Origin of the sequence: Neoroseomonas eburnea (assembly GCF_018129005.1) — a bacterium.
GTDB classification, from domain to species: Bacteria; Pseudomonadota; Alphaproteobacteria; order Acetobacterales; family Acetobacteraceae; genus Neoroseomonas; species Neoroseomonas eburnea.
This window is the reverse complement of the sequence record NZ_JAAEDL010000010.1, coordinates 1-171,006: the sequence shown is the minus strand read 5'-3', so window position 1 is coordinate 171,006 and position 171,006 is coordinate 1. Positions and strand designations below refer to the sequence as shown.

Below are 171,006 nucleotides of genomic sequence, written 5' to 3'. Positions count from 1 at the left end.
GATTGCCGCGCCGGCGCGGGGAAGTACGCTGCGGCCACGACGCCCGGAAGGAAATCCGGCCTTCGAGCGTGGCGCTTCCTTGGTTGCCGCGAAATACCTGCTCTGCCCGACACCAGGTGATGGTTTCCAAAGGCCCTTCGGCCTTTGGTGGGGTGGCCCGGAGGGGCAACGCCCCCTCAACATCGACCTTCCGGCATCTGCGCGGCCCATCGACCGCTCCGGTCCTCACCGTCCGGCATCGCTGCCTGGACCATCCCGAGGAACCGCGCCGCCAACACCGACATCGGCCGCCCCGCCGGCGCCAGCACCTGCACCGGGAAGTCGATCGCCGGCCTCACAGCGACCGTGACCACGCGCCCTTCGTATCGCCCGGCCGTGACCGCATCGACGATGGCGAAGCCCAGGCCTTCGGCGACCATCTCGCACGCCGCCGCGGCGCTCTGCGTCTCCGCCACCGACACCGTCGCGACGCCGTGCCGCTCGAACATCTCGTCCACCAGGTCGCGCAGCCGGTACTGACGGCCCAGCGAGACCTGCGGTTCGCCTTCCAGCTCCCGCAGCTCCACCACGCGGCGGCGGGCCAGGCGATGGCGGAGCGGCAGCACCAGCACGCCGGGCAGTGGAATCGGGGGGGCGCCGGCCATCGCGCCGCCGGCCGAGACAGGGTTGGCGAAGCCGAGATCCACCTGCCCCGACTGCACCAGCTCATGCACCTCGAGCGAGCTCGCCACCGTCATCGCCACGCGCAGTCCCTGCGCTTCCCGCGCGAAGCGGGCCAGCAGGCGCGGCACGAAGGAAATGCCGAGCGAGGGCATGGCCGCCACGCGCAGCTCGCCCAGCCCGGCGCCGCGCATGTTGCTGGCCAGCCGGTCCACCTGCCGCGCGGCTGCGAAGAAGCGGGTGACCTCCTGCTCGAAGCGCCGGGCCTCATGGGTCGGGACCAGCCGGCGGCGCCGGCGGTCGAACAGGCCGAGGCCGGTCTCCTCCTCCAGCGCGCGCAGCAGCTTGGTCACGGCGGGCTGCGTCAGGAACAGGGATTCGGCGGCGCGGCTCACCGAGCCGAGCTGCATGACGGCGATGAAGGCCTGGAGCTGGTGGTAGCGGCGAGGGGTCACAGTGCGGCAACCCAGAGGAATGAAACTGGGACTATTATGAATTTGTGTCAGTTCAGGCGCCAGGGCCAAGTTCCCCGTCATGGTGCTTTCCGCGCAAGAACCCTCGCCGGCCCCGGGCCGGCACGATGCCATCGTCATCGGCGGCGGGCTGGTGGGCGCGGCCATCGCCTGCGGCCTTGCCGAACAGGGCCTCGATACGCTGCTGCTCGACGAAGGCGATGTCGCGCATCGCGCCAGCCGCGGCAATTTCGGGCTGGTCTGGGTGCAGTCCAAGGGGCTCGGCGCGCCACACTACCAGCGCTGGTCGCGGCAATCGGCGGCAGCCTGGCCGGCGCTCGCCGCCGCGCTCGCGGCGCGCACCGGGCTCGACACCGCGCTGGAACAGCCGGGCGGACTGCATATCTGCCTCTCGGAGGAGGAGTTCTCCGTCCGCGCGGCGCGGATGGAACGCATGCGCGCGGAGGCCGGCAATTTCGGCTTCGAATACCGCATGCTCACCCGCGCAGAGGTGGCGGAGCGGCTGCCAGGGATCGGCCCCGCCGTGGTGGGAGCGAGTTGGACGCCCTATGACGGCCATGCCGGCGCGCTGACGCTGCTGCGCGCGCTGCATGCCGCCTTCCGCGACCTCGGCGGGACCTATCGGCCGAATGCGGCGGTGGCCGGGCTCGATGCCGCGCCGCATGATTTCCGCGTCACCGCGGGCGGGGCGACGGTGCGGGCGCCACGCCTGGTGCTCGCCGCCGGGCTGGGCAATGCCGCGCTCGCCCCGATGGTCGGCCTCGCCGCGCCGCTGCGGCCGGAGCGTGGGCAGATCCTCGTCACCGAACGCGCGCAGCCCGTGCTGTCCATGCCCACCGTGAACGTGCGCCAGACCGCCGAGGGCTCCCTGCTGATCGGCGAAAGCAAGGAGGATGCGGGCTTCGACAGCACCACGCAGATCCCTTCGGTGATGAGCGACATGGCGAGGCGCGCGGTGCTGGCGATGCCCTGGATCGCGGAGCTGAACATCGTGCGCGCCTGGTCGGCGCTGCGCGTGATGTCGGTCGATGGGCTGCCGATCTACGACCAGTCCGAGCGCTTTCCCGGCGCCTTCACCGCCAATTGCCATTCCGGCGTCACGCTGGCTGCGGCGCATGCACGCATGCTCGCCCCGATGATCGCCGCCGGCGCCTTGGCGCCGGAGCTTCGTCCCTTCAGCGCGGAGAGGTTCGGTCATGTACGCACAGCGGCCTGAAGCGCGCCCCGCGACGGTGGAGGTGCTGGTGGACGGGCAGGTGGTGCGCGTGCCGGAAGGCGCATCGGCCGCCGCGGCGGTACTGCTGGCGGGCCTGCCGGCGTTGCGCAGCACGCCGGTCGGCGGAGCGCCGCGCCTGCCCTATTGCATGATGGGCGTGTGCTTCGACTGCCTGGCCGAGATCGACGGCGTGCCGAACCGCCAGGCCTGTATGGTGACGGTGGCGCCGGGCATGCGCATCGCGCCGCAGCGTGGCGCCCGCGTCGCGGGGCCGCGGGCATGAGCGGGCACGACCTCGCCATCGTCGGCGCCGGGCCGGCGGGCATCGCGGCGGCGCTGGAAGGCGCTGCGCTCGGCCTGTCGGTGCTGGTGCTGGACGAGCAGGACGCGCCGGGCGGCCAGGTCTTCCGCGCGGTGGAAAGGGCCGCAGGCGACCCCGCCCTGGCCGGCGACTATGCGACCGAGGGCATGGCGCTGGTGCGCGCCTTCCGCGCCGCACGCGGCGTGGAGTACCGGCCCGGCACCACGCTGTGGCACATCGATACGGACACGCTGCGCCTTTCCCTGCTGCGCGAGGGCAAGGCGGAGGAAGCCGGGGCGTCGCGCCTGCTGCTCGCCACCGGCGCGCAGGAACGGCCGGTGCCGATCCCGGGCTGGACCTTGCCCGGCGTGATGGGCGCCGGGGCTGCGCAGATCCTGCTGAAGACCGCGGGCGCGGTGCCCGCCGGGCCGGTGGTGATCGCGGGCCAGGGGCCGCTGTGCTGGCTGATCGCGGTGCAGATGCTGCGTGCCGGCGCCGGGCCGGTCACGCTGCTGGAAACGACGCGCGGCAGCGCCGCGACGGCGGCCTTGCAGGCGGGCGGCCTCTGGGCCGGACGCAGGCTTCTGCTGAAGGGCCTCGCCCTGGTGCGCGAGGCGCGGGCGCGCGGGCTGCGCGTCGTGCGCAAGGTGCGCGGCCTCCAGGCGCTCGGCGAAGGGCGCGTCGAGCATGTGCGCTGGGAGGGCAACACCATCCCCTGCGGCACGCTGCTGCTGCATGAGGGCGTGATCCCCTCCACCCACGTCACGCGCGCGCTCGGGCTGGAGCATCGCTGGGATGCGGCGCAGCTCTGCTGGCGGCCGACGTTGGATGGCTGGGGCGCGACCAGCCATGACGGCATCGCGGTCGCCGGCGACGGCGGCGGGATCGGCGGCTGGGAGGCCGCGGTGGCGACGGGCCGGCTGGCGGCGCTGGATGCGGCGTGCCGGCTCGGCCGGATCGATACGGCGGAACGCGACCGGCGCGCCGTGCCGCATCGCGCCGCGCTGCGCCGAGCATTGGCGCTGCGGCCCTTCCTCGACCGGCTCTATGCGCCGGCGCCGGAGGTGCTGGCGCCGGCCGACGACAGCACGCTGGTCTGCCGCTGCGAGGAGATCACCGCCGGCCAGGTGCGCGCGGCGGCGCGGCTCGGTGCGACCGGGCCGAACCAGGCCAAGGCCTATCTGCGCACGGGCATGGGACCGTGCCAGGGGCGCATGTGCGGCACCACCGTCGCGGCGCTGATCGCGGCGGAGCGCGGCATCACGGTCGAGCAGGCCGGCGTGCTGCGGCCGCGCGCGCCGTTCAAGCCGCTGACCGTAGGTGCGCTGGCGGGGCTGGCGAAGGACGATGCGGCATGAGCGATGTGCTGATCCTCGGCCGGGGCGAAGCGGCGCGCGAGGCGGCGCGGCACCTGCCGGATGCGCTGGTGCTGGAGGCGCCCGCCTGGCACGCAGAGCCGGGCCTGGTGTGGGTGGAGGATGCGGCCGGCGTGCGCGCGCTGCCCTTCGCTCGGCTGCTGGTGCTGGAGGATGCGCCGCTGCTGCTGGCCGCGCTCGGCTGTACCTTCGATGGCGGCGTGCCGGTGGTGGATGAGCGGGGCGAGACCAGCGTCACCGGGGTCTTCGCCGCCGGCGCCGTGCTCGGTGCGGCGGATGCCGTGGCGCAGGCGCGCAGTGCCGCGCTGGCGATGGCAGGACGTCCGATCGATGACACGGTGGTCGCCACGGCGCGGCCACTGCCGGCGGCGGAACGGGTCGATCCCGTGGAGATCGCCGGACTGCTGGAGGATGGGCGCGAGCCGGAGGCGCTGGCCCAGGCCGCGCTGCTCGGGCCGCTGCATTTCGCGCGGCCGGTGGGGTTGGCCGCCCTGGCCGCGCTGGCCTCGGAACGCCCGGCGTCACGGCCCGCGCAGACCGATGCGGGAGAGCCCGCATGAGCACGCCGGAGGTCCTCGTCATCGGCGGCGGTCTGCATGGGCTTTCGGCGGCGTTGCATCTCGCGCGGCGCGGCCGGTGCGTGCGGGTTCTGGAAGCGAAGCGTGTCGCCGCCCATGCCTCGGGCTATTCGGCGGGCGGCGTGCGGACGCTCGGGCGGCATCTCGCGGAAGTGCCGCTGGCGCTGGAGGCGTTGACGCTCTGGCACCGCATCACCGACCTGGTCGGCGAGGATTGCGGCTTCCGCGCCCCCGGCCAGGTGAAGGTGGCGGAGAACGCGGCGGAGCTCGCGCTGCTCGAAGCCCGCGCGGCGACGCTGCGCGCGCAGGGCTACGCGCACGAGGACGTCATCGGCGCTGACGAGGTGCGGCGCCTGCTGCCCGCCGTCGCGCCGCATGTCGTCGGCGGCATGGTGACGCGTCGGGACGGCTTCGCCGCGCCGCTGCGCACGACGCTCGCCTTCGCCCGCGCGGCACGCAGCGCCGGGGCGGAGATCGTCGAGGACGCGAAGGTCGTCGGCGTGGACTACCGCGACGGCCGATGGGCGCTGCGCACGGCCGATGGCGCGACGCATGCAGCACCGGTGCTGGTGAACGCCGCCGGCGCCTGGGGCGGGCGGATCGCGCGCACGGTCGGCGACGACATCCCTTTCGGCTTCAACGCCTTCATGATGATGCTGACCTCCCGCCTGCCGGCCTTCCTCGGGCCGGTGGTGGGGGCGGCGGGGCGGCCGCTCTCCTTCAAGCAGGCGGAGAGCGGGCAGGCGATGATCGGCGGCGGGCACAAGGGCGTCGGCAGCCTCGATACCGGCGCGGTGTCGCTGGACGTGCCGCGCCTGGCCTATTCCGCGCGCACCGCGATGGAACTGTTTCCGATCCTCGCCGGCGCGAAGATCGTCCATGCCTGGGCGGGCATCGAGGGCGTGACGCCGGACGAGATCCCGGTGATCGGGCGCAGCACGCGCGCCGCCGGCGTGGTGCACGCCTTCGGCTTCTGCGGTCATGGCTTCGCGCTGGCGCCGCTGATCGGCGGTATCGTCGCGGACCTGGTCATCCAGGGCGCGACCGCGCGGCCCATCGCGCCCTTCGCGCCCGACCGCTTCGGCGGCGCCCAACCCTTCCTCCCTGCCGGCGCGGCGCTGCCGCAGCCCGCGGGCTGACACCGATGACGAAGGACACCCCTGCCATGATCGCACGCCATCACCGCACGCCCATCATGCATCGCGTCGTCGAGCATGGCGGCCTGCTCTACCTCGGCGGCATGGTCGCCGAGGACAAGTCGCTGCCGATGAAGGGCCAGACGGCGCAGGCCCTGGCGCGCATCGGCGCGCTGCTCGCGCAGCACGGCAGTGACAAGTCCAAGGTGCTGTCGGCCACCATCTTCGTCATCGACCTCAAGCAGAAGGATGCGATGAACGAGGCGTGGACCGAGTTCTTCGGGCCCGAGGAACTGCCGACCCGCGCGACCGTCGGGGTGGCGGAACTCGGCCCCGGCACGCTGGTCGAGATCGTCGTCACGGCGGCGCGCTGACCATGTACAGGATCGGCTTCGACGTCGGCGGCACCTTCACCGACTTCACGGTGCATGACGCGCGGGACGGCAGCCTGCGCTACTTCAAGACGCCCTCCACGCCCTCGGATCCCTCCGAGGCGATCGAGACCGGCCTGCGCGCGCTGTTCGGCGAGTTCGGCATCGCGGCGCAGGAGGTCTCCTTCGTCGGTCACGGCACCACCGTCGCGACCAACATGGTGATCGAACGGCGCGGCGTGCGCACCGGCCTGATCACCACCAAGGGCTTCCGCGACGTGCTGGAGATCGGCCGGCAGACGCGGCCGAGCCTGTACGACTATTCCGTCGCCAATCCGCCGCTGCTGGTCCCCCGCGCGCTGCGCATCGAGGTGGCGGAACGCATCGACGCGGCCGGCGACGAGCTGCTGCCGCTGGACGAGGAGGCGGTCGCCGCCGCCGCGCGCCGGCTGGGCGAGGCGGGCGTGAAGGCCGTCGGCATCTGCTTCCTGCACGCCTATCTGCGCGATGCGCATGAACGGCGGGCGGCCGAGATCGTGCGCGGCATCCTGCCCGACGCCTATGTCTCCACCTCCTCCGAGGTGCTGCCGGAATTCCGCGAGTACGAGCGCTTCTCCACCACCGTCATCAACGCCTATGTCGGGCCGCGGATGGAGCGCTACCTGGAACGCTTCCTGGCGCGGCTGAACGAGATCGGCGCGACGGTGCCGCCCTACACCATCCATTCGAATGGCGGGCTGATGTCGGTCGAGACGGTGCGCGCCTTCCCGGTGCGCACCTGCCTCTCCGGCCCCGCGGCGGGCGTGGTGGGTGCGGCGGAAGTGGCGCGCGCGGCGGGCTTCCCGGATGTGGTGACCTACGATGTCGGCGGCACCAGCACCGATGTCTCGCTGATCGCCAATGGCCGCCCGGCCTTCGCCACCAGCCGACTGGTGGCTGACTACCCGGTGCGCACGCCGATGGTCGATGTGCATGTGATCGGCGCGGGCGGCGGTTCGATCGCCTGGATCGACGATGCCGGCGCGCTGAAGGTCGGCCCGCACAGCGCGGGCGCCGATCCGGGCCCGGTCGCCTATGGCCGCGGCGGCAAGGAACCGACGCTGACCGACGCCAACATCGTGCTGCACCGGCTCGATCCCGTCTCGCTGCTCGGCGGGCGGATGGAGGTGCAGGAAGCGGCCGCGCGCCAGGCGATCGAGGAGAAGATTGCCCGCCCGCTCGGCCTGACGGTGGAGCAGGCCGCGCTCGGCATCATCCGCATCGCCGTCGCCAACATGAGCCGGGCGATCCGCGCCGTCTCGACCGAGAAGGGGCATGACCTCGCGACTTTCGCGCTCTTCCCCTTCGGCGGCGCGGGGCCGCTGCATGCCTCCGCCGTCGCGCGGGAATGCGGCATCCGCCGCGTGCTGGTGCCGCAGGAACCGGGGACCATGTGCGCCCGCGGCATCCTGATGTCCGACATCAGCCTCGATTTCGTGCGCAGCGAGGTGGTGCAGGCGACCGACGGGTCCTGGCCCGGCATCATGGACCGCTTCGCCGGCATGGAAGCGCAGGGGCGCGACTGGCTCGACGCCAGCCAGGTGCCCAAGGAGCACCGCGCCTTCGCCCGCGTGATCGATGCCCGCTACAAGGGCCAGAACCACGAGGTGCAGGTCGCGCTGCCGGATGCCGGCGGCTTCACGCTGGACCAGTTCCGTGCGGCCTTCACCGTCGCGCACCGGCAGGAATACGGCTACGACGTGCCCGATCGCGTGATCGAGGTGGTGAACTGCCGTCTCAAGGCGATCGGCGCGGTCGAGCGCCCTGCCACCCCGCCGCGTGGCGCGGCTGCCGGAACGCCCGCGCCGCGCGCCACCCGCAGCGTGCATTTCGACGAGGGCTGGCGCGACACGCTGGTCTTCGACCGCGCCGCGCTGGGCGCCGGGCTGCGCATCCCGGGCCCTGCCATCATCGACGAAATGTCCTCCACCACCGTGGTCGAGCCCGGCCAGTCCGTCACCATGGATGCGGCGGGCAACCTGATCCTGGAGATCGCCGCATGAACGCCATGCCATCCCTCTCCGATCCGATCGCGATGGAGGTGTTCAGCAACCGGCTGCTCTCCATCACCGAGGACATGGGCAACACGCTCATCCGCTCCTCCTTCTCGACCAACATCAAGGAGCGGAAGGACTGCTCCGTCGGGCTGTTCGACGCGACGGGCCGGCTGGTCGCGCAGGCCTCCCACATCCCGCTGCATCTCGGCTCCCTGATGGGCTCGGTGAGGGCGGTGCTGGAGGCGTATCCGATCGAGCGCATGCGCGAAGGCGACGCCTTCGTCTGCAACGACCCCTTCCTTGCCGGTGGTACGCATACGCCGGACATCGCCGTGGTGACGCCGGTCTTCATCGAAGGCGAGCCGCGCTACATCGCCGCCAATGTCGGCCATCATTCGGATGTCGGCGGGCCGACGCCGGGCTCGATCTCCGGCGGCGCCACCACGATCTTCGCCGAGGGGCTGCGCATTCCGGTGACGCAGCTCGTCCGTGCCGGGGAACTCGACGAGGGCCTGCTGAACCTGATCGCGCAGAATTCGCGCGAACCGGAGGAGCGTGCGCTCGACCTCAAGGTGCAGATCGCCTCGAACGAGCGCGGCGCGCGGCTTGTGCAGGGCCTGGTGCAGCAGATGGGCCTGGCGGCGGTGATCGCCGCGACGGACGACCTGCTGGCCTATACCGCGCGTCGCCTGCGCAACCGCATCCGCGACATGGCCGATGGCAGCGCGCAGTTCACCGCTTGGCTGGACGATGACGGTGTCGGCGGCGACCCAGTGCCGATCACCGCGCGCGTGTCGGTGCGGGGCGAGACGCTGGTGATCGACTTCGCCGGCTCCGCCCCGCAGGCGCGCGGCGCGATGAACGTTGCCGAGAGCGCGCTGCGCGCGACGGTCTACTACGCGGTGAAGACGCTGCTCGACCCCGGCCTGCTGCCCAACCAGGGCATGGCGACCTGCATCGAGATCCGCGCGCCCGAAGGCAGCATCGTCAATCCGCGCTTCCCGGCGGCGACGGGTGCGCGTTCCATCACCTGCAACAAGATCGCCCGCGCCCTGTTCGGCGCCTTCGCGGAGCTGCTGCCGCCGGAGCGCGCCATGGCAGCGAGCCTCGACAGCGTGCCGGTCATCATCTTCTCCGGTGAGCGGCGGCTGCAGGACGGCACCTTCGTCTATCTCGAATCCATGGGCGGCGGCGTCGGCGCGCGGCACAACGCGGACGGGATGGATGGCGTGCATGTGCATGTCACCAACACCTCCAACCTGCCGGCCGAGGCGCTCGAGAACGAATACGCGCTGCTGGTCGACGAATACGCGCTGGTGGAAGGCTCCGGCGGCGCGGGGCGGCATCGCGGCGGCATGGGCATCGCGCGGCAGATCCGCGCGACGCGCGACGGCGTGATCTTCTCCGCCCGCTCGGATGGGCACCGCGCAGGCGCGCCAGGGCTGTTCGGCGGGCTGCCGGGCGGGACGGCGCGGCTGCTGCGCAACCCCGGCACGGATGCCGAGGAGGAACTCTCCTCCAAGGCCGCCAACCTGGTGCTGAAGGCGGGCGAGAGCGTGCGCCTGGAAACCCCGGGCGGCGGCGGCTTCGGCGAACCTACGGAACGCGACCCACGGGCGCTCGCCACCGACATCGCGGATGGCCGCTTCACCATGGAGGAGGCGCGGCGCGACTACGGCGCGGTGCTGGTCGCCCGTGCCATGGCCGAAGGCTGACCGATGCGGGGCAGAGCGGCCCATCAGAGGCCGCCGCCCGGGAGTGCCACGGAACAGGCTCTCGACGACATCATGCAAGGAGCACCGGGATGATTGCCCGACGACATCTTCTGGCCGCTACGGCAGCGACGCCGTTCGGTCTCGCACGCCCCACCCTTCTGCGCGCGGAGACCTTCCCCTCGCGCCCCATCCGCGTGGTGGTGCCCTTCTCGGCTGGCGGCGGCACCGATGTGCTCACGCGCATCCTGGCGCGCGGCATGACGGAAAAGCTCGGCCAGCAGGTGGTGGTGGAGAACCGCACCGGCGCCGGCGGCAATCTCGCCATGGAGAATGTCATCCGTTCCCCCGCCGACGGCTACAGCCTGATGATGGGGACGAACGGCGCCATCGCGGTGAACCGGCATCTCTACCGCAACATGGGCTTCGATCCGCTGACGGATTTCGCGCCCGTCAGCCTGGCCTTCCGCATCGAGCATCTGATGGCGGTCACCGCCGGCCTGCAGGCCCGGTCGGTCGCGGAGGTGGTGGCGCTCGCCAAGGCGGAACCCGGCGCGCTGACCTTCGGGTCGGGCGGTTCGGGCTCGATGATCCACCTGGCGGGCGAGCTCTTCCGCTACCGCACGGGCATCGACATCGTCCACGTGCCCTATCGCGGCGGCGGGCCGGCGATGAATGATCTGGTGGCGGGCAACATCTCGATGATGTTCGACAGCCTGCCCTCGGCGGAGCCGCATGTCCGCGGCGGGCGGGTGCGGGCGCTCGCGCTGTGCGGCCCGCAGCGCCATCCGCTGATGCCGGACCTGCCGACGATGCAGGAGGCCGGCGTGCCGGGCTACGCGGCGGCTTCGACCGGGGCGCTGTTCGCGCCGCGCGGCACGCCGCCCGAGATCGTCGCGCGCCTTGGCGCGGCGGTGCGCGAGCTGGTGGAGAACGCCGCCTTCCGCGAGCAGCTCGGCCGCTCGGGCGGTGATGCGGCCGCCTCCACGCCCGCCGAACTGGCGCAGATGATGGCGCAGGAAAGCGAGCAATGGGGCCAGGTGGTCAGGGCGGCGAACATCACCACCAACTGACGCGTGTCCCGAGGGGGCGCCGACCCCTCGGACTCCCCCGCCAGCGGGCTGCAGCCCCCTGCGCCGCGGATACCAAGTCACGGTTTCCAAAGGCCTTTCGGCCTTTGGCGGGGAGAGTTTGAGAGGGGCAGCGCCCCTCTCAAGGCCCCAATGGGAACCGCCGGGCGCCGCTCAGCGGTCACGACTCCGCCCTTGCACCGTGGCGGCCGATACGGCACCACCCTTGGCCCATGAACCGCAAGGCAATCGCCTGGGCCACCTTCGACTGGGCGAACAGCGCCTTTCCGACGGTCGTATCGACCTTCGTGATCGCGGCTTATTTCGCCCAGGGCATCGCACCCGACCCGGCCACCGGACAGGCCGAATGGGGGTGGATGCAGACCGTCGCGGCGGTCGCCATCGCCGTGCTGTCGCCGCTGCTCGGCGCCGTCGCGGATCGCGGCGGCCATCGCCGCGCCCTGCTCGCGGCCTGCACCCTCTGCACCGCGGTCTTCACCGGCCTGACATGGTACGCGGAACCTGACCCGTCCTGGACGCTCTGGGCGCTGGTCTGCGTCGGGCTTGCGACCGTCGCCTTCGAGCTCGGCACCGTGTTCTACAACGCGATGCTGCCGGAAGTGACGACACCCGAGCACATGGGGCGCCTTTCGGGCCTCGCCTGGGGTCTCGGCTATGCGGGCGGGCTCGCTTGCCTCGGCGTCGCGCTGGTGTTGCTCGTGCAGCCCAATCCGCCGCTCTTCGGGCTGGATCGCGAGGTTTCAGAGCATGTGCGCGCCACGGCGCTGCTGGTTGCCGCCTGGACGGTGGTCTTCGCCTGGCCGGTGCTGCTGGCGGTGCCGGACCCGCCCGGCGATCGCGTGCCGATGCGGCAAGCCGTCACCGCCTGTGTGGCGGAGACGCATTTCCTCCTGCGCGGCCTGCCGCGCCGGCCGGACATGCTCCGCTTCCTGATCGCGCGGCTGTTCTATACGGACGGGCTCAACACGCTGTTCGCCTTCGGCGCCATCTATGCCGCCGGCGTCCATGGCATGACCTTCGAGGAGATCCTGCTTTTCGGCATCGCGCTCAACGTGACGGCCGGCCTGGGGGCCGCCGGCTTCGGGCTGCTTGAAGACAGGCTCGGCTCCAAGCGGACGGTGATGGTCGCGCTGATGTCGATGATCGTGCTCGGCGCCGGGTTGCTCGCCACCGACAGCAAGGGGTGGTTCTGGGGCCTGGCCATGGCTCTCGGCATATTCATGGGGCCGGCCCAGGCGGCGTCCCGCACGCTGATGGCGCGGATGGCCCCGGAAGGGGAGATGACAGCCCATTTCGGCCTCTTCGCGCTGTCCGGCCGGATCACCGGCTTCCTCGGCCCGGCGGTGCTCGCGGGCGTGACGGCCGCGACCGGCAGCCAGCGGGCGGGGATGGCGACAGTGCTGATCTTTCTCGCGCTCGGCGCGGCAGTCCTGGCGACGGTCCGGCCGGTGCGGTGCTGACATTCCGAGAGGGGTGCCGCCCCTCTCGGACTCACCCCGCCAAAGGCCACAAGGCCTTTGGAAACCGATATTCGGGTAACCGTGGGTGCAGGGGAGCGTGTCTCCTGCCGGGGAAGCTTGAGCGGGCGGCGCCCCCTCAATCATCCCGGCGCGAAGCTGCCGCCATCGGTCGGCCGCAGGGCCTCGAACATCTCCGTCACCGTCGTGTAGTCACGGTACCCGCAGCGCGCGACCGGCTGTGCCGCGGCGGTGTCGAAGCGGCCGTCGCGAATGCAGGCGTCGTCGATATGCACGCCGACCACCTGGCCGATGATGATCCACCCCTCCAGCGCCCTGCCGTCCACGTCCTGGAACTGCAGCGACTGCACCACGCGGCATTCGAGCGCCGCGGGCGCGGCTGCGACGCGAGGCGCCTTGACGACGCGACCCGGCGCGGTCGCCAGTCCGGCGGCCTCGAACTCGCTCACCCCCGCCGCGAGCGCATCGGACGAGACGTTCATCGCCTCGAACAGCGGCCGCGTGCAGAGGTTGAACACGAATTCGCCGGTCGCGATGGCGTTGGCGGCGCTGTGCTTCATGCTCTCGCTGGTGAAGGCGAGCATGGGCGGGCGCGAATGCACCGCGTTGAAGAAGCTGTAGGGCGCGAGGTTCGGCCGCCCTTCCGCATCGAGCGTCGAGATCCAGCCGATCGGCCGCGGGGCGATGATCGCCTTGAACGGGTCGTGGGGCAGGCCGTGGCCGAGCCTGGGTTCGTAGAACATGGGTCGGTCGCGGGCCTCCTCGGTCCCTACGTGTTCCGGGCCGTCAGCGCCGCCGCGCCGCCGCCGCCCAGATCCGCGGCCCTGCCAGCGCCAGCGCCGCCAGCGCGAGGATCATCGCGCTGCCGGGCCGCGTGACAAAGGTGGTCCAGTCCCCCTGGCTGATGGTCAGCGCCTGGCGCAGCGCCTGTTCCGCCATCGGCCCCAGGATCATGCCGATCACCACGGGCGCCACCGGGAAGTCGAAGCGCCGCATGAACATCGCCACCACGCCGAGCGCGTAGAGGATCACCAGATCCATCACGCTGTTGGAGATGCCGTAGGTCCCGATGGTCGCGAAGACCAGGATGCCGCCATAGAGCTGCGGCACGGGAATCTTCAGGATGCGTACCCACAGCCCGACCAGCGGCAGGTTCAGCACCACCAGCATGACGTTGGCGATGAACAGGCTGGCGATCAGCGTCCACACCAGATCCGCCTGCTGCGTGAACAGCAGCGGCCCGGGATTGATGCCGTAGGACTGGAAGGCACTCAGCATGATCGCCGCCGTCGCGCTCGTCGGCAGCCCCAGCGTCAGCATCGGCACCAGGATGCCGGCGGCGGCGGCGTTGTTCGCGGCCTCCGGCCCGGCCACGCCCTCGATCGCGCCGGTCGTGCCGAATTCCTTCTGGTGCTCCGGCTTCGCGAGCTTCCGTTCGGCGTAGTAGCTCAGCATCGTCGGCATCTCGGTGCCGCCGGCCGGCAGCACGCCGAAGGGAAAGCCCAGGCCGGCGCCGCGGACCCACGGCCAGAAGGACCGCTTCCAGTCCTGCCTCGACAGCATCAGCCGGCCGACCGGCAGCACTTCGATCTTCCCCGCATGATGGTGCCAGGCCATGTGCAGCGCCTCGCCCACCGCGAAGAGCGCGACGGCCACCAGCACGACGTTCACGCCGTCCAGCAGCTCGGGCACGCCGAAGGTCAGGCGCGGCTGGCCGGTCTGCAGGTCGATGCCCACCAGCCCCAGCATCAGGCCGAAGAACAGCGACGTCATCCCCCGCAGCGCCGAGGAACCGAGCACCGCCGAGACGGTGACGAAGCACAGCACCATCAGGGAGAAATACTCGGCCGGCCCCAGCACCAGCGCCCATTCCACGATGACGGGCCCGAGGAAGGCTATGCCGAGCGTGCCCACCATGCCGGCGACGAAGGATCCGATCGCGGCCGTCGCCAGCGCCGGCCCGGCGCGCCCGTTGCGCGCCATCTTCGCGCCCTCGAGCGCGGTGATGATCGATCCGCTCTCGCCCGGCGTGTTGAGCAGGATGGATGTCGTCGAACCACCATACATCGCGCCGTAGAAGACGCCGCAGAACAGGATGAAGGCGCCGGTCGCGCTGACCTGGAAGGTGATGGGCAGCAGCAGCGCGATGGTCAGCGCCGGGCCGATGCCGGGCAGCACGCCGATCGCCGTGCCGAGGAAACAGCCCAGCAGGGCCCAGGCGAGATTCGCCAGGGAGAGGGCATTGCCGAAGCCGAGGGCGAGGCCTGAGAGCGAGTCCATCCAAACCTCTTTGTCGGAAGGAGAAGGTCGGGGGAGGATGAACCTCCCCCGAACCCCCTCCCTTCCTTGTCAGGGCGCTTCGCCTCCGGCGAAGCGCAAGGTTCCCAAAGAAGGAGGGGGGATTCGGGGGGAGTTCACTCCCCCCGACCTTGCCACCCTCACAGCACCGCCTCCCCGCGCAGCACCGGCACGCACCGCCCGCCGACCGTCGCGCGGATCCCGTCCGCGACCCGCCGCGCGGAGACCGCAAGCAGGCTGGGCCGCCCCATCTCCACCCCCTGCGTCACCTGCCAGCGCCCTTCCGGCGCACCGCCCAGCGAGAGCAGCAGCGCCGCGAGCGGGGACGCGGCGCTGCCCGTCGCCGGATCCTCCCAGGTGCCGGAGAGCGGCCCGAACATGCGCGCGCGCAGCGCCGTCCCCTCCCCGCGCGCGTAGAGGTAGAGCGCAAAGCGCCCGCCCATCTCCGGCCGCGCCGCCCGCGCGCGCTGGAAGGCGGCAAGGTCCGGCGCGGCGCGCGACAAGGCGTCCGGCGCGACCTCCGCGATCACGAAGGGATTGCCGACCGAGGCCGGCACCGGTGGATGCGACACCGTGAGGATGGCCTCCGGCGGCAGGCCGGCGCAGGCGGCGATGATCTCGACCGCCACCGGGGCGCCGAGCGAGAGCGGCTGCGGCGCCGCGACGTCGGCACCGACGACGCGCCCGGCCTGGTCGCGTTCCAGCACCACCTCCACCAGCCCGGCCGGTTCCTCGAAGCGCAGCGCGCGTGGCGATTCCTCCTCCTCCCGCCCCAGCACGAAGGCGGTGCCGACATTCGGATGCCCCGCGAAGGGCATCTCCGCGACGCGGTTGAAGATGCGCACCCGCGCCGTGTTGTGCGGGCTGGCCGGCGGCAGGACGAAGGTCGTCTCGCTCAGGTTGAACTCGGCGGCGAGGGCCTGCATCTCGGAATCCGTGAGCCCGCGCGCATCGGGGAAGACGGCGAGCTGGTTGCCGCCGAAGCGGTGTTCCGTGAACACGTCCACGGTCACGAAGCGGAAGGCACGCACTCAGCCGATCCTCGAACGGGCCGTGCCCGCGGTGGGCCCCGAAGCTGCCGCGTCGGCGACACGCCCCCGGCCTGCCACGGGGGTCGGCAAACCCCTGCGAAGCTCCATCACATCACCTCCTGTCCGAGCGCGCGCAGGATCGCCCCTTCCAGCACGCCGGCACCGATGTTCACGCCCAGCGCCTCGACGAACAGGAAGAACGCCCCGAGCGACACCGCCAGCGCGATCGCCGCGTCGCGCAGCGGCGTCCGGCTGCCGAAGGCGCGGGCCGTGCAGACGAACTGAACCGCCGCCGACAGCGAGAACCCCAGCGGCCCGATCAGCAGCAGGTTGAGCAGCAACCCGCCGCCAAGCCAACCGAGCGCGCGCGGATTCTTGGGCCCGGCCTCGGCAACTTCGGGAACATCCCGGCTCCAGCCGCCGCGCAGCGCGGCGACCACCAGCAGGGAGCCGAGTCCGATCAACCCCGCCGCCACGATATAGGGCACGACCTTCGGCCCGACCTGCGCGTAGATCGGGGAGGTCGGGATCACGCTCGCCGCCCACATCGCCACGCCGCCGAGCCCGAGAACGAACGCGCCGGCGGCGAGGTCGCCGGCGTCCGCGCCTCGGCGCGTCACGTCACCAGGCCGATGTCGCGCAGGACCGCCTCGGTCTCGCGCTGGTCGCGCGCGAGGAACTCCTCGAAGGGCTGGCCCGTCAGGAAGGCATCGTCCCAGCCGCGCGTGTTCAGCAGGTCCCGCCAGGCGGGCAGGGCGTGCAGCGCGGTGACGAAATCCGTCAGCGCCTGGCGCTGCGCCGCGCTGATGCCCGGCGCGCCGAACAAGCCGCGCCAGTTGCCGATGACGATGTCCATGCCGCTCTCCTTGAGCGTCGGCACGCCGTCCAGGCTGCGGGTATCGCCGGTGGTGGCGAGCGCGCGCATCCGCCCGGCCCGGATCTGCTCGGCGAATTCCGACACGCCGGAGATGCCCGCCTTCACCTGTGCGCCGAGGATCGCCGCCTGCGCCGGCCCGCCGCCGGCGAAGGCGACGTAGGACGCTTCGCGCGCCTGCCGCCCCAGCGCCTTGAGCATCAGCCCGAGCGTGATGTGGTCGATGCCGCCGGCGCTGCCGCCACCGACGGAGACCGCACCCGGGTTCGCCTTCAGCGCGTCGAGGAAGCCCTGCAGGTTCTGGAACTCCGAATTCGCCGGCACGACGATGACGCCGGCCTCCGTCGTCATGCGCGCGACGGGCGTCACGTCCTTGAGGCCGACGGGCGTGCGGTTGGTCAGCACCGCGCCGACCATGACGGCGCCGCCCACCATCAGCGCGTCGCCGCGGCCGCGGCGCTGCGCCACGAAGCGCGGCAGGCCGACGGTGCCGCCGGCGCCGCCGACATTTTCGAACTGGAAGCTGCCGACCAGGCCGGCCCCGCGGGCCACCTGCTCCATGGCACGGCCCAGCCCGTCCCAACCGCCGCCGGGGCCGGCGGGGATGAACACGTACATGCTGGCGAAGCGCTGCTGCGCGGCGGCGAGGCGGGGCGCGAGTCCAAGCGCGGCGCCAGCGGCAAGAAGGGTGCGTCGTTGGGTCATGGTTGGTGGTCCGGGCGTTGTCCTCGTGGCGGCGCGAAGGATGCGCCGCCCTCGCCACGGCCGCCAAGGGCAAAACCGCCGTGCTGCGCCACTTGCCCCGCGAAGCCGCGCCGCTGAGGATAGGGCCGATCCTCGAGGATGCGCCGCAATGGACGACAAGCAGGACAAGCAGCAGCTCGGGCGGCGCCTGCTGGTGCTTCGGCTGGCGGGGGCCGGAACCGCCTCGACGGCGCTCGCCGGCTGCGTGGTGGCTCCGCCGGCGCCGGTCTATGCGCCGGGGCCCGCCCGCACCGGCATCACCGATGCCGACCCGAATGACGGACCCGGCTACGGCCGCGGCGGCTACCGCACCGGCATCACCGACTCCGACCCCAGTGACGGGCCGGGCCAGGGTCGCGGCGGCTATCGTGGCAACCGCGTGCGCACCGGCATGACCGATGCCGACCCGAATGACGGGCCCGGCTATGGCCGGGGGGGATATCGCGGCAGCCGCGCGCGCACTGGCTACACCGATGCTGACCCGTCCGACGGGCCCGGCTATGGCCGCGGCGGCTCCCGACGGCAGGTGTCGGACAGCGACCCGTACGACGCGCCGGGCCGTGGCCGCGGATGGTGAAGCGCTTCGGCGACATTGTGCGCCGAAGCACTCAATCCTTCCTCCATCGAACTTGCGAAAACTGCCCACGCCGACCGATGATCCGGCAGGGAAGGAGTGCACGAGGCCATGACCGAGAAGAATGCTGCGAAGGCCGCGCCGGAGGCGGGGGCGCCCGGCACGACGGAGCATGGCGAGGGGCGCAGCCTTGGGCGGCGCATGCTGGTGCTGAAGCTCGCCGCGGCCGGCGGCGCGGTGGCGGCCGCCGCGGCCCCGGCGGCCCAGGCGGCCCAGGCGGCCCAGGCGATGGACCCGACACCGGTGCAGTACCGCACCGGCATCACCGATTCCGATCCGTCGGACGGTCCCGGCTACGGCCGCGGTGGCTATCGCCGCGGCACCGGCATCACCGATTCCGATCCATCGGACGGTCCCGGCTACGGCCGCGGTGGCTATCGCCGCGGCACCGGCATCACCGATTCCGATCCGTCCGATGGTCCCGGCTATGGCCGCGGCGGCTATCGCCCGCGGACGCAGGGTCGGCCCTATACCGGCATCAATGACGGCGACCCCAACGACCCGTCCGGCTACGGTACCGGCTGGCGTCAGCGCCAGCGCGGCGTGACCGACAACGACCCCAACGACGCCCCCGGCCGCGGCCGCGGCTGGCGCTGATACGCGGGGGCCGGCCGGCCACACCATGACCGAGGACCGCACCTCGCGGCGCGGACGCCTGTCGCGGCGGCTGCTGGTGCTCGGCGCGCCGGCGGCGGCGGCGGCGGCGATGCCGGTCGCCGTCACGGCGCAGCCCCGCACCGGCTATTCCGACAGTGACCCGCGCGATGCCGCGGGGCGTGGGCGGCCTTACACTGGTCAGTCGGACAGCGATCCGCGCGACGCCGCCGGACGGGGCAGGCCCCGTACCGGCTATTCCGACAGCGACCCTCGCGACGGCGCTGGACGCGGCCGACCCCGCACCGGCTACTCCGACAGCGATCCGCGCGATGCCGCCGGTCGCGGCAGGCCGCGCACCGGCTATTCTGACAGCGACCCGCGCGACGCCGCCGGACGCGGACGGCCCCGTACAGGCTTTTCGGACAGCGACCCGCGCGACGCGGCGGGCCGCGGAAGGATCAGATGACCACGACACTCGCCGAGGACTCCTGGGCCCTCGCCTTCGGTTCCCTCTCCCTCGAGGACGGCATCGCGCTGCGCGAAGGCACCGCCTGGCGGCTGTTTCCGGGCAACGATCCGGAACGCTACGCCGGACTGCTCTCGATCGCCGACCTCGACGCCTTCCTGCGCACCGACGCGGCGCGCACGCCGCGCGTGTCCATGGCCGACGGCGCGCGCAAGGGCAGCGCCGCGGTACCGCCGGACCAGTACCTGGAGGAAGGCTCCGACCGCGTCGATCTGCCGCGCCTGCTCGCCTGCCACGACGACGGGGCGAGCCTCGTCGTCTCGCAGTTCCACGAACTCCACCCGCCGCTCGCGCGTTTCTGCCGCGGCCTGGAGAAGGCCTTCCTGCACGGCGTGCAGGCGAACATCTACCTGACGCCGCCGGGCGCGCAGGGCTTCCGCGTGCACTTCGACACCCACGACGTGCTGGTGCTGCAGGTCTCCGGGCGCAAGGCCTGGCGGGTGTGGGATGCCATTCCCTACGCCGCGCCGACGCGCCACACGCCCTGGGCCAACGCCGTCGCGCCCGAAGGCGAGCCGCAGGAGTTGGTGATGTCCCCAGGCGACGCGCTCTACCTCCCGCGCGGCGTGCTGCACGAGGCGATGGTGCAGGAGGGCGAGGAGCCATCGCTGCACATCACCATCGGCCTGCTCGAACCCGGCCTGGGGGAGATGCTGCGCCACCTCCTTGCCGAGCTCGAGACCGAGGAACCCGCCCTCCGTGCGGCCATGCCCACCTGGCGGCTCGCCGAATCCGACGGCCTTGCCGAGGTCGATGCGCGCCTCCGCGCCGCCGTGGCGGCCTTGTCCCGGCCAGGCCTGGCGGATCGCCTCGCCCTGGCGGCACTGGACCGTGTGGCGCACGACCGGCTTTCCCTGCCGGGCCGTTCGTTGACCACGCGGCCGCCCGCGCCGACCGAACGGCTGCGCCTTTCGGAGTCGATGCACCACACCCTGGTCCCGCTGCCTGCGGGCGGCGCCGCGCTGCGGTGGTACGGCGGCGTGGAGACGCTGAGCGCGCAGGAACTCGGCTGGCTGCAGGCCCTGGAAGACGGCACGACAGCCGAGGCCCTGGGCGACGGGGCGCTGAAGTTCTGCCACCGGCTGGCACGGGCGGGGCTACTGGAACGGGCGTAGCAGGTGCGGGGGAGGAGAACCTCCCCCGATCCCCCTCCCTTCTCTGTCGCCTGGGAATTGACACCGAAGGGCGTTGCCCCGGCGGCGGCTTCGCGCCCTGGCGCCTGGGCGCCTATCCTCCTGCGGACCAGACCGGAGGAGACACGCATGGACAACGACCCACGCTGGCAGCCGAGCCTGCGCTACCCCGATCCCGCGATCGTCGCGCTCGATCCGTCGTTCCGGAAGTACCACCTGCCATTGTCCGCCGTGGAGCGCCTCCATCACGGCACGCGCTGGGGCGAGGGCCCGGTCTGGCTCGGCGATGCCCGCTGCCTGCTGTGGTCCGACATCCCCAACAACCGCGTGCTGAAATGGGATGAGGAAACCGGCGCCGTCGCCGCCTGGCGCAAGCCGTCGAACAACGCGAACGGCCACACGCGCGACCGCCAGGGGCGCATCATCGCCTGCGAACATCTCGGCCGCCGCGTGGTGCGCTTCGAGTATGACGGCGCCATCACCGTCATCGCCGACAGCTACGAAGGCCGGCGGCTGAACAGCCCTAACGACGTGGTGGTGAAGTCCGACGGCTCGATCTGGTTCACCGATCCGCCCTTCGGCATCCTCGGCTTCTACGAGGGCGAGAGGCACACGCCCGAGCTGCCGTCCACCAACGTCTATCGCGTGGACGGCGACAGCGGCGAGATCGCCTGCGTCGCCGACGACATCGACCATCCGAACGGCCTGGCCTTCAGCCCGGACGAGAGCATCCTCTACATCGTCGAGAGCCGCTCCGAACCGCGCAACATCCTCGCCTACGACGTGGACGGCGCGAAGCTGCGCAACCGCCGCACCTTCATCGCCTGCGCGCCCGGCGAGACGCCGGACGGCTTCCGCGTGGACCTCGACGGCAATCTCTGGTGCGGCTGGGGGATGATGCCGGGGCTGGACGGGGTGCGCGTGTTCAACGGCGCGGGCGCGCCGATCGGGCACATCCACCTGCCGGAGCGTTGCGCCAACCTCGCCTTCGGCGGGCGGCACCGCAACCGGCTGTTCATGGCAGCGGCACAGTCGCTGTTCAGCCTCTACGTCAATACGCAGGGGTGCTGAGGAAGGCCGGCGGGCTCTGCCCTCCGGACCTCCCGCCAAGGGCCGAAAGGCCTTGGGAAACCGCTACGTGAAGCGGGCAGGAACCTGGACAGCGAGCGACAGCAGGCGGAAGGAATGGCTCTTGCCATGGCCGTCGAGGTTCAGCGCGCCGTTCACGCCGCCTTCCAGCGCATCGTCCACGATGAAATTGAAGGCGTGGATCAGCGGCAGGTCGTAGCGCCTGCACCGCGTTGCGCCGCGATGGGCGAACAGCGCGAGCACGCGCGCCTCCGTCACCTGCTCGGCCAGCAGCGGGTACAGTGCGGGGTCGTACGGCATGAGCGAAAGGTTCACCCGGTTGCCCTTGTCCCCCGCGCGGCTGTGCGCGACGCGGTGCAGCGGCACCTCGACCATCGTATCGTTCAGTTCCACAGCCGTGCCTCCCGCACCGTCACGTCCGTCGGCACCATCTCCCGCGGCACGAGGAAGGACCGCGTCAGGATGCGCGGCGTGACCCGCCAGCGCGCGCCCGAGGTGCCCGCCGTGCCGCAGCAGAGCATCGCCAGCACTTCCCGCGCCGCCTGATCGGCGTCGTCGCGGGACGTCGCCTCCACCGCCAGGCGGATGCGGATGTCCGGCGGCTCCGGCCCGTCATAGGCACGCCACAGCGCGCCATCGTCGGAATCATGCACGGCGGACACGCCGATCAGGTCGGCCCGCGCGCGCCGCGCCAAGCCGCGCTGTCGCACGCGTTGCAGCAGGACATCCGCGGTGGCGCGGGCGCGGGCCAGGGCGTTCGGGCCGGCGACGGAGACCTCGCCCTCGCCGAGCCAGGATCCCTCGTAGCAGGCCGTCACCTTCAGCCGCTCCGGCCGGGCATGGCCCTTCACGCCGCGCAGCGCGACGCGGTCCTTGCCGGCCTGCTCCATCGTCACGCCGGAGACGTCCATCACCACGTCCGGCGTCAGATAGGCGGAAGGGTCGTGCAGCTCGTAGAGCAACTGCTCCTTCACGCTGCGCAGATCCACCAGGCCGCCGGTGTCCTCGGCCTTCGTCACCAGCAGCGATCCGTCGGAGCCGACCTCGGCGATCGGGAAGCCGATATTCGCCGGGTCGGGAATGTCCTTGTAGCCCGGGTCCCAGAACACGCCGCCGGTGAGCTGCGATCCGCATTCCAGCAGATGCCCGCAGGCGGCGCCGATCGCGAGGTTCCGCCAGTCATCCTCCGCCCAGCCGAAATGGTGCATCAGCGGCGCGACGGCGAGCGAGGGATCGGAGGTCCGCCCCGCCACCACCACCTGCGCCCCCTGCCCCAGCGCCTGCGCGAGCGGCGCCGCGCCGATGTAGGCATTGGCCGACACCAGCGTCCAGGCCGACATGTCGAGACCCGCATCCGCCTCGTGCACCGGCAGCGCATCGAGATCGACGCTGGCGGAAACATCATCGCCGGTGACCACGCCGATGCGCAGTTCCGGCAGGCCGAGCCGCCGCGCCAGCCGCGCGACGCAGCGCGCCGCCGCCATCGGATTGGCGGCGCCGAAATTGCCGAGGATCGGGATGCCGGCGCGCGCGCAATCCGCCAGGATCGGGTCGAGCAGCCGTTCGAGCATCGGCTCGTAGCCGGCATCGGGGTCGCGGCGCTTCTCGATCTGCGCCAATGCGATGGTCCGCTCCGCCAGGCATTCGAAGAACAGCGCGGCGGGCAGGCCGCGGCGCGCCAGCGTGCGCACCACCGGCGCCGCTGCATCCACCCGGTCCCCCGAGAAGCCGGAGGCATTGCCCACCAGGAACAGGTCGCTCATGCGCAGCATTCCTTCAGTGCCGCGGCGAGCAGCGGCAGGTCGTCATCATCGAGCGCGATCGGATTCACTGCCAGGACGCCGCGGCGGATCCGCGAGGCATCGACATGCACGGCCGGATCTCGCGCACGCAGAGCGGCTTCCGCGCGGACGGCGGCGGTACGGTCGGCGAATCGCAGCTCCAGCAGCGGCAGGCCGGGCTTGGCGCCGTCCGGCACCAGCACGGCGCCCGGCACGGCATCCCGCAGCGCCGCGAGCCGCGCCGTCCAGCGCGCGGTGAGCGCTGCGGGGTCCTCGGTGGCGAAGCGTTGCAGGGCGACGATCAGCCCGGCGATCTCCTCCTTGCCGGCCTTCGCCGCGCGGCCGATGCCGTGATGCGGCAGGAAGCGGAGTTGGTTCAGCGCGGCGAATTCTGCGGGCGCGACGAACTGGTCCTCAGGCAGGTCAAGGTCGAGCATCTGCGCCAGGGCGCTGCTCACCAGATCGCGCCGCCCTGCCAGGATACCCGAAGCCTGCGGCCCGCCGATCGCCTTGCCCCCGGAAAAGCACACCAGGTCCGCGCCATCCTCGATGAAGCGCCGCAGGTTCTCGGCCGGCGGCAACTGCGCGGCGGCATCGACCAGCACCGGCACGCCGCGCGCATGCGCGACGCGCACGATCTCCGGCAGCGGCGGTTCGGCATTCCCACCCGCCAGATGGTAGACGGCGGCGGTGCGCTCGGTGATCGCCTCGGCCACCTCGCCCGCGCTCGCGTCGCGCACGCCGGGACCGGACAGGCGGTCCGGGATGCCGACCTCCACGATACGCCCGCCGGCTGCGCGCAGCGCACGGTCGTACATGTTGCGCTGGCTGCGCAGGACGACGAACTCGTTCGGCAGGCCCGTGGCGTCTGGCAGCCGGTTCATCGCGGCCGGATCGAGCCGCGCCATGCAGGCCGCAGCCCCCAGCAGCAGCGCGGCCGCCGCGCCGCTGGTGACGATGCCCGCCTCGGCGCCCGTCTCGGCGGCAATGACGCGCGACGCCGCCGCCTGGAGGTGGTGCATCTCGACGCAGGCGCGCGAGGCCTCCGCCATGGCGGCGATCACCTCCGGCGCCATCATCCCGCCGGACAGCCGCGTGTTCGTGCCATAGGCGTTGATGATCCGCGGCACGCCGAGGCGCGCATAGAGACCGTCGGCGCTCATGCCGGGTGGAGCCTCTCGTTCCCTTCCTCGGGCGCGTCGTGCAAGCGCTTCAGGCGCAAGGCGCCCGTGCGGCGGCGGGCGCCGCATGCGCGCCGCCGCACGGTCTGCATGGGATGCAGGCTCAAGAGCAAGGGCGCCGCCTGCCCGGCCACTTCGGTCAAGGTCCAGATGCCATCCATGCCCGTGTCCTGCCGCCGTTCAGCGGGTCAGCGTGCGACGGATCGCATCCTGCCACAGAGCATAGCGTTCCGCCGCCTCGTCGCGACCCATGGAGGGCACGAAGCGGCGATCGAGCCGCCAATGCGTGGCTCCGGCCACGCCCGGCGGCGCGCAGAGCCCCGCCTGCAACCCGGCGAGCCAGGCAGCGCCGAGCGCCGTCGTCTCCGGCATCGTCGGCCGGTCCACCGGCGCGCCGAGCAGATCCGCCAGGAACTGCATGGTCCAGTCGGAAGCGACCATGCCGCCATCGACGCGCAGCACCGTCTCCGCCCCGGCCGGCCAGTCGTCGCGCATCGCCTCCAACAGGTCGCGCGTCTGGTAGGCGACGCTTTCCAGCGCGGCGCGGCAGAGCTCGGCCCGGCCGGCGCCACGCGTCAGCCCGAAGATCGCCCCGCGCGCCTCCGCATCCCAGTGCGGGGCGCCGAGGCCGGTGAAGGCCGGCACCATCACCACCCGTTGCGCCGGGTCCGCCTGCGCGGCAAGCGCACTCGCCTCCGGCGCCGTCCGGATGATGCCGAGGCCGTCGCGCAGCCACTGCACAGCCGCGCCGGCGACGAAGATCGCCCCCTCCAGCGCGAAGGTCCGCCTCCCGCCAAGCTGGTAGGCGATGGTGGTCAGCAGCCGGCTGCGCGATGTCACCGCCGTCTCCCCGGTGTTCAGCAGCGCGAAGCAACCGGTTCCGTAGGTCGATTTCACCATGCCCGGTTCGAAGCAGGCCTGGCCGATGGTCGCCGCCTGCTGGTCGCCGGCCATGCCGCGCACCGGCACCGGCGCGCCGAGCAGCCCGGGCTCGGTGGTGCCGAATTCCGCCGCGCAATCGCGAACCTCCGGCAGCACTGCAGGAGGAATGCCAAAGAGGCGGAGCAGATCGTCATCCCAGCAGCCGCGACGGATGTCGAACAGCATGGTGCGCGCCGCGTTGGTCGCATCCGTCGCGTGCACACGCCCGCCGGTCAGGCGCCAGAGCAGGAAGCAGTCCACCGTGCCGAAGGCGAGTTCGCCACGCTCGGCCGCGCCCCGCACGCCGGGCACCTCGTCGAGCAGCCAGGCCAGTTTGGTCGCCGAGAAATAGGGATCGGCCAGAAGGCCGGTCCGTTCCGTCAACAGTGCCTCGGCACCTTCCGCCCGCAGGCGCGCACAGGCCGCCGCGGTGCGCCGGTCCTGCCAGACGATCGCGCGGTGCAGGCAGCGGCCCGTCGCGCGGTCCCACAGCAATGTGGTCTCACGCTGGTTGGTGATGCCGATGCCGGCGACGCGCCGCGCCTCCCCGCCCGCGCGCTCCAGCGCGCCGCGCAGGGTCGCGAGAGCGCCACGCCAGAGATCCTCCGGCTCGTGCTCCACCCAACCGGGGGCCGGGAAGTGCTGCGGCAGTTCCTCCTGCACGCTCGCGCGCGGCGCCAAGGCGGTGTCGAAAGCGATCGTCCGGGTCGAGGTGGTGCCCTGGTCCAGTGCCAGCAGCAGGGGGTCGGTCATGCGGTGGCGTTCCTCTCCTCTCCGCAGGATAGTCGTGGCACGGAGGATCGGTCATGCCCATCACGCTCTACGACCTCAGCGGTGCCGACCCGGCGCGGCGCTTCAGTCCCTATTGCTGGCGGGCGCGCCTGGCGCTCGCCCACAAGGGGCTGGAGGTGGAGACAATCCCCTGGCGCTTTTCCGAGCGCGACACCATCGCCGCGCACGGCGCCGAGAAGGTGCCGGTCATCCTCGACGGCGGACGGAGCGTGCACGATTCCTGGCGCATCGCGGAGTATCTGGAGGACACCTACCCCGATCGCCCCTCCCTGTTCGGCGGGGAGGGTGGCCGGGCGCTGGCGCGCTTCCTCAACGGCTGGGCCGACGCGGCACTGGTCGGCGGCATGGCGCGACTCGTCGTCTCCGACATTCCGGCGCTGCTCGACCCCATCGACGCCGCCTACTTCATCGAAAGCCGGGAAGCGCGCTACGGCCGCAGCCTCGCCGAGGTGACAGCGGGGCGCGAATCGCAGGTCGCCGCCTTCCGGGAGACGCTGATCCCGTTGCGCCTTGCGCTGCGCCGCGCACCCTTCCTGCATGGCGACGCGCCCGGCTACGCGGACGCCATCGTGTTCGGACCCTTCCAGTGGGCGCGCTGCGTCAGCGCATTTCCGGTGCTGGAGCCCTCCGACCCCGTGCATGCCTGGCGGGAACGGATGCTCGATGCCTATGGCGGGGTTGCGCGCGCGGCACCGGCCTTCGGGTAGGTCGGGGGAGGGGAACCTCCCCCGATCCCCCTCCCTTCTTTGTCATTTGGGAACTTACTTCGGAGGTCAGTCTCCAAGTGCCCAGGAAGGTTGGGGGGTCCGGGGGGAAGTTCCCTTCCCCCCGGCCTTACTCCACCACCGCCACTTGCCGCGCATCCACGGCGAGCCACACCTTCCGCCCCACATCATGCGCCTCCAGCGGTGGCGCCGCGGCCCGAAGGCGCAGCGAGGTGCCCTCCGGCTGCACGACGTAGTCCCAGGCCTCGCCGAGATAGGTCCGCTCGACGATCGTCGCCTCCAGCACCAGGCCGTCGCCTGCGGGCCGCGCTTCGTGGATCGCCATCGCCTGCGGCCGCAGCGAGATCAGCAATGCACCGTCCGGCAGCCGGGCCTGCGCGGCGGGGCCAAGGCTCACGCCGTCGAGCAGCAGCGTGCCGGACGCCACCCGCGCCTCCAGAAGATTGGTGCGCCCGACGAAGCCGGCGACGAAGCGCGTGCGCGGCCGCGCGTAGAGCAGGTGCGGCGCGTCCACCTGCTCGATCCGCCCGGCATTCATCACCGCGATGCGGTCGGAGGTCGCCATCGCCTCGGCCTGGTCGTGGGTGACGTAGACGGTGGTGATGCGGAATTCGTCGTGCAGGCGTCGGATCTCGAAGCGCATCTCCTCCCGCAGATTCGCATCGAGGTTCGACAGCGGCTCGTCCAGAAGCAGCACGGAGGGCTTCACCACGATGGCGCGGGCCAGCGCCACCCGCTGCTGCTGCCCGCCGGAGAGCTCCGCCGGGTAGCGGTGGGCGAGCTTGTCGAGCTTCACCACCGCCAGCATCTCGGCGACGCGGTGCTTCACCTCCTCGCGCGGCAGCTTACGGAGTTGCAGGCCGAAGGCGACGTTCTCCTCCACCGTCATATTCGGCCAGATGGCATAGGACTGGAAGATCATCGACATGCCGCGGCGCTCCGGCGGCACGACGGCGCCGGGCGCGGACAGGACGGTGCCATCCACGGAGATGCTGCCGGCGGTCGGGTCGACGAAGCCGGCGATCATGCGCAGGGTTGTCGTCTTGCCGCAGCCGGAAGGGCCGAGGAGGGAGACGAATTCCCCTTCCCCCAGCGTCAGGTCGACCTTGTCCACCACGGCCAGCGGCCCGTAGGCCTTGGTCAAGCCGGAAAGCACCAGGCGCGGCACGCTATTCCCTCCGCAGCATGAAGTCGCGGCCCACCAGCTTCATGCCGATGCCGACGATGGCCATGGTGATGAGCAGCAGGATGCCGCCAAAGGCGGAAACCACCTCGAAATTGCCCTGCTCCGTCAGGTCGTAGAGCAGCACGGACATCGTCCGCGTCCGTGGCCCGACCAGGAAGATGGCGGCCGACAGTTCGCGCGAGGCGACGATGAACACGACCAGCCAGCCACCGAGCAGCGAGGTCTTGAGCAGCGGCGCCGTCACGCGGCGAATGGCGTGCAGCCGGCCTGAGCCGAGGATGCGCGCGGCTTCCTCCATCTCCGGGTGCACGGCACGGATCGCCGCCTGGGAATTGGCGTAGGCGATCGGCAGGAAGCGCGCCGCGAAGGCGAGGATGATGAGCAGCGCCGAACCGTACAGCGACAGCGGCGGCCCGGCATAGGCCGCGTAGAAGCCGATCGCCATGACGATCCCCGGGATCACGAAGGGCGCCATGGCGAGGAAGCCCAGCGCATCCGCGAGGCGCATCAACCGCCGGATCACGATGTAGGCGACCAGCAGCGCCAGCACCGCCGCGATCGTCGCGGACGCGGCGGAGAACCACACCGTGTTCCACGTCGCCTGCGGCGCCATGTCGTGCTCGAACAGGAGGAAGCGGTAGTTGCGCAGCGTCAGGTTGTCGAAGGAGAAGCCGCGCCCCCACGCCTTGGCGAAGGAGGCCTGCAGCAGCACCATCAGCGGCTTGACCACCGCCAGCATCGCCACCGCCAGGCACCAGCCGAACAGCACCCAGCGCCATGGCCCGAGCTTCACCTGCCGTCGCTCGCCGCCCTTGCCGGTCTGCGAGACGAAGCCCTTGCGCGACAGCAGCATCTTCTGCACCGCGATCAGGCCCACGGTGATGAGCAGCAGCGGGATGGCGTAGGCGGCCGCGACCTCGACGCGCACCGGATCCTCGAAGAACTGCCAGAGCTGCGTCGTCACCACGTTGATGCGCGCCGGGATGCCGATGATCGCCGGCGTGCCGAAGAGCGCGATCGTCTCGAGGAAGATCAGGATGAAGCTGCCGAGGATGGAAGGCCAGACCAGCGGCAGCGTCACCTTCCGCATGGTCGTCCAGGTGCCCCCGCCGAGGATGTTGGCGGCGTCCTCCATCTCGGAGGAGATCAGGTCCAGCGCCGACTTCACGAAGATGAAGACCAGCGGGAAGGAATGCAGCGCGATGACGAAGGCCATGCCGGTGAAGGTGTAGATGTTCACCAGCGGCGCCTCGGCCCCCGTGGCGGCCCGCCAGACCTGGTTGATCCAGCCGGAATTCGGCCCCGCCAGCAGGATCCAGCCGATGGCGCCGAGGTAGGGCGGCATGATGAAGGCCGCCAGCACCGTCGCCCAGGTGAAGCCCTTGCCTGGCATGTCGGTGCGGGAGACCGCCCAGGCCATCGGCACGGCGATCACCACCGAGATCGCGGCGGACAGCATCCCGAGCAGCAGGGAATTGCGCAGCGCGTCGAGGTAGCGCTGCCGCCCGTAGGCGGTCAGGTAGTTCTGGAAGGTGAACTCGCCCGTTTCCTGCATCTCGAAGGAGACGAGCAGCAGTTTGAGCAGAGGCGCCGCCACGAGAACGAGCAGCGCGGCGATCAGCGCGATCCACAGGAAGGCGACCGGCTCCAGCCTGCGGAGCCGGCCCGGGCGGGTGCCCGCCATCGAGGTCGCGCTCAAGGTCCGGCGCTCAGACCCCGAAGATCTCGCGCCACTGCTCCCGCACCTCGGGCACGCCGCGCTCCGCCGCCTCGAGGCTCGGAGCCAGCATCGTCACCTGATCGAGCGGGCGGGAGCCCTCGGGCGGCGGGACGTCGGGACGGATGCTCTCGTTGAACAGCAGGCGCACGGCGGCGGAGAGCGCCGGGCCGGTCTGGAATTCCTGGAACAGCTTCGCCGCGTTCGGGTGCGGCGCATTGGTCGGAATCGCCGAGGGCGACAAGGCCGCGATCACGCCCTCGGTCGGGTAGATCAGCCTCAGCGGATTGCCGCGCGACGCCGCGAACAGCGTCGAGGCGGACGGCACGGCGACGCCCACCGCACGTTCCCCGGCATTCATCATGGTGACCGGATCGATCGAGGACCGGCCGACCTGCGGCTTGTTGCGCTCGAAGCGGCGCAGATAGTCGGGGCCGAACATGGTCCGCATCTGCAGCGCCCACAGCCCGATCGCGCCGCTGAACCCGGGGTGCCCGACCGCCAGCCGGTCCTTCCACTTCGGGTCGAGGATGTCGGTCCAGGATTTCGGCGCCTCGGCCTCGCTGACCATGCGCGTGTTGTGCGCCATCAGGTAGATGCCGAGGAAGGTGGACTGGAAGTAGTTGTCCGGGTCCGGCGTGCGCAGGATCGGCAGCAGGCCGTCGGCGTTGACCGGACGGAACTGCACCAGGCGATTCTGCCGCTTGAGCTGCACGTAGTGCCCGCCATTGGTCGAGGAGAACACGTCGCACTGCCCGACCCCGGCGCGGAAATCCTGCGACAGGCGCTGGAACGCCACCTGGGAGGTGCTGCGCACCACGTTGCAGCGCACCCCGGGATAGCGTTCGTTGAAGGCGCGCCCGGCGGCCTCCGACGCATCGGCGCTGTACTGGCCGGTGTACCAGGTGATCTCGCCTTCCCGCTTGGCGGCCTCGTAGAGGGCGCGCTCCTGGTCGTGCATGGGAGCCTGTGCCCATGCCTTCGTGGCCGCCGCGGACCAGGCCGCGAGCGCAAGCATCTGTCGCCTGTCGATCAGGAACATCCGGCTTCCTCCCAACCCTGTGGCCGCCCGGCCGCCTTTGGCGGTCGCGGTGCACGGCTCCTTGCTTCTTGGACGGGACGAACGTTGCCACCGCACTCCGGGCCTGTAAACCATTGCGCACAAGCAGGGGAGGAAGCGATGCCGCTGATGGACAGGATCGGCGTGGATGTCGGCCGCAAGTTGCGGCTGGAGGACGCCGTCGAATGGGCCGCGCGGAACCAGGTCCGGCACATCGACATTCAGCTCGACACCGGTGCCAACGCGGTGACGACCTTCGACGATGCGCGCTGCCGCGACATCCGCCGGCGCGCCGAGGCCAACGGGGTCGCCATCGCGCTGCACACGCTCTCGGCCGTCAACGTGGCCGAGTACTCGCCCTTCCTGTCGGAGGCGGTCGACAGCTACCTCAAGGCCTATATTGAGGTCGCACCGAAACTGCACGCCGAATGGATCGTCGTCCATGCCGGCTACCACTTCACCGCCGACGTGCCGATGCGCATGGAAGCCGGTCGCGACCGGCTGCAGCGCATGGTGAAGCACGCGGAACAACACGGCGCGCTGCTGCTGCTCGAGAACCTGAACCGCGAGCCGGAGAATGCCGAGGTCCACTACCTCGCCCACACGGTCGAGGAGTGGCGCTACTACTACGAGGCGATCGACTCACCCGCCTTCGCGCTCTCCTTCACCGCCAACCACGCGCATCTGCTGCCGCCGGGGGTGCAGGGCTTCGTCGACGCCATGCCGCTTGGCCGCGTGAAGGAAGTGCGCCTCGCCGACTGCTGGCGCAACGGCTACGAGGAGCACCTTGTTCCCGGCAAGGGCGACTTCGACTTCGGCGCGATGTTCGCCCTGCTGGAAGGCAAGGGCTACCGCGGCGCCTACACCAATGCCTTCGGCACGCTGGAGGACATGCAGGCGGCGCGCGGATACCTCGTGGACAAGGCGCGTGCCGCCGGCGTGACGGTGGTCTGATACCGGCGGCACGAGTCTCTGACTCGTGCCGAGGTCGCGAATGCGGCCCGCCGGTGGTCCGTCGAAGCTAGGCAAACCGGAGGTTTTCGCCCGGCGCCTGAGGGCAGCAAGAGCCGCATGCCAGCGGCCGCTACACGCGGCCGCCGGTATGACGCGCTACGCCGGCCACACCCGTCGCGCCGCCGGCATCAGCCCTTGTGGACGCGCAGCGGCCCGAAGGACTGCGTCACCGGCATGACCTGCAGCGTGTTCACGTTGACGCGTCCGGGCCGCGTCGCGACCCAGTGCACCGCGTCCGCGATGTCCTCCGGCGTCAGCGCCTCGGCGCCCTCGTAGATGCCGGCCGCCTTGGCGTCGTCGCCCTTGAACCGGACGTTCGAGAACTCGGTGCCGCCGACCAGGCCCGGTTCGATGTCCGTCACACGCACCTTCGTGCCCCAGAGGTCGGCGCGCAGGTTCAGGCTGAACTGGCGCACGAAGGCCTTCGTCCCGCCATAGACGTTGCCGCCCGGATAAGGGAACTCCCCGGCGGTGGACCCGAGATTCACCACATGCCCGCGGTCGCGCGCGACCATGCCGGGCAGCACGGCGCGGGTGACGTACATCAGCCCCTTGATGTTGGTGTCGACCATCGCATCCCAGTCGTCGAGGTTCGCGGCCTGCGCACCTTCGAGCCCCAGGGCGAGGCCGGCATTGTTCACCAGCAGGTCCACCGCGGCGAACTCGGCCGGCAGGCCGGCGATCGCCTCCACCACCGCGCCGCGGTCGCGCACGTCGAGGGTCAGCGCGTGGCAGCGCGCGGCGCCAAGTTCCGCCTGTAGCGCCGCCAGGCGCTCCGCGCGCCGCCCGGCAGCGACGATGCGCGCCCCGTCGGCGGCGAAGCGGCGCGCGATGGCAAGGCCGAAGCCGGCGGTGGCGCCGGTGACGAGGACGATCTCTGGCTTCATGGCGTCTCGGTTCCTGAGGACGGCGGCAGGGTTATCCTCTGCACGCCATGCCGGGAAGCCCACGCCGGCGCAGCGTCTTGAGAGGGGCTCTGCCCCTCTCCAACTCACCCCGCCAAAGGCCGAAGGGCCTTTGGAAACCGTCACCTGGTTCCATGCGCCGCAGCCGGAATGCTGCCGAAAGCCGCGCCTGTGCACGCTGCGATGACCTGGAATGCCGGCGGTGCCCAGCGCCAAGAGAAGGTTTCCGAAGGCCCTTCGGCCTTTGGTGGGGTGGTCCGGAGGGGCAAGGCCCCTCCGGCCTTCACGGGCGACCTTTCCCCCTACGCGACAAAGCCCCCTCGACCGGGATCGTCAGAACCCCTCCAGCACCACCTTGCCGATCATCGTCCCGCTTTCGACCATCGCATGCGCCTCCCGCAGCCTTTCGGCCGTCATCGGCCCCAGATTGCGGGTCATGGTGTGGCGGATGCGGCCATGGTCGACCAGGTCGGCCACCGCGTTCAGCAGGTGATGCTGCTCGATCATGTCCGGCGTGCCGAACATCGGCCGGGTGAACATCAGCTCCCAGTGCAGGGAGACCGATTTCGGCATGAGTTGCCGCGCATCGATCGGCGCCTGGGATTCGATCAGCACGATGCTGCCCTGCGGCGCCACCGTGGCGACGATCTGCTCCCAGTTGCGCGCCGTCGTATTGGTCGAGAACACGTAGCGCGCCCGCACGCCGAGCGCCTTGAGCTGCGCCGCGATGTCCCCCTTGTGGTCCACCACGTGGTGCGCGCCGAGGTCGCGGCACCACTGCGCGGTCTCCGGCCGCGATGCCGTGGCCACGACGGTCAGCGCCGTGCGCTGCCGCGCGATCTGGGTGACCATCGAGCCGACGCCGCCGGCGCCGCCGATCACCAGCAGCGCATCCCCCGCGCCGCCGCCCTCATGGATGCCGAGCCGGTCGTGCAACCCTTCCCAAGCCGTGATGGAAGTCAGCGGCATGGCGGCCGCCTCGGCGAAGGACAGCGAGGCCGGCTTGCGGCCGACGATGCGCTCATCGACCAGTTGCAGTTCCGCATTGCTGCCGGGGCGGTTCACGACGCCGGCGTAGAAGACTTCGTCTCCCGCGCGGAACAGCGTGCAGCCCGGGCCCACCGCGCGCACCACGCCGGCGGCGTCGAAGCCCAGGATGCGCGGACCGTCCTTCGGTTCCTCGCTGCGGCGGCGCTTGGTGTCCACCGGGTTGACCGAGACGGCGCGCACCTCGACCAGCATGTCGTGGCCCTCCGGCACCGCCGGTGCCGGGATGTCGAGGTCGAGCAGCGCCTCCGGATGGTCAACCGGGTGGCACCTGGTGAAGCCGATGGCCTTCATGGAGTCCTCCGCATATTGCAGAGGATACTAGGTCGACTTCAGCCGATGCGCAGCAGGGCGGGTCCGTTGTCCCGCAGCCAGTCCTGCGCCGGCTCGCGGTTCGGCGTCAGGGCTTCCACATGCGCCCAGAAGCGCGCCGAGTGGTTGAGTTCGCGCAGGTGCGCGACCTCATGCGCCACCACGTAGTCGAGCACCCAGTCCGGCGCCATCACTAGCCGCCAGGAAAAGGCGAGCGTGCCGTCCGGCGCGCAGGACCCCCAGCGGCTGTTGGTGTCCTTCAGCCGGATGGCGCGCACCTTCACCCCGAGCGTCGCCGCATGCCCTTCCGCCAAGGTGCCGATCCGGCGCTTCGCCTCGGCGCGCAGGAAGTCCTTCACGCGGCGGGCGAGGAATTCCGGCGCACCGGAGACGACGATGATGGCGCCGTCGAGAAAGGCGCCGCCGCGCGCCGCGGGATCGTGGCGGATGACGTGCGGCCGGCCGCCGAGCGGCACCTCCACCCCCGGCGCGAAGGCCAGCGGCGGGGCCAGCGCGGCCAGGCGCTGCATCACCCAGGCGGCATGCGTCGTCAGCAGTGCCATGCCGGCGCGGCGGGCGGTGCGCATCGGCAGGGTGACCACGACCTCTCCGGCGCGCGCATCGATGCGCAGGCTGACGCGGCGCGCGCGCGCCGAGCGGCACCAGCGCACCGGGCACCCCACGGGCGCGCCGAGCACGCCGGGGCGTAACAGCACGGTTTCCGAATCGGACGACTGCATGCCGCCAGGATGGCGCATCGGCGATGCAAGGTTCAACCGCTTGACAGCGACGGGTGCCGCACAGCGAGTGTGACCCATGCACGACGCGCTCCGCATGCTGCCGCCGCTGTTCCTGCTCGGCACGCTGTGGGGCGTGACGCCGGTCTTCGTGAAGCACCTGGGTGGGCTCGGCTGGCCGCCGCTGATGATCGCGGTGTTCGGTGCAACGGGCAGTTCGGCGATCCTGCTTGGCCTGTGCCGGCTGCGCGGCATCGCTATCCCGGTGGATGCACGCCACCTGCGCTACTATGCCGTGTCGGGCCTCTTCGGCATGGCGCTGGCGAACCTGGTGGGCTTCACCAGCCTGCAGCACGTGCCGGCGGGCTTCTTCGCCATGCTGGTACCGCTCTCGCCGATGCTGACGGTGCTGGGTGCCGCACTGATCGGGGCCGAACGCGCGACGCCGCGGCGCGTGCTGGGCACCGTGCTCGGTCTCGCCGGCGTGCTGCTGGCCATGAGCCCCGGCGCGGCGCTGCCGGATCGTTCCGTGCTGTCCTGGGCAACGATCGCCGCGCTGACGCCGGTCTGCTACGCGGCGTCGAACCTGTTCGCGGCACGGCTCGCGCCACAGGGCACGCCGCCGCTGGCGCTGGCGACGGGCACGCTGGCGATCGGCGCGGTGCAGGTGGCGGTCTTCGCGATGCTGTTCGGGCAGTTCCGCCTGCCGCCCCTCGAAGGCGTGCCGGTGTCGGCCTTGCAGATCATCGTGATGGCGAGCGCCTTCCTGCTCTGGTTCCGCTCGATCGTCACCTATGGCGGCGTCGTCACCTCCCAGACCGGCTACATCATCACCCTGACGGGGATGGCCTGGGGATGGCTGCTGTTCGGGGAACGGCCGGGCCCGCTGACGGTCCCGGCCGCGATGCTGGTCTTCGCCGGGCTGGCGCTGGTGACGCTGCCCGGGCGAAGCGTCACCCGATCAGGTGCTTGAGCTCCGTCTCGACGAAGGCGAAGGCGGTGTCGCCGGCATTGACGACATTGTGTTCCACCCCCGCCGGACGGGAATAGGCGACGCCGGCCTTGAGGTCGTTCGTCGCCGTCTGTCCGCCGGGCAGTTCCAGCAGCATCTTCCCGTCGGAAACCGGCACGACGACATAGGCCATGCCATGCCGGTGCCAGCCGGTTTCGGAGCCCGGCGGGAAGTCCCAACGCGTCACGCGGACATTGGCGTCATCGACCTGCAGGGTGGCGATCGCCGGCGGGCGGCAGCGAAGGGGCTCGTTCATCACTCGGCCGCCTTCGCCGGCGCCAGGCCCGGCAGCGGAAGTGCACCGGCGGCACCCCAGGCGGCCCAGACCTTCTCGGCCTGCTCGGCCGACAGCGGCAGGTGCGGCGGGCGGATCACGCGCCAGCCGGCATCGCCGGTGCTGCGCGCGATGATCTCCCGCAGGCCCGGGATCAGCGGCACGGAGGTCGCCGCGCGGCGCGTCGCGGTCAGCGTCGCCTGCGCGGCATCCGCCTCCGGCCCGCTGCGCTTCGCATAGACGATGCCGCCCCAGTGGCTGTTGGCGTTCGACGCCGCGGTGATGCAGCCGGCGCCGCCCTCGGCGAGGATCTGCTGCAGGAATTCGTCGCTGCCCGAATAGACCTCGAACCCCTCCTTGGCGAATTCGCGCACCATCGCCTGCATGTTGGCGTAGTCGCCGGAGGAATCCTTCACGCCCTTGATCGTGCCCGGGAAGGCCTTGATCAGCCGCCCGATCAGGTCGAGCGAGAAGGGCACCGCCGATTGCTGCGGGAAGTGGTAGAGATAGATCTTCACCCCGCCGCCGACGCGGTTCACCACTTCGGAGAAGTAGGCGAACAGCCCATCATCGCTCGGCCCCTTGTAGTAGAAGGGCGGCAGCATCAGCACGCCGGGGCAGCCGGCATCGCGGGCGTGCTTCGTCAGTTCCACGGAATCCGTCAGGCTGGCGCAGCCCGTGCCGGGCATCATCCGCGCCGCCGGGATACCGCGCGTGATCAGCCCTTCCAGGATCTGCTTGCGCTCATGCAGGCCGAAGGAATTGGCCTCCCCGGTCGTGCCGAGCACGCCGAGCCCGTTGCAGCCATTCGCCAGCAGCCACTTCGCATGCGCCGCCATACGGTCGAGGTCCGGCGAGAGGTCGGGCCCCATCGCCGTCAGCACGGCGGCATTCACGCCGCCATAGATCGCGTTCTTCATCCGGGTCTCCTCCGGTCCTTCACAACTGGGGGCATCCGTGCCTTCGCCGGCCATTTGCCGGGCCAGGACACGACATGGTCTTCGAAATCGCCGGCCGCGCGTTCCGCCACCGTGCGGCCGCGGACCGAGACGCCCGCTTCATGCACCGTCTCGGCGCTGCCGGAAACCAGGGGATGCCACCAGGGCAGGTCCTTCCCCTCGGCCACCAGGCGATAGGCGCAGGTCGGCGGCAGCCAGTCGATCTTCGCGAGCCGCTTCGGCGTCAGCCGCACGCAATCCGGCACACGCTTCTTGCGGTTCGCATAATCCTTGCAACGACAGGTGTCGCCATCCAGCAGTCGGCAGGCGACATTGGTGTAGGCGATGCGATCGGTGTCCTCGTCGCGCAGCTTGTGCAGGCAGCAACGGCCGCAGCCGTCGCACAAGGACTCCCACTCGGCGCGGGTCATCTCGTCGAGGGTCTTTTCGCGCCAGAAGGGGGCTTTGGCTGTCACGCCGCAGTTTTACGCGGAAGGGCGGGGGAGGAGAACCTCCCCCGCACCCCCCTCCCTTCTTTGGAACCTTGTCATCGAGGGGGCCAGGCGGACGCCGGCATGGGCTGCATCGCCGCCACGTCGGGTTCGATGGCAGCGCCGAGGCCGACGGCGTCCACCACCGAGGCCAGGTCCAGCATGCCCTCGCGGATCGAAAGGCGCGGGCCGCGCGGCGTGTCGGCATAGAGGTCCGGATGCGCCTCCATGAAGCGGACTGCTTCCGCCTTGGGGCGGCCCGAAAAGCCGTCGACGAAATGATGGCCGTTGCGCTCGACATGCACGAGGCCCATCGCGCTCACCAGCGCCAGATCCTGCTGGACGCAGACACCGGCCAGCGTCGTCAGGTCCTCGGCACTCATGAAATAGCGCGGCTCCGGCTCCGCGGCGTTCCACGCCCGGCAGCGCGCCAGGTTGATCAGCGACCGCCACACCCCCTTGCACGCCTTCGACGAAATTCCCGTGTAGCCGAGCGCCTTCGCCTGCACGAAGGCATCGAGCGGCCCGTCGCTCTCGTCCACGATCACCGGGCGCTCGGCCGCCAGCGCGCCCATCGCGCCATCCAGCGCGCGCGCCCGCTTCACCGGCTGCTCGATGAAGGCGATCGAGGCATTCAGCCGCGCAAGCCTCGGTTCCGCCTGCATGGCACGCCACAGCGCGAGCACGCCCTCCGCATCCTCATACTGCTCATTGCCGTCGAGCGAGACATGATAGCCGTGCAGCCGGTCCAGCACCGAGGCGATGCGGCACAGGCGGTCCACATCCGCCGCGACATTCCCGCCGACCTTCAGCTTCCACCAGGTGTGGCGGTAGGTGGCGGCGACCTCCTCCACCGTCTCGGGCAGGCCGTCATCGACGCGTTCCGCCTGGTCCGTGGCGGTGATCGGGTCCACCAGCCCGACCGTATGCCGCGCATGCATCCGCCGCGACGGCGTCAGCGACGCCAGCATCGCGCCGAAGTCATGGCCCGCGAGGTCCGGCACCGCCGCATGCGCCGCCATGCCGCCGAGATTGGCGCGCATACCGGCGGCGAAGGACAGCCCCTTCGCCTTCAGCAGCGCATCCAGCATCGCCCGATCCAGCAGCGCACGGCCATAGGCGGCGACGAGCGGGTTCAGCCCCTCCGCCGCGCAGGCGGCGACATGGGAGGCATAGGCATCCGCGTAGTGCCCGAAGGCGGTGTTCACCCCCGCCGCGCGCGTCGCGTCGCAGGCGATCTCCAGCGCGCGGCGCAACTGGTCCTCGTTCTGCGCATCGGTCCAGCGCGGGTCCTTGTCGAACCACTTCGCGGCCAGCGTCTCCGCCGCCACGCCCCAGGCCTCGCTGCCGTCCTCCAGCGCGATGCGCGCGCGGATCACCGCCTGCCTCCCATGCGTCACCGTGATGACGCCGAAGCGGAAGGGCATGCGCAGCCGGAAGGGCCATTCGAAACGCTGCGTCTCCAGCAGGCGGAAGCGCGGGGCCGTCATGCCATCATCTCCTCTAGCCCGCGGAGGTAGCCGATGGCGCGCGCCGCGCTGGTCGGGCCGTCGGGGACGTAGTCGAACGGTTCCACCGCACAGAACCCGCCATAGCCGACGCGCCGCAGCGTCGAGAGCACCGGCCCGAAGCGGTCCTTGCCCTGGCCCGGCCCGCGCCGGTTGCGGTCGTTCAGGTGGACATGCGCGACATCGCCGGTGGGAATGAAGCGTTCCAGCAGCGCTGGCACTGCCTCGCTCTCCCCGTTCCCCGCCGAGCACACATCCAGCATCGTCCGCAGCGCCGGATTGCCGATGCGCCGCACGATCGCCGCCGCTTCGGCGACATTGGTGACCCAATTGGTCTGGCCGGGATCGAGCGGTTCCAGGCAGTAGGTGACGCCGTGCTGCGCCGCCCATTCGCCGGCGCGCGCCATCGCTTCCTCGGCGCGCGCCGCGTCGCCGTCCGTCTCGACGCGTCGCTGGCCGGGCGAGCCGTGCACCAGCAGCGCCCCGCCGAGATCCGCCGTCAGCGCCACCAGCCGTTCCATCACGTCCAGCGTGCGCGCCCGGATCGCGGGCTCCGCCGTGGTGATGGACAGCCCCGCGGGGGCCACCAGCAGCCAGTGCAAGGAGGTGATGGTGGTCCCGGCCTCCGCCGCCGCACGCCGCAGCTCCGCGCGGCGCGAGGCCGGCAGCAGATGCGGCGCCTCCGCATCCAGCGTGAAGGGCGCGACCTCCAGCCCGTCATAGCCGAGCCCCGCCGCCAGCGCGCATTGCGCGGGGAAATCGAGGTCGCGGACGACCTCGTTGCACAGGCTGATGCGCATCAGGCGATGTCCTCCAGATCGACGACGCGGCCTTCCCGCGCGGATCGCCGCGCGGCGTCAAGGACACGCGCGGGTGCGAGGGCACCGGCGCGCAGCCCGGCCTCCGGCTGCCGGCGTGTGGCGACGGCGTCGATGAAGGCGGCGAGTTCCGCGGCGACGACCTCGACCGGATCGGCGGCGGGAAGGCCGCGGTCCTCGCGCGGACCGTGCCGCGGCAGCCAGGCACCCTGCGCGGCAGGGGCATGCGCACCGCGGCGCAGGGCGAAGGTCTCGGCGGCGAAATCCACCTCGGCCAGGGCGTCGTGGCCGGCAACGACCACTTCCTTGCGCGTCTCCGCCCCCGGCACCACGGCGTCCGGCCAGCGTCCGGGCAGCACGCAGCCGGCCTCGATCAGCGCCGCGAGGCCGGAGGGGAACATCATCTGGATCACCGCCAGATCCTCTCGCCCACGCCCCAAAGGGTCCGCCAGCGTCGCGAAGACGCGCGCCGGCGCTTCCCCCGCGATCCAGGGCAGCAGGTCGGCGAAATGCACCGCATCGTTCAGCAGCGCGCCGGAATCTCCGCGCGCGCGCTTCAGGCCGGAGAACCGTGCGGCGAGGTAGTGCAGCCGTCCGAAGGCACCCTGCGCCACCATGCGCCTCAGTGCCATTCCCTTGGGATGGAACCGGAAATTGAGCCCGACCTGCGCGATGCGGCCCCGCTCCTCGGCCAGCGCGGCCAGGGCGGCGGCCTCTGCGGCCGTCTCGGTTGCCGGCTTCTCGAGGAACAGGTCGCGCCCCGCCCGCAGCACCGCGGTCGCGAGCGCCACATGCGTCGGAACCGGCGTCGCGACGATGGCCGCATCGCAGGCGGCGAGCCCGGACTCGAAGCTCTCTGCCACCGGCAGCCCCGTCGCCTCGGCCGCGCCGCGATCCGGGTCGAACACCGTCGCCGTGGCGCCCAGCCGCCGCAGCGCCGCCAGGTGCACGCGCCCGAAGGCGCCGCAGCCGAGCAGCAGCAGGCGGGGGGTCGCATCCTTCATGCGCCCGAGTGGGCGTGCTCGCGCCGCGCGCGTCAAGCGCTTGACGGCAACGCGCGGCCGACGTCGCATCGCGCGTGGACCCGCGACCGCTCACCGCCGACGACCTGCCGCGCGCCGCCGCGCTCTCCTGCCTCATCGGCTGGAACCAGCTGCCGCGCGACTGGGCGCTGTTCCTGCACGGCGGCGAAGGCCGCGCCGTGGATGACGGGCGGGAGGCGCTGGCCGCCACCGCCGCCTTTATCCGCTACGGGGCGGACCTCGCCTGGATCTCCATGGTGCTGGTGCGGCCGGACATGCGCCGGCGCGGCCTCGCCACCGCGCTGATGCGCTGGGCCGTCGAGACCCTGCACGGCACGCGCTGCGCCGCGCTGGACGCCACGCCGGCGGGGCGGGAGGTCTATCGCCGCCTCGGCTTCCGCGATCTCTGGGGCTTCGCGCGCTGGTCCTTGCCGGCGCCGCTGCCGGCGGGACCCGGCGCGCGTCCGCTCGCGGCCTCCGACTGGCCTGCCCTTCTCGCCATGGACGCTGCCGCCTTCGGCGCGCCACGCGAGGCCCTGCTGCGCGACTTCGCCGCCCGCCTGCCGCAGGCCGCCTTCGTCGCGGCGGATGGCGCGGGCTTCGTCCTCGCCCGCGACGGGGCGCACGGCCCGCAGATCGGGCCCGTGGTGGCGCCGGACGATGCCACCGCGCGCGCACTGATCGCCGCCGCGCGCGCCGCGCTGCCCGGGACGCCGGTGCTCGACCTCTGCGACGCCCGCCCCGGCCTCACCGCCTGGCTGACGGTGCATGGCGCGACGATGCAGCGGCCCTTCACGCGCATGGCGCTCGGCGCCGACACGCCTGGCGATGCCGCCCTGCTCGCCGCCGTGGCAGGGCCGGAATTCGGCTGAGGCGGCCGCCTCGCTTGACGCCGCCGGAAAGACCGAAGCACCATCCTCGGTAACCGTCGGGTTACCGCACCATGACGCCGCGACCAACGCGGCGCGGGAACGAGGAAAGGGTCGAAGACATGCTGCGCAGGCACCTGCTCGCCGCCACCGCCGCCGGGCTCGCCGCCCCTGCCACGCTGCGCGCGCAAGGGGCCTGGCGCCCCGAGCGTCCGGTGACGATCATCGTCCCCTGGGCCGCCGGCGGCTCGACCGACCAGATGGCGCGCATCGTCGCGACAGAATTGGAGGAGGCCTTCGGCCAGCGTTTCGTCGTGGTCAACCAGCCCGGCGCCTCGGGCTCGATCGGCACGCGCAACGCGATGCAGGCAGCCAAGGACGGCTACACCTGGACCGCAGGCGCCGCGGTGGATGTCGGCTGCTACAAGGTGCTCGGCCTGCTCGATACCATGCTGGCGGACTGGCACCTGTTCTTCACCGTCGCCAACGTCAACACGATTGCGGCCAACCCGGGCTCGGGCTACCGCGATTTCGGCCAGTTGCTGCAGGCGATGCAGACCCGCCGCGACATTGCGGTCGCCACGGCGGGCCAGTCCTCGGCCGGGCGCAACATGATGGAGGCGATCCGCGCCGCCTCGCCAAACGTGAACTACCGCAACGCGCCCTATGATGGCGGCAACCCCGCCGTGCTGGCCACCGTCGCCGGCGAGACGCCGGTCGTCGCGCAGCTCCTCGTCGAGATGGCGGAGATGATCCGCGGCCGCCGCCTGATCCCGCTCGCGGTGCAGGCGGACACGCCGATCACCCTGCAAGGGTTCGGGGAGATTCCCTCGATCAAGCGCTGGCTGCCGAACATCCCGACGCCGCTCAACTATTTCGGCATCTGGGCGCCGAAAGGCGTGCCGGATCCGGTCATCCAGGCCATGTCGCAGGTCTGGGAAACGCGGGTGAAGAACAGCCAACGCCTGAAGGACTACGCTGACAGCCGCGCCGCTGTCTTCGCGCCGCTGCACGGCCAGGCGGCGCACGACGCGGCCTGGGTGATGGTGCGCCAGACGGCCTGGCTCTACTTCGATGCCGGCGCCGGGCGCGTCTCGCCGGATACGCTCGGAATCCAGCGGCTTTGAGCTTCCGCGCCGACCGTGTCTTCGGTCTGGCCTGGGCGCTGCTCGGGGCCGCCATCGTCGTCGAATCCTGGCGGATGGACCGGCTCGAGCAGCAGCACATCAACCCCGTCACCGCGCCGGGGCTGGTGCCCGGGCTGCTTGGCGTGGTGCTTGTCGCCTTCGGTATCGTGCTGGCGGCACGGCGCGCTCCGCCGGTCGAGATGCCGGTCGAGCAGGACCTGCTCGGCCTCGACGAACCTCCGCCGGAGGCCCCGCACGGCGCGTCGGAACCCTGGCGCGTCGGGCTCGCGCTGCTGCTCTGCCTCGGCTTCGCAGGCGGGCTGGTCGGCAGCGGGCTGCCCTTCTGGGCGGCGGCCTTCGTCTTCCTCCTTCTCGCGATTGTGCTGTTCGAATGGCCGGAGCGGCGCGCAGCGGGCACGATCGCGCGTGGCGCCGCGCAGGCGGCACTGATCGCGGGCTGCGCCGCCGCCTTCATCACCCTGGTATTCCAGGAGGTGTTCCTGGTGCGGCTGCCCTGACGCGATGTTCGAAGGGCTCGAACTCCTGGGCGGATCGCTTGCCGGCTTCCTGCAGCCACGGCACCTGACCTACACTTTCGGCGCGACACTGCTCGGCATCCTGATCGGCTGCATGCCTGGGCTCTCGGCGACGCTCGCCATCTCGCTGCTGACCACGCTGACCATCAAGCTGCCGCCGAATGATGCGATCCTGATTCTGATCTGTGCCTATGTCGGCACCATCTACGGCGGCAGCCGCAGCGCCATCCTGCTGAACATCCCCGGAACCGCGGCGAACGCGGCCGCCTGCCTCGATGGCTATCAACTCGCACGGCAGGGCCAGGCGGGGCGGGCGATGGGCGTCGCCACCACCGGCTCCGTCGTCGGCAGCCTGTTCGGCATCGTCTGCCTCGCCATCCTGACACCAGCACTCGGCGAGATCGCGCTGACGTTCCAGTCCTACGAGTTCTTCTGGCTCTGCCTCTTCGGCGTCATGATGTCGGGCTCGATCACCGGCACCGACCCGCTGAAGGGCTGGATCATGGGGATCCTCGGCCTCTTCGTCTCCCAGATCGGGCAGGACGGCATCCACGCCCATGAGCGCTTCGCCTACGGCAATACGGACCTCGCCGGAGGCTTCTCGCTGATCCCGACGCTGGTCGGCGCCTTCGGCGCGGCCGAGGTGCTCACGGTGATGAGCGAGCGCTTCTCCCGCCCCAAGGTTCACACCGTCGACAGCATCCTGCCGCGCGCCTCCGACGTGGTGAAATACTGGCGGACCATCCTTCGGTCCGGCGTCATCGGCGTCTACATCGGCATCCTGCCGGGCGTCGGCGAGGACATGGCCGCCTGGTCCTCCTACGCTGCCGCCAAGCGAGCCTCCCGGGAGAAGGACAAGTTCGGCAAGGGCAGCGTCGAAGGCCTGATCGCCGCCGAGACGGGCGACAATGCCTCGATCCCGGGCGGCATCATCCCCGCCCTGGCTCTGGCCATCCCGGGATCCGCGCCCGCCGCGGTGCTGCTCGCCGCGATGATCATCCACGGCGTCCGGCCCGGGCCGATGCTGATGATCGAGAATCCGCAATTCGTCTACGACGTGGTGGCGATGAACGTCTATGCGACCGTCGCCATGCTGTTCTTCGGCCTGTTCCTGGTGCGGCCGCTGCTCAAGGTGCTGACCGTGCCGCGCACCATCATCATGCCGATCGTCTTCGTGCTTTGCACCGTCGGCTCCTTCGCCATCGCGCAGCGACTCTTCGATGTCTGGACCATGCTCGGCGTTGGTGTCGCGATCTTCTACCTCCGCCGCCACGGATACCACGCCGCACCCTTCGTGCTGGGCCTGGTGCTGGGCGACCTGATGGACAAGTCACTGCGGCGCGGCCTGGTGATCTCGGATGGCGACATCCTGCCCTTCTTCACGCGGCCGATCTGCGCGGTGCTGGCCGCGCTGACGCTCGTGGCGTTGCTGTGGTCGGTCCCTGCCGTGGCGGAGCGCATCCGCGGTCTGGTCCGACGCCGAACAGCCAATCCCTGACCCGGCACATGACTTGCTAGCCCCCGGTGCGAACACCGGGAGACTTCGCATGCTTCGCCGCCAGCTTCTGCTCTGCGCCGCCGCCCTGGGCATCGCGCCGCAAGCGCGCGCACAGGATGGCTGGCCCAGCCGGCCGGTCAGCCTCGTCGTGCCCTATGTGCCCGGCGGGCCGTCCGACCTGCTGGCGCGCACCCTGACGCAGCACTTGCAGGCCCGCCTGGGCCAGCCCTTCGTGGTGGAGAACCGCACCGGCGCGAACGGCGCCGTCGCCGCGCAGCATGTCGCCCGCCAGCCGGCCGACGGCCACACGCTCTTCGTCGCGGCGAGTGGCATCATGACCATCAACCCGCTGGTCATGCCGCGCATCGGCTACGACCCGACGCGGGACTTCACGCCGGTCACGCTCGCCATCAGCACCTCCAACCTGCTGGTGGTGAGCCCCTCCGTGCCGGCGACAAACCTGGCCGAGCTGCTGGCCTGGCTGCGCGCCAATCCTGACCGTGCCTCATATGGCAGTTCGGGTATCGGATCCTCCGAGCATCTCGGCATGGAGCTGTTCAAGCAGCGCACCGGCACGGACATGACGCATGTGCCCTACCCGGGCGGCGGCGCGGCGGTCACGGACCTCGTCTCCGGCACGCTGCAACTGGCGCTGCTGAACATGGCGACGGTGGTGCCGCAGGTGCAGGCGGGGCGGCTGCGCGCGATCGCCGTCTCCGGCCGTACACGCCATCCCCTGCTGCCGGAGGTGCCGACGGTGATCGAGGCAGGCGTGCCGGATTTCGTCTCGGGGTCCTGGCACAGCGTCGTCGCCCCGCGCGGCATGGCGCCCGGGCTGCTCACGCGCGTCCATGCCGAGGTGACCGCGGCGCTGCGCATGCCGGAGGTGGCGCAGCGCCTCGCCGCGACGGGGTTCTCGGTGGAGGCCAGCAGCCAGGCGGTGCTGGCCGAGACGATCGAGACGGAGACGACCCGCTGGCGCGACGTGGTGCGCCGCGCCGGCCTGGCGACCGGGTAGGGCAGACCCCCGATCAGCCGGGCGCGCCTGATCGGGCCGGAGCCTGACGCATCCCGATCCGTGCGAGCCGGTGCGCCGCGGCGGCGTTCACGGTGTTGTCCGGCATCTCGCCCCGCGCCAGGGCCGCGACCTGGCGCACCGTATCCATCGCCTGGTGCTCCATAGCTTCCGGCGTCATGCCCCCGACATGCGGGGCGGCGACCACGTCCCGCCGCCGCGCCAGGAAGGCCGAAGGCCGCTGGTCCGCCGCGCGGCCGACATCCATCGCGGCACCGGACAGGTGGCCGCTGTCCAGCGCGGCTTCCAGCGCGCGCTCATCGACCAACTCCCCGCGCGAGAGGTTGATGAAGCGCGCCCCGCGCTTCATGCGGGCGAAGGCCGCGGCATCGAACAGGTCCCGCGTCGACGCCTCCGAGATCGCCAGGCACACCACGAAGTCGGACTGCGCCAGCACCTCCTCCATCGGCGCCATGGCGATGCGCGGGTCCTCGGCCGCCGCGTGCGGGTCGGCCACCAGCACCCTCATCCCCAGGGCCAGCGCGACCTCCGCCAGCCGCCGCCCGATGCGCCCGTAGCCGACGATGCCGAGCGTCGCCGCGGAAAGCTGCAACCCCATGCGCCCGGCCGGTTCCTCGCCTCGCCGGTACGCCTGCACATGGCCGGAGACCCCACGCGCCAGATCCACCATGAAGCCGAGCGCCAGTTCCGTGACGGCATCGACGAAGCCCGGCGTCGCGCGGGTGACGAGCACGCCGGCGGCGCTCGCCGCCGCGACGTCGATGGTGCTGATGTCCACCGCGACGCGCAGGAAGGCGACGAGGTCCGGCGCGGCGGCGAAGGTTTCCGCCGTGCCGGGCGTGGCGCGGTCGGCGACGATGGCCTGGCAGCCCTGCGCCGCCTCGGCCAGCGCGGCGCCGGAGAGCACGGTGCCGCCCGGGTTGCGCACCACCTCCGCATGCTGCTGCAGGGCGGCGAGCGCCCGGGTGCCGTAGTAGCCCTCGAACATCTCCGGCGTATGCGTCAGGAACACGCGCAGCATGGTCGTCTCCTTCCCGTGCCCGGCGTCAGGGGCGGGTGGCGGGCGGGACGCCGTTCATCTGCCATTCCCGCACCGCCTCGATGGGCCAGAGCAGCATCAGCACGTTGAGCGCCAGGTTGTCGCGGATCATCCAGGCCGCCAGGCCTTCCATGGCGACCACGATGACGACCGAGGCCACCACCGGCAGCCGCGCCGCCAGGAAGAAGCCCGCCAGCATCGCGACCCCGTCGCCGAAGGAATTGACGATGCTGTCGCCGTAGTAGTCGAGCGAGGCCGTCACCTCGCGATACCGGTCGATGACGAGGGAGGTATTCTCCGCCACCTCCCACGCGCCTTCGACCAGCAGGGCGGCGACGGCGCGCCAGGCGACGCTCCAGCCCGGCCGCAGCCAGCGCAGCACCGCGTAGAAGACGAAGCCGTGCGCCAGGTGCGACAGCGTGTACCAGTCGGTCAGATGCTGGGAATTGCCCGAGGACCAGACATCGCCGTGCCACAGCTTCACATAGCCGCAGGCGCAGATCGGCAGCCGCCCGATGGCGAACTGGATCGCCGCGACCCCGGCAAGGATCCCCGCCATCGCCGCCCAGGGCAGCCAAGGCGCCCTCATGCCCGCCACCGCGCCAGCAGCATCACCGCTCCCCCGGCCAGCAACCCCCAGAAAGCACCGCCGATGCCGAGGAAGGCAACACCCGAAGCGGTCACCACGAAGCAGACCAGCGCCGCTTCCCGCCCGTCGGGCGCGTAGACCGCGCCGAGCATCGCGCCACCGAAGGGCCCGAGCAGCGCGAGCCCCGCCACCGCCTGGATCAGCACCGGCGGCGCCGCCGCGACGAAGACGGTGACGGCGCCAGCCAGCAACCCGAAGACGACATAGACCGCGCCGGCCACCACCGCCGCCACCCAGCGCCGCGCCGGGTCCGGCCCCGCGCCTTCCCCGGCGCAGAGCGCCGCGGTGATCGCGGCAAGGTTCACCGCATGCCCGCCGAGCGGCGCCCCCGCCACGCTGAACAGCCCGGTGGTGGCGAACAGCGGCCCCGCCTCCGGCCGGTAGCCATTGGCCGACAGCACCGCGAGCCCCGGGATGTTCTGCGAGGCCATGGTCACGATGAAGAGCGGCAGCGCGATGCCGGTCAGCGCGGTGACGGAGAAGCCCGGCACCACGATCTCCGGCTGCGGCAGCCAGCCAGTCGTGGGCAGCGGCGCGGAGGCGGCGATCACCGCGACCGCCACCACCACCGCTGCCGGCACTGCCAGCACCCGGTTGATCCGCGCCACCACCGCCCAGGTCACCACGATGGCGAGCCCCGCCACCGGCTGCTCCGCCACCGCGCGCACCGGCGCGAGGCAGAGGGTGAACAGGATGCCCGCCAGCATGGCATTGGCGAGCGGGGCCGGGATCGCGGCGACCGCCCGGCCGAGCGGCTTCCACAGCCCCGCCGCCGTCAGCAGGACGCCGCAGACCAGGAAGGCGCCGACCGCCTCGGCAAAGCCGCCGGGCGGCGCGGCGGTCGCCGCCAGCAGTGCGGCGCCGGGTGTGGACCACGCGACGCTGATGGGCTCACGCAGCCGCAGCGACAGCACGATGCCGCAGAGCCCCATGGCGATCGCCAGCGCCATCAGCCCCGAAGCCGCCTGGGACGGGCTCGCGCCCACCGCCTGCAACCCCTGCAACACCACGGCGAAGGAGGAGGCGAAGCCGACGAAGCCCGCCAGCAGCCCGGCCGAGACCGCGTGCATCAGCGCTTCGCCTTCGGCAGGCCGTCGAGCACGGCGGTCAGCTTCGCCACCGCTTCCGGCGTGAGGCTGCGGATGTCGCGCGCGAGGCGGTTGGCGAGGTCCGTCACCTCCGGCGCCAGACCGGAGGTGTCGAGCACGACGCGCGGATGTGATTGCCGCGCGAGGCGCGCGAGCTCCTCGGCATCATCCCAGATCAGGCCGAAGAACTCGTTCACCTGGTGGACGAGGCCGGCGGAAGGGCGGCCGCGCCGGCCGTGTTCCAGCGCGGAGAGATAGGCGGTGGATACCTGCAAGGCTGCGGCGAGCTCCTTCAAGGTCACGCCACGTTGGGCGCGCAGTTCGCGAAGACGGGCACCGAAGGGGGTCATGGCGCGGAAGGTCGGGGGGAGGGAACTCCCCCCGAACCCCCCCTCCTTCTTTGTGACCGAAGAAGGGAGGGGGTTTGGGGGAGGTTCCCCTCCCCCAACCTTGCTGCCGGCCTCACCGCTGCCGCCTCAACAGAAGATGCACCGCCCCGGTGTTCGCCCGGTGCGGATGCGCCGCCCCGAGCAGGATGCGCCGCAGATCCGGCGCATTCAGCCAATGCGGCAATTCCCGCCGCAGCACGCCGCCTTCGGCCGAGGACCCTCGCCCGGTGATCACGGCGACGCAGCGCAGCCCATCCGCATAGGCATCGGCCAGGAAGGCGTGGACGGCGGCGTGCGCCTCCTGCGCGCGGCGACCGTGCAGGTCGAGCGTGCGCTCCGGCTTGATGCGGCCGCGCCGCAGGTCGCGCCACCGGCGGTCGTCCAGCCCCGAGGGCGGCGCATTCACCGCGATGGCAGGCGGCGCCCAGACCGCGCGCGGCGGTGCGGCAGGCGGCACGACCGGCGCGGCGACGACCGGCACCGGCGTAGCGGCCGGCTCCGGTGGCAATTCACGCCCCGGCAGCGGCGCGATCTCGGCCGCATAGGCGCGCCACAGCGCGCGGTCGGCCTCCGACAGGCCGCGGAGGCGACGGCGGGACATGGTTCAGGAGGCCGGCAGCGCGGCCGGGTCGTCGTCGACCAGCACGATGTGCAGCCGCCGCGGCCCGTGCGCGCCGAGTTCGAGCGTCTGCTCGATATCCGCGCTGCGCGACGGGCCGGTCACCAGCATGACGTTGCGCGGCATGAAGCCGCCCGTGGTCGCGTCCTGCCGTTCGGCGCGCAGCAGGTCCCAGGCTTCCTCGTAGGCGCCGGCGATGCGGGAGGCGCGAAGCACGACGATCTCCGTCTCCGCCAGGATGTTCAGCGTGGTCGGCCGCGCGGGGTCGGAGGGCAGCATCAGCGTGCCGGTCTCGGCGATGGCGGCGTAGCCATGCTGGACGGAGACGAGGTCCGTCGCCTGCGCGCGCCGCGCCTCGAATTCCAGCATCGGCCGGTCGGACCAAGGCAGGGCGGCGAGGTCCGGATGCGGCGCCAGCACGAAGCGCGGCGCCAGGTTCTGCGCCGCCAGGTAGTCCGCCACCGCGCCGGGGACGTCCTTCGCTTCGGCCACCCGTGCGACGGAGCCGAATTCCTTCTCCACGTTGCGGACGAACAGCGCGACCTGCTCCGGCCGCGGCACGCGCGAGCGCGCCGGGATCAGGTGGCGCGGATGGGTGGCGAGCCGCCCGTCCAGCATGGCGCGCTGGTCGGCGGGCAGCGGGCCGCGCTTCAGGCCGCGACGGATGGCGGAGAGGATGGCGTCCTTGCTCATCGCCTCACCCTCCGCGCTGCATCTTGGCATAGCGCGCCATGAAGGTGCCGCCCGGTTCCGGCGCCGGCAGGTCGCGGCCCTTGGTCCAGCCGCCCGCCAGCGGCAGGGAACGGAACGCACCCTTGCCACGCGCCAGCAGCGACAGCGTGCCGATCGCCGCGCGCGTGGCCATGCGATACATCCCCGGCCGCTTCGCGAACCAGGCCCAGAGCCCGAGGCCGCGGCGCATCGCCGCCGGCGTCAGGTGCCGCTCGAACTCCCGCTCGCGCCAATGGCGCATCGTGTTCGGCAGCGGGATCTTCACCGGGCAGACGCTCTCGCACTTGCCGCAGAAGGTCGAGGCATTGGGCAGGTGCCCGGCCTTGTCGACGCCGATCAGGGACGGCGTCAACACGGCACCCATCGGCCCGGGATACACCCAGCCATAGGCATGCCCGCCGGTCACGCCATAGACCGGGCAATGGTTCATGCAGGCGGCGCAGCGGATGCAGCGCAGCATCTCCTGGAACTCGGACCCGATCATGTTCGACCGGCCGTTGTCGAGCAGGACGACGTGGTATTCCTCCGGCCCGTCGAGGTCGCCCGGCCGCCGCGCGCCGGTGCTGAAGGTCGTGTAGACGGAGAAATCCTGCCCCGTTGCCGACCGCGCCAGCAGCCGCAGCAGCGAGGTCGCATCCTCGAGAGTCGGCACCACCTTCTCGATCGACGCCAGCGCGATGTGCACGCGCGGCAGGGTCTGCGTCAGGTCGCCGTTGCCCTCGTTGGTGACGATCACCGAGGACCCGGTTTCCGCGATCAGGAAATTCGCGCCGGTGATGCCGACATCGGCAGCGAGGAAGCGGTCGCGCAGCCGCGTGCGCGCCTCGGTCAGGATGTCGCGCCGCTCGTTGAAGACGCGGTCCGCCGGCAGGTCGGTGTGCATGCGGCGGAAATCCGCCTCCCAATCCTCCCGGTTCAGGTGGAAGGCGGGGGCGATGATGTGGGAGGGATGCTCCTTGCGGAGCTGGATGATGTATTCGCCGAGGTCGGTCTCGACCGGGGTGATGCCGTGCTTCTCCAGGTGGTCGTTGACCCCGATCTCCTCGGAGATCATCGACTTGCCCTTGGTGACGGTGCGCGCCCCCGCCTTGCGGCAGATCTCCAGCACGGCGGCGCGCGCATCCTCCGCGGTCGAGCACCAGTGCACGGTGCCGCCGGCGCGCTCGACATTCGCGGCGAAGGTCTCGAGGTAGAAATCGAGATTCGCCAGGGTGTGGTTCTTGATGTCGCGGCCGATGTTCCGGAGCTGCTCGAATTCCGGCAGGCGGGCGACGGCCTCGGCACGGCGCTGCAGGAAGGCGCCCTTGGCCTTGCCGAGCGCCTTCTGCAGGCCGGCATCGGCGAGCGCACGCGCGACGTTCTGCTTGAAGGCGGGAGAGGTGATCTGGACCAAGGGGTGTTCCCTGCGGCGGCGACGGGTCGGCGATGGTAGCCCGAAGCGGGGGGAGGCCGCCATTGGACGGGTTTGCATGATGGCCGCGAAGCCCGGCCGGAGGGGCCTTGCCCCTCCGGGCCGCCCCACCAAAGGCCGAAGGGCCTTTGGAAACCATCACTTGGTGCCGGGCGCCGCAGGCATCTTTCATCACGGCACGGCGCGCCGTGCACCGGGGCGGGCTTCGCCGCTGCTCCCGACGGTGGCGCACCGTGCCAGGTGACGGTTCCCAAAGGCCTTTCGGCCTTTGGTGGGGAGGGTGCGGGAGGGGCAAGGCCCCTCCCGCGGTGCCCCCGGCTTTTCCTCCGCCGCTGCCCTGCTACCCTGCCGCCAACATCACGACCAAGGGAACGTCCATGCCCCCCAGCTTCACGCGCCGCGCGGCATTCGCCGCCGGTGCCGCGCTGCCTCTGGCCGCCACCCGGCCCTCCCGCGCGCAGGCGCCTGCGATCAAGCTCGGCGTGCTGTCGGACATGTCCGGCCCCTATTCCGACAATACCGGCCAGGGGTCCGTCGTCGCCGCCCGCATGGCGATCGAGGATTTCACCCGCACCCGCCCGGGCCTGCGCGTCGACCTGATCTCCGCCGACAACCAGAACCGCGCCGATGTCGGCATGTCCATCGCCCGGTCCTGGTATGACCGCGAAGGCGTGGACTGCATCCTCGACGTGCCACTCTCCGCCCTCGCCCTGGCGATGGGCGAGGTCGTGCGGGAGAAGAACAAGGTCGCGCTCTACACCGGACCCGCGGCCTCGGACCTGACGGGCCGCGCCTGCGGGCCGAACCACATCCACTGGACCTACGACACCTGGGCGCTGGCCCACGGCACCGGCACGGCGCTGGTGGCAGAGGGCGGCGACACCTGGTTCTTCCTGACCGCCGACTATGCCTTCGGCCATGCTCTGGAACGCGACACCGGCGGCTTCGTCACCGCCGCCGGCGGCCGCGTGCTCGGCCAGGCGCGGTATCCCTTCCCGGGGACCACCGACTTCTCCTCCTTCCTGCTCCAGGCGCAGGCGAGCCGGGCGAAGGTCCTCGGCCTCGCCAATGCGGGCTCCGACACCATCAACTGCATCAAGCAGGCTGCCGAATTCGGCCTGACGCGGCGCGGCATGCGGCTCGCGGGCCTGTTGCTGCAGATCCCGGACGTGCATGGCGTCGGCCTCCAGGCGGCGCAGGGCCTGGTGATGACGGACAGCTTCTACTGGGACCTCGATGACGGCACCCGCGCCTTCACCGAGCGCTTCCACCCGCAGAACCGCGGCATCCGCCCGACGCAGATCCACGCCGGCACCTATTCCGCCGTGCTGCACTACCTCAAGGCGGTGGAGAGCATGGGCGTCGCGGCCGCCAAGGCGGACGGCGCGGCGGTGGTGCGGCGGATGAAGGAGATGCCGACCGACGACCCGCTCTTCGGCCGCGGCGAGGTACGCGCGGACGGCCGCAAGATCCACGACATGCACCTGTTCCAGGTGAAGGCGCCGGACGAAAGCCGCGGCGCTTGGGACTACTACAGGAAGCTCCGGAGCATCCCTGCCGCCCAGGCCTTCCGCCCGATGTCCGAGGGCGGCTGCGCGATGGTCCGCACGTGAACCTCGCAAACCTGCCGGCGCGGGTTGCCGCCGCGCCGGGCCTCGCCCGCTGGGGCCGCCACCTGACGGCGGAGGTGCTGCTGGAAGCGGGCGATCGTCGCTGGATCCTCTCGATCCGCGACGGCGCCCTGCGTTCGGCCGAACCCGCCCCCGCGATCATGCCGCGCTACGACCTGGCGCTGCGCTTCGACGCCGAGGGCTTCGCGCGCTTCCTCGGCGCGAGCCCGCCGCCCGGCTGGCACGACCTGATGGCGCTGATGCGCCGGGGCGCGCTGCGCGTGGAGGGCGATATCCAGCCCTTCATGGCGCATCTCTTCTGGTTCAAGGGCGCCCTCGCCCTGCTGCGGGAGGACGCCGCGTGATCGAGCCCGTCATCGGCCGGTACATGCGGCTCGACCTCGAAGGCCGCCCGCACCGGGTCTATTTCGAGGAAGCGGGCCAGGGCGTCCCGCTGCTGCTGCTGCACACCGCAGGCGCCGATGGCCGACAGTGGCGCCACCTGATGAACGATGAGGCGGTCACCTCGCGCTTCCGCTGCATCGCATTCGACATGCCCTGGCACGGCAAGTCCTCCCCGCCCGAGGGCTGGCACGCCGACGAATACCGCCTGACCACCGCCGCCTATACCGGCATGGCACTGGCCGTTTCGCGCGCCCTCGGCCTCGACCGCCCGGTGGTGATGGGCTGCTCGATCGGCGGGCGCATCGTGCTCGACCTCGCCGCCGAACAGGCGGGCGCCATCCGTGCCGTGATCGGCCTGCAATCCTCGGCCTTCGTCGCGCCCTACTACGACACGGAATGGCTGCACCACCCGCACGCCCATGGCGGGGAGGTCTGCGCCGCCGTGGTTTCCGGACTCATCGCCCCCACCGCACCCGAGGGCGATCGGTGGGAGACCCTGTGGCACTACATGCAGGGCGGGCCGGGCGTGTTCCGCGGGGACCTGCACTTCTACAAGGGCGAGGGCGACCTGCGCCCGAAACTGGCCCGCATCGACACCGCCCGCTGCCCCGTCGCGCTGCTCACCGGCGAATACGACTATTCCTGCCGGCCGGAGGACACGCTCGCCACGGCCGCCGCCATCCCGGGGGCGGTGGCCGTGATCATGCCGGGCCTCGGCCATTTCCCCATGAGCGAGGACTACGCCGCCCTGCGCCCGCATCTGCTGCCGGTGCTCGAGCGTTTCGGTGCCCTGCCGTGACGGCGGCTGGGCAGTGCTGCCTCGGGACTTGCCCTGGGCCGCACGGGGAGCCAAAACGCCGCGGCCCCCTCTCGGGGCCCGATTCGCGCCCTTGCAAGGAGAAGCGCAGGTGATCACGCGTCGTTCCCTCTTCGTCGCCGGCGGCGGAGCCCTGTTGCTGTCGGCCTGCGAAACCCCCGTGACTCTCGATGGCCGCTTCCCGATCATGGACGTCCTGGGTACGCAGTCGGATACCTCCGATTTCCGGTCCGCACTGCGCCGGGCCGACCTTGAGAGCCTCCTGAACGGTCCCGGCCCGTACACCGTCTTCGCGCCGACCAACCTTGCCTGGGCCGCGACCTCCGAACAGTTCCGCAACGGCGGCGCAGCCAGCCTGCGCAACTTCATCGCCGGCGGCCGCCTCCGCCTGCCGGACATCCAGGCCCGCGGCAACCGCGTGCGCATGCTGAGCGGCATCGACGCCGTGCTGGTCGGCGGCACGGCAGCGGCGCCCCGCATCCAGGCGGCACGCGCGGGCGCGGCGCCGTCCGGGGCCTCGGCCAGCATCCTCCGGCCGAACCTGCTGTGCAGCAACGGCGTGGTCCACATCCTGGGCGGCGCGCTCATCCCGGCCTGACAGGGGCTGCTCAGGATAGGCGGATCGAGGGGGCTTTGCCCCCTCGAGCACCCCCAGCAGGGGACACGGTCCCCTGCACCCGCGTTGACTCGAGTGTCGGTTTCCAAAGGCCCTGTGGCCTTCGGCGGGGCAGGTTTGCGAGGGGCGGAGCCCCTCTTGTGCCAGCGGACGCCATTCGCGACCGCTGGCATCAACCCATCAGCCGGGAACGCCGCCCCGCTTCCAGGTCAGCACCAGCACGTCCCGGCAGGATGGCAGCGCCGGATCGGTTGGCGCGATCGGCGTGACGCCGTGCATCACCCGAGGGTCATCCACCAGCGCGGTGTCGAGCGGATCCTGCAGCACGAATTGCGCCAGGCGGTTGCCGGCATCGTCCTGGATCACCGTCTCCCCGCCCGTCAGGTTGGTGCGCGCGATCATGGCGATCAGCACGCAGTCCACCCCGTCATGGTGCACGCCTTCGGGCGTCGGGTAGCCCGGCGCGCCGGCGGCGGCCTCGATGCGGAACTGGTGCGCCTCGACGAACCAGGATTGCGGGCCGTGCAGCGTGTCGGCCATCGAACGGCCGAGGTCGAGCAGGGCGCGCAGCGGGGCCGAGGCGGCAACCTCGTCCTCCATCGCCGCGAACCAGCGGTCCACGCCGCCGTTCAGCGTGTTGTGCACCACCGCCTGGAAATGCGGCCGGTGCTCGCCCCGCACATGCCCCGGCACCCCCGGTTCGGCGCTGAAATTGGCGATGCGGCGGCGGCGGTAGCGCCCGCCATCTGCCATGAAGGCGTCGGTTTCCAGCCGGTTCCAGGAGGCGAAGAAGGGCGCGAGCAGCGCCGGTGCCCCGGCCTCGCCCATCAGCCCGATCATCGTCGCCCCCGGCACGCGGGCGAAGCCGCGCGCAGCGAGCTCGGCCAGCGGCCCTGCCGGTACGGTCATGATGCGCTCCCTTCACCGATCGGCGCGACGTCCTGCGTCATGCCGGCCAGCACTTCCGCAACGTGGCGTACTTTCACGTGGGATCCCTCCCGCTTCAGCCGCCCCGCCATGTTCAGCAGGCAGCCCAGGTCGCCGGCGAGCAGCGTGCCCGCCCCCGTCGCCTGCACGTCCCGGCACTTGTCGGTAACCATGCGCGTCGAGATGTCCGGGTACTTCACGCAGAAGGTGCCGCCGAAGCCGCAGCAGATCTCGGGATCCGCCATCTCGGTCAGGCTCAGCCCCTCGACGGTCGCGAGCAGCGCGCGCGGCTGCGACTTCACGCCCATCTCCCGCAAGCCCGAGCAGGAATCATGGTAGGTCACGCTGCCGTCGTAGCGCGCCGCCGCCCTGGTCGTCCCCATCACGTCGGAGAGGAACGACACCAGTTCATGCGTGCGCGCCGCCAGCGCCTCGGCCTTGGCGCGGTATTGCGGGTCGTCCTCGAACAGCGAGGGGTAGTGGTGCGCGATCATGCCGGCGCAGGAGCCGGAGGGCGCCACCACGTAGTCGAAGCCCTGGAAGGCATCGATCACGGCGCGCGCCAGGTCCCGCGCCGTGCTGCGGTCGCCGGCATTGTGGGCGGGCTGGCCGCAGCAGGTCTGCGTCGCCGGCACCTCCACCTCGCAGCCGGCCTGTTCGAGCAGGCGCAGCGCCGCGAAGCCGACGCTCGGCCTGTAGAGGTCGACGAGGCAGGTGACGAACAGCGCGACGCGCGGCTTGGCCTGGGACATGGAGAGAAGAATAGGCACCCCCCCGCCTGTCGGACAGTCCCTAGCCCCTGCGACGCGCGCCGCCCTGCTATTCGACGCGGATCCCGGCCTCCCGCACCACCCGGCCCCATTTCTCGCCTTCCGACCGGATGAAGGCCGCGAGTTGCTCTGGGGAGGAGGCAGCACCGTCCACGCCCGCCCGCTCCAGCCGCTGCGCCACCGGCGGGTGCGCGACCGCGTCCTGCACCGACTGGGACAGGCGCAGGACCACCGGCGCGGGAGTCCCGGCCGGCACCATGACGCAACCCCAGGATGTCGCCTCGGCCTGCGGATAGCCGGCCTCGGCGATCGAGGGCACGTCAGGGATCAGCGCGTGGCGCCGTGGGCCGGTCGCCGCCAGGGCGCGGATCTGGTTGGCGCGGATGTTCCCCGCCGCGCCGGCGATCTGCACCAGCATCATCTCGATATTGCCCGCGACCAGGTCGTTCATCGCCGCGCCCGAGCCGCGATAGGGCACGTGCACCATATCGATGCCGGCGGCGAGGCGGAACAGTTCCGCCGCCGTGTGCGTCGAGGCGCCGTGGCCCGAGGAGCCGAAGGAGTACTTGCCGGGATTGGCCTTCGCCAGCGCGACGAACTCGGCGAGCGTGCGCACCGGCAGCCCGTTGGTCACGACGATCGCCATGTCCGCCGTGTAGGCCATGGAGACGGGGGCGAGGTCGCGATCGGGATCGAAGGGCATCTGGCGATAGATGTGCCGGTTGGTGGAGAGCAGCCCGGTGACGCCCATCAGGATGGTGTGTCCGTCGGGCGGCGCCTTCGCCACGATGTCTCCGCCGATGTTGCCGCCCGAGCCGCCGCGGTTCTCCACCACCACGGGCTGGCCCAGGGTTTCGCCCATGCGGTCGGCGATGATGCGCGCGGCGACGTCGGTGCTGCCGCCGGCGACGAAGGGGACGATGAAGCGGATCGGCCGATTCGGTGCCCAGGCAGCCTGCGCATGGGCGCGGGCGAAGGGCGCGGCGAAGCCGGCCGCGAGCAGCGTGCGGCGATTCATGGAAATTCCTCCGGCGATACTTGCCGCGCAGAGTAAGAGCCGCGCGCTGCAGCGCAAGATGCCGATTCGCTGATAAAGGGGCAGTAAAGGGCCCGGCGCCCGTCAGTTCAGCCGCTGCCGCAATTCGACCGTCAGCGCGCGGATGCGATCCGCCGAGGCGCCCTCCGGCGCCAGAGCGAGGAAGCGCTCCAGGCAGGCCAGCGCGGCGCCGATCCGATCGAGCCGCTGGTTCATCAGCCCCGCCTCGCGCCACAGGGCCGCCGCGTCAGGCGCCAGGCGGAGCATGTCCTCGGTGCAGGCCAGCGCGCCCTGCAGGTCGCCCGCCTTCAGCCGCCGCAGCTTGATGTTGTTCTGCAGGCGCAGCAGGACCTCCCGCTTCGCCATCGGTCGCAGCAGGCCGGGGCGCAGCTCCGCCGCCGCCCCCTCCATCCGCTTGAGCAGGGCGCGCAGCGCCGGCGGGTCCAGCACCTCGCCACCGGCGAAGACGTCGAGCACGAGTTGCCCCCGCGGCCCTTCCAGCGCGAGCAGGAAATGCCCCGGGAAATCGACGCCATGCGCGCCCCAGCCCGCCGCTTCGGCCGCGTGCAGCCACAGGATGCCGAGCGCCACCGGCAGGCCGCGCGCCCGCTGCAGCACCCGGATCAGGTTCGCATTGGCGAGGTCGTCATAGGTCTCGGCATCGCCGGAGAGGCCGAAACGGCCATGCAGCACGGCGGCGAGCACCGCCCGCCGTGCCTCGAGGTCGCCGCCATCCGCGAGTGGGTCCGCCGCCGCGGCCTCGACCGCGGCGCGCGCGATCGCGGTCAGCGCCGCGGTGGCCTCCCGCCAGTCGGCCTCCGGCGCGTCCACCCGTGCGAACTGCAGCGCGATCGCGGCGAGATCGAGCTCGGCATCCGGCAACTGGCCCGCGGCATCGAGCGCGGCGCGGGCCTCGTCCTGGGGGGCACGGGACATCGGCGCAGTCTCGCGGGGGCCGCGCCGCGCATCAAGGCATCCGAATGACGTCTTTGTTTTTGCGAAAATTCCAGTTTTCGAGAAGTTGCCAAATCATTAATATCCTCCCTGCTGCGGGAGGCCGCGCGACGGGGTCGTGTGGCGAGCGCGGCGTCGCCCAAGGCCAGCGAGGAACCCATGCCGCCCATCCCCACCATCCGGCGCCGGGCCCTGCCCGCCGCGACTGCCTTGCTCGGTCTGCTGGTGCTGGCGGGTTGCGGCAGTGCCGCGTCCGACGCCACGGCACTCGGCGGCGAAGCACGGCCCGCGCCCTATCCGGGGCGGATCGGCATCGCCTCCGAGCCGCCTGGCGCCCGCTGCGTGCTGACCAACACGGCGGACGGCAGCCGGGTGGCGGAGATCACCACCCCGGCCCAGGTGCCGCTGGCGCGCGGCGCCGCCATCATCGACGCCCACTGTTCCGCACCCGGCCGGATGGAAGCCACCCTCGCCATCCGCCCGGTGCGCGACTTCGCGGCAGACATTCATCACCCGCAGCCGATCGGTACCGGCGTGGTGCAGAATGCCGTGGCCGTCCGCACCGGCTCGACCCGGCGATACAACGATGCGACCGTGTACCTTCCGCCGACGACTTTCGCCTCGGCCGAGGCGCGCGACGCCTGGTTCGCCGACCGCGCGGAGGCGATGCGCCGGGCCGCCGCGCCGGGGATCGCCCGCGCACAGCGCGCACCGAACGCCACCATCGACACGGCGGACGTGCTGGAGCGCTACCTGCAGGAAGACATCGCGCGCCTCGACCAGCAAAGGGCGGCGGCGACCATCGAGCGCCCTACGGCACCGCCGGCCCGGCGGCGCTGAAGGACCGTTTGGAAAGCCCGGCACCGGCCCGCACCCCCAGCCGGCGCCCGCGTCAGTATGCCGGATTGGGTGGCCGGGTGGAGGTGCGGGCCGGTGCCGGACCCGGAAACGCGCCGCGCGGCGCGTTTCCAAAGGGGCCTGAGCATTCCGGCCGGGCTCGGGCAGCAGCCCTCGCCGGACGCGCCCTCTTTTGGAGAGAGGTTTCGCCATATGCGCCAAAAAATGTGATTTCATGAAAACCCGAAGACAACTCTTGGGTGGTGGACGACTTTTTAATAAGACGATAGCAAATTATTAACATCTGACTTAAGGCTGAGGCCGGTCCGGCCTCCGCCGGATCCACCATCGAGAGGGACACGCCACCAGTGACTGCCATCTTTGCTTCCCGCCCCGCCGGCCTAGCCGTTCCCGGTCTCGCCGCACTGCTCGTCCTCGCGGGCTGCGGCACGTACCATGTGCGGGCCGACGGCGCGGCGCTGAACGGTGAGCAGGCCCCGCCCGCCTGGAACGGTGCCGTGACCGTCTCCTCCGACCCGGCCGGCGCTTCCTGCACGGTGACGCGGGCCGGCGCGCAGGTCGCGCAGATCACGGCGCCGGCGCAGGTGCGCCTCGAGCGCGGCAACTCGCCCGCCGAGGTGAGCTGCACCGCCCCGGGCCGCGTTGCCACCGCCGTGACCCTGCGTCCGCTGCGCGATTTCGGCGTGCAGCACCATCAGGCGACCGGCCCCATGGGCTCCCTGAATCACGCCGAGGACATCCGCACCGGCCGCGTCCGCCGCTTCTTCGATGTGACCGTCGCGCTGCCGCCGGCGAGCTTCGCCACCGCCGCCGAGCGCGATGCCTGGTTCGCCGCCCGCGCCGAGGCCATCCGCGCCGCCTGGACGGTGCAGATCGGCCGCGCCGAGCGGTCCCAGGACGCGATGATCGACAGCGCCGCGACGCTGCGCGGCTACATGAACGAGGACCTCGCGGCGCTCGAGCGCCAGAAGGCCGCCACCACCGTCGCCCGCGCCGCCCGCCGCCGCTGAGGCGAGGGTCGCGCCTGCGCCGCCCGCCGTCGGCCATGCTGCCGGCGGGCGGTTTGCGTTCCACCTCCGTCGGCCCGCGCCCGGCCCGGACTGGTTCGGGCACCGGCCCCCGCCGCCAGAACAGGCCCGATCGGGTGAGATCACCGGATCGGGTGAGGATGGTCGCGAGATCAAGAGACCAGAGTGGCTGCCGTGAGCCCGGGCGAACGGAAGCCGCTCCGGCAGCGCGCTCCACCGCTCGAACCTCCCGCTGTCGCGAATGGCGCCACCCGGCAGGGCTGGCCCACCGCAGCGGAACCCTGCTTCAGCGGAGCAGCAGCGGCAGCATGGCGTCGAGGCGCAGCAGGCCATCCGTCGTCGCCCGCAGCCGCCCGGCGGTCCATTCCAGGTAGCCTTCGTCGAGCAAGGCCGTGAGCATGGCGATGTCGATGGCCTGCTCGAAGGCCACGCCCGATCGCGCGGCCATGCGGTCCGGATCCACGCCTTCCGCCAGGCGCAGACCCATCAGCAGGGCCTCGCGCCCACGCGCTTCCGGGGCCAGGGCCTCTTCCTCCACCGCGGCGTGGCCATCGCGCTCGACGCGTTCGGCCCAGACCTCGGGGGCACGGTGGCGCCGGGTGGCCAGCATCTGCCCATCCAGCAGCAGACGCTGATGCGCGCCGGCGCCGATGCCGAGGTAGTCCCCATAGCGCCAATAGGCCAGGTTGTGCCGGCTCTCCGCCCCGGGCTTCGCGTAGTTGCTGACCTCATAGGCCGAGAGGCCGAAACGCGCCGCCTCCTCCGCCGTCGCCAGGTAGAGCCGGGCGGCGTCGTCACCTTCGGGCAGCGAGAAGTCGCCGCGGGCATGCAGCGTGGCGAATTGCGTCCCGGGCTCGATGGTGAGCTGGTAGAGTGACAGGTGGTCTGCCGCGAGCGCCAGGGCGCGCCGCAGCTCCGCCCGCCAGGACGCCTCCGCCTGGCCGGGGCGGGCATAGATCAGGTCGAAGGACAGGCGGGGAAAGATGCCGCGCGCCGCCTCCAGCGCCGCGATCGCCTGCGCCGTGTCGTGCCGGCGGCCGAGGAAGCGCAGCGCCTCCTCCTCGAGCGACTGCACGCCGAGGCTCGCGCGGTTCACCCCGGCATCGCGGAAGGCGCGCAGCCTGGCCACCTCCACGCTGGTCGGGTTGGCCTCGAGCGTCACTTCCATCTCCGGCAGCGGGTCGAACAGCGCGCGCGCATCCTCGATCAGCGCCGCGACCGTCTCCGGCGCCATGAGGGAAGGCGTACCGCCGCCGAAAAAGATGCTGGCGAGCGGGCGGCGGCCGACGCGCGCCGCCTCATGCGCCAGCTCCCGCCGCAGGGCGGCGCGGAAGCGTGTCTCGTCCACCCGGTCCCGCACATGCGAGTTGAAGTCGCAATACGGGCACTTGGCGGCGCAGAACGGCCAGTGGATGTAAAGGGCGAGGGGTTCGGTCACGGCAGGCATATGGCGCCGCCGCGCCGCCCTGTCGAAGGGGGTTCCATGCCGAGGGTGACTGCGCTGTACGCGGGGCTTCTGATCGCCCTGTTCCTGGGCCTGACGTTCCGCGTCTTCGCGGAACGCACGCGCTCGCGGGTGGTGCTCGGCACCGGCGGCGACCGGCGGCTGGAACGCGCGGTGCGGGTGCATGCGAACTTCGCGGAATACGTGCCGGTCTTCCTCGTCGCGCTGCTGGCGGCGGAACTCTGCGGCGCCGCGGCCTGGGCGCTGCACGCGGCCGGCCTCGCCATGCTGGCCGGGCGCGCCGCGCATGCCGCAGGGGTGTCGCGGGAGCCCGACATTCTGCCGTTGCGCGGGGGCGGAATGCTGCTGACGCTCGGCGCCCTGTTCGGGGCCGCGGGGCTCGCCCTCGGCGCCGGGCTGTCCCTGTGGTAGCGGCAGGGGCATGAGCGGATCTTCGGTCGAACGCGTCCGCGCCGCGCTGCTGGCGGCGGACCATCCGGACACCATCGAGGCCTTCCCCGAAGGCACGCGCAGCGCCGCGGACGCCGCCGCGGCGGTCGGCTGCGACGTGGCGCAGATCGCCAAGTCCATCGTCTTCCGCGCCGGGTCGCGGGCGGTGCTGGTCATCGCCTCCGGCGCCAACCGGGTGGACATGGCCAAGGTCGCGGCCGCGGTCGGCCAGCCGGTGAAGCGGGCGGACGGCACCTGGGTGCGCGACACCACAGGCTTCGCGATCGGCGGCGTCTCCCCGGTCGGGCACCTGGCGCCGCCGATCCTGCTGCTCGATGCCGACCTGATGGCGCTGGACCCGGTCTGGGCAGCGGCGGGTTCGCCCCGGCACGTCTTCCGCACCTCGCCGGCGGATCTTCTCCGCATCACCGGCGCCGCCGTGGCCGAGGTGAAGGAGGGGGCGTAGAACCGATCCCGATCAGTGGAATCGCCTGATCGGGCGAAGGTGCTCGCGAAAGCAGGATTCTGGCGTGGTTGCCGTGAACGGAGGCGAACGGAAATCGCTCTGGTGGCCCGGTTCCGAAGTCCTGCGGACATCGTTCTCAGGCCACCAGCCTTTGCTGTCAATGGCCAGCTTGTCCGCTTCGTGCGCCGGAGTTCCAGCGACCTTCGCGGGCAGGATGCAGCGCCCGTCGCCACCCTCTGGGCCGCGCCCTGCGGCGGCCGCATCGCCCAGGGCCGCGACATGGGGCGCCAGATAGGACCCGCCGTCGCGTCGCCGCCGCCTCCGCTGCCTTCGCGGCCACGGGACGGCGGCCGCGCTTCCGACCTCCCTGGGCTGACTGCCCGGGGTCAGCTTAGACTTGGCTCCCGCTTCGAGAGGAAAGCCGATGACCGTCACCGTCCAGCAGATGCTCGCCGCCGCCGAGGCCGTCGTGCCGCGGATCGCTCCCGACGAGGCGAAAGGCCTGATCGGTCGGCCCGACGTGGTCTTCCTCGACGTGCGGGAGCCGAACGAGGTCGCGGTCTCCGGCAAGGTGCCCGGCGCGCTGGCCATCCCGCGCGGCCTGGTGGAGTTCCGTGCCGACCCGGCCTCGGCGCTGCACGACGCGAATTTCGACCGGGCGAAGACGATCATCGCGTATTGTGCCTCGGGCGGGCGTTCGGCCCTGGTGCTCAAGACACTGCATGACATGGGCTACGAGAACGTCCGCAACCTTGGCGGGTTCAAGGGCTGGGTCGATGCGGGTGGCGAGGTCGAGAAGGCCTGATGCGGCAGCGACCGCGGCGCGCTCCGCCTTCCCCGTGCGGGCAAGGGCGCCGCGCCGGCTTGCGGCCCTGCTCATCCTGCCGCTGCTCGTGATCGGGTGCTGCGGCAGCCCAGGCGGCCCGGCCTGCCGGACGCTTCCTCGCGACGCCTACAACAACGTCAATGGCGGCGCTTGAGACGCCCACCGGGGCAAGGCAAATCGGGCGCCGGGGTGCAATCGGACATCGCGCCAGGACTCCGAAAGGACCGCCAGGACCGGCTGGGCGTTGCCGGGGCTGCGCAAGCCGCCGGGCCGCCGGGGGGGGCGTCAGCCCGCCGCGGCCCGGCGCCGCTCGCTCTCGGTCTTGAGCTGCCCGCAGGCAGCCAGGATGTCCCGCCCGCGCGGCCTCCGGATCGGGCTCGCGTAGCCGGCGTCGTTCACGATCGCCGCGAAGCGCTGGATCGCTTCGGAGGTCGAAGTCCTGTACGGGCTGCCCGGCCAGGGGTTGAACGGGATCAGGTTCACCTTGGCCGGGATGCCGCGGATCAGGCGGACCAGTTCGCGCGCCTCCGCCTCGCTGTCGTTCACCCCGCGCAGCATGACGTATTCGAAGGTGATGCGCCGGGCGTTGGAGGCGCCGGGGTAGCGCCGGCAGGCCGCGATCAGTTCCTCGATCGGGTATTTGCGGTTCAGCGGCACGATCTCGTCGCGCAGCTCGTTGGTGACGGCGTGGAGGGAGACGGCGAGCCCGACGCCGAGCTCCTCCCCGCAGCGGTCCATCATCGGCACGACGCCGGAGGTGGACAGCGTGATGCGGCGGCGCGACAGCCCGATGCCCTCATGGTCCATCACGATGCGCAGGGCCTTGGCGACGTTCTCGTAGTTGTAGAGCGGCTCGCCCATGCCCATGACGACGATGTTGGACAGGTGCCGCGCCGTGCCGTCCTTGGGCGAGGGCCATTCGCCGTAGGAATCCCGCGCTGCCATGAACTGGCCGACGATCTCGGCCGCGCCGAGGTTGCGCACCAGCTTCTGCGTGCCGGTATGGCAGAACTTGCAGGACAGGGTGCAGCCGACCTGCGTGCTGATGCAGACCGCGCCGCGATCCTCGTCCGCCGAGGGGATGTAGACCGTCTCCACCCGCTGGGCGTCGCGGAAGGCGAAGACCCATTTGCGCGTCGAATCGGCGCTGTCCTGCCGGGTCGCCACCTCCGGCCGGCCGACGACGAAGCGCTCGGCGAGCTTCTGCTGCATCGGCTTCGCGATGGTGGTCATCTTCGCGAAGTCGGTTTCGCCCTGGTGGTAGATCCAGTGCCAGAGCTGCTTGGCGCGGAACGGCTTCTCGCCGATCTCCGCCATCTCGGCGGCGAGTTCCTCGCGCGAAAGGCCGACCAGGTCGCGCCTCCCATCGGGCAGCATCGCCGGCGGCGGGGCGAAGATCGCCGCCTTGGCGAGGATCCGGTCCCGTTCCGCCGCGTTCAGCCCGTCGGTGGCGACGGTGGTGCTCATCGGCGTGAAGCCGGGCATTCCTGGCTGATGGCCTCATAGGCAGCAGTGAAGCCGGACAGGCTGAAGGTGTCGGTCGCCGTGCCGCGGCCGCCGGCGCGCGGCCCGCGGGCGACGGCGTTCGCGCCGCCGCGGAAGGCCGCCACCGCCGCGCGGCCATCGCGGGCGAAGGCCGAGTTGTTGCTGGTGTAGAAGGCGAGCTGCGTATTCCCCACCGTCACCGTCACCGTCGCATTGCGCGGATAGGCATAGCCCGCCGACAGCGCGACCTGGTCGCGGCTGGCGCTGCGGTGCGTCACCGTCAGGATCACGCCTTCCCGCGCCGGGTCGGAGCGCGAGGCACGGGTGAAGGCGTAGCAGACCTTCTGCCCGGACTCGGTGTGGACCGCGGCGGTCCAGTCATTGAAGTCCCCGAGCTTGCGAGGCCCCGGGGCCTGGGCGGCTCCACGCTGCTGCGCAAGCGCAGGCACGGCGACGAGGGCGGCAAGGGCGGTCAGTAGGAGGGCTGCGCGCATGGCATCCTATCTACGAAGCCCGGACCGCCGGAGCAACCGCGCCGCGCTGTCTGGCCCCGCGCCGCGTCCCGGCGTAACAGGCGCGCATGAGCGACGCCGCAGATGCCGCCCTCGCCGCCCAGTACGAGGCCTACCCCTACCCGCAGCGCGACCCGCGGGAGGAGGCGAAGCGACTCGTCATCGGCAGCCCCAGCCACCTGCGCGAGGTGGACCACTGGATTTTCGGCGCCCGCCGCCCGGCCTCGGAGCCGCTGCGCGCGCTGGTCGCCGGCGGCGGGTCGGGCGATGCGACGGTCATGCTCGCCCAGCAGATGGCTTGGGCGGGGCGGCCGGGCAGCGTCACCTGGCTCGACCGCTCGGCGGCCGCGAAGCGCGTCGCCTCGGCGCGCGTCGCCGCGCGCTCTCTCGAAAACGTGATATTTCAGGAAGGCTCGCTGCTCGACCTGCCGCAAAGCGGCCTTGGCCCTTTCGACTACATCGATTGCTGCGGCGTGTTGCACCACCTGCCGGACCCGCTGGCCGGTCTGCGGGCGCTGGTGTCGGTCCTCGCGCCCGGCGGCGGGCTCGGCCTCATGGTCTATGCCCCGCACGGGCGCACCGGGGTCTACATGGTGCAGGACGCGCTGCGCCTGCTCGCGCCGGCCGACCAGCCGCCGGCGCAGCGCGTCGACATCGCCAAGCGGTTCTGGCGGCAGATCCCCGAAACCGCCTGGCTGCGCCGCAACCCCTGGATCACCGACCACGTGAAGGGCGGCGATGCCGGCATCTACGACCTGCTGCTGAACCCGCGCGACGTCGCCTTCACCGTGCCGGCCCTCGCCGCGCTGGTGGACGCGGCAGGGCTCGAGATCCGCTGCCTGGTCGAACCCTTCCGCTACGACCCGGACAGCTTCCTCACCGACCCGCGGCTGCGCGAGCGCACGGCGGGCCTCGACCCCGTGCAGCGCGCCGCCCTGGCGGAGGCGGCGGCCGGCAACATGGGCATCCACATCGCCTACTGCGTCCGCAAGGGCGAGGCACCGCCGCCCGCGCCGTGGGACGATGCCTCCCGCGTGCCGGTGCTGCGCGAGCTGGAGGGGGCGAAGCTCGCCGCCTCCCTGCCGCCGGACGGCGTGCTGCGCGTCGCCGCCGACGGGCTGTCCGTGCCGGTGGCCCTGCCCCGCCTGGCAGGCGCGATCCTGGCCCGGGTCGACGGGAAGCGGAGCATCGGGGAAATCGGCGATGAGCTGGCGGCGAACGGGGTGTCGCGGGAAGCCTTCGCGCGGGACTTCGCCGCCGTGGCGCAGGCGATGGAGCGGGTGAACAGGCTGCTGGTGGCGGCGGCGTAGGGCGCAGTGGCGGCGCGGAGGACCCTGCCCTCCCCGAGTTCCTCCCGCCGAGGACGTAACATCAACGGTCGCCGTTCGCGACTGTTGGCTTTCCCCTCTCCGGCACCGCCTGCCCCACGCGCTCCCGCACCAGTTCCAGCGCTGCCGCGAACGCCGCCTCGGCATCGAGCGCGGTGGTGTCCAGCACCATCGCGTCCTCGGCCGGCTTCAGCGGCGCCACCGGCCGGTTGGCATCCTGGGCGTCACGGTCGCGGATCTCCGCCTCCACCTGCGCCGGATCGGCGGCGACGCCGCGGCCGCGCAGTTCCAGGAAGCGGCGGCGGGCGCGTTCCTCGACACTTGCGGTGACGAAGAGCTTCGCCTGCGCATGGGGGAAGACCACCGTGCCGATGTCCCGCCCGTCCAGCACCGCGCCGCGGCTTCGGCCGAAATCGCGCTGGAAGTCGAGCAGCGCGGCGCGCACGGCCGGGATGGCGGCGACGGCGCTCGCCGCCATGTCGGCCATCGGGCCGCGCAGGTCCGATCGTTCGAGGTCCGCCGCGGTCAGCGCGCGCGCCTCGGCCTCTGCCACGGTCGCGTCGCGCGGGTCCGCCCCGACATCGAGCACGCGCCGCCCCACGGCGCGATAGAGCAATCCCGTATCGAGGTAGGGCAGGCCGAGCGCCGCCGCGAGGCGCCGCGCCAGCGTGCCCTTGCCCGCCGCGGCCGGGCCATCGACGGCGATGACCGTGCCGTGCCGCGGCCGGAGGTCCGCCTCCTCCGGTGATCGCAGCGGGGCGGTCACGGCGCGCCGAGGACCTCCCCGTCCGCCAGGCCGTTCATCAGCGTGGCGAAACCGGGGAAGGAGGTGTCGATGAAGGCGGCATCGTCCACCGACACCGGCATCTCCGAGGCGAGGCCCATGACCAGGGCGCTCATGGCGATGCGGTGGTCCATGTGGGTCTCGACCGTGCCGCCGCCGGGGATGGCGCCGCCGGTGCCCTGCACGATCAGGTCGTCGCCCTCGATCGCGGCGTTGACGCCATTGGCGGCAAGAAGCGCGGCGGTGGCGGAAAGGCGGTCGCTCTCCTTCACCCGCAGCTCGGCGAGGCCCCGCATGCGCGTGACGCCCCGCGCGGCCGCGGCGGCGACGGCCAACACCGGGTATTCGTCGATCATCGACGGCGCACGGCCGGGCGGTACCTCGATGCCCTTCATCTCGGTGTATTCGGCGACGATGTCGCCGACGGGCTCGCCGCCGGCCACGCGCTCGTTCTCGATGCGCAGCGCCGCGCCCATCTCCCGCAGCGTGGTGATCAGGCCGGTGCGCAGCGGGTTCAGCCCGACATTCTCCACCACCACGCGCGAACCCGGGACCAGCAGGGCGGCGACGATCGGGAAGGCGGCGGAGGAAGGATCGCCCGGCACCAGCACGGGTGCGGCTACGAGCTCCGGCTGGCCTACCAGCCGCACCACGCGGCCTTCGGGCGTGTCCTCCACCCATACCGTCGCGCCGAAATGGCGCAGCATGTTCTCGGTGTGGTCGCGGGTCGGCTCCTTCTCCACCACCCGCGTCGTGCCGGGGGCGCAGAGGCCGGCGAGCAGGCAGGCGCTCTTCACCTGGGCCGAGGCGACCGGCAGCACGTAGTCGATCGGCAGCGGGTCCGTGGCGCCACGGACCGCAAGCGGCAGCCGTCCGCCCTCCCGCGTCCAGAACTGCGCACCGGACGCCGAAAGCGGGTCCGTCACCCGCTTCATCGGCCGGCGGCGGAGCGAGGCATCGCCCGTCATCACCGCGAAGATCGGATGGCCCGAGAGGAGGCCGAGCAGCAGCCGCGCCGCGGTGCCGGAATTGCCCATGTCAAGCACGTCCGCCGGCTCCACCAGGCCGCCGACCCCCCGGCCGGCGACGCGCCAGGCGCCGGGGCCAAGCTTCTCCACCTCCGCCCCCAGGGCGCGCATGGCGGCGGCGGTGCGGAGCACGTCCTCGCCCTCCAGAAGACCGGCGATCTCGGTGGTGCCGACCGCCACCGCGCCGAACATCAGCGCGCGGTGGCTGATCGACTTGTCGCCCGGCACGGCGAGCCGGCCGGAGAGCGGCCCGGCCGGGGCCTTGGCACGAAGGGGGCGGGGTGCGGGATGGGACATGGTGCGCGCGTTTGACATGGCCCGGCCGGGCGTGGCAATGCGCCGCACTCTTTTTCCCCGGCCCGCACGACGTCGCCACGTCAACCCCTCGTGCAGGCCGGATTCCAATGAGGTCCCGCCGGATGGCAAAGCCCGAACTCGGCCTGAAGCGCAGCTGCGTCGCCTGCGGCACGCGCTTCTACGACCTGGCCCGCACCCCCGCCGTCTGCCCGAAATGCGGCACGGAACAGCCAGCGGAGCAGCCGCGCCTGCGCCGCGCCACGGCCAGCCCGATCCCCGACGAGAAGCTGAAGAAGCGGGCCGCCACGCCGGAGGCGGAAGCCGAGGACATCGAGGTGGAGGACGTCGAGGGCGACGAAGCGATCGAGGACGCCGAGGAACTCGAGGACGACGCCGAGGACATCGCCGAGGACATCGAGGTCGAGGCCGACCGCGACGAGGAAACCTGACCGCCCGCCGCGGGGGAGCCCCCGTGGCGGTCCGGCCCTCATTCGCGCTGGTCGGTGACCACCAGCGGACAGGCGTGGCAGGCCGCCGCGCCGCGCTGCGCATGCCAGCGACAATCCCGGCGGATGCCGCAGCGCGGCAGGGGCGCGGCCGCTTCGGCGGCATCGATCCGGGCGAGCACCCGTTCGATGATGCCGCAGCCCGTGCCCGTCCATTGGGCGCAGCGCCCCTCCAGGCAGGTGCCGGAGAAGCGGAACCGGGTCTCGGGGGAAGCATCCTCCCGCCGCAACCGCGCGACGAAGGCTTCGTCCGCCCGCAGCGGCGTGGCCAGGTGGGCAACGCGCCCATCCGGCCCCACCACGCCGATCACCAGGGCGCCCGGCTCGGCCGGCGCGCTCGGGCAAAGCCGCGTCATCGCATCCCCGCGAAGCCGATGACCTCCTTCTCCACCTCCGCGAGGGCGTCCAGGGTTTCGAGGCGCTCGCGGATGATCAGCCCGATCCACTCCCGCGGGAAGCGGATGCCGTAGTTCCGGCCACTATCGCTGCGGTAGCGCGACAGCACGTCCAGCACCACGCGCTGGATGCCATCGCCGATGTCGCTGGCGACCTTGTCGTCGATGTCGAGATCCCCGAGGTCCACGACGAAGCGCCTCGGTTTGCCGCGCAATCCGGACATGGAGTTCCTCCCTGCCTTGTGTCGCACGCCCTGATAGGCCTGGCGCCGCAGGGCGCACGCGAAAGTAGCAGGGATTTTCCTTCCGCCTATACAACAATATCGCGAATCCACGCCCTCTGTTGACGCGGCCATGCCGACGCCATCTCCTCCACGCCCACCGAAACGAGTGGAGGACGATCACGCCATGACGAACCGCCGCAGCCTTCTCATGGGCGGTGCCGCCCTTGCCGCCGCCGCGGGTTTCCGTCGGCCGGCCCATGCCCAGGCCCCTTCCGGGCCATTCACCCTCCCGGCCCTTCCCTACGCGCCCGGCGCGAACGAGCGCGCCATCGACGCCATGACGATGGAGATCCATCACGGCCGCCACCACGCGGCCTATGTCGCCAACCTGAATGCCGCGGTGAGGGACCATTCCGCGCTGGCGCAGATGCAGCTCGACGACCTGCTGCAGCGCCTGTCCCAGGTGCCGGAGGCGGTGCGCACCGCCATCCGCAACAATGGCGGCGGCCATGCCAACCACTCCATGTTCTGGGAGATCATGGGCGGCGCGGGCGGCGAGCCGACCGGCGACCTCAAGGCCGCGATCGACCGCGACCTGGGCGGGATGGAGAAGTTCCGCACCGACTTCAACACCGCCGGCACGCGGGTCTTCGGCTCGGGCTGGGTGTTCGTGGCGGTGACGCCGGCGGGCGGGCTTTCCATCGTCAGCAAGCCCAACCAGGACACGCCGCTGATGGATGGCGGGCGGGTGCTGATGGGCAACGACGTGTGGGAACATGCCTACTACCTGCGCTACCAGAACCGCCGGGCGGACTACCTGACGGCGTGGTGGAACGTGCTGAACTGGGAAAAGATCCAGGCACGCTACGACGCGGCGCGGAACGGGACGCTGCGCATGTGATGAAGGCCGGGGGAGGGGAACCCCCGCCCCGGACCCCCTCCCTTTTTTGTCCTTTGGAGACTGACCTCGGGGGTCAGTTCCCAAAGAGCCAAAGAAGGTTGGGGGGTTCGGGGGGAAGTTCCCTTCCCCCCGACCTTGCCTCTCCGCCTTTCGAGCGCCATACCCCCCGGGTTTCCGTAAGCCTGGAGAGCGCCCGATGCGCGTGAAGGACGTGAAGAAGGTCGTGCTCGCCTATTCCGGCGGGCTCGACACCAGCGTGATTCTGAAGTGGCTGCAGACCACCTACCGATGCGAGGTGGTGACCTTCACCGCGGATCTCGGCCAGGGCGAGGAGCTTGGCCCGGCGCGCGACAAGGCGTTGCTGCTCGGCATCAAGCCCGAGAACATCTTCATGGACGACCTGCGCGAGGAATTCGTGCGCGACTTCGTCTTCCCGATGTTCCGCGCCAATGCGCTTTACGAAGGCATGTACCTCCTCGGCACCTCGATCGCGCGGCCCCTGATCGCCAAGCGGCAGATCGAGATCGCCGAGCAGATGGGCGCCGATGCGGTGGCCCATGGCGCGACCGGCAAGGGCAACGACCAGGTGCGTTTCGAGCTCAGCTACTACGCGCTGAAGCCCGACGTGAAGGTCATCGCCCCCTGGCGCGAATGGGACCTGACCAGCCGTACCCGGCTGATCCAGTTCGCCGAGGAACACCAGATCCCGATCGCCAAGGACAAGCGCGGCGAGGCGCCCTTCTCGGTCGACGCGAACCTCCTGCACAGCTCCTCCGAGGGCAAGATCCTCGAGGAACCGTGGGACGCGCCGGATGAGATGGTGTGGCAGCGCACCATCAGCCCCGAGGCCGCGCCGGACAAGCCGACCGAGATCACCATCGAGTTCGAGCGCGGCGACGCCGTCGGCATCAACGGCGAGCGGATGTCGCCGGCGACGCTGCTGACCAGGCTGAACGCGCTCGGCAAGGAGAACGGCATCGGCCGGCTCGACCTGGTCGAGAACCGCTTCGTCGGCATGAAGTCCCGCGGCTGCTACGAGACGCCGGGCGGCACGATCCTCTACGTCGCGCACCGGGCGATGGAGAGCATCACGCTCGACCGCGAGGCCTGCCACCTCAAGGACAGCCTGATGCCGCGCTACTCGGAGATCATCTACAACGGCTTCTGGTTCGCCCCGGAGCGCCGGATGCTGCAGGCGCTGATCGACGAGAGCCAGAAGAGCGTCACCGGCACGGTCCGGCTGAAGCTCTACAAGGGCAACACGATCGTGACGGGCCGGCAGTCGCCGAACAGCCTGTATTCGATGAAGCACGTCACCTTCGAGGAAGACCAGGGCGCCTACGACCAGTTCGACGCCCAGGGCTTCATCAAGCTGAACGCGCTGCGGCTGCGGCTCGGGGCGATGGCGGGGCGCAAGGGCGGCGAACTCTAGTGAAATGGATCGGGGGAGGGGAACCTCCCCCGAACCCCCTGCCTTCCCTTCCAGGGCGCTGCTCCCTCGGCGAAGCACAGGATTCCCCGAGAAGGGGGAGGATTGAGGGGGAGTTCAGTCCCCCCGGCCTTGCCGCTTGTTCCCGAACCCGGCCAACAGGCCCGAGGTTTCCGAGGCGGCGCGATCCGTCCTACCTTGCCGGACGAACACGATTTCGCCTTCGAGGAGACGTCATGCGCGGCCCAGCCCTCCACCTTTGTGCCGTCGCGGCCGTCGCGCTCGGCCTCCTGTCCGGCGTATCGCCTGCCGCAGCGCAGGGCGTCTGCCCGGGGCGCGTCTCCGCCAATGCCTTCGCGCCCATCCCACGCGACGCCGCCATCGCCGTGCCCAATCGCACGCAGACCGAGAGTGAGCGGCGCCTGCGCGGTGCCGTCCTCGCCGCGCTGGCCAACGTCAATCGCCGTGTGGCGGACAATGCTCCCTTCGTCCTTTCCTGGCGCGGCGGCATCTCCGTCGAGGGCGACAATTTCGGCGGCTTCGGCGACACGATGCAGGACCGCACCTTCCGCGAGAGCGACGATCTCTCCTGGACCTCGGATGTGCCGCGCATGGGCGGCCGCCGCATCCCGACGCTGCGCGTGAGCGGCGTAGTCGAACTGAGGGAACGCGCCTCGGGCCGCGTGGTATGGACGGCCGTGCTGTCATGCCAGCGCCACGGCACCGATGACGAAGCGCTGTTCAGCCACTTGGCGACCGCCGTCGCGCCCTTGATCGGCCAATCCGCGGCCGGCCGTCCCTTCTAGCGCGGTTCCCGCTCGCCTGCGCTCGTGGCAGCCTCTCTGGCCCTTTGTTGTCACGAGCATCTTCGCCCCGCCGGGTGATTCCGCCTGATCGGGATCTCCCCCCGTGTCCTGCCGCCGAAGTCCTGGCGACTTCGGCACCAGGACATTCGCCTACATCTTCAGTGGCCTGCCCGCCCGCTTCGTGCGCCGGAGATCCGGCGAACTTCGCCGACATGACACCGGGCCGGGCCGGGCCGCGCCAGGCGCCTGCCGATGCCGCCGGCGGCACCGCATGGTAAGTAGCGACGCATGGATCGTCGCAACCAAGCCGTGAGTGCCGCGGCGCGGATCGCATCCGCGGCGGCACTTCTCGTCATTCTGACCCTGGCCCCCTCGCCGCGGCCCGCTGCCCCGCAGACGCCGAGCCCCAGCGTGACGCTGCACGTCTTCTGGAGCCTCGGTTGCCCCCACTGCCATCGCGCCCTCGAATTCCTCACCCGGCTCACGGCGGAAGACGACGAGCTCCGCCTCCGCCTGCATGAAGTCGAGCGGGACGCGGAGGCGCGGCGGCGCTTCGCTGCCCTGATCGATCGCCACGGCCTGCCGCCTGCCGTGCCCACCATCCTGATCGGGCCGCGTGTGCTGACCGGCTTCCTGGAAGGCGCCTCGGAAGCCCAGATCCGCGCGGCGATCGCCGCCTGTCGGACCAACCCTTGCCCCGATCTCGTCGAAGGGCTCGACAGCTCGGACCTTGGCGGCGCGTCCGCGGCTGCCGCCGGCGGTGGAGCGCGGGATCCCGGCCCGGCGCAGCCACAGGCGCCGGATTTGCCCGAGATGCTGCGCGTGCCCCTGCTCGGCGATTTGCGCCTTGCGGATCTCTCACTCCCGGCCGTCACGGTGCTCCTGGCCGCGGCAGACGGCTTCAACCCGTGCGCCATGTGGGCGCTGGCCTTCCTGCTCGGCCTGCTGCTGCCGATGCGCGACCGCGGCCGGATCTGGCTGCTGGGCGGCGTCTTCCTGATCGTCTCCGGCCTTGTCTACTGGCTGCTCCTGGCGGCGTGGCTCAACCTGGTGCTGCTGATCGCGGGCCTTGCCTGGATCCGCGTGGCAGTCGCGCTCGCCGCCGCCGCCGCGGGCGTGCACCACCTGCGTGCCTTCGCCGCGGGGCCGCAAGCGAGTTGCCCGGTCACTCAGGCCGCGCCGCGCAGGCGCATGCTTGATTCACTGGCCGAGCAGGCGCGCGGAGCCCGGCTGTTGGCGGCGGCTGGCGGTGTCGCACTGCTCGCGGTGGCCGTGAACCTGGTGGAGATCCTCTGCTCGGCCGGGCTGCCGGCGGTCTATTCGGCACTGCTGGCCCAGGCGCCGATCCCACCGTGGCAGCACCAGCTCTACCTGCTTCTCTATATCGCGGTGTTCATGGCCGACGACGTCGCGCTGTTCGCCGGAGCGGTGGCGACGCTGCATCTCACCAGCGCCGACACGCGCTATGCCCATGCCACGCGGCTGGTGGGCGGCCTCGTGATGCTGGCCATTGCGGGCCTGCTGCTTTGGCGGCCCGATTGGCTCGGCATGAGCGGACCGTTCGGCTAGAGCGGATGCCGATCAGGCGGAATCACTTGATCGGGCGAAGATGCTTGCGAAAACAAGAGGCTTAAGTGCTTGCCGTGCGCCGAGACGAACGGCAACAGCTCCAGGCAATCGTTACGATATCGCGAATTGCTGAGGAAGACATGTCCAGTCCTCCGAAGCGCAACCGGCGCATGCCCTGGTATGTCGGCCTGGCACTGACGGTCATGGCAATGGCCTATGCCGATGGGCAGATCCTGTAGGGCGGCTGCGGTGCGCCGCCCGTCACACCTTTCATCGCACTCCTGGTGATCCCCGCCGTCCACCTGGGACCGACGTGCATGCACATGACCCTGACCAGCCAGGATGAGCCTCGCTGCATGTCGGGCAGCGCCGCGGTCCTCGCCTTTCGGGACAGGGGGGGCGGGCGACAAGTCGCGACAGGCCGACGACACCGCGCTGCGAACCCTCTGCCGCATTCGGAGATCCAACCGCACCGCTCCGCCGTGCCACCAGACCCGACGCGCCGGGACAGGCCACGGTTGTCAGCGCCAATTGCCCACTCCTATCGGGGTCATAGGATATATAGAGTAGACCTTATGTTCGGATTTTCTAATGTCATGCCCGGTCGAACCAAGGAGCTGACCCGCCATGACATCCGTCGCCGGCCTCCCCCGCCTGAACGAGCCCGCGCCCGCCTTCCAGGCGCGCACCACGCACGGGGACCGCAGCCTCGCCGACTACCGGGGCAAGTGGCTCGTTCTCTTCTCCCACCCGGCAGACTTCACCCCGGTCTGCACCACCGAGTTCATCGCCTTCGCCCGTGCCGCCGACCGCTTCGCGGCGGTGAATGCCGAGTTGCTCGGCCTGTCCATCGACAGCCTGTTCTCCCACCTCGCCTGGGTGCGCAACATCGAGGAAAAGTTCGGGGTCATCATCCCCTTCCCGATCATCGAGGACCTCAAGATGGAGGTCGCCGCCGCCTATGGCATGGTCCATCCCGGTGCGGCCGACACCCAGGCGGTGCGTGCCACCTTCCTGATCGACCCCAAGGGCGCGCTGCGCGCCATGGTCTACTATCCGATGAGCAACGGCCGCAGCATCGAGGAGATCCTGCGCCTGCTCGTCGCGCTGCAGACCTCGGACGAGCACGGCGTCGCCACGCCGGAAGGCTGGGCGCCGGGTGGGCGCGTCATCGTCCCGCCGCCGAAGACCGCCGCGGCGGCTGCCAGCCGGGCCGGCGAAGGCTACGAGACCACCGACTGGTACTTCTCCACCCGGGCGCTGTGACGGCACCCTCGCCGGCGGGCACCTCGCCCGCCGGCGGCACCGCAGGAACGAGGACACGCCATGTCTTCCACCCAGATCCCGAATGACGACCGGGCCCGCGTCGCCGCCGCGCTCTCGGGCGTGCTGGCCGACACCTTCCTGCTCTACGTGAAGGTGCATGGCTTCCACTGGAACGCGCGGGGCCCTCGCTTCCGCATGCTGCACCTGATGTTCGAGGACCAGTACAACGAGCTCTGGAGCGCGCTCGATCCGATCGCCGAGCGCATCCGCGCCCTTGGCCAGCCGGCGCCCGGCACGCTGCAGGCCTATGCGGCGCTCAGCAGCCTGCCCGAGACCGCAGGCATGCCGAGCGCAAGCGAGATGATCCAGGCGGCGCTGTCCGGCCACGAGCATGTGGCACGCCGCGCCGCCGAGGCCCTGCGCGTGGCCGAGGCAGCGCAGGACGTGGTGACGGCCGACGTGCTGACCGAGCGGATCGGCAGCCACGAGAAGACCGCCTGGATGCTCCGCGCCCTGCTCGAGGACGGCGAGGCGACGGCCTGACCCGCACGCTGCCGGACCTCCTCCCGGATGGTCCGGCGGGCGCGGCGCGCCGGAGCGGCGGCCGCGCGGCGTCAGCCCTCGGGGCGCAACAGATGCCCCTGCGCGGCGGCGCGCAGCGTGGCGCCGGCCACCACGGCCAGGATGGCGCTCGCAGCCACCAGCACGGCCCAGAGCAGCGGCGCCTGCCAGGCGACCGGGTGCGCCGCGGCGGCCTGCTGAAGCGCGATGGCGAAGGCCGCGCTCGGGAAGGTCCAGCCCCACCACGACATGGCGAAGGGCCCGGAGGCGAGATCCGGCAGCAGCGAGAGCAGCACGAGGGCGATGAACACCGCGAGGCCCAGGGCGATCAGCGGCGCCGTACCGAAACCATGCGTCAGCCCCGCGAGCGCCAGCGCGCCGACGGAGGGCGGCGCCAGCAGGATCGCCAGGGTCGGGCGCAGCCGCGCCGGCAGGGCGGGGCCGGTGATGAGCCGCCCCAGCAGCAGGGGCTGCAGCAGGACCCAGAGCAGCGCCCCGAGGCCGAACAACATCCAGGACAGGACATCGAAGCCGAGCTTCGCCCCGATCACCGGGGCCAGGATATTGCCCACCAGCGGGATGAGCAGCGGTGGCGTCAGGGACGCGGCCTCCCGCGGGGCGCGGATCAGGCCCCGCACCGTCCAGACCGCGATCGCGACATGTGCCCCGGCCGCCACCAGCCAGATCGCCGCCGCGGCATCCCGCGCATACGGCAGCAACCCGCCCGCGAGGATCATCAGGCCGATCGTCGCGGCGCCGGCGAAGGCCGAGCGGACCGGGTGGCGCAGGTCGCCGCCGATGGCCTCCGGATGGCGCAGCATGCGGAGCAGATGGAGGCCGACGATCAGTAGCCAGGCCAGCCCAGCCGCCAGCAGCAGCGCCTCGCCGACGACACCGGGCGCGCCGAGCACATGTGCGGCTTCACGCCAGGCGAGCCCAAGCCCGCCGATCCCCATGGGGGCGGCGAAGAGTGGCAGGGGCAGGTGCTGCAGGCCGTGCGACGCATGCGCGGCGACGGCACTGCCCGGCCGGGGAAGCCCGGTCGTGGTGGGGGGTTGGCTATTCATAACGTTTTCCTTATATATGGACGCACCGCGAACGCAAGCCGAAACATCAGACCAGACGATGAACCCTTTCCGACATTCCCCGTCCGATCGCCTGGGCCCGGCAGGCCGGGCCATGCCTCCGTCGGCGGCGGGTCGGTGACAGGAGCTTCCCCGATGCGCCCGCTTCTGCCCTTCCTCCTGCTCATGAGCCTGCCGGCGGCCGCGGAGACGCGGCTCACCGTGATGCCGCAGACCGTCGCCGACGAGCGCCCGGTCTTCGCGACCGTGGAATCCGTCCGCGAAGTCGAGGCCCGAGCACGCATCGCCGGCACGCTCGCCGCGCTGTCCGTGCGGGAGGGCGACAGCGTCGCCGCCGGCCAGGTCATCGCGAGGGTCGAGGACGCCAAGCATCCGCCGCAGCTTGCCGCGATCGATGCCCGCCTGGCCGCGCTGGCGGCGCAGCGACGCCAGGCCGCGCAGGAGCTGGAACGCACCCGCGCGCTGCGCGCCTCGGGCACCGCTACCCAGGCGCGGCTGGACGATGCGCAGACAGCGCTCGACGTGGTCGAGGGCCAGATCGCCGCCGCCCAGGCGGAACGCGCCGTCACCGCCCAGCAGCAGGAGGAGGGAGCCGTGCTCGCCCCGCAGGCCGGCAGGGTGCTGCGCGTGCGCGGCACGGCCGGCGCCGTGGTGATGCCCGGCGAGGCCATCGCCACCCTCGCGACCGACCGCTACGTGCTGCGCCTGCGCCTGCCCGAGCGCCACGCGCGCTTCCTGCGCGAGGGCGATCCCGTCACCCTCGGCGCGCGCGGCCTGTCGGGCGGCACACCGCTCGGCCGCGGGCGCGTCCGCCTCGTCTATCCGGAACTGCAGCAGGGCCAGGTGGTGGCCGATGCGGAGGTGGAGGGGCTCGGCGACTTCTTCGTGGGCGAGCGCGTGCGCGTGACCATCGCCGCCGACCTGCGGCAGGCGATCGTGATCCCGCACGCCTTCCTCATCGCCGGCGCCGGGGTGGACCTGGTGCGGCTCGAGTCCGGCGCGCTGGTGCCGGTGCAGCGCGGGCCGGTGCGCGGGGAAGAGGTCGAGATCCTCTCCGGCCTCGCCGCCGGCGACGTCCTGGTGCGGCCGTGAGCCTCGGCATCTCGGGCCAGCTCGCCCGCGTCTTCATCCGTTCCCCGCTGACGCCGCTGCTGCTGGTTGTCTCGGTGGCGGTCGGGCTGATCGCCCTTCTCGCTCTCCCGCGCGAGGAGGAGCCGCAGATCAGCGTACCGATGGTGGACATCTCCGTCCGCGCGGACGGGCTTTCCGCACCGGACGCGATGGAGCTGGTGACGCGTCCGCTGGAGGCCATCGTCACCGCCATCCCGGGCGTCGAGCATGTCTACAGCCAGACGCAGGACGACGCGGTGATGGTCACCGCCCGCTTCCTGGTCGGCACCGATGCGGACGACGCCATCCTGCGCGTGCACGAGAAGCTGCGCGCCAACTGGAACCGCATCCCGCTGGGCATCCCGGAGCCGCTGGTGGTCGGGCGCGGCATCAATGACGTGGCGGTGGCGGTGGTCACGCTGCGCCCGAACGACCCGGCCGACACGCGCTGGGATGACGCCGCCCTGCACGAGGTGGCGGACCGGCTGCTCTCGGAACTCGCCACCATCCCCGAGGTCGGGCTGACCTATCTGGTCGGCGGCCGACCGACCGAGTTGCGCATCGAACCCGACCCGGCGGCGCTGTCGCGCCACGGCATCACGCTGAACCAGCTCGTGGAGAAGCTGCAGGGGGCGAATGCCTCCTTCCAGGCCGGACAGCTTCGCACGCAGGGCCGCACGCTGGCCGTGCAGGCCGGCGAGACGCTGCGCGGCGTGCCCGATGCCGGGCTGCTGCTGCTCACCGCTTCCGACGGCAGGCCGGTCTATCTCGGCGACGTGGCGCGCATCACGGCGGCACCCGCGCCGGTGGAGGCGCGGCTTTGGCGCCTGACGCGGGGCGCGGACGGCGCCTGGGCGCGCGCGCCGGCCGTCTCGCTCGCCATCGCCAAGCGGCCGGGCGCCAATGCGGTCGTGGTGACGCGCGCGGTGCAGGCGCGGCTCGCCGCCCTGTCTGGCCGCATCATCCCTGCCGGCATCGCCGCCGACCTGACGCGCGACTACGGCGCCACGGCGCAGGAGAAGTCGGACGAGCTGCTGTTCCACCTCGGCCTCGCCACCCTGTCCATCGTCGCACTCGTCTGGCTGGTGATCGGCTGGCGGGCGGCGGCGGTGACCGCGGTGGTCATCCCGGTGACCATCCTGCTCACCCTCTTCGGCGCGCTGATGCTGGGCTACACGCTCAACCGCGTGTCGCTCTTCGCGCTGATCTTCTCGATCGGCATCCTGGTGGACGATGCCATCGTGGTGGTCGAGAACATCGACCGCCACTGGGCGATGCGGGACGGGCGGGACAGCGCGACGGCGGCGATCGAGGCGGTGGCCGAAGTCGGCAACCCGACCATCGTCGCCACGCTGACCGTGATCACCGCGCTGCTGCCGATGATGTTCGTCTCCGGCATGATGGGACCCTACATGGCGCCCATCCCGGCGGTGGCCTCGGCCGCCATGGTCTTCTCCTTCTTCGTCGCCATGGTGCTGACGCCGTGGCTGATGGTGAAGCTTGGCGCCTCCCGTGCCGCGCATGGGGAAGACCGGCTGGGCCGGATCTACCGCGCCGTAGCCGCGCGCGTGATCGAGCGCCGCGCCGCCGCCTGGCTGTTCCTCGGCGCGACCGGCCTCGCCACCGTGGCGTCCATGGCGCTGTTCTACACGCGTGACGTGACGGTGAAGCTGCTGCCCTTCGACAACAAGTCGGAGCTGGCGGTGATGCTCGACATGCCGGCGGGCAGCAGCCTGGAAGACACCGAGCGCGCGCTGCTCGCCGCCGCCGAGCTGCTGCGCGCGGTGCCGGAGGTGGAAGGCGTCACGCTCAATGCCGGCACCGCCGCGCCGTTCAACTTCAACGGCCTGGTGCGGCACAGCTTCGCGCGCCAGGCGCCGCGGCTGGGCGACCTCGACATCCAGCTCGCCGAGCGCGGCCACCGCGCGCGGGAGAGCCATGCCATCGCGCTCGAGGTGCGCGCCCGCCTCGCGGCGCTGCCGCTGCCCGAGGGCGCGCGGCTGCGGGTGGTGGAGGTGCCGCCGGGCCCACCCGTGCTCGCCACCCTGCTCGCCGAGATCTACGGTCCCGATGCCGAGAGCCGGCGCGCCGCCGCCACCGTGGTGCGCGACGCCTTCCGCCGCGTGGACTTCCTTGTGGACCACGACGACACCTTCCCCGATCCCGGCGCCCGGCTGCGTATCCGGCTGCTGCCCGATCAGCTCGAATTCCATGGCGTCGAGGAAGCCGCGGTGCACGACACCATCCGCGCCTTGCTCGGCGGCGTGCCGGTGGGATGGTCCCATCGCGGTGCGGGGCGCAACCCGCTCGCGCTGGTCATCCGGCTGCCGAAGGAACGGCTCGCCCTGTCGGAAGCGCTGCTGGTCACGCCGGTGCCTGGGCGCCGCGGGCCGGTGGAACTCGGCTCGCTCGTCGAGGTGGCGGAGGAGCCGGCCTTCCCTCTGATCTTCCGCCGCAACGGCCGCGCCGCGGAGATGGTGATGGCCGAGCTCGCCGGCGCCTACGAGGCACCGGTCTACGGCATGCTCGCGGTGGCCGGGGAGTTGCGCCGGACGCCCGGCGCACCTGAGGTCCGTCTCGCCGGACAGCCCGACGACCCTCCAGCGCCGGTGCTGCTGTGGGAAGGCGAATGGGAGGTCACGCGCATCACCTTCCGCGACATGGGGGCCGCCTTCGCGGTCGCGCTGCTCGGCATCTACGTGCTGGTGGTGGCGCAGTTCCGCAGCTTCCTGCTGCCGCTGGTGGTGCTGGTGCCGGTGCCGCTGGCGCTGCCCGGCGTGGTGCTGGGCCATGCGGTGACGGGCGCGGCCTTCACCGCGCCGTCGATGATCGGCTTCATCGCGCTCGCCGGCATCATCGTGCGCAATTCCATTCTGCTGGTGGATTTCATCCGCCACGCGCCGCGCGATGGCCGCAGCATGCGGGCCCTGGCGCTGGAAGCCGGTGCGGTGCGCTTCAAGCCGATCGCGCTGACCGCGGCGGCGGCGATGATCAGCGCCGGCTTCATCATGGCCGACCCGATCTTCCAGGGCCTGGCGGTGGCGCTGCTGTTCGGGCTGCTGTCCTCGACGCTGCTGACGGTGCTGGCCATCCCGGCGCTGTACCGGGTCCTGCGCGATCCCACCTGACCGGGCGAAGCCCGGCGGCGGGGCAATGTCCGCCCCACCGGGCATTGCCCGGGGCTCGGCGAGCGAGGGCGTTGCCCCCGCGCATCCTTATGCCAACGGCCGCGATTCGCGACCGCCGGTATCCGGCCGTTCCTGCCCTCGGACGCCGGGCGCAAACCTCCGGTTCGCCTGGCCTCGCCGGACTGCCGGCGGGCCGCGTTCCGGATTCCCGGTCACGTTGCAAGGCAAGGTGACCGGGTGCCCGTCGCGGCCTCGGCACGAGCCGGGAACGCGTGCCGCTGGCACTATGCCGGTGCCGGCCAGCGCTTCGGCTGGCACGGAGTGACAGTCCTGGTCTGGCGCGCAGCCGCCACACCAGCCCTGCGCGCGATACCGCTCTCCTTGCTGACGACGACGTCCTCGGCAAGGCTCCGCCGTATCAGTCCCCGGCCGGTACGCCCTTCGAGGTCGAGTACTCGAAATGCAGCGCCTCGCCCGGGAACACCCGGGGATGGATCGCATGCGCCGCCATCGCCGCCTCGCTGAACCCCTGCAGGATCAGCTTCAGCTTGCCCGGGTAGGAGGCGATGTCGCCGATGGCGAAGACGCCGTCCACATTGGTCGCACAGGTCGCCGGCTCCACCGTCACGTGGTGGCGGTCCAGCGCCAGCCCCCATGCCGCGATCGGCCCGAGTTCCATCGACAGCCCATAGAAGGGCAGCAGGTGGTCGGCCGGGATGTCCTTCTCCTCGCCCTTCAGCGTGGAGACGACGACGGCTTCGAGCTTGGAACCGTCCCCCTTCAACGCATGAAGCTGGAAAGGAATCGCCATCTCGATCTCCCCGCGGGCCGCGGCGGCGTCGAGCTGCGCGGCGGACTCCGGCGCGGCGCGGAATTTCGGCCGCCGGTGCACCACCGTGACCTTCGCCGCCACCTGCTTCAGGGAAAGCGCCCAGTCCACCGCCGAATCGCCGCCGCCCGCGATGACCACGCGCTTGCCGCGGAAATCCTCCCGTCGCGCCACCAGGTAGCGCACGGCGCCGGAGGCCTCGTACCCCGCGAGCCCCTCGATCGGCGGCCGGTTCGGCCCGAAGGCCCCGGCTCCGGCGGCGATGATCACCGCCTTGCACCGGATGGTGTCGCCGGCGGAGGTGTGGAGCTCGATGGTCGCGCCATCCCGCCCCAGGCGTTCCACGCGCCGGCCCAGCAGATAGATCGGCGTGAAGGGCGCCGCCTGGTGCTCGAGCTTGCCGATCAGCTCCGCGGCGCCGATCGCCGGATGCGCCGGGATGTCGTAGATCGGCTTTTCCGGATAGAGGGCGGTGCATTGCCCGCCCACCGCTTCCAGCGCGTCCACCACGACGCATTTCATGCGCAGCATGCCGCATTCGAAGACGGCGAAGAGGCCGACGGGCCCCGCACCGATGATCGCGACATCCGTTTCGATGACGGCCGCCATGGCCACTCCCCCGAATCCTGGCCCGCGTGATAGACGGGACGGCCCAAGGATCATAGCCGGGCGGCGCCCGGTGCGCCCCCCATGCCCCGGACACTGACGCTGGACCTGCCCGACCTCTCCGCCACCCATGCCCTTGCCGCGCGGCTCGCGGGGCTGCTGCGGGCGGGGGATGCGGTGCTGCTGGAAGGCCCGCTCGGCGCGGGCAAGAGCGAGCTGGCCCGCGCCGTGCTGCGTGCCGCCGCCGGGGATCCCGCGCTGGAGGTGCCGAGCCCGACCTTCACACTGGTGCAGTCCTACGACCTGCCGGCCGGCCCGGCGCATCATTTCGACCTCTATCGCCTGGACGGGCCGGAAGGCCTGGACGAACTCGGCTGGGAGGAAGCGCGGGAGGGTATCGTGCTGGTGGAATGGCCGGAACGGCTGGGCGAGGAACGTCCCGAAGGCGCCCTGACCGTCGCGCTGGAACCGATGGCCGACGATCATGCGCGCCGCGCCCACCTGTCCGGCTGGGATGCTCGGCTGGAGGCGCTGGCGGCATGAGGGACGCAGGCGACATCCTGCGCGACGCCGGTTTCGGTACGGCGCGAGTCGAGCCCTTGCCGGCCGATGCCTCCTTCCGCCGCTATGCGCGGCTGCATGGCGGACCGCGACCCGCCCTGCTGATGGATGCGCCGCCGCCCGAGGATGTGCGGCCCTTCCTCGCCATCGCGCGGCACATCGCCGGACTCGGACTCTCCGCCCCCGGGATCATCGCCGCCGATGAGGCGCGGGGCTTCCTCGTCATCGAGGATTTCGGCGAGGCCACCCATGCATCGCTGCTCGATGCCGGCGCCGACCCGCTGCCACTCTATCTCGAAGCGGCCGAGGCGATGGCCGCCCTGCACGCCGCCCCGCCGCCCGATGACCTGCCCGCCTGGGACGGCGCGGCGATGGCGCGCGCGACCGCGGCGACCTTCCTCGACTGGTGGTGGCCCGCGGCGATGGGCGCGCCCGCCGACGACGCCACGCGCGCGGAGCTCGACGCCGCGCTGTGCAGCATGCTCGCCCCCTTCGCCGAGGCCGGCTGCTTCGTCCATCGCGACTTCTTCCCCGCCAACCTGATGCGGTTGACGGAGCGCAGCGGCCCCCGCCGCACCGGGCTGCTCGATTTCCAGGACGCGGCGCGCGGCAGTCCGGCCTACGACCTGGTCTCCCTGGTCGAGGACGCCCGCCGCGACGTGGCGCCGGACATCCGCGCCGCCGCCATTGCGCGCTACCTCGACGCCCGCAGCGACCTGGACCGCGAGGCCTTCGCCGCCGCCATGGCCGCCTGCGCCGCGCAGCGCCACCTGCGCGTCGCAGCACTCTGGGTGCGGCTCGCGCGGCGCGACGGCAAGCCGCGCTACCTGGTCCATGGGCCGCGCTGCTGGCGGCTGCTGGACCAGGCGCTACTGCACCCCGCGACGCGCCCGCTGCGCGACTTCCTCGATGCGCGCGTGCCCGCCGCGCTGCGCCGCAACCCGATGCCCGTGACGGAGCCCGCATGATCACCCTCACCCATGCCATGGTGCTCGCCGCCGGCCTCGGCACGCGCATGCGGCCACTGACCGATGACCGGCCGAAACCCCTGCTGGAACTGGACGGGCGATCGCTGCTCGACCACGCGCTGGACCGCATCGCGGCCGCCGGCGTGACGCAGGCGGTGGTGAATGCGCATTGGCGCGGCGAGCAGATCGCCGAGGCCATGGCACGCCGCGAGCATCCGCGCATCACGCTGCAACGCGAGGACAAGCTGCTCGAAACCGGCGGGGGCGTGACGACGGCGCTGCCGATGCTCGGCGACGCGCCCTTCGCGGTGGTGAACGGCGACGCCTTCTGGCTCGACGGGCCGACGCCGGCGCTGTCGCGCCTCGCCGCGGCCTTCGACCCGCAGGAGATGGACGCGCTGCTGCTGATGGTGCGCACCACCCAGGTGGACGGCGTGGTCGGGCTGGGCGACTTCCTGATCGACCCGATCGGCCGCATGCGGCGGCCGAAGGAACGGGAGATCGCGCCGTATCTCTACGCGGGCGTGCAGATCCTCTCGCCCGCATTGTTCGAGGGCGCGCCGGACGGGGCCTTCAGCCTGAACCGGCTCTACGACCGCGCGATCGAGAACGGACGGCTGTTCGGCCTGGTGCATGACGGGGTGTGGTTCCACCTCTCGACACCGGAAGACCTGCACCACGCGGAGGAAACCCTGCGCGCGGGGCTGGTGCGGGCGCTGTTCTGATGGGGCGGAGGGCGTGCGAAGAGGGGCTTCGCCCCCCTCTGGACCTCCCCCCACCAGAGGCCGAAGGTCCTCTGGACAGCGTTGTTTCATCGGCGGATTGGCGGAGGGGCGGGGCGCACGCGCGGCGCTCCTCCGCCAATCCGCCGATCAGGTCGAGGTTTCCAAAGGCCCTTAGGCCTTTGGCGGGTGGGGTTCCGGGGAGGGCAGAGCCCTCCCCGCGCGACCGTCGCGCCCAATGAACCTCTTCGCCATCCCGCCTCACGCGCCGTTCCTCGACACCCTCGCCGCCGGCGTGCTGGCGCGCCTGCCGTCCGATGCGCCCGACGCCCTCGCCCGCGCCACCATCCTGCTGCCCACGCGCCGCGCCGCGCGCGGCCTGCGCGAAGCCTTCCTCCGCGCCGCCGGCGGCCGTGCCCTGCTGCTGCCGCGCATGCGCGCGCTGGCCGGCCTTTCCACCGAGGAAGCGGACGAACTGGCGCTGCCCGACCTGCTCGACCTGCCGCCCGCCGTCGCGCCACTGACGCGCCAGGCGGTGCTGGCGGAGATGGCCGGCCGCGTCCCGCGCCGCGCCGGCGGTCCCGCCACGCCGGAACAGGCCTGGCTCCTGGCCGGGGAGCTCGCGCGCCTGTTCGACGAGATCGCGCTCGAAGAACCCGACCTCGCCATGCTCGAGACCGCGCCGCCGGAGGAATTCGCCGCCGCCTGGCTCGCGCGGCTGGATGGGCTGGTGCCGGACCGCCACGCGCAGCACTGGCAGATCACCACCACCGTGCTGCGCGCCGTCGCCACCGACTGGAACACTTGGCTGAACGGCCGGGGCCTGCTCGACATCGGCGTGCGTCGCGTGAAGGCCCTGGCGGCCCAGGCCGCCGCGTGGCGCGCCGCGCCGCCGGAACACCCGACCATCACCGCCGGCATCGGCGCCGGCGGCACCATTCCTGCCGCGGCGGCGCTGCTGCGCGTGCTCGCCGCCGCGCCGCAGGGCGCCGTTGTGCTGCAAGGCCTGCCGGAACCCGTGGACGCGACGCTGTGGGAAGCGATCCGCAAGGCGCCGACGCATCCGCTGGCCGGCCAGGCGCGGCTGCTCGCGGCGCTGGCGGCGACACCCGCCGAGCTCCGCCCGTGGCACGAAGCGGCACCGGAGGGCGCCGTGCCCGACCGCGCCGTGCTGCTGGGCCGCGCCCTGCACCCGGCGGAGGGTCTCGACACCTGGACGCAGCGCGACCCGGCGCGCTGGTCCGCCGCGGCCGCCGGCATCACCCGCCTGGTTGCCGCCGACGCGCAGCAGGAAGCGGCCGCCATCGCGCTGCTGCTGCGCGGGGCGATCGAGACGCCCGGCCGCACTGCCGCCCTGGTTACGCCGGATCGCGACCTGGCGCGGCGCGTCTCCTCGGAACTCGCCCGCCATGGCATCACCGCCGATGATTCCGCCGGCGAACCCTTGGCCGAGACACCTGCCGCGACCTTCCTCCGCCTCATCGCGCGCATGGTCGCGGAAGGCTTCGCGCCGGTGCCGCTGCTTTCGGTGCTGAAGCACCCGCTCTGCGCCGGGGGGATGGATCGCGCGGAATGGCTGGCGGCGGCGCGCATGCTGGAACGGCGCGCGCTGCGCGGGCCGCGCCCGGCGCCGGGGCTGGCCGGGCTGCGCGCCACGGCCGTCGCGGCCTGGAAGGGCAGCATGCCGGCTCCGGTCGAAGCGCTGCTGACCGCGCTGGACGCCGCACTGGAAGGCTTCGCGACGCTGCCCGACAGCCCGGCGCGCCCCGCCGCCGATCTCCTGGCCGCGCATATGGCGGCGGCCGAGGCGCTCGCCGCCACGCCGGACCTGCCCGGCGGCCTGCGCCTCTATGCCGGCGAGGAAGGCGAACCCCTCGCCCGCCACCTGCACGATCTCTCCGAGGCGCTGCCGCACCTGCCGCCCCTTTCGCCCGCCGACTGGCCGGACCTGTTCGAGGCCGCGCTCGCCGGCCCCGTCGCGCCCTCCCTGCGCGCCGTGCGCGGGCGCGGCGACGCGGCGCATCCGCGTATCGCCGTGCTCGGCCTGCTGGAAGCGCGGCTGCAATCCTTCGACCGCGTGGTGCTCGGCGCGCTCGAGGAATCCGTCTGGCCGCAGGCGACCGAACCCGGCCCTTGGATGAGCCGCCCGATGCGCGCCCAGTTCGGCCTGCCGGAGCCGGAGGCGCGCATCGGCCGCGTGGCGGCGGATTTCCTCACCGCCGCGGCGGCGGCGCCGGAGGCGGTTCTCTCCACCGCCGCGCGGCGCGGCGGCTCGCCGACCGTGCCGGCGCGCTGGCTGACGCGGCTGGACACTTTCCTCGCCGGGCAGGACGGGCTGGCGCTCGCGCCCTCCCCGGCGGCGGGATGGGCGGCGGCGCTCGATGCGCCGGCCACCGTCACGCCCTGCCCGCGCCCCGCGCCCGCGCCGCCCGCCGTCGCGCGGCCGCGCCGCCTGACCGTTTCCGATGCCGGGCTGCTGATCGCCGATCCCTACGCCTTCTATGCGAAGCGCGTGCTGCGCCTCGCGCCGCTGGACGCGCTCGAGGAAGATGTCGGCGCCATCGAGTACGGCACCCTGGTGCACGACGCGATGGCGGGCTTCCTGCGCGCGCTCGGCACCGGCTGGCCCGGTGCGGAGGCCGCCGCGGAGCACTGGCGGCGCGCCAGCGAGACCGCGCTGGCCGCCCACGCGGATCGCCCGGGCATCCTCGCCTTTTGGACGCCGCGGCTGGCCAATATCGGCGCCTTCGCCATCGCCGAGGAGGAGGCGCTGCGCCGCGCCGGCGGCCTCGCCGCCTGTCTGGTGGAGACCAAGGGCACGGCGCTGCTCCGCCTGCCGGAAGGCGAGGTGGAGATCGAGGCGCGCGCCGACCGGCTCGACCACCTGACTGCCGGCGGCTGGCGCGTGGTGGACTACAAGACCGGCACCGTGCCGAAGCCGCGCGACCTTGCGGAAGGCAACGCGCCGCAACTGCCGATCGAGGCCTGGCTGCTGCAGCAGGGCGCCTTCCCCGGCAGCGAGGGCGGCACCGCGACGGAACTCGTCTACTGGCGCCTGACCGGCGGCGAAGTGCCGGGCGAGGTCAAGGCGATCGACGCCACCGCCGAGGACTACGCGGCGATCGCGCGCGAGAGGCTGGAGAACCTGGCGGCACGCTGGCTGCTCGGCGAGGCGCCCTTCGCGTCGCGGCCGCATCCCTCGCGCAGCGCGCCGGGGGGCGAGTACGACCATCTGGCGCGGATCGAGGAATGGTCGGCAGGAGTGGGCGAGGCATGACGGAAGACGTCCGGGGGAGGGGAACCTCCCCCGAGCCCCCTCCCTTCTCTGGAACTTGGGAACTGACTTCGGCTGTCGGTTCCCAAGTGACAAGAGAAGGAGGGGGTATGGGGGAGTTCACTCCCCCATGACTCAAACCCCTCGCCAGCGCGCGGAACACGCCCAATCCCGCGCCTCCGACCCCGCCGCCTCCGCCTGGGTCGAAGCCAGCGCCGGCTCCGGCAAGACCAAGCTGCTGACCGACCGCGTGCTGCGCCTGCTGCTCGCCGGCGTGGAGCCGGGGCGCATCCTCTGCCTCACCTTCACCAAGGCTGCGGCGGCGCAGATGGCGACGCGGCTGGCCAAGGCGCTCGGCGGCTGGGCCACGGATGAGGACGGCAAGCTTGCCGCCACCCTCGCCACGCTGACCGGTCGCGCGCCGGGCGAGGACGAATTGCGCGCCGCGCGCGCGCTTTTCGTGCGCGTGCTCGAACAGCCGGGCGGCATGCGCATCTCCACCATCCACGCCTTCGCGCAATCCCTGTTGCGCGCCTTCCCGCTGGAAGCCGGCCTCGCGCCGCAATTCGCCGTGGTGGAGGACCAGGAGGCACGCGCCATGCTGGCGCGGGAGCGCGAGGCGGTGCTCGCCGGCGCGCCGGACCGCGCGGCGCTGGCGCATCTCGCGCGGCTCGTGCCGCCGGACCGCTTCGCCGAGGTGCTCGGCACGCTGGCCCAGTCACGCGGCCGCCTGCTGAAGGCGGTGGATAGCCGGCAAGGGCTGGCGGGATTCGAGGCCGCGCTCGCCCACACGCTCGGCCTGCGCGTGGGCCAGGCGACGGAGGACGCCGTGCTGCGGGCCGCCTGCGCGCTGGAGGAAGCACCGCTCATCGCCGCCGCGCGCGCGCTCGGCCGCAGCGGCAACGAGAAGACCGACCAGCGCAACGCCGCCGCGATGATCGCCTGGCTGACGGCGGATCAGGACGCACGCATCGCCCGCTGGGACGAATGGCGGCGCATCTTCGTCACCGGCGACAACACCGTGCGCAAGACGCTGGTCACCGGGGACAAGCGCATCGCCGGCGACTACGCGACGATCCTCGCCGCGATGCAGGATGAAGGGGAACGCATCGTCGGCGTCGAGAACGCCCGCGCCGCCACCCGCGTGCTCGCCGCCACCATGGCGCTGCTCGCCATCGGCACGCCGGTGCTGAAGCGCTACGAGGCAGCGAAGAACCGCGCCGGCATGCTCGACTACGACGACCTGATCGCGGGCGCGCAGCGGCTGCTCGAGGACCCCGGCAGCGCCTGGGTGCTGTTCAAGCTCGATGGCGGCCTGGACCACGTGCTGCTGGACGAGGCGCAGGATTCCAACCCCGACCAATGGGGCATCGTGCGTGCCCTGACCGGCGAGTTCTTTGCCGGCGAGGGCGCGCGCGAGCAGGGCCGCACCATCTTCGCCGTCGGCGACGTCAAGCAGTCCATCTACGGCTTCCAGGGTGCCGACGCGGAAGGCTTCTCCCGCGAGCGCACGCATTACGGCGCCGTCGTGCCGCAGGCGGGGCTCGATTTCCGGCCGGTGCCGCTCGACGTCTCCTTCCGTTCCACCGCGCCGGTGCTGGCGCTGGTCGATGCGGTCTTCGCCGAGGGCGCGGCGCGGGAGGGTGTGGTCGAGCCCGGTGCGACGCTGCGCCACTACGCGGACCGCGCCGGCCAGGCCGGCAGCGTCGAGCTCTGGCCGCTGCTCCAGGTGGCCGAGGCCGAGGCCCCGCCCGCCTGGGCGCCGCCCGATGCGCCGGTCGACGGCGAGGGCGCGGCGCAGCGCCTCGCGACGCTGATCGCCGCGCGCATCCGCCACATGCTGGACCACGAGACGCTGCCCGCACGCGTCGAGAAGGGCCGTGAGGCCGAGCAGCCGAACGGCCGCCCGGTGCGGCCCGGCGACATCCTGGTGCTGGTGCGCACGCGTGCCCGCGGCGGCTTCGTCGCCTCGCTGGTGCGCGCGCTGAAGGACCTGCGCATCCCGGTCGGCGGCGTCGATCGCATGGTCCTGGCCGAACAGGTGGCGGTGCAGGACCTGCTCGCGCTCGCCGACGTGCTGCTGCTGCCCGACGATGACCTCTCCCTCGCCGCGCTGCTGAAATCTCCGCTGGTAGGGCTGTCGGAGGAGGAGCTCTACGACCTCGCCCAGCCGCGGACCGCATCGCTGTGGATGGCGCTGGCGGCGCATCGCGGGGCGGAATCGCGCCTCGGCCGCGTGGCCGGCTGGATCACCGCGCTGCTGGGGCGGGCCGACCTCGCAACGCCGCACGCGCTCTTCGCCGCGGTGCTGGGCGGGCCGGGGCCGCTCGACAGCCGCGCGGGGCGGGCGCGCATGCTGGCGCGGCTCGGCCCGGATGCGGCCGACCCGATGGACGAGTTCCTCGCCGCCGCGCTGGAACACGAACGCTCCCACCCGCCCTCGCTGCAGGGCTTCGTCCACCGCCTGCGCGGCGGCGGCGCGGAGGTGAAGCGCGAGGCGGAGGGCGCCGGCAACGCCGTGCGCATCATGACCGTGCACGGCGCCAAGGGGTTGCAGGCGCCGATCGTCATCCTGCCCGACACCACCGGCGCGCCGCCCGACCGCGCGACGCTGCGCTGGATCGAGGACGACCTGCCCGCCTGGGCGCCGAAGCAGGAAGGCTTCGCTGCCCCGGCCCTCGCCACCCGTCGCCAGCAGGACCGCGACAACGAGGCGAAGGAACAGCACCGCCTGCTCTACGTCGCCCTGACGCGCGCCGAGGACCGGCTGGTGGTCTGCGGCTGGCAGGGCAAGAAGGAGGTGCCGCCCGGCTGCTGGTACCGGCTGGTGGAGCAGGGCTTCGCCCGCCTGGACGGCGCCGCGGAGTCCCCCTTCGACGGCCCGCACGACCCCTTCCCGGCCGAGGCCACCATGCGCCGCCTCGACGGCGCACAGGCGGCGGCGCCGAAGGCCGAGGACCCGCCGCGTGCGCCGGCGGCTGCTGCGGCCCTGCCCGAATGGGCGCGCCGCCCGGCACCGCCCGAGGCACCGGAAGGGGCCGTCGCCCCCTCCGCCCTGCCCGGTGAGGAGGAGACCCCGGCCGCCCCGCCGCGCCCCTCCGACGATCCGCGCGGCCTGCGCTTCCGTCGCGGCCGGCTGGTGCATGCGCTGCTCCAGCACCTGCCCGACCATCCTCCGGGGCACCGTGACGACGTCGCGCGCCGCTTCCTCGCCCGTCCGGGCCATGGCCTGGACGCGGGGGAACAGGCGGCCGTGCTGGAGGAAGTGGCGGCGCTGCTGCGCGAGCCGCTGGTTGCCGCCGCGCTCGGACCCGGCAGCCTGGCCGAGGCGCCGCTCGCCGGGCGCGTCGGCGGGCGGCTGATCGCCGGTCAGGTGGACCGCCTGCTGGTCGAGCCCGACCGCGTGCTGGTGCTGGACTACAAGACCAACCGCCCGCCGCCGACGGACCTGGCCAAGGTGGCGCCGCTCTACCTGCGGCAGATGGCGGCCTATCGCGCCCTGCTGCGCGCCGCCTTCCCCGGCCGGCGGGTGGATTGCGCCCTCGTCTGGACCTATGGCGCGCGGGTCATGGCGCTGCCGGATGCGGTGCTCGACCCGCACGCGCCGCAGGCGTGAAGCGGGCCTGCGTCCTCGGCCTCTTGCGCCGGAGGGCGCAAGCCCCTCAATGAGAGCCAGGATGGAAGCCAGATCGGACCCTGCCGCGCGCCTGCTGCGCGCGACGCTCTTCGCCGCCCGCGCCCACGCCGGCCAGACCCGCAAGGGCGCCGCCGCCGAGCCCTACGTCAACCACGTCATCGAAGTCGCGGCCCTGCTCGCCGAGCACGGCGCGCCGGAGGATGCGGTGATCGCCGGGCTGCTGCACGACACCGTCGAGGATACCGAGGCGACCCATGCCGACCTGGTCGCGGCCTTCGGCGAGAGGATCGCCGACATCGTCGCCGAGGCCACCGACGACAAGTCCTTGCCCAAGGAGATGCGCAAGGCGCTGCAGATCTCCCACGCCCCGAAGACCTCCGACGCGGCGAAGCAGCTCAAGCTGGCGGACAAGATCGCCAATCTGCGCGCCATCGCGGACAGCCCGCCGGCCAATTGGAACCACGCGCGGCGGACCGAGTATGTCGGCTGGGCCGGACGCGTCGCGGCGGGCTGCAAGGGGGTGAACCCGGCGCTCGACACGCTGTTCGACGAGACCTACCGCGCCGCGCTCGCCCGGCTGGCGGAGGAGGCGCAGGGGTAGAGATGGGCGCCGCCCCACCTTTCGAGTGGAGCCCCGCCCCTAGAGCGGCTTCCGTTCGCCTTGGCTCACGGCAACCGCTCCAGCCTCTTGTTTTCGCGAGCATCTTTGCCTGATCAGGTGATTCCACCTGATCGGGATCTGCTCTAGCCTCACGCCGCCTGGCATCCCGTTGCGATTGCGAACCATCAGCCGCGGGAATCCAGCGGCCGAGAGGCCCTCGGCACCCGGAGCTGATCGAGGGTGCGGACAGATCCCGATCCGATGGACCGCCCGGACCGGGTGAAGGAGCTCGCAGGAGTGGCGCGCCGGAGCGGTTGCCGTAGGACCTGGCGGACAGAGGCGCGGGACGCCCCCCGGATCCGGCTTAACCCCGCGCCAAGGCCGGCCGCCGCACAATGCGGTGATGCGTCCCGACCTCGTCGCCACCGCTGCCGCGCTCGACCTCCTTCCGCGCGAATCGGTGCGCGGCAGCGTCATTGGCCTCGGTGGGCTCGCGGTCACGCTTGAGGGCTTCGGGCCGCTCGCGGCGATCGGCGACCGGGTACGGCTGGAACCCCCCGGCGGCCTGCCGGTGCTGGCGGAGATCGCCGCCTTCCGGGATGGCAGGGCGGAGGCGATCGCGCTCGGCCCGCTGACCGGCCTGTCCGCCGGCGCGCGCGCGGTGCTGGCGCCGCGGCCGGCGCTCGCCGTCTCCGACTCCTGGCTCGGCCGCGTGCTGGACCCGATGGGCCAGCCGATGGACGGCAGGCCGCCGCCCGCGCCCGGTGCACAACCGCGGCCGACCCACGCGCCGGCGCCGCCAGCCGGGCGCCGCGCGCGGCTCGGACCGCGCATGGCGCTCGGCGTGCGGGCGCTCGACCTCTTCGCCCCGGTGCGGCAGGGGCAGCGGCTGGGATTGTTCGCGGCCTCGGGCGTTGGGAAATCAACGCTGATGGCGATGCTGGCGGGCGGCGTCGCGGCGGATGTCATCGTCTTCGCGCTGGTCGGCGAGCGCGGCCGCGAGCTGCGCGAATTCATCGAGGACGACCTCGGCCCGGAACGCCTGGCGAAGTCCGTCGTCATCTGCGCCACCTCCGACACCGCCGCGCCGGTGCGGCGGGAAGCCGCCTACGCCGCCATGACCGTCGCCGAGCATTTCCGCGACCAGGGCCGCCAGGTGCTGCTGCTGATGGACAGCGTGACACGCTTCGCCCTCGCCCTGCGCGAGATCGGCCTGGCGGTGCGCGAACCTCCGGCCACGCGCGGCTATCCGCCCTCGGTCTTCACCGAGTTGCCGCGGCTGCTGGAACGCGCGGGCCCCGGGGAGGAAGGCTGCACGGGCGCCGTCACCGCGCTGTTCACCGTGCTGGTCGAAGGCGACGACCATGACGAGCCGGTGGCGGATGCGGTGCGCGGCATCCTCGACGGGCATGTCGTGCTGGACCGCCGCATCGCGGAAGGCGGCCGGTATCCGCCGGTCGACGTGCTGCGCTCGCTCTCCCGCACCGCGCCGGCGGTGCTCGACCCGCATGAGCGGCCGCTGGTGGCCGAGGCGCGGCGGCTGCTCTCGACCTATGGGGAGGTGAAGGATCTGGTGCGTCTCGGCGCCTATCGGCCGGGCAACGACCCGGAGGCCGACGCCGCGGTGCGCCTCGCCCCGGCGATCGAGCAGGTGCTGACGCAGCCGAAGGGGGAGACGAGCGACCCGGACCAGGCTTTCGCGGCCCTCGCGGCAGCCTTGTCCGATCCGGCATAGCCTTGGCGCCCCCGGTCGCGCCAGGATGCGCGGCATGAACGAGATGATCCTGCACTGCTTTCCGGAATCCGGCGGCTGCTACAAGGCGGCGCTGATGCTCGCGCTCACCGGCACGCCGTGGCGCGGCGTCTGGGTGGACTATTTCGCCACGGGGCAGACGCGCACGCCGGAATGGCGCGAAGGCGTCTCGGTGATGGGCGAGGTGCCGGTGCTCGAGGATGGCGGCCTCGTGCTCTCCCAATCCGGCGTCATCCTGCACCATCTGGCGGAACGCACCGGACAGTTCGCTCCCGCCGACCCGGCGGAAGGGCGAGAGATCCTGCGCTGGATCCTCTTCGACAACCACAAGTTCACCTCCTACCTCGCGACCTGGCGCTTCCTGCTCGGCTGGGCCAAGGATCCCGACCCGGCGGTGGTCGCCTTCTTCCGCGCGCGGGTGGAGGCGGCCTTCGCGGTCGCCGAGAAGCAGCTCGAACGCCATGCCTTCATCACCGGGACGCGGCCGACCATCGCGGACATCTCGATGAACGGCTACCTGCACTATCCGGAAGCGGAATGGCCGCTCGGGCTCGCGGCACGCTATCCGGCGGTGTCCGCCTGGATCGGGCGGATGCGCGCCCTGCCCGGCTGGCGCGCGCCCTACGAGCTGCTGCCCGGCCCGCGCACGCCGCCGCACGGCTGAACCCCGCGGAATTGCCCCCGGCCCCGCCGGGGGACTACACCCTTCCGCAAAGACATCGTGCGGAGAGAGACATGCCCGAGACCGCCATCATCAGTGAGGTCGCCCCGCGCGACGGCATCCAGTCCATCACCGGCGCCTTGGTGACGACCGAAGCGAAGATCGCGCTGATCCGGGCGTGCTACGATGCCGGGTTGCGGCGCATGGAGGTCGGTTCCTTCGTCTCCCCCAAGGCCATCCCGCAGATGGCGGGAACCGAGGCCGTGCTCGCTGCGTGCAAGCGGATGCCGGGCCTGGAATCCACCGTGCTGGTGCCGAACCGTCGCGGCTTCGACACGGCCATCGCGCATGGCGCCGACCGCCTCGGATTCTTCATGTCGGCGACGGCGGGCCACAACAGGGCGAACCTCAACCGCACGCGGGAGGAATCCTTCGCCGAGTTGGCCACGCTGGTGAAGGACACGCCGAAGGGGACGAAGATCCGCTTCAACCTGTCCTGCGTCTTCCATTGCCCCTTCGACGGCGTGGTGCCGGAAGCCGAGGCGCTGGAATGGGTGGAACGCATCGTCGCCCTGGACCCGGAGATGGAGATCGCGCTCGCCGACACCACCGGCAATGCGAGCCCCGACCAGGTCGGCCGTATCTTCCGCCACGCCATCGGCGCGTGGGGCGACCGCTTCGCCTTCCACGGCCATGACACCTACGGCATGGGCGTCGCCAACGTCGCAGCCGCCTGGGAAGCCGGCTGCCGGGTGTTCGATTCCGCCGCCGGCGGCATCGGCGGCTGCCCCTTCGCGCCGGGCGCGACGGGCAATGTGGCGACGGAGGACGTGGTGTGGATGTTCCGCCGCATGGGCGTGCAGACCGGTGTGGAGTGGAACAGGCTGCTGGTCGCCGCCGACATGGCTGCCGCCATCCCGGGCGCGGTGCCGGGCGGGCGGATGCGCGCGGTGCCGGCGGCACGACAGGCGGCGTGACCCCGCAGGTGCCCTTCCGCGGGCGATGCGGCAACCCAATCTGATGGTGAGCATGCGCATCGCGATCCCCCTGCTGTTGCTGTTCGCCGCCGGTTGCGCGGAGCCCATCCCCTCGCCGGCGGAGGCCCCGCCGCCAAGCGCGGATCAGGGCACCATGGTCACCGACTATGGCGGCGGTTCCACACCGGTCGCGCGCTACATCCGCCTGCCGGACGGGCGGGCCGTGCGCGTCGGCCCCGACGGAACCGCGACCGAACCGCCGGCCGCTGCGGCGCCGCCCGGGACGCCAGGCGCCACGGGCAAGCCCGCGCCGGGCGGTGATTCGGTCGCCGAGGATGCGCCGGCGGCGCCGCGCCGCGCCGGCCGGCCGATCGGCAGCGGCTCGGCCTTCGCGGTGACGACGAACGGCTTGGCCGTGACCAATGCCCATGTCGTGCAGGGCTGCAGCACGGTGGTGGATGAGCGCGGCCGCCGGGTCCGCGTGATCGCCGCCGATCGCCGGCGCGACCTGGCGCTGATCGACACCGGGCGGCGCTTCGAATCGGTGGTGCCGTTCCGCAGCCAGACCGCGGTGGATCTCGGCGAGACCGTCCTGGTCTTCGGTTTCCCCTATGGCCAGGCACTCGGGACGGGCATCAACGTGACCAACGGCATCGTGACCGGCCTGGTGGGGCCGGGGGGCGATGCCTCACGCTTCCAGATGAACGCCGCGGTGCAGCCGGGGAATTCCGGTGGGCCGGCGGTGGACGATGCCGGGATGCTGCTCGGCGTGGCGGTGGGGCGGCTGAACGACCTTGCCGTGCTGCGCGCCACCGGCAGCCTGCCGCAGGGCATCAACTTCGCCATCCGAGCCTCGGAGGTGGAGCGCTTCCTGGTCGAGCAGGGGGTGCAGCCCGAACGCAGCCGCACTGCCGGGGGCACCGGCGCACGGGCGGTTTCGGCGGCGGTGGCCCCGGCGGTCTTCCAGGTGCTCTGCCGCGGGTAGCCCCCGTCGCTGCGCGCGCCCGCGGGCTGCCGCAGCCTCTTCACGTTTCCGACGCTTTCCTCGGCGACATTCGGATCCTGGCGCGGACGAGGAGAGTCCCATGTCGACCGCTGATCTCGAGCGACGAATGACCGAACTGGACCGGCTGTTGAACGACCCGGAGGTGCGGATGGATGCCGACCGCGTCTGGACGCTGCTGGCGGAAATCAGCCGCGCCGCGCGGCCCCTGCCCGCGCGGACCTGACACTCGGCGCGCAACTCGGCTTCGAACGGCCTGACGGCCAATGGGTCCTGGTTGCCCATGCGCTGCATCGGCCGTGGGATGCCCGACGGGGTAAGCCCGAGAAGGGCGGCGCGCCATGCGTGCTGACTTCTGGCGCTGTTGATTGGAGACGGGCTGCGCCTCGGAGGTGCGAAGATTGGAGGGACGCTGCCTCTCCAAACCACCCCGCCCGGGGCCCGCGGGCCCCCGGACCACGGCGAACTGGCGCCCGGCACCCGAATTCACGATCCCGCGGCGCAGGATGCGCCTGAACCGTCCGGTCCCAAGCTTGTGGCGCGGCGCCGAGCCCGGTTTCCAAAGGCCACAGGGCCATTGGCGGGGAGAGGTCCGGAGAGGGGCAAAACCCCTTTCCGCTTCCGATCTTCGCGCTTATGGACCGGCGCACCTGCCGGACCAAGCCCCCGGGCCGCCTCAGACCGCGGCGTTGGCCTGCGCGACCGCGAGCGCCGTCACGTTCAGGATGCCGCGTGCGGTTACGCTCGGCACCAGCACGTGGATCGGCTTGTTCATGCCCAGCAGCAGCGGGCCGAGCTGCAACCCGTCTGTCGCCGCCTTGACCAGGTTGAAGGCGATGTTGGCCGCGTCGATCCCCGGCATGACCAGCAGGTTCGCCGCCCCGTCGAGCCTGCTGTCGGGCACCGCGCGGGCACGGATCGCCGGGATCAGCGCCGCGTCGGCGTGCATCTCGCCGTCCACCTCCAGCGAAGGGTCCTGCCGGCGGATCAGCGCCAGCGCCTGGCGCATGCGCCGCGCCGAAGGCGCGTGGGAGGCGCCGAAGGAGGAATGCGACAGCAGCGCCACCTTCGGCGTGATGCCGAAGGTGCGCACCTGCTCGGCGGCGAGCAGCGTCATCTCGGCGATCTGTTCCGCGGTGGGTTCCAGGCAGAGATGCGTGTCGACGACAAACAGGTGCTCGCCCGCACGCGTCACCAGGCCCGAGAGCGCATAGACCCGGCCGACATCCTCGCATTTGCCGATGATGTCGAGCACGTGCTTCCACTGCCCCATCCAGTCGCCGAGGCCGCCGCAGATGGCCGCATCGGCATGGCCGGCCTCCAGCAGCAGGGAGGCGGCAACGGCGGCGCGCGTCGCGACGCGCTTCGCCGCCGCGTCCGGCGGCGTGCCGCGGCGGCCGACCTTGAGGCGGTAGAGTTCGGTCAGCGGCCCGAACACCTCGGCATCGACGGTGGGATCGAGCACCTGCACGCTCTCGCCGAGATCCATGCGCAGGCCGAGCGCCCTGACCTTGGCCTCGATGACCGCGCGGCGGCCGACCAGGATCGGCTCGGCGATGGCTTCATCCACCACCGACTGCACGGCGCGCAGCGTGCGCTCGTCCTCGCCCTCGGCATAGGCGACCCGGCGCGGGCGCTTGCGCGCGGCCTCGAAGACCGGGCGCATCAGGTTGCCGGAGCGGAAGACGTTGCGCTCCAACTCCCGCCGATAGGCCTCGAAATCGGCGATCGGGCGCGTGGCGACGCCGGATTCCATCGCCGCCTTCGCCACCGCCGGAGCGATCTCCAGGATCAGGCGCGGGTCGAAGGGCTTCGGGATGATGTAGTCCGGGCCGAAGACGGGCGCCTGCCCGCCATAGGCGGCAGCGACGACCTCAGAGGCCTCGACGCGCGCGAGCGCGGCGATGGCGTCCGCCGTCGCGATCTTCATCTCCTCGTTGATCGTGGTCGCGCCGACGTCGAGCGCGCCACGGAAGATGAAGGGGAAGCAAAGAACGTTGTTGACCTGGTTCGGGTAATCGGTCCGCCCCGTCGCCACGATGGCGTCCGGCCGTGCGGCGCGGACGGCTTCCGGCAGGATCTCCGGCTCGGGGTTGGCCAGCGCCAGGACCAGCGGCTTCGGCGCCAAGTGCTTCAGCCATTCGGGCTTCAGCACGCGCGGCGCCGACAGGCCGAGGAAGACATCCGCCCCCGGCAGGGCGTCCTCCAGCGTGCGGGCTTCCGTCACCCGCGCCCATTTCGCCTTGTAGGGGTCGAGGTCGTTGCGACCGGCATGGACCACGCCGCCGATATCGCAGATCGTGACGTTCTCCCGCTTCAGCCCCATCGACACCAGCAGGTCGAGGCAGGCGAGCGCCGCCGCGCCGCCGCCGGTATTGACCAGCTTGACGTCCTCGATGCGCTTGCCCTGGACCAGCAGGCCGTTCCGGATCGCGGCGGCGACGATGATGGCGGTGCCGTGCTGGTCGTCGTGGAAGACCGGGATCTTCATCCGCTCGCGCAGGGTGCGCTCGATGACGAAGCACTCCGGGGCCTTGATGTCCTCGAGGTTGATGGCGCCGAAGGAAGGTTCCAGCGCCGCGACCACCTCGATGAACCTGGCGGGGTCGCGTTCCTCGACCTCGATATCGATCGAATCGATGCCGGCGAACTTCTTGAAGAGGACCGCCTTGCCTTCCATCACCGGCTTCGACGCCAGCGCGCCGATCGCGCCGAGGCCGAGCACCGCCGTGCCATTGGTGATGACGGCGACCATGTTGCCGCGGGTGGTGTAGTCGTAGGCGGCGACGGGGTCGGCCGCGATCGCCTCGCAGGCCGCGGCGACGCCGGGCGAATAGGCGAGCCCGAGGTCGCGCTGGGTCGCCATGCGCTTGGTCGGCTCGATCGCCAGCTTCCCGGGCCGCGGCAGCCGGTGGTAGTCGAGCGCGGCGCGGCGGAAATCCTCGTCCATCAGTTCACCTCCGGCACGCAGGGTAGATCGTTTGCCGCCGCCTTGGCAGGGGCCGGGGGCCCCGGGCCGCCAAACCCTCGCATTTTCGTGCGGCGCAGCGGATAGTTCGGGCGCGCACAGACGGGTGGCGCGGCGGCACCGGACGGGGACAGGCACCACGGGGCATGGAGGAACGGAAGCGCATCGCCGGCCTGGTACGGGACTGGATCGCCCGCGAAAGGCTGTCGCGCGAGGAATTCGCCCATCGTAGCCGTCTCGGCCGCTCGACGGTGGACAAGCTTCTGGTCGGGCTCTTTTCCGACCGCACCCTGGCGGTGGTCGAGGGCACCACGGGCCTCGCGCTGCGCGGGCCGGTCGCCGCCCCGGCCCTGCCCGAGATGGCGCCAGGCACGGTGCCCCCGCCGGCCGAGGACGGTGCCGCCCCCTCCATCGCCGTGCTGCCCTTCACCTTCATGGGCGATGCGTCGAGCCAGGACTGGCTGGCGGACGGCATCACCGAGGACATCACCACCGACCTCGCGCGGCTGCGCTGGCTGTTCGTCATCGCGCGCAATTCCACCTTCACCTTCAAGGGCCGCGCGGTGGACGTGCGAGAGGTCGCGCGCGACCTCGGCGTCCGCTACGTGCTGGAAGGCAGCGTGCGCGTCGCCGGCGGGCGCATCCGCGTCACCGGCCAGCTCGTCGATGCCGGCAGCGGGCGGCATATCTGGGCCGAACGCTACGACCGCGAGCTCTCCGACATCTTCACCGTGCAGGACGAGATCACGCGCAACGTCGTCGCCGCGATCGAACCGCATCTCTACGCCGAGGAAGGCTTCCGCGCCGCGGCGCGGCCGACCGCGAACCTCTCCGCCTGGGGTCTCGCGGTGCGGGCCATGGGGCTGATCAGCAAGGTCGGGCGGCGGCAGAACGAGGAGGCGCGGCGGCTGCTCGAACAGGCGATCGCTCTCGAACCCGGCTATGCGCGCGCGCATGCGCTGCTCGCCTGGGCGGCCTGGTGGGCGGCGCTGTGCTACTGGTGGCCGGACAATGCGGAGGGCTACCGCCTCGCGGCGCGCCAGGCGGCGGAGGCGGTGTCGCTCGATCCCACGGAACCCTGGGCACGCATGACGCACGGGATCTGCCTCTCCTCCGCGCGGCACCACGAGGCGGGGCTCGTCGAGCTGCGCGCGGCGCTGGACCTCAACCCCTGCTTCGCGCTGGGGCGCACGCTGCACGGCTGGGGCCTGCTGCGAGCAGGCCGGATGGAGGAAGCGATCGCCGAGACCGGCCTCGCGCTGCGCATGAGCCCGATGGACAGCTTCGCCGGCATCTACACGGCGGTCCACGGGCTCGCCCTGCTCGGCGCGCGGCGCTTCGAGGAGGCGCTGCCCCATCTGCGGGCGTCGGTTGCGGCCTTTGCGGAGTATCTCGGCCATTACAACACGCTGATCTCCTGCTGCGGCCATCTCGGGCGGATCGAGGAGGCGCAGGACTACATCGTGGCGCGCGACCGCATGGGGCCACCGATCCGGGTCGGTCTGCTGCGCAGGAACCTGGCGGGCTTCGCGCATGCGGAGGTGTTCGTCGAAGGGCTGGTGAAGGCCGGCGTGCCGGAATGAGGACAGGCCCGGCCGTGTGACGCCGGTCACCGCCGGGAAGGCTTCCGGAAAGCGCCGGAAAACTCCGGCGATGGCTCCGGAAAGATGCGTTCGCGAGTGTGGCGCCATCGCGAGGGCCGAGCCCTCCGCCACCGAGGAGCGTGATCGATGAGCAGTTTCCTGAGCCGTGCCGCCATCGCCGCCGCGCTGTTCGCCGCCACCCCGGCGGCGGCGCAGCAGGCGGCGGGCGGGCCCAATGCGCGCGGCGAGTATCTCTCCCGCATCATGGATTGCGGCGGCTGCCACACCGGCGGCGCGCTGACCGGCCAGCCCGACCCGCGGCTGAACCTCGCCGGTTCGCAGGTCGGCTTCGCCGTTCCCGGGCTCGGCGTCTTCTACCCGCCCAACCTGACGCCGGACCGCGAGACCGGCCTCGGCGGCTGGAGCGAGGCGGAGATCATCCGCGCCGTGCGCACCGGCGTGCGGCCGGATGGGCGGGTGCTGGCGCCGGTCATGCCCTGGCATTCCTACGCCGCGCTGAACGACGCCGACGCGCGGGCGCTGGCGCGCTACCTGCGCAGCCTGCCGCCTGTGCGCAACGAGACGCCCCGCATGATCGGCGCCGGCGAGACCCCGACCGCGCCGTACCTCACCGTCGTCGTCCCCGGGCGCTGACCGCGCCCCGTCCAAGGAGAAGCGCCATGACGCAGCATGCGAAATCGGGCCGGGCAAGCATCCGCAAGGGGTTCCTGCTGGCCGGCGCGGTGCTCGCCGCGGGGCTCGCCGCGAGCGTCGTCACCACGGCCTTGGGGCATACCGGGCATGGGCCGCGGCACCGCACATCGGCGCCGATGCGCGCGCCGAACCTGCCGCCCGAGCTCGCCGCGGTGCGCGACGCCCTGGCGAAGTACCAGGACCCGCGGGTGGCGATCCGCGACGGCTATCTCTCGACGCTGGGCTGCGTGGAGTACCCGGTCGGCGGCATGGGGGTGCATTTCATCAACCCCACGCTGATCGGCCCCACGCCGGACCCGATGCGGCCGCAGATCCTGGTCTACGAGCCGGGGCCACGCGGCAGCCTGCGCCTGGTCGCCGCCGAGTGGTTCATCCCGCTCGCGACCGGCGTCGCCGGGCGGCCGACACTCTTCGACCGCCCCTTCGACGGGCCGATGGAAGGGCACGAGCCGCTGATGCCGCGCGAACTGCACCACTACGACCTGCATGTCTGGCTATGGAAGGAGAACCCGGCCGGGCTGTTCAACGCCACCAACCCGGGCGTTGGCTGCGCAGGGCATCCCTACGCGCTGATGGAGCAGCCGACCGCCATCGTGACGCATGCGCATCCCGCACCGGCGACGCGCTGAACGAAGGAGACGGACCATGAAACTCCACTATTTCGACGGCTCCACCACCTGCCGTCCGATCGTGATGTTCGCGCATGAGGCGGGCATCCCGCTGGAGCTGGTGCCCGTGGACCTCTTCGCCGGCGAGCAGACGCAGCCCGCCTTCCTGGCGAAGAACCCCAACGGCAAGGTGCCGGTGCTGGAGGATGACGGATTCCTGCTGACGGAATCCTCGGCGATCCTGAAGTACCTGGCGGAGGTCTCGGGCTCCCCGGCCTATCCGGCCGATCCGCGCGGGCGGGCGCGGGTCAACGCGCAGATGGACTGGTTCAACACCGGCTTCTACCGGACCTTCGGCTACGGCATCGTCTACCCCGTCGTGATGCCGCACACGGCCCATGCGGGCCCGGGCGTGCAGGAGGCGGTGACGGGCGCGGCCCGGCACGAGGCGCAGTCGCTGCTGCGCATCCTCAACGACCACATGCTCTCCGACGGCGGGGCCTTCCTCGGCGGCGCGCAGCCGAACCTGGCGGATTTCCTCGGCGTGGCCTTCACCACCATCGGCGAGATGATCGGCGAGGATTTCTCCGCCCACCGCCGCGTGGTGCGCTGGATCGCGGCGATGAAGGCGCGGCCGTCCTGGGCGGCCGCGAACCGCGGCTTCGAGGCATGGCGTGACGCGACGCTCGCGCGGAGGGCCGCGTGATGGACGCGCCCGCCCCCGTGAGGGCCTTCCACCACGTCGCCTATCGCTGCAGCGATTCCGGCGCGACCCGGCGCTTCTACGAGGATTTCCTCGGCCTGCCCCTGGCCGAGGCCTTCGTCATCGAGCAGACCAAGACGGGGCGCTCGACCTCCGTGCTGCACAGCTTCTACCGGCTGGGCGACGGCAGCTTCCTGGCCTTCTTCGAGGTGCCGGACAGCCCCTTCCCCTTCAAGGCGCAGCACGATTTCGACCTGCATGTCGCGATGGAGGTGGCGCCCGAGGCGCTGGAACCGATGCTCGCCCGCGGGCGCGCGGCGGGGATCGAGACGCGCGGGCCGGCGGATCATGGCGCCATGCGCTCGATCTACTTCCGCGACCCCGACGGCTACGTGGTGGAACTGACGGCGAAGACCGCATCCCACGACGCGGCGATGGACCCGGCGCGCAACAAGGCGCGGGACAAGCTCGAGGCCTGGCAGCGGCGCAAGGCCACGGCCGCCTGAGCACCAAAGCCGGCCCCCCGCGGCGTGCGGCGCGGGGGCCGGGTCGAAGACCCGCACGGATCCCGAGGACGGACCCATGCTGACCATGAACGACAATCGCCCCGCGCCCACGCGGGAGGATCTCTTCGGCCCGCCACCGCGGTCGCGGCAGGAGGCGCTGCGGCAGTTGCTGCAATCCCTGCTAACGGAGGAGGAACTGCGCGCGCTGGAGCAGCGCATGCTCGCGGCGATCCCGCTGGCGCGGGCCCAGGCCATCCTGACCCTGATGCTGCCGGCGATGGGCGCGCCGGAACGTGCGGCGTTCGTGGCACAGGCCCGGGCGGTGGCGGAGGACGAGACGGTGGTGGCGGTGATCGAAGGCTCGGCCAAGACGAGCCTCGCCCCGGAGCAGTGGCACGACCTGCAGCGCAGGCTGGCACTGGCGGCGTGAGGCGCCTGCGAGGCTCCGCCTCGCGCTCCGCCGGGGGGCGCGGCGCCCCCCGGACCCCGCCATCTGCTGCCGGGATTGCCAATTCGGCACGACCACCAGCCGCCGCCAGCGCGCCAAGGCCGCGCGAACGCCAAGCCCGCGAATGCGGGCGCCGGCATCAGGTGCATCGGAAAATCTCGGCCCGAGGCCCTGCCTCGGGCCGGGAGCGCACGGCGCGACCGCGCCCGGACCAACCGCCCTCACCAACACGCCAGCGCACGGCGCGAAGCCAAGGGCCGCGGATGCGGCCCGCCCGGCGTCTGAGGGATCAGGAAACTGGTGCGGTCGAGAAGATTCGAACTTCCACGGGGTTGCCCCCACCAGCACCTCAAGCTGGCGCGTCTACCATTCCGCCACGACCGCAAATCCGGTAGAGGGCGCGGCGTATAACCCATGACCGCGTTCCCAGCAAACCCCCCCCTTGAATGGATCGTCGCCGAGGGCCGCACGCCCTACGCCGAGGCCCTCTCCGCCATGGAAGCGCGGGTCGCGGCCATCCGCGAAGGCCAGGCGGGCGAACGGATCTGGCTCGTCGAGCACGAGCCGACCTACACCGCCGGCACCTCGGCGAAGCCGGAGGATCTTCGGGACGCCCGATTCCCCATCTTTGCCGCCGGGCGCGGCGGGCAATGGACCTATCACGGCCCGGGGCAGCGGACGGCCTATGTCATGCTCGACCTGACGCGGCCACACGGAACGGTGCCGGCGCGAGACATCCGGGCCTATGTCCATGGGCTTGAGGAATGGCTGATCCGCGCGCTCGACCGGTTCAACGTCCGGGCCGAGCGGCGGGAGGGCCGGATCGGCCTATGGGTGGTGAACCGCGCGACCGGGGGCGAGGACAAGATCGCCGCCATCGGCGTGCGGGTGACGCGCTGGGTCGCCTGGCACGGCATCGCGCTGAACGTCGATCCGGACCTCGCGGATTTCGGCGGCATCGTGCCCTGCGGCATCGCGGAGCATGGCGTGACGAGCCTGCATGCGCTCGGCATCCCGGCCACGATGGAGGAAGCGGACGCCGCGCTGATGGCGGCCTGGCCGGAAGTCTTCGGATAGGGGGCGTCGTTGCGCGTCATGCCAGCGGCCGCATTTCGCGACCGCCGGCATGAGGCTTCTGGTGCCCTCAGGCGCCGGGCGCAAACCTCCGGTTTGCCTGGCTTCGCCGGACCACCGGCGGGCCGCATTCCGGCTCCCCGGTCACCTTGCAAGGCAAGGTGACCGGGTTCCCGTCGCGGCCTCGGCACGAGTCAAGAACTCGTGCCGCCGGTATCATACCGGCCAGCCTTTCGGCTCGCTCGGCACGAGCGCCTTGTTTCGCGCGCAGCCGCCACGCCAACCCTGCGCGCGATACCGCCGCGCCTCGCCGCCGACAGGTCGGCAGCAAGGTTCGGCGGCATCACTCCACCCGGGCGCCCGAATCGCGCGCCGCCTGCCCCCATGGGCCGGCATCGCGGCGAAGCTGCGCAGCGAAGGCCTCGGGCCCGAGCAGGGTCGGCTCGAGACCCATGACGCGCAGGCGCTCGCGTGCTTCGGGCGCGCCGATCGCGGCGAGGACGGCATCGGAGAAGCGGCGGATGATGGTGGGGTGGGTGCCCGAACGCATCACCAGGCCGTTGAAGCCGAGCAGTTCCAGCCCGCCGGGATAGCCTGCCTCGGCGAAGGTGGGAACGTCAGGCAGGGCCGGAATGCGCACCGGCCCGGTGACGGCGAGCGGCTTCAGCCGGCCGTCGCGGATCTGCGGGATGCTCACCGCTTCGTCGTTGATGGACAGGAAGGCGTGTCCGGCGATCACGTCCTGCACCGCGGGGGCGGAACCGCGGTAGGGGATGTGGGACATGCGAATATCGGCTGCCTTCTCCAGCATCGCGCCGAAGAGGTGCGAGGCGGAGCCGACCCCGAAGGAGGCGTAGGAGAGCTCGCCCGGCCGGCGGCGCGCTTCGGCGACGAGGTCGGCGACGCTCGCGATCGGTCGATCGGCCCGCACCGTCAGCACCAGGGCGGCGGTGCCGAACTGGACCACGGGGGCCATGTCGCGCAGCGTGTCATAACCCGGATTGGCGTGGATCACCGGGTTGATGAGGCTGGTCGAGGCGTTGATGTAGAGCACCGTGTAGCCGTCCGCCGGGGCCTGCAGCGCCGCCTGGGTGCCGATCATCCCCTGCGCGCCGGCGCGGTTCTCGACGATCATCGGCTGGGGCAGGTGGGCACGCAGTCGCTCGGCGAGCCAACGGCCGACGATGTCGGTCTGCCCGCCTGGCGGATAGGGCGCGATCAGCCGGATGGGGCGGGAGGGCCAGGCAGCCGGGTCCTCGGCCTGGGCCGTCGCGGCGCGCGGCAGCAGCCCGGCGGCGAGAAGTGCGATTGGCGCACGGATACGGGCGGTGCGGGCGTCGGTCATGGGGCCTCCCTGTCACGTCGCCCTTCATGCGGGGCGATGTCGGCAGCATGGCCGACGGCGCACGTGAAACGGAAGCGCGCAGAATCGCGCCCGCCCGGCCGGAGGCCGGGCGAACCGACAAGCAATACGAGCGGCACGAGTTCTTGACTCGTGCCGAGGCCGCGACGGGAACCCGGTCACCTTGCCTTGCAAGGTGACCGGGGAGCCGGAATGCGGCCCGCCGGTGGTCCGGCGAAGCCAGGCAAACCGGAGGTTTGCGCCCGGCGTCCGAGGGCATGAAAGGGCGGATACCCGCGGTCGCGGATAGCGGCCGCTGGTATAAGGTGGCGGGTGGGGGGGGGAGTTCCCTCCCCCCGCCCTTCAGCGCCCGCGGCGCAGGAACGCCGGCGCCGGCGTGCCGTCGCGGAAATCGGCTTCCCGCCAGGACCGGTCGCGCCGCGAGGCTTCGGCCGCCGGGGCAGCGGGGCGGCGGCGCGGGGCGTCACCGCCGCTGTTGCGCGGCGCTTCCGCGGCACGGCTGGCCTCGGCCGCCGGGCGCGCCGGCTTGGAGTGCCCTGCCGGGCGGTGCTGCGACTGCCGCTGCGGCTTGTGCGCGCCGCGCGGGGGCTGCGGCTGGCGCGGCGGACGCGGCGCCTCGCGCTGCGCGGCGGCTTCCTCCGGCGTCGCGCCGGGGCGCTGCTCGGAAGGGATCTGCATGCGGATCAGCTTCTCGATCGCGCGCAGCTTGTCGCGGTCCTCGTGGGAGCAGAGGGCGATCGCCTCGCCGGAGGCACCCGCGCGGGCCGTGCGGCCGATGCGGTGCACATAGGTCTCCGGCACTTCCGGCAGGTCGAACTGGATGACGTGCGTCACGCCGTCCACGTCGATGCCGCGGGCGGCGATGTCGGTCGCCACCAGCACCGGCGCGGAGCCGTCGCGGAAGGCGGCGAGCGCCCGTTCGCGCGCGTTCTGCGCCTTGTTGCCGTGGATGGCGTTGGCGGTGATGCCGTCCTGGTCGAGCTGCTTCACGATGCGGTCGGCGCCGTGCTTGGTGCGGCTGAACACCAGGGTGCGGCCGATGCCGTCGGTCTTCAGCAGCTCCGCCAGCACGCGGCGCTTGCCCGAGGCCGGCACGTGGACGACGCGCTGCGCCACCTTCTCGGCCGTGGTGGCCACGGGCGCGACGGCGACGCGGACCGGGTCCTTCAGCATCTCGGCGGCGAGCCTGTTGATCTCGGCCGGCATGGTGGCGCTGAAGAACAGCGTCTGGCGCTGCGCCGGGATCGACTTCAGCAGGCGGCGGATGGCCGGCAGGAAGCCCTTGTCGAGCATCTGGTCGGCCTCATCCAGCACCAGCGCACCGACATGGTCGAGGCGGCCGGCGCCCTGGTCGAGCAGGTCCTGCAGGCGGCCGGGCGTCGCCACCAGGATGTCGACGCCGCGGGCGAGCGCCGCGCGCTGCGGCCCGAAGCCGACGCCGCCGAAGACGACCGCGACGGACAGCCCGAGATGCCGGCCATAGGCCTTCACGCTGTCGGCGATCTGGGAGGCGAGCTCGCGCGTGGGCGAGAGCACCAGCACGCGGCAGCCGCCGCGCGGCGGACGGCCGGCGGCCTGCGCCAGGCGATGCAGGATCGGCAGGCCGAAGGCCGCCGTCTTGCCCGTGCCGGTCTGGGCGATGCCGAGCAGGTCGCGCCCTTCGAGCACGGAGGGAATGGCCTGCGCCTGGATGGGGGTGGGGGCGGAATAACCCTCCTCGGCGAGCGCCTGGAGGATGCGGGTGTCGAGGCCGAGGGCCTCGAAGGTATTGGTCAAGATAAGTCCTGTCACACGCGCACGACATGGCACGCCGCGCGCGTCGCTGCGGTGAGAAAGCCCCGCGGGATTGGGACCGTCCGTCTGGTGGCGCGCCGCTTCCCGGCCCGGGCCCGCACCGCGCTCCACACAAGGGCGAAGCGGCGGGGACCGATCACGCGGCCGGGTGGCGCGTGGCGCGCAGGATATCCGCGCGATGAAATGGCATATGAGCCTTCGCGGCTGCGAAGACAAGGGAAAAGCTCCGGGGCGAACTCACGCCCCGGGGAGCGAGGGCGTCATGGAACGCCGAGCAGGATCGACGGCGGCGGCGCGGTGTCGAAGACCACCTCCTTCACGCCGGCCACGCCCTCGGCGAGCACGCGGAGCGCCATCTTCGCCTCCTGCCCCGCGAGGAAGCCGTGGAAGGTCACCACCCCGTCCTTCACCGCGGGAAAGACGAAGCGCGTGCTGATCCAGGGCTCGGACCGCATGGCGGCGAGGATCTCCCGGCGGATGCGCGGGTCGGAGGCCTCCTCGGAAGCGCCGCTGCCGACCGGCGCCATGACCGCGCGCAGCAGGTCGGCACGGGAGACGACGCCGACCAGCCGGCCGTCCCGCAGCACCGGAACCCGGCGGATGCGCCTGGTTTCGAGGATATGCGCGACTTCCTCGACCGTCGCGTCCTCCTCCACCGTCACGAGCTCGGTGCTCATCACGTCGCGCACGCGGCGGCCATGGGCGCGGGCATAGGCGAGCGCCTGGTCGGCATTCGCCCCGAGCAGGGCCGCGAAGAAGGAGGCCGGCTTGTCCTCCTTCGCCGAAAGGCGGCGCATCAGGTCGCCATCCGTCACCACCCCCACCAGGCGGCCATCGGCCTCCTGCACCGGAAGGCCGGAGATGCCGCGGTCGGCCATGAGCGCCGCGACGGCATCGAGCGGCGTCTCGGGCGGCACGGTGACGGGATCGGTCGTCATGATGTCGCAGGCGCGCATCGAATCCTCCCAGAAAGATGGATGATTCGTAATCCAGCGCCCTGCCGCCGCCTTTGACCCGGATCAAGCTGCCCTCGGGGCCCTCACCCGATCTCGATCCGCGCCTCCCGCACGATGCGGCCCATCAGGGCGCGCTGATCCGCGACGTAGCGTGCGAAGGTGGCGGGATCGGTGCCGAGCGGCAGGGCGCCGAGGGCATCGAGGCGCTGGCGCACCCCGGCATCGGCCAGGGCATGCTTCGCTGCCTCATAGAGGCGCTGCTGCACCGGCGCGGGCGTGCCCGCCGGGGCATAGAGGCCGTTCCACTCGTTGAGCTCGAAGCCCTCGAAGCCCTGCTCGGCGATGGTCGGCACGTCCGGCAGGGGCGCGATGCGCTGCGCCGTGGAGACGCCGAGCGCGACCAGCCGCCCATCCCGCACGAGTTGCAGGGTGGAGGAGACGGTGCCGAACACGAAGGCGATGTTGCCGCCGAGCAGGTCCTGCAGCGCCGGCGTCCCGCCGCGATAGGGCACATGGGTGACATCGAGCCCCGCACGGTTCAGGAACAGCGCCGAGGCGAGATGCGCCGCCGTCGCATTGCCGGAGGAGCCATAGGACAGCTCGCGCTGCCGCGGCCGCGCCCAGGCGATGAAATCCTGCACGGTCTTGGCCGGCACCTTCTGCGGGTTCACCGCGAGGATCTGCGGCAGCACCACCACCTGGCTGATCGGCGCGAAGGCGGTGGCGTAGTCGAAGCCAAGGTTGCGGATCAGGTGCGGGTTCACCGTATGCGCCATGGCGTCGATCATGATCGTGTGGCCATCCGGCGCGCTGCGGGCGAGTTCCCCCGCGCCGATCGACCCGCCGGCGCCGCCCCGGTTCTCCACCACCACCGGCTGGCCCAGGAAGGCGCCCATCGGCACCGCGAGCAGGCGGGAGGTGGTGTCCACTCCGCCGCCCGGCGGGTAGGGCGCGATCAGGCGTATCGGGCGGCCGGGTGTCCAGGCGCCCCCCTGCGCGAGGGCGGGCGTGGCGAAGGCGGTGGCGAGCAGCGAGCGGCGGAGCATGAACGGTCCTCCCGGGAATTCTTGCCCCGATCCATGCGCCACTGCGCGTCAGCTGTCGAGGCGGATGCCCTCGCCGCGGATCAGCGCCTCCATCTCCGCCCGTTCGGTGGCGAGGAAGGAGGCGAAGGCGGCCGGCCCTTCGGCTGCCGGCTGGAGACCAAGATCGGCGAGGCGCGGGCGCAGCGCCGGCTGGTTCACCGCATCCGCCGCCGCCGCGGCAAGGCGCGCGACGACCGACGCCGGCGTGCCCGCGGCGACGAGCAATCCGAGCCAATCGCCCATGGCGAAGCCGGGGAAACCCTGCTCCGCGACGGTCGGCAGGTCGCGATAGACCGGGCTGCGCGCGGCGGAGGAGACCGCCAGGGCGCGGATCCGGCCGTCGCGCAGCAGCGGCGCGGCCAGGGCGATGGAGGTGAATCCCATCGGCACGTCGCCGCGCAGCAGGCCGGCGACCTGGTCGGCACCGCCGCGATACGGGACGTGCTCCCCGGCGATGCCGGCACGGCGCAGCAGCGCGGCCATGGCGAGGTGCGTGCGCGCACCGACGCCGACGCTGCCGTAGCGGGCCTGGGCGGGGTCCGCACGCAGCCGGGCGAGCAGCTCCGCCAGCGTCGCCACGCCGAATTCGGCGCGGGCGACCAGCAGCAGCGGCAGGGTGGCCAGCAGCGTCACCGGCGCGAGGTCGCGGACATAGTCGAAGGCGAGGCCACGCAGCAGGAACGGGTTCACGCTCTGCCCGCCGGAATCGAGCAGCAGCGTCGTGCCATCCGGCGCCGATTGCGCGACATGGCCGGCGCCGACCGCCCCGGAAGCGCCGGAACGGTTCTCGGGCGTGACCGTCGCGCCCAGCAGCTCGGACATGCGCGGCGCGATCAGCCGGCCGAGGATGTCGGTGCTGCCGCCCGGTGGAAAGGCGATGACCAGGCGGATCGGCCGATCCGCCGGCTGGGCCAGGGCGGGGACGGCAAGGGGCATGAGCAGGGCGGCGCGCCGGAGCATGGCGCACGGGTGATCGCACCCCGCGCCGGCGTCAAGCGACGGAACAATGACAGGAGGCTGCCATCCCGGGAGGCCATGTCGATCCCGCCGGCCCGGCGTTGTATCCTGCCCCCATGGCCGTTCGCCGCCCGCAGGGCAACCCAGTACCCCTCACCGACCTGTTCGGCTCGCCCGTGGGCCCGCCGCCCGAGGCGGAGGGCGCGGCGCGCCCGCTCGCGGATCGGTTGCGGCCGCCGGCGCTGGAGGAGGTGGTCGGGCAGGACCACCTGCTCGGACCCGAGGGCACCATCACGCGCATGCTCGAGCGCGGCTCGCTCGCCTCGCTGATCCTGTGGGGGCCGCCGGGGGTGGGAAAGACCACCATCGCGCGGCTGCTCGCGGAGGCGGCCGGGCTGCGCTTCACGGCGCTGTCCGCGGTGTTCTCGGGGGTCGCCGACCTCAAGCGCGCCTTCGACGAGGCCCGCGCGCGCAAGTCCAACGGCCAGGGCACGCTGCTCTTCGTGGACGAGATCCACCGTTTCAACCGCGCCCAGCAGGACGGCTTCCTGCCGGTGGTGGAGGACGGCACGGTCACGCTGGTCGGCGCGACGACGGAGAACCCGTCCTTCGCACTGAACGGTGCCTTGCTGTCACGCTGCCAGGTGCTGGTGCTGAAGCGGCTGGACGACGCTGCGCTGGAACTCCTGCTGGGGCGGGCGGAGGCGCTGATGGAGCGCGCCTTGCCGCTGGACGAGGCCGCGCGGGCGACGATGCGCGCCATGGCGGACGGCGACGGGCGCTACCTGCTGAACATGGCGGAGCAGTTGTTCGCCCTGCCGCCGGGCACGAAGCAGCTCGACACCGCTGCGCTGTCCTCGCTGCTCGCGAAGCGCGCCGCGCTCTACGACAAGGACCGGGAGGAGCACTACAACCTCATCTCCGCGCTGCACAAATCCATGCGCGGGTCTGATCCGGATGCGGCGCTCTATTGGTTCGCGCGCATGCTCACGGGCGGGGAGGACCCGCGCTACATCGCCCGCCGCCTCACGCGCTTCGCCGCCGAGGATGTCGGCATGGCCGACCCGCGCGCGCTGCCCCTGGCCATCGCGGCATGGGAGACCTTCGAGCGGATGGGGTCGCCGGAGGGCGAGCTCGCGCTGGCGCAGCTCGTGGTGCACCTGGCAACGGCGCCGAAATCCAACGCCGTCTATGCTGCCTTCGGCGCGGCGATGCGCGCGGCGAAGGAAACCGGCAGCCTGATGCCGCCGAAGCACATCCTCAACGCGCCCACGAAGCTCATGCAGGAAATCGGCTACGGGTCCGGCTACGAATACGACCACGATGCGGAGGAAGCATTCTCCGGCCAGGACTACTTCCCGGAGGAGATGCGGCGACAGAGCTTCTACCGCCCGACCGATCGCGGCGCCGAGGCCGCGATCGCCGAACGCATGGCGCGGTGGGAACAACTGCGGCGCCGGCGGCGCCGCGGCTGATCAGCCGCGCGTCAGCGGTCCACCTCGAAGGTGGCGAGGTAGTTCAGGCCGCCGAACATGCCGGCATAGGCCTCGAACACCTTGGTGAAGAAGTCGACCGCATCACCGGTGCCGATCCGGTATTCCCCCATGTTGGGGTCGAAGAAGTAAAGGTGCCGGTTCATGCCGAGCGTGCCGTGCGAGGCATAGGTCGCCACCATGTGGCCGGCGCTGCCCGTCGGGGTCTGCAGGCCGATGTTCCACAGGCAATAGGTGCCGGCCGACTTCGATGCGGTGGCGCCGGCCTGGCCGAGAACGCTCGGCGTGCCGTCGAAGGTGGCGTTGCAGGAGGCGGGAACGACGCGCAGCGCGTAGGCGCGCAGCGCGTCGCCGTACATCGTCTGCAGCATGTCGTAGTAGCTGCCGCTGCCGCCGCCGGAGGCGACGTGGATGTCCTGCGTCTTGCCGCCCCAGCGAAAGGCCGCGCCAGTGAAGAGGGCGGCGAAACGCTGCTCGGCCGACTCGTTGTGGAACATCATGCGGCGCGCCAGCCAGATCATGGACAGGCCCGTGCAGATGCCTTCGCGCTTACCATCCGTCAGCGGTGCGTTGTAGAGCGCCTGGAACAATTGATCGTTGCCGAGAACGCTGCCCTGATCCAGGGAAAAGGTCTTCGTGTAGCCCGCTACTTCCATCGTTTCGCTCCTCAGCGTTGCTGAAAGGGTTGGCTGTCCGTTCTCAGCCGCAGTCGACCTTGAAGGAGGCGAGCCATCCGACGCCGAGGAAGGCGGCGGCGCAGGCTTCGAGCCAGGCCTTCGCGAACTTCGCGGTATCCCCCGTGTCCACCTTGTATTCGCCCAAATTCGGATCGAAAGAGTAAAGGTGGTGAAAGAAGCCCATCTTCCCGCCGGATGCCCGGGACGCGACCATCTGGCCGGCGCTCGCGCTGCCCGTCCGCGGGCCGATGTTCCGCAGCCGGCAGGCGCCCTTGTCCCTTAGGTGCGGGGCGAAAGCCGAACAACGGGTGAGACGATGCTGCCGCAGTGGCCTTGTCCCTGCCGTGCGGGGCGAAGGCGGTGGCGGCGGTGCCGAGGTTGGCGGTCGGCACCTCCACCGTGCCGTTCGGCAGGATGACCCGCGAATTGGCGCGCAGCGGCTCCGCGCAGGCGTGGTTGCAGATACTCTCCATGCCGCCGCCCGGGTCGCCGGGCGCGAGGTGATGGTCCTGCGTCTCGCCGCCCCAGCGGTCCGCCGCGTCATTCAGCGCGGCCTGGCGCCGCGCCGCGTTGTCGTCGTGGAAGGTCATGAAGCGCGCGAGCCGGATCATCGGCATCCCGGTGCGGATGCCGTCCCGCTTCGGGTCGTTCAGCGGCGCGCCGGAGACTCCCTGGAGGATCTGGTCGTTGCCGCGAACCGTACCCTCGTCCATCGCGAAGGACTTCGTGCAGCCACCAACATCCATGGTCCGAAGAATCCCCCGCGCGCCCGACGGGGCGGGAGGCTAGCGGCGCCGTGGCGCGCGAGCAATGATCCGAAAGCGGCCGGGACGTCAGTCCATGCAAGGTTTCACAGCATCTTCGCTGGCGCTGGTGGCGCTGGGCGGCGCGGCCGCCTCGGTGCTGCGCCACCTGGCTTCGCTGTTCGGCACCGCGCTGTTCGGCAGCGGCTTTCCGTGGGGAATGCGGGCGGTGAACATCCTCGGCAGCGGCGCGATCGGTGTGCTGGCGGCGCTCGGCATCGATGGCGCGGCGCGCAACCTGCTCATCCCCGGCTTCCTCGGTGGCCCTACCACCTTCTCGGCCTTCTCGCCGGAGTCCACTCATCTGTGGGAACGCGCGCCGGTGTTCGCGGTGGCCTATGTCCTGCTCTCGGTGGGGCTCGGGCTGGCCGCCTCCGTCCTCCGCTTCTGGCTGGTGCGGCGCTGAGGGAGCCGGCGCGAAGGCGCCGAAGGGCGCATGCCCCGGATGACGGCACCGATCCGTGCGGCGGCGCCCGGAGCGACGGTCGTGGCCAGCCGCCCGCGGGAACCTCTCGGCGCGCCGGCCTGCGGGCCGCCGTCGCCGACCCCCGCCCGGCAGCATGCAGGTTGCGGCGCAGCGATGCTATGCTGCGTCCATGCCCGTCACCACCCGCACCGTCCGCCCCGCGGACGGCGAGATCCGCCTCGACCGCTGGTTCCATCGCCACTTTCCGGCCCTGACCCAGGGCGCGCTGCAGAAGATGCTTCGCACCGGCCAGGTTCGCGTCGATGGCAAGCGGGCAGAGGCGAACACCCGCCTGCTGCCCGGTCAGGCGATCCGCATCCCGCCGATGCCTGACGCCCCGGCCCCCAAGGCCGAGCCGAAGCCGATCGACCCGCGCGAAGCGGCGGCGCTCGAACGCCTGGTGATCTACCGGGACGACAGCGTGATCGCGATCGACAAGCCGCAGGGGATGCCGGTGCAGGGCGGGCCCGGCATCGCGAAGCACATCGACGGCATGCTCGATGCGCTGCGCTTCGGCAGCGAGGAGCGGCCGCGCCTGGTGCATCGCCTCGACCGCGACACCACCGGCGTGCTGGTGCTGGCACGGACCCCGGCCGCCGCGTCGAAGCTCGCCGCCGCCTTTCGCGGGCGCGATGCGGAGAAGACCTATTGGGCCATCGTCGTCGGCCGGCCGCACCCGCTGGAAGGGCGGATCGACATGGCGCTCTCCCGGCAGGCGGGCGGGCATGGCGAACGCACCGTGCCGTCCGAGTCGCGGGACGCTGCGCGCGCCGTCACGCTCTACCGCACCATCGATTCCGCGCAGAAGCGGGCGGCGCTGCTGGAACTGACGCCGCTCACCGGCCGCACCCACCAGCTTCGCGTGCACTGTGCCTCGGCGCTGGGCTGCCCGATCCTCGGCGACGGCAAGTACGGCGGCGCCGCGGCGCATCCGGAAGGCTTCGGCGACCGCACCCTGCACCTGCACGCCCGCGCGCTGCGCCTGCCGCATCCGGAAGGTGGCGTGCTGGAACTCGCCGCGCCGCTGCCGCCGCACATGAAGGAGACCTTCACCTTCCTCGGCTTCGACAAGCCCCGCACGCCGCCCTGCCGGCGCATCCGCTGAGGTTCACGCCATGCGCGCCGTGAAATGGATGATCGGTCTGGCCGGCGGGGCCGTGCTGCTGCTCGGCGCCGGCATGGTGGCGCTGGTCCTGGCGCTCGATGCCGGGGCGCTGACGCCGCGCCTCGTCGCCGCCATCGAGGGCGCGACGGGGCGGACGGCCGCGCTCGGGGCAGTCTCCCTGCGGCCGGGATTGACCCCGAGGCTGACGGTGGAGGGCGCGACGCTCGCCAACCTGCCCGGCGGGTCGCGGCCCGAGATGGCGCGCATCCGCCGCATGGAGGCGAGCCTCGCCGTCCTGCCCCTGCTGCGCGGCGAGGTCGCCTTCCGCAGCGTCACCATCGACGGCGCCGACATCCTGCTCGAGCGGCTGGCCGATGGCAGCGAGAACTGGGCCCTGACGCCGCCGGCGCGGGCGGCAACGCCGGCACCGGCGCCGGCCCCCGCGGCATCCACCGCCCCGCGCCGCCCGATCGCGATCGGCGAGTTGCTGCTGACCGACAGCCGCGTGACCTTGCCCGACCCGCGCCTCGGCACCGTGGTGGTGGAGCGGGGGCGGATCGACGGCTTCGGTGAGGGCGGGCCGGTCGGCATCGCCGCGCGCCTCGCCCTGCACGGCGCCGCTGCGACGCTGGAGGCGGAGACCGGCCCCCTGCCCGCCCCGCCCGGCGCGCCCTGGCCGCTCCGCGGCACGCTCTCCTTCGGCGCCAACCGGCTCTCGGCGGAGGGCCGGCTCGGTGAGTCCGTCGTCCTTGCCGCCACGTTGCCGGAACCGGCCGCGCTGCTGCCGCTGTTCGCGGCCCTGGTGCCGGACGCCTCCCTGCCGCCCGTGCTGCCGCCCATCGAGGCAGCGCTGCGGCTGGGTCCCGAGTTCGCGCCCTCCGACATCCTGCTTCGCCTCGGCGCAGCGGACCTGTCGCCGCTCGTGCCGGGACTCGCGCTCGCGCGGCTGGAGCTGCGGGCGCCGGCGCTGGATGCTGCAGCCGAATTGACGGCGGAGGGCAGCCGGAACGGCCTCGCCTTCCGCGCCGCGCTCGGCCTCGACGCGCCGGGCGTGCTGCTGCCCGGCGCGCCGGAGCAACCCGTCCGCATCACCGGCGACATCACGGCGGCCGAAGCGGTGGCGAAGCTCTCCGGCCGGATCGAGCGGCCGCGCAGCCTGTCGGGCGCAACGCTCGAGCTTGAGGTCGCGGTGCCGGATCTCGCCGCCTTCGCGCCGGTGCTGCCCGGCCCGCCACCGCTGCGCGACCTGCGCATCGAGGCCCGGCTGGCTGCGCCGGGCAGGGTGACCGGGGAGATCCGCATCGCCCCCTTCCGCGTCACCGCGCCCGTCATCCAGGCCGAGGGCGAGGTGACGCTGCAACCCGGCTGGCCGGTCGGGCTGAACGGGCGCATCGCTTTGGCACGGCTCGATCTGGACGCGCTGATGGAGCGGGTGGCCGCAACCACGCAGGCGCCGGCCCGGGCGGCAACCCACCACGCTCCCGCATCGCCGCCGCCCGCGCCGGCCCCCGCGCAGGCCGATGGCCGCGTCATCCCCGACATTCCGCTGCCGCTCGATGTCGTGCGCGCCTATCGCGGGCGGCTCGACATTTCGGCCGACCACCTGACGGTGGCCGGCACCGATTGGCGCCAGGTGCGCGGGCAACTCGCCATGGCTGACGGCTCGGCGCGGCTGACCTCCTTCTCGGCCGTCACCCCGGGCGGGCCGGTGCATGGGGAGGCGACGCTCGACGCCGCCGCCGCCCCGCCGGCGGTCACGCTCAACCTGCGCAGCCAGGGGCCGGGCATCGACCTCGCGGCGTTGCGCCGCGCGCGCCAGGAGGCGACGGGCATCGAGGGCCGGGCTGAGATCCGCCTCGAACTGAGCGGACGTGGCGCCACCACCCGCGCCGTGGCGGCGACGCTGACGGGCGAGGCCGGGATGGCAGTGGTCGAAGGCCGCCTCGCCCATGCCGGCCTGCTGCGGCTCGGCCCCGACCTGGTGGGGCTGATCTTCCCAAGCATCCCGCGGGAGGGGCTTGAGCTGCGCTGCCTCGCGCTGCGCCTGAGCGCACACGACGGCATCGCGCGCACCCAGGCGCTGATGCTCGAAACCTCCGCCGGACGCGTCGACGGCGTGGCGGCGGTGAACCTGCGCACCGAGGGGCTTGCCGCGCGGCTGATGCCGGACGTGTCGCTCCTCGGCGTGCGGGTGCGCGCGCCGGTCGGCATCGGCGGCACCCTGGCGGCGCCGCGCATCGGCGTGGACCCGGGCCGCGCGGTGGGCCAGATGATCGGCGACACGGTCGCCAACCGGCTGTGGCGCGACCCCACGGTGGAATGGCTGCGTGGGCAGGTGACAGGCAGCGCGCCGGCCGGGGACTGCGCGTCCCAGCTTCGCATCGCACGCTTCGGTGCCGACGGTCCGGTGCCGCCGCCGCAGCGCGTCGTCCCGGGCGTGCCACGGGAGCTGCAGGGCACGACGCAGGATCTGCTGCGCGGCCTGGGCGGATTGCTGGGCGGCGGCCGGCGGTAGTGGAGCGCGGCGCCAGCCGGCGCTATTGCTGCGGCCATGAAGCGCTTCTGGGATCATGCCGTCGCCGTCGCCCGGCCCGAGGGCGGCCATGCCGTGCTGCTCGACGGGCGGCCGCTGCGCCTGCCGGGCGGCGCACCGCTCGTCACCGCCTCCTCCTCGCTGGCCGAGGCGATCGCCGCCGAATGGCAGTCGGCCGGCGGTGAGAAGGGCGGCGAGATGTCGATGGAGGCGGTGCCTTTGACCCGCCTGCTCGGCACCGCGCAGGACCGCGTGGCACCGGACCCGGCGGCGATGGTCGAGGGCCTGGCGAAGTACGGCGAGACGGACCTGCTTTGCTACCGCGCCGAGGATCCGGGCCTCGCGGCACTGCAGGATCGGGAATGGCAGGTGCTGCTCGACTGGGCGGATGCCGCCTATGGCGCGCGGCTCACAGTGACCGCGGGACTGATGCCCGTGGCGCAGCCGGCGGCGAGCCTCGCGGCGCTGCGCGCGGCGGTCGAGGCGCACCGGGCGGAGGAGTTGGCCGCGCTCGGCCTGGCGGTGCCAGGGCTGGGCAGCCTGGTGCTGGGCCTCGCGCTCTCCGCCGGGCGGTTGGACGCGGCGGAGGCGCATCGCCTCGCCGTGCTCGACGAAACCTTCCAGGAGATGCGCTGGGGCGAGGACGCCGAGGCGCTGGCGCGCCGCGCGCGCGTCGCGGCCGATCTTGCGCTCGCGGAACGCTTCCTGTCGCTGGTGCGGGCATGAACGCGCGCCGCGTCCTCATCCGCGGGCGGGTGCAGGGCGTCGGCTACCGCGACTGGATGGTGCGGGAGGCGGAGCGGCTCGGCGTCCAGGGCTGGGTGCGCAACCGGCCGGACGGCGTGGTCGAGGCGCTGGTGGCAGGGGACGAGGCCGCGGTGCAGGCGCTGCTGTCCGCCTGCCGGCGCGGACCGATGCTGGCACGGGTGGATGAGATCACCGAGGAATTCGGCCCCCCGCCGGCGGAGCCGGGGTTTCGGCGGAGGTGAGAAGGTCGGGGGAGGGGAACCTCCCCCAAGCCCCCTCCCTTTCTTGTCTTTTGGGAACTGACTTCGGAGGTCATACCAGCGGCACGAGTTCTTGCCTCGTGCCGAGGCCGCGACGGGCACCCGGTCACCTTGCCTTGCAAGGTGCCGGGGATCCGGGATGTGGCTCGCCGGTGGTCCGGCGAAACCGGGAAAACCGGAGGTTTGCGCCCGGCGTCTGAGGGCTCGAGAAGCCTCATGCCAACGGTCGCGAATGGCGGCCGCTGGCATCAGTTCCCAAGTGCCAAAGAAGGTTGGGGGGCGCGGGGGGAAGTTCCCTTCCCCCCCGGCTTCTACCGTATCGCCATCGCATTCCCCGGGCTGCCGATCCCGCCCCTGAGGTTCAGCGGCGCCGCCGTGAAGAACGCCGTGAACCGCTCCGTCACCGCGCTGTCGGCGGCAAGTGCCTCGAGGTCGAAGAATTCACCGAGGCACAGGCCGAGCCGCGCGATCGCCAGGTGGAGCGCCGGCTTCCAGGGAAAGATCGGCCACGCCTCCACCGTCGGGTTGTCTGCGGCGACGGCGGCGATACCGGCATCCCATAGGAAGCGCCACATGGGCTCCTTGCCGTCGAGGCCCGAATAGTCGCGCGCCCCGCCCTCGCCCTGCAGCAGCAGATGGCGCGCGGCGGCGTCCGGCGCGGCGCGGAAGGCTTCGAGCCACCCGGTGCGCACCAGCAGGATGTCGCCCGGCCGCAGCGCCACACCCTGCGCGGCAAGGCAGGCCGCGAGGTCCTCGGCGGTCGCGCGCTGCCCGCCCATCGCGGTCCAGGCGCGCCCGGTGCGGGCAAAGTGCCGCTTGAGATCCGCCAGCACGCAGCGCCCCGCGATGCCGTGCGCGAGCGCCTTGTCGATGCCGTTGCGGCTTTCCGCGCCATGGACGATCGAAGACAGCGGCGCGTGGTTGTAGAAGCCGTGCGTCGGGTCGGCGAAGTGGCTGAGCCCGTCCCATTGCGTGCTCGCCTGCAGCCAGAAGCCGTCGAGCCGGTCGTCGCGGGTGACGCGGCCGGGGTGCTCCTCCTTCACCATCACCGGATGGGGCGCCTGGCGGCGGCGATGCGCGCCGGGCAGCGCAGCACCGAAGGGTTCGTCGAGCGGCAGGTTCAGGTTGAAGCGCCGGCCGTCCCGGATCTCCTCGCGCGCCGCCACGACGGTCGCGTCGGTGATGCGGTTCAGCGTGCCGACCTGGTCCCCGGCCCCCCAGACACCCCAGGAAAGCGGCAGGCCCGTGGGGTCGTCCGGCGGGCGGGGAAGGTCGTCGTATCGGGGTGCTGGCGTCACCGGGCGTTCCTCTTGCCTGGCCGAAGCCCCCGCGCGACGACGGGGGCGGGCGTCATGCCGCGCATCCTGCGTCGGCGCCGGGCATCGCGCCACGTGCCTTGACGGCCCCGGCCCATGCGACCACAGGAAGCGCGTTCCGCCGGGAGACAACGCCATGCCGCTCCATCGCCGCAGCCTGATCGCCGCCGCCGCCGCGCTGCCCATCGCCGGCGCCGCCCGCGCACAGGCCTGGCCGGCGCGGCCGGTGCGAGTCGTCGTTCCCTTCGCCGCCGGCGGCGCCGCCGATTCCGCCGCCCGCACCATCCTGCCACGCATGGCCGAGCGCCTGTCCGCCACCTTCGTCGTCGAGAACCGCACCGGCGCCGGCGGCTCGATCGGCGGAGGCGAGGTCGCCCGCAGCGCGCCGGACGGTTACACGCTGCTGTGGGATGCGTCCTCCCACATCGTGAACCATGCCCTGCTGCGCGGGCTGACCTTCGACTACACCACCGCCTTCCTGCCCATCAGCCAGGTCTGCACCTTCCCGCAGGTGGTCGCGGTGAAGCAGGATTTCCCGGCGCGCGACCTCGCGGCCTTCATCGCGGCCGCCAAGGCACGGCCCAACACCATCAACATGGGCACCCAGGGCAATGCCACCGCGGGGCATCTCGGCCTGGCGCGCTTCGCGCGGGAAGCCGGAATAGAGGTGCAGCACGTGCCCTATCGCGGCGGTGCCGATGCGGCACGCGACCTCGCGGCGGGGAATCTCGACGGGGTGTTCATCACCGCGCTCTCGGCGCGGCCGGTGGTCGAGTCGGGCCGCGCCCGCTTCCTCGCGGTGGCGACGCTGCAACGCCAGGCGAACCTGCCGGAGGTTCCGACCTTGGCCGAGAGCGGCATGCCTGGCTTCGACGTCAGCGAATGGGTCGGCCTTTTCGCCCCCGCCGGCACGCCGGCCGAGATCGCGGTGCGGCTGCAGGAGGCACTGGCCGCGACCCTCGCGGAGGCCGAGGTGCGGGCGCGGCTCGACCGGCTCGGCGCGGTGCCGGTCGGCAATGCGCCCGCCGCCTTCGCGCGCTTCGTCACCGAAGGGCGCGCCTCGATGGCGACCCTGGTGCGCGAGGCGAATATCCGCATCGAGTAGCGGCAGATGCGGCCGGGCCTGACCGCGGCCGCCATCATCGCGGCCGCGACGCTGTTGATGCTTGGCGTCTGGGGAACGATGTTCGGCGCCATCCTCGCCGCAGCGGAGGTGCGGAAGGCGCCGCCGGTGCTGGCCGCGATCGCGCTGCTGCTGCTTCGGCGCGGACCGTCCGGGCTGCCCGCGGCCTGCGGCTGGGCGGTGCTCGGCGCTGCCGGTGCCGTCGCCTGGCGCGCCGCGGCCGGCATCAGCGGCGAGAGCGGGTGGCTCCCGGGGGAGGTGATGCCCCGCTGGCAGATCATGGCCGAACTGGCATGGCTGCTGGTCCTTGCCGTGCTGGCCTGGCGCGGGGTGCCGCCACGCTTGGCCGGGCCGCTGGTGGCGCTGGTCGTGGCGACAACGCGCATCGGCAGCTATGGCGAGGCGCTGATCCCGGTGCTGTGGGAGGATACATTGCGCGAGGCGGTGCTGGTCAGCATCTCGATCTGCGCGGGCTTCGTGGCGGGAGTGTTGGCGGTGGTGTTGGCAGGCTGGGCTGTTTCGGTGGTGGCGCGCATGCCGGCGCACCGCGTTGCGCCCGGCCGCGTGCTGGCTGCCATGGCCGTGCTGGCCGCGATGGCGCGGCTGCCGCTGTTGTGAAGCGCATGCGGCATTGGATGCGGGGGAGGAGTTCCCTCCCCCCGTTCCTGCTGGGCCTGGTCATCGCCTTGCCGGCACCGACCCAGGAGTCGATCACCAGTGTCCTCGGTCAGCCCGTCCTGGCCCTCGCGCAGCGACACGAATTGACCACGGCGCTCCGCTTCAACAGCGGCGGGCATCGCAGCGTGCTGGCGGCGCGGCTGCGCGACCCCGGCCCACCCGTGGCGCTGGCCGACGATCGTTATCTCTACGGCTTCGGCTGCCGGCTGGAAGGCTGCCGCATGGGCGGGGCCTTCCTCGCCTACGACGTGCACGACGAGCGGATCTTCCTGCTGCTGACCGAGAACGGCGGCGTGCGGCTTTCGGTCCCGCCCGATCCGCGCGCCTGGCCGGAGGCGCTGCGCCCGGGCCTGCACGAATTCATCCCGGCGCTGGCCGAGGCCATGGGGCCACGCTGAAACCGCGAAGGGGCGGATGGTTGCCCATCCGCCCCTTCCACAGCTAGTCGCGGCGATTGCGCGATCAGGATTCGGCAGTCTCTTCCGCCGCCGCTTCCGGCTTCGGGCCGCTGTCCTGGCCCTTGGCCGCGACGTTGCGGTCCACCAGCTCGATCACCGCCATGGTGGCGGCGTCGCCGTAGCGGATACCGGCCTTGAGGACGCGGCAATAGCCGCCCTGGCGGGTCTTGTAGCGGTCGGCAATCTCGGTGAAGAGCTTCGCCACCACCTTCTCGTCGCGGATCTGCGCCAGCGCCTGGCGGCGGGCATGCAGGCCGCCACGCTTGCCGAGGGTGATGATGCGCTCGACATACGGGCGCAGCTCCTTGGCCTTCGGCAGGGTGGTGGTGATCTGCTCGTGCTTCAGCAGCGAGGTCGCCATGTTGCGGAACATGGCGACGCGATGGGCGGAGGTGACGCTGAGCTTACGCCCGGCAATTCCGTGACGCATGGTTGTATTTCCTTACCCGGGCAGCCCTCAGAAGGGCTCCTCCACCTTCTTCGCGAGTTCCTCGATGTTCTCGGGCGGCCAGCCGGTGACGGTCATGCCGAGGCCGAGGCCCATCGAGGCGAGGACTTCCTTGATCTCGTTCAGCGACTTGCGCCCGAAATTCGGGGTGCGGAGCATCTCCTGCTCGGTCTTCTGAACCAGGTCGCCGATGTAGACGATGTTGTCGTTCTTCAGGCAGTTCGCGCTGCGGACCGACAGTTCCAGCTCGTCCACCTTGCGGAGGAGGTTGCGGTTGAACGGCAGGTCGTCGCGGATCTCCTCCTCGACGCGCGCGCGCGGCTCGTCGAAGTTGATCAGGATCTGGAGCTGCTCCTGCAGGATGCGGGCGGCGACGCCCACCGCATCCTCGGGGGCCAGCGTGCCGTCCGTCTCGACCGTCAGGATCAGCTTGTCGAAGTCGGTGCGCTGGCCGACGCGGGTCGGCTCCACGCGATACGCCACGCGGCGCACCGGGGAGTAGATCGCATCCACCGGGATCAGGCCGATCGGCGCGTCCTCGGGGCGGTTCTCGGCGGCGGGGACGTAGCCCTTGCCGATGTCCACCGTGAGCTCCATCGCCAGCTTCGCACCGTCGTCCAGCGTGCAGAGCACGAGATCGGGGTTCGCCACCTCGATGTCGCCGGAGGTCTGGATCTGCCCCGCCGTCACCTCGCCCGGGCCGGTCGCGGTGAGCTGGAGGCGCTTCGGCCCCTCGCCCTGCATCCGGATGGCGAGCTGCTTCACGTTGAGGACGATGTCCGTCACGTCCTCGCGCACGCCCTGGATGCTGCTGAATTCATGCAGCACGCCGTCGATGCGGATCGCCGTCACGGCGGCGCCCTGCAGCGACGAGAGCAGCACGCGACGCAGCGCATTGCCCAGCGTCATGCCGAAGCCGCGCTCCAGCGGCTCCAGCACGACCGTCGCCGTGCGCAGCGGGTCCGCCCCCATCTCGACGGACTTCTGCGTCTCGATCAGCGAACGCCAATTCCTCTCGAGCACGATCACACTCTCCTTTCGGCTGCCCCGGATACGAAGCGGCGCGTCGGATCAGACGCGCATGTCGTGGCGCGTCCTGTTCAGACGCGACGACGCTTCCGCGGGCGGCAGCCGTTGTGCGGGATGGGCGTCACGTCCTTGATGGCGGTGACGTAGAAGCCCACCGCCTGCAGGGCGCGCAGCGCCGATTCGCGGCCCGAGCCGGGGCCGGACACCATGATTTCGAGCGTTTCCATCCCGTGCTCGCGCGCCTTGCGGCCGGCGTCTTCCGCGGCGACCTGGGCAGCATACGGGGTGGACTTCCGGCTGCCCTTGAAACCCTGGGAACCGGAGGAGGACCACGCGATGGCGTTGCCCTGCGCGTCCGTGATGGTCACGATCGTGTTGTTGAACGACGCCAGCACGTGGGCGACGCCCGACGTGATGTTCTTCCGTTCCTTGCGCTTGACGGGGCCACGGGCACCGCCGCGGGGTTCGCGGGCCATCTTACTTCGTCACCTTCTTCTTGCCGGCGATCGGCACGGCCTTGCCCTTGCGGGTGCGGGCATTGGTGTGCGTGCGCTGGCCGCGGACCGGCAGGCCCTTGCGGTGGCGCAGGCCACGATAGCAGCCGAGATCCATCAGCCGCTTGATATTCATCGCCTGTTCACGACGCAGGTCGCCTTCGACGCGGTATTCCCGGTCGATCAGCTCGCGGATGCGCAGGACCTCATCGTCGGTCAGCTGGTTCACGCGGCGGTCGTCGGGGATGCCGAGCTTGCCGCAGATATCCTTCGCGTTCTGCGGCCCGATGCCGAAGATGTAGCGAAGCGAGATGAGCACCCGCTTGTTGGTCGGGATGTTCACGCCGGCGATGCGCGCCACAGTGCCTCTCCTGGGGCCCAGGCCCCGAAAAACCGCCATGCGGGGCGGTAGCCCCTCCGGCGCAGTGAACCAGTCATGCAACGGTAATCGGCGGCCGGGGTCTCCCCCCGCCGCGGGAGCGGGCGATCTAGCCCCCGCCCCCCACTGAGTCAAGCCTTCCCGGACAGGATCACGCCGATCTGGCGCGCCACCTCATCCATGGATGCCATCCCGTCCACGCCGCGCAGCTTCCCCTGGGCGGCGTAGTAGGGCAGCAGCGGCGCCGTCTGGCGGTGATAGGCATCGAGCCTGGCCGCCACCGTCTCCGCCTTATCGTCGGCGCGGCGGGTAAATTCCGTCCCGCCGCAGACGTCGCATACCCCCGCCTTCGCGGTCGGCTTGAAGGTATCGTGGTAGCCCGCGCCGCAGCTCGCGCAGGTGAAGCGCCCAGCGATGCGCTCGACCAGCGCGGCGTCGTCCACCTTGAGCTCGATCACGTGGTCGAGCTTCAGCCCCTTGTCGGCGAGCATCCGGTCCAGCGCCGCAGCCTGCGGCTCGGTGCGCGGGAAGCCGTCCAGGATGAAGCCCTTGGCGCAGTCCGGGCGGGACACCCGCTCGGCCAGCATGGCGGTGATGACCTCGTCCGGGACGAGCTCGCCGCGCTCCATGATGGCCTTGGCCTTGAGGCCGATCTCACTGCCGGACTTCACCTCGGCGCGCAGCATGTCGCCGGTCGAGATCTGGGCGATCCCGTACTGGTCTTCAAGCCGCTTGGCCTGCGTGCCCTTCCCGGCCCCCGGAGGGCCCAGCAGGATCAGGTTCATCCGCGTACTTCCCCCTTCGTCAACGAGGCCGCGGCATGCCGCGCCCGCCCAGCCTGGCCTTCTTGATCAGGCCCTCATACTGGTGGGCGAAGAGATGCGACTGCACCTGCGCCACCGTGTCCATGGTGACCGAAACGATGATCAGGAGGGAAGTGCCGCCGAAATAGAAGGGCACGCCGTAGTTGCTGATCAGGATCTCGGGGATGATGCAGACGATGCAGAGGTAGAGCGCGCCGATCACCGTCAGCCGGGTCAGCACCCGGTCGAGGTAGTCCGCGGTGTTCTGCCCGGGTCGGATGCCGGGTACGAAGCCGCCGTACTTCTTCAGGTTGTCCGCCGTCTCGGTCGGGTTGAACACCACGGCCGTGTAGAAGAAGGCGAAGAAGATGATCAGGGCCATGTAGAGGGCCATGTAGAGCGGCCGCCCATGCGCCAGCAGCGCCGTGATGGACTGCAGCCAGCCTTCCTGCGTCGGGTCGGTCGAGAAGCCCGCCACCGTTGCCGGCAGCAGCAGCAGGGAAGAGGCGAATATCGGCGGGATGACGCCCGAGGTGTTCAGCTTGAGCGGCAGGTGCGTCGCTTCCCCGCTGAACATGCGGTTGCCGACCTGGCGCTTCGGGTACTGCACCGGAATCCGCCGCTGGGCGCGTTCGATGAACACCACAAAGGCGATGACAGCCAGCGCCACCAGCAGGAAGAAAATGATGAAAATGGTCGAGAGCGCGCCGGTGCGGCCGAGTTCGAGGGTGCTGACCAGCGCCGAGGGCAGATTGGCGACGATGCCCGCGAAGATGATCAGGCTGATGCCGTTGCCGACCCCGCGCGCGGTGATCTGTTCGCCCAGCCACATCAGGAACATCGTCCCGCCGACCAGCGTGATCACGCAGGACATGCGGAAGAACCAGCCGGGGTCGTAGACCGCCGCGCCGAACTGCCCGCGCATCGATTCGAGCCCGACCGCGATGCCCCAGGCCTGGAAGATGGCGATCAGCACCGTCAGGTAGCGGGTGTACTGGTTGAGCTTCTTGCGCCCCGCCTCGCCTTCCTTCTTGAGCGCCTCCCAGGCGGGAATCGCCGCGGTCATCAGTTGCACGATGATGCTCGCGCTGATGTAGGGCATGATGTTCAGGGCAAAGACGGTCATGCGCCCAAGCGCACCGCCCGTGAACATGTCGAACATCCCGAGGATGCCGCCGCCGTGCTGGGCGAGGATCTCGCCCATCACCGCCGCATCGACGCCCGGCACCGGGATATAGGTGCCGAGTCGGTAGACGATCAGCGCCCCCAGGGTGAACCAGATGCGCTTCTTGAGCTCGGTCGCCTTCGCCAGCACCCCGAAGTTGAGGCTGGACATCGCCTGCTCGGCCGCCGACGCCATGCATATCCTCCTAAACGCTGCGGCGCCCGGGTTGCCCCGCGCGCCGCAGCGAAGACCGGGACCCTGACCTAGCCACGCGGCCGGCCGGGGGCAAGGGTCACTCCGACGCGGCTTCCGCCGGCGCCGCGGTGACGGTCACGCTGCCGCCGGCGGCCTGCACCGCCGCGATCGCGGCCGCCGAGGCACCGGAGACGGTGATGGTGACCGCGCGCTTGATCTCGCCCTTCGCCAGCAGGCGCACGCCCGCGAGCTTGGCCGAGGTGCGCACCAGGCCGGCCGCCTTCAGCGCCGCCTCGTCGATCGCCTCGCCGGCCGGGAGACGGCCCGCTTCGATCGCCGCATCAAGCGCGCCGAGGTTCAGCACCGCATAGTCCTTGCGGAACACGTTCACGAAGCCGCGCTTCGGCATGCGCCGGTAGATCGGGAGCTGACCGCCCTCGAACCCGTTGATCGACACGCCGGTGCGCGCCTTCTGGCCCTTCACGCCGCGGCCGCCGGTCTTGCCCTTGCCGGAGCCAATGCCCCGGCCGATGCGCTTGAACTTCGGGCGGGCGCCCTCGTTGTCGCGGATGTCATTGAGCTTCATGGCTCAGTCCTCGACGCGCACCAAGTGCGCGACCTTGCGGATCATGCCGCGCACGGCCGGAGTGTCCTCCAGTTCCCGCGTGCGGTGACGCTTGTTCAGGCCGAGACCGATCAGGGTCTCCTTCTGGCCCGGCTTGCGGCCGATCGGGGACCCGTGCTGGGTCACCTTCACGGTCTTCTTCTGGTCAGCCATTCGCGGCCTCCGTCGCCTCGGGGGCGTCCTTCTTCTGGCCGAGGATGTCGGCGACCTTCTTGCCGCGGCGTGCTGCGACCGCGCGCGGGGAGGTGCAGCGCTGCAGCGCCGCGAAGGTGGCCTTCACCATGTTGTGCGGGTTCGCCGACCCCGTGCACTTGGCGACGACGTCGCCCATGCCGAGCGTCTCGAACACCGCGCGCATCGGGCCGCCGGCGATGATGCCGGTGCCCGCGGGCGCGGCGCGCAGGATGACGCGGCCGGCGCCGAACTCGCCGATCACGTCATGGTGCAGGGTGCGGCCCTCGCGCATCGGCACGCGGATCATCGTGCGCTTCGCACGCTCCGTCGCCTTGCGGATCGCCTCCGGCACCTCGCGGGCCTTACCCGCGCCCCAGCCCACACGGCCCTTCTCGTCGCCGACCACGACCAGGGCCGCGAAGGAGAAGCGACGGCCACCCTTCACCACCTTGGCGACGCGGTTGATGGTGACGAGCTTGTCCTTCAGCTCGTCGCCTTCCTGGCGCTCGACGCGCTGCTCGCCGCGATCACGGCCTCCACGGCGACGGCGGTCACCGCCCTCGCCGCCGCCCTCGCCGCCGGTCCTCGGTTCACGTGCCATGCTGCATCATCCTCAGAACGACAGCCCGCCCTCGCGGGCGCCGTCCGCGAGCGCCTTGACGCGCCCATGGTAGAGATAGGGACCACGGTCGAAGACGACTTCCGTCACTCCCGCCGCGATCGCGCGTTCGGCCACCAGCTTGCCGACCGCCGCCGCCGCATCCTTGTCGGCGCCGGTCTTGAGCCCGTCGCGCATCGTCTTCTCGAGCGAGGAGGCGGCCGCGAGCGTGCGCCCCGCCTTGTCGTCGATGATCTGCGCGTAGATATGGCGGCCCGAGCGGAACACCGACAGGCGCACGCGCCCGCCGGACTTCTGCCGGAGCTGGAAGCGGAGGCGGCGCCGGCGGCGCGCCTCGAGGTCGAGCTTGCTGGCCATTACTTCTTCTTACCCTCCTTCCGGAGGATGGTCTCGTTGTCGTACTTGACGCCCTTGCCCTTGTAGGGCTCGGGGCCGCGGTACGCGCGGATCTCGGCCGCCACCTGGCCCACCTGGCGCTTGTCGGAGCCTTCCACCTTCACGGCGGTCGGCTTCTCGCAGGTGATCTTGATCCCCTTCGGGATCGCGTAGCGGATCTCGTGGCTGTAGCCGAGGTTCAACACCAGCTCCGAGCCCTGCACCGCGGCGCGGTAACCCGTGCCGTTGATCTCCATGGACTTGGTGAAGCCGGTGGAGACGCCGGTGACCATCGAGTTGATCAGGCTGCGCGTCGTGCCCCACATGGTGCGAGCGCGACGATCCGTGCGCCGCGGGGAAACCGCGACCTCGTTCGCCTTGATCTCGACGTCCACGTCATCCGTGAGGTCGAGCTTGAGCTCGCCGAGCTTGCCCTTGGCAGTCAGCGTGCGGCCGGCCAGCGCGAGCGTGACGCCCGCCGGCACCGGCACGGGATATTTCCCAACGCGAGACATGTGCTTCAGCCCCCCGTCAGAACACGCGGCAGAGGACCTCGCCGCCGACATTGGCGGCGCGGGCCTCGTTCTCGCTCATCACGCCGCGCGGCGTGGAGAGGATGGAAGTGCCGAGGCCGTTGTAGACCCTGGGCAGCTCCGCGATCTTCGAATAGACGCGCCGGCCGGGCTTGGAGATGCGGGTGATCTCCTTGATGGCGGGCTCGCCTTCCGAATACTTCAGCTCGATATCGATGAAGCGCACGCCGGGGCGCAGCTCCTCGGTACGCCAGGCGCGGATATACCCCTCGCGCTTCAGCACCTCGAGCACGTTCTCACGCAGCTTCGACGCCGGTGCCTTGCAACGCGACTGCCGGGCAGCCTGTGCGTTGCGGATGCGGGTGAGCATATCGCCCAGCGGATCGGACATGGACATGGCCGGTCCTTCCTTACCAGCTTGCCTTGACCACACCGGGGATCTGGCCCTTCGAGGCCAGTTCCCGCAGCTGGTTACGGCACAGCTTGAACTTGCGGTAGTTGCCGCGGGGGCGGCCGGTCACTTCGCAACGCAGGCGCACGCGATTCGCGGCGCCGTTGCGCGGAAGCTGGGCGAGCTTCAGCGACGCCTCGAAGCGGTCCTCCACCGGCAGCTCGCGGTCCATGACCACGGCCTTCAGGGCGGCGCGCTTCGACGCATGCAGCTTGGAAAGCCGCTCACGCCGCTTGTTCTTCTCGACAGACGAGGTCTTGGCCATACCGTCTCGGTCCTCCGGAACCTGCCGGGGGGTCACCCCCGGCGGTTTTCCAAAATCAGTTCTGGAAGGGAAGCTCGAACGCCTTCAGCAGCGCCTTCGCTTCCTTGTCGGTCTTCGCCGTGGTGACGAAGACGATGTCCATGCCGCGGATCGCGTCCACCTTGTCGTAGCTGATCTCGGGGAACACGATCTGCTCCTTGAGGCCGAGGGAGAAGTTCCCCCGCCCGTCGAAGCCCTTGCTCCCCGGCAGCCCACGGAAGTCGCGAAGGCGAGGCAGCGCGATGGTCACGAGCCGGTCGAGGAACTCGTACATCCGCTGCTGGCGGAGCGTCACCTTGGTGCCGATCGCCATGCCCTCGCGGATCTTGAAGCCCGCGATGGCCTTCTTCGCCTTGGTCTTCACCGGCTTCTGACCAGCGATCGCCGTCAGCTCGGCCACGGCCGCGTCGAGCTTCTTCTGGTCGCCGGCGGCTTCGCCGACGCCCATGTTGATCACGATCTTCTCGAGCTTCGGCACTTCCATCGGGTTCTTGTACCCGAACTCCTCGACGAGGCGCTTGCGCACCACATCGTCGTAGAAGCGGCGCAGCCGAGGCTGTTCCTTCACGTCGCTCATGCGTCGAGCACCTCGCCGGAGGCCTTCGCCACCCGGACCTTCTTGCCGTCCTCGAGCACCTTGAAGCCGACCCGGGTCGGCTTGCCCGACTTCGGATCCAGCAGGGCGAGGTTGGAGAGGTCGATCGACGCCTCCTTCTCGATGATGCCGCCGGGGCGGCCCATGCCCTGCGGCTTCTGGTGCCGCTTCGCCAGGTTGACACCCTGCACGAAGGCGCGGCCTTCGGCGGGAACCACCCGGATCACTTCGCCCTGGCGGCCCTTGTCCTTGCCCGTGAGGACCTGGACGCGGTCGCCCTTACGGATCTTCGCGGCCATGGTTACAGCACCTCCGGCGCGAGCGAGATGATCTTCATGAACTTCTTCGCGCGAAGTTCACGCACCACCGGTCCGAAGATGCGGGTGCCGATCGGCTCGTTCTGCTTGTTGATCAGCACGGCCGCGTTGCGGTCGAAGCGGATCACCGTGCCGTCCTGCCGACGCACCGGGTAGGCGGTGCGCACGATCACCGCGCGCTCCACCGTCCCCTTCTTCACCTTGCCGCGGGGAATCGCTTCCTTCACGGAGACGACGATCACGTCGCCCACGCCCGCGGTCTTCCGCTTGGAGCCGCCCAGAACCTTGATGCACTGGACACGCCGCGCGCCGGAATTGTCCGCGACCTCGAGGTTGGATTCGACCTGGATCATGGATCAGGCCTCCGCCGCGCCGAGGAAGCCCGGCCGCTCGACCGCCGCGCCATTGCGCTCGATCACCACCCAGGACTTCGACTTCGAGATCGGACGGCACTCCTCGATCTGCACCACGTCGCCTTCCTTGCACAGGTTGGCATCGTCATGCGCGGCATACTTCTTCGAGCGCCGGATGAACTTCTTGTAGAGCGGATGCATCACGCGACGCTCGACCAAGACCGTGATGGTCTTGTCCGTCTTGTCGCTGACGACCCGCCCGGTGAGGACGCGCTTCGGCATCGCCGTCGGTCTCCTCTCAGGCCTGGTTGGCGGCGCTGCGCGTGCGCTCGCCGATGATGGTCTTCACCCGCGCGATGTCGCGGCGGACCTGCCTGATGCGCGAAAGCGCCTCAAGCTGGCCGGTCGCGCGCTGGAAGCGCAGGTTGAACTGCTCCTTGCGCAGGTCGAGCAGCATGGTGTTCAGCTCGTCCGCCGACTTGGCGCGGACATCGCCGATCTTGGTCGCAGCCATATCAGGCCTCCGCACCCAGACGGGTGACGAACTTGGTCTTGATCGGCAGCTTCGCCGCACCGAGGCTCAGCGCTTCGCGCGCCGTCTCGGCGGGCACGCCGTCGATCTCGAACATGACGCGGCCCGGCTTCACGCGGCACACCCAGTATTCGGGCGCGCCCTTGCCGGAACCCATGCGGACTTCGGCCGGCTTGGTGGAAACCGGCACGTCCGGGAAAATGCGGATCCACACGCGGCCCTGACGCTTCATCGCACGGGTGATCGCACGACGCGCGGCCTCGATCTGGCGCGCGGTCACGCGCTCCGGCTCGAGGGCCTTGAGGCCGAACCCGCCGAAGGACAGCGAGAAGCCGCCCTTGGCCAGGCCATGGATGCGGCCCTTGTGGGCCTTGCGGAACTTGGTGCGCTTAGGCTGCAGCATTGTCCTTCACCTTCAGCGCTGCGGCGCCTGTTCCGCGGCGCGCTTGTCCTGCGCCATCGGATCATGGGCCATGATCTCGCCCTTGAAGATCCACACCTTCACACCGCAGGTGCCGTAGGTGGTCTTCGCGGTCGCCGTGCCGAAGTCGATATCGGCGCGGAGCGTGTGCAAGGGCACGCGGCCCTCGCGATACCACTCCATGCGCGCAATCTCGGCCCCGCCCAGACGACCCGAGCAGTTGATGCGGATACCGCCGGCGCCGAGACGCATGGCGGACTGCACCGCGCGCTTCATCGCACGGCGGAAGGCCACGCGGCGCTCGAGCTGCTGGGCGATGTTCTCGGCCACCAGCGTCGCGTCGATCTCGGGCTTGCGGATCTCGACGATGTTCAGCGCGACTTCCGCGCCGGCCATCTTCATCAGATCCTTGCGCAGCACCTCGATGTCCGCGCCCTTCTTGCCGATCACGACGCCCGGGCGGGCGGCATGGATCGTCACGCGGGGCTTCTTCGCCGGGCGCTCGATCACTACGCGGGACACGCCAGCGCCCTTCAGGCGCTTCAGCAGCGTCTCGCGCAGCTTGAAGTCCTCATGCAGCAGCTTCGCGTAGTCCGCCCCGGCGAACCAGCGGCTGTCCCACGTCCGGTTGATGCCGAGCCGCAGCCCGATCGGATTGACCTTCTGGCCCATGTTACGCGGCCTCCTGCTCGGCCGGGGCGGCCAGCTGCTGCTCCGCCACCACGATCTTGAGGTGGCTGAACCACTTCTCGACGGTGGACGCGCGACCGCGGCCACGGGCGTGGAAGCGCTTCATCACCATCGCGCGGCCGACCTCGGCCTTCGAGACGACCAGGCGGTCGACGTCGAGGCTGTGATTGTTCTCGGCGTTGGCGATCGCGCTCTCGAGCGTCTTCTTCACCGTCACAGCGATGCGGCGCTTGCTGAAGGTCAGCTGCGCGACCGCGTCCTGCGCCCGCTTGCCGCGGATCATCCCGGCAACCAGGTTCAGCTTGCGCGGGGAGACGCGGATGTTCCACGTCACCGCCTGCGCCTCGTGGTCCTCGAGACCCCGGGGATGCTTCGGCTTGCTCATCGGATCAGCCCCGCTTCGCCTTCTTGTCGGCCGCGTGGCCGGTGAAGGTCCGCGTCGGCGAGAACTCGCCGAACTTGTGGCCCACCATGTTCTCGGTCACCTGCACCGGCAGGAACTTCTTGCCGTTGTAGACGCCGAAGGTCAGGCCGACGAACTGCGGCAGGATCGTGCTGCGGCGCGACCAGATCTTGATGATCTCATTGCGCGTCGAAGCCCGGGCGGCCTCCGCCTTGTTGAGCAGGTAGCCGTCGACGAACGGCCCCTTCCAGACGCTGCGCGACATCGTCGTCAGCCCTTCGTCGCGTTGCGGCGCCGGACAATGAGCCCGTCGGTCCGCTTGTTGTTGCGGGTCTTCGCACCCTTGGTCGGCTTGCCCCACGGCGTCACCGGATGACGGCCACCGGAGGTACGGCCTTCACCACCGCCATGCGGGTGGTCGACCGGGTTCATCACCACACCGCGGTTGTGCGGCTTCCTGCCGAGCCAACGGCTGCGGCCGGCCTTGCCAAGCTGCTGGTTGCTGTTGTCCGGGTTGGACACGGCGCCGATCGAGGCCATGCACTCCGACCGGATCAGCCGCAGCTCGCCCGACATCAGCTTCACCTGAGCGTAGCCCTGGTCCTTGCCGACGAGCTGCGCGAAGGTGCCGGCCGAGCGCGCGAGCTTGCCGCCCGCACCGGCCTTGAGCTCGATGTTGTGGATGATCGTGCCGACCGGGATCGCCGCCATCGGCATGGCGTTGCCCGGCTTGATATCGGCCTTCTCACCCGCGACCACCGTGTCGCCCGCCTTCAGGCGCTGCGGCGCCAGGATGTAGGAAAGCTCCCCATCCTGGTACTTCACCAGCGCGATGAAGGCCGTGCGGTTGGGGTCGTACTCCAGCCGCTCGACGATGCCCGGCACGCCGAACTTCGCACGACGCTTGAAGTCGACCAGGCGGTAGGCGCGCTTGTGTCCGCCGCCACGGAAGCGGACGGTGATGCGGCCGTGATTGTTGCGCCCGCCCGAGGAATGCTTGCCCTCGGTCAGGCCCTTCACCGGCGCGCCCTTCCACAGCTCGGAACGATCGATGAGGATCGTGCCGCGCAGCGAGGGCGTGACCGGGTTGAAATTCTTCAGAGCCATGGCTTACGCGAGCCCCGTCGTGAGGTCGATGCTCTGGCCCTCGGCCAGGCGCACCATCGCCTTCTTCCAATCCGAACGCTGACCCGGGCGGTTGCGGAACCGCTTGGTCTTGCCCTTCACCACGATCGTGTTGACCGCGAGGACCTTCACCCCGAACAGCCCTTCGACAGCCGCCTTGATCTGCGGCTTGGTCGCGTCCGGGGCGACCTTGAAGGTCACCTGGCCGCGTTCGCTGTTCAACGTCGCCTTCTCGGTCACCAGGGGCGAGAGGATGGTCTGGTACATCCGCTCGCGCCCGATCACCGGGCGCTTCGGCTTCGCCGGCGTCTCGCTCATGCCAGCCTCTCCTTCAGCGCCTCCACGCCGGCGCGCGTCACCGCGAGCACGTCGTGGTTGAGGATGTCGTACACATTGGCGCCGACGGTCGGCAGCACCTGCACCTTCGGCAGGTTGCGCACCACGCGGGCGAAGTTCTCGTCCGCCGCGGCGTCCACCACCAGCGCGCTGTTCCAGCCGAGCGCCTTCAGCTTCGCCGCGACCTGGCCGGTCTTGGCATCGGCTCCGAGCGTCGCGGTGTCGAGCACCACGAGCTTGCCCTCGGCCGCCTTCTGGCTGAGCGCGGAGATGAGGCCGAGACGGCGCACCTTCTTGTTCAGGCTGTAGCCATGGTCGCGCACGACCGGGCCATGCACCACGCCGCCCTTGCGGAACTGCGGGGAGCGCAGCGAGCCCTGGCGCGCATTGCCGGTGCCCTTCTGGCGATAGGGCTTCTTCGTGGTCCCGGAGACCTCGCCCATGCCCTTCGCCTTGTGCGTGCCGGCGCGGCGCTTCGCGAGCTGCCAGTGCACGACGCGCGCCATGATGTCGGCCCGCGGCGCGGCGCCGAACACCTCTTCCGGCAGGTCGATCTCGCCGGCCGGGGCGTTGTCGAGGGTGATGACGGAAATCTGCATCTTCGCCTCGCTCAGGCCACGGCCGCCGGGAAGGGCGCATCGGCGTGACGCGCGCGCTTCACAGCGTCGCGGATCAGCACGTAGCCGCCCTTCGAACCGGGAACGGCACCCTTGATCAGCAGCAGGCCCTTCTCCGCATCGACGCCGGCCACTTCCAGGTTCTGGGTGGTCACGCGCTCGACGCCGAGATGCCCGGCCATCTTCTTGTTCTTGAAGGTCTTGCCCGGATCCTGGCGGTTGCCGGTCGAACCGTGCGAGCGGTGACTCACCGACACGCCGTGCGTCGCCTCGAGGCCCGAGAAGTTCCAGCGCTTCATCGCACCCGCGAAGCCCTTGCCGACCGTCACGCCGGTGACGTCGACCTTCTGGCCCTTCACGAAATGCGCGGGCGAGAGGACGGCGCCGGGCTCGATCGACGCATCGGCTCCGACACGGAACTCGACCACCTTCTTCGGCGCTTCCACACCGGACTTCGCGAAATGGCCCTTGTTCGCCTTGGAGACGTTCTTGGGCTTCGCCGCACCGATCCCGAGTTGGACGGCCTCGTAGCCATCCTTGTCGGCGGTGCGCTTCGCGACCACGCGGACATTGTCCACATGGAGCAGCGTCACGGGAACGGTCGAACCGTCCTCGTTGAACAGCCGGGACATTCCCAGCTTTTTCGCGATCAGGCCGGTGCGGCCCGTCTTCGCGGCCATGGCTCTATTTCCCTCTGGCCTTGAGATCTTAGATCTTGATCTCGACATCCACGCCCGCGGCGAGGTCGAGCTTCATCAGCGCGTCCACGGTCTGCGGGGTGGGGTCGACGATGTCGAGAAGGCGGCGATGAGTCCGGATCTCGAACTGCTCGCGCGACTTCTTGTCCACATGCGGAGAACGGTTCACCGTGAACCGCTCGATATGCGTCGGCAGAGGGATCGGGCCCCGCACGCGCGCGCCGGTCCGCTTCGCGGTGTTGACGATCTCCCGCGTGCTGCCATCCAGCACGCGGTGATCGAACGCCTTGAGGCGGATGCGGATGTTCTGGTTGTCCATGGTCTGGGACCCGCGTTCCTGCCGATTACTGCGTGATCTTGGCGACGACGCCGGCGCCGACGGTGCGGCCGCCTTCGCGGATGGCGAAGCGCAGGCCCTCGTCCATGGCGATCGGCGCGATCAGCTCGACATCCATCGACACGTTGTCGCCCGGCATCACCATCTCCACCCCTTCCGGCAGCGAGACGACGCCCGTCACGTCCGTCGTGCGGAAGTAGAACTGCGGACGATAGTTGGTGAAGAACGGCGTGTGACGGCCACCCTCCTCCTTCGTCAGCACATACGCCTCCGCCTTGAACTTCGTGTGCGGCGTGATCGAACCCGGCGCCGCCAGCACCTGGCCGCGCTCCACGTCCTCACGCTTCGTGCCGCGCAGCAGCGCCCCGATGTTGTCGCCCGCCTGCCCCTGGTCCAGCAGCTTGCGGAACATCTCCACGCCGGTGACCGTCGTCTTCACCGTCGGCTTCAGCCCGACGATCTCGACTTCCTCGCCCACCTTCACGATGCCGCGCTCCACGCGACCCGTCACCACCGTGCCGCGCCCCGAGATCGAGAACACGTCCTCGATCGGCATCAGGAACGGACGGTCCACCGGGCGCTCCGGCTGCGGGATGTAGGCGTCCACCGCCTCCATCAGCTTCAGCACCGCCTGCTCGCCCAGCTCCGGCTCACGATCCTCCAGCGCGCACAGCGCCGAGCCCTTGATGATCGGAATGTCGTCGCCCGGGAACTGGTACGACGACAGCAGCTCGCGCACCTCCATCTCGACCAGCTCCAGCAGGTCGGGATCCGCCATGTCGCACTTGTTCAGGAACACCACCAGCGCCGGAACGCCCACCTGCCGCGCCAGCAGGATGTGCTCGCGCGTCTGCGGCATCGGACCGTCCGCCGCCGACACCACCAGGATCGCGCCGTCCATCTGCGCCGCGCCGGTGATCATGTTCTTCACGTAGTCCGCGTGGCCCGGGCAGTCCACATGCGCGTAGTGCCGGTTCGCCGTCTCGTACTCGACATGCGCCGTCGAGATCGTGATGCCGCGCGCACGCTCCTCAGGCGCCTTGTCGATCTGGTCGTACGCCGTGAACGTCGCACCACCCGCCTTCGCAAGGACCTTCGTGATCGCCGCCGTCAGCGACGTCTTGCCATGGTCCACGTGCCCGATCGTGCCAATGTTGCAGTGCGGCTTCGTCCGCTCGAATTTTGCCTTCGCCATGTCCGTGCTTCCCGATCGGGGTTCTTACCAGCGGTAATGGCTGAAGGCCTTGTTGGCCTCTGCCATCCGGTGCGTGTCTTCGCGCTTCTTCACGGCCGAACCGCGGTTGTTCGCCGCGTCCATCAACTCGCCGGAAAGGCGCTCTTCCATCGTGTGCTCGCCGCGCTTGCGGGCGGACTCGATCAGCCAGCGGATCGCCAGCGCCTGGCGGCGTTCCGGGCGGACTTCCACCGGCACCTGGTAGGTCGCGCCACCGACGCGGCGGCTGCGAACCTCGACGGCCGGCTTCACGTTGTCCATCGCCTCATGGAACAGCCGCAGCGGATCGCTGTTCGGCCCGCCGCGCTTCTTCAGCGTGTCCATGGCGGCATAGACGATGTGCTCGGCCGTGCTCTTCTTGCCGTCATACATGAGCACGTTCATGAAACGGCTCAGCACGACGTCGCCGAACTTCGGATCGGGCAGGACTTCGCGCTTCTCTGCGCGGTGACGACGGGACATCTCTCAGACCCTCACTTCGGACGCTTCGCGCCGTAGAGCGAACGGCGCTGGCGGCGCTTGGCGATGCCCTGGGTGTCGAGCACGCCGCGCAGGATGTGGTAGCGAACGCCCGGAAGATCCTTCACGCGACCACCGCGGATCAGGACGACCGAGTGCTCCTGCAGGTTGTGGCCTTCGCCCGGGATGTAGCTCACCACTTCGAAGCCGTTCGTCAGGCGCACCTTCGCGACCTTGCGAAGAGCCGAGTTCGGCTTCTTCGGCGTCGTCGTATAGACGCGCGTGCACACGCCGCGCTTCTGCGGGCTGCCCTTGAGCGCCGGAACCTTGTTCCGGGCCGGCTTGGTCTCACGCCCCTTGGCGATGAGCTGGTTGATCGTCGGCATGACGCCCCTTCGTAACCATCCCGTCCGCGTCGCTGCCCTGCCAAACGAGACGGCCCGGCACGGCGCGCCTATGCGCGCCTTCCGGGCGTCCGTCGTGCTGCCGGCCTCAGCCCCGGTATCGTGGGGCGGCGCCGGCGGCGCAGCGTTGTGGACCAAAACCTGACAGGGCGCCGTCTCCGGAGCCCTGCCGAGGGGGCGCTATCTACGCGTGCCCCCCGGGTGAGTCAAGCACATCAGGACCCGATTCACACGAAGTCCCGACGGAACAGAAAAGGGGCCGGCCCCTTGCGAAGGCCGGCCCCCGATGACTTGCGCGCGGGCGCCCTCACTCGGCCGCGTGAGGCTCCGGCAGGGCGGGCGCCGAGGTCTGCAGGCGGCCGCGGTCGCGCTGGGCGGCCAGGGCCCGCAGGCGGTTCATCACCGAGCCCGTACCCGCCGGGATCAGCCGCCCGACGATCACGTTCTCCTTGAGGCCCGCCAGGTAGTCCACCTTGCCCGCCGTGGCGGCCTCGGTCAGCACCCGCGTCGTCTCCTGGAAGGAGGCGGCGGAGATGAAGGAGGTCGTCTGCAGCGAGGCCTTGGTGATGCCCTGCAGCACCGGCTCGGCGACTGCCGGACGCTCCTTGGCCTCGACCCGCTTCTCGTTCTCGATCTCGAACTCGATGCGGTCGACCTGCTCGCCGATCAGGTAGGTGGTGTCGCCGGGGTCGGTGACCTCCACCTTCTGCAGCATCTGCCGGACGATGACCTCGATGTGCTTGTCGTTGATCTTCACGCCCTGCAGTCGATAGACCTCCTGGATCTGCTCGACGAGGTAGTCGGCCAGCTTCTCGACGCCCAGCACCCGCAGGATGTCGTGCGGCACGCGCGGCCCGTCGACCAGTGGGTCGCCGCGCTTCACGTAGTCGCCTTCCTGCACCGAGACGTGCTTGCCCTTGGGCACGAGGTACTCGCGCGCGACGGGCGTCTCGTCGCCCACCTGCTCCGGCACCACCAGGATGCGGCGCTTCGCCTTGTAGTCCTTGCCGAACTCCACGCGGCCGTCGATCTCGCTGATGATCGCGTGGTCCTTCGGGCGCCGCGCCTCGAAAAGCTCTGCCACACGCGGCAGACCGCCGGTGATGTCGCGGGTCTTGGAGGATTCGCGCGGCAGGCGGGCGAGCACGTCGCCGGCGGCCACCGCCGCTCCGTTGTCGATCGAAAGAATGGTGCCCGGAGTGAGGAAGTAGATCGCCTCCGTCCCGTTGTCGCGCTTGACGACATTGTTCTTCTCGTCGCGCAGGATCAGGCGCGGTCGCAGGTCGGCGGCCTTGCCCGGGGCCTTGTACTCGACAACCTCCTTGAAGGAGAGACCGGTCACGTCGTCCTGGCGATCGACCAGGGTGACGTTCTCGATCAGGTCCGCGAACTCAACCCGACCCGGCTTCTCGGTGATGATCGGCAGGGTGAACGGGTCCCATTCGGCCAGCTTCTGGCCGCGGGTGACCTGGGCGCCGTCCTCGGTCAGCAGGCGGGCGCCGTAGGGCACACGCTGGCGCGCACGTTCCCGGCCCTGCGCGTCGATCAGGATGATCTCGCAGTTGCGGCTCATGACGATCGGCTGGTTCTGGCTGTTCGCCACCACCACCCGGTTCATCACCTTGATATGGCCGTCGCCCGAAGCCTCCACTGCCGACTGCTCGGCACCGCGCTGCGCCGCACCGCCGATGTGGAAGGTACGCATCGTGAGCTGCGTGCCCGGCTCGCCGATCGACTGCGCGGCGATGACGCCCACCGCCTCGCCGATGTTGACCGGCGTGCCGCGCGCAAGGTCACGACCGTAGCAGCGGCCGCAGACGCCCTGGCGGGCGTCGCAGGTCAGCACGGAGCGGATCTTCACCTGCTCCACGCCCGACTTCTCGATGCGTTCCGCCGCGACCTCGTCGATCAGGTCGTTGCGCGCGACGATGAGCGTGCCCGTCGCCGGATCCGCGACATCCTCCTGCGCGGTGCGGCCCAGGATGCGCTCGGACAGCGAGGAGACGACCTCCGCCCCGTCCATCGCCGCCCCCACGGTCAGGCCGCGCTCGGTGCCGCAATCCTGCTCGACGATGATGCAGTCCTGCGCCACGTCGACCAGACGACGCGTGAGGTAGCCCGAGTTCGCGGTCTTCAGCGCCGTATCCGCGAGGCCCTTGCGGGCGCCGTGGGTGGAGTTGAAGTATTCAAGGACGGACAGGCCCTCCTTGAAGTTCGCGATGATCGGCTGCTCGATGATCTCGCCGGAAGGCTTGGCCATCAGGCCGCGCATGCCGGCGAGCTGACGCATCTGCGCGGGCGAACCACGCGCACCGGAATGCGACATCATCCAGACGGAGTTGGTCGGACGACCGATCTCCTGCTTCTGGATCTCCTTCATCATCGCGCCGGCCACTTCGTCCGTGCAGCGCGACCAGGCGTCGACCACCTTGTTGTAGCGCTCGCCGGCGGTGATGAGGCCGTCGAGATACTGCTGCTCGAACTCCTTCACCTCCTCCTTGGTCTTCGCGATCAGCGCGACCTTGGTGTCGGGCACGACCATGTCGTTCTTGCCGAAGGAGATGCCGGCCTTGGCCGCCTGGCGGAAGCCGAGGCCCATCAGCCGGTCGGCGAAGATCACGCTCTCCTTCTGGCCGCAGTGGCGATACACCGCGTCGATCACGTCGGAGACGTTCTTCTTCGTCAGCATCCGGTTGACCAGGCTGAACGGCAGCTGCGGATGCAGCGGCAGCAAGGCGCCGATCATCATGCGGCCGGCCGTCGTCACCGGACGTTCGGTGATCACCTGCCCTTCCGCGTTCATGGTCCGGCGGCGCGCGCGAATCTTGCTGTGCAGCGTGATCGCGCCGGCTTCCAGCGCCTGCTCGATCTCGCCCATGGTGGCGAAAGCAGGCGCGTCCTTCTCCTCGGTGGCCAGGAACTCCGGCGTCTCGAGCGAAAGGTAGTAGAGACCGAGGACGATGTCCTGCGACGGCACGATGATCGGCTTGCCGTTCGCCGGGCTGAGGATGTTGTTGGTGGACATCATCAGCACGCGCGCTTCCAGCTGCGCCTCGAGCGACAGCGGGACGTGCACGGCCATCTGGTCGCCGTCGAAGTCGGCGTTGAAGGCGGTGCAGACCAGCGGGTGGAGCTGGATCGCCTTGCCCTCGATCAGCACCGGCTCGAAGGCCTGGATGCCGAGGCGGTGCAGCGTCGGCGCCCGGTTCAGCATGACCGGGTGCTCGCGGATCACCTCCTCAAGGATGTCCCACACCTCGGGACGCTCCTTCTCCACCATCCGCTTCGCGGCCTTGATGGTGGTGGCGTGGCCGTACTTCTCGAGCTTGCTGTAGATGAAGGGCTTGAACAGCTCGAGCGCCATCTTCTTCGGCAGGCCGCACTGGTGCAGCTTCAGCTCCGGACCGACGACGATGACCGAACGGCCGGAATAGTCCACGCGCTTGCCGAGCAGGTTCTGGCGGAAACGGCCCTGCTTGCCCTTCAGCATGTCGGACAGCGACTTCAGGGGGCGCTTGTTGGCGCCCGTGATGGCGCGTCCGCGCCGGCCGTTGTCGAACAGCGCGTCGACGGCCTCCTGCAGCATGCGCTTCTCGTTGCGCACGATGATGTCCGGCGCGCGCAGCTCGATCAGCCGCTTCAGGCGGTTGTTGCGGTTGATGACGCGCCGATAGAGGTCGTTCAGGTCGGAGGTCGCGAAGCGGCCGCCATCCAGCGGCACCAGCGGGCGCAGCTCGGGCGGGATCACCGGCACGACGTCGAGGATCATCCACTGCGGATGCGCGCCGGATTCCGCGAAGGACTCGATCAGCTTCAGCCGCTTCACGAGCTTCTTGCGCTTCGCCTCGGAGGTCGTCTCCTTCAGCTCGCCGCGCAGCTTCACGCCCTCGGCCGCGAGGTCGATGCCGCCAAGCATCTGCTTCACGGCCTCGGCGCCGATGCCGACCGAGAAGGCGTCCTCCCCGAACTCGTCCATCTTCTGCTGGTACTGGTCCTCGTTCAGCAACTGATGGAGCTTGAGGTCGGTCAGGCCCGGCTCGAGCACCACGTAGCTCTCGAAGTACAGGACCTTCTCCAGCTCCTTCAGGCTCATGTCGACCATCAGGCCCACACGGCTCGGCAGCGACTTCAGGAACCAGATATGCGCGACGGGGGAGGCGAGCTCGATATGGCCCATGCGCTCACGGCGCACCTTGGCCAGCGTCACCTCGACGCCGCACTTCTCGCAGATGATGCCGCGGAACTTCATCCGCTTGTACTTGCCGCACAGGCACTCGTAGTCCTTGATCGGACCGAAGATGCGCGCGCAGAACAGCCCGTCCCGCTCCGGCTTGAAGGTCCGGTAGTTGATGGTCTCGGGCTTCTTGATCTCGCCGTACGACCAGGACCGGATCTGCTCGGGGGAAGCGATCGTGATCTTGATCTGGTCGAAGGTCATCGCCTGGCCGGTCTGGCCCAGGATCTTCATCAGCTCGTTCATGCGGTCCTCGTGGATGAGGCCGCCGCCGCGGAATTCCCGCGGCGGCTGAGCGTTTCGAAAAGGGTGGAGCGCCGGCGGATCACGCCGGGCGGTTCTCCAGATCGACGTTGAGGCCGAGCGACTTCAGCTCCTTCACCAGCACGTTGAAGGATTCCGGAATGCCCGCCTCGAAGTTGTCCTGATCGCGGACGATCGCCTCGTAGACCTTGGTGCGGCCCGACACGTCGTCCGACTTCACCGTCAGCATCTCCTGCAGCGTGTAGGCGGCGCCATAGGCTTCCAGCGCCCAGACCTCCATCTCGCCGAAGCGCTGACCGCCGAACTGCGCCTTGCCGCCCAGCGGCTGCTGGGTCACCAACGAGTACGGCCCGATCGAGCGCGCGTGGATCTTGTCGTCCACGAGGTGGTGCAGCTTCAGCATGTAGATGTAGCCGACCGTCACCTTGCGCTCGAACTTCTCGCCGGTGCGCCCGTCATGCAGCCAGACCTGGCCCGAGGTATCGAGGCCCGCCTTGGTCAGCATGCCCTCGATATCCGCCATGCGCGCACCGTCGAAGACCGGCGTCGCGATGGGGATGCCCTTGCGCAGGTTCTCGCCGAGCTCGACCAGCTGCTCGTCGCTCATCGGCGCGATGTCGCGGGCGAAGATCTCCTCGCCGTAGACATCCTTCAGCTTGCCTTCGAGCTCAGACCGGCGGGCACCGCGATGACGGTACTCCTCCACCATCTCGCCGACCTGCTTGCCGAGCGAGGCGCAGGCCCAGCCCAGATGCGTCTCCAGGATCTGCCCGACATTCATGCGCGACGGCACGCCGAGCGGGTTCAGCACCAGGTCGACATGGCTGCCATCCTCGAGGAACGGCATGTCCTCGATCGGCACGACGCGGGACACGACGCCCTTGTTGCCGTGACGGCCGGCCATCTTGTCGCCCGGCTGCAGCTTGCGCTTCACCGCGACGAAGACCTTGACCATCTTCATCACGCCGGGCGGCAGCTCGTCGCCGCGCTGCAGCTTCTCGACCTTGGATTCGAAGCGCTTCTGCAGCTTCTCCACCGCGGCGTCGAATTCGCGCTTCAGCGCCTCGATCTCGGCCATCGCGGCGTCGTCGGCGACACCGATCTGGCGCCAGGTCGCGCGGGCGAACTGCTCCAGCACCTCGTCGGTGATGACCGTGCCGGCCTTCACACCCTTGAAGCCGCCCGAGGCCTTCTTGTTCAGCATCCGCTCGCGCAGACGGGAATAGAAGGAACGCTCCTGGATCGCCTTCTCGTCGTCGCGGTCCTTGGCGAGCCGCTCGATCTCGGCGCGCTCGATCGCCATGGCGCGCTCGTCCTTGTCGACGCCGCGCCGCGAGAAGACGCGGACATCGACGATCGTGCCCGACACGCCGGGCGGCAGCTTCAGCGAAGTGTCGCGCACATCCGACGCCTTCTCGCCGAAGATCGCGCGCAGCAGCTTCTCCTCGGGCGTCATCGGGCTTTCGCCCTTCGGCGTCACCTTGCCCACCAGGATGTCGCCCGGGTTCACCTCGGCGCCGATGTAGACGATGCCGGCCTCGTCGAGGTTGCGCAGCGCCTCCTCGCCGACATTCGGGATGTCGCGGGTGATCTCCTCCTGGCCGAGCTTGGTGTCGCGGGCCATCACCTCGAATTCCTCGATGTGGATCGAGGTGAAGACGTCGTCCTTCGCGATGCGCTCGCTGATCAGGATCGAGTCTTCGAAGTTGTAGCCGTTCCACGGCATGAAGGCGACGAGCACGTTCCGCCCGAGCGCCAGCTCGCCCAGCTCCGTCGAGGGACCGTCGGCGATGATGTCGCCGGCCATCACCTTGTCCCCCACCTTCACCAGCGGGCGCTGGTTGATGCAGGTCGACTGGTTGGAACGCATGAACTTGCGCAGCCGGTAGATGTCGACGCCGCGCGTCGTGCCGTCATCGCCCGTCGCGCGCACCACGATGCGCGCGCCGTCGATGCTGTCGATCACGCCGTCGCGCTTGGCGACGATGGTCGCGCCGGAGTCGCGCGCCACCGCGGATTCCATGCCCGTGCCCACCAGCGGGGCATCGGCGCGGACAAGCGGCACCGCCTGGCGCATCATGTTCGAGCCCATCAGCGCGCGGTTGGCGTCGTCGTTCTCGAGGAACGGGATCAGCGCCGCGGCGACGGAGACGAGCTGCTTCGGAGAGACGTCGATCGCCGTCACTTCCTCCGGCTTCACCAGGCGGAAGTCGCCGCCCTGGCGGACCGACACCAGCTCGTCCTTGAACGACCCGTCGGTATCGACATTCGCATCGGCCTGGGCGACGACGAGACGCTCCTCCTCCATGGCGGAGAGATAGCGCGGGTCGCCCACGATCCTGCCGTCCTTCACCAGGCGGTACGGCGTCTCGATGAAGCCGTACTTGTTCACCTTGGCGAAGGTCGCGAGCGAATTGATCAGGCCGATGTTCGGCCCTTCCGGCGTCTCGATCGGGCAGATGCGGCCGTAATGCGTCGGGTGCACGTCGCGCACCTCGAAGCCGGCGCGCTCGCGCGTGAGGCCACCCGGGCCAAGCGCCGAGAGGCGACGCTTGTGCGTCACCTCGGACAGCGGGTTGGTCTGGTCCATGAACTGGCTGAGCTGGGACGAGCCGAAGAACTCGCGCACCGCGGCCGCCGCCGGCTTCGCGTTGATCAGGTCGTGCGGCATGACGGTGTCGATGTCGACCGACCCCATGCGCTCCTTGATCGCGCGCTCCATGCGCAGCAGGCCGACGCGGTACTGGTTCTCCATCAGCTCGCCGACCGAGCGCACGCGGCGGTTGCCGAGGTTGTCGATGTCGTCGATCTGGCCGCGCCCGTCCTTCAGGTCGAGCAGCACGCGCAGCGTGGAGACGATGTCGCGCTTGCGCAGCGTGCGGATATGGTCCGGCACTTCCTCGATGGAGAAGCCGAGGCGCATGTTCATCTTCACGCGCCCGACGGCGGAGAGGTCATAGCGCTCCGCATCGAAGAACAGGCCCTTGAACAGGGCTTCCGCGGTCTCCGGCGTCGGCGGCTCGCCCGGGCGCATGACCCGGTAGATGTCCATCAGCGCCTCGTCGCGGTTGGTGTTCTTGTCCACCGCGAGCGTGTTGCGCATCCAGGGGCCGACCGACTGGTCCACCGCCAGCGTCGGCAGGCGATCGAGACCCGCCGTCTCGATGGCGGCGAGGCGCGGCTCGGTCAGCTCGTCGCCGGCCTCGGCCCAGATCTCGCCGGTGGCCATGTCCACCAGGTCCTCGGCCACGAAGCGGCCGAGCAGGTCGGCGCGGCCGACCAGCACCTCGGTCGTGCCGGCCTCGGCGATCTTGCGCGCGGAGCGCGGGGTCAGCTTGGCGTCCTTCTCGGCCACCACCAGCCCGGTCTTCGCATCGACGAGCGGCTCCGCCAGCTTCACGCCGCGGAAGGCCTCCGGGTCGAAGGGGCGGCTCCAGCCCTTGGGGCTGCGGCTGAACACGACCTGGCCGTAGAAGGCGTTGAGGATCTCCTCGGCGTCCATGCCGCGGATCTCGTTCGGCTCCAGCTCGCGGCCCTCGGCGGCGGCCTGGGCGCGCAGCCCCTCGGTCCGCTCGGAATCGAGGGCGAGCAGCAGCGTCGTCGCCGGCAGCTTCCGCTTCCGGTCGATGCGGACGTAGCAGATGTCCTTGGCGTCGAACTCGAAGTCCAGCCAGGAGCCGCGATAGGGGATGACGCGCGCGGCGAACAGGTACTTGCCCGAGGAGTGCGTCTTGCCCTTGTCGTGGTCGAAGAACACGCCCGGGGAGCGGTGCATCTGGGAGACGATGACGCGCTCGGTGCCGTTGATGATGAAGGTGCCGTTGTCCGTCATGAGCGGCATGTCGCCCATGTAGACGTCCTGCTCCTTGATATCGCGGACGGAGCGGGAGCCGGTGTCCTCATCCACGTCCCACACGATCAGGCGCAGGCGCACCTTCAGCGGGGCGGCGAAGGTCAGCCCGCGCTGGATGCATTCCTCGACGTCGTACTTCGGCTCCTCGAGCTCGTACTGCACGAATTCCAGGCGACCGCGCCCGGCGAAATCGTCGATCGGGAAGACGGACTTGAACACCTCCTGAAGGCCGGTATGCGTCCGGCTGTCCGGGCTCACCTCCATCTGCAGGAAGGCCTCGTAGGAGGCTCGCTGCACGTCGATGAGGTTCGGCATCGGCGCGACTTCGGGGAGACGCCCGAAGCTCTTGCGGATCCGCTTGCGCCCCGTGAACGACTTCGTGATAGCGTTCATGCCTGTCCTGCTTCCCTATCTGCCCCGGCCCTGAACACCCCGGCCGGCAGGGAACTCATCGTCTCCCCGATCCCCGGACCGGAGGAACGCAGGAACGGGCGGCGTTACCGGACCCATCCGGCAACTCCACCCGCACCCGATCGAACTACTCCCCCATCCCCGCCCGTCGCCGGACGGGGACGGAGGGCGAGATCACTTGACCTCGACCTTGGCGCCGTTCTCTTCCAGCACCTTCTTGATCTTGTCCGCCTCTTCCTTGGACACGCCTTCCTTGACGGTCTTCGGGGCGCCCTCGACCAGGTCCTTGGCTTCCTTGAGGCCAAGGCCGGTGATGGTGCGGATTTCCTTGATCACGTTGATCTTCTTGTCGCCGGCGGCGGCAAGGATGACGGTGAACTCGGTCTGGGCTTCCGCCGCCGGGGCGGCAGCCGCGCCGGCAGCCGGCGCCGCGGCCACGGCGACCGGCGCCGCGGCGGAAACGCCCCACTTCTCCTCGAGCATCTTGGAGAGCTCGGCGGCCTCCAGGACGGTCAGGGACGACAGCTCGTCCACCAGCTTCGCGAGATCGGCCATGTCTGAATGCTCCTCGATCTAATGGCTTGACTTCGGTTGTGCAACTCCCCCGTGACCGATTTGCACCTCAACCCTGAGGCGAAACGGCTGCGGGGGAGGGTTCCTGCGGCCCTCAGGCCGCCTGGGCCTCGTCCTTCTTGGCGTATGCCGCCAGGACCCGCGCCACCTGCCCGCCGGGGGCCTGGAGGATGCCCGCGATGCGCGTCGCCGGGGTCTGGATGAGACCCAGCAGCTGCGCCCGCAGCGTCTCCAGGGACGGCAGCTCGGCCAGAGCCTTGACGCCGGAGGCGTCGAGGGTCTGGGTTCCGAGCGCGCCGCCCAGGACAACGAACTTGTCGTTCGTCTTGGCGAACTCGACCGCGGTCTTCGCCACCGCAACCGGATCCTTCGACCATGCAATGGCCGTCGGACCCTTCAGCAGCGGCTTGACGCCGTCGAAACGGGTGCCTTCGAGGGCGAGGGTGGCCAGGCGGTTCTTCGCGACCTTGTACGTCGCGCCAGCCGCGCGCATCCGCCGCCGCAGATCGCTCACATCCGCGACCGTCAGCCCCTTGTTCTGGGCGACGAGCACGAAGGAGGTCTCCGCGAAGACGGCCGCGAGCGAAGCGACGAACTCACGCTTCTCCGTACGGTCCACTCTACGTCTCCGTCGGTGGCCGGGGCCTTGTGGAAGGGCACCGGCCGGTTCACACGGGGGCGGACGGCGCGAACGCCGCACACCCCGGTTCGCCTGTCAGGCCGGAACACCAAGCCAAGCCGCCCCGGGACGGATCCCGGGGTCGTCAAAGGTTCGGCACCCCGTCTCTCCCCTGCACGGCCGAAGCCGAATCAAGGCCCCGAAGGGCCGCAGGAGGTCTCCGACAGGTTCGGATGGGGCGAACCCCACCCTGCCCGCCCGCCCCGAAGGGCGGGCGTATCTCGTCAGGCCGTCGCCGCGAGGCTGGCGACGTCGACCTTCACGCCCGGGCCCATCGTCGAGGACACGGCGACCTTCTTCACGTAGGTCCCCTTGGCCCCGGTCGGCTTGGCGCGCTGGATCGCCTCCACGAAAGCGCGCGCATTGGCGAGGAGCTGGTCCTCGCCGAACGACGCCTTGCCGATGCCGGCATGGATGATGCCCGCCTTCTCGGCACGGAACTCGACCTGGCCGGCCTTGGCGGCCGTCACGGCGCCCTTCACGTCCATGGTCACGGTGCCGAGCTTCGGGTTCGGCATCAGGCCGCGCGGGCCGAGCACCTTACCGAGGCGACCCACCAGCGCCATCATGTCCGGGGTCGCGATGCAGCGGTCGAACTCGATCTTGCCTTCCTGCACCAGCGCGGCGAGGTCGTCCGCGCCCACCACGTCGGCGCCGGCGGCCTTCGCTTCCTCGGCCTTCGGGCCGCGGGCGAAGACGCCGACGCGGACCGTCTTGCCGGTGCCGTGCGGCAGGCCGACCACGCCGCGGACCATCTGGTCGGCGTGGCGCGGGTCGATGCCGAGGTTCATCGAGATCTCGATCGTCTCGTCGAACTTCGCCTTGGCATTGGTCTTGGCGATCTTCACCGCCTCCTCCAGGCCGTAGATCTTCTCGCGGTCGAAGCCGGCGTAGACGGCCTTCAGACGCTTGCCCTGCTTGGCCATGGGATCAGCCCTCCACCACGGTGAGGCCCATGGAGCGCGCGGAGCCCGCGAGCATCCGCACGGCCGCGTCCACGTCGTTCGCGTTCATGTGCTGCATCTTGGTCTTGGCGATCTCGACCAGCTGGGACTTGGTCACGCGACCGACCGGCGCGCCCTTGCCCGGCGCGGTGCTGCCCTTTTCGAGCTTCGCGGCCTTGAGCAGGAAGTACGTGTTCGGCGGGGTCTTGGTGATGAAGGAAAAGGTGCGGTCGGAATACGCGGTGATGACGACGGGCGTCGGCGTGCCCGGCTCCATCTGCTGCGTCGCCGCGTTGAATTCCTTCACGAACTGCATGATGTTCAGGCCGCGCTGACCGAGCGCGGGACCGACGGGCGGCGACGGATTCGCCTTGCCGGCCGGGATCTGCAGCTTGATGTAGCCTGCGATCTTCTTCGCCACTGTGGCAGTCCTCTGTGGTTGATCCAGAGGCCCGCGGTCCGTGCGACCCCGAAGGATCTCCCGCGTTCCCGGAAAACGCCGAAGGCCGGGGAAAGGCCCCCGGCCGGTCGGCGAGGGCGCGCATCTAGCCCGGCACGGCGAATGAGTCCAGTGCCTTTTGCGGATGCTAACCGGCGCGGTCGCCCCAACGTATAGGGGCGAGACAGGAGAATTCACACGCATGCCCTGGCGCGACCGCAGCGGCGCCTTCTCGCCGTTCAAGGCCCTGGTCTTCGCCGGGCTGTTCCTTCCCGCCCTGTGGCTGGCGGCCGAGGCCTGGCAGGCGGGGCTCGGCCCCAAGCCCTGGCAGGCCGCGACGCTCGACAGCGGCACCTGGGCGATCCGCTTCCTGCTGCTGTCGCTGGCCGTCACGCCGGCGCGGCAAGTGCTGCGCCAGGCGCGGCTCGCGGAGTTGCGGCGGATGGTCGGCGTCGCCTGCTTCGCCTTTGCGGCGCTCCATCTGGTGCTCTACGCCGGCGACCTCGCCTTCGACTGGGCGAAGGTGGCGGGCGAGATCCTGCGCCGGATCTACCTGACGATCGGCTTCGTGGCGCTGCTCGGGCTTCTGGCGCTGGCGGCGACCTCCACCGACGGCGCGCTGAAGCGGATGGGCGGGGCGGCGTGGCGGCGGCTGCATCGGCTGGCCTATCCGATCGCCGCCCTGGCACTGGTGCATTTCACCCTGCAGTCCAAGGCCGACGTGACCGAGCCGATGCTGATGGCGGGTCTTTTCGCCTGGCTGATGGGCTACCGCGCGCTCGCGCCGGAGGGGAGCGCGCCGTCGGTGCCGGCGATGCTCGTCCTGGCCGTGGCCGCGGGTGTCGCGACGGCCGCCGTCGAATTCGCCTGGTACGGCCTCGCGACCGGCATCGACCCCTGGCGCGTGCTAGCCGCCAATCTGGATGTCGCCTTCGGCCCCCGGCCGGCGGTCTGGGTGGGGCTTGCAGGCCTCATGGTCGCCGGGCTGCGGGCGATGCCCCGCGCCCGCCGCCGTGCCGCGGCCGCCTGAGCCTCCCGTCCAGGTCGCCAAAAAGAAGAAGTGGGGTTCGGGGAGAATTCCTTCTCCCCGACCTTCTACGCCCCGGCAGCCGCCAGGATCCACCGCCGGAAGGCGGCGAAGGCCGGTTCGGTGGCCCGTTCCGGCCGGTAGACCAGGTACCACCCCATCCGCTTCGGCACCGACACGGCGAAGGGCGCGACCAGCCGTCCGGCCGCGAGGTCGTCGTCGATGTAGAGCCGGATGCCCATTGCCACGCCGACCCCGTCCGCCGCGGCCTGCAGCGCCTGGCCGTAGAATTCGAACACCGGCCCCGCCGCGTGCAGCGCGGGGGCGCCTGCCGCAGCGGCCCAGCTCGGCCAGTCCTCCGGCGCGTGGGTCACGCGGAGCAGGGTTTCGTTCGCGAGGTCCGCCGGCGCGTCCAGCCGTGCCGCGATGGCAGGGGAGCAGACCGGCAGCAGGTCCGCCGCCACCAACCGGTCCGCGGCGAGGCCCGGCCAGTCGCCCGCGCCGAGACGGATGCCGCAGTTCCAGCCTTCCGAGAAGGGCACCGTCGCGCCGCCCGTCGCAATACGAACCTCGATGCCCGGATGCTGCCGGGTGAAGGCGGCGAGCCGCGGGATCAGCCAGCGGATCGCGAAGGTGGGGCCGACGCCGACGGTCAGCACCGGCGCGCCACGGCGCGCGACCACCTCCGCCGTCAGCCGCGCCAGTGTGTCGAGCGCCGGCGTCAGGCCGGCCCGATAGGTCTCGCCCGCCGCGGTCGGCGTCAGGCGGTTGGCGTGGCGTTCGAACAGCGGCAGGCCGAGGCGTTCCTCGAGCAGCCGCACCAGCCGGCTGACCGCCGCGGGCGTGACGTTCAGCTCCGCCGCCGCGGCGACGAAGGAGCCGGTGCGCGCGGCCGCCTCGAAGGCCCGCACGCCGTTCAGGGATGGCAGGCGGCGATGTTCGACCATCAGGAAAACTATCTCTCAGCCTCAGGTAACGCCGTTTGTCTCCGCAGTGCAACGGGCGCAAGCAGGGAGTGGAGGCCTAGCCAATGTCACCCCTCGTCGTCCTTGCCGTGATCCTGACCATGGTCGGCACCTCGCTGCTCTCCGGTGTCTTCGGGATGGCGGGCGGGCTGGTGCTGGTGGGGGTGCTGCTGGTGCTGCTGCCGGTACAGGACGCGATGGCACTGCATGCGGTGACGCAGATCTCCTCCAACGGGTGGCGGGCGGCGCTGTGGTGGCGGCACATCCGACCGCGGCCCGTGCTGGCGCTGGCGCTGGGGAACCTGCTCGCGCTCGGCGGCTGGTCGCTGGTGCTGCTGGTGCCGGACCGGGCGGTGGCGCTGCTGATGCTCGGCGCCAGCCCCTTCCTCGTGCGCGCCTTGCCGGAGCGCTTCCGGCCTGACCCGCTGCGGGCAGTGCACGGCGTCGCGGTGGGGGCCGCCTGCATGTCGTTGATGGTGATGACGGGGGTTTCCGGGCCGTTGCTCGATCGTTTTTTCCTCGGCGGCGCGCTGGACCGGCGGGAGATCGTGGCCACCAAGGCGGCGTGCCAGACGCTCGGCCACACGCTGAAGCTGGTGTATTTCGGCGCGCTGGTGGCGCAGACGGGCAGCGTGGAGCCGGTGGTGGCCGCGCTCGCGATCCTCGCCTCCATGGCCGGGACGATGCTGGCGAAGCGGGTGCTAGAGGCGATGAGCGATGCCCAGTTCCGGCTCTGGGCGGAGCGGAGTGAGGCACTGATGTCCGAGACCCTGAAGCCCCTGATCCTGGACCTCGTCGCCTTCGTCGCGGAGCAGCCGCGACCCTATGCCGAGGTGCTGGACGCGTGGCGGACGTCCTGCCCGCGGCTGACCGTGTGGGAGGATGCCGTGGAGGCCGGGCTGGTGGCCTGCCGGGACGGGATGGTGGAGGCGACGGCTAAGGGCCGCGGCCTGCTCCCCAAGCGCTGATCCGGGAGCGCCTGCCCGGCTGCTTGCCGGCTGCACTGGCGCCTCGATCAACCGGCAGCGGGCCGCTTGGAACGGATCCCGATCGGTGGAATCGTCCGACCGGGTGAAGGTGCTCGCGACAGTGACGCGAGAGTGGCTTCCGTGAGCCAAGGCGAACGAAAGCCGCGCTAGGCTGCGATCCGCAAGGATGTCGGGAATGCATGCTTGGGCAGCGGCGACGATACGCGGCGACGGCGCCTGGAAGGCGTGAACAGAGGGCGCCGGGGGCGGTTCCAACTGGCCTGGTTTCGCACCGATCCCGGTGCGGCGCGCACGACGGGCCGACCGTTCCGCCTGGCGCTGCAGGTCGTCCTCGCCGTGGCGGCGCTGGCGATCGGCGGCCTTGCCGTGCTTCCGCTGGCGTGGGAAGGCCGGCCCGACCCCTGCGCGGCGCTGGAGGTCCTGGTCTGGCGGCGCACCGTCGGTGCGGTCCAGGTGCCGGATGCCGTGCGCCCGGCGATCCTGCCTGGGGTGATGCTGCGGATCGAGCCCGATGGCCCGCTGCCGCGGCCGATCCGTTGCACCATCGCCTACTGGCAGCGCGTGTGAATCGTGCTCGGCGGGGTCCGGGGTGGCCCGGCCACCCCGGCCGGGGTCGAGGGGGCGGCGCCCCCTCGGCTCAGAGACCGTTCGGAAAGTCCGGCACCGGCCCGCACCCCCGCCCGGCCACCCACGTCAGGATGCTGGAATGGATGGCCGGGCGGGGGTGCGGGCCGGTGCCGGAGCCGGAAACGCGCCGAGAGGCGCGTTTCCAACCGGGCTCTCAGAGCTTCTCGACCTGACCGTATTCGAGATCGACCGGCGTGGAGCGCCCGAAGATGGAGACGGACACCTTCACGCGCCCCTTCTCCTCGTCGACTTCCTCGACCACGCCGTTGAAGGACGTGAACGGCCCGTCCGCGACGCGCACCTGCTCGCCCACCTCGAACAGGATGGCGGGCTTGCGCGGCTTCTCGACGCCTTCCTGGACCTGCTGCAGCAGGCGCTCGGCCTCGCTGGCCGGCACCGGCTGGGGCTTGTTGCGCGCACCGAGGAAGCCGGTGACCTTGGGCGTGTCCTTCACCAGGTGCCACGCCTCGTCGGTCATCTCCATCTTCACCAGCACGTAGCCGGGGAAGAACTTGCGGTCCGTGTCCACCTTCTGACCGCGGCGGACCTCGGTGATCTGCTCGGTCGGGACCAGCACCTCGTCGAACTTGTCGGCGAGACCCTTCTGCGCCGCCTGCTGCTTGATCTGCTCGGCGATCTTCTTCTCGAAGCCCGAGTAGACATGCACGACGTACCACTTCTTCTCGGCCACGGTGCCGTCCCCCTTCAGCCGATGCCGAACACCAGGCGCATGGCCAGCTGGATCAGCTGGTCCACCACCAGGAAGAAAACCGCCGCCAGGGCGGACATCGCCAGCACCAGCCCGGTGGTGACCAGCGTCTCCTTGCGTGAGGGCCAAGTGACGCGGCCCACTTCCTGGCGGACTTCCCGGACGAACTGCGCCGGATCGAGCTTGGCCAAGTCGGTGTCCTCTGAAACGACGGAAGGCGGCGGCCCGGGAACGGGCCACCACCCGGAAATTCTAGCCTAGACGATGCGGCGGTGGCAGGGGCGGAGGGTCTCGAACCCCCAACCTCCGGTTTTGGAGACCGGCGCTCTAGCCAATTGAGCTACGCCCCTAAAGGCCCGCGTCGCAGTCGCGCATAAACTACGCGACGGCGACGAAAGCGCAAACCCGCCAGACGTTACTGCGTGATCTTGGCGACGACGCCGGCGCCGACGGTGCGGCCGCCTTCGCGGATGGCGAAGCGCAGGCCCTCGTCCATGGCGATCGGCGCGATCAGCTCGACATCCATCGACACGTTGTCGCCCGGCATCACCATCTCCACCCCTTCCGGCAGCGAGACGACGCCCGTCACGTCCGTCGTGCGGAAGTAGAACTGCGGACGATAGTTGGTGAAGAACGGCGTGTGACGGCCACCCTCCTCCTTCGTCAGCACATACGCCTCCGCCTTGAACTTCGTGTGCGGCGTGATCGAACCCGGCGCCGCCAGCACCTGGCCGCGCTCCACGTCCTCACGCTTCGTGCCGCGCAGCAGCGCCCCGATGTTGTCGCCCGCCTGCCCCTGGTCCAGCAGCTTGCGGAACATCTCCACGCCGGTGACCGTCGTCTTCACCGTCGGCTTCAGCCCGACGATCTCGACTTCCTCGCCCACCTTCACGATGCCGCGCTCCACGCGACCCGTCACCACCGTGCCGCGCCCCGAGATCGAGAACACGTCCTCGATCGGCATCAGGAACGGACGGTCCACCGGGCGCTCCGGCTGCGGGATGTAGGCGTCCACCGCCTCCATCAGCTTCAGCACCGCCTGCTCGCCCAGCTCCGGCTCACGATCCTCCAGCGCGCACAGCGCCGAGCCCTTGATGATCGGAATGTCGTCGCCCGGGAACTGGTACGACGACAGCAGCTCGCGCACCTCCATCTCGACCAGCTCCAGCAGGTCGGGATCCGCCATGTCGCACTTGTTCAGGAACACCACCAGCGCCGGAACGCCCACCTGCCGCGCCAGCAGGATGTGCTCGCGCGTCTGCGGCATCGGACCGTCCGCCGCCGACACCACCAGGATCGCGCCGTCCATCTGCGCCGCGCCGGTGATCATGTTCTTCACGTAGTCCGCGTGGCCCGGGCAGTCCACATGCGCGTAGTGCCGGTTCGCCGTCTCGTACTCGACATGCGCCGTCGAGATCGTGATGCCGCGCGCACGCTCCTCAGGCGCCTTGTCGATCTGGTCGTACGCCGTGAACGTCGCACCACCCGCCTTCGCAAGGACCTTCGTGATCGCCGCCGTCAGCGACGTCTTGCCATGGTCCACGTGCCCGATCGTGCCAATGTTGCAGTGCGGCTTCGTCCGCTCGAATTTTGCCTTCGCCATGGCCCTGTCCCGCGTCCTCGTTCCGATCCGTTACCGCCAACACAGTCCCGCGCCCCTCGTGGAGCACATACGACCAGCGCTCCTCGCGGAGCACATACGACCAGCGCTCCTCGCGGAGCGACCACCCGCGCTTCGCTGGAGCGGGTGACGGGAATCGAACCCGCACAACCAGCTTGGAAGGCTGGGGCTCTACCATTGAGCTACACCCGCGCCGCGAAGCGCCGCGAACCCACCAAGTTCCCGCCGCCCGGTCCGGGAGAGTCGTCCCGTCGTCCACGGGCGGGCGATATGGAGGGGGTTGGATTCGAACCAACGTAGGCGCAAGCCAACGGATTTACAGTCCGTCCCCTTTAGCCACTCGGGCACCCCTCCGCAGCCGCCGGACCCTACCGGGCTGGCGGGAGCGCGGGGGGTTAACCCCATGGCGCGCGCCCTGTCAACGGAGCGTCGCACCCCACCCGCCGGTTTCCTTCGCGGCGGCCCGCAGGCAGGATGCGCGCCATGCGACGCCCCCCCAAGCGGCCCGAAGGCCGTCCCCCTGCCCGCCCCTCGGGCGGCCCGCCCTCCAGGGGCCGCACGCCGCGCGCGGACAAGCTCCGCGCCGAGGCCAGCCACGCGGAGGCCGGCCACGCGAAGACCTCCCGCGCGGAGGCCAGAGGCAAGCCGCGCGCCGAACTCGCCGGCAAGCCCGGCCGCCCGGAACGCGCCCCGCCCCGCCGTGGCCGCCCGGAAGCCGAACGTCCGGGCCGCGGCGCCCCCGCCGAAGCCGTGCCGGAACCCCCGCGCCCCGGCGCCGGCGCCGGTTCAGGCGCCTTCTGGATCTACGGCCAGCACGCCGTCCTCGCCGCCCTGTCGAACCCGCGCCGCAAGCCGCGCCGCCTGCTGGTGACGACCGACGCGGAACTGGCGCTGCGCGAACGCTTCTCCGGCCCCTGGCGCGTCACGCCCGAACGCGCCGACCGCGCGCGCTTCGCCACCTTCCTGCCCGAGGATTCCATCCACCAGGGCATCGCCCTGCTCGCCGAGCCGCTGGAGCCCGTGGCGCTCGAGGACGCCATCGCCATCTCCGACGGCCCGGTGCTGCTGCTCGACCAGGTGACGGACCCGCGCAACGTCGGCGCCGTGCTGCGCGGCGCCGCGGCCTTCGGCGCCGCCTGCGTCGTGCTGCAGGACCGCCACGCCCCGCCCGAGACCGGCGCGCTCGCCCGCGCCGCCTCCGGCGCGCTCGACCTCGTGCCGGTGGTGCGGGAGGTGAACCTCTCCCGCGCCATCGCCGCGCTGCAGAAGGCCGGCTTCTGGGTGATGGGCCTCGCCGGCGAAGGCAAGCGTACCCTCGCCGAGGCCGCGCCGCGCGACCGCCGCGTGGCCCTCGTGCTCGGCGCCGAGGACAGCGGCCTGCGCCGCCTGCAGCGCGAAACCTGCGACGAGCTCGTCCGACTGCCGATGGCGGAGGGCGTCGAGAGCCTCAACGTCTCCGCCGCGGCCGCTGTGGCGCTCTACGAGATCGTCCGGCGCTGAACGAACCAGGGAAGGAAACCACCATGGCCTCCGACGCCGCCGAGGCGATCCTCGACGCCCGCCGCGCGAAGCGCATCCTCGCCCCGCTCGGCGCCCTCGCGCCGAAGACGCCCGAGGCCGGCTACGCCCTGCAGAAGGAGGTCGCGCTGCGCCTCGGCGGCGTGCCGCCGGCGGGCTTCAAGATCGGCGCCACGACGAGGCAGATGCAGATCCTGCTCGGCCTCTCCGGTCCCGCCGCGGGCTTCGTGCCGAAAGCCGGCCTGCGCACCACGCCGGCGACGGCGCGTCACGCCGATTTCGTGAACCCGGGCGTGGAATGCGAGGTCGGGCTGCGGCTCGCCCGCGACATCGCACCCGGCCCCTGCACCCGCGACCAGGCCGCCGCCGCCGTGGGCGAGGTCTTCGCCGCGATGGAGATCGTCGAGAAGCGCTACGACGACCTGGCGAAGCTCGGCACGCCGACGCTGATCGCCGACCAGGTGTTCCACGCGGGCGGGGTGCTCGGCACGCCGGTGGCCGATTGGCGGGGTCTCGACCTCGGCGCGACGCGCGGTCGGTTGAGCGTGAACGGAGAAATGCGCGGCGAAGGGGTCGGCGCCGACCTGCTCGGGCACCCGATGGAAGCCCTCGCCTGGCTGGCCTCCTCCGCCTGCGCGGCGGAATTCGGCGGGCTCAGGGCCGGGCAGGTGGTCTTCCTGGGGTCGGTGACGCCGCCGATCTGGCTGGATGGGCCGTGCACGGCGGTCGTGGAGTTCGACACCTTGGGGAAGGTTGAGCTCGCCCTGACGTGACGATTCGCGGGGGAGGAGAACCTCCCCCGCGTCCCCCTCCCTTCTTTGCGACTCCGCCCTCGCAGGCGGGCAGTTCAATAGTAGCCGCGCCGTTGGCGGGGGGCCGTCAGAGCGCCGATGGCAGCACCGCCGGCACCGCCGATCGCCGCACCGGCCAGGGGCGATCCGCCGGTCAGCGCAGCGACGCCCGCACCGGCACCGGCGCCGATGCCGCCGCCGATCAGCGCACGCTGCCCAACCGGATCCGAACAGGCCGCCGCACCGAGCGCGAGCAGCGACGCGGCGAGAATCCGAATGCGCGAGAGAACCATGCCTTGCCTCTTGTGGTGGTGTTCCATGGCCACCACCACAATCGCAACGTGTGGCGATCCTCGGGCGGAACCGCGGCGACATCCGTCACCGCCATCACAAGAATGTCAGGGACCGCGCCGCCGCCGCCCGGCCTTGCCGCCCTTGGGCTCGTAGCCGCCGCCACCCGGCCCCATCGGCTTCGGCTTCCAGTCGGCCTTCGGCGTCGCCTCCCGCAATGAGCGGCCTGCCAGGTTGGGCTCCAGCCCCAGGTCGAGCGCCTCCAGCCGCTTGATCTCGTCGCGCAGCCGCGCGGCGGTCTCGAACTCCAGTTCCGCCGCGGCGGCACGCATCTTGCGCTCGAGTTCGGCGATGGTGGCCTGGAGGTCCTTGCCGACGAAGTGCTGTTCCTCCTCGCCTTCCAGTGCATCCACGGTCACGTAGTCGCCCTGGCTGACGTCCTTCAGCACATCGGCGATCTCGCGGCGGATGGTGGTGGGCGTGATGCCGTGCTCGGCATTCCACGCCTGCTGCTTGGCGCGGCGGCGCTCGGTTTCCTCGAGCGCGCTGCGCAGGCTGCGCGTCATGGTGTCGGCGTAGAGCACCACCCGGCCTTCCGCGTTGCGCGCGGCGCGGCCGATGGTCTGGATCAGCGAGGTGGTGGACCGGAGGAACCCTTCCTTGTCGGCGTCGAGGATCGCCACCAGCGCGCATTCGGGGATATCCAACCCCTCGCGCAGCAGGTTGATGCCCACCAGCACGTCGAACACGCCCTTGCGCAGGTCGCGGATGATCTCGATGCGCTCCAGCGTGTCCACGTCGCTGTGCAGGTAGCGGACGCGGATGCCGGCCTCGGTCATGTATTCCGTCAGGTCCTCGGCCATGCGCTTGGTCAGCGTGGTGACCAGCACGCGGCCGCCCTTCTGCGCGACCGCGCGGCATTCGGCGAGCAGGTCGTCCACCTGGCCCTCGACCGGACGGATCTCGCAGACCGGGTCCACCAGGCCGGTCGGGCGGATGACCTGCTCGGCGAAGGCACCGCCGGTGCGCTCCATCTCCCACGGGCCGGGCGTCGCGGAGACGAAGACGGTCTGCGGGCGGTAGGCGTCCCACTCCTCGAACTTCAGCGGGCGGTTGTCGGTGCAGGAGGGCAGGCGGAAGCCGAATTCCGACAGGATCGACTTGCGCGCATAGTCGCCGCGGAACATGCCGCCGATCTGCGGCACGGTGACGTGGCTCTCGTCGACGATCAGCAGCGCATTCTCCGGCAGGTACTCGAACAGCGTCGGCGGCGGGTCGCCGGGGCGGCGGCCGGTGAGGTAGCGGGAATAGTTCTCGATGCCTTTGCAGGACCCGGTCGTCTCCATCATCTCGATGTCGAAGATGGTGCGCTGCTCCAGGCGCTGGCGTTCCAGCAGCTTGCCTTCGGCCTCCAGCTCCGCGAGGCGTTCCTTGAGCTCCACCTTGATCTGCGCGATCGCCTGGGTCAGCGTCGGGCGCGGCGTGACGTAGTGGCTGTTGGCGTAGATGGCGATGCGCTCCATCTCGCCGGTGATCTCCCCGGTCAGCGGGTCGAATTCGCGGATGCCGTCGATCTCGTCGCCGAAGAGGCTCACGCGCCAGGCGCGGTCATCGAGATGCGAGGGCCAGATGTCCACGCTCTCGCCCCGCACGCGGAAGGTGCCGCGGGCGAAGAAGGCGTCGTTGCGGCGGTATTGCTGCTCGACCAGCCCCTTCACCAGCGCGTCGCGGTCGATCCGCCCGCCGCGTTCCAGCTTCACCACCATGCGCGAATAGGTCTCGACCGACCCGATGCCGTAGATGCAGGAGACCGACGCCACGATCACCACGTCGTTGCGTTCGAGCAGCGCCTGCGTCGCGGAATGCCGCATGCGGTCGATCTGCTCATTGATCTGGGAATCCTTCTCGATGTAGGTGTCCGTGCGCGGCACATAGGCTTCCGGCTGGAAGTAGTCGTAGTAGGAAACGAAATATTCCACCGCGTTGTCGGGAAAGAAGGACTTCATCTCCCCGTAGAGCTGCGCCGCCAGCGTCTTGTTGGGGGCGAGCACCAGTGCCGGGCGCTGCACCGCCTCGATGACCTTGGCCATGGTGAAGGTCTTGCCCGAGCCGGTGACGCCGAGCAGCACCTGGTCGCGCTCGCCCTGCTCGACGCCGCCGACCAGCTCCTTGATGGCCTGCGGCTGGTCGCCGTTCGGCTCATAGGGCGACACGACCCTGAGCGGGCGCTCGGCCGGCGGGGCCGGGCGCTTCTGGGGCATGAACAGGACGGGGCCGGGGGCGATCAGGTTCATGCGGGGAAGATGGGCGCGGCGGCCCGCCGCGTCGAGGCGGGCCGCGCAATCCGCCGGTTCAGCCGGTGCCGAGCCGCTCCGACCATTTCTTGCACGCCTCCTGCCCCGCCGGCTTGAGGATCCGCTTGAGGATGAAGGCGGCGAGCACCACGGCCACGGCCGCGCTCGCCCCCATGCCGACCAGGACGGCGCCCAATGCCGCGCCGAGCGCGGCATCGTCGGCGCCGATCTGCGCGAGGATCGTCTTGCGGTCTTCCGCGTCCTCCTTCGCCGTGCCGCAGACCACGGCGTGCAGCTCCCGTTCCCAGCGCCGCAGGATGCGGCCACCGAGGTCGAGCAGGTCGTCCGCCAGGCCCATGTCCGGGAATTCATGCGCCACGTCGGGCTGGTAGGCGCCGGCGATCGCCGGATCGAACTGCGCCCCCCTCGCGCGCATGGCGAGTTCCTTGAGCAGCGCCTCGTCATCGTAGCCGAGCAGCGCTTCGACGGATTTCCCGAGGGCGGGGTCAGCCATGGACGTCTCCTGTGGCGGGGATGGCGGGCAGCGGTTTCGGCAGGGGCGGCGGGTCGAAGCGCGACAGCGCCGCCCCCCAGAGCGTGTAGGCGAGGCCGAGCGGATTGCCGTGCGCCGCCACAAGCGCCAGCCGGCTGGCCCGCAGCGCCTCGCCGAGCGGTTCGCCGGCGAGCAGCCGAGGCAGGAGCTCCCGCGCGAAGGCGTCCGCGAAGGTCGGCGGGATCGGGCATTCGGTGCCGAGCACGCCGCGCGCCCTCGCCAGGTTGAGGAAGAACTGCACGAAGCTCTCGCCCAGCCCCGGCATCACCTGGGCGGAGCGGCACATGTTCAGGATGACGATCGGGCGCTCGCCCCTCTCGATGTCCTCGTTGTAGAGGCGCTGCAGCATCAGCTTGCCGGTGGTCAGCTCGATCCAGGCCTCGTCCTCGCGGAAGTCGCCGCGGCTGAGCACTTCCAGCATGCTCTCGGCCGCCTCGTCCCCTTTTCGCTTCGCGGCGTCGAGGTTGCGCTTCAGCGCATCCAGCCAGGCGGGGAAGGTGAAGGGCGTGTAGCCGTGGCTGAAGACGTAGAGGAGGCCCGTGCCGCTGCGGCGGATGAGGCGGGCGAGTTCCTCGTGGCTCTCCACCGGTCCGGTCAGCGCCAGATGGCCCGCGCCCCGCGCCGCGAGATCGCCGAGGAACCTCCGCTGCGCCGCGGATTGCGGCCGGAAGCGGTCATAGAGCGCGAAGCCCAGTGAGACCGGCGGGCGCGACACCGCCTCCGAATCCGTCTCGTGCGGGCGCTGGACCTGCTGCTCGATGACGTAGCGCAGCCCCCACAGCGCCCGGATATCGCCGTCGGCCGCCCTCCTGTCACACAGCAGCGACCAGGGAAAGACGAAGTTGCGTGCGCTGTGGTCCAGCGTCACCTGGACCAGCGCCCCTTCCGGCGGAGCCGCGTCACGGATGAAGGCTTCCAGAGCGGTGAGCGCGCCATCCGGGTGACCCCTGCGCAGCAGCAGCGCCCAGAGGCGCTTTCCGAGAGCCACCAGTTCCTCCGCCAGCCTGCCGCGCAGCGCATCGGTCGCGGTCAGCGTCGCGCCGAAGCTGTCGATGCCGCAGCTCAGCCAGAAGTCGCGCACCCTCTGCAGCGCCTGCTCAAGCTCCTGCGTGCCGATGATCTCGGTGTCCGCGAAGGCGGAGACCTCTTCCCCGTCGCTGCGCTCCACGGTCACGGTGATCCCGTATCGGCCTGCTCCGCCGACGACGTGGATGTGCATGGCCCGCGCCTGGTGCAGCTCCGCCAGGCTGGCGGCCGGTTCGCGGTGGCGGACCTGTTGCGTGATGCGGGAACGGCCGTCGCCGTCGCCGAGCTTCAGCCTGACCAGCACGAAGTCCACCAGGTTGAGCCGGTAGTGCACGCGCAGTTCCAGCTCGACCGGCCCGCGCGCCGCGAGGCTGACGACGATGCGGAACCAGACGGGCTCCGCGCGGCCTTCCTTCGGCAGCCTCAGGTAGCGGGTGGGCTCGGCCACTTCGACCTCCCCCGCGCGCCGGGGGGCGAGGGTGACGAGCAGGCTGGGCGCGTCCTCGGCGAGCGGGCCGAGCGGCGCCTCCTCGCCCTCGGCCGGCAGGCCCTCGCGCTCGCTCCCCGGGGCGTAGGTGAAGCCGAGCCAGTAGTACGTCGCCGGCTCGAGCGCCTCGTCGGCATCGAGCGGCCGGCCGTGCCTGGTCCCTTTCCCATCGTCATCCGCATGCAGCAGCACGTCGGGGAAGCGTGCCTCGGGGGGCGCCACGGCGCGCTGCACGCTTTCGGCCGTCTGGGCGGCGAGGGTGCCGTCGTCGTCCTCGCGGTGGAACTGCTCCTGCCGGGTTTCGATCCGCTCGGCCAGTTCGTCCGGCCGCGCCCATGCCTCCGGCAGGTCGAGCCGCTGCGACATCAGGCCGGTGAGGTGCAGCCGCATCGTTGCCGGCAGGCTGCGGAGCCGCTGCGCCAGCCGCCCGATCTGCACCGAGAGGCGCGAGCGGTCGAGGAAGCCATCGGCGGCCAGCAGCAGGGGAGCGTGCGGGTGCCGGCCCGGGCTGGGCAGCTCGTTCACGCCGGGGGCCTCCTGCCGCCCCGCGGCGACGAGCGCGCGGTCGAGAGTGGCGTCGTGCGACAACTCCCGCAGCACGGCATCGGCCCATGCCGCCCGCCGCTCGGGGGCGATCGGGACGACTCCCAGCGCCTCGGCACGGAAGCGACGGCGGAGCGCCGCCAGGTCGGGAAGGCGGGGGGGCTCCGCCGCGCCGCCGAGGACCAGCGCGGCGCCGATCCCCCCATCCGGCGGCACGGCGGGCAGGCCGGAGCGCCCGAAGGTCGCCTCCAGGCTCTCCGGCAGGAGAAGGAGGTCGCAATCCGCGCCGTCCAGGCCGAGCGTCACCACCCGGCCCAGCCCGCGCAGAACGAGGTCCTGCCCGCGCAACGCATCGGCGAGCGCGAGCCCCGCCGGATCGGGCAGGACGCCGAAGCGCAGCGGCCAGTTCCAGCGCTCGCCCCGCGCCGGCTCGGGGTCGAGAACCGAAACGGCGCCTCCCGGCGCCGCATGCTGGCAGATCTTCTCCAGCGCATCGGGCGCCTCGGCCAGCAGCGACAGGTCGATGGCCAGGCGGTTCAGGACCCAGCGGTGCTGCGTCCAGGCCCGCGCGAGCATCGTCGCGGACACCGCCTGGCCGGTGCCGGCCGCCCCCGTCGGAATGACGCGCCACAGCCTGTCCCAGATCGGTCCCGGACCCGGCCACGCCTCCAGCGCCGGCCCGCCCAGCATGCGTTCGAGGCCGGCCTCGGTGGGCGGCTCGCCCATGGCCGACGCCACGCCCAGGGCGACAAGGGCCTGTGCGAGGACCGCGGGGTCCTCGCTGTCGATCGCCACCCCGCTCTGCGCCAGGAGATCCCGGATCATCGCCACCGCGGCTCCGCCATGGGCCGCGGCAGTATAGACTCATCTGGCTATCGAAACGAACTCAAAGGGTGAGGCCGGCCCCCGCCCTTCGCTCAGAGCGATGTCCTGCCGGCCAGCGCCGCCATGCGCGCGGCGTCGGGCTGCTGCCCCTCGAACCAGATGGCGGCGCAGACCTTGGACATGGCGTTGCCGTCATGGCCGATGCCGGGCACGACCTCGATCCGCCAGTGGCAGGGCACGCCGCGGCGGGCCGCTTCCTCCCGCGCGAAGCGGAGGAAGTTGTGGGCGCGGGCGAAGCGGTGCGGGCCCTGGGCAACGGCCTCGGGGTTCGACGGCAGCGACGGCCCGGAGGTCTCGATATCCGCGTCCCCGGCCAGGATCAGCAGCGGGTAGGCGAGCCAGGCTTCCAGATCCGCATCGGTCAGGCCCAGGCCGCCCAGCCCCTCCGGGAAGGGCCGGTCGAGCGTCGGCAGCGAGTACCAGCCGGCATTGCCGCAGCCGATGGCGCAGAAGGGCGCGCGCTCGGTCAGCGCGGCCATGCGGTGGGCGAACTGGGACCCCGCCGAATGGCCGAACAGGAAGGCCTGCCGGCGTCGCGTGACGCCGCCCGCACGCAGCGCGGCGAAGACCCGCGCCGGCACATGGTACGCCCAGGACCCAGCCGGCGTGACGGCGCCGGCGGCATCCCGCACGCCGCCATTGTTGTAGGGCTCGGCGCCCTGATGCGTCTCCGCCGAGAAGGTCGGCGCCAGGATCAGCAGCCCGTGGCGGTCCGCCGCCTCGATCCAGAAGTCGCGGTATTCGTCACCGTTGCGGCCCATGCCGTGCTGCACGAAGACCACCGGGCTGTCGGGAGTCACGCCCGGCGCGCGGTAGGCGTGCAGCACCAGTTCCTTGCCCGCGTCGTGCAGCGCATCGGTGAAGGGGAAGGCGGTGCGCCCGGTCGCCGAAAGGGCACGGGCGAGTTCCTGCGGGTCGATCATCGGGCGGGCTTCACTTCGAAGGCCGGGGTGGTCTGGTCCATGCGTCCCTCGAAGGCGAGGCCGCGGCGGAAGGCCCAGGCGGCATTCTCGAACTGGATCGGGATCACCGGCATGCGCTCGATCACCAGGCGGCTCGCCGCCTCCATCAGACGTTCGCGCTCGGCTTCGTCCATGGCGACGAAAGCGGCGCGGGCCAGGCGGTCGATCTCGGGATCGGAGAACTCGGCATAGTTGCTCATGCCGTAGCCGCGCTCACGGTCGGTGGTGGTGATCCAGGCGCGCATGAAAAGCTGCGTCTCGCCGGCCGAAGGCCCCCAGCCGCCCATCGGCACGGAGAATTCCTTCCGCCCGCGGCGGGGGAAGAAGACGTTGGACGGCATCGCATCCACCGCGACGGTCACGCCGACGCGCTGGAAATACTGCGCCAACGCCTGGGCCACGCGGGAATCGTTCACGTAGCGGTTGTTGGTGGCATGCAGCGTGAAGGAGAAGCCGCCGCTGACGCCGGCCTCCGCCAGCAGCGCGCGGGCGCGGGCGGGGTCATAGGGCAGCATGCCGGCGCCGCGCACCGTGCCGCTCATGCCCTCGGGCAGGAGCTGCCCGGCGGGCGTCGCGAGCCCGTCCATGATGCGCTCGGCGATGGCGCGGCGGTCGATGGCGAGCGACAGCGCCTGGCGCACGCGCACGTCGCGCAGCGGGTTGGACCCGTTCGGCCCCTGCACGAAGGGCGCATTCTGCCGCTGGTCCAACTGCAGGAAGATCAGGCGGGTGGTGGGCGAGACGGCCAGCGCGAAATTCTGGTTCTGCCGGATGCGAGGCACATCGGCGGTGGCCGGCGCCTCGACGATGTCGAGATCGCCCGCCAGCAGCCCCGCGAGGCGCGGGCCGGCATTGGTCACGGGGCGCAGCCGCACCTCGGCCCAATGCGGCTTCTCGCCCCAGTAGCCGTCGTACCGGGCGAGTTCGATGCCGCCGCTGCGATCGTAGGAGCGCAGGCGGTAGGGGCCGGTGCCGATGGCGGCGCGCCCTTCGTTGAAGTCGGCGACGCCGGGCCAGGGGCCTTCCTTGCCGCAGCCGTCGGGCGTGAAGGTCAGGCCGCTGCGCTCGCCACGCGGGATGATGGCGATGGAGGCGAGGTCGGAGACCAGCAGCGGCTCCGGCGTGGCGGTGCGGATGACCAGGCGGTGCGGACCCTCGGCCGCCATCGCCGCGATGCGGCGGATCTCGCGGGAGAAGGAGCCGACCACCTCGCTCTCGTTGTTGAGCACGCGGCAGTAGGAGAAGACGACGTCCTCCGCCGTGAAGGGCTGGCCGTTGTGGAAGGTGACGCCCTGGCGCAGATCGAAGACCCAGGTCAGGTCGTCCCGCCGGGACCAGGCGGTGGCGAGCGCCGGCTTCGGCGTCTGGCGGGCGTCGAGCGCGGTCAGGCCGTCGAAGATGTGGGTGCGGTAGGTGGAATTCGGCGCGGAGGCGTAGTTGTGCGGGTCGGCCGCGCTGGTTTCGGCGGCCATGCCGATGCGCAGGGTCTGCGCGGCGAGCGGCGCGGCGAGCGCGGTGGTGAAGGCGAGCGCAAGGGCAAGGCGGCGCATGGCGAATCGTCCCGGCAGGGTGGCGGAGGGCGCGCAACCTAGCCTTCTTGCTGCGTCCTTGTCGTCCCGCCCGCCCGGGCATGGCAGCATCGTGCCGCGCGGGACGCTGAGGAGGACAAGATGATGCGGATGCCGGCCCTGGCCGCGGTGCTCGTTTCGATGATGCCGGCCCTGGCGGCCGCGGCGCCGGAACGCCGCTGCGGCTGGCTGCAGAACCCCACCCCTGCCAATTGGTGGCTGGAGGACCGGGACGGGCGCTGGGTGCTGTCGGTGCAGGGCGGGCCGCCGGTGCGCGGGATGGACGGCGTCCCGGACATGACGACGCGCGGGTGGGTCGCGACCAACGGGTCCTACGGCTACGGCTGCGCCTGCTTCACGCTGGAGACGGAGGCGGCGAGCCGGCGCGTCCTGCGCGTGATCGCCGCCGAGCCGCTGCCGCTTCAGCGGTGCCGCGCGGATCGTGCGCTGCCGGCGCCGCGGTGATGCGGGAGTGCTAGAGCGGTTTCCGTTCGCCTTGGCTCACGCCAACCGCTCCGGCCTCTTGTTTTCGCGAGCATCTTTACCCGATCAGGTGATTCCACTGATCGGGATCTGCTCTAGGAGCCTGTGCGGAGAATAAGGGCTGCAACCACCCCGAGGAGCAAGAGGAGCAACAGGGCGGCTATAGGCCACAAAGCCGCAGCGACTACCGCGACGATTAGGGAAGGCAGCCAACCAAGGCCGACGCCTAGCAAGAAGCCATAGTGGGCGATGCAGTAGACCCAGGACCCGAAGAACACCACGAACCCGGTAAGCCCGGCACCTCCCGCATAAACCGCCCCCACCCAATCGCTACCCTCGCCAGCAGCTACCCTCATGCGGCGGGAGGCTCGCCGCTCCGCGACAAACGCCGCGAGCATCTCTTTCGCCAAGTCGGCCGGGGCCTCGCCGGTGCCCAGCCGCATACGCCGGTCCTGCATGAAGGGCGCAGACACGATCACCTCGCCACCCGCAGTCAATCGCCACGACGCGGCATACCAGACGCCCTCGATCTCGCGCTCAATTGTCCCGGCGGTCGGTGCGGCCAACGGGCGACCCTCCAAAGAACACGGCGGGCACCCCCGCGTCAGGAGGGTAGCCAAATGGCGCCAACCGCTTCTAGACCGCCGCTGGGGCTGTCGCCCCCCGGTGGCGCCTCGGGTTCACCACCCGGAGCCCGCTGACGGGGCCCTGCACGTAGGCATGGAGGGCCGCGAGGGCGACCTCCTGCCGCAGCAAGGGCAACGTCTCCGGGGTGACCGCGATGCCCGCCAGCGTAAGGGCTTCTTCCGTGTGAGCGTCAGTCCGGGCGTCCATGCGGGCGAGGCGTTCCGGCGTCCGCTCCGCTGCCACGACATGGGGCATAAGGGCATCCTCATCCTCGCCGCCCATGTCCAGGGCGCCGCCCGCCGCGAGCCATGCGGCCCAGCCGGCGGGAACCTCCTTGGCCCTCTCAGGCGTCAGGCCCTCGGCAGCTAGCCGCCGCTGCCACTCGGCCTCCAGGGCCGCCCACTTCCGAAGCGCATCGGGCCAGCGGCGCATTGCCTCGGCCCGTTCGGCGGTCTCCAAGCTGATCTTCACTATGCCGCTGCGTTGATCGGCCACCGCGAGGAAGCGGGCCGGGACGCGCCTCCGGAGGTAGTAGATGCTGGTTCGGGGGTCGCGCCAAGGGGATGCCATTCGCAGGGTCGCCAAGCCGTTGTGTCCCCATGCTGTGTGCCCATGGGACGGCTGGAAGTCTAGGTTTTCTCTGGACTTGAGGCGCTACCTCGCTTTTCCGGGGCACCCATGCCGGGTGAGGGATTTGAACCCCCGACCTTCTGATTACAAATCAGCTGCACTACCACTGTGCTAACCCGGCGTGCCGCCTTGGTGTAGCAGAGCGCCCCAACGCGGCAACCCGATCACTGAGTCGATTCGGTGTCGCCGCCCCACCCCGCCGAAGGTCCCGCACGCGCTGATGCGCCTTTCGCCCCGAGACCGCCAGCCGCCGACCGCGCCGGTTGCCGCCACCGTACCCGCACCGCGGGGTCCGCTGGCGGTCCGGCGTCGCGTGCGGCCGGGCATCGGTGCGGCGGGGCTGGTCTCGGCGATCCTGCACGCGCTCTTCGTCCTCGCCGTCCTGCTCGAGATCGACCCGCGCGCGCGGCCGCCGCAGGACCTGCCGCCGCCCAGCTTCGCGGTCGTCTTCCAAGGCGGGGCCGACCAGGCCCCGCGCG

General features: G+C 71.2%; 174 protein-coding genes, 5 tRNA genes and 1 pseudogene. 75 read left to right on the top strand and 105 right to left on the bottom strand.

The window, feature by feature from the left end; genetic code table 11:
• Positions 1-176 precede the first annotated feature (176 nt).
• Positions 177-1,115 (bottom strand): LysR family transcriptional regulator, encoded by a 939-nt coding sequence (locus GXW74_RS12475; protein ID WP_338148220.1) that lies wholly within the window; start codon positions 1,113-1,115, stop codon positions 177-179.
• A 79-nt stretch (positions 1,116-1,194) separates the two neighbouring features.
• On the opposite strand from GXW74_RS12475, the gene GXW74_RS12470 reads away from it, so the two are divergent.
• The 10 genes and pseudogenes from GXW74_RS12470 to GXW74_RS12425 all read left to right on the top strand — a co-directional run.
• Positions 1,195-2,349 (top strand): NAD(P)/FAD-dependent oxidoreductase, encoded by a 1,155-nt coding sequence (locus GXW74_RS12470; RefSeq protein ID WP_211846832.1) that lies wholly within the window; start codon positions 1,195-1,197, stop codon positions 2,347-2,349.
• Positions 2,330-2,632, top strand: a complete 303-nt coding sequence (locus tag GXW74_RS12465) for a (2Fe-2S)-binding protein (RefSeq protein WP_211846831.1) — start codon at positions 2,330-2,332, stop codon at positions 2,630-2,632. Before GXW74_RS12470 ends, GXW74_RS12465 begins: the two co-directional genes overlap by 20 nt.
• On the top strand, positions 2,629-4,008 hold the full coding sequence (locus GXW74_RS12460) for an FAD/NAD(P)-dependent oxidoreductase (RefSeq protein ID WP_211846830.1): 1,380 nt from the start codon (positions 2,629-2,631) through the stop codon (positions 4,006-4,008). The genes GXW74_RS12465 and GXW74_RS12460 overlap by 4 nt, the downstream gene beginning before the upstream one ends.
• Positions 4,005-4,586 carry a hypothetical protein gene (locus GXW74_RS12455; RefSeq protein WP_211846829.1) on the top strand — a complete coding sequence of 194 codons (582 nt, stop codon included), beginning with the start codon at positions 4,005-4,007 and terminating at the stop codon, positions 4,584-4,586. Before GXW74_RS12460 ends, GXW74_RS12455 begins: the two co-directional genes overlap by 4 nt.
• On the top strand, positions 4,583-5,743 hold the full coding sequence (locus tag GXW74_RS12450; protein ID WP_211846828.1) for an NAD(P)/FAD-dependent oxidoreductase: 1,161 nt from the start codon (positions 4,583-4,585) through the stop codon (positions 5,741-5,743). Before GXW74_RS12455 ends, GXW74_RS12450 begins: the two co-directional genes overlap by 4 nt.
• 26 nt (positions 5,744-5,769) lie before the next feature.
• Positions 5,770-6,114, top strand: a complete 345-nt coding sequence (locus GXW74_RS12445) for a RidA family protein (RefSeq protein ID WP_211846827.1) — start codon at positions 5,770-5,772, stop codon at positions 6,112-6,114.
• A 2-nt stretch (positions 6,115-6,116) separates the two neighbouring features.
• A complete protein-coding gene (locus GXW74_RS12440) occupies positions 6,117-8,153 on the top strand; it encodes a hydantoinase/oxoprolinase family protein (protein ID WP_211846826.1) in 2,037 nt (678 codons plus the stop codon).
• Positions 8,150-9,862 carry a hydantoinase B/oxoprolinase family protein gene (locus GXW74_RS12435; RefSeq protein ID WP_211846825.1) on the top strand — a complete coding sequence of 571 codons (1,713 nt, stop codon included), beginning with the start codon at positions 8,150-8,152 and terminating at the stop codon, positions 9,860-9,862. Before GXW74_RS12440 ends, GXW74_RS12435 begins: the two co-directional genes overlap by 4 nt.
• Before the next feature lie 89 nt (positions 9,863-9,951).
• Positions 9,952-10,932, top strand: coding sequence for a Bug family tripartite tricarboxylate transporter substrate binding protein (locus GXW74_RS12430; protein WP_211846824.1), 981 nt, complete (start codon positions 9,952-9,954; stop codon positions 10,930-10,932).
• A gap of 185 nt (positions 10,933-11,117) precedes the next feature.
• Positions 11,118-12,410 (top strand): annotated as a pseudogene (locus GXW74_RS12425) (MFS transporter); the annotation flags it as partial.
• Between the two features lie 140 nt (positions 12,411-12,550).
• On the opposite strand, the gene GXW74_RS12420 reads toward GXW74_RS12425, so the two are convergent.
• The 5 genes from GXW74_RS12420 to GXW74_RS12400 form a co-directional block, all read right to left on the bottom strand.
• Positions 12,551-13,171 (bottom strand): flavin reductase family protein, encoded by a 621-nt coding sequence (locus GXW74_RS12420; protein ID WP_211846823.1) that lies wholly within the window; start codon positions 13,169-13,171, stop codon positions 12,551-12,553.
• A 43-nt stretch (positions 13,172-13,214) separates the two neighbouring features.
• Positions 13,215-14,708, bottom strand: coding sequence for a tripartite tricarboxylate transporter permease (locus GXW74_RS12415; RefSeq protein ID WP_211846822.1), 1,494 nt, complete (start codon positions 14,706-14,708; stop codon positions 13,215-13,217).
• A 158-nt stretch (positions 14,709-14,866) separates the two neighbouring features.
• Positions 14,867-15,757, bottom strand: a complete 891-nt coding sequence (locus GXW74_RS12410) for a PhzF family phenazine biosynthesis protein (protein ID WP_211846821.1) — start codon at positions 15,755-15,757, stop codon at positions 14,867-14,869.
• Positions 15,758-15,864: 107 nt separating this feature from the next.
• Positions 15,865-16,377 carry a tripartite tricarboxylate transporter TctB family protein gene (locus GXW74_RS12405; RefSeq protein ID WP_338148219.1) on the bottom strand — a complete coding sequence of 171 codons (513 nt, stop codon included), beginning with the start codon at positions 16,375-16,377 and terminating at the stop codon, positions 15,865-15,867.
• Entirely contained in the window at positions 16,374-17,336 is a 963-nt protein-coding gene (locus GXW74_RS12400) for a tripartite tricarboxylate transporter substrate binding protein (RefSeq protein ID WP_211846820.1), read from the bottom strand. The genes GXW74_RS12405 and GXW74_RS12400 overlap by 4 nt, the downstream gene beginning before the upstream one ends.
• A gap of 148 nt (positions 17,337-17,484) precedes the next feature.
• Between GXW74_RS12400 and GXW74_RS12395 the strand changes: the two genes are divergently transcribed.
• The 5 genes from GXW74_RS12395 to GXW74_RS12375 all read left to right on the top strand — a co-directional run bounded on the left by GXW74_RS12395 (position 17,485) and on the right by GXW74_RS12375 (position 21,336).
• Positions 17,485-17,952 carry a hypothetical protein gene (locus GXW74_RS12395; protein WP_211846819.1) on the top strand — a complete coding sequence of 156 codons (468 nt, stop codon included), beginning with the start codon at positions 17,485-17,487 and terminating at the stop codon, positions 17,950-17,952.
• A gap of 108 nt (positions 17,953-18,060) precedes the next feature.
• On the top strand, positions 18,061-18,606 hold the full coding sequence (locus tag GXW74_RS12390; RefSeq protein ID WP_211846818.1) for a hypothetical protein: 546 nt from the start codon (positions 18,061-18,063) through the stop codon (positions 18,604-18,606).
• Between the two features lie 25 nt (positions 18,607-18,631).
• Positions 18,632-19,072: a hypothetical protein gene (locus tag GXW74_RS12385; protein WP_211846817.1), complete on the top strand. Its 441-nt coding sequence runs from the start codon at positions 18,632-18,634 to the stop codon at positions 19,070-19,072.
• The gene (locus GXW74_RS12380) at positions 19,069-20,247 is read left to right on the top strand and encodes a cupin domain-containing protein (protein WP_211846816.1); all 1,179 of its coding nucleotides are present in this window, start codon (positions 19,069-19,071) and stop codon (positions 20,245-20,247) included. The genes GXW74_RS12385 and GXW74_RS12380 overlap by 4 nt, the downstream gene beginning before the upstream one ends.
• Before the next feature lie 147 nt (positions 20,248-20,394).
• Positions 20,395-21,336: an SMP-30/gluconolactonase/LRE family protein gene (locus GXW74_RS12375; protein ID WP_211846815.1), complete on the top strand. Its 942-nt coding sequence runs from the start codon at positions 20,395-20,397 to the stop codon at positions 21,334-21,336.
• 63 nt (positions 21,337-21,399) lie between these two features.
• Here the strand turns inward: GXW74_RS12375 and GXW74_RS12370 are convergent, their stop codons facing one another.
• The 5 genes from GXW74_RS12370 to glpK are packed head-to-tail and all read right to left on the bottom strand — an operon-like array spanning position 21,400 to position 25,990.
• Positions 21,400-21,747 carry an AtuA-related protein gene (locus GXW74_RS12370; RefSeq protein WP_338148218.1) on the bottom strand — a complete coding sequence of 116 codons (348 nt, stop codon included), beginning with the start codon at positions 21,745-21,747 and terminating at the stop codon, positions 21,400-21,402.
• Positions 21,738-23,117: an acyclic terpene utilization AtuA family protein gene (locus GXW74_RS12365; RefSeq protein ID WP_211846814.1), complete on the bottom strand. Its 1,380-nt coding sequence runs from the start codon at positions 23,115-23,117 to the stop codon at positions 21,738-21,740. The genes GXW74_RS12370 and GXW74_RS12365 overlap by 10 nt, the downstream gene beginning before the upstream one ends.
• A complete protein-coding gene (locus tag GXW74_RS12360; RefSeq protein ID WP_211846813.1) occupies positions 23,114-24,298 on the bottom strand; it encodes an aminotransferase class V-fold PLP-dependent enzyme in 1,185 nt (394 codons plus the stop codon). The genes GXW74_RS12365 and GXW74_RS12360 overlap by 4 nt, the downstream gene beginning before the upstream one ends.
• The gene (locus tag GXW74_RS12355) at positions 24,295-24,477 is read right to left on the bottom strand and encodes a hypothetical protein (RefSeq protein ID WP_211846812.1); all 183 of its coding nucleotides are present in this window, start codon (positions 24,475-24,477) and stop codon (positions 24,295-24,297) included. The genes GXW74_RS12360 and GXW74_RS12355 overlap by 4 nt, the downstream gene beginning before the upstream one ends.
• A gap of 19 nt (positions 24,478-24,496) precedes the next feature.
• A complete protein-coding gene (gene glpK / locus GXW74_RS12350) occupies positions 24,497-25,990 on the bottom strand; it encodes a glycerol kinase GlpK (protein ID WP_211846811.1) in 1,494 nt (497 codons plus the stop codon).
• A gap of 53 nt (positions 25,991-26,043) precedes the next feature.
• Between glpK and GXW74_RS12345 the strand changes: the two genes are divergently transcribed.
• Entirely contained in the window at positions 26,044-26,736 is a 693-nt protein-coding gene (locus tag GXW74_RS12345; protein WP_211846810.1) for a glutathione S-transferase family protein, read from the top strand.
• A 127-nt stretch (positions 26,737-26,863) separates the two neighbouring features.
• Here the strand turns inward: GXW74_RS12345 and GXW74_RS12340 are convergent, their stop codons facing one another.
• From GXW74_RS12340 to GXW74_RS12330, 3 genes are read right to left on the bottom strand one after another with little or no spacing between them, the layout of a single operon-like run.
• On the bottom strand, positions 26,864-27,922 hold the full coding sequence (locus GXW74_RS12340) for an ABC transporter ATP-binding protein (protein WP_211846809.1): 1,059 nt from the start codon (positions 27,920-27,922) through the stop codon (positions 26,864-26,866).
• Position 27,923: 1 nt separating this feature from the next.
• On the bottom strand, positions 27,924-29,639 hold the full coding sequence (locus GXW74_RS12335; RefSeq protein WP_246523257.1) for an ABC transporter permease: 1,716 nt from the start codon (positions 29,637-29,639) through the stop codon (positions 27,924-27,926).
• 10 nt (positions 29,640-29,649) lie between these two features.
• Complete coding sequence (locus tag GXW74_RS12330; protein ID WP_211846808.1) at positions 29,650-30,699, bottom strand: ABC transporter substrate-binding protein; 1,050 nt, start codon at positions 30,697-30,699, stop codon at positions 29,650-29,652.
• Positions 30,700-30,846: 147 nt separating this feature from the next.
• Between GXW74_RS12330 and GXW74_RS12325 the strand changes: the two genes are divergently transcribed.
• A complete protein-coding gene (locus tag GXW74_RS12325) occupies positions 30,847-31,671 on the top strand; it encodes a sugar phosphate isomerase/epimerase family protein (RefSeq protein ID WP_246523256.1) in 825 nt (274 codons plus the stop codon).
• A 188-nt stretch (positions 31,672-31,859) separates the two neighbouring features.
• Here the strand turns inward: GXW74_RS12325 and GXW74_RS12320 are convergent, their stop codons facing one another.
• From GXW74_RS12320 to GXW74_RS12310, 3 genes are all read right to left on the bottom strand, one after another.
• Entirely contained in the window at positions 31,860-32,618 is a 759-nt protein-coding gene (locus tag GXW74_RS12320) for an SDR family NAD(P)-dependent oxidoreductase (RefSeq protein ID WP_211846806.1), read from the bottom strand.
• 351 nt (positions 32,619-32,969) lie between these two features.
• Entirely contained in the window at positions 32,970-33,977 is a 1,008-nt protein-coding gene (locus tag GXW74_RS12315) for a zinc-binding alcohol dehydrogenase family protein (RefSeq protein WP_211846805.1), read from the bottom strand.
• 38 nt (positions 33,978-34,015) lie between these two features.
• On the bottom strand, positions 34,016-34,711 hold the full coding sequence (locus tag GXW74_RS12310) for a M48 family metallopeptidase (protein WP_338148217.1): 696 nt from the start codon (positions 34,709-34,711) through the stop codon (positions 34,016-34,018).
• 100 nt (positions 34,712-34,811) lie between these two features.
• Between GXW74_RS12310 and GXW74_RS12305 the strand changes: the two genes are divergently transcribed.
• Entirely contained in the window at positions 34,812-35,705 is an 894-nt protein-coding gene (locus tag GXW74_RS12305) for a DMT family transporter (protein WP_211846803.1), read from the top strand.
• On the opposite strand, the gene GXW74_RS12300 is transcribed toward GXW74_RS12305, so the two are convergent.
• The 6 genes from GXW74_RS12300 to GXW74_RS12275 form a co-directional block, all read right to left on the bottom strand.
• Complete coding sequence (locus GXW74_RS12300) at positions 35,686-36,000, bottom strand: cupin domain-containing protein (protein ID WP_211846802.1); 315 nt, start codon at positions 35,998-36,000, stop codon at positions 35,686-35,688. The genes GXW74_RS12305 and GXW74_RS12300 overlap by 20 nt on opposite strands.
• Entirely contained in the window at positions 36,000-36,938 is a 939-nt protein-coding gene (locus GXW74_RS12295; RefSeq protein ID WP_211846801.1) for a dihydrodipicolinate synthase family protein, read from the bottom strand. The genes GXW74_RS12300 and GXW74_RS12295 overlap by 1 nt, the downstream gene beginning before the upstream one ends.
• Complete coding sequence (locus GXW74_RS12290) at positions 36,935-37,432, bottom strand: YcgN family cysteine cluster protein (protein ID WP_211846800.1); 498 nt, start codon at positions 37,430-37,432, stop codon at positions 36,935-36,937. Before GXW74_RS12290 ends, GXW74_RS12295 begins: the two co-directional genes overlap by 4 nt.
• 71 nt (positions 37,433-37,503) lie before the next feature.
• Positions 37,504-38,937, bottom strand: a complete 1,434-nt coding sequence (locus tag GXW74_RS12285) for an enolase-like domain-containing protein (protein ID WP_211846799.1) — start codon at positions 38,935-38,937, stop codon at positions 37,504-37,506.
• Complete coding sequence (locus GXW74_RS12280; RefSeq protein ID WP_211846798.1) at positions 38,934-39,755, bottom strand: sugar phosphate isomerase/epimerase family protein; 822 nt, start codon at positions 39,753-39,755, stop codon at positions 38,934-38,936. Before GXW74_RS12280 ends, GXW74_RS12285 begins: the two co-directional genes overlap by 4 nt.
• Complete coding sequence (locus tag GXW74_RS12275; RefSeq protein WP_211846797.1) at positions 39,755-40,777, bottom strand: Gfo/Idh/MocA family protein; 1,023 nt, start codon at positions 40,775-40,777, stop codon at positions 39,755-39,757. Before GXW74_RS12275 ends, GXW74_RS12280 begins: the two co-directional genes overlap by 1 nt.
• 74 nt (positions 40,778-40,851) lie before the next feature.
• Here GXW74_RS12275 and GXW74_RS12270 point away from each other — a divergent pair, with 74 nt between their 5' ends.
• The 5 genes from GXW74_RS12270 (at position 40,852) to GXW74_RS12250 (ending at position 45,843) form a co-directional block, all read left to right on the top strand.
• Positions 40,852-41,667 carry a GNAT family N-acetyltransferase gene (locus GXW74_RS12270; RefSeq protein ID WP_211846796.1) on the top strand — a complete coding sequence of 272 codons (816 nt, stop codon included), beginning with the start codon at positions 40,852-40,854 and terminating at the stop codon, positions 41,665-41,667.
• A gap of 119 nt (positions 41,668-41,786) precedes the next feature.
• A complete protein-coding gene (locus tag GXW74_RS12265) occupies positions 41,787-42,791 on the top strand; it encodes a tripartite tricarboxylate transporter substrate binding protein (protein ID WP_211846795.1) in 1,005 nt (334 codons plus the stop codon).
• Positions 42,788-43,309 carry a tripartite tricarboxylate transporter TctB family protein gene (locus GXW74_RS12260; RefSeq protein ID WP_211846794.1) on the top strand — a complete coding sequence of 174 codons (522 nt, stop codon included), beginning with the start codon at positions 42,788-42,790 and terminating at the stop codon, positions 43,307-43,309. Before GXW74_RS12265 ends, GXW74_RS12260 begins: the two co-directional genes overlap by 4 nt.
• Positions 43,310-43,313: 4 nt before the next feature.
• The gene (locus tag GXW74_RS12255) at positions 43,314-44,825 is read left to right on the top strand and encodes a tripartite tricarboxylate transporter permease (RefSeq protein WP_211846793.1); all 1,512 of its coding nucleotides are present in this window, start codon (positions 43,314-43,316) and stop codon (positions 44,823-44,825) included.
• A 49-nt stretch (positions 44,826-44,874) separates the two neighbouring features.
• Positions 44,875-45,843, top strand: a complete 969-nt coding sequence (locus GXW74_RS12250) for a Bug family tripartite tricarboxylate transporter substrate binding protein (RefSeq protein ID WP_211846792.1) — start codon at positions 44,875-44,877, stop codon at positions 45,841-45,843.
• Between the two features lie 13 nt (positions 45,844-45,856).
• Here GXW74_RS12250 and GXW74_RS12245 read toward each other — a convergent pair whose 3' ends face one another.
• The 7 genes from GXW74_RS12245 to GXW74_RS12215 form a co-directional block, all read right to left on the bottom strand.
• Positions 45,857-46,882: an NAD(P)-dependent oxidoreductase gene (locus GXW74_RS12245; RefSeq protein ID WP_211846791.1), complete on the bottom strand. Its 1,026-nt coding sequence runs from the start codon at positions 46,880-46,882 to the stop codon at positions 45,857-45,859.
• Positions 46,883-46,907: 25 nt separating this feature from the next.
• The gene (locus GXW74_RS12240) at positions 46,908-47,489 is read right to left on the bottom strand and encodes a DUF2585 family protein (protein WP_211846790.1); all 582 of its coding nucleotides are present in this window, start codon (positions 47,487-47,489) and stop codon (positions 46,908-46,910) included.
• Positions 47,486-48,619, bottom strand: coding sequence for a benzoate/H(+) symporter BenE family transporter (locus tag GXW74_RS12235; protein ID WP_211846789.1), 1,134 nt, complete (start codon positions 48,617-48,619; stop codon positions 47,486-47,488). The genes GXW74_RS12240 and GXW74_RS12235 overlap by 4 nt, the downstream gene beginning before the upstream one ends.
• On the bottom strand, positions 48,619-48,987 hold the full coding sequence (locus tag GXW74_RS12230) for a helix-turn-helix domain-containing protein (RefSeq protein WP_211846788.1): 369 nt from the start codon (positions 48,985-48,987) through the stop codon (positions 48,619-48,621). Before GXW74_RS12230 ends, GXW74_RS12235 begins: the two co-directional genes overlap by 1 nt.
• 112 nt (positions 48,988-49,099) lie before the next feature.
• On the bottom strand, positions 49,100-49,627 hold the full coding sequence (locus tag GXW74_RS12225; RefSeq protein WP_211846787.1) for a Smr/MutS family protein: 528 nt from the start codon (positions 49,625-49,627) through the stop codon (positions 49,100-49,102).
• A gap of 3 nt (positions 49,628-49,630) precedes the next feature.
• Positions 49,631-50,338 (bottom strand): LutC/YkgG family protein, encoded by a 708-nt coding sequence (locus GXW74_RS12220; RefSeq protein WP_211846786.1) that lies wholly within the window; start codon positions 50,336-50,338, stop codon positions 49,631-49,633.
• A 4-nt stretch (positions 50,339-50,342) separates the two neighbouring features.
• A complete protein-coding gene (locus tag GXW74_RS12215; RefSeq protein WP_246523255.1) occupies positions 50,343-51,770 on the bottom strand; it encodes a LutB/LldF family L-lactate oxidation iron-sulfur protein in 1,428 nt (475 codons plus the stop codon).
• A gap of 395 nt (positions 51,771-52,165) precedes the next feature.
• Between GXW74_RS12215 and GXW74_RS12210 the strand changes: the two genes are divergently transcribed.
• From GXW74_RS12210 to GXW74_RS12195, 4 genes are all read left to right on the top strand, one after another.
• A complete protein-coding gene (locus GXW74_RS12210; RefSeq protein WP_211846784.1) occupies positions 52,166-53,401 on the top strand; it encodes an ABC transporter substrate-binding protein in 1,236 nt (411 codons plus the stop codon).
• Positions 53,398-53,763 (top strand): hypothetical protein, encoded by a 366-nt coding sequence (locus GXW74_RS12205; RefSeq protein WP_211846783.1) that lies wholly within the window; start codon positions 53,398-53,400, stop codon positions 53,761-53,763. The genes GXW74_RS12210 and GXW74_RS12205 overlap by 4 nt, the downstream gene beginning before the upstream one ends.
• Positions 53,760-54,602: an alpha/beta fold hydrolase gene (locus GXW74_RS12200; RefSeq protein WP_211846782.1), complete on the top strand. Its 843-nt coding sequence runs from the start codon at positions 53,760-53,762 to the stop codon at positions 54,600-54,602. Before GXW74_RS12205 ends, GXW74_RS12200 begins: the two co-directional genes overlap by 4 nt.
• A gap of 109 nt (positions 54,603-54,711) precedes the next feature.
• Positions 54,712-55,218, top strand: coding sequence for a fasciclin domain-containing protein (locus GXW74_RS12195; RefSeq protein WP_211846781.1), 507 nt, complete (start codon positions 54,712-54,714; stop codon positions 55,216-55,218).
• A gap of 198 nt (positions 55,219-55,416) precedes the next feature.
• Here the strand turns inward: GXW74_RS12195 and GXW74_RS12190 are convergent, their stop codons facing one another.
• The 4 genes from GXW74_RS12190 to GXW74_RS12175 form a co-directional block, all read right to left on the bottom strand.
• Complete coding sequence (locus tag GXW74_RS12190) at positions 55,417-56,145, bottom strand: 2OG-Fe dioxygenase family protein (protein WP_211846780.1); 729 nt, start codon at positions 56,143-56,145, stop codon at positions 55,417-55,419.
• On the bottom strand, positions 56,142-56,915 hold the full coding sequence (locus GXW74_RS12185) for a (Fe-S)-binding protein (RefSeq protein ID WP_211846779.1): 774 nt from the start codon (positions 56,913-56,915) through the stop codon (positions 56,142-56,144). The genes GXW74_RS12190 and GXW74_RS12185 overlap by 4 nt, the downstream gene beginning before the upstream one ends.
• 67 nt (positions 56,916-56,982) lie before the next feature.
• On the bottom strand, positions 56,983-57,951 hold the full coding sequence (locus GXW74_RS12180; protein WP_246523254.1) for a Bug family tripartite tricarboxylate transporter substrate binding protein: 969 nt from the start codon (positions 57,949-57,951) through the stop codon (positions 56,983-56,985).
• Positions 57,952-58,053: 102 nt separating this feature from the next.
• Complete coding sequence (locus GXW74_RS12175; RefSeq protein WP_211846778.1) at positions 58,054-58,905, bottom strand: SirB1 family protein; 852 nt, start codon at positions 58,903-58,905, stop codon at positions 58,054-58,056.
• Positions 58,906-59,082: 177 nt separating this feature from the next.
• Here GXW74_RS12175 and GXW74_RS12170 point away from each other — a divergent pair, with 177 nt between their 5' ends.
• Both GXW74_RS12170 and GXW74_RS12165 read left to right on the top strand, forming a co-directional pair.
• Complete coding sequence (locus GXW74_RS12170) at positions 59,083-59,763, top strand: hypothetical protein (protein ID WP_211846777.1); 681 nt, start codon at positions 59,083-59,085, stop codon at positions 59,761-59,763.
• Positions 59,764-60,128: 365 nt separating this feature from the next.
• A complete protein-coding gene (locus GXW74_RS12165) occupies positions 60,129-60,791 on the top strand; it encodes a hypothetical protein (protein ID WP_211846776.1) in 663 nt (220 codons plus the stop codon).
• Positions 60,792-61,095: 304 nt separating this feature from the next.
• Here the strand turns inward: GXW74_RS12165 and hemW are convergent, their stop codons facing one another.
• The gene (gene hemW / locus GXW74_RS12160; RefSeq protein WP_211846775.1) at positions 61,096-62,256 is read right to left on the bottom strand and encodes a radical SAM family heme chaperone HemW; all 1,161 of its coding nucleotides are present in this window, start codon (positions 62,254-62,256) and stop codon (positions 61,096-61,098) included.
• Between the two features lie 36 nt (positions 62,257-62,292).
• Here hemW and GXW74_RS12155 point away from each other — a divergent pair, with 36 nt between their 5' ends.
• The 3 genes from GXW74_RS12155 to GXW74_RS12145 all read left to right on the top strand — a co-directional run bounded on the left by GXW74_RS12155 (position 62,293) and on the right by GXW74_RS12145 (position 63,974).
• Complete coding sequence (locus tag GXW74_RS12155) at positions 62,293-62,685, top strand: MAPEG family protein (RefSeq protein ID WP_211846774.1); 393 nt, start codon at positions 62,293-62,295, stop codon at positions 62,683-62,685.
• A gap of 10 nt (positions 62,686-62,695) precedes the next feature.
• Positions 62,696-63,169, top strand: a complete 474-nt coding sequence (locus GXW74_RS12150) for a YbaK/EbsC family protein (protein ID WP_211846773.1) — start codon at positions 62,696-62,698, stop codon at positions 63,167-63,169.
• Positions 63,170-63,593: 424 nt separating this feature from the next.
• Positions 63,594-63,974: a rhodanese-like domain-containing protein gene (locus tag GXW74_RS12145; protein WP_211846772.1), complete on the top strand. Its 381-nt coding sequence runs from the start codon at positions 63,594-63,596 to the stop codon at positions 63,972-63,974.
• A gap of 306 nt (positions 63,975-64,280) precedes the next feature.
• Here GXW74_RS12145 and rlmN read toward each other — a convergent pair whose 3' ends face one another.
• Positions 64,281-65,462 carry a 23S rRNA (adenine(2503)-C(2))-methyltransferase RlmN gene (rlmN, locus tag GXW74_RS12140; RefSeq protein ID WP_246523252.1) on the bottom strand — a complete coding sequence of 394 codons (1,182 nt, stop codon included), beginning with the start codon at positions 65,460-65,462 and terminating at the stop codon, positions 64,281-64,283.
• Positions 65,459-65,974, bottom strand: a complete 516-nt coding sequence (locus GXW74_RS12135; RefSeq protein ID WP_211846770.1) for an invasion associated locus B family protein — start codon at positions 65,972-65,974, stop codon at positions 65,459-65,461. The genes rlmN and GXW74_RS12135 overlap by 4 nt, the downstream gene beginning before the upstream one ends.
• An 86-nt stretch (positions 65,975-66,060) precedes the next feature.
• Here GXW74_RS12135 and GXW74_RS12130 point away from each other — a divergent pair, with 86 nt between their 5' ends.
• A complete protein-coding gene (locus tag GXW74_RS12130; protein ID WP_211846769.1) occupies positions 66,061-67,302 on the top strand; it encodes a methyltransferase in 1,242 nt (413 codons plus the stop codon).
• 61 nt (positions 67,303-67,363) lie between these two features.
• Here the strand turns inward: GXW74_RS12130 and cmk are convergent, their stop codons facing one another.
• A complete protein-coding gene (gene cmk, locus GXW74_RS12125) occupies positions 67,364-68,086 on the bottom strand; it encodes a (d)CMP kinase (protein WP_338148216.1) in 723 nt (240 codons plus the stop codon).
• Positions 68,083-69,429: a 3-phosphoshikimate 1-carboxyvinyltransferase gene (aroA, locus tag GXW74_RS12120; protein WP_211846768.1), complete on the bottom strand. Its 1,347-nt coding sequence runs from the start codon at positions 69,427-69,429 to the stop codon at positions 68,083-68,085. Before aroA ends, cmk begins: the two co-directional genes overlap by 4 nt.
• Before the next feature lie 122 nt (positions 69,430-69,551).
• On the opposite strand from aroA, the gene GXW74_RS12115 reads away from it, so the two are divergent.
• Positions 69,552-69,878 carry a TIGR02300 family protein gene (locus GXW74_RS12115; protein WP_211846767.1) on the top strand — a complete coding sequence of 109 codons (327 nt, stop codon included), beginning with the start codon at positions 69,552-69,554 and terminating at the stop codon, positions 69,876-69,878.
• A 38-nt stretch (positions 69,879-69,916) separates the two neighbouring features.
• Here the strand turns inward: GXW74_RS12115 and GXW74_RS12110 are convergent, their stop codons facing one another.
• Together GXW74_RS12110 and GXW74_RS12105 are read right to left on the bottom strand one after the other, a co-directional pair.
• Positions 69,917-70,291: a hypothetical protein gene (locus GXW74_RS12110; protein ID WP_211846766.1), complete on the bottom strand. Its 375-nt coding sequence runs from the start codon at positions 70,289-70,291 to the stop codon at positions 69,917-69,919.
• Positions 70,288-70,554, bottom strand: a complete 267-nt coding sequence (locus tag GXW74_RS12105; RefSeq protein ID WP_211846765.1) for a hypothetical protein — start codon at positions 70,552-70,554, stop codon at positions 70,288-70,290. Before GXW74_RS12105 ends, GXW74_RS12110 begins: the two co-directional genes overlap by 4 nt.
• A 184-nt stretch (positions 70,555-70,738) precedes the next feature.
• Here GXW74_RS12105 and GXW74_RS12100 point away from each other — a divergent pair, with 184 nt between their 5' ends.
• The 6 genes from GXW74_RS12100 to GXW74_RS12075 all read left to right on the top strand — a co-directional run bounded on the left by GXW74_RS12100 (position 70,739) and on the right by GXW74_RS12075 (position 77,068).
• Positions 70,739-71,455 (top strand): superoxide dismutase, encoded by a 717-nt coding sequence (locus GXW74_RS12100; RefSeq protein WP_246523251.1) that lies wholly within the window; start codon positions 70,739-70,741, stop codon positions 71,453-71,455.
• Positions 71,456-71,651: 196 nt separating this feature from the next.
• Positions 71,652-72,887 (top strand): argininosuccinate synthase, encoded by a 1,236-nt coding sequence (locus GXW74_RS12095; RefSeq protein ID WP_211846764.1) that lies wholly within the window; start codon positions 71,652-71,654, stop codon positions 72,885-72,887.
• A 233-nt stretch (positions 72,888-73,120) separates the two neighbouring features.
• Positions 73,121-73,690: a hypothetical protein gene (locus GXW74_RS12090; RefSeq protein ID WP_211846763.1), complete on the top strand. Its 570-nt coding sequence runs from the start codon at positions 73,121-73,123 to the stop codon at positions 73,688-73,690.
• Between the two features lie 411 nt (positions 73,691-74,101).
• A complete protein-coding gene (locus GXW74_RS12085; protein ID WP_211846762.1) occupies positions 74,102-75,259 on the top strand; it encodes a glutaredoxin family protein in 1,158 nt (385 codons plus the stop codon).
• Between the two features lie 627 nt (positions 75,260-75,886).
• Positions 75,887-76,525, top strand: a complete 639-nt coding sequence (locus tag GXW74_RS12080; RefSeq protein WP_211846761.1) for a peroxiredoxin — start codon at positions 75,887-75,889, stop codon at positions 76,523-76,525.
• Positions 76,526-76,585: 60 nt separating this feature from the next.
• Positions 76,586-77,068: a Dps family protein gene (locus tag GXW74_RS12075; RefSeq protein WP_211846760.1), complete on the top strand. Its 483-nt coding sequence runs from the start codon at positions 76,586-76,588 to the stop codon at positions 77,066-77,068.
• A 71-nt stretch (positions 77,069-77,139) separates the two neighbouring features.
• Here GXW74_RS12075 and GXW74_RS12070 read toward each other — a convergent pair whose 3' ends face one another.
• Entirely contained in the window at positions 77,140-78,153 is a 1,014-nt protein-coding gene (locus tag GXW74_RS12070) for an SLAC1 family transporter (protein WP_211846759.1), read from the bottom strand.
• Positions 78,154-78,306: 153 nt separating this feature from the next.
• Here GXW74_RS12070 and GXW74_RS12065 point away from each other — a divergent pair, with 153 nt between their 5' ends.
• Both GXW74_RS12065 and GXW74_RS12060 read left to right on the top strand, forming a co-directional pair.
• Positions 78,307-79,263, top strand: a complete 957-nt coding sequence (locus tag GXW74_RS12065; RefSeq protein ID WP_211846758.1) for an efflux RND transporter periplasmic adaptor subunit — start codon at positions 78,307-78,309, stop codon at positions 79,261-79,263.
• A complete protein-coding gene (locus tag GXW74_RS12060; RefSeq protein WP_211846757.1) occupies positions 79,260-82,409 on the top strand; it encodes an efflux RND transporter permease subunit in 3,150 nt (1,049 codons plus the stop codon). Before GXW74_RS12065 ends, GXW74_RS12060 begins: the two co-directional genes overlap by 4 nt.
• A gap of 418 nt (positions 82,410-82,827) precedes the next feature.
• Here the strand turns inward: GXW74_RS12060 and GXW74_RS12055 are convergent, their stop codons facing one another.
• Positions 82,828-83,847 carry an NAD(P)/FAD-dependent oxidoreductase gene (locus GXW74_RS12055; RefSeq protein WP_211846756.1) on the bottom strand — a complete coding sequence of 340 codons (1,020 nt, stop codon included), beginning with the start codon at positions 83,845-83,847 and terminating at the stop codon, positions 82,828-82,830.
• 81 nt (positions 83,848-83,928) lie between these two features.
• Between GXW74_RS12055 and tsaE the strand changes: the two genes are divergently transcribed.
• The 11 genes from tsaE (at position 83,929) to GXW74_RS12000 (ending at position 98,227) form a co-directional block, all read left to right on the top strand.
• Positions 83,929-84,387 (top strand): tRNA (adenosine(37)-N6)-threonylcarbamoyltransferase complex ATPase subunit type 1 TsaE, encoded by a 459-nt coding sequence (tsaE, locus tag GXW74_RS12050; protein WP_211846755.1) that lies wholly within the window; start codon positions 83,929-83,931, stop codon positions 84,385-84,387.
• Positions 84,384-85,373, top strand: coding sequence for an aminoglycoside phosphotransferase family protein (locus tag GXW74_RS12045; protein WP_211846754.1), 990 nt, complete (start codon positions 84,384-84,386; stop codon positions 85,371-85,373). The genes tsaE and GXW74_RS12045 overlap by 4 nt, the downstream gene beginning before the upstream one ends.
• Positions 85,370-86,098, top strand: coding sequence for a nucleotidyltransferase family protein (locus GXW74_RS12040; RefSeq protein WP_211846753.1), 729 nt, complete (start codon positions 85,370-85,372; stop codon positions 86,096-86,098). Before GXW74_RS12045 ends, GXW74_RS12040 begins: the two co-directional genes overlap by 4 nt.
• 235 nt (positions 86,099-86,333) lie before the next feature.
• Complete coding sequence (addB, locus tag GXW74_RS12035) at positions 86,334-89,372, top strand: double-strand break repair protein AddB (RefSeq protein ID WP_211846752.1); 3,039 nt, start codon at positions 86,334-86,336, stop codon at positions 89,370-89,372.
• Positions 89,373-89,499: 127 nt separating this feature from the next.
• Positions 89,500-92,985, top strand: a complete 3,486-nt coding sequence (gene addA, locus GXW74_RS12030) for a double-strand break repair helicase AddA (RefSeq protein WP_211846751.1) — start codon at positions 89,500-89,502, stop codon at positions 92,983-92,985.
• Between the two features lie 61 nt (positions 92,986-93,046).
• Complete coding sequence (locus GXW74_RS12025; protein WP_246523250.1) at positions 93,047-93,607, top strand: HD domain-containing protein; 561 nt, start codon at positions 93,047-93,049, stop codon at positions 93,605-93,607.
• A gap of 403 nt (positions 93,608-94,010) precedes the next feature.
• A complete protein-coding gene (locus GXW74_RS12020; RefSeq protein WP_211846749.1) occupies positions 94,011-95,342 on the top strand; it encodes a FliI/YscN family ATPase in 1,332 nt (443 codons plus the stop codon).
• A 34-nt stretch (positions 95,343-95,376) separates the two neighbouring features.
• Positions 95,377-96,024, top strand: coding sequence for a glutathione S-transferase family protein (locus GXW74_RS12015; RefSeq protein ID WP_211846748.1), 648 nt, complete (start codon positions 95,377-95,379; stop codon positions 96,022-96,024).
• Positions 96,025-96,095: 71 nt separating this feature from the next.
• Complete coding sequence (locus tag GXW74_RS12010; RefSeq protein ID WP_211846747.1) at positions 96,096-96,998, top strand: hydroxymethylglutaryl-CoA lyase; 903 nt, start codon at positions 96,096-96,098, stop codon at positions 96,996-96,998.
• 52 nt (positions 96,999-97,050) lie between these two features.
• Entirely contained in the window at positions 97,051-97,983 is a 933-nt protein-coding gene (locus GXW74_RS12005; protein WP_211846746.1) for a S1C family serine protease, read from the top strand.
• Positions 97,984-98,083: 100 nt separating this feature from the next.
• On the top strand, positions 98,084-98,227 hold the full coding sequence (locus tag GXW74_RS12000; protein ID WP_211846745.1) for a peptide chain release factor 1: 144 nt from the start codon (positions 98,084-98,086) through the stop codon (positions 98,225-98,227).
• A 450-nt stretch (positions 98,228-98,677) separates the two neighbouring features.
• Here the strand turns inward: GXW74_RS12000 and GXW74_RS11995 are convergent, their stop codons facing one another.
• Positions 98,678-100,951 carry an NADP-dependent malic enzyme gene (locus tag GXW74_RS11995; protein ID WP_211846744.1) on the bottom strand — a complete coding sequence of 758 codons (2,274 nt, stop codon included), beginning with the start codon at positions 100,949-100,951 and terminating at the stop codon, positions 98,678-98,680.
• Between the two features lie 164 nt (positions 100,952-101,115).
• Between GXW74_RS11995 and GXW74_RS11990 the strand changes: the two genes are divergently transcribed.
• The 6 genes from GXW74_RS11990 to GXW74_RS11965 all read left to right on the top strand — a co-directional run bounded on the left by GXW74_RS11990 (position 101,116) and on the right by GXW74_RS11965 (position 105,513).
• The gene (locus GXW74_RS11990; protein ID WP_211846743.1) at positions 101,116-102,552 is read left to right on the top strand and encodes a tetratricopeptide repeat protein; all 1,437 of its coding nucleotides are present in this window, start codon (positions 101,116-101,118) and stop codon (positions 102,550-102,552) included.
• Positions 102,553-102,699: 147 nt separating this feature from the next.
• Positions 102,700-103,206, top strand: a complete 507-nt coding sequence (locus tag GXW74_RS11985; RefSeq protein WP_211846742.1) for a c-type cytochrome — start codon at positions 102,700-102,702, stop codon at positions 103,204-103,206.
• 26 nt (positions 103,207-103,232) lie between these two features.
• Positions 103,233-103,895 (top strand): hypothetical protein, encoded by a 663-nt coding sequence (locus GXW74_RS11980; protein ID WP_211846741.1) that lies wholly within the window; start codon positions 103,233-103,235, stop codon positions 103,893-103,895.
• 16 nt (positions 103,896-103,911) lie between these two features.
• The gene (locus GXW74_RS11975) at positions 103,912-104,580 is read left to right on the top strand and encodes a glutathione S-transferase family protein (RefSeq protein ID WP_211846740.1); all 669 of its coding nucleotides are present in this window, start codon (positions 103,912-103,914) and stop codon (positions 104,578-104,580) included.
• Positions 104,580-105,083 carry a VOC family protein gene (locus tag GXW74_RS11970; RefSeq protein WP_211846739.1) on the top strand — a complete coding sequence of 168 codons (504 nt, stop codon included), beginning with the start codon at positions 104,580-104,582 and terminating at the stop codon, positions 105,081-105,083. Before GXW74_RS11975 ends, GXW74_RS11970 begins: the two co-directional genes overlap by 1 nt.
• A 76-nt stretch (positions 105,084-105,159) precedes the next feature.
• A complete protein-coding gene (locus GXW74_RS11965) occupies positions 105,160-105,513 on the top strand; it encodes a hypothetical protein (RefSeq protein ID WP_211846738.1) in 354 nt (117 codons plus the stop codon).
• Between the two features lie 316 nt (positions 105,514-105,829).
• Here GXW74_RS11965 and GXW74_RS11960 read toward each other — a convergent pair.
• Positions 105,830-105,915 (bottom strand) — tRNA-Leu (locus tag GXW74_RS11960).
• Positions 105,916-105,945: 30 nt separating this feature from the next.
• Between GXW74_RS11960 and lipB the strand changes: the two genes are divergently transcribed.
• The gene (gene lipB / locus GXW74_RS11955; protein ID WP_211846737.1) at positions 105,946-106,608 is read left to right on the top strand and encodes a lipoyl(octanoyl) transferase LipB; all 663 of its coding nucleotides are present in this window, start codon (positions 105,946-105,948) and stop codon (positions 106,606-106,608) included.
• Between the two features lie 340 nt (positions 106,609-106,948).
• On the opposite strand, the gene GXW74_RS11950 is transcribed toward lipB, so the two are convergent.
• From GXW74_RS11950 to GXW74_RS11930, 5 genes are all read right to left on the bottom strand, one after another.
• Entirely contained in the window at positions 106,949-107,950 is a 1,002-nt protein-coding gene (locus GXW74_RS11950; RefSeq protein WP_211846736.1) for a Bug family tripartite tricarboxylate transporter substrate binding protein, read from the bottom strand.
• A gap of 360 nt (positions 107,951-108,310) precedes the next feature.
• The gene (locus GXW74_RS11945; RefSeq protein WP_211846735.1) at positions 108,311-109,744 is read right to left on the bottom strand and encodes a DEAD/DEAH box helicase; all 1,434 of its coding nucleotides are present in this window, start codon (positions 109,742-109,744) and stop codon (positions 108,311-108,313) included.
• Between the two features lie 278 nt (positions 109,745-110,022).
• The gene (locus GXW74_RS11940) at positions 110,023-110,718 is read right to left on the bottom strand and encodes a CBS domain-containing protein (protein ID WP_211846734.1); all 696 of its coding nucleotides are present in this window, start codon (positions 110,716-110,718) and stop codon (positions 110,023-110,025) included.
• An 83-nt stretch (positions 110,719-110,801) separates the two neighbouring features.
• Positions 110,802-111,764, bottom strand: coding sequence for a Bug family tripartite tricarboxylate transporter substrate binding protein (locus GXW74_RS11935; RefSeq protein ID WP_211846733.1), 963 nt, complete (start codon positions 111,762-111,764; stop codon positions 110,802-110,804).
• Positions 111,765-111,812: 48 nt separating this feature from the next.
• Complete coding sequence (locus GXW74_RS11930; protein WP_211846732.1) at positions 111,813-112,763, bottom strand: Bug family tripartite tricarboxylate transporter substrate binding protein; 951 nt, start codon at positions 112,761-112,763, stop codon at positions 111,813-111,815.
• 113 nt (positions 112,764-112,876) lie between these two features.
• On the opposite strand from GXW74_RS11930, the gene GXW74_RS11925 reads away from it, so the two are divergent.
• The gene (locus GXW74_RS11925; protein WP_211846731.1) at positions 112,877-114,235 is read left to right on the top strand and encodes a replication-associated recombination protein A; all 1,359 of its coding nucleotides are present in this window, start codon (positions 112,877-112,879) and stop codon (positions 114,233-114,235) included.
• Positions 114,236-114,246: 11 nt separating this feature from the next.
• Here the strand turns inward: GXW74_RS11925 and GXW74_RS11920 are convergent, their stop codons facing one another.
• Together GXW74_RS11920 and GXW74_RS11915 are read right to left on the bottom strand one after the other, a co-directional pair.
• On the bottom strand, positions 114,247-114,909 hold the full coding sequence (locus tag GXW74_RS11920) for a hypothetical protein (RefSeq protein WP_211846730.1): 663 nt from the start codon (positions 114,907-114,909) through the stop codon (positions 114,247-114,249).
• A gap of 11 nt (positions 114,910-114,920) precedes the next feature.
• Positions 114,921-115,643 carry a hypothetical protein gene (locus GXW74_RS11915; protein WP_211846729.1) on the bottom strand — a complete coding sequence of 241 codons (723 nt, stop codon included), beginning with the start codon at positions 115,641-115,643 and terminating at the stop codon, positions 114,921-114,923.
• Positions 115,644-115,770: 127 nt separating this feature from the next.
• On the opposite strand from GXW74_RS11915, the gene GXW74_RS11910 reads away from it, so the two are divergent.
• The 5 genes from GXW74_RS11910 to GXW74_RS11890 all read left to right on the top strand — a co-directional run bounded on the left by GXW74_RS11910 (position 115,771) and on the right by GXW74_RS11890 (position 120,826).
• Positions 115,771-116,139: a fluoride efflux transporter FluC gene (locus GXW74_RS11910; protein WP_211846728.1), complete on the top strand. Its 369-nt coding sequence runs from the start codon at positions 115,771-115,773 to the stop codon at positions 116,137-116,139.
• Positions 116,140-116,329: 190 nt separating this feature from the next.
• Positions 116,330-117,304 (top strand): RluA family pseudouridine synthase, encoded by a 975-nt coding sequence (locus GXW74_RS11905; RefSeq protein ID WP_211846727.1) that lies wholly within the window; start codon positions 116,330-116,332, stop codon positions 117,302-117,304.
• A 10-nt stretch (positions 117,305-117,314) separates the two neighbouring features.
• A complete protein-coding gene (locus GXW74_RS11900; protein WP_211846726.1) occupies positions 117,315-119,819 on the top strand; it encodes an AsmA family protein in 2,505 nt (834 codons plus the stop codon).
• Between the two features lie 36 nt (positions 119,820-119,855).
• A complete protein-coding gene (locus GXW74_RS11895; protein ID WP_211846725.1) occupies positions 119,856-120,563 on the top strand; it encodes an ATP12 family protein in 708 nt (235 codons plus the stop codon).
• Positions 120,560-120,826, top strand: a complete 267-nt coding sequence (locus tag GXW74_RS11890) for an acylphosphatase (RefSeq protein ID WP_211846724.1) — start codon at positions 120,560-120,562, stop codon at positions 120,824-120,826. Before GXW74_RS11895 ends, GXW74_RS11890 begins: the two co-directional genes overlap by 4 nt.
• A 329-nt stretch (positions 120,827-121,155) precedes the next feature.
• Here GXW74_RS11890 and GXW74_RS11885 read toward each other — a convergent pair whose 3' ends face one another.
• Positions 121,156-122,142 (bottom strand): cyclase family protein, encoded by a 987-nt coding sequence (locus GXW74_RS11885; protein ID WP_211846723.1) that lies wholly within the window; start codon positions 122,140-122,142, stop codon positions 121,156-121,158.
• Positions 122,143-122,296: 154 nt separating this feature from the next.
• On the opposite strand from GXW74_RS11885, the gene GXW74_RS11880 reads away from it, so the two are divergent.
• The 3 genes from GXW74_RS11880 (at position 122,297) to GXW74_RS11870 (ending at position 124,359) form a co-directional block, all read left to right on the top strand.
• The gene (locus tag GXW74_RS11880; RefSeq protein ID WP_211846722.1) at positions 122,297-123,265 is read left to right on the top strand and encodes a Bug family tripartite tricarboxylate transporter substrate binding protein; all 969 of its coding nucleotides are present in this window, start codon (positions 122,297-122,299) and stop codon (positions 123,263-123,265) included.
• Between the two features lie 6 nt (positions 123,266-123,271).
• On the top strand, positions 123,272-123,901 hold the full coding sequence (locus GXW74_RS11875) for a hypothetical protein (RefSeq protein WP_211846721.1): 630 nt from the start codon (positions 123,272-123,274) through the stop codon (positions 123,899-123,901).
• Positions 123,902-124,044: 143 nt separating this feature from the next.
• Positions 124,045-124,359, top strand: coding sequence for a hypothetical protein (locus GXW74_RS11870; RefSeq protein ID WP_211846720.1), 315 nt, complete (start codon positions 124,045-124,047; stop codon positions 124,357-124,359).
• Between the two features lie 64 nt (positions 124,360-124,423).
• Here GXW74_RS11870 and rplQ read toward each other — a convergent pair whose 3' ends face one another.
• The 36 genes from rplQ to rplK form a co-directional block, all read right to left on the bottom strand.
• Positions 124,424-124,849 carry a 50S ribosomal protein L17 gene (gene rplQ, locus GXW74_RS11865; protein WP_211846719.1) on the bottom strand — a complete coding sequence of 142 codons (426 nt, stop codon included), beginning with the start codon at positions 124,847-124,849 and terminating at the stop codon, positions 124,424-124,426.
• A gap of 27 nt (positions 124,850-124,876) precedes the next feature.
• Positions 124,877-125,893 (bottom strand): DNA-directed RNA polymerase subunit alpha, encoded by a 1,017-nt coding sequence (locus tag GXW74_RS11860; protein WP_211846834.1) that lies wholly within the window; start codon positions 125,891-125,893, stop codon positions 124,877-124,879.
• Positions 125,894-125,967: 74 nt separating this feature from the next.
• Positions 125,968-126,372, bottom strand: coding sequence for a 30S ribosomal protein S11 (gene rpsK, locus GXW74_RS11855; RefSeq protein WP_211846718.1), 405 nt, complete (start codon positions 126,370-126,372; stop codon positions 125,968-125,970).
• A 1-nt stretch (position 126,373) separates the two neighbouring features.
• Positions 126,374-126,751, bottom strand: coding sequence for a 30S ribosomal protein S13 (gene rpsM / locus GXW74_RS11850; protein ID WP_211846717.1), 378 nt, complete (start codon positions 126,749-126,751; stop codon positions 126,374-126,376).
• A gap of 149 nt (positions 126,752-126,900) precedes the next feature.
• Complete coding sequence (locus GXW74_RS11845) at positions 126,901-127,554, bottom strand: adenylate kinase (protein ID WP_211846716.1); 654 nt, start codon at positions 127,552-127,554, stop codon at positions 126,901-126,903.
• 19 nt (positions 127,555-127,573) lie between these two features.
• Positions 127,574-128,932, bottom strand: coding sequence for a preprotein translocase subunit SecY (gene secY, locus GXW74_RS11840; protein ID WP_211846715.1), 1,359 nt, complete (start codon positions 128,930-128,932; stop codon positions 127,574-127,576).
• 97 nt (positions 128,933-129,029) lie between these two features.
• Complete coding sequence (rplO, locus tag GXW74_RS11835; RefSeq protein WP_211846714.1) at positions 129,030-129,518, bottom strand: 50S ribosomal protein L15; 489 nt, start codon at positions 129,516-129,518, stop codon at positions 129,030-129,032.
• A gap of 3 nt (positions 129,519-129,521) precedes the next feature.
• Positions 129,522-129,710, bottom strand: coding sequence for a 50S ribosomal protein L30 (rpmD, locus tag GXW74_RS11830; RefSeq protein ID WP_211846713.1), 189 nt, complete (start codon positions 129,708-129,710; stop codon positions 129,522-129,524).
• Positions 129,703-130,332: a 30S ribosomal protein S5 gene (gene rpsE, locus GXW74_RS11825; RefSeq protein ID WP_211846712.1), complete on the bottom strand. Its 630-nt coding sequence runs from the start codon at positions 130,330-130,332 to the stop codon at positions 129,703-129,705. Before rpsE ends, rpmD begins: the two co-directional genes overlap by 8 nt.
• A gap of 12 nt (positions 130,333-130,344) precedes the next feature.
• Entirely contained in the window at positions 130,345-130,707 is a 363-nt protein-coding gene (gene rplR / locus GXW74_RS11820; protein WP_211846711.1) for a 50S ribosomal protein L18, read from the bottom strand.
• Positions 130,707-131,240, bottom strand: a complete 534-nt coding sequence (gene rplF / locus GXW74_RS11815; protein ID WP_211846710.1) for a 50S ribosomal protein L6 — start codon at positions 131,238-131,240, stop codon at positions 130,707-130,709. Before rplF ends, rplR begins: the two co-directional genes overlap by 1 nt.
• 16 nt (positions 131,241-131,256) lie before the next feature.
• Positions 131,257-131,655 (bottom strand): 30S ribosomal protein S8, encoded by a 399-nt coding sequence (gene rpsH, locus GXW74_RS11810; protein WP_211846709.1) that lies wholly within the window; start codon positions 131,653-131,655, stop codon positions 131,257-131,259.
• Positions 131,656-131,668: 13 nt separating this feature from the next.
• Complete coding sequence (gene rpsN / locus GXW74_RS11805; protein ID WP_211846708.1) at positions 131,669-131,974, bottom strand: 30S ribosomal protein S14; 306 nt, start codon at positions 131,972-131,974, stop codon at positions 131,669-131,671.
• 55 nt (positions 131,975-132,029) lie between these two features.
• Positions 132,030-132,590, bottom strand: coding sequence for a 50S ribosomal protein L5 (gene rplE, locus GXW74_RS11800; RefSeq protein WP_211846707.1), 561 nt, complete (start codon positions 132,588-132,590; stop codon positions 132,030-132,032).
• A complete protein-coding gene (rplX, locus tag GXW74_RS11795; protein WP_211846706.1) occupies positions 132,587-132,907 on the bottom strand; it encodes a 50S ribosomal protein L24 in 321 nt (106 codons plus the stop codon). The genes rplE and rplX overlap by 4 nt, the downstream gene beginning before the upstream one ends.
• Before the next feature lie 2 nt (positions 132,908-132,909).
• Entirely contained in the window at positions 132,910-133,278 is a 369-nt protein-coding gene (rplN, locus tag GXW74_RS11790) for a 50S ribosomal protein L14 (RefSeq protein ID WP_211846705.1), read from the bottom strand.
• Between the two features lie 3 nt (positions 133,279-133,281).
• Positions 133,282-133,560 (bottom strand): 30S ribosomal protein S17, encoded by a 279-nt coding sequence (rpsQ, locus tag GXW74_RS11785; protein ID WP_211846704.1) that lies wholly within the window; start codon positions 133,558-133,560, stop codon positions 133,282-133,284.
• A gap of 16 nt (positions 133,561-133,576) precedes the next feature.
• Positions 133,577-133,792: a 50S ribosomal protein L29 gene (gene rpmC, locus GXW74_RS11780; RefSeq protein ID WP_211846703.1), complete on the bottom strand. Its 216-nt coding sequence runs from the start codon at positions 133,790-133,792 to the stop codon at positions 133,577-133,579.
• 1 nt (position 133,793) lies between these two features.
• Positions 133,794-134,213 (bottom strand): 50S ribosomal protein L16, encoded by a 420-nt coding sequence (gene rplP / locus GXW74_RS11775; RefSeq protein ID WP_211846702.1) that lies wholly within the window; start codon positions 134,211-134,213, stop codon positions 133,794-133,796.
• 12 nt (positions 134,214-134,225) lie between these two features.
• The gene (gene rpsC, locus GXW74_RS11770) at positions 134,226-134,903 is read right to left on the bottom strand and encodes a 30S ribosomal protein S3 (RefSeq protein WP_211846701.1); all 678 of its coding nucleotides are present in this window, start codon (positions 134,901-134,903) and stop codon (positions 134,226-134,228) included.
• A gap of 1 nt (position 134,904) precedes the next feature.
• Positions 134,905-135,306 carry a 50S ribosomal protein L22 gene (gene rplV / locus GXW74_RS11765; RefSeq protein WP_211846700.1) on the bottom strand — a complete coding sequence of 134 codons (402 nt, stop codon included), beginning with the start codon at positions 135,304-135,306 and terminating at the stop codon, positions 134,905-134,907.
• 4 nt (positions 135,307-135,310) lie between these two features.
• Complete coding sequence (rpsS, locus tag GXW74_RS11760) at positions 135,311-135,589, bottom strand: 30S ribosomal protein S19 (protein ID WP_198370885.1); 279 nt, start codon at positions 135,587-135,589, stop codon at positions 135,311-135,313.
• 5 nt (positions 135,590-135,594) lie between these two features.
• The gene (rplB, locus tag GXW74_RS11755; RefSeq protein WP_211846699.1) at positions 135,595-136,431 is read right to left on the bottom strand and encodes a 50S ribosomal protein L2; all 837 of its coding nucleotides are present in this window, start codon (positions 136,429-136,431) and stop codon (positions 135,595-135,597) included.
• A gap of 3 nt (positions 136,432-136,434) precedes the next feature.
• The gene (locus tag GXW74_RS11750; RefSeq protein ID WP_456306982.1) at positions 136,435-136,731 is read right to left on the bottom strand and encodes a 50S ribosomal protein L23; all 297 of its coding nucleotides are present in this window, start codon (positions 136,729-136,731) and stop codon (positions 136,435-136,437) included.
• Between the two features lie 32 nt (positions 136,732-136,763).
• The gene (rplD, locus tag GXW74_RS11745; protein ID WP_211846697.1) at positions 136,764-137,384 is read right to left on the bottom strand and encodes a 50S ribosomal protein L4; all 621 of its coding nucleotides are present in this window, start codon (positions 137,382-137,384) and stop codon (positions 136,764-136,766) included.
• An 11-nt stretch (positions 137,385-137,395) separates the two neighbouring features.
• Positions 137,396-138,082, bottom strand: coding sequence for a 50S ribosomal protein L3 (rplC, locus tag GXW74_RS11740; RefSeq protein WP_211846696.1), 687 nt, complete (start codon positions 138,080-138,082; stop codon positions 137,396-137,398).
• Between the two features lie 28 nt (positions 138,083-138,110).
• Entirely contained in the window at positions 138,111-138,419 is a 309-nt protein-coding gene (gene rpsJ / locus GXW74_RS11735; RefSeq protein ID WP_137127378.1) for a 30S ribosomal protein S10, read from the bottom strand.
• Between the two features lie 25 nt (positions 138,420-138,444).
• A complete protein-coding gene (tuf, locus tag GXW74_RS11730; RefSeq protein ID WP_211846682.1) occupies positions 138,445-139,632 on the bottom strand; it encodes an elongation factor Tu in 1,188 nt (395 codons plus the stop codon).
• 24 nt (positions 139,633-139,656) lie between these two features.
• On the bottom strand, positions 139,657-140,133 hold the full coding sequence (gene rpsG, locus GXW74_RS11725; RefSeq protein ID WP_211846695.1) for a 30S ribosomal protein S7: 477 nt from the start codon (positions 140,131-140,133) through the stop codon (positions 139,657-139,659).
• An 11-nt stretch (positions 140,134-140,144) separates the two neighbouring features.
• Complete coding sequence (rpsL, locus tag GXW74_RS11720; RefSeq protein WP_137127375.1) at positions 140,145-140,516, bottom strand: 30S ribosomal protein S12; 372 nt, start codon at positions 140,514-140,516, stop codon at positions 140,145-140,147.
• A 325-nt stretch (positions 140,517-140,841) separates the two neighbouring features.
• Entirely contained in the window at positions 140,842-145,014 is a 4,173-nt protein-coding gene (rpoC, locus tag GXW74_RS11715; protein ID WP_211846694.1) for a DNA-directed RNA polymerase subunit beta', read from the bottom strand.
• Positions 145,015-145,093: 79 nt separating this feature from the next.
• Positions 145,094-149,278 carry a DNA-directed RNA polymerase subunit beta gene (gene rpoB / locus GXW74_RS11710; protein WP_211846693.1) on the bottom strand — a complete coding sequence of 1,395 codons (4,185 nt, stop codon included), beginning with the start codon at positions 149,276-149,278 and terminating at the stop codon, positions 145,094-145,096.
• A 192-nt stretch (positions 149,279-149,470) separates the two neighbouring features.
• On the bottom strand, positions 149,471-149,851 hold the full coding sequence (gene rplL, locus GXW74_RS11705) for a 50S ribosomal protein L7/L12 (RefSeq protein ID WP_211846692.1): 381 nt from the start codon (positions 149,849-149,851) through the stop codon (positions 149,471-149,473).
• A gap of 112 nt (positions 149,852-149,963) precedes the next feature.
• Positions 149,964-150,488, bottom strand: a complete 525-nt coding sequence (gene rplJ, locus GXW74_RS11700; RefSeq protein ID WP_211846691.1) for a 50S ribosomal protein L10 — start codon at positions 150,486-150,488, stop codon at positions 149,964-149,966.
• A gap of 284 nt (positions 150,489-150,772) precedes the next feature.
• The gene (gene rplA / locus GXW74_RS11695; protein WP_211846690.1) at positions 150,773-151,474 is read right to left on the bottom strand and encodes a 50S ribosomal protein L1; all 702 of its coding nucleotides are present in this window, start codon (positions 151,472-151,474) and stop codon (positions 150,773-150,775) included.
• 4 nt (positions 151,475-151,478) lie between these two features.
• Positions 151,479-151,913 carry a 50S ribosomal protein L11 gene (gene rplK, locus GXW74_RS11690; RefSeq protein WP_211846689.1) on the bottom strand — a complete coding sequence of 145 codons (435 nt, stop codon included), beginning with the start codon at positions 151,911-151,913 and terminating at the stop codon, positions 151,479-151,481.
• Between the two features lie 220 nt (positions 151,914-152,133).
• On the opposite strand from rplK, the gene GXW74_RS11685 reads away from it, so the two are divergent.
• Positions 152,134-152,961: a protein-methionine-sulfoxide reductase heme-binding subunit MsrQ gene (locus tag GXW74_RS11685; protein WP_211846688.1), complete on the top strand. Its 828-nt coding sequence runs from the start codon at positions 152,134-152,136 to the stop codon at positions 152,959-152,961.
• Between the two features lie 65 nt (positions 152,962-153,026).
• On the opposite strand, the gene GXW74_RS11680 is transcribed toward GXW74_RS11685, so the two are convergent.
• The gene (locus GXW74_RS11680; protein ID WP_211846687.1) at positions 153,027-153,905 is read right to left on the bottom strand and encodes a LysR substrate-binding domain-containing protein; all 879 of its coding nucleotides are present in this window, start codon (positions 153,903-153,905) and stop codon (positions 153,027-153,029) included.
• 83 nt (positions 153,906-153,988) lie between these two features.
• Here GXW74_RS11680 and GXW74_RS11675 point away from each other — a divergent pair, with 83 nt between their 5' ends.
• Both GXW74_RS11675 and GXW74_RS11670 read left to right on the top strand, forming a co-directional pair.
• A complete protein-coding gene (locus GXW74_RS11675; protein WP_211846686.1) occupies positions 153,989-154,891 on the top strand; it encodes a TSUP family transporter in 903 nt (300 codons plus the stop codon).
• 246 nt (positions 154,892-155,137) lie between these two features.
• A complete protein-coding gene (locus GXW74_RS11670) occupies positions 155,138-155,479 on the top strand; it encodes a hypothetical protein (protein ID WP_211846685.1) in 342 nt (113 codons plus the stop codon).
• A gap of 214 nt (positions 155,480-155,693) precedes the next feature.
• Here the strand turns inward: GXW74_RS11670 and nusG are convergent, their stop codons facing one another.
• The 6 genes from nusG to GXW74_RS11640 all read right to left on the bottom strand — a co-directional run bounded on the left by nusG (position 155,694) and on the right by GXW74_RS11640 (position 158,223).
• Complete coding sequence (nusG, locus tag GXW74_RS11665; protein ID WP_211846684.1) at positions 155,694-156,230, bottom strand: transcription termination/antitermination protein NusG; 537 nt, start codon at positions 156,228-156,230, stop codon at positions 155,694-155,696.
• Between the two features lie 14 nt (positions 156,231-156,244).
• Entirely contained in the window at positions 156,245-156,439 is a 195-nt protein-coding gene (gene secE / locus GXW74_RS11660) for a preprotein translocase subunit SecE (protein WP_211846683.1), read from the bottom strand.
• A gap of 82 nt (positions 156,440-156,521) precedes the next feature.
• Positions 156,522-156,598: transfer RNA gene (locus GXW74_RS11655), tRNA-Trp, on the bottom strand.
• 65 nt (positions 156,599-156,663) lie between these two features.
• On the bottom strand, positions 156,664-157,851 hold the full coding sequence (gene tuf, locus GXW74_RS11650; RefSeq protein ID WP_211846682.1) for an elongation factor Tu: 1,188 nt from the start codon (positions 157,849-157,851) through the stop codon (positions 156,664-156,666).
• A gap of 136 nt (positions 157,852-157,987) precedes the next feature.
• Positions 157,988-158,061, bottom strand: a tRNA-Gly gene (locus tag GXW74_RS11645).
• 79 nt (positions 158,062-158,140) lie between these two features.
• Positions 158,141-158,223, bottom strand: a tRNA-Tyr gene (locus GXW74_RS11640).
• A 129-nt stretch (positions 158,224-158,352) separates the two neighbouring features.
• On the opposite strand from GXW74_RS11640, the gene rlmB reads away from it, so the two are divergent.
• Complete coding sequence (gene rlmB, locus GXW74_RS11635) at positions 158,353-159,369, top strand: 23S rRNA (guanosine(2251)-2'-O)-methyltransferase RlmB (RefSeq protein ID WP_211846681.1); 1,017 nt, start codon at positions 158,353-158,355, stop codon at positions 159,367-159,369.
• A gap of 23 nt (positions 159,370-159,392) precedes the next feature.
• Positions 159,393-160,160 (top strand): 2-keto-4-pentenoate hydratase, encoded by a 768-nt coding sequence (locus GXW74_RS11630; RefSeq protein WP_211846680.1) that lies wholly within the window; start codon positions 159,393-159,395, stop codon positions 160,158-160,160.
• Positions 160,161-160,234: 74 nt separating this feature from the next.
• Here the strand turns inward: GXW74_RS11630 and GXW74_RS11625 are convergent, their stop codons facing one another.
• From GXW74_RS11625 to GXW74_RS11600, 6 genes are all read right to left on the bottom strand, one after another.
• Positions 160,235-160,471, bottom strand: coding sequence for a hypothetical protein (locus tag GXW74_RS11625; protein ID WP_211846679.1), 237 nt, complete (start codon positions 160,469-160,471; stop codon positions 160,235-160,237).
• 105 nt (positions 160,472-160,576) lie between these two features.
• Positions 160,577-162,763: an excinuclease ABC subunit UvrB gene (uvrB, locus tag GXW74_RS11620; protein ID WP_211846678.1), complete on the bottom strand. Its 2,187-nt coding sequence runs from the start codon at positions 162,761-162,763 to the stop codon at positions 160,577-160,579.
• Positions 162,764-162,821: 58 nt separating this feature from the next.
• On the bottom strand, positions 162,822-163,277 hold the full coding sequence (locus GXW74_RS11615; RefSeq protein ID WP_211846677.1) for a hypothetical protein: 456 nt from the start codon (positions 163,275-163,277) through the stop codon (positions 162,822-162,824).
• Positions 163,270-166,197: a CHAT domain-containing protein gene (locus tag GXW74_RS11610; RefSeq protein ID WP_211846676.1), complete on the bottom strand. Its 2,928-nt coding sequence runs from the start codon at positions 166,195-166,197 to the stop codon at positions 163,270-163,272. The genes GXW74_RS11615 and GXW74_RS11610 overlap by 8 nt, the downstream gene beginning before the upstream one ends.
• A gap of 92 nt (positions 166,198-166,289) precedes the next feature.
• The gene (locus tag GXW74_RS11605) at positions 166,290-167,180 is read right to left on the bottom strand and encodes an alpha/beta hydrolase (protein WP_211846675.1); all 891 of its coding nucleotides are present in this window, start codon (positions 167,178-167,180) and stop codon (positions 166,290-166,292) included.
• Complete coding sequence (locus GXW74_RS11600; protein WP_211846674.1) at positions 167,177-168,769, bottom strand: ABC transporter substrate-binding protein; 1,593 nt, start codon at positions 168,767-168,769, stop codon at positions 167,177-167,179. Before GXW74_RS11600 ends, GXW74_RS11605 begins: the two co-directional genes overlap by 4 nt.
• Positions 168,770-168,889: 120 nt before the next feature.
• Here GXW74_RS11600 and GXW74_RS11595 point away from each other — a divergent pair, with 120 nt between their 5' ends.
• Positions 168,890-169,252 carry a DUF4087 domain-containing protein gene (locus GXW74_RS11595; protein WP_211846673.1) on the top strand — a complete coding sequence of 121 codons (363 nt, stop codon included), beginning with the start codon at positions 168,890-168,892 and terminating at the stop codon, positions 169,250-169,252.
• A 113-nt stretch (positions 169,253-169,365) separates the two neighbouring features.
• Here GXW74_RS11595 and GXW74_RS11590 read toward each other — a convergent pair whose 3' ends face one another.
• The 3 genes from GXW74_RS11590 to GXW74_RS11580 form a co-directional block, all read right to left on the bottom strand.
• Positions 169,366-169,836, bottom strand: coding sequence for a hypothetical protein (locus GXW74_RS11590; RefSeq protein ID WP_211846672.1), 471 nt, complete (start codon positions 169,834-169,836; stop codon positions 169,366-169,368).
• 70 nt (positions 169,837-169,906) lie between these two features.
• On the bottom strand, positions 169,907-170,482 hold the full coding sequence (locus GXW74_RS11585; RefSeq protein ID WP_211846671.1) for a DUF6538 domain-containing protein: 576 nt from the start codon (positions 170,480-170,482) through the stop codon (positions 169,907-169,909).
• Positions 170,483-170,576: 94 nt separating this feature from the next.
• Positions 170,577-170,648 (bottom strand) — tRNA-Thr (locus GXW74_RS11580).
• Positions 170,649-171,006 lie beyond the last annotated feature (358 nt).

What these genes read in the sequence shown, in the direction of transcription:
- GXW74_RS12470 (WP_211846832.1), top strand. Translation starts at nt 1,195, where the DNA reads ATGGTGCTTTCCGCGCAAGAACCCTCGCCGGCCCCGGGCCGGCACGAT.
- GXW74_RS12465 (WP_211846831.1), top strand. Translation starts at nt 2,330, where the DNA reads ATGTACGCACAGCGGCCTGAAGCGCGCCCCGCGACGGTGGAGGTGCTG.
- GXW74_RS12460 (WP_211846830.1), top strand. Translation starts at nt 2,629, where the DNA reads ATGAGCGGGCACGACCTCGCCATCGTCGGCGCCGGGCCGGCGGGCATC.
- GXW74_RS12455 (WP_211846829.1), top strand. Translation starts at nt 4,005, where the DNA reads ATGAGCGATGTGCTGATCCTCGGCCGGGGCGAAGCGGCGCGCGAGGCG.
- GXW74_RS12450 (WP_211846828.1), top strand. Translation starts at nt 4,583, where the DNA reads ATGAGCACGCCGGAGGTCCTCGTCATCGGCGGCGGTCTGCATGGGCTT.
- GXW74_RS12445 (WP_211846827.1), top strand. Translation starts at nt 5,770, where the DNA reads ATGATCGCACGCCATCACCGCACGCCCATCATGCATCGCGTCGTCGAG.
- GXW74_RS12440 (WP_211846826.1), top strand. Translation starts at nt 6,117, where the DNA reads ATGTACAGGATCGGCTTCGACGTCGGCGGCACCTTCACCGACTTCACG.
- GXW74_RS12435 (WP_211846825.1), top strand. Translation starts at nt 8,150, where the DNA reads ATGAACGCCATGCCATCCCTCTCCGATCCGATCGCGATGGAGGTGTTC.
- GXW74_RS12430 (WP_211846824.1), top strand. Translation starts at nt 9,952, where the DNA reads ATGATTGCCCGACGACATCTTCTGGCCGCTACGGCAGCGACGCCGTTC.
- GXW74_RS12420 (WP_211846823.1), bottom strand. Translation starts at nt 13,171, where the DNA reads ATGTTCTACGAACCCAGGCTCGGCCACGGCCTGCCCCACGACCCGTTC.
- GXW74_RS12415 (WP_211846822.1), bottom strand. Translation starts at nt 14,708, where the DNA reads ATGGACTCGCTCTCAGGCCTCGCCCTCGGCTTCGGCAATGCCCTCTCC.
- GXW74_RS12400 (WP_211846820.1), bottom strand. Translation starts at nt 17,336, where the DNA reads ATGACCCAACGACGCACCCTTCTTGCCGCTGGCGCCGCGCTTGGACTC.
- GXW74_RS12395 (WP_211846819.1), top strand. Translation starts at nt 17,485, where the DNA reads ATGGACGACAAGCAGGACAAGCAGCAGCTCGGGCGGCGCCTGCTGGTG.
- GXW74_RS12390 (WP_211846818.1), top strand. Translation starts at nt 18,061, where the DNA reads ATGACCGAGAAGAATGCTGCGAAGGCCGCGCCGGAGGCGGGGGCGCCC.
- GXW74_RS12385 (WP_211846817.1), top strand. Translation starts at nt 18,632, where the DNA reads ATGACCGAGGACCGCACCTCGCGGCGCGGACGCCTGTCGCGGCGGCTG.
- GXW74_RS12380 (WP_211846816.1), top strand. Translation starts at nt 19,069, where the DNA reads ATGACCACGACACTCGCCGAGGACTCCTGGGCCCTCGCCTTCGGTTCC.
- GXW74_RS12375 (WP_211846815.1), top strand. Translation starts at nt 20,395, where the DNA reads ATGGACAACGACCCACGCTGGCAGCCGAGCCTGCGCTACCCCGATCCC.
- GXW74_RS12365 (WP_211846814.1), bottom strand. Translation starts at nt 23,117, where the DNA reads ATGAGCGACCTGTTCCTGGTGGGCAATGCCTCCGGCTTCTCGGGGGAC.
- GXW74_RS12360 (WP_211846813.1), bottom strand. Translation starts at nt 24,298, where the DNA reads ATGAGCGCCGACGGTCTCTATGCGCGCCTCGGCGTGCCGCGGATCATC.
- GXW74_RS12355 (WP_211846812.1), bottom strand. Translation starts at nt 24,477, where the DNA reads ATGGATGGCATCTGGACCTTGACCGAAGTGGCCGGGCAGGCGGCGCCC.
- glpK (WP_211846811.1), bottom strand. Translation starts at nt 25,990, where the DNA reads ATGACCGACCCCCTGCTGCTGGCACTGGACCAGGGCACCACCTCGACC.
- GXW74_RS12345 (WP_211846810.1), top strand. Translation starts at nt 26,044, where the DNA reads ATGCCCATCACGCTCTACGACCTCAGCGGTGCCGACCCGGCGCGGCGC.
- GXW74_RS12330 (WP_211846808.1), bottom strand. Translation starts at nt 30,699, where the DNA reads ATGTTCCTGATCGACAGGCGACAGATGCTTGCGCTCGCGGCCTGGTCC.
- GXW74_RS12325 (WP_246523256.1), top strand. Translation starts at nt 30,847, where the DNA reads ATGGACAGGATCGGCGTGGATGTCGGCCGCAAGTTGCGGCTGGAGGAC.
- GXW74_RS12320 (WP_211846806.1), bottom strand. Translation starts at nt 32,618, where the DNA reads ATGAAGCCAGAGATCGTCCTCGTCACCGGCGCCACCGCCGGCTTCGGC.
- GXW74_RS12315 (WP_211846805.1), bottom strand. Translation starts at nt 33,977, where the DNA reads ATGAAGGCCATCGGCTTCACCAGGTGCCACCCGGTTGACCATCCGGAG.
- GXW74_RS12305 (WP_211846803.1), top strand. Translation starts at nt 34,812, where the DNA reads ATGCACGACGCGCTCCGCATGCTGCCGCCGCTGTTCCTGCTCGGCACG.
- GXW74_RS12300 (WP_211846802.1), bottom strand. Translation starts at nt 36,000, where the DNA reads ATGAACGAGCCCCTTCGCTGCCGCCCGCCGGCGATCGCCACCCTGCAG.
- GXW74_RS12295 (WP_211846801.1), bottom strand. Translation starts at nt 36,938, where the DNA reads ATGAAGAACGCGATCTATGGCGGCGTGAATGCCGCCGTGCTGACGGCG.
- GXW74_RS12285 (WP_211846799.1), bottom strand. Translation starts at nt 38,937, where the DNA reads ATGACGGCCCCGCGCTTCCGCCTGCTGGAGACGCAGCGTTTCGAATGG.
- GXW74_RS12280 (WP_211846798.1), bottom strand. Translation starts at nt 39,755, where the DNA reads ATGCGCATCAGCCTGTGCAACGAGGTCGTCCGCGACCTCGATTTCCCC.
- GXW74_RS12275 (WP_211846797.1), bottom strand. Translation starts at nt 40,777, where the DNA reads ATGAAGGATGCGACCCCCCGCCTGCTGCTGCTCGGCTGCGGCGCCTTC.
- GXW74_RS12265 (WP_211846795.1), top strand. Translation starts at nt 41,787, where the DNA reads ATGCTGCGCAGGCACCTGCTCGCCGCCACCGCCGCCGGGCTCGCCGCC.
- GXW74_RS12255 (WP_211846793.1), top strand. Translation starts at nt 43,314, where the DNA reads ATGTTCGAAGGGCTCGAACTCCTGGGCGGATCGCTTGCCGGCTTCCTG.
- GXW74_RS12250 (WP_211846792.1), top strand. Translation starts at nt 44,875, where the DNA reads ATGCTTCGCCGCCAGCTTCTGCTCTGCGCCGCCGCCCTGGGCATCGCG.
- GXW74_RS12245 (WP_211846791.1), bottom strand. Translation starts at nt 46,882, where the DNA reads ATGCTGCGCGTGTTCCTGACGCATACGCCGGAGATGTTCGAGGGCTAC.
- GXW74_RS12240 (WP_211846790.1), bottom strand. Translation starts at nt 47,489, where the DNA reads ATGAGGGCGCCTTGGCTGCCCTGGGCGGCGATGGCGGGGATCCTTGCC.
- GXW74_RS12235 (WP_211846789.1), bottom strand. Translation starts at nt 48,619, where the DNA reads ATGCACGCGGTCTCGGCCGGGCTGCTGGCGGGCTTCGTCGGCTTCGCC.
- GXW74_RS12230 (WP_211846788.1), bottom strand. Translation starts at nt 48,987, where the DNA reads ATGACCCCCTTCGGTGCCCGTCTTCGCGAACTGCGCGCCCAACGTGGC.
- GXW74_RS12225 (WP_211846787.1), bottom strand. Translation starts at nt 49,627, where the DNA reads ATGTCCCGCCGTCGCCTCCGCGGCCTGTCGGAGGCCGACCGCGCGCTG.
- GXW74_RS12220 (WP_211846786.1), bottom strand. Translation starts at nt 50,338, where the DNA reads ATGAGCAAGGACGCCATCCTCTCCGCCATCCGTCGCGGCCTGAAGCGC.
- GXW74_RS12210 (WP_211846784.1), top strand. Translation starts at nt 52,166, where the DNA reads ATGCCCCCCAGCTTCACGCGCCGCGCGGCATTCGCCGCCGGTGCCGCG.
- GXW74_RS12190 (WP_211846780.1), bottom strand. Translation starts at nt 56,145, where the DNA reads ATGACCGTACCGGCAGGGCCGCTGGCCGAGCTCGCTGCGCGCGGCTTC.
- GXW74_RS12185 (WP_211846779.1), bottom strand. Translation starts at nt 56,915, where the DNA reads ATGTCCCAGGCCAAGCCGCGCGTCGCGCTGTTCGTCACCTGCCTCGTC.
- GXW74_RS12180 (WP_246523254.1), bottom strand. Translation starts at nt 57,951, where the DNA reads ATGAATCGCCGCACGCTGCTCGCGGCCGGCTTCGCCGCGCCCTTCGCC.
- GXW74_RS12175 (WP_211846778.1), bottom strand. Translation starts at nt 58,905, where the DNA reads ATGTCCCGTGCCCCCCAGGACGAGGCCCGCGCCGCGCTCGATGCCGCG.
- GXW74_RS12170 (WP_211846777.1), top strand. Translation starts at nt 59,083, where the DNA reads ATGCCGCCCATCCCCACCATCCGGCGCCGGGCCCTGCCCGCCGCGACT.
- hemW (WP_211846775.1), bottom strand. Translation starts at nt 62,256, where the DNA reads ATGCCTGCCGTGACCGAACCCCTCGCCCTTTACATCCACTGGCCGTTC.
- GXW74_RS12155 (WP_211846774.1), top strand. Translation starts at nt 62,293, where the DNA reads ATGCCGAGGGTGACTGCGCTGTACGCGGGGCTTCTGATCGCCCTGTTC.
- GXW74_RS12150 (WP_211846773.1), top strand. Translation starts at nt 62,696, where the DNA reads ATGAGCGGATCTTCGGTCGAACGCGTCCGCGCCGCGCTGCTGGCGGCG.
- GXW74_RS12145 (WP_211846772.1), top strand. Translation starts at nt 63,594, where the DNA reads ATGACCGTCACCGTCCAGCAGATGCTCGCCGCCGCCGAGGCCGTCGTG.
- rlmN (WP_246523252.1), bottom strand. Translation starts at nt 65,462, where the DNA reads ATGAGCACCACCGTCGCCACCGACGGGCTGAACGCGGCGGAACGGGAC.
- GXW74_RS12135 (WP_211846770.1), bottom strand. Translation starts at nt 65,974, where the DNA reads ATGCGCGCAGCCCTCCTACTGACCGCCCTTGCCGCCCTCGTCGCCGTG.
- GXW74_RS12130 (WP_211846769.1), top strand. Translation starts at nt 66,061, where the DNA reads ATGAGCGACGCCGCAGATGCCGCCCTCGCCGCCCAGTACGAGGCCTAC.
- aroA (WP_211846768.1), bottom strand. Translation starts at nt 69,429, where the DNA reads ATGTCCCATCCCGCACCCCGCCCCCTTCGTGCCAAGGCCCCGGCCGGG.
- GXW74_RS12115 (WP_211846767.1), top strand. Translation starts at nt 69,552, where the DNA reads ATGGCAAAGCCCGAACTCGGCCTGAAGCGCAGCTGCGTCGCCTGCGGC.
- GXW74_RS12110 (WP_211846766.1), bottom strand. Translation starts at nt 70,291, where the DNA reads ATGACGCGGCTTTGCCCGAGCGCGCCGGCCGAGCCGGGCGCCCTGGTG.
- GXW74_RS12105 (WP_211846765.1), bottom strand. Translation starts at nt 70,554, where the DNA reads ATGTCCGGATTGCGCGGCAAACCGAGGCGCTTCGTCGTGGACCTCGGG.
- GXW74_RS12100 (WP_246523251.1), top strand. Translation starts at nt 70,739, where the DNA reads ATGACGAACCGCCGCAGCCTTCTCATGGGCGGTGCCGCCCTTGCCGCC.
- GXW74_RS12095 (WP_211846764.1), top strand. Translation starts at nt 71,652, where the DNA reads ATGCGCGTGAAGGACGTGAAGAAGGTCGTGCTCGCCTATTCCGGCGGG.
- GXW74_RS12090 (WP_211846763.1), top strand. Translation starts at nt 73,121, where the DNA reads ATGCGCGGCCCAGCCCTCCACCTTTGTGCCGTCGCGGCCGTCGCGCTC.
- GXW74_RS12080 (WP_211846761.1), top strand. Translation starts at nt 75,887, where the DNA reads ATGACATCCGTCGCCGGCCTCCCCCGCCTGAACGAGCCCGCGCCCGCC.
- GXW74_RS12075 (WP_211846760.1), top strand. Translation starts at nt 76,586, where the DNA reads ATGTCTTCCACCCAGATCCCGAATGACGACCGGGCCCGCGTCGCCGCC.
- GXW74_RS12070 (WP_211846759.1), bottom strand. Translation starts at nt 78,153, where the DNA reads ATGAATAGCCAACCCCCCACCACGACCGGGCTTCCCCGGCCGGGCAGT.
- GXW74_RS12065 (WP_211846758.1), top strand. Translation starts at nt 78,307, where the DNA reads ATGCGCCCGCTTCTGCCCTTCCTCCTGCTCATGAGCCTGCCGGCGGCC.
- GXW74_RS12055 (WP_211846756.1), bottom strand. Translation starts at nt 83,847, where the DNA reads ATGGCGGCCGTCATCGAAACGGATGTCGCGATCATCGGTGCGGGGCCC.
- tsaE (WP_211846755.1), top strand. Translation starts at nt 83,929, where the DNA reads ATGCCCCGGACACTGACGCTGGACCTGCCCGACCTCTCCGCCACCCAT.
- GXW74_RS12045 (WP_211846754.1), top strand. Translation starts at nt 84,384, where the DNA reads ATGAGGGACGCAGGCGACATCCTGCGCGACGCCGGTTTCGGTACGGCG.
- GXW74_RS12040 (WP_211846753.1), top strand. Translation starts at nt 85,370, where the DNA reads ATGATCACCCTCACCCATGCCATGGTGCTCGCCGCCGGCCTCGGCACG.
- addB (WP_211846752.1), top strand. Translation starts at nt 86,334, where the DNA reads ATGAACCTCTTCGCCATCCCGCCTCACGCGCCGTTCCTCGACACCCTC.
- addA (WP_211846751.1), top strand. Translation starts at nt 89,500, where the DNA reads ATGACTCAAACCCCTCGCCAGCGCGCGGAACACGCCCAATCCCGCGCC.
- GXW74_RS12025 (WP_246523250.1), top strand. Translation starts at nt 93,047, where the DNA reads ATGGAAGCCAGATCGGACCCTGCCGCGCGCCTGCTGCGCGCGACGCTC.
- GXW74_RS12020 (WP_211846749.1), top strand. Translation starts at nt 94,011, where the DNA reads ATGCGTCCCGACCTCGTCGCCACCGCTGCCGCGCTCGACCTCCTTCCG.
- GXW74_RS12015 (WP_211846748.1), top strand. Translation starts at nt 95,377, where the DNA reads ATGAACGAGATGATCCTGCACTGCTTTCCGGAATCCGGCGGCTGCTAC.
- GXW74_RS12010 (WP_211846747.1), top strand. Translation starts at nt 96,096, where the DNA reads ATGCCCGAGACCGCCATCATCAGTGAGGTCGCCCCGCGCGACGGCATC.
- GXW74_RS12005 (WP_211846746.1), top strand. Translation starts at nt 97,051, where the DNA reads ATGCGCATCGCGATCCCCCTGCTGTTGCTGTTCGCCGCCGGTTGCGCG.
- GXW74_RS12000 (WP_211846745.1), top strand. Translation starts at nt 98,084, where the DNA reads ATGTCGACCGCTGATCTCGAGCGACGAATGACCGAACTGGACCGGCTG.
- GXW74_RS11995 (WP_211846744.1), bottom strand. Translation starts at nt 100,951, where the DNA reads ATGGACGAGGATTTCCGCCGCGCCGCGCTCGACTACCACCGGCTGCCG.
- GXW74_RS11990 (WP_211846743.1), top strand. Translation starts at nt 101,116, where the DNA reads ATGGAGGAACGGAAGCGCATCGCCGGCCTGGTACGGGACTGGATCGCC.
- GXW74_RS11985 (WP_211846742.1), top strand. Translation starts at nt 102,700, where the DNA reads ATGAGCAGTTTCCTGAGCCGTGCCGCCATCGCCGCCGCGCTGTTCGCC.
- GXW74_RS11980 (WP_211846741.1), top strand. Translation starts at nt 103,233, where the DNA reads ATGACGCAGCATGCGAAATCGGGCCGGGCAAGCATCCGCAAGGGGTTC.
- GXW74_RS11975 (WP_211846740.1), top strand. Translation starts at nt 103,912, where the DNA reads ATGAAACTCCACTATTTCGACGGCTCCACCACCTGCCGTCCGATCGTG.
- GXW74_RS11970 (WP_211846739.1), top strand. Translation starts at nt 104,580, where the DNA reads ATGGACGCGCCCGCCCCCGTGAGGGCCTTCCACCACGTCGCCTATCGC.
- GXW74_RS11965 (WP_211846738.1), top strand. Translation starts at nt 105,160, where the DNA reads ATGCTGACCATGAACGACAATCGCCCCGCGCCCACGCGGGAGGATCTC.
- lipB (WP_211846737.1), top strand. Translation starts at nt 105,946, where the DNA reads ATGACCGCGTTCCCAGCAAACCCCCCCCTTGAATGGATCGTCGCCGAG.
- GXW74_RS11950 (WP_211846736.1), bottom strand. Translation starts at nt 107,950, where the DNA reads ATGACCGACGCCCGCACCGCCCGTATCCGTGCGCCAATCGCACTTCTC.
- GXW74_RS11940 (WP_211846734.1), bottom strand. Translation starts at nt 110,718, where the DNA reads ATGCGCGCCTGCGACATCATGACGACCGATCCCGTCACCGTGCCGCCC.
- GXW74_RS11935 (WP_211846733.1), bottom strand. Translation starts at nt 111,764, where the DNA reads ATGCTCCGCCGCTCGCTGCTCGCCACCGCCTTCGCCACGCCCGCCCTC.
- GXW74_RS11930 (WP_211846732.1), bottom strand. Translation starts at nt 112,763, where the DNA reads ATGCTCCGGCGCGCCGCCCTGCTCATGCCCCTTGCCGTCCCCGCCCTG.
- GXW74_RS11925 (WP_211846731.1), top strand. Translation starts at nt 112,877, where the DNA reads ATGGCCGTTCGCCGCCCGCAGGGCAACCCAGTACCCCTCACCGACCTG.
- GXW74_RS11920 (WP_211846730.1), bottom strand. Translation starts at nt 114,909, where the DNA reads ATGGAAGTAGCGGGCTACACGAAGACCTTTTCCCTGGATCAGGGCAGC.
- GXW74_RS11915 (WP_211846729.1), bottom strand. Translation starts at nt 115,643, where the DNA reads ATGGACGAGGGTACGGTTCGCGGCAACGACCAGATCCTCCAGGGAGTC.
- GXW74_RS11910 (WP_211846728.1), top strand. Translation starts at nt 115,771, where the DNA reads ATGCAAGGTTTCACAGCATCTTCGCTGGCGCTGGTGGCGCTGGGCGGC.
- GXW74_RS11905 (WP_211846727.1), top strand. Translation starts at nt 116,330, where the DNA reads ATGCCCGTCACCACCCGCACCGTCCGCCCCGCGGACGGCGAGATCCGC.
- GXW74_RS11900 (WP_211846726.1), top strand. Translation starts at nt 117,315, where the DNA reads ATGCGCGCCGTGAAATGGATGATCGGTCTGGCCGGCGGGGCCGTGCTG.
- GXW74_RS11895 (WP_211846725.1), top strand. Translation starts at nt 119,856, where the DNA reads ATGAAGCGCTTCTGGGATCATGCCGTCGCCGTCGCCCGGCCCGAGGGC.
- GXW74_RS11890 (WP_211846724.1), top strand. Translation starts at nt 120,560, where the DNA reads ATGAACGCGCGCCGCGTCCTCATCCGCGGGCGGGTGCAGGGCGTCGGC.
- GXW74_RS11880 (WP_211846722.1), top strand. Translation starts at nt 122,297, where the DNA reads ATGCCGCTCCATCGCCGCAGCCTGATCGCCGCCGCCGCCGCGCTGCCC.
- GXW74_RS11875 (WP_211846721.1), top strand. Translation starts at nt 123,272, where the DNA reads ATGCGGCCGGGCCTGACCGCGGCCGCCATCATCGCGGCCGCGACGCTG.
- rplQ (WP_211846719.1), bottom strand. Translation starts at nt 124,849, where the DNA reads ATGCGTCACGGAATTGCCGGGCGTAAGCTCAGCGTCACCTCCGCCCAT.
- rpsK (WP_211846718.1), bottom strand. Translation starts at nt 126,372, where the DNA reads ATGGCCCGCGAACCCCGCGGCGGTGCCCGTGGCCCCGTCAAGCGCAAG.
- GXW74_RS11845 (WP_211846716.1), bottom strand. Translation starts at nt 127,554, where the DNA reads ATGAACCTGATCCTGCTGGGCCCTCCGGGGGCCGGGAAGGGCACGCAG.
- secY (WP_211846715.1), bottom strand. Translation starts at nt 128,932, where the DNA reads ATGGCGTCGGCGGCCGAGCAGGCGATGTCCAGCCTCAACTTCGGGGTG.
- rplO (WP_211846714.1), bottom strand. Translation starts at nt 129,518, where the DNA reads ATGAAGCTCAATGACATCCGCGACAACGAGGGCGCCCGCCCGAAGTTC.
- rpmD (WP_211846713.1), bottom strand. Translation starts at nt 129,710, where the DNA reads ATGGCTGACCAGAAGAAGACCGTGAAGGTGACCCAGCACGGGTCCCCG.
- rpsE (WP_211846712.1), bottom strand. Translation starts at nt 130,332, where the DNA reads ATGGCACGTGAACCGAGGACCGGCGGCGAGGGCGGCGGCGAGGGCGGT.
- rplR (WP_211846711.1), bottom strand. Translation starts at nt 130,707, where the DNA reads ATGGCCAGCAAGCTCGACCTCGAGGCGCGCCGCCGGCGCCGCCTCCGC.
- rplF (WP_211846710.1), bottom strand. Translation starts at nt 131,240, where the DNA reads ATGTCTCGCGTTGGGAAATATCCCGTGCCGGTGCCGGCGGGCGTCACG.
- rpsH (WP_211846709.1), bottom strand. Translation starts at nt 131,655, where the DNA reads ATGTCCATGTCCGATCCGCTGGGCGATATGCTCACCCGCATCCGCAAC.
- rpsN (WP_211846708.1), bottom strand. Translation starts at nt 131,974, where the DNA reads ATGGCCAAGACCTCGTCTGTCGAGAAGAACAAGCGGCGTGAGCGGCTT.
- rplE (WP_211846707.1), bottom strand. Translation starts at nt 132,590, where the DNA reads ATGAGCGACGTGAAGGAACAGCCTCGGCTGCGCCGCTTCTACGACGAT.
- rplX (WP_211846706.1), bottom strand. Translation starts at nt 132,907, where the DNA reads ATGGCCGCGAAGATCCGTAAGGGCGACCGCGTCCAGGTCCTCACGGGC.
- rplN (WP_211846705.1), bottom strand. Translation starts at nt 133,278, where the DNA reads ATGATCCAGGTCGAATCCAACCTCGAGGTCGCGGACAATTCCGGCGCG.
- rpsQ (WP_211846704.1), bottom strand. Translation starts at nt 133,560, where the DNA reads ATGCCGAAGCGCGTCCTCACCGGGCGGGTCGTCAGCGACAAGACGGAC.
- rpmC (WP_211846703.1), bottom strand. Translation starts at nt 133,792, where the DNA reads ATGGCTGCGACCAAGATCGGCGATGTCCGCGCCAAGTCGGCGGACGAG.
- rplP (WP_211846702.1), bottom strand. Translation starts at nt 134,213, where the DNA reads ATGCTGCAGCCTAAGCGCACCAAGTTCCGCAAGGCCCACAAGGGCCGC.
- rpsC (WP_211846701.1), bottom strand. Translation starts at nt 134,903, where the DNA reads ATGGGCCAGAAGGTCAATCCGATCGGGCTGCGGCTCGGCATCAACCGG.
- rplV (WP_211846700.1), bottom strand. Translation starts at nt 135,306, where the DNA reads ATGAGCAAGCCGAAGCATCCCCGGGGTCTCGAGGACCACGAGGCGCAG.
- rpsS (WP_198370885.1), bottom strand. Translation starts at nt 135,589, where the DNA reads ATGTCGCGCAGCGTCTGGAAGGGGCCGTTCGTCGACGGCTACCTGCTC.
- rplB (WP_211846699.1), bottom strand. Translation starts at nt 136,431, where the DNA reads ATGGCTCTGAAGAATTTCAACCCGGTCACGCCCTCGCTGCGCGGCACG.
- rplD (WP_211846697.1), bottom strand. Translation starts at nt 137,384, where the DNA reads ATGCAGATTTCCGTCATCACCCTCGACAACGCCCCGGCCGGCGAGATC.
- rplC (WP_211846696.1), bottom strand. Translation starts at nt 138,082, where the DNA reads ATGGCCGCGAAGACGGGCCGCACCGGCCTGATCGCGAAAAAGCTGGGA.
- rpsJ (WP_137127378.1), bottom strand. Translation starts at nt 138,419, where the DNA reads ATGGACAACCAGAACATCCGCATCCGCCTCAAGGCGTTCGATCACCGC.
- tuf (WP_211846682.1), bottom strand. Translation starts at nt 139,632, where the DNA reads ATGGCGAAGGCAAAATTCGAGCGGACGAAGCCGCACTGCAACATTGGC.
- rpsG (WP_211846695.1), bottom strand. Translation starts at nt 140,133, where the DNA reads ATGTCCCGTCGTCACCGCGCAGAGAAGCGCGAAGTCCTGCCCGATCCG.
- rpsL (WP_137127375.1), bottom strand. Translation starts at nt 140,516, where the DNA reads ATGCCGACGATCAACCAGCTCATCGCCAAGGGGCGTGAGACCAAGCCG.
- rpoC (WP_211846694.1), bottom strand. Translation starts at nt 145,014, where the DNA reads ATGAACGAGCTGATGAAGATCCTGGGCCAGACCGGCCAGGCGATGACC.
- rpoB (WP_211846693.1), bottom strand. Translation starts at nt 149,278, where the DNA reads ATGAACGCTATCACGAAGTCGTTCACGGGGCGCAAGCGGATCCGCAAG.
- rplL (WP_211846692.1), bottom strand. Translation starts at nt 149,851, where the DNA reads ATGGCCGATCTCGCGAAGCTGGTGGACGAGCTGTCGTCCCTGACCGTC.
- rplA (WP_211846690.1), bottom strand. Translation starts at nt 151,474, where the DNA reads ATGGCCAAGCAGGGCAAGCGTCTGAAGGCCGTCTACGCCGGCTTCGAC.
- GXW74_RS11685 (WP_211846688.1), top strand. Translation starts at nt 152,134, where the DNA reads ATGCCCTGGCGCGACCGCAGCGGCGCCTTCTCGCCGTTCAAGGCCCTG.
- GXW74_RS11680 (WP_211846687.1), bottom strand. Translation starts at nt 153,905, where the DNA reads ATGGTCGAACATCGCCGCCTGCCATCCCTGAACGGCGTGCGGGCCTTC.
- GXW74_RS11675 (WP_211846686.1), top strand. Translation starts at nt 153,989, where the DNA reads ATGTCACCCCTCGTCGTCCTTGCCGTGATCCTGACCATGGTCGGCACC.
- tuf (WP_211846682.1), bottom strand. Translation starts at nt 157,851, where the DNA reads ATGGCGAAGGCAAAATTCGAGCGGACGAAGCCGCACTGCAACATTGGC.
- rlmB (WP_211846681.1), top strand. Translation starts at nt 158,353, where the DNA reads ATGCGACGCCCCCCCAAGCGGCCCGAAGGCCGTCCCCCTGCCCGCCCC.
- GXW74_RS11630 (WP_211846680.1), top strand. Translation starts at nt 159,393, where the DNA reads ATGGCCTCCGACGCCGCCGAGGCGATCCTCGACGCCCGCCGCGCGAAG.
- GXW74_RS11625 (WP_211846679.1), bottom strand. Translation starts at nt 160,471, where the DNA reads ATGGTTCTCTCGCGCATTCGGATTCTCGCCGCGTCGCTGCTCGCGCTC.
- uvrB (WP_211846678.1), bottom strand. Translation starts at nt 162,763, where the DNA reads ATGAACCTGATCGCCCCCGGCCCCGTCCTGTTCATGCCCCAGAAGCGC.
- GXW74_RS11615 (WP_211846677.1), bottom strand. Translation starts at nt 163,277, where the DNA reads ATGGCTGACCCCGCCCTCGGGAAATCCGTCGAAGCGCTGCTCGGCTAC.
- GXW74_RS11610 (WP_211846676.1), bottom strand. Translation starts at nt 166,197, where the DNA reads ATGATCCGGGATCTCCTGGCGCAGAGCGGGGTGGCGATCGACAGCGAG.
- GXW74_RS11605 (WP_211846675.1), bottom strand. Translation starts at nt 167,180, where the DNA reads ATGATCGACCCGCAGGAACTCGCCCGTGCCCTTTCGGCGACCGGGCGC.
- GXW74_RS11600 (WP_211846674.1), bottom strand. Translation starts at nt 168,769, where the DNA reads ATGCGCCGCCTTGCCCTTGCGCTCGCCTTCACCACCGCGCTCGCCGCG.
- GXW74_RS11595 (WP_211846673.1), top strand. Translation starts at nt 168,890, where the DNA reads ATGATGCGGATGCCGGCCCTGGCCGCGGTGCTCGTTTCGATGATGCCG.